This is a genomic window from Streptomyces sp. 8N706 (assembly GCF_052245415.1).
In the GTDB taxonomy this organism is placed as follows: domain Bacteria; phylum Actinomycetota; class Actinomycetes; order Streptomycetales; family Streptomycetaceae; genus Streptomyces.
The window spans coordinates 1-167,472 of the sequence record NZ_JBQQBW010000003.1 but is presented as its reverse complement, the minus strand read 5'-3'; the positions used below and the strand labels follow the sequence as shown (position 1 = coordinate 167,472).

The 167,472-nt window shown below is 71.5% G+C and carries 154 protein-coding genes, 7 pseudogenes and 2 riboswitches; of the genes and pseudogenes, 75 read left to right on the top strand and 86 right to left on the bottom strand.

The genetic code is table 11. The annotated features are described in order from the left end of the window. The 8 genes from ACTWQE_RS02710 to hypA form a co-directional block, all read right to left on the bottom strand. A partial coding sequence (locus tag ACTWQE_RS02710) for a GNAT family N-acetyltransferase (RefSeq protein WP_443327142.1) occupies positions 1–262 on the bottom strand: 262 nt, incomplete at its 3' end. A 150-nt stretch (positions 263–412) separates the two neighbouring features. Next, the gene (locus ACTWQE_RS02705) at positions 413–796 is read right to left on the bottom strand and encodes a hypothetical protein (protein ID WP_443327141.1); all 384 of its coding nucleotides are present in this window, start codon (positions 794–796) and stop codon (positions 413–415) included. Between the two features lie 28 nt (positions 797–824). Further along, the gene (gene hypE, locus ACTWQE_RS02700) at positions 825–1,922 is read right to left on the bottom strand and encodes a hydrogenase expression/formation protein HypE (protein ID WP_443327155.1); all 1,098 of its coding nucleotides are present in this window, start codon (positions 1,920–1,922) and stop codon (positions 825–827) included. A gap of 25 nt (positions 1,923–1,947) precedes the next feature. Then, on the bottom strand, positions 1,948–3,084 hold the full coding sequence (gene hypD / locus ACTWQE_RS02695) for a hydrogenase formation protein HypD (protein WP_443327140.1): 1,137 nt from the start codon (positions 3,082–3,084) through the stop codon (positions 1,948–1,950). Then, positions 3,081–3,419, bottom strand: coding sequence for a HypC/HybG/HupF family hydrogenase formation chaperone (locus tag ACTWQE_RS02690; RefSeq protein WP_443327139.1), 339 nt, complete (start codon positions 3,417–3,419; stop codon positions 3,081–3,083). Before ACTWQE_RS02690 ends, hypD begins: the two co-directional genes overlap by 4 nt. Positions 3,420–3,428: 9 nt before the next feature. Continuing rightward, the gene (gene hypF / locus ACTWQE_RS02685; RefSeq protein WP_443327138.1) at positions 3,429–5,894 is read right to left on the bottom strand and encodes a carbamoyltransferase HypF; all 2,466 of its coding nucleotides are present in this window, start codon (positions 5,892–5,894) and stop codon (positions 3,429–3,431) included. Between the two features lie 23 nt (positions 5,895–5,917). Next, on the bottom strand, positions 5,918–6,688 hold the full coding sequence (gene hypB, locus ACTWQE_RS02680; protein ID WP_443327137.1) for a hydrogenase nickel incorporation protein HypB: 771 nt from the start codon (positions 6,686–6,688) through the stop codon (positions 5,918–5,920). Continuing rightward, entirely contained in the window at positions 6,672–7,091 is a 420-nt protein-coding gene (gene hypA, locus ACTWQE_RS02675; protein WP_443327136.1) for a hydrogenase maturation nickel metallochaperone HypA, read from the bottom strand. The genes hypB and hypA overlap by 17 nt, the downstream gene beginning before the upstream one ends. Positions 7,092–7,194: 103 nt before the next feature. On the opposite strand from hypA, the gene ACTWQE_RS02670 reads away from it, so the two are divergent. Beyond that, entirely contained in the window at positions 7,195–7,593 is a 399-nt protein-coding gene (locus ACTWQE_RS02670) for a helix-turn-helix transcriptional regulator (protein WP_443327135.1), read from the top strand. A gap of 35 nt (positions 7,594–7,628) precedes the next feature. Here the strand turns inward: ACTWQE_RS02670 and ACTWQE_RS02665 are convergent, their stop codons facing one another. From ACTWQE_RS02665 to ACTWQE_RS02630, 8 genes are all read right to left on the bottom strand, one after another. After that, positions 7,629–8,312, bottom strand: a complete 684-nt coding sequence (locus ACTWQE_RS02665) for a hydrogenase maturation protease (RefSeq protein ID WP_443327134.1) — start codon at positions 8,310–8,312, stop codon at positions 7,629–7,631. Next, on the bottom strand, positions 8,309–9,784 hold the full coding sequence (locus ACTWQE_RS02660) for a hypothetical protein (protein WP_443327133.1): 1,476 nt from the start codon (positions 9,782–9,784) through the stop codon (positions 8,309–8,311). The genes ACTWQE_RS02665 and ACTWQE_RS02660 overlap by 4 nt, the downstream gene beginning before the upstream one ends. Continuing rightward, a complete protein-coding gene (locus ACTWQE_RS02655; RefSeq protein ID WP_443327132.1) occupies positions 9,781–10,479 on the bottom strand; it encodes a DUF6084 family protein in 699 nt (232 codons plus the stop codon). The genes ACTWQE_RS02660 and ACTWQE_RS02655 overlap by 4 nt, the downstream gene beginning before the upstream one ends. Further along, positions 10,476–11,117 (bottom strand): DUF5947 family protein, encoded by a 642-nt coding sequence (locus tag ACTWQE_RS02650; RefSeq protein ID WP_443327154.1) that lies wholly within the window; start codon positions 11,115–11,117, stop codon positions 10,476–10,478. Before ACTWQE_RS02650 ends, ACTWQE_RS02655 begins: the two co-directional genes overlap by 4 nt. 32 nt (positions 11,118–11,149) lie before the next feature. Continuing rightward, positions 11,150–12,100: a NifU family protein gene (locus ACTWQE_RS02645; protein WP_443327131.1), complete on the bottom strand. Its 951-nt coding sequence runs from the start codon at positions 12,098–12,100 to the stop codon at positions 11,150–11,152. 39 nt (positions 12,101–12,139) lie between these two features. After that, entirely contained in the window at positions 12,140–13,921 is a 1,782-nt protein-coding gene (locus ACTWQE_RS02640) for a nickel-dependent hydrogenase large subunit (protein WP_443327130.1), read from the bottom strand. Between the two features lie 72 nt (positions 13,922–13,993). Next, positions 13,994–15,079, bottom strand: a complete 1,086-nt coding sequence (locus ACTWQE_RS02635; protein WP_443327129.1) for a hydrogenase expression protein HypE — start codon at positions 15,077–15,079, stop codon at positions 13,994–13,996. 147 nt (positions 15,080–15,226) lie between these two features. Further along, positions 15,227–16,477: a transglycosylase family protein gene (locus ACTWQE_RS02630; protein WP_443327128.1), complete on the bottom strand. Its 1,251-nt coding sequence runs from the start codon at positions 16,475–16,477 to the stop codon at positions 15,227–15,229. A gap of 338 nt (positions 16,478–16,815) precedes the next feature. Between ACTWQE_RS02630 and ACTWQE_RS02625 the strand changes: the two genes are divergently transcribed. Both ACTWQE_RS02625 and ACTWQE_RS02620 read left to right on the top strand, forming a co-directional pair. Continuing rightward, positions 16,816–17,313, top strand: a complete 498-nt coding sequence (locus tag ACTWQE_RS02625; protein ID WP_443327127.1) for a cupin domain-containing protein — start codon at positions 16,816–16,818, stop codon at positions 17,311–17,313. Next, a complete protein-coding gene (locus ACTWQE_RS02620) occupies positions 17,310–18,089 on the top strand; it encodes an SDR family NAD(P)-dependent oxidoreductase (RefSeq protein ID WP_443327126.1) in 780 nt (259 codons plus the stop codon). Before ACTWQE_RS02625 ends, ACTWQE_RS02620 begins: the two co-directional genes overlap by 4 nt. 79 nt (positions 18,090–18,168) lie before the next feature. Here the strand turns inward: ACTWQE_RS02620 and ACTWQE_RS02615 are convergent, their stop codons facing one another. Then, on the bottom strand, positions 18,169–18,519 hold the full coding sequence (locus ACTWQE_RS02615; RefSeq protein WP_443327125.1) for a hypothetical protein: 351 nt from the start codon (positions 18,517–18,519) through the stop codon (positions 18,169–18,171). 495 nt (positions 18,520–19,014) lie between these two features. After that, on the bottom strand, positions 19,015–20,244 hold the full coding sequence (locus ACTWQE_RS02610) for a transglycosylase family protein (protein ID WP_443327124.1): 1,230 nt from the start codon (positions 20,242–20,244) through the stop codon (positions 19,015–19,017). Positions 20,245–20,249: 5 nt separating this feature from the next. Further along, positions 20,250–20,424: riboswitch (cyclic di-AMP (ydaO/yuaA leader) on the bottom strand. A 705-nt stretch (positions 20,425–21,129) separates the two neighbouring features. Between ACTWQE_RS02610 and ACTWQE_RS02605 the strand changes: the two genes are divergently transcribed. Together ACTWQE_RS02605 and ACTWQE_RS02600 are read left to right on the top strand one after the other, a co-directional pair. Then, positions 21,130–22,023 (top strand): permease, encoded by an 894-nt coding sequence (locus ACTWQE_RS02605; protein ID WP_443327153.1) that lies wholly within the window; start codon positions 21,130–21,132, stop codon positions 22,021–22,023. Further along, positions 22,020–22,772, top strand: coding sequence for a TIGR03943 family putative permease subunit (locus tag ACTWQE_RS02600; RefSeq protein WP_443327123.1), 753 nt, complete (start codon positions 22,020–22,022; stop codon positions 22,770–22,772). The genes ACTWQE_RS02605 and ACTWQE_RS02600 overlap by 4 nt, the downstream gene beginning before the upstream one ends. Before the next feature lie 66 nt (positions 22,773–22,838). On the opposite strand, the gene ACTWQE_RS02595 is transcribed toward ACTWQE_RS02600, so the two are convergent. Further along, positions 22,839–24,065 carry an acyl-CoA dehydrogenase family protein gene (locus ACTWQE_RS02595; protein WP_443327122.1) on the bottom strand — a complete coding sequence of 409 codons (1,227 nt, stop codon included), beginning with the start codon at positions 24,063–24,065 and terminating at the stop codon, positions 22,839–22,841. A 150-nt stretch (positions 24,066–24,215) separates the two neighbouring features. Here ACTWQE_RS02595 and ACTWQE_RS02590 point away from each other — a divergent pair, with 150 nt between their 5' ends. After that, complete coding sequence (locus tag ACTWQE_RS02590; RefSeq protein ID WP_443327121.1) at positions 24,216–24,860, top strand: TetR family transcriptional regulator; 645 nt, start codon at positions 24,216–24,218, stop codon at positions 24,858–24,860. Between the two features lie 458 nt (positions 24,861–25,318). Then, on the top strand, positions 25,319–27,538 hold the full coding sequence (locus tag ACTWQE_RS02585) for an NADP-dependent isocitrate dehydrogenase (protein ID WP_443327120.1): 2,220 nt from the start codon (positions 25,319–25,321) through the stop codon (positions 27,536–27,538). A 460-nt stretch (positions 27,539–27,998) separates the two neighbouring features. On the opposite strand, the gene def is transcribed toward ACTWQE_RS02585, so the two are convergent. After that, a complete protein-coding gene (gene def, locus ACTWQE_RS02580; protein ID WP_443327119.1) occupies positions 27,999–28,541 on the bottom strand; it encodes a peptide deformylase in 543 nt (180 codons plus the stop codon). A gap of 188 nt (positions 28,542–28,729) precedes the next feature. Between def and ACTWQE_RS02575 the strand changes: the two genes are divergently transcribed. The 6 genes from ACTWQE_RS02575 to ACTWQE_RS02550 all read left to right on the top strand — a co-directional run bounded on the left by ACTWQE_RS02575 (position 28,730) and on the right by ACTWQE_RS02550 (position 34,148). Continuing rightward, complete coding sequence (locus ACTWQE_RS02575; RefSeq protein WP_443327118.1) at positions 28,730–29,974, top strand: MurT ligase domain-containing protein; 1,245 nt, start codon at positions 28,730–28,732, stop codon at positions 29,972–29,974. A gap of 28 nt (positions 29,975–30,002) precedes the next feature. Next, positions 30,003–30,731 carry a type 1 glutamine amidotransferase gene (locus ACTWQE_RS02570; protein ID WP_443327117.1) on the top strand — a complete coding sequence of 243 codons (729 nt, stop codon included), beginning with the start codon at positions 30,003–30,005 and terminating at the stop codon, positions 30,729–30,731. Between the two features lie 158 nt (positions 30,732–30,889). Beyond that, a complete protein-coding gene (locus ACTWQE_RS02565) occupies positions 30,890–31,915 on the top strand; it encodes a 6-phosphofructokinase (protein ID WP_443327116.1) in 1,026 nt (341 codons plus the stop codon). Between the two features lie 193 nt (positions 31,916–32,108). Then, the gene (locus ACTWQE_RS02560) at positions 32,109–33,059 is read left to right on the top strand and encodes a cytochrome c oxidase assembly protein (RefSeq protein ID WP_443327115.1); all 951 of its coding nucleotides are present in this window, start codon (positions 32,109–32,111) and stop codon (positions 33,057–33,059) included. A gap of 96 nt (positions 33,060–33,155) precedes the next feature. Further along, the gene (locus tag ACTWQE_RS02555; RefSeq protein ID WP_443327114.1) at positions 33,156–33,323 is read left to right on the top strand and encodes a hypothetical protein; all 168 of its coding nucleotides are present in this window, start codon (positions 33,156–33,158) and stop codon (positions 33,321–33,323) included. Positions 33,324–33,443: 120 nt separating this feature from the next. After that, positions 33,444–34,148: a lysophospholipid acyltransferase family protein gene (locus ACTWQE_RS02550; RefSeq protein WP_443327113.1), complete on the top strand. Its 705-nt coding sequence runs from the start codon at positions 33,444–33,446 to the stop codon at positions 34,146–34,148. A gap of 157 nt (positions 34,149–34,305) precedes the next feature. Here ACTWQE_RS02550 and ACTWQE_RS02545 read toward each other — a convergent pair whose 3' ends face one another. From ACTWQE_RS02545 to ACTWQE_RS02510, 8 genes and pseudogenes are all read right to left on the bottom strand, one after another. Then, positions 34,306–35,937, bottom strand: a complete 1,632-nt coding sequence (locus tag ACTWQE_RS02545) for an alpha/beta hydrolase (protein WP_443327112.1) — start codon at positions 35,935–35,937, stop codon at positions 34,306–34,308. Positions 35,938–36,188: 251 nt separating this feature from the next. Further along, complete coding sequence (locus ACTWQE_RS02540) at positions 36,189–36,983, bottom strand: urease accessory protein UreD (RefSeq protein WP_443327111.1); 795 nt, start codon at positions 36,981–36,983, stop codon at positions 36,189–36,191. Then, on the bottom strand, positions 36,980–37,684 hold the full coding sequence (gene ureG / locus ACTWQE_RS02535; RefSeq protein WP_443327110.1) for an urease accessory protein UreG: 705 nt from the start codon (positions 37,682–37,684) through the stop codon (positions 36,980–36,982). Before ureG ends, ACTWQE_RS02540 begins: the two co-directional genes overlap by 4 nt. Before the next feature lie 21 nt (positions 37,685–37,705). Then, a complete protein-coding gene (locus ACTWQE_RS02530; protein ID WP_443327109.1) occupies positions 37,706–38,467 on the bottom strand; it encodes an urease accessory protein UreF in 762 nt (253 codons plus the stop codon). Positions 38,468–38,483: 16 nt separating this feature from the next. Continuing rightward, entirely contained in the window at positions 38,484–40,205 is a 1,722-nt protein-coding gene (locus ACTWQE_RS02525; protein WP_443327108.1) for an urease subunit alpha, read from the bottom strand. A 75-nt stretch (positions 40,206–40,280) separates the two neighbouring features. Continuing rightward, positions 40,281–40,586 (bottom strand): urease subunit beta, encoded by a 306-nt coding sequence (locus tag ACTWQE_RS02520; RefSeq protein ID WP_443327107.1) that lies wholly within the window; start codon positions 40,584–40,586, stop codon positions 40,281–40,283. 13 nt (positions 40,587–40,599) lie between these two features. Continuing rightward, positions 40,600–40,902: pseudogene (locus ACTWQE_RS02515) on the bottom strand (urease subunit gamma). 372 nt (positions 40,903–41,274) lie between these two features. Beyond that, positions 41,275–41,571 carry a type II toxin-antitoxin system Phd/YefM family antitoxin gene (locus tag ACTWQE_RS02510; RefSeq protein ID WP_443327106.1) on the bottom strand — a complete coding sequence of 99 codons (297 nt, stop codon included), beginning with the start codon at positions 41,569–41,571 and terminating at the stop codon, positions 41,275–41,277. Between the two features lie 84 nt (positions 41,572–41,655). Here ACTWQE_RS02510 and ACTWQE_RS02505 point away from each other — a divergent pair, with 84 nt between their 5' ends. The 3 genes and pseudogenes from ACTWQE_RS02505 to ACTWQE_RS02495 form a co-directional block, all read left to right on the top strand. Beyond that, the gene (locus ACTWQE_RS02505) at positions 41,656–42,291 is read left to right on the top strand and encodes an ATP-dependent Clp protease proteolytic subunit (RefSeq protein ID WP_443327105.1); all 636 of its coding nucleotides are present in this window, start codon (positions 41,656–41,658) and stop codon (positions 42,289–42,291) included. A gap of 5 nt (positions 42,292–42,296) precedes the next feature. Then, positions 42,297–42,605: a hypothetical protein gene (locus ACTWQE_RS02500; protein ID WP_443327104.1), complete on the top strand. Its 309-nt coding sequence runs from the start codon at positions 42,297–42,299 to the stop codon at positions 42,603–42,605. A gap of 335 nt (positions 42,606–42,940) precedes the next feature. Beyond that, positions 42,941–43,098, top strand: a riboswitch (cyclic di-AMP (ydaO/yuaA leader). Positions 43,099–43,689: 591 nt separating this feature from the next. Continuing rightward, positions 43,690–44,027 (top strand): annotated as a pseudogene (locus tag ACTWQE_RS02495) (C40 family peptidase); the annotation flags it as partial. A 240-nt stretch (positions 44,028–44,267) separates the two neighbouring features. On the opposite strand, the gene ACTWQE_RS02490 reads toward ACTWQE_RS02495, so the two are convergent. Together ACTWQE_RS02490 and ACTWQE_RS02485 are read right to left on the bottom strand one after the other, a co-directional pair. Further along, positions 44,268–44,696 carry an ATP-binding protein gene (locus ACTWQE_RS02490; protein ID WP_443327103.1) on the bottom strand — a complete coding sequence of 143 codons (429 nt, stop codon included), beginning with the start codon at positions 44,694–44,696 and terminating at the stop codon, positions 44,268–44,270. Positions 44,697–44,987: 291 nt separating this feature from the next. Further along, positions 44,988–46,145, bottom strand: coding sequence for an 8-amino-7-oxononanoate synthase (locus ACTWQE_RS02485; protein ID WP_443327102.1), 1,158 nt, complete (start codon positions 46,143–46,145; stop codon positions 44,988–44,990). Positions 46,146–46,290: 145 nt separating this feature from the next. Between ACTWQE_RS02485 and bioB the strand changes: the two genes are divergently transcribed. The 4 genes from bioB to ACTWQE_RS02465 all read left to right on the top strand — a co-directional run bounded on the left by bioB (position 46,291) and on the right by ACTWQE_RS02465 (position 50,956). Further along, the gene (bioB, locus tag ACTWQE_RS02480) at positions 46,291–47,517 is read left to right on the top strand and encodes a biotin synthase BioB (protein ID WP_443327101.1); all 1,227 of its coding nucleotides are present in this window, start codon (positions 46,291–46,293) and stop codon (positions 47,515–47,517) included. Then, positions 47,510–48,814, top strand: a complete 1,305-nt coding sequence (locus ACTWQE_RS02475) for an adenosylmethionine--8-amino-7-oxononanoate transaminase (RefSeq protein ID WP_443327100.1) — start codon at positions 47,510–47,512, stop codon at positions 48,812–48,814. The genes bioB and ACTWQE_RS02475 overlap by 8 nt, the downstream gene beginning before the upstream one ends. A gap of 304 nt (positions 48,815–49,118) precedes the next feature. Beyond that, positions 49,119–49,853 carry a dethiobiotin synthase gene (gene bioD, locus ACTWQE_RS02470; RefSeq protein WP_443327099.1) on the top strand — a complete coding sequence of 245 codons (735 nt, stop codon included), beginning with the start codon at positions 49,119–49,121 and terminating at the stop codon, positions 49,851–49,853. A 434-nt stretch (positions 49,854–50,287) separates the two neighbouring features. Continuing rightward, entirely contained in the window at positions 50,288–50,956 is a 669-nt protein-coding gene (locus ACTWQE_RS02465) for a class I SAM-dependent methyltransferase (protein ID WP_443327098.1), read from the top strand. A gap of 106 nt (positions 50,957–51,062) precedes the next feature. Here ACTWQE_RS02465 and ACTWQE_RS02460 read toward each other — a convergent pair whose 3' ends face one another. Further along, positions 51,063–51,434, bottom strand: coding sequence for a fic family toxin-antitoxin system, toxin component (locus ACTWQE_RS02460; protein WP_443327097.1), 372 nt, complete (start codon positions 51,432–51,434; stop codon positions 51,063–51,065). Next, a complete protein-coding gene (locus ACTWQE_RS02455) occupies positions 51,431–51,694 on the bottom strand; it encodes an antitoxin (RefSeq protein WP_443327096.1) in 264 nt (87 codons plus the stop codon). The genes ACTWQE_RS02460 and ACTWQE_RS02455 overlap by 4 nt, the downstream gene beginning before the upstream one ends. 172 nt (positions 51,695–51,866) lie before the next feature. Here ACTWQE_RS02455 and ACTWQE_RS02450 point away from each other — a divergent pair, with 172 nt between their 5' ends. The 6 genes from ACTWQE_RS02450 (at position 51,867) to abc-f (ending at position 59,975) form a co-directional block, all read left to right on the top strand. Next, positions 51,867–52,676, top strand: coding sequence for an ABC transporter ATP-binding protein (locus ACTWQE_RS02450; RefSeq protein ID WP_443327095.1), 810 nt, complete (start codon positions 51,867–51,869; stop codon positions 52,674–52,676). Between the two features lie 6 nt (positions 52,677–52,682). Beyond that, positions 52,683–55,253 carry an ABC transporter permease gene (locus ACTWQE_RS02445; protein WP_443327094.1) on the top strand — a complete coding sequence of 857 codons (2,571 nt, stop codon included), beginning with the start codon at positions 52,683–52,685 and terminating at the stop codon, positions 55,251–55,253. A 74-nt stretch (positions 55,254–55,327) separates the two neighbouring features. Beyond that, positions 55,328–55,753, top strand: a complete 426-nt coding sequence (locus ACTWQE_RS02440) for a GNAT family N-acetyltransferase (protein ID WP_443327093.1) — start codon at positions 55,328–55,330, stop codon at positions 55,751–55,753. Between the two features lie 186 nt (positions 55,754–55,939). Then, positions 55,940–57,283, top strand: coding sequence for a hemolysin family protein (locus ACTWQE_RS02435; RefSeq protein ID WP_443327092.1), 1,344 nt, complete (start codon positions 55,940–55,942; stop codon positions 57,281–57,283). Beyond that, on the top strand, positions 57,280–58,299 hold the full coding sequence (locus ACTWQE_RS02430) for a hemolysin family protein (protein ID WP_443327091.1): 1,020 nt from the start codon (positions 57,280–57,282) through the stop codon (positions 58,297–58,299). Before ACTWQE_RS02435 ends, ACTWQE_RS02430 begins: the two co-directional genes overlap by 4 nt. 44 nt (positions 58,300–58,343) lie before the next feature. After that, complete coding sequence (gene abc-f / locus ACTWQE_RS02425) at positions 58,344–59,975, top strand: ribosomal protection-like ABC-F family protein (RefSeq protein ID WP_443327090.1); 1,632 nt, start codon at positions 58,344–58,346, stop codon at positions 59,973–59,975. Between the two features lie 161 nt (positions 59,976–60,136). On the opposite strand, the gene ACTWQE_RS02420 is transcribed toward abc-f, so the two are convergent. Beyond that, the gene (locus ACTWQE_RS02420; RefSeq protein WP_443327089.1) at positions 60,137–60,619 is read right to left on the bottom strand and encodes an ATP-binding protein; all 483 of its coding nucleotides are present in this window, start codon (positions 60,617–60,619) and stop codon (positions 60,137–60,139) included. A gap of 196 nt (positions 60,620–60,815) precedes the next feature. On the opposite strand from ACTWQE_RS02420, the gene ACTWQE_RS02415 reads away from it, so the two are divergent. Further along, on the top strand, positions 60,816–61,424 hold the full coding sequence (locus ACTWQE_RS02415) for a TetR/AcrR family transcriptional regulator (RefSeq protein WP_443327152.1): 609 nt from the start codon (positions 60,816–60,818) through the stop codon (positions 61,422–61,424). A gap of 673 nt (positions 61,425–62,097) precedes the next feature. Here ACTWQE_RS02415 and ACTWQE_RS02410 read toward each other — a convergent pair. Beyond that, the gene (locus ACTWQE_RS02410) at positions 62,098–62,778 is read right to left on the bottom strand and encodes a hypothetical protein (RefSeq protein ID WP_443327088.1); all 681 of its coding nucleotides are present in this window, start codon (positions 62,776–62,778) and stop codon (positions 62,098–62,100) included. 929 nt (positions 62,779–63,707) lie between these two features. Here ACTWQE_RS02410 and ACTWQE_RS02405 point away from each other — a divergent pair. The 3 genes from ACTWQE_RS02405 to mug all read left to right on the top strand — a co-directional run bounded on the left by ACTWQE_RS02405 (position 63,708) and on the right by mug (position 66,634). Then, entirely contained in the window at positions 63,708–64,490 is a 783-nt protein-coding gene (locus ACTWQE_RS02405; RefSeq protein WP_443327087.1) for an SGNH/GDSL hydrolase family protein, read from the top strand. Positions 64,491–64,628: 138 nt separating this feature from the next. After that, a complete protein-coding gene (gene purB / locus ACTWQE_RS02400) occupies positions 64,629–66,062 on the top strand; it encodes an adenylosuccinate lyase (protein WP_443327086.1) in 1,434 nt (477 codons plus the stop codon). Between the two features lie 5 nt (positions 66,063–66,067). Beyond that, on the top strand, positions 66,068–66,634 hold the full coding sequence (mug, locus tag ACTWQE_RS02395) for a G/U mismatch-specific DNA glycosylase (protein WP_443327085.1): 567 nt from the start codon (positions 66,068–66,070) through the stop codon (positions 66,632–66,634). 543 nt (positions 66,635–67,177) lie between these two features. On the opposite strand, the gene ACTWQE_RS02390 is transcribed toward mug, so the two are convergent. Together ACTWQE_RS02390 and ACTWQE_RS02385 are read right to left on the bottom strand one after the other, a co-directional pair. Further along, on the bottom strand, positions 67,178–68,305 hold the full coding sequence (locus ACTWQE_RS02390) for an NADH:flavin oxidoreductase (protein ID WP_443327084.1): 1,128 nt from the start codon (positions 68,303–68,305) through the stop codon (positions 67,178–67,180). Positions 68,306–68,456: 151 nt separating this feature from the next. Further along, positions 68,457–68,906 carry a hypothetical protein gene (locus tag ACTWQE_RS02385; RefSeq protein WP_443327083.1) on the bottom strand — a complete coding sequence of 150 codons (450 nt, stop codon included), beginning with the start codon at positions 68,904–68,906 and terminating at the stop codon, positions 68,457–68,459. A 444-nt stretch (positions 68,907–69,350) separates the two neighbouring features. Between ACTWQE_RS02385 and ACTWQE_RS02380 the strand changes: the two genes are divergently transcribed. Next, positions 69,351–70,508: an ROK family transcriptional regulator gene (locus tag ACTWQE_RS02380; RefSeq protein ID WP_443327082.1), complete on the top strand. Its 1,158-nt coding sequence runs from the start codon at positions 69,351–69,353 to the stop codon at positions 70,506–70,508. A gap of 303 nt (positions 70,509–70,811) precedes the next feature. Here ACTWQE_RS02380 and ACTWQE_RS02375 read toward each other — a convergent pair whose 3' ends face one another. Continuing rightward, complete coding sequence (locus ACTWQE_RS02375; protein ID WP_443327081.1) at positions 70,812–71,576, bottom strand: GntR family transcriptional regulator; 765 nt, start codon at positions 71,574–71,576, stop codon at positions 70,812–70,814. 250 nt (positions 71,577–71,826) lie between these two features. On the opposite strand from ACTWQE_RS02375, the gene ACTWQE_RS02370 reads away from it, so the two are divergent. Beyond that, complete coding sequence (locus tag ACTWQE_RS02370; protein WP_443327080.1) at positions 71,827–72,573, top strand: SDR family oxidoreductase; 747 nt, start codon at positions 71,827–71,829, stop codon at positions 72,571–72,573. Positions 72,574–72,584: 11 nt separating this feature from the next. Here ACTWQE_RS02370 and ACTWQE_RS02365 read toward each other — a convergent pair whose 3' ends face one another. Then, positions 72,585–73,469 (bottom strand): RNA polymerase sigma-70 factor, encoded by an 885-nt coding sequence (locus ACTWQE_RS02365; RefSeq protein ID WP_443327079.1) that lies wholly within the window; start codon positions 73,467–73,469, stop codon positions 72,585–72,587. 110 nt (positions 73,470–73,579) lie between these two features. On the opposite strand from ACTWQE_RS02365, the gene ACTWQE_RS02360 reads away from it, so the two are divergent. Together ACTWQE_RS02360 and ACTWQE_RS02355 are read left to right on the top strand one after the other, a co-directional pair. Next, on the top strand, positions 73,580–74,239 hold the full coding sequence (locus ACTWQE_RS02360) for an NADPH-dependent F420 reductase (RefSeq protein ID WP_443327078.1): 660 nt from the start codon (positions 73,580–73,582) through the stop codon (positions 74,237–74,239). Positions 74,240–74,332: 93 nt separating this feature from the next. Beyond that, positions 74,333–75,187, top strand: coding sequence for an alpha/beta fold hydrolase (locus ACTWQE_RS02355; RefSeq protein WP_443327077.1), 855 nt, complete (start codon positions 74,333–74,335; stop codon positions 75,185–75,187). Between the two features lie 495 nt (positions 75,188–75,682). On the opposite strand, the pseudogene ACTWQE_RS02350 reads toward ACTWQE_RS02355, so the two are convergent. After that, positions 75,683–76,111: pseudogene (locus tag ACTWQE_RS02350) on the bottom strand (EamA family transporter); the annotation flags it as partial. 47 nt (positions 76,112–76,158) lie between these two features. On the opposite strand from ACTWQE_RS02350, the gene pdxR reads away from it, so the two are divergent. After that, positions 76,159–77,598, top strand: a complete 1,440-nt coding sequence (gene pdxR, locus ACTWQE_RS02345; protein ID WP_443327076.1) for a MocR-like pyridoxine biosynthesis transcription factor PdxR — start codon at positions 76,159–76,161, stop codon at positions 77,596–77,598. 56 nt (positions 77,599–77,654) lie between these two features. Here pdxR and ACTWQE_RS02340 read toward each other — a convergent pair whose 3' ends face one another. Then, positions 77,655–78,080 carry a VOC family protein gene (locus ACTWQE_RS02340; RefSeq protein WP_443327075.1) on the bottom strand — a complete coding sequence of 142 codons (426 nt, stop codon included), beginning with the start codon at positions 78,078–78,080 and terminating at the stop codon, positions 77,655–77,657. A 282-nt stretch (positions 78,081–78,362) separates the two neighbouring features. Between ACTWQE_RS02340 and ACTWQE_RS02335 the strand changes: the two genes are divergently transcribed. Beyond that, a complete protein-coding gene (locus ACTWQE_RS02335) occupies positions 78,363–79,943 on the top strand; it encodes an alkaline phosphatase D family protein (RefSeq protein ID WP_443327074.1) in 1,581 nt (526 codons plus the stop codon). A gap of 364 nt (positions 79,944–80,307) precedes the next feature. Then, positions 80,308–81,717 (top strand): GNAT family N-acetyltransferase, encoded by a 1,410-nt coding sequence (locus tag ACTWQE_RS02330; RefSeq protein ID WP_443327073.1) that lies wholly within the window; start codon positions 80,308–80,310, stop codon positions 81,715–81,717. Here ACTWQE_RS02330 and ACTWQE_RS02325 read toward each other — a convergent pair. Continuing rightward, the gene (locus tag ACTWQE_RS02325; protein ID WP_443327072.1) at positions 81,653–82,864 is read right to left on the bottom strand and encodes a trans-sulfuration enzyme family protein; all 1,212 of its coding nucleotides are present in this window, start codon (positions 82,862–82,864) and stop codon (positions 81,653–81,655) included. The two genes, ACTWQE_RS02330 and ACTWQE_RS02325, sit on opposite strands and share 65 nt — an antisense overlap. Positions 82,865–82,923: 59 nt before the next feature. Here ACTWQE_RS02325 and ACTWQE_RS02320 point away from each other — a divergent pair, with 59 nt between their 5' ends. The 4 genes from ACTWQE_RS02320 to ACTWQE_RS02305 all read left to right on the top strand — a co-directional run bounded on the left by ACTWQE_RS02320 (position 82,924) and on the right by ACTWQE_RS02305 (position 86,024). Continuing rightward, positions 82,924–83,415 (top strand): Lrp/AsnC family transcriptional regulator, encoded by a 492-nt coding sequence (locus ACTWQE_RS02320; RefSeq protein WP_443327071.1) that lies wholly within the window; start codon positions 82,924–82,926, stop codon positions 83,413–83,415. Between the two features lie 139 nt (positions 83,416–83,554). Continuing rightward, positions 83,555–85,240, top strand: coding sequence for a DUF885 domain-containing protein (locus tag ACTWQE_RS02315; protein ID WP_443327070.1), 1,686 nt, complete (start codon positions 83,555–83,557; stop codon positions 85,238–85,240). Positions 85,241–85,400: 160 nt separating this feature from the next. Further along, positions 85,401–85,649, top strand: a complete 249-nt coding sequence (locus ACTWQE_RS02310; RefSeq protein WP_443327069.1) for a hypothetical protein — start codon at positions 85,401–85,403, stop codon at positions 85,647–85,649. Between the two features lie 3 nt (positions 85,650–85,652). After that, positions 85,653–86,024, top strand: a complete 372-nt coding sequence (locus ACTWQE_RS02305) for a toxin Doc (RefSeq protein WP_443327068.1) — start codon at positions 85,653–85,655, stop codon at positions 86,022–86,024. A gap of 375 nt (positions 86,025–86,399) precedes the next feature. Here the strand turns inward: ACTWQE_RS02305 and ACTWQE_RS02300 are convergent, their stop codons facing one another. The 4 genes from ACTWQE_RS02300 to ACTWQE_RS02285 all read right to left on the bottom strand — a co-directional run bounded on the left by ACTWQE_RS02300 (position 86,400) and on the right by ACTWQE_RS02285 (position 92,107). Then, positions 86,400–89,510 (bottom strand): AAA family ATPase, encoded by a 3,111-nt coding sequence (locus tag ACTWQE_RS02300; protein WP_443327067.1) that lies wholly within the window; start codon positions 89,508–89,510, stop codon positions 86,400–86,402. Then, entirely contained in the window at positions 89,507–90,688 is a 1,182-nt protein-coding gene (locus tag ACTWQE_RS02295; protein WP_443327066.1) for an exonuclease SbcCD subunit D, read from the bottom strand. Before ACTWQE_RS02295 ends, ACTWQE_RS02300 begins: the two co-directional genes overlap by 4 nt. A 242-nt stretch (positions 90,689–90,930) precedes the next feature. Then, a complete protein-coding gene (locus tag ACTWQE_RS02290; RefSeq protein WP_443327065.1) occupies positions 90,931–91,380 on the bottom strand; it encodes an SRPBCC family protein in 450 nt (149 codons plus the stop codon). Positions 91,381–91,477: 97 nt separating this feature from the next. Continuing rightward, positions 91,478–92,107: a YigZ family protein gene (locus ACTWQE_RS02285; protein WP_443327064.1), complete on the bottom strand. Its 630-nt coding sequence runs from the start codon at positions 92,105–92,107 to the stop codon at positions 91,478–91,480. 57 nt (positions 92,108–92,164) lie between these two features. Here ACTWQE_RS02285 and ACTWQE_RS02280 point away from each other — a divergent pair, with 57 nt between their 5' ends. Next, positions 92,165–92,572, top strand: a complete 408-nt coding sequence (locus tag ACTWQE_RS02280; protein ID WP_443327063.1) for a CoA-binding protein — start codon at positions 92,165–92,167, stop codon at positions 92,570–92,572. 10 nt (positions 92,573–92,582) lie between these two features. Here the strand turns inward: ACTWQE_RS02280 and ACTWQE_RS02275 are convergent, their stop codons facing one another. After that, entirely contained in the window at positions 92,583–93,137 is a 555-nt protein-coding gene (locus ACTWQE_RS02275) for a YbaK/EbsC family protein (protein WP_443327062.1), read from the bottom strand. Between the two features lie 70 nt (positions 93,138–93,207). Continuing rightward, positions 93,208–93,780 carry a helix-turn-helix domain-containing protein gene (locus ACTWQE_RS02270; RefSeq protein WP_443327061.1) on the bottom strand — a complete coding sequence of 191 codons (573 nt, stop codon included), beginning with the start codon at positions 93,778–93,780 and terminating at the stop codon, positions 93,208–93,210. A gap of 94 nt (positions 93,781–93,874) precedes the next feature. Here ACTWQE_RS02270 and ACTWQE_RS02265 point away from each other — a divergent pair, with 94 nt between their 5' ends. Then, positions 93,875–94,741 (top strand): EamA family transporter, encoded by an 867-nt coding sequence (locus ACTWQE_RS02265; protein ID WP_443327151.1) that lies wholly within the window; start codon positions 93,875–93,877, stop codon positions 94,739–94,741. A 112-nt stretch (positions 94,742–94,853) separates the two neighbouring features. On the opposite strand, the gene ACTWQE_RS02260 is transcribed toward ACTWQE_RS02265, so the two are convergent. Beyond that, positions 94,854–95,660 (bottom strand): acyltransferase, encoded by an 807-nt coding sequence (locus tag ACTWQE_RS02260; RefSeq protein ID WP_443327060.1) that lies wholly within the window; start codon positions 95,658–95,660, stop codon positions 94,854–94,856. Between the two features lie 299 nt (positions 95,661–95,959). Between ACTWQE_RS02260 and ACTWQE_RS02255 the strand changes: the two genes are divergently transcribed. Next, on the top strand, positions 95,960–96,424 hold the full coding sequence (locus tag ACTWQE_RS02255; protein ID WP_443327059.1) for a hypothetical protein: 465 nt from the start codon (positions 95,960–95,962) through the stop codon (positions 96,422–96,424). 116 nt (positions 96,425–96,540) lie between these two features. On the opposite strand, the gene ACTWQE_RS02250 is transcribed toward ACTWQE_RS02255, so the two are convergent. The 7 genes from ACTWQE_RS02250 to ACTWQE_RS02220 form a co-directional block, all read right to left on the bottom strand. Continuing rightward, entirely contained in the window at positions 96,541–97,062 is a 522-nt protein-coding gene (locus tag ACTWQE_RS02250; protein WP_443327058.1) for a gamma carbonic anhydrase family protein, read from the bottom strand. Between the two features lie 86 nt (positions 97,063–97,148). Then, entirely contained in the window at positions 97,149–97,808 is a 660-nt protein-coding gene (locus ACTWQE_RS02245) for a DedA family protein (RefSeq protein ID WP_443327150.1), read from the bottom strand. A 203-nt stretch (positions 97,809–98,011) separates the two neighbouring features. After that, positions 98,012–98,839 carry an alpha/beta fold hydrolase gene (locus tag ACTWQE_RS02240; protein ID WP_443327057.1) on the bottom strand — a complete coding sequence of 276 codons (828 nt, stop codon included), beginning with the start codon at positions 98,837–98,839 and terminating at the stop codon, positions 98,012–98,014. Between the two features lie 323 nt (positions 98,840–99,162). Further along, positions 99,163–99,624: a DUF4442 domain-containing protein gene (locus ACTWQE_RS02235; protein WP_443327056.1), complete on the bottom strand. Its 462-nt coding sequence runs from the start codon at positions 99,622–99,624 to the stop codon at positions 99,163–99,165. Positions 99,625–99,735: 111 nt separating this feature from the next. Further along, entirely contained in the window at positions 99,736–100,581 is an 846-nt protein-coding gene (locus ACTWQE_RS02230; RefSeq protein WP_443327055.1) for a spermidine synthase, read from the bottom strand. Positions 100,582–101,216: 635 nt separating this feature from the next. Continuing rightward, complete coding sequence (tuf, locus tag ACTWQE_RS02225; protein ID WP_443327054.1) at positions 101,217–102,389, bottom strand: elongation factor Tu; 1,173 nt, start codon at positions 102,387–102,389, stop codon at positions 101,217–101,219. Positions 102,390–102,511: 122 nt separating this feature from the next. Then, positions 102,512–102,727 (bottom strand): hypothetical protein, encoded by a 216-nt coding sequence (locus ACTWQE_RS02220; RefSeq protein WP_443327053.1) that lies wholly within the window; start codon positions 102,725–102,727, stop codon positions 102,512–102,514. 220 nt (positions 102,728–102,947) lie between these two features. On the opposite strand from ACTWQE_RS02220, the gene ACTWQE_RS02215 reads away from it, so the two are divergent. Both ACTWQE_RS02215 and ACTWQE_RS02210 read left to right on the top strand, forming a co-directional pair. Continuing rightward, positions 102,948–103,739, top strand: coding sequence for a TVP38/TMEM64 family protein (locus tag ACTWQE_RS02215; RefSeq protein WP_443327052.1), 792 nt, complete (start codon positions 102,948–102,950; stop codon positions 103,737–103,739). Positions 103,740–103,823: 84 nt separating this feature from the next. Next, complete coding sequence (locus ACTWQE_RS02210) at positions 103,824–104,699, top strand: undecaprenyl-diphosphate phosphatase (RefSeq protein WP_443327051.1); 876 nt, start codon at positions 103,824–103,826, stop codon at positions 104,697–104,699. A 9-nt stretch (positions 104,700–104,708) separates the two neighbouring features. On the opposite strand, the gene ACTWQE_RS02205 is transcribed toward ACTWQE_RS02210, so the two are convergent. From ACTWQE_RS02205 to ACTWQE_RS02190, 4 genes are all read right to left on the bottom strand, one after another. Continuing rightward, on the bottom strand, positions 104,709–105,854 hold the full coding sequence (locus ACTWQE_RS02205; RefSeq protein ID WP_443327149.1) for a CapA family protein: 1,146 nt from the start codon (positions 105,852–105,854) through the stop codon (positions 104,709–104,711). A gap of 104 nt (positions 105,855–105,958) precedes the next feature. Beyond that, the gene (locus ACTWQE_RS02200; RefSeq protein ID WP_443327050.1) at positions 105,959–106,582 is read right to left on the bottom strand and encodes a flavin reductase family protein; all 624 of its coding nucleotides are present in this window, start codon (positions 106,580–106,582) and stop codon (positions 105,959–105,961) included. A 56-nt stretch (positions 106,583–106,638) separates the two neighbouring features. Further along, positions 106,639–107,070 carry a VOC family protein gene (locus tag ACTWQE_RS02195; protein ID WP_443327148.1) on the bottom strand — a complete coding sequence of 144 codons (432 nt, stop codon included), beginning with the start codon at positions 107,068–107,070 and terminating at the stop codon, positions 106,639–106,641. Positions 107,071–107,217: 147 nt separating this feature from the next. After that, positions 107,218–108,285: an NAD(P)/FAD-dependent oxidoreductase gene (locus ACTWQE_RS02190; protein WP_443327049.1), complete on the bottom strand. Its 1,068-nt coding sequence runs from the start codon at positions 108,283–108,285 to the stop codon at positions 107,218–107,220. Positions 108,286–108,370: 85 nt separating this feature from the next. Between ACTWQE_RS02190 and ACTWQE_RS02185 the strand changes: the two genes are divergently transcribed. After that, entirely contained in the window at positions 108,371–109,024 is a 654-nt protein-coding gene (locus ACTWQE_RS02185) for a helix-turn-helix domain-containing protein (protein ID WP_443327147.1), read from the top strand. A gap of 474 nt (positions 109,025–109,498) precedes the next feature. Continuing rightward, on the top strand, positions 109,499–110,164 hold the full coding sequence (locus ACTWQE_RS02180; protein WP_443327048.1) for a DUF4389 domain-containing protein: 666 nt from the start codon (positions 109,499–109,501) through the stop codon (positions 110,162–110,164). Between the two features lie 425 nt (positions 110,165–110,589). On the opposite strand, the gene ACTWQE_RS02175 is transcribed toward ACTWQE_RS02180, so the two are convergent. Both ACTWQE_RS02175 and ctaD read right to left on the bottom strand, forming a co-directional pair. Beyond that, complete coding sequence (locus ACTWQE_RS02175) at positions 110,590–110,961, bottom strand: hypothetical protein (protein ID WP_443327047.1); 372 nt, start codon at positions 110,959–110,961, stop codon at positions 110,590–110,592. After that, on the bottom strand, positions 110,958–112,688 hold the full coding sequence (gene ctaD / locus ACTWQE_RS02170; RefSeq protein WP_443327046.1) for an aa3-type cytochrome oxidase subunit I: 1,731 nt from the start codon (positions 112,686–112,688) through the stop codon (positions 110,958–110,960). Before ctaD ends, ACTWQE_RS02175 begins: the two co-directional genes overlap by 4 nt. A 745-nt stretch (positions 112,689–113,433) precedes the next feature. Between ctaD and ACTWQE_RS02165 the strand changes: the two genes are divergently transcribed. Then, entirely contained in the window at positions 113,434–113,778 is a 345-nt protein-coding gene (locus ACTWQE_RS02165) for a hypothetical protein (protein ID WP_443327146.1), read from the top strand. 308 nt (positions 113,779–114,086) lie between these two features. Here the strand turns inward: ACTWQE_RS02165 and ACTWQE_RS02160 are convergent, their stop codons facing one another. From ACTWQE_RS02160 to ACTWQE_RS02145, 4 genes and pseudogenes are all read right to left on the bottom strand, one after another. Then, entirely contained in the window at positions 114,087–114,875 is a 789-nt protein-coding gene (locus ACTWQE_RS02160) for a DUF2382 domain-containing protein (protein WP_443327045.1), read from the bottom strand. A gap of 152 nt (positions 114,876–115,027) precedes the next feature. Continuing rightward, a complete protein-coding gene (locus ACTWQE_RS02155; protein ID WP_443327044.1) occupies positions 115,028–115,972 on the bottom strand; it encodes a YihY/virulence factor BrkB family protein in 945 nt (314 codons plus the stop codon). Positions 115,973–116,314: 342 nt separating this feature from the next. Then, positions 116,315–116,497 (bottom strand): annotated as a pseudogene (locus tag ACTWQE_RS02150) (hypothetical protein); the annotation flags it as partial. A gap of 101 nt (positions 116,498–116,598) precedes the next feature. After that, positions 116,599–117,105 carry an Asp23/Gls24 family envelope stress response protein gene (locus ACTWQE_RS02145; protein ID WP_443327043.1) on the bottom strand — a complete coding sequence of 169 codons (507 nt, stop codon included), beginning with the start codon at positions 117,103–117,105 and terminating at the stop codon, positions 116,599–116,601. Positions 117,106–117,316: 211 nt separating this feature from the next. Here ACTWQE_RS02145 and ACTWQE_RS02140 point away from each other — a divergent pair, with 211 nt between their 5' ends. From ACTWQE_RS02140 to ACTWQE_RS02130, 3 genes are read left to right on the top strand one after another with little or no spacing between them, the layout of a single operon-like run. Then, positions 117,317–117,967: an RNA polymerase sigma factor gene (locus ACTWQE_RS02140; RefSeq protein WP_443327042.1), complete on the top strand. Its 651-nt coding sequence runs from the start codon at positions 117,317–117,319 to the stop codon at positions 117,965–117,967. After that, entirely contained in the window at positions 117,958–118,638 is a 681-nt protein-coding gene (locus tag ACTWQE_RS02135; protein WP_443327041.1) for a hypothetical protein, read from the top strand. Before ACTWQE_RS02140 ends, ACTWQE_RS02135 begins: the two co-directional genes overlap by 10 nt. Beyond that, positions 118,635–119,027: a hypothetical protein gene (locus ACTWQE_RS02130; protein WP_443327040.1), complete on the top strand. Its 393-nt coding sequence runs from the start codon at positions 118,635–118,637 to the stop codon at positions 119,025–119,027. The genes ACTWQE_RS02135 and ACTWQE_RS02130 overlap by 4 nt, the downstream gene beginning before the upstream one ends. Positions 119,028–119,329: 302 nt before the next feature. Here ACTWQE_RS02130 and ACTWQE_RS02125 read toward each other — a convergent pair whose 3' ends face one another. From ACTWQE_RS02125 to ACTWQE_RS02110, 4 genes are all read right to left on the bottom strand, one after another. Continuing rightward, a complete protein-coding gene (locus ACTWQE_RS02125; protein ID WP_443327039.1) occupies positions 119,330–119,860 on the bottom strand; it encodes a MarR family winged helix-turn-helix transcriptional regulator in 531 nt (176 codons plus the stop codon). Positions 119,861–120,388: 528 nt separating this feature from the next. Further along, complete coding sequence (locus ACTWQE_RS02120; protein ID WP_443327038.1) at positions 120,389–121,171, bottom strand: DUF4142 domain-containing protein; 783 nt, start codon at positions 121,169–121,171, stop codon at positions 120,389–120,391. A 368-nt stretch (positions 121,172–121,539) separates the two neighbouring features. Further along, positions 121,540–122,145 (bottom strand): GNAT family N-acetyltransferase, encoded by a 606-nt coding sequence (locus ACTWQE_RS02115; protein ID WP_443327037.1) that lies wholly within the window; start codon positions 122,143–122,145, stop codon positions 121,540–121,542. Further along, on the bottom strand, positions 122,135–124,189 hold the full coding sequence (locus ACTWQE_RS02110) for a penicillin acylase family protein (RefSeq protein ID WP_443327036.1): 2,055 nt from the start codon (positions 124,187–124,189) through the stop codon (positions 122,135–122,137). The genes ACTWQE_RS02115 and ACTWQE_RS02110 overlap by 11 nt, the downstream gene beginning before the upstream one ends. 494 nt (positions 124,190–124,683) lie before the next feature. Between ACTWQE_RS02110 and ACTWQE_RS02105 the strand changes: the two genes are divergently transcribed. The 7 genes and pseudogenes from ACTWQE_RS02105 (at position 124,684) to ACTWQE_RS02075 (ending at position 133,412) form a co-directional block, all read left to right on the top strand. After that, a complete protein-coding gene (locus ACTWQE_RS02105; RefSeq protein ID WP_443327035.1) occupies positions 124,684–126,276 on the top strand; it encodes a pyridoxal phosphate-dependent decarboxylase family protein in 1,593 nt (530 codons plus the stop codon). Between the two features lie 36 nt (positions 126,277–126,312). After that, positions 126,313–127,611, top strand: a complete 1,299-nt coding sequence (locus tag ACTWQE_RS02100; RefSeq protein ID WP_443327034.1) for a lysine N(6)-hydroxylase/L-ornithine N(5)-oxygenase family protein — start codon at positions 126,313–126,315, stop codon at positions 127,609–127,611. Then, a pseudogene (locus ACTWQE_RS02095) lies at positions 127,608–128,102 on the top strand (GNAT family N-acetyltransferase); the annotation flags it as partial. The gene ACTWQE_RS02100 and the pseudogene ACTWQE_RS02095, both read left to right, overlap by 4 nt. Before the next feature lie 111 nt (positions 128,103–128,213). Beyond that, complete coding sequence (locus ACTWQE_RS02090) at positions 128,214–130,070, top strand: IucA/IucC family protein (RefSeq protein WP_443327145.1); 1,857 nt, start codon at positions 128,214–128,216, stop codon at positions 130,068–130,070. After that, the gene (locus ACTWQE_RS02085) at positions 130,067–131,581 is read left to right on the top strand and encodes an MFS transporter (protein WP_443327033.1); all 1,515 of its coding nucleotides are present in this window, start codon (positions 130,067–130,069) and stop codon (positions 131,579–131,581) included. Before ACTWQE_RS02090 ends, ACTWQE_RS02085 begins: the two co-directional genes overlap by 4 nt. 245 nt (positions 131,582–131,826) lie before the next feature. Beyond that, positions 131,827–132,180 carry a YciI family protein gene (locus tag ACTWQE_RS02080; RefSeq protein ID WP_443327032.1) on the top strand — a complete coding sequence of 118 codons (354 nt, stop codon included), beginning with the start codon at positions 131,827–131,829 and terminating at the stop codon, positions 132,178–132,180. Continuing rightward, positions 132,177–133,412 carry an RNA polymerase sigma factor gene (locus ACTWQE_RS02075; RefSeq protein ID WP_443327031.1) on the top strand — a complete coding sequence of 412 codons (1,236 nt, stop codon included), beginning with the start codon at positions 132,177–132,179 and terminating at the stop codon, positions 133,410–133,412. The genes ACTWQE_RS02080 and ACTWQE_RS02075 overlap by 4 nt, the downstream gene beginning before the upstream one ends. 262 nt (positions 133,413–133,674) lie before the next feature. Here ACTWQE_RS02075 and ACTWQE_RS02070 read toward each other — a convergent pair whose 3' ends face one another. Genes ACTWQE_RS02070 through ACTWQE_RS02060 form a run of 3 tightly spaced genes read right to left on the bottom strand, consistent with a single transcriptional unit; the run spans position 133,675 to position 136,932 of the window. Continuing rightward, positions 133,675–134,112 (bottom strand): SRPBCC family protein, encoded by a 438-nt coding sequence (locus tag ACTWQE_RS02070; RefSeq protein WP_443327030.1) that lies wholly within the window; start codon positions 134,110–134,112, stop codon positions 133,675–133,677. Positions 134,113–134,171: 59 nt separating this feature from the next. After that, positions 134,172–135,821 (bottom strand): phytoene desaturase family protein, encoded by a 1,650-nt coding sequence (locus ACTWQE_RS02065; RefSeq protein WP_443327029.1) that lies wholly within the window; start codon positions 135,819–135,821, stop codon positions 134,172–134,174. Between the two features lie 25 nt (positions 135,822–135,846). Continuing rightward, entirely contained in the window at positions 135,847–136,932 is a 1,086-nt protein-coding gene (locus ACTWQE_RS02060; RefSeq protein WP_443327028.1) for an NAD-dependent epimerase/dehydratase family protein, read from the bottom strand. A 623-nt stretch (positions 136,933–137,555) separates the two neighbouring features. Between ACTWQE_RS02060 and ACTWQE_RS02055 the strand changes: the two genes are divergently transcribed. From ACTWQE_RS02055 to ACTWQE_RS02045, 3 genes are all read left to right on the top strand, one after another. Further along, entirely contained in the window at positions 137,556–137,882 is a 327-nt protein-coding gene (locus ACTWQE_RS02055) for a plasmid stabilization protein (RefSeq protein WP_443327027.1), read from the top strand. Positions 137,883–137,950: 68 nt separating this feature from the next. Continuing rightward, on the top strand, positions 137,951–138,367 hold the full coding sequence (locus ACTWQE_RS02050; RefSeq protein ID WP_443327026.1) for a CBS domain-containing protein: 417 nt from the start codon (positions 137,951–137,953) through the stop codon (positions 138,365–138,367). A gap of 474 nt (positions 138,368–138,841) precedes the next feature. Continuing rightward, entirely contained in the window at positions 138,842–139,249 is a 408-nt protein-coding gene (locus tag ACTWQE_RS02045; RefSeq protein WP_443327025.1) for a nuclear transport factor 2 family protein, read from the top strand. 422 nt (positions 139,250–139,671) lie between these two features. Here ACTWQE_RS02045 and ribA read toward each other — a convergent pair whose 3' ends face one another. After that, on the bottom strand, positions 139,672–140,328 hold the full coding sequence (gene ribA, locus ACTWQE_RS02040; protein WP_443327024.1) for a GTP cyclohydrolase II: 657 nt from the start codon (positions 140,326–140,328) through the stop codon (positions 139,672–139,674). A gap of 221 nt (positions 140,329–140,549) precedes the next feature. Between ribA and ACTWQE_RS02035 the strand changes: the two genes are divergently transcribed. Together ACTWQE_RS02035 and ACTWQE_RS02030 are read left to right on the top strand one after the other, a co-directional pair. Next, positions 140,550–141,287, top strand: a complete 738-nt coding sequence (locus ACTWQE_RS02035; protein WP_443327023.1) for a creatininase family protein — start codon at positions 140,550–140,552, stop codon at positions 141,285–141,287. Between the two features lie 243 nt (positions 141,288–141,530). Beyond that, positions 141,531–142,196: pseudogene (locus ACTWQE_RS02030) on the top strand (RibD family protein); the annotation flags it as partial. Positions 142,197–142,304: 108 nt separating this feature from the next. On the opposite strand, the gene ACTWQE_RS02025 reads toward ACTWQE_RS02030, so the two are convergent. From ACTWQE_RS02025 to ACTWQE_RS02005, 5 genes are all read right to left on the bottom strand, one after another. Continuing rightward, the gene (locus ACTWQE_RS02025) at positions 142,305–143,390 is read right to left on the bottom strand and encodes a lysylphosphatidylglycerol synthase transmembrane domain-containing protein (RefSeq protein ID WP_443327022.1); all 1,086 of its coding nucleotides are present in this window, start codon (positions 143,388–143,390) and stop codon (positions 142,305–142,307) included. Further along, positions 143,309–144,169: a class I SAM-dependent methyltransferase gene (locus ACTWQE_RS02020; RefSeq protein WP_443327021.1), complete on the bottom strand. Its 861-nt coding sequence runs from the start codon at positions 144,167–144,169 to the stop codon at positions 143,309–143,311. Before ACTWQE_RS02020 ends, ACTWQE_RS02025 begins: the two co-directional genes overlap by 82 nt. After that, a complete protein-coding gene (locus ACTWQE_RS02015) occupies positions 144,166–145,236 on the bottom strand; it encodes a glycosyltransferase family 4 protein (protein ID WP_443327144.1) in 1,071 nt (356 codons plus the stop codon). The genes ACTWQE_RS02020 and ACTWQE_RS02015 overlap by 4 nt, the downstream gene beginning before the upstream one ends. A gap of 68 nt (positions 145,237–145,304) precedes the next feature. Beyond that, positions 145,305–145,703, bottom strand: coding sequence for a 6-pyruvoyl trahydropterin synthase family protein (locus tag ACTWQE_RS02010; protein ID WP_443327020.1), 399 nt, complete (start codon positions 145,701–145,703; stop codon positions 145,305–145,307). Positions 145,704–145,827: 124 nt separating this feature from the next. After that, a complete protein-coding gene (locus ACTWQE_RS02005) occupies positions 145,828–146,820 on the bottom strand; it encodes a zinc-dependent alcohol dehydrogenase (RefSeq protein WP_443327019.1) in 993 nt (330 codons plus the stop codon). A gap of 124 nt (positions 146,821–146,944) precedes the next feature. Here ACTWQE_RS02005 and ACTWQE_RS02000 point away from each other — a divergent pair, with 124 nt between their 5' ends. From ACTWQE_RS02000 to ACTWQE_RS01985, 4 genes are all read left to right on the top strand, one after another. Next, positions 146,945–147,814 (top strand): CDP-alcohol phosphatidyltransferase family protein, encoded by an 870-nt coding sequence (locus ACTWQE_RS02000; RefSeq protein ID WP_443327018.1) that lies wholly within the window; start codon positions 146,945–146,947, stop codon positions 147,812–147,814. Positions 147,815–147,995: 181 nt separating this feature from the next. Then, complete coding sequence (locus tag ACTWQE_RS01995; RefSeq protein WP_443327017.1) at positions 147,996–148,727, top strand: molybdopterin-dependent oxidoreductase; 732 nt, start codon at positions 147,996–147,998, stop codon at positions 148,725–148,727. After that, on the top strand, positions 148,711–149,409 hold the full coding sequence (locus ACTWQE_RS01990; RefSeq protein ID WP_443327016.1) for a cytochrome b/b6 domain-containing protein: 699 nt from the start codon (positions 148,711–148,713) through the stop codon (positions 149,407–149,409). The genes ACTWQE_RS01995 and ACTWQE_RS01990 overlap by 17 nt, the downstream gene beginning before the upstream one ends. Positions 149,410–149,863: 454 nt before the next feature. Then, positions 149,864–150,715: a class I SAM-dependent methyltransferase gene (locus ACTWQE_RS01985; protein ID WP_443327015.1), complete on the top strand. Its 852-nt coding sequence runs from the start codon at positions 149,864–149,866 to the stop codon at positions 150,713–150,715. A 287-nt stretch (positions 150,716–151,002) separates the two neighbouring features. Here the strand turns inward: ACTWQE_RS01985 and ACTWQE_RS01980 are convergent, their stop codons facing one another. Together ACTWQE_RS01980 and ACTWQE_RS01975 are read right to left on the bottom strand one after the other, a co-directional pair. Next, positions 151,003–152,187 (bottom strand): anhydro-N-acetylmuramic acid kinase, encoded by a 1,185-nt coding sequence (locus ACTWQE_RS01980; RefSeq protein WP_443327014.1) that lies wholly within the window; start codon positions 152,185–152,187, stop codon positions 151,003–151,005. A 55-nt stretch (positions 152,188–152,242) separates the two neighbouring features. Further along, positions 152,243–153,583, bottom strand: a complete 1,341-nt coding sequence (locus ACTWQE_RS01975; protein WP_443327013.1) for an MFS transporter — start codon at positions 153,581–153,583, stop codon at positions 152,243–152,245. Positions 153,584–153,914: 331 nt separating this feature from the next. Here ACTWQE_RS01975 and ACTWQE_RS01970 point away from each other — a divergent pair, with 331 nt between their 5' ends. From ACTWQE_RS01970 to ACTWQE_RS01960, 3 genes are all read left to right on the top strand, one after another. Next, positions 153,915–155,321: a gamma-aminobutyraldehyde dehydrogenase gene (locus tag ACTWQE_RS01970; RefSeq protein WP_443327012.1), complete on the top strand. Its 1,407-nt coding sequence runs from the start codon at positions 153,915–153,917 to the stop codon at positions 155,319–155,321. A 424-nt stretch (positions 155,322–155,745) separates the two neighbouring features. Further along, a complete protein-coding gene (locus ACTWQE_RS01965; RefSeq protein ID WP_443327011.1) occupies positions 155,746–156,213 on the top strand; it encodes a DUF485 domain-containing protein in 468 nt (155 codons plus the stop codon). After that, positions 156,210–157,823 carry a sodium/solute symporter gene (locus ACTWQE_RS01960; protein WP_443327010.1) on the top strand — a complete coding sequence of 538 codons (1,614 nt, stop codon included), beginning with the start codon at positions 156,210–156,212 and terminating at the stop codon, positions 157,821–157,823. The genes ACTWQE_RS01965 and ACTWQE_RS01960 overlap by 4 nt, the downstream gene beginning before the upstream one ends. 109 nt (positions 157,824–157,932) lie before the next feature. Here the strand turns inward: ACTWQE_RS01960 and ACTWQE_RS01955 are convergent, their stop codons facing one another. From ACTWQE_RS01955 to ACTWQE_RS01945, 3 genes are read right to left on the bottom strand one after another with little or no spacing between them, the layout of a single operon-like run. Further along, positions 157,933–158,949, bottom strand: coding sequence for an NAD(P)/FAD-dependent oxidoreductase (locus ACTWQE_RS01955; RefSeq protein ID WP_443327009.1), 1,017 nt, complete (start codon positions 158,947–158,949; stop codon positions 157,933–157,935). Continuing rightward, complete coding sequence (locus tag ACTWQE_RS01950) at positions 158,946–159,482, bottom strand: isoprenylcysteine carboxyl methyltransferase family protein (protein ID WP_443327008.1); 537 nt, start codon at positions 159,480–159,482, stop codon at positions 158,946–158,948. The genes ACTWQE_RS01955 and ACTWQE_RS01950 overlap by 4 nt, the downstream gene beginning before the upstream one ends. 10 nt (positions 159,483–159,492) lie before the next feature. After that, positions 159,493–160,551: a type III polyketide synthase gene (locus tag ACTWQE_RS01945; protein ID WP_443327143.1), complete on the bottom strand. Its 1,059-nt coding sequence runs from the start codon at positions 160,549–160,551 to the stop codon at positions 159,493–159,495. Between the two features lie 148 nt (positions 160,552–160,699). On the opposite strand from ACTWQE_RS01945, the gene ACTWQE_RS01940 reads away from it, so the two are divergent. From ACTWQE_RS01940 to ACTWQE_RS01930, 3 genes are all read left to right on the top strand, one after another. Then, complete coding sequence (locus tag ACTWQE_RS01940) at positions 160,700–161,572, top strand: UbiA family prenyltransferase (protein WP_443327007.1); 873 nt, start codon at positions 160,700–160,702, stop codon at positions 161,570–161,572. 219 nt (positions 161,573–161,791) lie between these two features. Beyond that, positions 161,792–162,031, top strand: a complete 240-nt coding sequence (locus ACTWQE_RS01935; RefSeq protein ID WP_443327006.1) for a DUF6296 family protein — start codon at positions 161,792–161,794, stop codon at positions 162,029–162,031. A 316-nt stretch (positions 162,032–162,347) separates the two neighbouring features. After that, positions 162,348–163,133 (top strand): VOC family protein, encoded by a 786-nt coding sequence (locus tag ACTWQE_RS01930; RefSeq protein ID WP_443327005.1) that lies wholly within the window; start codon positions 162,348–162,350, stop codon positions 163,131–163,133. A 61-nt stretch (positions 163,134–163,194) separates the two neighbouring features. Here the strand turns inward: ACTWQE_RS01930 and ACTWQE_RS01925 are convergent, their stop codons facing one another. Together ACTWQE_RS01925 and ACTWQE_RS01920 are read right to left on the bottom strand one after the other, a co-directional pair. After that, complete coding sequence (locus tag ACTWQE_RS01925; protein WP_443327156.1) at positions 163,195–163,434, bottom strand: hypothetical protein; 240 nt, start codon at positions 163,432–163,434, stop codon at positions 163,195–163,197. A 22-nt stretch (positions 163,435–163,456) separates the two neighbouring features. After that, a pseudogene (locus tag ACTWQE_RS01920) lies at positions 163,457–163,876 on the bottom strand (FAD-dependent monooxygenase); the annotation flags it as partial. Positions 163,877–164,378: 502 nt separating this feature from the next. Here ACTWQE_RS01920 and ACTWQE_RS01915 point away from each other — a divergent pair. After that, positions 164,379–165,971, top strand: coding sequence for an ABC transporter substrate-binding protein (locus ACTWQE_RS01915; RefSeq protein ID WP_443327004.1), 1,593 nt, complete (start codon positions 164,379–164,381; stop codon positions 165,969–165,971). A gap of 57 nt (positions 165,972–166,028) precedes the next feature. Here the strand turns inward: ACTWQE_RS01915 and ACTWQE_RS01910 are convergent. Then, on the bottom strand, positions 166,029–167,472 hold a 1,444-nt coding region (locus tag ACTWQE_RS01910; RefSeq protein WP_443327003.1), incomplete at its 5' end, for an SbcC/MukB-like Walker B domain-containing protein.

The following is a 167,472-nucleotide window of genomic DNA, read 5'->3' as shown; positions in this document are numbered from 1 at the left end:
CACATCCCCTGCGACGTGCGGGCGGCGCCACGTACAGGCGCTTGAGCTCGGCGGCGTCGGAGCCATGGACACGCCATCCGCCGCAGGCCACGGCCGTCCCGCCGAGGTAGCCGACCAGGAACAGACCGAGCGGCACAGCGAATTCGGCCGCGTGGACCGGCGTCCTGTCCACGTCCCCGTAGCGGTCCGCCTCATCCTGCTGGGCCGCGTCGACCAGCCGGGACGCGTCGGGGTGGTCGTAGGCCACGATGTCGATCCGCACGCCCCGATGCTCGCTCAATTCCCCGTCGGGCGCCAGGGATTCGAGCCGTGGCACTCAGTCAGCCCGACTACCATCCCTACGGCGGTGAACCGGCTCTGCCGGTCACGCCCGCCGGCGACAGAGTGTGCCCTCAACACGGAGGGCACACCCCTACTCGTCCTTGTCCTCGTTCGCCTTCGGAACGGGGGGCGGCTTCTCGCCGACGCCGCTCCACTCCTCGCCCTTGGTCCGTCCGGCAGGCCGACGGGACCGTCCTTTGGGGCCGGTGGGTTCGAAGCCCTTCTTGGAGCGGCCCGTCTCCTCGCCGCCGCGCGTGTCGCTCCGGCCGGCCTCGGTGGTGCCGTGCTTCTCCTCCTGCGACTCCTCGCGGCCCTTGCCACGTCCACCGCCGTGCTTGCCGGTTTCGAAGGACCGCCGCGCGCTCTTCGCGACCTCCTCGTCAGCCTTGCCCGCATCGGGTGCCCAACCGTGCTGTTCCTTGCCCTTGTGGCGGGTGGGGCCTTCACCCGCGGGCGGGTGCTTGTCCTTGGCCATGACCGTTTCGCCTCCTGTGTTCCATGGGTCAGCAGATACGCGGCAGCTGTTCGCCGAGCGGTACGTCGACCACGCGGGTGCCGCCGAGGCCGGTGGCCGCCACCACCATGCCGGGGTGTTCCTCGACGCACTCGCCGACGATCACTGCCTCTTTTCCGTGGGGGTGGGAGCGCATGGCCGCCAGGACGGCCTCGGCGTGTTCCCGGGGCACGAAGGCGGCGAGCTTGCCCTCGTTCGCCACGTACAGCGGGTCGAGGCCGAGGAACGCACAGGCGTTGGCCACCGCGTCCGGTACCGGGAGACTCCGCTCCTGGAGGGTGACGCCCACCCCCGATGCCGCGGCGATCTCGTTGAGGGTGGTGGCGAGGCCGCCGCGCGTGGGGTCGCGCAGGACGTGCAGGTCCCGGCAGGCGCCGAGCATGGTGTCGACGAGCCCGGCGAGGGCGGCGGTGTCGCTCTCGATCTCCACCCCGAACTCCAGGCCTTCGCGGACGCTCATGATCGCGACACCGTGCGATCCGAGCGCACCGCTCACGATCACCACGTCTCCCGGCCTGGCGCGCTGTGGCCGGATGTCCACGCCCTCGGGGATCACCCCGATCCCCGAGGTGTTGATGAAGATCTGGTCCCCGTGCCCGGCGTCGACGACCTTGGTGTCGCCGGTGGCCACCACGACCTCCGCCTCCTTGGCGGCGGCGCCGAGAGCTTGTGCCACCCGGCCGACGACCGAGAGCTCGACTCCCTCCTCCAGGATGAAACCGCACGACAGATAGGCCGGGCGCGCGCCGCTCATCGCCAGGTCGTTGACCGTGCCGTTGACCGCGAGGTCCCCGATGCTCCCGCCGGGGAAGAACAGGGGCCGCACCACGAAGGAGTCGGTGGAGAAGGCGAGCCGTGCTCCACCGATCCTCAAGGTGGCCGAGTCCCCCAGTTCGGCGAGCTCCTCGCCGCCGAAGGCCGGGGCGAACAGGTGCTCCACGAGCTCCGCGGACAGCGCCCCGCCGCCGCCGTGTCCCATCACCACCTTCTCCTGGTCGCGCAGCGGGGCCGGACAGGTCCAGCCGGAGAAGTCCGGTGCGGCCGCCGGGTCGGCCGCGGCACCCACCTGCGGAATGGCGTCGTGCAGCTGCGCGACATGTGTGCCGGTCGGATCAACCAACGGAAGTCGCCTCCTCCTCCGTCGACGTGGACGCGGGCGGCTCGGCCAGCCTGCGGTAGAGGTAGTACGCGGCGCAGGCGCCCTCGCTGGACACCATCGTCGCGCCGAGGGGATTGCGCGGGGTGCACTGCTTGCCGAAGGCCGCGCACTCATGGGGCTTGATCAGCCCTTGCAGGACCTCGCCGCTGCGACAGACCGTGGACTCCTGCGTGGTGATGCCGGTCACCGCGAACCGGTGCTCGGCGTCGTAGTGGCGGTACTTCTCCGACAGCCGCCATCCGCTGTCGGGAATCATGCCGATGCCCCGCCAGGCGCGGTCGGTGACGTCGAAGACATCGGCGAGCATCGCCTTGGCGGCCGGGCTGCCGTCCGGTTGGACCGCCCGCGGGTAGGCGTTGTCCACCGTGTGCTCGCCCGCCTCCAGCTGACGTACGGCGCGGCGGATGCCCTCGAGGATGTCCAGCGGCTCGAAGCCGGTGACCACGATCGGGACCCGGTGCCGCTCGGCGAGTCCGGGGTACTCCTGGATCCCCATCACCGTGCAGACGTGTCCCGCGGCGAGGAAGGCCTGGACCCGGCAGTCGGGCGAGTTCATGATGGCGTCGATCGCCGGCGGGACCCGCACATGCGACACCAGCAGGCTGAAGTTCTCGATACCGAGCTTCCGCGCCTGGTAGACGGTCATCGCATTGGGGGGTGCGGTCGTCTCGAAGCCGATTCCGAAGAAGACGACCTGCCGGTCCGGGTTCTCACGGGCGATCTTCAGCGCGTCCAGCGGCGAGTAGACGACCCGTACGTCCCCGCCCTCGCTCTTGACCTTGAACAGATCGCGGCCGCTGCCCGGTACCCGCAGCATGTCGCCGAAGGAACAGAAGATGACGTCGGGCCGGGCGGCGATGTCCAGCGCCTTGTCGATGATCTCCAGCGGGGTGACGCACACGGGGCAGCCCGGTCCGTGGATGAGCTGGATGCCGTCGGGCAGCAGCTGGTCGATACCGTGCCGGATGATCGAGTGCGTCTGCCCGCCGCACACTTCCATCAGCGACCAGGGCCTGGTGACGGTGGAGCGGATGTCGTCGAAGAGACGCTTGGCCAGTACGGGGTCACTGAACTCGTCGAGGTACTTCACGACTGTGCCTCCTTCGACGGGTCGTTGCCGGGGCCGGTGTCGGTGTCGGCAGGGCGCTGGGCCCCTGCCTCCTTGGCGGCGCGGCCCCAGGCGTCACCGAACTCCTCGTCGAGGACGCCGAGGTTCTCGAACAGCTCCAGCGTCTGCTTGGCGGACTCCTCGTCCAGCCGCTGCAGGGCGAAGCCCACATGCACGATGGCGTAGTCGCCCACCTGCATGTCGGGCAGATACTCCAGGCACACGTCCTTGACCACGCCGCCGAAGTCGACGCGCGCCATCCGGGTTCCGTCACGCTCTTCGATCTCCAGCACTCTGCCGGGAACGGCCAGGCACATAGCTCCTCCTCAGCTCGTCGCCTGTGGACCGGTCGGCAGCGGGTGTTCCGCCGGAGGCCGGGACCGGGACCGTGCGGCGACCATCAACTGGCCCAGGGCCAGGCCGCCGTCGTTGGGAGGCACCTTCCGGTGCCGCAGTACGGTGAATCCGCCCGCGCCGAGCGTCTCGGCGCAGGCCACGGTGAGCACGGCGTTGCAGAACACCCCTCCCGTGAGGGCCACGGTCTCCAGACCGGTGCGCTCCCGGGCGGCCGCGCAGATCGTGTGCACCAGAGCGGCCACGGCGAGGTGGAAACGGGCCGCCACCAGGCCTGCCGCCTCGCCGGACCGCAGATCCTCCACGGCCGCGGCGAGTACGGGGCCGGGGTCGGCGAGCAGCGGGCCGTCCTCACCCAGCCCGACGGGGCCCTGCCCGGCAGCTTCCGACCGGACCACGCCCGCCTCGACGGCTGCCGGCCCCAGGGCGAACCGGTATCCGGGGCCGCAGTCCTCCAGGCGCTTCAGCGCCGCGTTCTCCAACTCCATGGCGGCCTGCGCCTCGTAGTCGACGCGGTGGCAGACCCCGGCCAGCGAGGACACCGCATCGAACAGCCGCCCCATGCTCGAGGTCGGGACGCAGTTGAGGCCGCGCTCCAACTGCCGGGCCAGCAGGCGGCGCTCACCGGGGAGACAGGCCGCCGTGCACGGCAGGTCCTCCTCCCACGGCAGCCCCGCGGCCCGCAGATGGGAGAGCGCCATCCGGTACGGGTTGCGTACGGCCGCGTCGCCGCCGGGCAGCGGGACGTACGCCAGGTGCGCGAAGCGCTGGAATCCGTCGTAGTCGGCCACCAGCACTTCCCCGCCCCACACCGCGCCGTCGTCGCCGTACCCGGTCCCGTCGAAGGCGACCCCGATGACCGGGGAGGAACCGTCCAGGCCGTGTTCGGCCATGGTGGAGGCGACATGCGCGTGGTGGTGCTGCACCCGGCGCAGGGGCCGTCCCGCCCCGCCGCGCTGCGCCCACTGCCCCGACCGGTAGCCGGGGTGCCGGTCGGCGACCAGCAACTCGGGTGTGACGGAGGTCAGTTCCCGCAGATGACCGGTGGCGGTCTCGAAGGCGTGCAGGGTCGCCAGGTCGTCCATGTCGCCCACGTGTGCGGACAGCCAGGCGTAGCGGCCCTCCGCGACGCAGAAGGTGTTCTTCAGATCCCCGCCGACGGCCAGGGCCGGGTCCACGGGCACGGGCAGGGCGACGGGGAAGGGGGCGTAGCCGCGCGAGCGGCGCACCGGCAACTCCTCGCCGCCGCAGAAGCGTACGACCGAGTCGTCGCAGGGGACGTGGATGGGTCGGTCGTGGGTGAGCCAGGCGTCGGCCAGCCCTTCGAGGCGGGTGAGCGCGTCCTCGTCATCGGTGACGATGGGCTCTCCGGAGCGGTTGCCGCTGGTCATGACGAGGACCGCCGGGCCTTCCGGGTCGCCGGGCAAGCCGAGGAGGAGGTGGTGCAACGGCGTGTAGGGCAGCAGGAAGCCCAGGTCGGGGCTGCCGGGCGCGACGGCATCGGCCACGGCCGCGGTCTCCGCGGATGTACGGCGTCGGAGCAGGACCACCGGTCGGCGGCTGCCGGTGAGCAGCTCCCTCTCCCCCGGGCCCACATGGGCGAGCCGTTCGACGGTGGCCAGGGAGCGGGTCATCACGGCGAAGGGTTTGTCGCCGCGGTTCTTGCGTTTGCGCAGGGTGCGTACGGCGGCCGGATCGCCCGCGTCGCAGGCCAGGTGGTAGCCGCCGAGGCCCTTGACCGCGACGACGGAGCCGGCCGCGATGAGCCGCCGCGCCTCGGCGAGCGCGTCCTCCCCGGTGAGCGGGCGGGGGTCGGCGCGGCGGCGGACGAGCCGGAGGCGGGGCCCGCAGGTGTTGCAGGCGACGGGCTGGGCGTGGAAGCGGCGGTCGGCCGGGTCCTCGTACTCGCGGGCGCAGTCGGCGCACAGGGGGAAGCGCGCCATGGTCGTCCTGGCGCGGTCGTAGGGCAGGCCGGTGACGACGGTGAACCGCGGTCCGCAGTGGGTGCAGGTGATGAACGGGTGCCGGTATCTGCGGTCCTCGGGGTCCATGAACTCGGCCAGGCAGGCGTCGCAGGTGGCCACATCGGGCGAGACGAGGGTACGCCCGGTGCCGCCCTCGGAGGCGCGGATGGCGAAGCCGGTTCCGCCGCGCCCCGGCACGGCCTCGTGGGTGACGGACTCGACGACCGCGAGCGGAGGGGCCTGGCCGGCGAGCCGTTCGCAGAACGCGGCGACGTCGGCGGGGCGGCCCTCGACCTCGGCCTCCACGCCTTCGGGGGTGTTGGTGACATAGCCGCTGAGGCCCAGTTCGCCGGCGAGGGCATAGACGAACGGCCGGAAGCCCACGCCCTGCACCACTCCGCGCACGGACACCCTGAGCCGCTCCCGCGCCGGGGTGGCGGCGGGGGCGGCTGTTCGTGTGATCGGGCGGCTCATGGGGGTCCCTCGGAGCGTTGCGGCTAGGTGGGTACGGCCGCCGGGTGGTGGTGGTCCTCGCCACCATCGTGTGCGGCATGGTCGTGCCGGTGCATGTGCTGCTGGTGCGTCCGGGCGAGCGGCGGTTGGTGGACCGGGGCCCCCTCGGCGACGGCGAGGACCGCGTCGAGCAGTGCGTCGACGCCCGCCGCGGTACGGGCGGAGGTCTCCACGACCGGCACACCGGGGTTGACCTGCTGGACATGGCGGTGGAAGGCCTCCGCGTCGAAGGCGACGGCGTCGGCGATATCGGTCTTGGTGATCGTCACGAGGTTGGCGAGGCCGAAGGCCGTGGGGTACTTGAGCGGCTTGTCCTCGCCCTCGGTGACCGAGCCGAGCACGATCCGCAGGGTCTCCCCGAGGTCGTACGAGGCGGGGCAGACCAGATTGCCGACGTTCTCGACGAACAGCAGGCGGGTGCCGTCCGGAAGCCAGTCCTCCAGATGGCTCCGGAGCATGCCGGCCTCCAGATGGCAGAGGCCGTCGGTGAGTACCTGTTTGACCGGCGCGCCCGCGGTGGCGAGGCGGCGGGCGTCGTTCTCGGTGGCCAGATCCGCGGTGACCGCCGCCGAGGAGACCCCCCGGCGGACGGCGCGGGCGAGAAGCAGTTCCAGCAGAGCCGTCTTGCCGCTGCCGGGGCTGGAGAGCAGGTTCACCTCGGCCGTGCCGCGGTCCGCGAGATAGCGGCGCAGGTCGAGGGCGCGCTCATCGTTCTGGGCGAGCACCGCCTGTTGCAGGTCAACGACTCGGCACATGGGCTGCCTCCTCGGGGGTGCCGTCTTCGGGTCCGTCGGTCCCGGGCGGGTCGTCGGTGTCGTGGAGCACCACGTCGCCGATGTCCAGCTCGCGTCCGCTCAGCACTTCGGTGAAGGGCTCGCCGCAGTCGGGGCACCACAGGGCCGGTGGCACGCCGAGCGCGGTCTCCCGTCCGCACTCCGCGCACCGGGCGCGGGCCGGGACCAGCTCCGTGATCAGCTGCGCGCCGGCCAGCACGGTGCCTTCGGTGGCCAGCCCGAAGGAGAAGGCGAGGGCGTCGGGCACCACGCCGGACAGTTCGCCGATACGGACGCGCAGCGATGCGACACGCCGCGCTCCGTGGGCCCGGGCCGCCTCCTCCACCTGCGCCACGATGGCCAGGGCGATGGACAGCTCATGCACGACCCCTCACCTCCACCGCTCGCCGGTCCCGTTGCGGATCACTACGGTGGACGGAGGAGACCCCTTCCCCGCGGTTGGCGCTTTCCGGCAGGAGGCCTGCACCATGACCGTTCACGGAACGGGACGGCGCGGGTTGATCGTCCCCGTCCTGTTGCTGCTGCTGGCCGAGCGGCCCGACCACGGCTACGAGCTGCTCCAGCGACTGCAGGCGTTCGGCTGGGCGGGCTGCGAGTCGGCGAGCGTCTACCGCCTGCTGCGCGGTATGGAGAAGGAAGGGATGCTCGCGTCCTCGTGGCGCGCGTCGGAAACCGGGCCGGCGCGGCGGCAGTACGAGATCACCCCGCAGGGAGCCATGGAACTGGCGCTGTGGTTCCTGCGCCTGGGCGAATTGCACGAGACGCTCCATGTCTTCCTGGAGCGGTACGCCCAACTGCCCGCGGGGGCGCCGGGAACCGAGGCGAGGCCGTCGAAGACCGGCCGCCGGGCGACCCGGCCCTCGTAGGCCCTGCCCGGGCCTCAGGTTCTCGAAGCGCGTGCTCACGGCGTCACATCCTGCGGATCCGGAGGTAGCGCCGGATGTCCGGCAGGGTCCGTGCCAGGACGTACGCGGTACCCAGTGTCGTCACGGCCACCGCCGCGCCGATCCATATCCGATCCATTCCGGTCTCCTTTGTGCGACGTGCTGTCCCCGGTGCCGTGGTACGGCTGTCCGGCGACCTCCAGAACCAGACCGACCGCGTGATCGACCGCGGCCGCGACGGGTGCGCTGAGGCCGATGCCCTCCTCGGTGCACAGCGGCTCGCAGGCCACCACCAGCACCTGGTCGGGGACCGACCCGCCCGCTCCGGCGCTCAGCTCTCCGGCCAGGGCCAGCACGGAGGCGGGGTCCATGCCGTGGCCGTCGAGAGGCGCGGCTGCCTGGGCCGCTGCCGAGGGCAGGGCCTGTGCGGTCGCGTCGATCAGATACACCGTTCCGGGCTCGGCGCCGCGAGCGGTGGTGTCCACCAGCACGAGCCGGGAGAATCCGTCGAGCAGCCGGTACGCCAGATGGACCCCTCGGATGCCGACGTCCATGATCTCCACTCCGCCGGGGAGCGGTCGCCCGGTGAGCCTGCGGACGGTCTCGACGCCGAAGCCGTCGTCGCCCAGGAAGATGTTGCCCACCCCGGCGATCAGAGTGCGGTTCCCGGTGGCGGCCGCGGGCCGGGGCGCGCTCGTCATCCGTCCTCCCCGGGCCCGGCCGCCGTCAGAGGCCGCTCCTCGTCCGGGGGATCGATCTCATCCGGCTTGAAGTAGAGGAAGCGTCCCTGGTCGCGGCGGACATCGGCGCCGGGGTCGCCGTCCACCACCACCGCGACATGGACCTCGCCGTCGAGATCGCGCAGGACCGCCTCGACCGTGGCGTACCGGCCGTGCAGAAACATGTCCTGGGCGTCGGTGTGGCGCAGCCCCGGCCGCAGCCTCACCCGGCTCCCCGCCCGGACCGCCCGCCCCGCTACGAGGACGGCGTCCCGCGCGGGATCGGCCTCGGGGTCGTTGCCGGGGTCCCACCAGGGCAGTCCTGGACCGGTCGGCAACCGCGGTACGGACGGACGCCCCGGTCCGTCCGAGGGGCCGGTCTCCTCCTCCGTGATCTCCCGCAGGCCCCGGATGGCGCCGTGCAGCCGCTCCATCACCGGCGCCGGCATGTCGTCCACCAGCTCGATGACGTCGGCCGCCCGGTCGTCGGTGCCGCGCGCCTCGCGCTTCTCCCGCTCGGTGAGGGCCGCGGTGCGCAGCGAGAGGATCTCGTCGATCTCGGTGGCGTCGTACAGCGCCCCCGGGCTCTCGTCGGCGATCCGCGGGTGGTCCTCGAGGATGATCGGCGAGGAGAGCAGGACGTCCCGGTGGTCGGGGCCGGACGCCAGGACGGGCCAGGTGTGTTCGTTGCGGCAGGCCTCGGCGGCGGGGCGCGCCCACTGCGGCGGGTCCGTCATCGACAGAAAGCGCCCGCCGGGCAGCCCCAGCAGCAGATGGGCCGCGACCAGGCTGTGCGTCAGGGCCGTGTCCCGGCCGCTGTCCGGGCCGGGAGCCCACGGCGAGGTGTTGCGGACGGTCACGGTCAGACGCATCGCGCCGTACGGGCCGGGCACGGGTTCGGCGGCGAGGCGGATCTCTCCCTCCACCCGCTGCCGGGTGCGCACCATCCGGCCGACGGTCCGCCCGCCGCCGTCCCGGACCGGCTCGTACTCGACCGACTCGGGCCGGTGGAAGGCCACGGAGTGCCCGGGTACAGCCAACTCGGCGAGGGGTAGCGAGAGTTCGATCTGCTCGGTCACGCCCTCGTCCCAGGGGACGATCACCCGGTCGGGCAGTTCCAGCTCGGGCACGTCCCCGAAGGACCGGCCGTCGGCGTGGAGGCGTTCGACCGTACGGCGGCGTACGTGGAGAAAGCGCAGCTCCGCCAGGAGCCGGTCGGCTCTGCGCGGTTCGAGCAGGCAATCGGTGCGCTGCTCGGCGTGCTCCCCGCCCGCCTCCTCCCACGCCGGGGGGACCAGGACCCCGAACTGCCAGCGCAGCCGGTTCTTCCCGGCGGAGGCACGGTAGGGATAGAGCACATAGCCCTCGAAGAGCACGGCGTCGGCGACCGTGCGGGCGTCGGCGAACCCTTCGAGGACGCGGGCGACGGCGTCGGCACCGGTGTCGGTGGTCATGTCGCCCACTCCCTTCCTTCGGCTCCGGCGCCGTCCGGGCCGCCCCGGCCGGCTCCCTTCGGGGGCTCGGTTTCGGCGGTGTGCAGCAGTTCCTCGACGACGCGCTCCCAGGACGGCAACGCCCGTGACGAGCGGAACCTCTGCAAGGAGTCCAGGCAGTCGCGGCGCAGCCGCAGCCACCCGCAGTTGGGGAAGTACTGTTCGATCATCTGCCGCCACACCTGGACCGGCAGCGGGAACCGGGCCTCCTTGTGCCAGGGGATCGGCTCGGCGCGGAACCCGCGGTCACCGCTGAACACGGTTCCGGAGAAGAGCATCAGCAGCGGTGCCTCGCCACCGGCCAGGGCCCGGAAGTAGGTGGCGGAGGCCACCTCCATGTCGTAGGTGCACACCACGGGCAGGTCCGTCTCCGTCGAGCCGGTGAAGCCGGGGACGGTGAGGGACGTATGGGCGAACTGCAGAGGCTTGAGAGTGGTGCCCCATCGGCCGGGCTCGCCGAACAGGTCGCCCAGCAGCTCCGCCTCCCCCGGTTCGTAGCGCCGGCGCACGGGCTCGATCCGTATCTGGCAGCGGAGGGCGATGGCGTGTACGGGGGCGCCCTCGGTCTCCTCGATACGCAGCCGGAAGAGCAGGGTCGGTCCGGCCCCGTAGGGCTCGGGGCGGACGTCCGTGCAGCTGAAGGCCAGGTCGGTCACGGCCCGCTCCCCTCCTCGTAGGGGCGCGCCCGGTCGCGTACCCGTTCGAAGAAGGCCGCCAGGTCCGCCCTCGCCTCGGCTCCGCCGTCGAAGCCCTGCCAGTGCAGCCGCATCCGTCCCACCAGCTCGTAGCAGGCGTCGACGGGGACGAGGAAGCACTCCCCCGGTTCGTCGTGGGTACGGCGTACCAGCAGGGCTTCCACATCGGGTTCGAGGACGGCCGCGAGACGGCTGTCGCCGAGAACGGTCTGCCAGGTCTCCGGGTCCAGTTCGCTCTCCGTGGCGCCGGCGGGGCTGGGATAGAAGGCGGCGAGGCGGTCCATTGCCGAGTTGCGGAAGAAGAAGGCGAGGCCGACGGGGATCTGAAGCCGGTTCCAGTCGGCGTCGTCGAGGGTGAACGAGGGGTCCGCGAGGTAGCGGTCGGGGACCGCGCGGAACCGTCCGCCACCGGCGCCGGGGCGGGTGAAGAGCAGATGGCAGCCCGTGCAGGCGCATTTGAGCGCCCGGCTGTGGATGTCGACCAGGTGCCGGTGCTCCTGGCGCAGCGGCTCGCCGCACAGTTCGCAGCGCTCCACTCCCGGTTCGGGACGCCGGGTGAAGCGGCGCAGGCCCGGAAGGGCGGGCGCCCGGTTGCCCACCGGGTCCGCCGCGTCCGGTGCGGGGCGGGCGGTCACGGTCCCGCTCCTTGCAGCACACCGGGCAGGGCGACCCGTATCCCACCGTCCTCCTCCAGCAGCGGGACCGGTTCCAGGTGTCCCCGCGCCCCCCGGCCCGCACGGTGGACGTCGTACTCCGCGGCGCAGTGCGCACAGCGCAGCAGTTCGCCGTCGAGCGTGCCGTCATGGACCGGCGCGGCGCAGGCAGGGCAGTGGTCGCGGTAGGCGTAGAGGTGGCCCGGGAGCCGGATGAGGAGCAGTGGTATCCCGGCGGTCTCGTGGACGGTGCTCTCGCCGACGGCGGGCAGCGGCGGGCGGTCGAGGGTGTGCCACTGGACGTCCTCGTCGCCGCCCGGCACGGCCCCGGCGGCACCGGGAGCACCGGGAGCACCGGGAGCACCGGACACACCGGGGGCATCGGGGGGCCGGGAGGAGATCTGGAGCAGCGCCGGTTCGCCCGGCTGCTGCTGCTCGACGCCCTCGACCTCGACCCCCGCGACCTCGGGGGCGGCGCGGGCCACCGCGCCTTCGATGGTCCAGCGGACCGTCTGGGCCGAGGACGGGCAGCCCTCGCAGCTGCCGCGCAGCCGCAGGCGCAGGATCTGGGTGTCCGGGTCGAGACCGATGACGTCCACATCACCGGCGTGGGAGCCGAGGTACGGGCGCACTTCGTCCAGCGCGCGCCCCACCCGGGTCATGGTGTCCTCGGGGTGCAGGTCGTGCAGGATCAGCAGACCGCGGACGAGTTCGTCGTCGGTGAGGACCTCGACGGGGGACGTGCCGGGTTCCGCCGACGCCAGCAGTTCCATGATTCTGGACAGGCCCGCACCGTAGAACTCCACGAGGGCACGGACGAGTTCGTCGGCGGTGTCGCGCGCCTCGGGTCCGACGGTACGGTCGAGAGCCTCGAGGAGTTCCTCGACGCGTCGGCCGACCTGCTCCTGTTCCTTCGCTGCCGCACTCATGACGCACCTCCCTGCCGGTCGCCGGCGGGACCGCTCCGGTCAGCCGCCCAGTCCGCTCATGCCGGTGGGAGCATGGGTCTGCTGCAGGGTCCTGCCGCTGCCGAGGTACATGTGCACCCCGCAGGGCAGACAGGGGTCGAAGCTGCGCACCGTGCGCATGATGTCGATGCCCTTGAAGGTCTCCACCGGGTTCTCTTCGAAGATGGGTGTGTTCTGCACGGCGTCCTCGTAGGGGCCGGGCGTTCCGTAGGAGTCGCGCACACTGGCGTTCCACGGAGTGGGCGGGTACGGGTGGTAGTTGGCGATCTTGCCGTCGCGGATCACCATGTGGTGGGACAGCACCCCGCGTACGGCCTCGGTGAAGCCGACGCCGATGGACTCGTCGGGGACCTCGAAGCTCTCCCAGGTCTGGGTGTGGCCGGACCTGACCTCCTCCATCGCCTGTTCGGCGAAGTGCAGGGCGGCGGCCGCGACATAGGCCTGGAAGTAGGTCCGTGCGCGGTTGCGCTCGATGGCGTTGCTCCAGCGCGGGATCTTCCACTCGAAGGTGGTCTCGGGTTTGGTCATCGTCCGGGGCAGGTTGATCTTCACGCTGTGGCCGGTGGCCTGGACGTAGCCGATGTCGACCAGTCCGTTCAGCGCCGTCGACCACAGCCGGGCGATCGGGCCTCCGCCGGTGTCCAGCGCGAGGTGTTCCGTGCCGTTGAACCAGCGCGGCGACATCACCCAGCTGTAGTTGCCGTCGAAGTCGCGCTTCTGCGGCGCGGGGATGGTGTGCTGGTTCCAGGGATGGCGGGCGTCGATGGGATTGCCCAGCGGGTCCCGCTCGACGAACTTCTCCATCCCGACCCAGTCGTCGTAGTAGGAGGAACCCAGCAGGATGCGGATGCCGAGGTTGATGTCCACCAGGTCGTTGGTGATGAGCTCGCCGTCCACGATGATGCCGGGGGTGACGAACATCCGGCGGCCCCACTCGCTCATGTTGCGGTAGGTGAAGTCGCAGTACTCGGGGTCGTTGAGCGCGCCCCAGCAGTTCAGCAGCACCCGGCGCCGCCCCACTTCCTCGTACCCGGGAAGGGCCTCGTAGAAGAAGTCGAACAGGTCGTCGTGGAGCGGGACGACGCGCTTCATGAACTCGACGTAGCGCATGAGGCGCGTGAGGTAGTCGGTGAACAGCTGGATGGTCGCGACCGTGCCGACGCCGCCGGGATAGAGGGTGGACGGGTGGACGTGCCGCCCCTCCATCAGGCAGAACATCTCCCGGGTCATCCGGCTGACCTGGAGCGCCTCGCGGTAGAACTCGCCCTCGAGCGGGTTGAGCGAGCGCATGATGTCGGCGATGGTGCGGTAGCCGTGGTCGGCCGCGTGCGGTGCCTCGGTGCGCTCGGCCTGTTCGAGCACGCCCGGGTTCGTCTCGCGGACCATCTTCTCGCAGTAGTCGACCCCTACCAGGTTCTCCTGGAAGATGTTGTGGTCGAACATGAACTCGGCGGCCTCACCGAGGTTGATGATCCATTCGCCGAGGTGCGGAGGCACCACACCGTAGGCCATGTTCTGGGTGTAGACCGAGCAGGTGGCGTGGTTGTCCCCGCAGATGCCGCAGATGCGGCTGGTGATGAAGTGGGCGTCCCGAGGGTCCTTGCCCTTCATGAAGACGCTGTACCCGCGGAAGACGGACGAGGTGCTGTAGCACTCCGCCACCCGCTTCTGCTTGAAGTCGACCTTGGCGTGGATGCCGAGGCTGCCGACGATGCGTGTGATCGGGTCCCACGACATCTCGAGCAGGTCGCTGTCCGCCGCTTTCTTCGTCTTCGGTGCCATGGCTTCGGGTACCTTTCCTCAACCGTCGGTGTCAGACTGCCGCGGTCGGCGGCCTCGAGTCCGCGCGCGGGATCACCACGGCGGGCGGTATCCGGTCAGGATCTTGTCCCCCCTGCGCCGCCACTTCGGTTCCTTGTCGACCGTCCTGGCGGTGATGTCGCGCAGCTTCCGGATCACGGCTCCGTACGCTCCGCTCGCCGTGCTGGAGACGGCGGCCCCCGGCGGCTCGTCCATGAAGGGCATGAACTTGTCGGGGAACCCCGGCATCGTGCAGGCGATGCAGATGCCGCCCACGTTGGGGCAGCCGCCGATGCCGTTGATCCAGCCGCGCTTGGGCACGTTGCACTTCACGACCGGGCCCCAGCAGCCGATCTTGACCAGGCACTGCGGGGATCCGTACTCATGGGCGAACTGGCCCTGCTCGTAGTAGCCCGCGCGGTCGCAGCCCTCGTGGACGGTGAAGCCGAAGAGCCAGGTGGGGCGCAGTTCGTCATCCAGCGGGATCATCGGCGCCGACCCGGCGGCCTGGTAGAGCAGATACGTGAGCGTCTCCGAGGCGTTGTCGGGGTGCACCGGGCAGCCGGGCACGCAGACGATGGGGATGCCCGCCTTGGACGTCCAGTCCCAGCCGAGGTAGTCGGGCACACCCATGGCGCCGGTCGGGTTGCCCTCCATGGCGTGGATCCCGCCGTAGGTCGCACAGGTGCCGAGCGCCACGACGGCCAGGGCCTTGGGTGCGAGGCGGTCGATCCACTCACTGGTGGTCATGGGCTGGCCGGTCTCGGGGTTGTCCCCGAAGCCGCACCAGTAGCCCTCCCGCTTGATCGCCTCATTCGGAATGGATCCTTCGATGACCAGCACAAAGGGCTCGATCTCCCCGCGATCGGCCTTGAAGAACCACTCGATGAAGGTGTCGGCGCCCGTGACCGGACCGCATTCGTAATCGATCAGCGGCCAGTGCACGGCGACCTTGGGCAACCCGGGAAGGGCCCCGAGAGCGATTTCCTCGATAGTTGGCTGGGTGGCGGCCGTCAGCGCGACGGAGTCACCGTCACAGCTCAGGCCCGCATTGATCCACAGTATGTGAATGGGGGCTTCTTCTGCTTTTTCTCCGTCGACTGTTCCGGCATCGGCGGAGGTGACGGTGGTCTCGCTCATGGACGTCCTCCTCCGGATCCTGCGGGCGCGCGCGGCACTGCCCGCCCTTCCTATCCGGGATAGCCCACCGGCGTGGACGCCGGTAAGTGCGGGATGTCCCTATGGCCCGCAGGACCGAGGAGAAACCGAGGAGAAGCGGAGCTCCGCTCAGATGCTGACGCCCTTGGCGCGCAGGTAGGCGAGGGGATTGATATCGGAACCGAAACCGGGGCCGGTGCGTACCTCGAAGTGCAGATGCGGGCCCGTGCTGTTACCGGTCGAGCCCGAACGGGCGATGCGCTGGCCGCCGGTCACCGACTGGCCGGGCCGGACGGACACCGCGGAGAGATGGGCGTACTGGCTGTACTTTCCGTCCGCGTGGCGGATCACTATCTCGTAGCCGTACGCCCCGCCCCAGCCCGCCGAGACGACCTCACCGCTGCCGATCGCCCTGACGGAGGTACCGGTCGCGACGGGGAAGTCGACGCCGGTGTGGTAACCCCGGGACCAGCTGCTGCCCGAGGCCCGGTAGGCGGTGCCGGGGCTCACTCCGCTGACAGGTGCCGTGAAGCCCCGCGCGGCGGCCTGCGATGTGGCCGGCTGCTCCGCCCTGTGCTTCGGCTTCGCCTTCGGCGCGGCCTTCGGGGCGGTCTTCGGGGCGGTCTTCCGCTCGGTCTTCGGCTGGGCCGCGCGGTGCTCCGTCCTCTGACGGTCCGAACGCACCGGCCGGGACCTGTCGGTGGTGGGCGCCTTGCCGTCGAGGGAGAGCCGCTGGCCGGGCAGGATCAGGTCCGGGTCCCCGCCGACGACGTCGCGGTTGGTCTCGTAGAGCCGCTCCCAGCCGCCGTCGACATCGCGTACGCGGGCGATGGTGTAGAGGCTGTCCCCGGCTGCGACGGTGTAGGTCTCGGGCCTCGTACGGTCGGCGCGGTCGGCGGCCGGCCGCTGCCCGGGACTGGCGGGCGTGGCGGACGTACGCGCCGTGGCGGCCTTCCCGGGAGTCCTCTTCTCCGCGGCGGGAGCGATCCGGGGAGCGGCCCCGTCCCGGGTCAGACCGGCTCGGACGGAGCAGATCGGCCAGGCGCCGGGCCCCTGGCCGTCGAGCACCTTCTCGGCAACGGCGATCTGCTGGTCCCGGGTCGCGAGATCCGCGCGGGGCGCATAGGCGGTCCCGCCGTACTCCTCCCAGGTGGCCTGGGTGAACTGCAGGCCGCCGTAGAAGCCGTTGCCGGAGTTGATGTCCCAGTCGTTGGTGCTCTCGCACTCGGCAACCCGGTCCCAGGTGTCCACGGGTGCCGCGCTCGCACCCGAGACCCCGATCAGGGGCAGGGCCAGACCCGCGCCGCCGGCGGTCACGGTCAGGGATGCCTGCGAGATGCGGTTCGGCTGGTAACGGCGATGGCGTCCACGGGCGGGCATAGAGTGCTTCCTCTCCTGCGCGCGGGCGCGCCAAGGTTTTATGGGGCAATCCACGACCACCAGAGTGTGCCAATTCCTGAAGATCGATAGGATGGCTTGTGTGAAAGGGCGTCATCTCGCTTCGTCCACCATGGACTTCAGGGTGCGGACGGGCCCTGGGAATTGACGCGAAGGAACTGCTCCGGCTATCGAAAATGGCCGGAATGCAGGCGTCCGGGCGCAGAGAGCGAAGCGGAAGCACCCTACTGTGACGTGCACCACATATGACGGACCCCGGTCCCGGAAGTCTCCATTTCTCCGTTTCCGCAAGGCCGGCCCCATCGACCCGGAGGCAATGCATGCCGGTCCCCATCCCCTCGGCGGAAGAACTCGCCCGGATCTACGGCCTGGAGCCCCTGCCGCTGGAAGGCGGCCTCTTCCGGCGGACGTGGGCCGGGCCCGAACGGCCGGACGGACACCCCGCCGGCTCGGCGATCCTCGTCCTGCTATCGGTCGCGGAGGAGCACTTCTCCGCGATGCACCGTCTGCCGCGTGACGAGGTATGGCACTTCTACCTGGGCGACCCGGTGGAACTGCTGCTGCTGGAGCCCGGGGGCGGGTCCCGGCTCGAGATCCTCGGCCAGGACGTGCTCGCCGGTCAGCACGTCCAGTACGTCGTGCCCGGCGGCACCTGGATGGGTGCCCGGGTGCGCCCCGGCGGTGAACGCGCCCTTCTCGGCTGCACGATGGCCCCCGGATTCACGCCTGACGACTACGAGGGCGGGGACGGGGAGGAGCTGAGCGCACGCCATCCGCTGCACGCCGCCCTCATCCGCACCCTGTGCCGGGCCTCATGAGCGGGCGGAGCCAACTCCCGGATCTCCAGGGGCTGGTGGCTGTGGTCACCGGCGCCGGGGGCACGGTGGGAGGCGGTATCGCCTGGGAGTTCGCCTGCGCCGGCGCCGGGGTGATCGCCCACTACCGTACGAGCGCGGAGCGCGTTCACCGGCTCGTGGACCGGATCACCGGACAGGGCGGTGCGGCACGGGCCGTGGCCGCCGACCTCGCGGGCGAGGCGGACTGCACCCGGCTGATGGAGGAGGCGCTCTCCCATTTCGGGAGGGTGGACGCACTCGTCAACAACGCCGGAATCCAGCCCGTACAGGACCTGGCGTCGATGACCGCGGACGACTGGCGCGCGGTGGTCGACACCAATCTCACCAGCGCGTTCAGCTGCACCCAGGCTGCGGTCGGCATGATGCGGCGGGCGGGTACGGCGGGCACGGTCACGCATATCGCGTCCATCGAGGGCTCCTCCCCCGCCCCGGGGCACGCGCACTACGCCGCCTCCAAGGCCGCGTTGATCCAGCACGCCCGTGCGGCCGCCCTGGAGTACGGCCCGTATGGGATCCGCGTGAACACCGTCTCCCCCGGGCTGGTGCACCGGCCGGGCATCGAGGAGGAATGGCCGGAGGGCGTGGAGCGCTACCGGGGTGCCGCGCCCCTCGGACGGCTCGGCCGCCCCGCCGACATCGGCCGTGCGTGTGTCTTCCTCGCCTCATCCATGGCCGCATGGGTCACCGGCCACGACCTCGTGGTGGACGGCGGGGTGATGGCGCGGCCGACGTGGTGAGCGGCCGACGCGGTACTGCGTACGGCCATCGGGTCCCTCATGCGTACGGCCATGGGGTCCCTCATGCGTACGGGAACGGTCACCAGGGGAGCAGACGGGGGTCGACGCGGGTGGCGGGATCCGGCGTGGAGAGGGGCGTCGTGGCCGGTACCGCGCCCGCGGCACGGCCGACCGTGCGGGGCGGCAGTGTGACGGTGCTGCCCGCGGCCTGTCGCAGCCAGCGGACGATCGTCCCGACCGCGTCCTGGTCCAACTGGGCGAGGTCGTGGATGACCCGGAGGTCATCGGGGTGCGGTGGGACCGCGGCTCTGGTGAGTTCGGCGTGGAGCTGAAGCCGCAGCCCGTCGGCCGGCGACAGGGCGCGGGCCCGGTCCGTGGTGCCCTGGTCCCGTGCGGGGAGTTCCATGGTGACGGCCATCGGATCGGCCATGAGCGGTGCCTCCTTCAAGTCCCCATCGATCGGGGGGAAGTTATGGTCTCCCGTTCCGACGGCGGCTTCGGCGACACGGTTGCGGATCGGCGTCGGGATCACCCATCCGGCCGCATCGGCGGCCCGGTGACGGCCTTCCGGGGCCTGCCGGGCTTTTCGCCGAGCGTGCGGCCGGCGCTGTACGGCACCGGGCGGCGTGTGGCGCCCGGGAGCCGGGGGTTCTGGTCCGACTGGCCCATTCCGGCCCGCGGCGCTCCGCGGGACGCCGTCCGGGTGGGGCTCCCGGCAGTCGTTGAGGGGAGCCGGCCACACCTCGGGCACGTACACTCCCGGCCTTCGGCGGGGCGGGGCGGGGCCCAGGGGCGCTTTCCGTTCGCGAACGGGCCACAGGGCTCCCGGACAACACCGAGGCGCCCGCCCCCGCATCGCGGGGGCGGGCGCCTCGGTCCGTCAGGAAGGGTCGTCAGGTGGCGACCCGGTCCTGGGTGCCGGTCCTCAGATGCTGACGCCGTGCGCCCGGAGGTAAGCGATCGGGTCGATGTCCGAGCCGTAGTCCGGGCCGGTGCGCACCTCGAAGTGCAGGTGCGGGCCGGAGACGTTGCCGGTCGAGCCGGACAGGCCGAGCTGCTGGCCGCCGCTGACGGACTGGCCTGCCGAGACGGACAGCGAGGACAGGTGGGCGTACTGGCTGTACTTGCCGTCCGCGTGGCGGACGACGACCTGGTTGCCGTAGGAGCCGCCCCAGCCCGCGGAGACGATCTCGCCCGCACCGATGGCCTTCACCGGGGTGCCGGTGGGGACGGGGAAGTCCGCACCGGTGTGGTAGCCGCTGGACCAGCTGGAACCGGACTGGTGGTACGGGGTGCCCACCGTGGTGTTGCCGACCGGGGCGGTGAAGCCCGACGCGGCCTGGTCCGAGGAGCTCTTGTCCTGGGAAGCGGCCTTCTCGGCCTTCTCGGCCTTCGGCTCCGGCTTCGGCTCAGCCTTGGGCGCGGCCTTCGGCTCGGCCGTGGGCTTGGCGGCCTTCGGGGCTTCGGCCTTGGGAGCCTCGGACTTCGGCGCTGCCTCGGCCTTGCCGCCACCGAGGGTGAGCTTCTGGCCGGGGAGGATCAGGTGCGGGTTGCCGCCGACGACCTCGCGGTTGTCCTGGTAGACCTGGTGCCAGCCGCCCTCGATGTGCCGGGTGGTGGCGATCCGGTACAGAGTGTCGCCGCTGACGACGGTGTACGACTCCGGCTTCGACTCCGCCTTGTCCGCGGCCGGCTTGCTCCGGTCCTTCGGTGCGGACTCGGCCTTGGCCGGGGCCTCGGCCTTCTTCCCCTGGGGGGAGATCTCCGGGGCGGCGCCGCCCTGGGTCAGTCCGGCCTTGCCGGAGCACACCGGCCAGGCTCCGGGGCCCTGGCTGTCCAGAACCTTCTCCGCGATGGCGATCTGCTGGTCCTTGGTCGCCTGGTCGGCGCGCGGCGCGTACTCGGTGCCGCCGAATGCCGTCCAGGTGTCCTGGGTGAACTGCAGGCCGCCGTAGAAGCCGTTGCCGCTGTTGATGCTCCAGTTGCCGGTGCTCTCGCAGTCCGCGACCTTGTCCCAGGTGTCGACGGAGGCGGCGTGCGCCGAGCCGACCGACATGAGGGGAAGGGCGAGACCGGCGCCACCGGCAACGGCAGCGAGAGACACTCGGGAAATACGGCCGGGACTGTGCCGGCGGTGACGTCCGCGTGCAGACATAGGGGTATTCCTCTCCTACGCCTACGAGGTGAGCTGTCGGGTTCGGGCTGGAGTTGCCCGGCCGCGCCCTGAGCAGCATTGAGTGCTGCGGCACGTCTTCACCCCAAGCCGTTCCTCGCACAGTGCGTGGCCCGGCACTTACCTGGTTCCCCCGCTCCTGCCCTGGTGCGTTTGTTGTTTCTCCCCCGGCCGGCGGCAGGACTCGGCGCTCCGGCAGATGGGCACCCGCTCTTCTCTGGGGCGGGCAGCGGTAAAAGTAAGCGCAGCAATTTCTTCACGACAAGTCCCAGGTATTCCTCGGAATCACTTTTCAGCAGATCCACTCGGCTTTGCGTCACGCTTTGCTGCGGATCTTCAGCGGAGAGCGATAGGGATTGCTACTGAATGACTCTCACACTCTGCAGCGGGTAACCGAGTTGCCCGGAAGTGCCCTTTTCGAGTGCGCGGGATCACATCACGAGAATCGTGTTGTGAGATGAGTCACGAGACGCCCAATTGTCCGTTTTAGTAGTGCTCTTCGGTTTTGCTGTAATAGAGGTATTGGGTAGGTGTTTGCGGCCCGCTTCCGCAGTGCCGCCATCATGGGGATGAGATTGCGCGAGGGATCGCATATCCGGCGAACCGAACTATTTGCTGCTGGGTTCACGGTGGTGGCGTCCCCGGTGTACGCCTGTGCCCCGGATATCGTGAGGGCCCCGGTCGCGGACGTGCGGAGTCAGTGTGCAGAGTGCGGAAGAGGTCCAGAGAGCGGAAAAGCTGATCGGCCCTTCGCCGCCCGCGAGCCCCGCGCCCGGGGCGACAGCGCGGCATCCACGGTCCGGGCGGTCCGTGAAACCTGTTCTCGCGACCGGAGTGCTCGTCCTCGGCGTCGCGGCCGTCCTGGTCATGGGCACCGGCGTATGGCCTGCCCACCCCGCCGTGCAAGCCTGGCGCACGGTCTGTGTGGCCATCGTGGTCCAGGCCCTGCCCTTCCTGCTGCTGGGCACCGCGCTCTCGGGCGCGATCAACGCGTTCGTCCCGGCGCAGGCGTTCAGCAGGATCCTGCCGAAGCGACCCGCCCTCGCGGTCCCCGTCGCCGGTGCCGCCGGCGTGGTCCTGCCCGGGTGCGAATGCGCGTCGGTGCCGGTCGCGGGGAGCCTGATCCGGCGGGGGGTGGCTCCGGCCGCCGCACTGACGTTTCTTCTCTCCGCTCCCGCCGTGAACCCCGTCGTGCTCACCGCGACAGCCGTCGCCTTCCCCGGCGATCCCGGGATGGTGGTGGCCAGGCTTCTCGCCTCGCTCATCACCTCGGCGACGATGGGCTGGCTGTGGATCCGGCTGGGCCGCGAGGAATGGCTGCGCCTTCCGGCCCACCGCACCGGGCACCGGCCCGGCCACAGCCGGTGGGAGGAATTCCGGCTCGGTTTCCAGCACGACTTTCTCCACGCCGGCGGATTCCTGGTGCTGGGGGCGATGGCGGCGGCGACCTTCAATGTCGTCGTACCGCGGTCGGTGCTGGACACCTTCTCCGGATCGCCGTGGCTCTCGGTCCTCTTCCTCGCCGGGCTGGCCATCGTCCTCGCGGTCTGCTCCGAGGCCGACGCGTTCGTCGCCGCCTCGCTGAGCGGCTTCTCCCCCACGGCCCGGCTCACCTTCATGGTGGTGGGCCCGATGGTCGACCTCAAGCTCATCGCCCTGCAATCGGGTACTTTCGGCCGGGCGTTCGCCCTCAGATTCTCCTCGACGACCGCGGTGGTGGCCGTCGTGTGCAGCGTGCTGACCGGATGGTGGGTGCTGTGAAGCGGAACATCCAGGTACTGCTGCTTCTGCTGTCCGGGGCCGGAGTGCTGCACATCTCACTCTTCAGCGAGGTGTATCTGCGGTATGTGAAGGAGGGGCTGCGCCTTCCGCTCATCGTCTCCGGCGTCATCCTGGTCGCCCTGGGGCTCGTGGGCGCCGGCCGGGACGGCTTCCTGTTCTCGGGGCCGGCCGACGTGCCCGACGCCGCAGGGGCCGAGGACGATCACGGGCACGGTCATGACCACAGCGGAGGGCCGCGGATCGCCTGGCTGCTGTTTCTGCCCGCGCTGACCCTGCTCCTCTTCACCCCGCCCGCGCTCGGCTCGTACACCGCCGCCCGGGAGAACACCGGCACCGTGGAGGAGGACGTGCGGTTCTCGCCCCTTCCCGACAGGTCCCCGCTGGTCATCTCGCTCTCGGAGTTCAGCTCACGCGCGCGCCAGGACACCCGCCGCAGCCTTGAGGACCGTACGGTCCGGATGACCGGCTTCGTCACCCCCGGGAAGGGCGGCGGCTGGTACCTGACCCGTCTGATCCTGAGCTGCTGCGCGGCGGACTCCCAGTCGGTCAAGGTCGAAATGCACGGCGGCACTCCCCCGCGGGCCGACGCCTGGGTGAGTGTGACCGGCAGCTGGCGCCCCCTCGGCAAGGTGGGCACGGCCTCGGCGGAGGCGGCTCTCGACGTGGAGGAGGTACGGCCCGTCGCGCGGCCCGCGAACCCGTACGGGGACCCCGCACCTCGCTACTGATCACCGGGGGCCGGGCCGTCCGGTATCCGCCCGGCCCCGAGGCCTTGAGGGGGCCGGGCGGCCGGGTCAGCGGATGGGGAGGCCCGCGAGGGAGCGGGCGATCACCAGGCGCTGGATCTCGCTCGTGCCTTCGAAGATCGTGTAGATCGCGGCGTCGCGGTGCATCCGCTCGACCGGGTATTCGCGGGTGAAGCCGTTGCCGCCGAGGATCTGGATGGCCTGGGCCGTGACCTTCTTGGCCGTCTCGCTGGCGTACAGCTTGGACATGGAGCCTTCCGCGGACGTGAACGGCGTGCCCGTCGCGGCCATCCAGGAGGCGCGCCACACCAGCAGGCGGGCCGCGTCGATCCGGGTGCGCATGTCGGCGAGCTGGAAGGCGACGCCCTGGTTGTCGATGATCGGGCGGCCGAACTGCACGCGGGTCTTTGCGTAGTCGAGGGCGAACTCGTACGCGGCGCGGGCGGTGCCGACCGCCATGGCGCCGACGGCGGGGCGAGAGGCCTCGAAGGTGGCCATGGCGGCGTTCTTCAGGCGCTCGCCGCCGGACTGGGCGCGCTCGCGGGCGCGGGCCATGCGCTCGTCGAGCTTGTCCTTGCCGCCGAGCAGACAGTGGCCGGGAACGCGCACGTTCTCCAGGACGACTTCGGCGGTGTGCGAGGCACGGATGCCGTGCTTCTTGAACTTCTGCCCCTGGGAGAGGCCGGGGGTGTCCGGCGGGACGATGAAGGAGGCGTGCCCCTTGGAGCCGAGCTCCGGGTCCACGATGGCCACGACCACATGGACATCGGCGATGCCGCCGTTGGTCGCCCAGGTCTTGGTGCCGTTGAGGACCCATTCGTCCTTGGCCTCGTCGTGGACCGCGCGGGTGCGCATCGAGGCGACGTCCGAACCCGCGTCGGGCTCGGAGGAGCAGAAGGCGGCGACCTTGACGTCGTTCACATCGCCGTACATCTGCGGGATCCAGGTGCCTATCTGGTCCTCGGTGCCGTTGGCGAGAACTCCTACCGCGGCGAGGCCGGTGCCCACGATCGACAGGGCTATGCCCGCATCGCCCCAGAACAGCTCTTCCATGGCCAGGGGAATGCCGAGGCCCGTCGGGTCGAAGAACTGCTGGGCGTAGAAGTCGAGGGAGTACAGGCCGATCTTCGCGGCTTCCTGGATCACCGGCCACGGCGTCTCTTCCCGTTCGTCCCACTCGGCCGCGGCCGGGCGGATAACATCCGCGGCGAAACCGTGGACCCAGTCCCGGACGGCCTTCTGGTCGTCGTTCAGCTCGAGCGAGAACTCGGCCATGTCCCCTCCACCTGCTTGTTACTTGCGGTAACTGCAGTCTGTTACCGGCCAGTAGAGCCTGTCAACTCCCCGCTCCCCTCCGGTCTTCGGAATCGCAGGTGTTACGTTGCGCAGGCATCGAGAGCGCACGCACGGGCGGGGAGAGACGTCATGGAGACCACTCAGCGGGACGATCAGCAGCGGGCCGCGGAGCGACGGCGCAAGGAACTGCTGGAGGCCGCGGACCGGGTCGTGCTGCGTGACGGGCCCGGGGCATCCATGAACGCCATCGCCGCGGAGGCCGGTATCACCAAGCCGATCCTCTACCGGCATTTCGGCGACAAGGGGGGGCTGTACCGCGCCTTGGCCGTACGGCACACCGACGCCCTGCTCGACGGGCTGCGCGCGGCGCTCGACGCCCCCGCGGAGCGCCGCGACCGGGTCGAGGCCACCCTGGACACCTATCTCGCAGCGATCGAGGCGAGACCCCAGGTCTACCGGTTCCTCATGCACCCCTCCGACGAGGGCCAGCCCGGCGAGGCGGGCTTCGACGTGGGCCGTCACTCCGCTCCCCTGCTGCGCCGCATGGGAGAGGAACTCGCCCAGGTCATCGCCGAACGTGTCGACCTCGGCCCCGACGGGGACGAGGCCGCCCGGGTCTGGGGCCACGGCATCGTCGGCATGATGCACGCGGCCGGTGACTGGTGGCTGCGCGAACGTCCCTGCACCCGGGCCCAGTTGGTGCGGCACCTCGCGGATCTGCTGTGGGGGCGGCTGGCCGAGGCCGGCGACCGCGAGGGCGGACCCGCCTTCTGAGAGCCCGGCGGGCTCCTCTTCCCCTGACTCTCCGGGGCCGGCCCCGGCCCCCATGCCGAAGGCGAGGGGCCGGGAGGAGTCGGCTCTCCCGGCCTGAGGCTTCGGAGGCAGCGCGCGGCGGAGAACAGGTGCCCTCGAACGGGAGGGCCAGGACGTACCCGCCCCGCGGTCGAGGCCCGTACCGGACGGCGAACGCCGTGGGCCTGGTCGCGGCCGTCGTGGTGCCGGCGCCCTCCGTGAGCAGGGCGGTGAGCCCGTCGGCACACCTGCGGGTACTGTCGGCAGCCGCGGTCACCCAGGCCACAGGATCCACCGGAGACGATCTTGAGCCTGCACCCCGCAGATGCGGGACGACGGGACTGTCCGCCCCGGCAGCTCCACGCGGGGGGCGGTGTCACAGAAGGGCGATCGCGAGATATCTTGATATCGAGACGACGTAGACGTGAAGCGGAGTACCGGTGACTGACTCGACCATCATCTATACGCACACTGACGAGGCCCCGGCCCTGGCGACGTACTCGTTCCTGCCTGTGGTCCGGGCGTACGCCTCAACGGCCGGGGTCAGTGTCGAGAGCCGCGACATCTCCCTGGCGGGGCGGATCCTCGCGAGCTTCCCCGAGCGTCTCGAGGAGGGCCGGCGCGTCGACGACGCGCTCGCCGAGCTCGGTGAGCTGGCCAGGACGCCCGGGGCGAACATCATCAAGCTGCCGAACATCTCGGCCTCGATTCCGCAGCTCAAGGCGGCGATCGCCGAGCTGCAGAAGCAGGGCTACGCGCTGCCGGACTACCCGGACGAGCCGAAGACGGACGAGGAGAAGGACGTCCGCGCCCGTTACGACAAGGTCAAGGGCAGCGCCGTCAACCCGGTCCTGCGCGAGGGCAACTCCGACCGCCGCGCCCCCGCCTCGGTCAAGAACTACGCCAAGGCGCACCCGCACCGTATGGGCGCCTGGACGGCCGACTCGAAGACCAACGTCGCGCACATGGACGCCGACGACTTCCGCTCGACCGAGAAGTCCGTGGTCATCGCCGAGGACGGCGCGCTGCGCGTCGAACTGGCCGGGGACGACGGCAGTACCACCGTGCTGCGCGAGTCGGTGCCGGTGATCGCGGGTGAGGTCGTCGACGCCTCCGCCATGCGCGTCGCCGCGCTGCGGGAGTTCCTCACGGCCCAGGTCGCCCGGGCCAAGGCCGAGGGCGTGCTGTTCTCCGTGCACCTGAAGGCCACGATGATGAAGGTCTCCGACCCGATCATCTTCGGCCACGTCGTACGGGCCTTCTTCCCGAAGACGTTCGCGGAGCACGGCCAGGCGCTCGCTGCGGCGGGCCTGACCCCGAACGACGGTCTCGGCGGCATCCTCAAGGGCCTGGAGTCCCTGCCCGAGGGCGCGAAGATCAAGGCGTCCTTCGAGGCCGAGCTGGCCGAGGGCCCGGAGCTGGCGATGGTCGACTCCGACCGCGGCATCACCAACCTGCACGTGCCGAGCGATGTCATCGTCGACGCCTCCATGCCGGCCATGATCCGCACCTCCGGCCACATGTGGGGCCCGGACGGCAACGAGGCCGACACCCTCGCCGTCATCCCCGACAGCAGCTACGCCGGCATCTACCAGGTCGTCATCGACGACTGCCGCGCCCATGGCGCCTACGACCCGTCGACGATGGGCTCGGTGGCCAACGTCGGTCTGATGGCGCAGAAGGCCGAGGAGTACGGCAGCCACGACAAGACCTTCGAGATTCCCACCACGGGCACCGTGCGGGTCCTCGACGGCAACGGCAATGCCGTGCTCGAGCAGGTCGTCAGCGCCGGCGACATCTTCCGTATGTGCCAGACCAAGGACGCGCCGATCAAGGACTGGGTCAAGCTCGCCGTGACCCGCGCCCGCGCGACCGGCGACCCGGCCGTGTTCTGGCTGGACGAGGGCCGCGCGCACGACGCCAACCTCATCGCCAAGGTCGAGCGGTACCTCCCCGAGCACGACACCGAGGGCCTGCGGATCGAGATCATGTCGCCGGTCGACGCGATCGCGTTCTCCCTGGAGCGGATCCGCCGCGGCGAGAACACGATCTCGGTGACCGGCAACGTGCTGCGTGACTACCTGACCGACCTGTTCCCGATCCTCGAGCTCGGCACCAGTGCCAAGATGCTCTCCGTCGTTCCGCTCATGAACGGCGGCGGCCTCTTCGAGACGGGCGCCGGCGGCTCCGCGCCCAAGCACGTCCAGCAGCTGGTCAAGGAGAACTACCTGCGCTGGGACAGCCTCGGCGAGTTCCTCGCGCTCGCGGTCAGCTTCGAGCACCTCGCGCAGACCACGGACAACGCGCGCGCCCAGATTCTCGCCGACACCCTCGACCGCGCGACCGCGACCTTCCTCGAGGAGGACAAGTCGCCGAGCCGGAAGCTGGGCGGCATCGACAACCGCGGCAGCCACTTCTACCTGGCGCTGTACTGGGCGCAGGAGCTGGCGAAGCAGACCGACGACGCGCAGCTCGCGGAGGCGTTCGCGGCCCTGGCCAAGACGCTGACCGAACAGGAGCGGACCATCGTCGACGAGCTGGTCGCGGTCCAGGGCTCGCCGGCCGACATCGGCGGCTACTACCAGCCCGACGCCTCCAAGGCGGCGGCCGTCATGCGTCCGTCGAAGATCTTCAACGAGGCTCTCGCGACCCTCGGCTGACGAGATCCGAGCCGGAGTTCCCCGGCATGAGGGGAAAGGCCCCCGGGCAACGTTCGCCGCCCGCGGCGAACGAGGGCCCGGGGGCCTTTCCCTGCGGACGACCGTGCCGGCTCCGAGCAGAGCGCCCGCAGGCGCCCCAGCCAGGTCCGGTCCGGGGCCCTTCGAGGATGGACCCTGGAGCTCCCCATACCGAAGGCCAAGGGAGCTCGGATGGCTCCGACAACGCAGCGTGGGGGTACTCCCAGCTGCCCCGGCTACCGCCACGGCCCCCTACCGGTCGGAAGCCGATGGAGTGCTTGCCGGTCCTCGCGAGCCGGTCAGCGTCTGGGCCGCAGCACCAGGCGGTTCTGAGGGCTCTGAGTGGATCAGCGAGCGGCATCCGGTGCGGGGGTACCCCCGCCGAGAGCCGCGGAAGTGCCGTGCCGGGTGTCGCAAGCCCGCGAAGGGCCGTCGGACACGCCTACCGGCCCGCCCAGGGGGCACGGCGGGCCGCGCGCAGGGCGCGGCGGCGGCGCAAGCCGCCCAGGCGGTCGGTGAACACCGCACCGTCCAAGTGGTCCAACTCGTGCTGGAGGCAGCGGGCGAAGAATCCGGTGCCCTCCACCCGTACGGGCTCGCCTGTCCGGTCGACACCTTCGACGACCACATGGTCCAGCCGCCGGGTCCCCGCTTCGATGCCCGGCAGGGAGAGGCAGCCCTCGGCACCGGTCACGCTCACCCCGTCCGCCTCGACCAGCCGCGGGTTCACCACATGCCCCAGGTGCCGGCGGTCCTCGTCGTCCGGGCAGTCGTGGACGAACACCCGCAGCGGGAGACCGATCTGGTTCGCGGCCAGTCCGACGCCCTGAGCGGCGTACATCGTGGCGTACATGTCCTCGATCAGCTGGGCGAGCGCCCCGTCGAACGCGGTGACCTCCCGGCAGGGTGCGTGGAGCACCGGATCACCCAGCAGCCGCATCGGCCGCACAAGTCCTGAACTACCGGGAATCACCGTGTGTCGCACGCCCCAAGCGTACGGTCCGGCCCCGGAACGGCAGGTCGGCAGGGTGGCACGGTTCGGGCCCACGGCCGGACCTCGATAGGCTGATCCCCGACCGAAGTCTCCCGGCCGGTGATTCGGCGCGGAGGGGGGCGTTCTCACGGCCAGACCGGGGGCGGCCGCGGCGCCGGATGCGAGGAGGAACAAGGACGATGGCAGGCGCAGGCAACACGGAGCCGCTGTCGCCACGGGCCAAGCTGGCCGTGACGGCGGGCAAAGCCGCGGCGGCGGTGTCGCGGGCAGCGGGCCGCGGCAGCGGGTCGGTGATCGGCGGCAAGGTGGCGCTCAGGCTCGACCCCGACCTGCTGGCCCGGCTGGCGGGGCACCTGGACGTGGTCCTGGTGTCGGCCACCAACGGCAAGACCACGACCACCCGGCTGATCGCCGAGGCTCTGCGGGCGAGCGGCCCGGTGGTCTCCAACGCGCTCGGCGCGAACATGCCCGCCGGTATCACCTCCGCACTCGCCGGGGGCTCCGACGCCAGGTTCGGTGTCATCGAGGTCGACGAGAAGTACCTCGCCGGAGTCGCGCGGGATGTCACGCCGAAGGCCATCGCCCTGCTGAACCTCTCCCGCGACCAGCTCGACCGGGCCGCCGAGACGCGGATGCTCGCCGAGAAGTGGCGCGAGGGCCTCTCCGGCACCAAGGCCACGGTGATCGCCAACTGCGACGACCCGCTGATCGTCTGGGCCGCTTCCTCGTCGCCGAACGTGGTCTGGGTCGCCGCCGGACAGGAGTGGAAGGACGACGCCTGGTCCTGCCCGTCCTGCGGCGGCGTGCTGCAGCGCCCGGGTGACGACTGGGGCTGCGGCGACTGCGGCTTCCGCCGTCCCGTTCCCAGTTGGGCCCTGAACGGCGACCACGTCCTGGACCCGCACGGCTCGGCCTGGCCGATCCACCTCCAGCTGCCGGGCCGGGCGAACAAGGCCAACGCGACCACCTCGGCTGCCGTCGCCGCCACCTTCGGCGTCCCGCCGCAGGTGGCGCTGGAGCGGATGTACCAGGTGCAGGCGGTCGCCGGCCGCTATGACGTCGTCGGTTTCCAGGGGCGCGAGCTGCGGCTGCTGCTGGCGAAGAACCCGGCCGGCTGGCTGGAGACGTTCTCCCTGATCGACCCGCCCCCGACCCCGGTGATCCTCTCGGTCAACGCCCGCGGCGCGGACGGCACCGACACCTCCTGGCTCTGGGACGTCGACTACACCCGGCTCGCCGGGCACCCGATCTTCGTCCTCGGCGACCGCAAGCTCGACCTCGCGGTACGGCTGGAGGTCGCGGGCCTGGACTTCCGGGTCTGCGAGAGCGTGGAGGAGGCCGTACAGCTGGCCCCGCCCGGCCGGATCGAGACCATCGCCAACTACACCGCCTTCCAGGACCTGCGCCGCCGGGTCGGCAACTGACCCCGGACCACGTAAAAGGATTGTGAGCATGAGCGACAGCAGCCTGCGCCTGGTGTGGGTCTACCCCGACCTGCTGAGCACCTACGGCGACCAGGGGAACGCCCTGGTCGTGGAGCGGCGCGCCCGGCAGCGGGGTCTGGAGGTGTCGCGGGTGGACGTACGCTCCGACCAGCCGCTGCCCACCTCCGGTGACATCTATCTGATCGGCGGTGGCGAGGACCGGCCGCAGCGGCTGGCGGCGGAGCGGCTGCGCCGTGACGGCGGTCTCAACCGTGCGGTCTCCAACGGCGCCATCGTCTTCTCCGTGTGCGCCGGGTACCAGATCCTGGGACAGGAGTTCATCAACGACCTCGGCGAGCGGGAGCCGGGCCTGGGCCTGCTCGATGTGGTGAGCACCCGCGGCGAGGGCGCCCGGTGCGTCGGTGACGTACTGGCGGACATCGACCAGCGGCTGAATCTGCCGCCGCTGACCGGTTTCGAGAACCACCAGGGCGTCACGCATCTGGGCCCGACGGCGAGGCCTTTCGCCCGGCTGCGGTTCGGCAACGGCAACGGCACGGGCGACGGCTTCGAGGGCGCGTACAACGACACGGTCTTCGGCACCTACATGCACGGGCCGGTGCTGGCCCGCAACCCGCTGATCGCGGACCTGCTGCTGAAGCTCGCGCTGGATGTGAACGCGCTGCCGCCGGTCGACGACCGCTGGTACGAGGCGCTGCGCACGGAGCGCATCGCGGCGGCCACCCAGCCCGCCTGACGGCCGTACGAAGGGGGTGTGCCCGGAAGGGTGTGCGTACCCGAAAGCGCGTTCCCCCGGGGGCGTGCGTCCCCGCCTCCCGGCGCTTGTAGGGTGGCGGGGATCCATCCGGACGACGGGGTCCGGTCGTCCGGACCTTTGCAGAGGTATTTCGAGCAATGCGCATTGGTGTGCTCACATCCGGTGGCGACTGCCCCGGCCTGAACGCCGTCATCCGGTCGGTCGTGCACCGCGCCGTGGCGGACCACGGTGACGAGGTCATCGGATTCCACGACGGGTGGAAGGGCCTCCTCGAGTGCGACTACCGCAAGTTGGACCTGGACGCCGTGGGCGGCATCCTGGCCCGTGGCGGTACGATCCTCGGCTCCTCGCGTGTCCAGCCCGCGCATCTGCGCGACGGCGTGGAGCGGGCCAGGGGCCATGTCGCCGAGCTGGGCCTGGACGCGATCATTCCCATCGGCGGTGAGGGCACGCTCAAGGCGGCCCGGCTCCTCTCGGACGCCGGCCTGCCCATCGTCGGCGTACCGAAGACCATCGACAACGACATCGCCTCGACCGATCTCACCTTCGGATTCGACACGGCCGTGGGCGTCGCCACGGAGGCCCTGGACCGGCTGAAGACGACGGCCGAATCCCACCAGCGGGTGCTGATCGTCGAGGTCATGGGCCGGCACACCGGCTGGATCGCGCTCCACTCGGGCATGGCGGCGGGCGCACACGCCATCGTCGTACCCGAACGGCCCTTCGACATCCACGCGTTGACCGAGACCGTCGGGGCGCGCTTCTCGGCGGGCAAGAAGTTCGCGATCGTGGTCGTGGCCGAGGGCGCCAAGCCCCGCGAGGGCACGATGGAGTGGGACGAGGGCGGCAAGGACGTCTACGGGCACGAGCGGTTCGCCGGTGTCGCCCGGCAGTTGTCCGTGGAACTGGAGCAGCGCCTCGGCAAGGAGGCCCGTCCGGTGATCCTCGGCCATGTCCAGCGCGGTGGCACGCCGACCGCGTTCGACCGAGTGCTCGCCACCCGCTTCGGCTGGCACGCGGTGGAGGCGGTCCACCGGGGGGACTTCGGCATGATGGCGGCGCTGCGCGGTACCGACATCACTCTCGTGCCGCTGGCCGAGGCGGTCGAGACGCTGAAGACGGTGCCCGTCGAGCGGTACACCGAGGCCGAGTGCGTGCTGTGAGCTGAGCCGCCCGCGCACCCGGACGGCCGACCCGCTCCGAACGGCCTCCGGGAACCGGCAGCCGGACGGCACCCCGGAGCCACCGGCCCGGCACCCTCGCCGGGACAGGCGTGGAGCCGCCCCCGGCCGGAGCCCCGGCCGGGGGCGGTTCTAGTCTGGTGCGGACGCATCGGTGCGAAACAGGAGCGAGTGGATGGATCACGGCGGGCACGGCATGACCCTGGATCTGCCGCCGTTCACGCTGGGGCGGGGCCTGGAGTTCACCGGAGAGCCGTTCTTCCTGGCCGGCTGCCTGCTGGCGCTCGGACTCCACGGCTGGGCCGTGGCGCGTCTGCGACGGCGCGGCGACAGCTGGCCGGTGAGCCGTACGGTCTCCTTCATCATCGGTGTGCTCACGATCGCGCTGGTGATGTGCACGGCACTGAACGACTACGGCATGGTCATGTTCAGCGTGCACATGGTGCAGCACATGGTGATCAGCATGCTCTCGCCGATCCTGCTGCTGCTGGGCGCTCCGGTGACGCTGGCGCTGAGGGCGCTGCCGTCGGCGAGCCGCGGCCGCACGGGCCCGCGTGAGCTGCTGGTGTCGCTGCTGCACAGCTGCTATCTGCGGATCCTCACCCACCCGGCGTTCACGATCCCGCTGTTCATCGCGAGCCTGTACGCCCTCTACTTCACCCCGCTCTTCGACTTCCTCATGGGCAGCAAGGCCGGCCATATCGCGATGATGGTGCACTTCCTCGCGGTGGGCCTGGTCTTCTTCTGGCCGATCATGGGGGTGGACCCCGGGCCGCACCGGCCCGGGTATGTGATGCGGATGCTGGAGCTCTTCGCCGGGATGCCCTTCCACGCGTTCTTCGGTATCGCGCTGATGATGGCGAGCGAACCGATGGTGTCCACGTACGCCCACCCGCCGGCGTCGCTGGGGATCGACGCGCTGTCCGACCAGCACGCGGGAGGGGGCATCGCCTGGGCTTTCAGTGAGATCCCCTCGGTGGTGGTGCTCGTGGCGCTGGTCTTCCAGTGGTACCAGTCCGACCAGCGCCAGGCACGGCGTACGGACCGGGCCGCGGAGCGCGACGGCGACAAGGAGCTGGCGGCGTACAACGCCTATCTCGCCGCGCTTCAGGCCCGCGGGCAGTGACCGGACAGTAGCGGTCTCCGCCGTTCGCGAGGGACGATGGTCTTCTTGGCGCGGCCCGGGTGCAGTGCCGCCCGGACTGCCGGGAGGAGGCTGCGGATGCCCGGATCGGTGAAGGCAATGGCGGTGTGCACGGCGAGCAGCCTGGTGCTGGTGACCGCCTACACGGTGGCCCTGGGCGGCAACGGGTGGCTCTGGTTCACCTGGGTGGTGCTCGGTGTGGTGACACTCGGCGTGGTCGCCACGAACAGCACGCACCGCGTCTGAGCGCCTACGGCGTGATACCGGTGGGGTGAGAGATGCGCTCGACCGGCCCTCTCGCGCGCCGCTACGCGTCGGGCTAGTGTGCATCGGCACGTACCGGGACGAGGGGGGAAGTGAGTCACCATGTTCTACTACGTGCTCAAATACGTACTCCTGGGACCCTTGCTGCGGCTGCTCTTCCGGCCACGGATCGAGGGCCTGGAGCATGTCCCCGAGGACGGCGCGGCGATCGTCGCCGGCAACCATCTGTCCTTCTCCGACCATTTCCTGATGCCGGCGATCCTGCGCCGCCGGATCACCTTCCTCGCGAAGGCGGAGTACTTCACCGGCCCCGGACTCAAAGGCAGGCTGACGGCGGCCTTCTTCCGCAGCGCGGGGCAGATTCCCGTCGACCGCTCGGGCGGGACGGCAGGCCAGGACGCCATCGAGGAAGGGCTGGGCGTGCTGCGGAAGGACGAGCTGCTGGGAATCTATCCCGAGGGCACGCGCTCGCACGACGGACGGCTGTACAAGGGGCGGGTCGGGGTGGCGGCCATGGCCCTGAGGGCGCAGGTGCCGGTGGTTCCCTGCGCCATGGTCGGAACGTTCGAGATCCAGCCGCCGGGGCGCCTCATCCCCCGGATCAAACGGGTGACCATCCGCTTCGGTGCACCGATGGAGTTCTCGCGCTACGCCGGTATGGGCGACGAGCGAGCGGTGCTCAGAGCGGTCACCGACGAGATCATGTACGAGATCCTGCGGCTGTCCGGGCAGGAGTACGTCGACCGGTACGCCACGGACGTCAAGGCCGAGCTGGCGGAGCGACGCAGGCACCGGGTCCTGAACTGAGGTGGATCAGCCGGCGCAAGGCCCGTGCGCGGACACGGCACGGCATGCGGCACGAGGCGTACGGACGGACGCGACTGAGCATGAAGCGTACGCGCGGACGCGACGAGGGGATGGCCTGTGGTCGGGCCGTCCCCTCGTCGCGTACCGGCGGTACGGGTCAGTGCACGGCGGGCAGGTCCGCTGCCGCCTTCCTGGCAGCGGCGGCCTCGGCGGGCTTCGGCGTGGCGTGCGGCTCGCACGTCACATCGCGCCGGTCCACCGTGCCCTTGAGCAGATAGGCGTCCACCCGGTCGTTGACACAGGGGTTGACCAGTCCGGTGACGCCATGGGAACCGGCGCCCCTCTCCGTGATCAGGCGCGATCCCTCGAGCCGCTGGTGCAGCTCGACGGCGCCCTCGTACGGAGTTGCGGCGTCACGGGTGGACTGGACGATGAGAACCTTCGGCAGGCTCTTCCCGGCGCCCACCTCCAGCGGGGTCCCCTGCGGGGCGCCCCAGGTGGCACAGGGCAGGTTCAGCCAGGCGTTGGACCAGGTGAGGAACGGATAGTCCCGGTGGAGCCGGGTGTTGTCCCGGTCCCACTTCCGCCAGCTCGTCGGCCACTTGGCGTCGGCGCACTCCACCGCGGTGTAGACGGCGTTGCCGTTCTCCAGGGCGGCGTTGCCGGCGGTGTCGGACAGGTCAGGGCCGGCGGCGTCGACGAGCGCCTGCTCGTCACCGGCGAGGTACTTGCTCCACACTCCGGCGACCTCGGTCCACGCCGAGTCGTAGTACGGCGCGCTCTGGAAGAAGCCGAGGAGCTCGGCCGGGCCGACGACCCCGCCGATCGGGCTCTTCTTCGCATCGGCCCGCAGCGTGTCCCACTGCTCCTGGACCTTCTGCGGGGTGTCGCCGAGGTGGTAGGCGGCGTCGTTCCTGGCGACCCACGCCTTCCAGTCGTTCCAGCGCGTCTCGAAGGCCACGTCCTGGTCCAGGTTGGCCTGGTACCAGATCTTCTCCCGGGAGGGGTTGACCACACTGTCCACGATCATGCGGCGGACATGGCCCGGGAAGAGCGTGGCGTACACCCCGCCCAGGTAGGTGCCGTAGGAGACGCCGAGGAAGTTGAGCTTCTTCTCGCCGAGCGCGGCCCGGATGACATCCAGGTCGCGTGCGGTGTTCGGTGTGGTCATATGCGGCAGCATGGCCCCGCTGCGGTCCTTGCAGCCGTCCGCGTACTCCCTGGCCAGCTTGCGCTGGACGCGCTTGTCGGCCTCGCTGTCGGGCACCGGGTCGAGCTTGGGCGCCTTGACGAACTCCTGCGGGTCCGCACAGGAGATGGCCGCGGAGCGGCCGACGCCGCGCGGGTCGAAACCCACGAAGTCGTACGCTTTGGACGTCTTGGTCCACAGCGGGCTCTTATTGGCGACCCGGAGCGGGAACCGCATTCCGGAACCACCCGGCCCACCCGGGTTGTAGAGCAGGGCCCCCTGGCGCTCACCGGCCGTGCCGGTGTTGGCGATACGGTCCACCGCGATCTTGATGGTGCGGCCGTGTGGCTTGGCGTAGTCGACGGGGACGGTGACATATCCGCACTGAATGGGCTTGGGAAGGCTCCAGTCGGCCGGACAGTCCTTCCAGTCGATGCCCGTTGCGGCGGCGAGAGCCGCGGCGATCCGGACACCGCGCGCCTCGGCGCCGCCCCCGCTGTCTTTCCCGTCCGCGCTCGCACTCGGGGCGAGCACGCCCCCGGCGAGCAGCGATCCCGCTATCAGAGTGCCGGCGGAGCCGAGCACCGCTGTGCGTCTCACGATGTTTCCCCCTGCTTGGTACGCCACTTGTGGCGGCGGTGATCACAGAGCTTGCAGGGGGATCCTTTCGTCTCGGGCCACCGCTGCGATAGATCGTGCGGCGGTTTCTTTACCAAGACCTCAACTTCCCGTCCGCGGGGCGATTATCGCAATGTCACCGTCGCCGGGCGTGAACGTGCCGTAGACGTACGGCAGTTGGGGTCCCGTCAGTCAGGGGGCTGTCGCAGTCGCGGGAGCGTCGGCGTCAGGCGTCACTCCCGGCGGCCCGGGACATCAGTCCCACAGGCGGCAGCGGCGGCGTCCAGGAGCCGGCGCAGGCCCAGGGCGTCCGGGGCGACGGCGGTGGCGAGCACCCCGGGCCCGGCCAGCGGGGCGAGGACGGCTTCGCCCTCGGACGCACCGTCGCCGAGCAGGCGCGCCTCCTGCGGGTGATCCGCGAACAGCGGGTCGACGACGAGGAGTTGACCGGCCGTACGGTGGGTGTCCAGGACGGCCGGGCCGGCCCAGCCCGGCGCTCCGGGCCCGTACGCCGTCTCCTGGTCGAGGAGCAACCGGTCTCCGCTGCGGACCTTCAGGCGGCTGGTGAGCCGTCCCGGGTGCTCGCCCGCACGGCCGAGGACCTGCTCCTCACGCAGGACGAGCCGGGCGGAGGGGGCGAGCCGGACCTCGGTGGTGAGGCGGAGGTCGCTGCCCTGGGCGGAGATCAACGGTTCGGGGAGCCAGCGGAGTTCGCCCCCCTCTCCCACCCGCAGATCGACGTCGTACGTCGCGGCTCCCCCGGTCCGGCCCGGGAGGGCGACCGTCGCCGCGGCGGCGGTCACCTGCAGTACGGCACCGGGTTCCACGGTCACCTCGAGACGGATCCGGTCGCCGCCCAGCGGTGCGCTCATGGCCCCGATCACACAGACGCGGGCCTCGGCTCCGCGCGCCCGGACGCGGCGCAGGGCGAGCGGGCCGTCCCCGTCGAGGACGGGGAGGGAGGTGCCGCCGCGGCCGTCGGGGACGGCGGTGATCCGGGCCGTGGCCCGTACGGTCGCGGTGTTCACACCGGTTCCGCGGTCCAGGCGACGAGCTGTGCGCGCACCCAGTCCGCGACCGGTTTGACGCCGCCCTCGGTGGCGAGGGAGGTGAAGGCGACGGGGAGGGTGCCGCGCTGGGCCTCGGCGTCCCGGGCCATGCGCTCCAGGTCGGAGCCGACGTAGGGGGCCAGATCGGTCTTGTTGATCACCAGCAGGTCGGCGGTGGTGACGCCCGGCCCTCCCTTGCGCGGAATGTCGTCGCCGCCCGCGACGTCGATGACGAAGACCTGGGCGTCCACGAGCCCTTTGGAGAAGGTGGCGGTGAGGTTGTCGCCGCCGGACTCGATGAAGACGATGTCGAGCCCGCCCGACCGGCCGACGGTGTCCTCGAGCTCCTCGACGGCTTCGAGGTTGGCGGAGATGTCGTCGCGGATCGCGGTGTGCGGGCAGGCGCCGGTCTCGACGGCGGTGATGCGCTCGGGCGGCAGAACGGCGTTGCGCAGCAGGAACGCGGCGTCCTCACGGGTGTAGATGTCGTTGGTGACGACGGCGATGGACAGCTCGTCGCGCAGCGCACGGCACAGAGCGGCGACCGTGGCGGTCTTGCCGGAGCCGACGGGGCCGCCGAGGCCGATGCGCAGGGCACGGCGCGTACCGTCGGGCCGCTGGGTGGCCGGAGCGCTGTAGGTGTGCCGCTGGGGATAGGTTTCCGCGTGGTCGAGGTGCATGACGGCTCCGGTGTTTCGGGGTTACGAGGCGAAGAGTCGTACGGGCCAGGCGGCATGCCGTTCGGCGGCGATGTCGAGCAGCGGGGCGGAGGCCGCGGGCAGGGCGTCGACGCCGTCGTGGACCGCACGGGGGGCGGCGTCGGCCGCCTGCTGCGCCACCGCGTCGACGGCCGGAGCCAGCCGGGCGAGGACCGCCGTGGCGTGGAAGGGGTCGAGGCTGAGCAGGCGCACCGCGGCGGTGGCGGGGCCGCTCACCGACTCGTACGCGGCGGTGTGCGCGGCGTCGAGCGGACTCAGGCCGGCAGCGCGTACGGCGAGGCCCAGGACGACGGGCTGGTGCGCACCGCGCGGCCGCGCGGCGGCCAGCGCCTCGAGCTCGGGTGACGGCCAGGTGGCCCGGGCCGCGCGCATCATCTGACGCCCCAGGCGGCGCGCGGTGGCACGGAGTGCGGGGGCGGGAGTGCGGGCGTCGGCGGCCTCGTCCAGCCGCAGGGGGTCCGCGCCGGCGGCCGCCGCGGCAGCGAGACCGGCGGCTACGAGTCCCGCGGTGTGCAGCCGTCCCCGGCAGAAGTCGGCGAGGCTGCCGGCGTCATGGATCCGGCCCGCGTCGACGGCGGCTTCGGCTCCGCCGGAGTGGGCGTGCCCGCCCGCCGGGAAGCGGCCGTCGGCGAGGACGAGCAGCGCGGCGCGGGCCGCGGGACGGGCAGTCGGGGCACCGGCCGCCCCAGGGTCGGACACCGCGGCGGCACCCGCCGGGGTCGGGTCCGTGGTGGAGGTGCTCATCGTGCCGGGCCGCCCGTCAGAAGAGGAAGTACCGCTGGGCCATGGGCAGTTCCTCGGCCGGGGCCGGGTCGACCGGGGTACCGTCGACCGTGACCGTGAAGGTGTCCGGGTCGACCACGACATCCGGGCGGGCGTCGTTCTCGCGCATATCGGCCTTCCCGACACTGCGCGTACTGCGGATCGCCACGAACCGCTTGCCGAGACCCAGCCGCTCGGGCAGGTCGTCCTCGATCGCCGCGGGGGCGACGAAGTTGAGGGAGTTGGCCGCCGGTGCCCGGCCTGTCGCGCCGAACATCGGGCGGGGCATGACCGGCTGGGGCGTGGGGATGGACGCGTTGGCGTCGCCCATCTGCGCGTAGGCGATCTGTCCACCCTTGATGACGAGTTGCGGCTTGACGCCGAAGAATGCCGGGTCCCACAGCACCAGGTCGGCCAGTTTCCCGGTCTCCACCGAACCGACCTCGTGGTCCAGGCCCTGCGCAATGGCCGGGTTGATGGTGTATTTGGCCACGTACCGGCGGGCACGCAGGTTGTCGGCGCGGCCGTCACCGGGCAGCGCTCCCCGCCGCTTCTTCATCACATGGGCGGTCTGCCAGGTGCGCAGCACGACCTCTCCCACGCGCCCCATGGCCTGGGAGTCGGACGAGATGATCGAGATGGCGCCCAGGTCGTGCAGGACGTCCTCGGCGGCGATGGTGCTGGGCCGGATCCGGGACTCGGCGAAGGCGAGGTCCTCGGGCACCGCGGGGTTGAGATGGTGACAGACCATCAGCATGTCGAGGTGCTCCTCGACGGTGTTGACGGTGTGGGGGCGGGTCGGATTCGTGGAGCTGGGCAGCACATTGGGCTCGGAGACCACGGTGATGATGTCCGGTGCATGCCCGCCGCCCGCGCCCTCGGTGTGGTACGCGTGGATGGAACGGCCCGCGATGGCCGCGAGGGTGTCGCCGACGAAACCCGCCTCGTTGAGGGTGTCGGTGTGAACGGCGAGCTGGGCGCCCGTCTCCTCGCACACCCCCAGGCAGGCGTCGATGACGGCGGGGGTCGCCCCCCAGTCCTCATGGATCTTGAATCCGAGCGCGCCGCCGCGCAACTGGCTGTGCATCGCGTCCCGGGACATGGTGTTGCCCTTGCCCAACAGCCCGATGTTGACCGGATACGTCTCCAGCGCCTCGAACATCCGGGCCGTGTGCCAGGGCCCGGGGGTGATGGTCGTCGCCTTGGTGCCCTCGGCGGGTCCGGTGCCGCCGCCGACGAGCGTGGTGATGCCGGAGGCCAGCGCCTCGTCGACGATCTGTGGACAGATGAAGTGGACGTGCGCGTCGATCGCGCCCGCGGTGACGATCTTGCCGTTCCCGGCGATGACCTCGGTCTCGGGCCCGATGACGAGGTCGGGGTGGACCCCGTCCATGGTGTCCGGGTTCCCGGCCTTCCCGATACCGGTGATCCGGCCGTCCCGGATACCGATGTCGGCCTTGACGACACCCCAGTGGTCGAGGACGACGGCTCCGGTGATGACCGTGTCGGCGGCCCCTTCGGCACGCGTCGTCCGTGCCTGGCCCATGGACTCGCGGATCACCTTGCCGCCGCCGAAGACGGCTTCCTCACCCGCGGCTCCGGGGCCGCCCGCGAGGTCCCGCTCGATCTCCACGAGGAGAGCGGTGTCGGCGAGCCGGATGCGGTCCCCGGCGGTGGGGCCGAAGAGGTCGGCGTACGCGGCGCGGGACAGTTCAGCCATGGTGCACCTCTGTGCTCGCTCCGCCGCGCACGCGGCTGCCGGTCGTTCCGGGCGTCGGCGTGGTCGTACGGCCGCTCACAGCGCGCCGCCGGTCTCGCCGCGCAGTCCGGGGACGACCCGCCGCCCGGCGATCGGCACGAGTTCGACTTCGACGGGGATGCCCGGTTCGAAGCGGACGGCGGTGCCGGCAGCGATGTTGAGCCGCAGCCCGCGGGCCGCACCGCGGTCGAAGCGGAGACCGGGGTTGGCTTCGGCGAAGTGGTAGTGGGAACCGACCTGCACGGGACGGTCGGCCGCGTTGAGGACAGTGATACGGGTGACGGGACGGCCCGAGTTCAGGGCCACCGGCCCGTCCGCGTACAGCACCTCTCCGGGGATCATGCGCACGCTCCCGTCAGCAGATCGGTTCGTGGACGGTGACGAGCTTGGTGCCGTCCGGGAAGGTCGCCTCGACCTGCACGTCGTGGATCATCTAGGGAATGCCGTCCATGACCTCGTCGCGGGTGAGCACCTTGCGTCCGGAGGACATGAGTTCGGCGACGGTGCGGCCGTCGCGGGCGCCTTCGAGGATGTGTGCGGTGATGATCGCGATCGCCTCGGGGTGGTTCAGCCGTACTCCGCGTGCCCTGCGTTTCTCGGCCACATCGGCCGCCACGTGGATGAGCAGCCGCTCCTGCTCGTGCGGGGTCAGTTGCACGTTTCCCACCTCACACTCGTCGACACTCCCGCCACCCGGGGCGGGGAGCTGTCCGGACGGCGGGCCGGGTGCGGGCGCCGACGCGTCGCGCAACAGGCGTATCACACAGCCCGGCAGTGGCATCCCACGACACCGACCTGCGGCTACGGCCGTTCCGGGCCTGTTGCGGCAGGCTAGTTCGGCGGCGTTTCGGCGACGTTAACTGGCGGGATTCCCCGACATCGGCCGTGGATTCACCCGGCAGTGGCCCGATGCCGCCGAAGTCCGGTCTTCAAGGCCTCCCCGTGGCGGCGGCAGACCGCGGGCGACACGGCCGGTGGTCAGCTGCCGTCGTGGGCCGTCACGCCCCCCGTTCGCGCCCCGGGGAGGGCCTCAGCGGTCCCGGCGGTGGTCGTCGGCGTCCGGATCGCGGTGCTCCGCGGCGATGCCGAAGCGGCGCCGTTCGCCGGGAGCGGACGCACCGGGGCGCACGACGGAGACCGTACTGATCACCCGCTCCTCGGACGGCGCCTCCGCCTGCTCGAGTTGTTGCAGGTCAGCCGCCGAAACCAGCGCCACGAGAGGCTTCCCGTGGCGCGTCACGACGACCCGCTCGCCGCCGTATACGACGCGGTTGATCAGGTCTGCCAGCTCGGCACGGGCTTGCGTCACCGGAATCTCGTAAGCCATGCTCCCATCATAACGGGATGTACGTCCTGTACATTTTTTCTCCAGGGCGTCACCCCTGCCGGAGCGCAGCAGAGAGGTGCAGTGATGGATCGTCCGACCGCCCGCCACGTCCTGCCGGAGTTCACGGAACGCACACGTTCCGGGATCCGCACGATGGATCCGTACTCGATGCTGCTCGAGGAGCGCATCGTCTTCCTCGGCACGCGGATCGACGACACCGCGGCCAATGACGTGATGGCGCAACTGCTGCATCTGGAGTACGCCGCGCCGGACCGCGACATCTCGCTCTACATCAACTCCCCCGGCGGGTCGCTGACCGCGATGACGGCGATCTACGACGCGATGCAGTACATCAGCTGCGATGTCGAGACCGTGTGCATGGGGCAGGCCGCATCGTCCGCCGCTGCGCTCTTCGCCGCGGGTGCCCCGGGCAAGCGGCTGATGCTCTCCCGCTCGCGGATCCTCATCCACCAGCCGTCGCTCTCCGAGCCCGTCCAGGGGCAGGCCTCGGAGCTGGAGATCCAGGCCAGGGAGCTGATGCGGCTGCGCGCGCTGCTCGAGGAGACGCTCGTGCGGCACACCGGGCAGCCACACGCCCGGATCTCCGCCGACATCGAACGCGACACGATCTTCGGGGCCGGGGAGGCAGTGGCCTATGGGCTTGCCGACCGGATCATCCATGGCCGCAGGCAGGCCGGCACTCCGTACGGCGCGAGGTGATCGCGGTGCTCCCTCCCGAACTGCCCCCGCTGCCCGCCCTGACCCGGGCCGAGAGCGATCTGGTGGACCGTTACCTGGAGGCGCTCGACCTCATGGGGCGGATCAATCCGGCCCGCGCCACCGATACGTACGGGGGGCTGCGCGCCGCCCAGGCCCTGGTCGGCAAGGCGGCCGCACTGCGCGACGCGCTGGCGGTCATGCATGAGCGGGGCGAGGCTCAGGTGCACGCCGGGACCCTGGCGAGGGCACTGCGCGTCCTGGACGGTGAACGGCGTGCGGGGCGGGTCACCGTGCCGCCCGAACCCTCCGACTGAGCACACGGGGCGCGATCCGGCAGGGGTTTGCCTCCGAACGGACTCGCTCAATCGATGGACCTCGGAGCGGACCGTCGCATTGATCGACTTGCGCGGGGTCGCGACCGGTGCAGATCGCCGTATCCACTGCTGACGGAGGGTCACCTGCCGGGAAGCAGAGGAAGAAAACGACCATCGCCACTCGAATGACACTTACGTGATGAACATCACATAAGGTCGCGTCAGCAGGGAATCCGCGGCAGTGGTGGAGACCATCCTGGGACGACAAGCCCCCGCCGCCGCGGCGGGGCGGTCCGGGCGGACGCCGAGTCCTGCCGCCGTTCCGGATGACGGGCCAACAGGAAGTGCTTCGGCAGGAGTGGAGGACCCAAGCAGTCCGGAGCGGACCGTGAACGACCGGTCCGCTCCTGGGGTGAAGCCGCTGCCGCGGCCGGGCAACTTCGCCTGCCCGAACCCGACAGGCCATCCTTCACAGGCGGCTGACGAAGGGTCACCCATGGCCGCACGCAACCGCATCCCGTCCCTTCTCTCCCGCGCCGGTACCGCCTCGGCGCTCACGCTCGCCGCTGTCGGGGGAACCCTCCTGGGCCCCGGCGTCACCACGGAGGCACAGGCGGCGCCACCGCCGGCCCCCGAGAGTGCCCACGTCGAGGGGGTGACGCCCAGCCCCGGAGTCCCGGAGGGCCAGGGGACGGCGCCCGATTCCCCGCCTCTTGCCGAGGCCACGCTGCCCGCTACCGAACCGCTTCCGGTGGAGGGCGAGGTACGGGTCAACCGGCCGCCCCTCCTGGAGGCACCGCCGACGGACGCCGCGCCGCCCCCGGCGCAGGAGGCCGGACCGCCCCCCGCGCAGGAGGCCGGACCGGGCACGGCCCCGCCCCCCGTCGAGGCACTGGCGCCGGGCACCGAACCGCCCGCGCCGCAGACGCCCAAGGACGAACCGCCCAAGGGCGAAGCCCCCGAGACGGATCCGCCCAGGGCCGAGCCGGTGAAACCCCGTCCGAAGAAGCCGGCACCGGCGAAGCCGCCCCGGCCGAGGGAGCCCGAACCCCGCCCCGAGAACCCGGCGCCGACTCCGGGTACGAGGGCGCTGCGAGTGGCCGCCTCCAAGGAAGGGGCGCCCTATGTGTACGGCGCCGAAGGCCCGAACACCTTCGACTGCTCCGGTCTGACGCAGTACTCGTTCAGGCGGGCGGGGAAGCAGCTGCCCCGCACGGCCGAGGCCAGTACAACGAGACACGGCACATCCCCGCTTCCCAACGACGCCGTGGTGACCTGGTGTTCTTCCACTCCCCCAGCGGCGTCAACCACGTCGGCATCTACGCCGGCGACAACAAGATCTGGCACTCCCCCAAGCCCGGGAGGCAGGTGCGGCTGGAGACGATCTGGACCGGTAACGTCACCTACGGACGCGTCGGCTGAGCCGGCGACACTCCGGACGCACGACTCGGCGCCGCGGACCAGGGCCCACGACCGTACCGACGCCGAGGTGCCGCGACCGCGGGCCCATGACCGTACGGACGAGGCCGACCGGGTCATCGTGGTGGCCGGAACGGGCCGAGCAACCCGGGGGAAGGCAGTGCCGTCGAACGGTGACCGCCCGGGCTGATGGGCGGTCAGGCAACCCTGAGCGGCGCCGGGGGAGGCACCACAAGAGCTCGGTCAGATCTCGGGTGCCGTCCACGGCAGCGCGATCCACACGGTCTTGCCGCCCTCCACGGTCGGTGTGATGGAGAGTTTGCCGCCGGACTCCGCGGTGAGCCACCGAATGATGACCAGGCCGCGACCGTTGTCCTGCTGCACCGCGGCCGGCAGCCGCTGCGGCCAGCGCGGGTAGCTGTCAGTGACGCCGATCCTCAACTGCTCGTGGCGCTCCAGATGGACGTCCACGGTAAAAGTGGGCGACTGGCCGAAGGTGTGCTGCACGGCGTTGGTGGCGAGCTCGGAGACGATGAGCCGTACGGTGTCGGCCGCCTCGGCTCCCTCCGGCAGGCCCCATTCGGCGAGGACGTCGGTGACGTATCGTCGCGCCGTGACGACCGAGGCCGGTTCGCTCGGCAAGGTGACGGATGCTTCCTGGTGGTCTGCCATGGCAACGCTGTCCCTTTCCCACCGTCCGGGCTCCGACGCGTTGCGAGACAAGGTCGAAGCCGGCTTCGGACGGTCGCTTCGCGCCAGAGTGCCACCGATGCCGCGGTGTCGGGGGTGATCCCCCGAGATGTACGGAATTCTGTCGCTCGAAGCGGTGAACTCTGCGACGACAGAGCGTATTTGGGCAGCGCTCGCTCAACAACGGTCCCGACCGCATTCCTCGAATGCGTCGAAGTCTTCGAAATCCTCGAAATCCTCGGATCGGTCGTCCGCGGCAGGAGCCTTGAGGGGTCAGGCAGCGGTCACGCCCTGGGGGGCCGTCGCGACGATCACCCCGACCGCCTCGGCGACCTGCTGATCCGTCAGGTCCGCCCGGGCCGTCAGCCGCAGCCGCGAGATGCCGTCGGGCACGGACGGCGGCCGGAAGCACCCCACCACCAGCCCGGCGGACCGGCAGTCGGCCGCCCAGCGCAGAGCTTCATCCGGGCCGGGGGCGCGTACGGAGACCACGGAGGCGTCCGGCCGGACCGCCGCGAGCCCGGCCGCCGTCAGCTGCCGGTGCAGTGTTCCGGCGACGGTACGGGCCCGCGCCGCACGCTCCGGTGTGCGGGCCAGCAGCCGCAGGCTCGCCAGGGCGGCTCCGGCCGCGGCCGGAGCGAGACCGGTGTCGAAGATGAACGTCCGGGCCGTGTTCACCAGATGCTCGATCACCCGCGCCGGGCCGAGGACCGCGCCGCCCTGGCTGCCGAGGGACTTGGACAGGGTGACCGTGGCGACCGTGTCCGCGGCACCGGCGAGCCCCGCCGCGTGGGGGGCGCCGCGCCCGCCGTCACCGAGGACGCCCAGCCCGTGTGCGTCGTCGATGAGAAGAGCCGCGCCGTGCGCGCGGCAGGCCGCGGACAGCCCGGCCAGCGGGGCGGCGTCCCCGTCGACCGAGAAGACCGAGTCGGTGACCGTGAGGGCACGGGCACCTGCGTGCGCGTCGAGCGTCTTGCGCACGGCTTCGGGGTCGGCGTGCGGCACGACGACGGTCTCCGCCCGGGAAAGCCGGCAGCCGTCGATGAGCGAGGCGTGATTGCCCGCGTCGGAGACCACGAGCGTGCCGCAGCCGCTGAGCGCGGTGACCGCGGCGAGGTTGGCGGCGTAGCCGGAGGAGAAGACAAGGGCGGCCTCGAAGCCGCAGAAGCGGGCGAGGGTGTCCTCGAGTTCCGCGTGCAGCTCGGTGCTGCCGGTGACCAGGCGGGATCCGGTGGCGCCCGCACCCCAGACCATGGCCGCCTCGGCGGCGGCCTCCGTGACCTCCGGGTGGCCGGCCAGCCCCAGATAGTCATTGCTCGCCAGGTCGAGAAGCCCGGAGTCGGCCGGACGCGGGCGCAACGCGCGGACGAGCCCGGCGCGGCGGCGCGCCCGCGCCTGCTCATCGATCCAGTCGAACGGGTCCTGGGACATGGGCCTTCCTCGCCTCTGTAGGGTCTGCCCAGACCGTAGTCGTGGGACGCCATGGTCAGGGTGTGGCAATACACACACCTCGAACGGCCGGTGTTGTGCAATCTCTCCTTGGCCAGGAGCGGTGCCGTAGGCAAGGATCTGCGCCATGGATCTGCTGAAGACGCTGGTGGACAAGGGGCTGCGACGCGAGCTGCCCACCCGGGACGAGGCTCTCGCCGTACTGGCCACGTCGGACGACGACCTGCTCGACGTGGTGGCCGCGGCCGGCAAGGTGCGCCGCCAGTGGTTCGGCCGGCGGGTGAAGCTCAACTACCTGGTCAATCTCAAGTCCGGACTGTGCCCCGAGGACTGCTCGTACTGCTCTCAGCGGCTCGGCTCGAAGGCCGAGATCCTGAAGTACACCTGGCTGAAGCCCGACGAGGCCGCCGCGGCGGCGGGCGCCGGCGTGGCCGGTGGCGCGAAGCGGGTGTGCCTGGTGGCGAGTGGGCGCGGGCCGACCGACCGGGACGTGGACCGGGTCTCGCAGACCATTGAGGCGATCAAGGAGCAGAACGAGAACGTCGAGGTGTGTGCCTGCCTCGGGCTGCTCAACGACGGACAGGCGGAGCGGCTGCGCGCGGCGGGCGCGGACGCGTACAACCACAACCTCAACACCTCGGAAGCCACATACGGGGACATCACCACCACACATACCTACGCCGACCGGGTGTCGACCGTGCAGCAGGCGCAGGCCGCCGGGCTGTCCGCCTGCTCCGGGCTGATCGCCGGCATGGGCGAGTCGGACGAGGACCTGGTGGATGTCGTCTTCTCGCTGCGGGAGCTGGACCCGGACTCGGTGCCGGTCAACTTCCTGATCCCCTTCGAGGGCACGCCGCTGGGCAAGGAGTGGAACCTCACCCCGCAGCGTGCGCTGCGCATCCTGGCGATGGTGCGGTTCGTATGCCCGGATGTGGAGGTACGGCTGGCCGGCGGCCGTGAGGTGCATCTGCGGTCGTTGCAGCCGCTCGCCCTGCACCTGGCCAACTCGATCTTCCTGGGCGACTACCTGACGAGCGAGGGCCAGGCGGGCAAGGCCGACCTGGACATGATCGCCGACGCGGGCTTCGAGGTGGAGGGCACCGGTACGACGACGCTGCCCGAGCACCGCGCGGACGCCCTGGCCGCGGCCGGAGCGGGCTGCGGCTCGCACGGCGGCGGAGGCTGCGGACCCTGCGGAGACAGCGCAGACGGCGGGGCGGACGCCGAGGCCGTCCCCGCACGGAGTGCGGATGCCGAAGCCGTTCCGGCGCGGAGCGCGGCGGGCGAGGCCCGTACGGACCTCGTCGCGGTGCGGCGACGCGGCGCAGGAACCGACCTGGCGCCCAATGCCTGAGCGGCTGACCACCCAGGAGCTGCTCCAGCTGGACCGGCAGCACGTCTGGCACCCGTACGGTCCGATGCCGGGGCGGCAGGAGCCGCTGGTCGTGGAGTCCGCGGCCGGGGTCCGGCTGCGGCTGGCCGAACCGGCGGAAGGCCGTACCGAGCTCGTCGACGGCATGTCGTCGTGGTGGTCGGCGATCCACGGCTACAACCACCCGGTGCTCAACGAGGCCGCGCACTCCCAGCTGGAGCGGATGAGCCATGTGATGTTCGGCGGTCTCACGCATGAGCCCGCCGTCCGGCTCGCCGCCCGGCTGGTGGAGATCACCCCCGAGCCGCTGCGGCATGTCTTCCTCACCGACTCCGGTTCGGTGTCGGTCGAGGTCGCGGTGAAGATGTGCCTGCAGTACTGGCGGTCGGTGGGCCGTCCGGACAAGCGGCGGCTGATGACCTGGCGCCGGGGGTACCACGGCGACACCTGGCAGCCGATGGCGGTGTGCGACCCGGACGGCGGGATGCACCATCTGTGGTCGGGCGTGCTGCCGCGGCAGGTCTTCGCCGACGCCCCGCCGCCGGGCTTCGACACGGAACCCGACGAGGCGTACGTACGCCATCTGCGCGAGGTGATCGGGCGCCATGCCGACGAGCTGGCGGCCGTGATCGTGGAGCCGGTGGTGCAGGGCGCCGGCGGCATGCGCTTCCACTCACCGGGGTATCTGCGGGTGCTGCGCGAGGCCTGTGACGAGCATGGAGTGCTGCTGGTCCTCGACGAGATCGCCACCGGTTTCGGTCGGACGGGCGCACTGTTCGCCGCCGGTCACGCGGGCATCTCGCCCGATGTGATGTGCGTGGGGAAGGCTCTGACCGGCGGCTATCTCACGATGGGGGCCACGCTCTGCACCGCACGGGTGGCGGAGGGCATCTCGCGCGGAGAGGTTCCGGTGCTGGCCCACGGGCCGACCTTCATGGCCAATCCGCTCGCCGCGGCGATCGCGGAGGCCTCGATCGAGCTGCTGCTCTCCCAGGACTGGCCCGGCGAGGTGAAGCGGATCGAGGCCGGGCTGCGGGAGGGGCTGGCCGCGGCCGAGGACCTGCCGGGAGTCCGGGACGTACGGGTGCTGGGCGCGATCGGCGTGATCCAGCTCGACCACGAGGTCGACATGGCGGCGGCGACGCGGGCGGCGGTGCGTGAAGGGGTGTGGCTGCGGCCGTTCCGCGACCTCATCTACACCATGCCGCCGTACATCACGGGAGACGAGGACGTGGCACGGATCGGCGCCGCGGTCCGTGCGGCCGCCGCTGCGGGCTGACGGTCGGCCGTGGGCGCACCGGCTGTGGGCGCCGGGCGCGGGAGCCATGGCTTGCTCCGAGCGCGGGAGCCGACGTCGGTGCACGGGAGCCGGAGGCTGCGCCTACGCGCGGACGGTGTCGGCCGCAGACGGCCGTAAGCCGTGGCACCGGGCGCGGCCTGAAACCCGCCCGGCCCAGGCCGAAAGCCGCGGGTCGGCCCGACGTCCCGGGCCGGGGCGGGCGTCGGCGCGTACCGGCACGGAACGGCCGGGGACGAGCGCCCGGTGCGCCGGCCGCGGGCGGCCGGAAGGTGAAGGGAGAGACATGGCAGTAATGATCGTCACAGGGACGGGCACGGAGATCGGGAAGACGGTGACGACCGCCGCGGTGGCCGCCGTCGCTCTGGCGAGCGGCCGGTCCGTCGCCGTGCTCAAGCCCGCGCAGACCGGAGTCGCGCCGGGCGAGCCGGGCGATGCCGCGGAGGTCGTACGGCTCGCCGGGCCCGTCACCGCCACCGAACTGGCGCGCTTCCCCGAGCCCTTGGCCCCGGCGACCGCCGCCCGGCGGGCCGGACTTCCGCCGGTGCGCCCCCAGGATGTGGCCTGGGCGGCGGAGAAACTGGCAGCCGAACACGACCTCGTACTGGTCGAGGGGGCCGGAGGGCTACTCGTACGCTTCGACGAGACGGGCGCCACCCTTGCGGACGCCGCGCGGCTGCTGGACGCTCCGGTCATGGTGGTCACCCCGGCGGGGCTCGGCACGCTGAACGCGACGGCGCTGACCGCGGAGGCGTTGCGCGCACGGCAGTTGGCGTGCGCCGGGGTGGTCGTCGGCAGCTGGCCCGCGGATCCGGACCTGGCCGCCCGGTGCAATCTGGCCGACCTCCCTGAAGCGGCGGACGCTCCGCTGCTCGGGGCGGTTCCGCAGGGCGCGGCGGCGCTGGAACCCGCGGACTTCCGTGCGGAGGCGGCAGGTTGGCTGGCTCCCGAGCTGGGCGGAACGTGGTGCGCGGAAGCGTTCACGGCAGGGATGCGGGCGGGCGAGGCGTCGGCGGGATAGTGCCGCGTCGGTGGAGGTCCGGCCAAGGTCTGCCCGGTGGCGAGGTGACTTGGTGCGGTCCGCCGCCGGACCGGCCTCTCCGGGGTCTCCCATGCCGGGAGGCCAGAGGGCCTGCTCGGCCGCTCGGGCAACGCGGCTGGGGGGCTCCCCCGGCCTCATGCCGGGGGCCCCGCCCAGCGGTAGCCGGTGAAAGCCGTGGCGGGGCGGCGAGCGGTCCAACCCTTGTCCGGCGTGGCACCTGGGTCCGACCGGCACGGAACGCCTCCGCCGGGCCGCCGGACCGCATGGGCTCCGGTCGGCGCGGCGGCGCGCTGCGGGCCGGTGGCCCGGGTCCGGTGGCCCGGGTCTCTCTGCACTCCCGCGGCACGGTGCAGGCCGTCCCCGCGGTGGGACAATTCCGGATGACCGCACTCCGCCGGCGGAAGGGACCTCTCATGGCCCTGCGCAGCAGCAAGGCTCCGCGAGATGCCGTACATCACCCGCTGTTCGCCCGCTTCTACGCCCGGCTCAGCGTGGTCGCCGAGGAGAAGGCCGGGGTCGCCGCGCACCGGGAGGAGTTGCTCTCCGGGCTCTCGGGACGGGTGATCGAGATCGGTGCGGGGAACGGTCTGAACTTCCAGCACTATCCCGGCACCGTCTCCGAGGTGGTGGCCATCGAGCCGGAACGGCATCTGCGGCGGCTGGCCTCCTCGGCGGCCCTGCGTTCCGACGTGCCGGTGGATGTCGTACCGGGCGCTGCCGAGGCGTTGCCCGTGAAGAGCGAGGCGTTCGACGCGGCGGTCGCCTCACTCGTCCTGTGCAGTGTGCGTGATCTGCCGCGTGCTCTCCGGGAGATCCACCGTGTGCTGCGGCCGGGCGGCGAGCTGCGCTTCTTCGAACACGGCCGGTCGGAGAGCCGGGCCATGGCGATGACACAGCAGGCGCTGGACCGCACCGTATGGCCCCTGCTGTTCGGTGGCTGCCACACGGGCCGGGACACGCTCGCGGCGGTACGGGCGGCGGGGTTCGAGATGGCCCGCCTCCGGCGGCTGCGGGTCCCCGAGGGAGGCCCGGCCCTGCCGACGTCCTCCCATGTCCTGGGCGTTGCCAGGCGCCCTGCCTGACTCCGGGACCCGCGCTTCGGCCCGCCCCTCTGCGCATCCTCTTCGGGCCCGGCCCCCGCCCGCCTCGCCCGGAAGCCGTGGGCCGGGGTCGGGCGGCAGCCAGGACCTAACCACTCCAGGTGCGCAGTTCGTCGGCGATCGTCCGGACGTCGGCCGTGCCGTCCTTGACCAGACGGGCGAGGTCCCGGACCTGCTCGGGCGAGGTGGTGACCTTGAGTCCGCTGGCGACGAGATAGGCGTAGGCGACGGCCGAGGCGAACATGGCGTTCGACCGCTCCAGGGCAGGTACGTGGAGCAGCAGTTGCAGCAGGGCGGCCGCTCGGTCGTGGGGCTCGGCGTACACGGGCACACCGAATATCTCGGCGTCGTGCCGGCTGACAGCGGCGACCAGGGCGCCCCAGTCGGTGACCTGGGGGTCGCCCGGCGTGTTGCGCTCGGCGATCATCAGAAGCCAGGCGAGGTCGATGCGGAGGGTCACGTGGAGGGGCGGGGGTCGTCTCCGGGGAGGGCGCTCTGGCGGGTCCGGTGATCCTCGCCGAACTCCTCGGCGAAGACGTTCTCGTACTGCTTCATGAAGTCGGCCGCGGCTTCCACGAAGGTATGGCCGACCTCGCCCGCGTCCCGGCGGACGAGCTCCTCGATGTAGCGGTTCATGCTCAGCCCTCGCTGGAGGGCGCGCTGCCGCGCCGTCTCGGCGGTGGTCTCGTCCACGCGAACGTTCAACTGTGTCTTCGCCACCTCCTCAAGCTAGCGCTCATCCGCTAGCTCCGGCAAGGGCAACCCCCGGTGGTCCTTACGGTCCGCGGGGGGCGGACAACCCTGCCCATCCCCTGGGGATGCCGCTCCGGCCGCCGCGGGCCTACGCTCAGGCGCGTACGGTCGGTACATCCCGGTTTCTGGGGAGGCGGCCTTGTCCACACCTGCGGCAGATACGGCATACGGCGTGGCGGAGGATGCGGAGATCGCCGCACGCGCGTCGGCGCTGACCAAGGCGTACGGCTCGGGCGATACCGCCGTGCTCGCCCTGGACGCGGTGGACGTGGCCATCGGACGCGGCCGTTTCACGGCGGTCATGGGGCCCTCGGGGTCCGGCAAGTCCACGCTGATGCACTGCCTGGCCGGTCTGGACACCGTGTCCGCGGGCCGGGTGTGGCTGGGCGAGACCGAGATCACCGGGCTGAACGAGCGGGAGCTGACCCGGCTGCGGCGGGACCGTATCGGCTTCATGTTCCAGTCGTTCAACCTGCTGCCGACGCTCAGTGCGGCGGAGAACATCACGCTGCCGCTGGACATCGCGGGCCGCAAGCCGGACCGCGAGTGGCTGGAGCGGGTGATCGGCACCCTCGGCCTGGGCGACCGGCTCAAGCACCGGCCGGCCGAGCTGTCGGGCGGCCAGCAGCAGCGCGTCGCCTGTGCCCGCGCGCTGGCCTCCCGGCCTGAGCTGATCTTCGCGGACGAGCCGACCGGCAACCTCGACTCGCGCTCAGGGCTGGACGTACTGCGCTTTCTGCGGGAGGCGGTGGACGAGCTCGACCAGACCGTGGTGATGGTGACGCATGACCCGGGGGCCGCGGCCCACTCCGACCTGGTGCTCTTCCTGGCGGACGGCCGGATCGTCGACGCCATGCCACAGCCGACGGCGGAGACCGTGCTCGAGCGGATGAAGCGCTTCGACACCATCGCCACGAGCGCCACGAGCGCCCCGAGCAGGAAGAGTTGACGGCGCGTGCTCCGGGCGACGCTGCGCAGCTTCTTCGCCCACCAGGGCCGGTTGCTGCTGTCCGCGCTGGCTGTCGTGCTGTCGGTGGCGTTCGTCTCCGGAAGCCTCATCTTCTCCGACACCGTCAACCGCACCTTCGACCAGCTCTTCGCCTCGACATCCGCCGATGTGACCGTGGCGCCACCATCGGAGTTCGACGAGGCCGGCGGGCTGTCCTCGGGCCGGGTGGAGACGCTCCCCGCGGAGCTGCGCAGGCGCGTCGCCGCGGTGGCGGGGGTCGCGGACGCGCAGATCGACGTCCGGGTGGAGAACATCACCCTGGTCGACGAGCGGAACGAACCGGTCGGACCGACGACCGGGGCGCCTACCATCGCCACCAACTGGAACGACACCGAGCGCAGTCCTGTCGATCTGACGAGCGGCCACCTTCCGCGCGGCCCGGGTGAGGCGCTGCTGGACGCCGATACGGCCGAGCGTGAAGGCATCGCGATCGGAGACGGCCTCCGCGTGGTCGCGCGGCCCGGCACCTTCCCGGTGACGGTCGTCGGCATCATGACCTTCACCACGACCAACCCGGGCGCTGCGCTGCTCGCCCTGGACACCCCCACCGCGCAGACCAAGCTCCTGGGCAGGCCGGGGGCCGCCACCGCGATCATGGCTGAAGCCTCGCCCGGGATCGCCGACACCCGGCTCAAGCAGCGCATCGCCGATGAGCTCGGCCCGGGTTACGACCTGGCCACGCGCGACGAGCGCGCGGAGTCCCAGGCCGCCGAGCTGGGCGGCTTTCTGGACGTGATCAAGTACGTCATGCTGGGTTTTGCCGGGATCGCCGTGCTGGTGGGCGTGTTCCTGATCGTCAACACGTTCTCCATGCTGATCGCTCAGCGCACCCGTGAACTGGGGCTGCTGCGTGCCCTGGGCGCCGACCGCCGCCAGGTACGGCGCTCCGTCCTCACGGAGGCGTTGCTGCTCGGCCTGGCCGGCTCCACCTCGGGCCTGGTCGCGGGGATCGGCCTCGCGGCCGGGCTGATCTCCCTGATGAGTCTGCTCGGGATGAACCTCGACGCGGCCGAGATGGTGATCGGCTGGGCGCCCCCGGTGGCCGCGTACGCGGTGGGTGTGGGCGTGACCTTCGTCGCCGCCTATCTGCCCGCCCGGCGGGCGGCCCGTGTCTCCCCCATGGCGGCCCTCGCCGACATCGAAGTGGCGGAAGTGGGACGGCCGTTGCGGATCCGCGCCATCGTGGGGTCGGTGCTCGCGGCGGGCGGAACGGCCGCGCTGGCGGGCTGTGCGCAGGCCACGGAGACCGCGCGGGCGTCCACCCTGCTGCTGCTCGGGCTCGTCCTCACCCTGGTGGCCATGGTCGTCGCGGGTCCGCTGCTCGTACGGCCGGTGATCCGGGTCGTCGGCGGCGCCTTTCCCCGGGTCTTCGGGCCGGTGGGCCGCATGAGCCAGCGCAACGCGCTGCGCAACCCTCGCCGCACCGGGGCGACGGCGGCCGCGCTGATGGTCGGGCTCGCCCTGGTCACGGGTCTGTCCGTGGCCGGTGAGTCGATGACGAAGTCCTTCGACCAGCAGATCGACCGGCAGCTCGGCTCCGACTTCGTCGTGCAGAACAGGAACTTCCATCCGTTCCCGCAGGAGATCACCGAGCGGGTGCGCGGGGTGGACGGGGTCGGCACGGTCGTACGGGAACGGTTCGCGCCCCTGCGCATCCGGCTCCCCGACAGGAAGACGGTCCGGACGACCGGCGCGGCCTTCGATCCGGGACTCGACCAGGTCGTCAACATGGAGTACGCCGCCGGGAACACGGCGTCCGCCCTGGCCGACGGCCGGATCGGGCTGCAGAAGGCCTACGCGGACGAGCACGGCATCCGGCCGGGCAGCCGGGTCCGGGCCGAGTTCGCGAACGGGCGGACGGCGGAGCTGACCGTGGGTGCCCTGACGGACATGGAGTCCGGCGAGGGTTTCGGGACCCGGGGCGGCTTCTTCATGAGCATGGCCACCCTGGAGAAGTACCTCCCGGGCGGCCAGGACGCCGCGGTGTACGCCAACGCCTCGGGCCGCACCGATCCGCAGCCGCTGCGGGACCGGCTGGAGCGCGCCCTGGATGCCTTCCCGCAGGTGCAGGTGCGGGACCAGGCCGACTACAAGGAGCTGGTCCGCGGGCAGATCGCCGTCCTGTTGTACCTGGTGTACGCGCTGCTGGGCCTGGCGATCGTCATCGCCGTCCTGGGTGTCGTCAACACCCTTGCCCTGTCGGTCGTCGAGCGGACCCGCGAAATCGGGCTGCTGCGGGCGATCGGCCTGTCCCGGCGACAACTGCGGCGCATGATCCGGCTGGAGTCGGTGGTCATCGCGGTCTTCGGCGCCGTGCTGGGCCTGGCGCTCGGCTTCGTGTGGGGATTCTCGGTCCAGCAGGTGCTGGCGCTGGAGGGCATGAAGGCTCTCGCGGTGCCGTGGCCGACGGTCGTGGCCGTCGTGGCGGGTTCGGTCGTGGTCGGGCTCGCGGCGGCGCTGCTGCCGGCCCTGCGCGCGTCCCGGATGAACGTCCTGGCCGCCATCGCCCACGAGTGAGCCCGCGGGCCGCTCGGCCCGTGTGCGGAAATGCGGTCGCCCTCGCGTCCCCTCCGGTGGTGGGATGGGCCCCCATGAGTGATCTTCGGATACGGGCCGCGACGCCCGCGGACCTCGACGCCGTCCTCGCCTTCTGGAAGGAGGCGGCGGAGGGCACCAGTATCAGTGACGACACCGACGGGGTGGCCCGGCTGATCGGCCGCGACCGCGGAGCGCTGCTGCTCGCCGAGCGTACGGGTCGGCTCGCCGGCACGGTGATCGCGGGATTCGACGGCTGGCGCTGTCATCTGTACCGGCTCGCCGTGCACCCGGACCATCGGCGGCAGGGCGTGGCGACCGCGCTGCTGCGGGCGGCCGAGGAGCGGTTCGCCTCACTGGGCGGCCGGCGTGCGGACGCGATGGTGCTCGACCGCAACGAGCCGGCGCACCGTACGTGGACCGCCGTCGGCTATGCCCGCCAGCCCGAGTGGAGCCGCTGGGTCAGGCCGCTGGAGGCCTGATACGCGTCCCGCTGGGCAAGAACAACCACAGTGCCCCTTGTTTTGCCGGTCCTTTACCATGGCGATCCACCGTACCGACGTGGAAAGGTGTGAGCGTCCGCCCATGGGCGAGCCTCCCCGTAGTCACCCTCGAACACATCGCGCAGTCCGCACCTCCCTGCCGGATCATGGGACGGAGGTGAACCGATGACCGAAGTGCTTCTGCTGGCGCTCGCTCTGCTTCTGACGCTCGCCTGCGGCGTGTTCGTCGCGGCGGAGTTCTCACTGACCACCATCGAGCGCAGCGTGCTCGAGCGGGCCGCCGCCGAGGAGCGGCGCGGGGCGGACAGCGCTCTGAAGGCCGTACGGACCCTCACCTTCCAGCTCTCCGGGGCCCAGCTCGGGATCACCGTCACCGGTCTGGTCATCGGCATGCTCGCCGAGCCGTCGCTCGGAAGGCTGCTGGCCGGGCCGCTGGAGGCCGTCGGACTGCCCGCCTCGGCGTCGTCCTCGGTCGCCCTGGTCCTCGGCACAGCGATCTCCACCGTGCTGCTGATGGTCGTCGGCGAGCTGGTCCCCAAGAACTGGGCGATCTCCCGGCCGCTGCCGGTCGCCCAGCGGGTCGCCGGCCCGCAGCGCGCCTTCAGCTCCACCTTCCGCCCGCTGATCAGCCATCTCAACAACAGCGCCAACCGTATGGTGCGCCGGATGGGCCTGGAGCCCGCCGAGGAACTGGCCTCCGCACGCGGCCCGCAGGAGCTGGTGGCCCTGGCCCGGCACTCCGCCAAGGAGGGCGCGCTGGAGGCGGACACCGCCGAGCTGTTCGTCCGTACCCTCAAGCTCGCCGAGCTGACCGCGGAGAACGTGATGACACCGCGCGTCCAGGTCGTGGCGCTCGATGTGCAGGCCACGGCCGAGGACATCGCCAACATCACCCGGGCGACGGGCCTCTCGCGCTTCCCCGTCCACCAGGGCAGCCTCGACACGGTCATCGGGATCGCCCACATCAAGGACGTCCTGGCGCTGCCCGCGGAACGGCGGCCCCGTCATCCGGTCTCGGACATCCTGCGCGAACCTCTGCTCGTACCGGAGTCGCTGCCGGTGGACCGGCTGCTGGACCGGCTCTCGGGCAAGCAGGGCATGGCCGTCGTCATCGACGAGTACGGCGGTACGGCCGGGGTGGTCACCCTGGAGGACATCGTCGAGGAAGTGGTCGGCGAGGTCCGCGACGAGCACGACCCGCTGGAGGCCCCCGATCTGGTCCGGGCGGGCACCGACGAGGACGGCCGCGAGCTCTACGACGCGGACGGCGCGGCACGCCTGGACCGGCTCCAGGCCATCGGGCTGAACGCGCCGGACGGCCCGTACGAGACCCTGGCGGGTCTGGTGGCGACCGAGCTCGGCCGGATTCCGGTGGCGGGCGACAGCGTGGAGGTGTCCGGCTGGCGGATCGACGTGGTGGACGCCGGCGGTCACCGGGCGGCGCGCGTGCGGCTGCACACACCGCTGCCCCACGCCGATGACGACACCCCCGAGGAGGCCGGCCGGTGACCCTGCTCCAGCTCCTCATCGGCCTGCTGACGCTGGTCGCCAACGCCTTCTTCGTGGGCGCCGAGTTCGCGCTGATCTCGGTGCGGCGCAGCCAGGTGGAACCTCTCGCCGATCAGGGCGACCGGCGCGCCGGAAGCGTGATGTGGGGTCTGCAGCACGTCTCGGCGGTGCTGGCCGCGGCGCAGCTCGGCATCACGCTGTGCACGCTGGTGCTGGGTGCCGTCGCCGAACCGGCCATCGCCCATCTGCTGGAGCCCGTCTTCGACGCCGTCGGTGTCTCGCACCACCTGGTCCACCCGGTCTCGTTCGTGATCGCGCTCTCCGCGGCGACGTATCTGCACATGCTCTTCGGCGAGATGGTCCCCAAGAACGTCGCTCTCGCGGAGCCGGTGCGTACGGCCCTGCTCCTGGGCCCGCCCATGGTGGCGCTGACGCGGGCGCTGCGGCCGGTGATCTTCGCGGTGAACGCCTTCGCGAACGGTCTGCTGAAGCTGTTGCGGGTGGAGCCGAAGGGCGAGGTGTCGGCGACCTTCTCGGACGACGAGCTGGCCCGTCTGGTCGCCGACTCCAGCGAGGCGGGGCTGCTCGACGACCGGGCCACCGAGCGGCTGCGCGACGTCCTGGAGCTGGGCCGCCGCCCGGTGGGGGAAGTGGTGCAGCCCGTCGAGCGGGTGGTGTCGGCTCCGGTGGGAGTCACGCCCGAGGGGCTGGAGCGGCTCTGTGCCGAGTCCGGCTTCTCCCGCTTCCCGGTGGTGGACGACGATGGGCGGCTCCTGGGCTATCTGCACGTCAAGGACGCGCTGGACGCGCGGCCGCGGGACGCGCCGTTCGCGACGAGGGCGATGCGTCCGATCGCCCGGGTGAGGGCCTCGACGCCCCTGGACGATGTGCTCGCCGCGATGCGCGGCTCGGGTACGCATCTGGCGGCGGTCATCTCAGCGGACGGCCGGCTGGCGGGGCTGGTCACCATGGAGGACGTACTGCGGGAGCTGGTGGGCCGTACGCCCTCCGCCTGAGTCCGGGGCCGGAGCCGGAATCGGAGGCACAGAATGGATCGCGGATGACGTCCCAGCTGGTGGTGGACGAGGTGTCGGTGGGCTACCCCGGCCGTCCTGTGCTGGACCGGGTGTCCCTGCGCGTGGCCCCGGGCGAGCATGTGGGCGTCATCGGCGACAACGGCTCGGGGAAGTCGACCCTGCTGCGGCTGATGGCGGGACAGCAGCAGCCGGACGAGGGCATGGTGCGGGTGTCCGCCGACGGCGGCACCGGCTATCTGCCGCAGAGCCTCCAGCTGCCGGTGCGGGCGACGGTTCGGGAGGCCATCGACGACGCCCTGGCGGAGCTGCGCGATCTCGAGCGCCGCATGCGTGAGGCGGAGGCGGCCCTCGCCTCGGCCGGCGAGGAGGAGGTGGCGGCGTACGGTGATCTCGTCGCGGCGTACGAGGCACGGGACGGCTATCGCGCGGAGCACCGTCTGGACATCGCCCTGACCGCGCTGGGGCTGCCGGATCTGGACCGCGGACGGCTGCTCGGCACCCTCTCCGGCGGGGAGCAGTCCCGGCTCGCACTGGCGTGTGTCCTCGCCTCGGCGCCGGAGCTGCTGCTGCTCGACGAGCCGACGAACCATCTGGACGACGAGGCGGTCGGCTGGCTGGAGGAGCGGCTGCGGGCCCACAAGGGCACGGTGGTCGCGGTCACCCACGACCGGGCCTTCCTGGACCGCGTCGCCGACGCCGTGGTGGAGGTCGACGGCGCCCGGCGGGCCGTGGCGCGCTACGGGGGCGGGTGGACCGGCTATCTGCAGCAGAAGGCGGCCGAGCGGCACCGGTGGGAGCAGCGCTACCGGGAGTGGCGCGAGGAGATCGAGCGCCAGGAGGGGCTGGCGGCCGGCGGGGCGGCGCGGCTCGGCACCGGCTGGCGGATGAGCGAGCGTCCCGCGTGGACGAAACACCAGCGGTCGGTGGAGGGGCAGCTCTCCGGGCGGGTGCGCAATGCGCGGGAACGGCTGAGCAGGCTGTACCGGGAGCCGGTACCGCGACCGCCGGACCCGCTGCATTTCACCGTGGCCATCGGCGGCGGCACCGACCCGGCGGAGCTGGCGGAGGGCGAACCCGCGGCGCAGTTGGAGGGCGTGGCGGTGGACGGCCGGCTGTCCGTGGACCGGCTGACGCTCGCGCCGGGTGAGCGGCTGCTGGTGATGGGCCCGAACGGCGCGGGGAAGACGACGCTGCTGCGGGTGCTCTCCGGGGAGCTCGTTCCCGACCGGGGCCGGGTCCGGCTGCCGGAGCGGATCGGACGACTGCCGCAGGAGGTGCCCGCCATCGGCTCACGGCGGCCCTTGCTGGCGGCGTTCGCCGAGGGGCTGCCCGGGGCGCCGGACGAGTACGCCGACGCGCTGGCGGCCCTGGGCCTGTTCCGCGAGGAGGACTTCGAGGTGCCGGAGAACGGCCTGTCGGTAGGACAGCGGCGCAGGCTCACCCTGGCCCGGCTGCTCACCCGGCCGGTGGAGATGCTGCTGCTCGACGAGCCGACGAACCATCTCTCGCTCGGGCTGGTGGAGGAGTTGGAGCAGGCTCTCGCCGGATACGCGGGAACGCTCGTGGTGGTGTCGCACGACCGGCGGCTGCGTGCTCGTTTCACCGGGACCCGCCGGCTGATGGAGGAGGGCCGGCTGCTGCCCGTACCGGGGTGAAAGCGGGTTCATGCAGACGGCGGGGGCGGTCCGGACGGCGCGGTCGGCCGGGGACGGCGCGGTCGGTCCGCACGGCGGGGTCAGTCCGCACGTGGGGACGGCGCGGTCGGCCGGGGACGGCGCGGTCGGTCCGCACGGCGGGGTCAGTCCGCACGGCGGGGTCAGTCCAGTTCGAACCAGACCGTCTTGCCGCGCGCGGTGTACTCCACGCCCCAGTCGCGGGACATCAGATGGACGAGCTCCAGGCCGCGGCCGTGTTCGTCGTCCGGTGCGGCGGAGCGCAGCCGGGGGAGCCGGTTGCTGCCGTCCTCGACCTGGCAGCGCAGGAGGTGGCTGTGCTGGACGCTGAGGTGCAGCGGCCCTCCGGCGTGCAGCAGCGCGTTGCCGACGAGTTCGCTGACGAGCAGCTCGGCGGTGTGGGTGTGGTGCTCCAGGTCCCAGTCGGCGAGTATCCCGCGGACCGCGACCCGCGCCCTCCGGCACGCGGCCGGGTTGCCGGGCAGCTGCCAGGGGCCCGCGATCCGGCTGGGCCGACGGGGAGCGCCGAGCACGAAGGGCGGGCCCTCCGCTATGTACGGGATGGCATCTTCCGGTATGTGAGGAAGGGCATCCTCCGGGTGCCCCGGGCGTTGCGCGTGGTGCATGAGGTCTCCACTACGGCCATCGGCGGTCGGCCTTGAATGCCGGCCCGGCAGGTGACCGCTCGGCGACTCCTTGTCCGGGACTCCCCGGCTCCAGGGAAAGCGATCAACAACGATCCAGACTGCCGCGTAAGACCCTAATTCCGCTTTACCCGGAAGTAAAGTGGGCTGCGTGATCGTTCGACCGAGTGACAAGGACATGCTTGACGCCGCATGTGCGGTATTCGCCGATATCGGGTTCCACGCGGCCACGATGGAGGACATCGCCGCCCGCGCCAGGACGACCAAGCCGACGCTGTACGCACATTTCGGGAACAAGGAAGATCTTTACCGGCTCTGCGGCGAACGTGCCGGGGGCACCCTCGGGCGGCGCCTTTCCCGAGCCTATGAAGCGGCATCCGCACTGTCCCTGGAGCAGCAGGTCCGGGCGGGCACGATGACGGTCTTCGACTTCGCCAGGACACATTCGGCCGAATTCCGGCTGCTCTTCGGCGCCGACCCGGTCGGCACGATCGCGGCGGCCCGGGAGCGTTTGACCATCGCGGCGGCCACGGAGATCGCCGAACGTATCCGGGATTTCACCGAGCGCCGTGCCACGCGGCGGTGGGGCGTGAGCGCCGACCTCTGTGCATCCCTGATCGTCAGCCTGACGATCGACGGCGCGCGATACGCCTTGCTCACCGAGACACTGGACGTCGCCTCCGGTGCGGAATTCGCGAGCTCGTTCACCGTGGCCGCACTCCGGCACATCGATCCCCGTATCGCCGAGGAAATCGACGAGGGCGGGGCGGCACCAGAAGCCGAATGATGCTTTTCTGCCGGTGAATTGGGGCGGCAGCACGGCCTCCGCCCAACCCGAGGGCCCTTCCGGCGACTTGGCGCCCCAGGCCCCGTTCGGCCCGCCCGGCTCCGGCGCCGTACCCCCGGGAGCAAAACCAACCTGGTGACAGTCAAAAACCCCCGGACGATCCTCCGGGGGTTTCTTCCTGCGCGTGAGCCCCGACCGCAAGGGGGGCTCGGACCGGACCCGGCCGGGCCGGGAAGTGTTCCTGGCCCGGCCGCTCAGGCATTGACGCCCCCCGTCACCCACCACCGCCGTCGACGCCACCGTGAACGAGCCTGCCGCCCGGGATCGCGCCGGTGGTGGTGTCACAGTGGTTGTGGGCTTGCGTCCCGCCGATGTTCACGCAGGCTGCATGGCCACGGTTCGGCACATCGATCGGCCACGGCGCAGACGAGAAGGAGGCCCCTTCCGGCACCGGTCAGGACACGATGTTCTCCACGATGCTCATCTCGACATCCTCCTGACTGAGGCGTTGGGCGCACCTGGCTCGGGACAGAGGCTCTTCGGCGGTCCTTTGGGAGTGCACGACGATGGGGTCGTCGTGTTCAGGGTGCCCCGGCGCCACGGGAGTCGTGCAGGTCGGGGCTGACCCTGTAGGCGCTCGCTCCACCGGTTGTTCGGCAGCCCGGCCCTCGACTCAGAAGTGACCGTTCTCGCCGAACCATTCCCCGCCGTGCCATTCCTCGCTGCGCTGTCCCCCGCCGCTCTGGCGCTTGGTGAAGTTCTCCTTCTTGTCCACGTCGACGAAGAAGTCCTTACGGGACTTCCTCACCAGGTTGTCGCCCCCACCCGCGACAGGCGGCAGGACCACCGTAATGTTGCATTCCTGGGTGGTATCGGTCGTAGTAGTGGTGGATGCTCCCCCCGTAGCGGTTTCACTTCCAGCTCCACCACCAGTGGCCGCGTCACCACCCTGGGAGCTGATGTTATTGGTGCACAACGGGCCCGACGGTACCGGTACCTCGGCGGTGGGGGCGGGGGCGCTTTCATCCTCGAACTTGGCCCGCTTCGTCTTGTGAGACCTCGCAGAGCGGTGGATATCTTCGGCGTAGGCGTGGCGGGGCCCTCTGCTGTGGGCGGGGCGGGACTCTTCGCCGTGCGCGGGACGGGACTCTCCGCTGTGGGCGGGGAAGGAACCCTCGGAGTGGTGGGTGGGGGACCCTCCGTCGTGGGATGGGTGAGAATCCTGGGAGGGGGCGTAGCGGGAGTCTTCGGCGTGGCCGGGGTAGGCGTCTTCGGCGTAGGCGCTGCCTGCGCCGGAGACAGTCAGCGCACCGATCGTGGCGCTGAGCAGGGCGGCCTTCGTGCCAAGGCGCATGTGAGCCTCCATATAGTCGCTGCCCACGGTGTGTCCATGGACGCACTATGCAACGCGGCAGCGGCCATTTGGTTCTGATGCCTTCACCCGTTTGCCTCGCACGCTTTCGGCTGACGTCAGGAACGGCGAATCCCTCCTCATGCCCCTGGCCTACCTTGTGGGCGCGGCCCGACGCCGGGTGCCTTTGACCCAAGTCCGTGAAACCGAGCGGCGTGGCGGCGTGGCAAGTGTTTCTCGCGGGTTGAACGCCCTTAGATTTCCTGCCGGGTCGTGTCCGCGACCCCCCGTTGCTCGATGATCTCCTCATCCAGCAAGGGCCTCCACATCATGCAACCTCACGCGTACTCGTCCGTCTGCAACAGCCCCGGCACGGCGTGGGTTGCGTACACGTGAAGCTCAACGGCCTGGGGGATGCGCCGATCGCGCTCGACGCCACCGTCGGCTGGGTATCGCCCTTGGCTCGCAGGAGACCGGCCGACGGTGCTGATCCTGCTCGGTACGGTCGTCTTCAGCGCACCCTGGCCGAGACACGGCGTCCCGGCCAGGTGCCTCCGTTCAACCCGTTTCTCTGCACCCTCGACCTTCCGGTTCCGATCGGCGGCCTCGGCGGCGCGACTGCTCGGTACTGGCCACGGAGGCATGTGCGCCTTGGTCGGCCCTGCGCTCTGATCGCGGCGGGACGGCTCTTGACGACGGCTGTCGTCGCCGGGATGACGCGGACGCCGAACGGCGAGGATCAGCCCTCCGCGAGAACCGGTAGTGGTGCGCTCACCCCCGGGGGCCGGCTCCCCATTCGATCGTGGATTTGCTTCCGCGGCGGTGCGGGCGGTCCCGGGCATGCAACGGAATTCGCCGTCACACGGGCCGTGCGCGGTGGAGGGGCAGTGGGTGCGCCCACCGTGCGTACCGAGCGGTATGCTCATGCGGCCATGCAGATGAATGCCCCATACACCAGTCTTGTCGCCGTCGGCGACTCCTTCACCGAAGGCATGTCGGACGCGCTGCCCGACGGCACGTACCGCGGCTGGGCCGACCTCCTCGCGGGGCGGCTCGCCGCCCGGGCGCCCGGCTTCCGGTACGCCAACCTCGCCGTACGCGGAAAGCTGATCGCACAGATTCTGGAGGAGCAGGTCGACGTCGCCGCCGCGATGGGCGCGGACGTGGTCACGCTCGTCGGCGGGCTCAACGACACCCTCCGCCCCAAATGCGACATCGACGAGGTCTGCGCCCGCCTGGAGGAGGCCGTCACCCGGCTCGCGCCGACCTGCGGGCGGCTGGTGCTGATGCGCAGTCCGGCGCGGCGCGGTCCGGTGCTGGCCCGGTTCCTGCCACGCATGGAGCAGCTCTTCGACGTCATCGACGAGCTGGCGGCGCGGCACGGCGCGCTGGTGGTCGACCTGTTCGGCGCGGAGGCGCTGAGCGACCCGCGGCTGTGGGCGGACGACCGTCTCCATCTGCGCGCCGAGGGGCACCGGCGGGTGGCCGAGGCCGTCTGGCAAGCCTTGGGCCATGAGCCGGAGGAGGACTGGAACGCCCCGCTGCCCTCCGCCGTACCGCCCGGCTGGCTCCTGCGGCGGGCGAGCGACGCGCGGTTCGCGCGGGAGCACCTGGTGCCGTGGATCGGCCGGAGGCTGACGGGCCGCTCCTCCGGGGACGGGCGGCCGCCGAAGCGGGGCGAGCTGGTGCCGTACGAGGCGCTCCCGGACGCCTGACCGTACCGGCCCCGGTTTCTCCCGGCGGGACGGGCGCGGCCAGGATCGGGGCGCAGCCAGGATCGAAGCGCGGTCAGGGCCGGGGCTGTGACCAGGCCGGGCGCTGGCCTGCGGCGACGGCCAGTAGAATCAGGCCACGTGACCTCCAAGCCCCGCATTCCGAACGTTCTGGCCGGCCGCTACGCGTCAGCGCAGCTCGCCGTCCTGTGGTCCCCCGAGTACAAGGTGACGCTGGAGCGGCGGCTGTGGCTCGCCGTGCTCCGTGCGCAGAAGGACCTCAGCATCGAGGTGCCGGAGCAGGCCCTTGCCGACTACGAACGCGTCCTCGACCAGGTCGATCTGGCCTCGATCGCCGAGCGCGAGAAGGTCACCCGGCACGACGTGAAGGCCCGTATCGAGGAGTTCAATGCCCTCGCCGGGCATGAGCACGTCCACAAGGGTATGACCTCCCGGGATCTCACCGAGAACGTGGAGCAGCTGCAGATCCGCCTCTCCCTGGAGCTGGTGCGGGACCGTACGGTCGCCGTGCTGGCCCGCCTCGGGAAGCTGTCCGCCGAGCACGCCGAGCTGGTGATGGCGGGCCGTTCGCACAATGTGGCGGCGCAGGCCACCACGCTCGGGAAGCGCTTCGCGACCGCGGCGGACGAGCTGCTCGTGGCGTACAGCCGGGTGGAGGACCTCCTCGGCCGCTACCCACTGCGGGGAATCAAGGGGCCGGTCGGCACGGCGCAGGACATGCTGGATCTGCTGGGGGGCGACCAGGAGAAGCTGGCGGAGCTGGAGCAGCGGGTCGCCACCCACCTCGGCTTCTCGCACGCCTTCACCTCGGTCGGCCAGGTCTACCCCCGCTCGCTGGACTACGAGGTGGTGAGCGCGCTGGTGCAGCTGGCCGCCGCGCCCTCCTCACTGGCGAAGACGATCCGGCTGATGGCCGGGCACGAGCTGGTGACCGAGGGCTTCAAGCCGGGCCAGGTCGGCTCCTCCGCGATGCCGCACAAGATGAACACCCGGTCCTGCGAGCGCGTCAACGGCCTCGCGGTGATCCTGCGCGGCTACGCCTCGATGGCCGGGGAGCTGGCGGGCGACCAGTGGAACGAGGGCGACGTCTCCTGCTCCGTGGTCCGCCGGGTCGCGCTGCCGGACGCCTTCTTCGCCTTCGACGGGCTTCTGGAGACCTTCCTGACCGTGCTCGACGAGTTCGGTGCCTTCCCCGCCGTCGTCGCCCGCGAGCTGGACCGCTACCTCCCCTTCCTCGCGACCACCAAGGTCCTCATGGCGGCCGTCCGGGCCGACGTCGGCCGGGAGGCCGCGCACGAGGTCATCAAGGAGCACGCCGTCGCCTCCGCCCTCGCCATGCGCGAGAAGGGCGTCGAGCGCAACGAGCTGCTGGACCGGCTCGCCGAGGACGAGCGGATGCCGCTGGACCGGGCGCAGCTGGACGCGCTGATGGCCGACCGGCTGTCCTTCACCGGCGCCGCCGCCGGCCAGGTCGCCGCAGTCGTCCGGCGCATCGAGGAGATCGTGGCGCGGCACCCGGAGGCGGCGGCCTACGCGCCCGGGGCGATCCTCTGACGCGGATGACGCCCGAAGAGCTGGAGGCCGCCCGCGACCGCACCATCGAGGATGTGATCGCGGGCGGTCTGCGTGTGCTGTTCTGCGGGATCAACCCAGGCCTGATGTCGGGGGCGACCGGGCATCACTTCGCACGGCCGGGAAACCGCTTCTGGCCGGTGCTGCACGCCTCGGGCTTCACCCCCCGCCGGCTGCACCCCTCCGAGCAGCGCGAGCTGCTGACGTACGGGCTCGGCATCACGAACGTCGCCGCCCGTACGACGGCGCGCGCGGACGAACTGTCCGACGAGGAGCTGCGCGAGGGCGGGCGCGTCCTCCAGGAGAAGGTGCTGCGGTACGAGCCGACGTGGCTCGCCGTGGTCGGGGTGACCGCCTACCGGGTCGCCTTCGGTGACCGGCACGCCCGGATCGGCCCGCAGGACCGTACGATCGGCCGCACGCGGCTCTGGGTGCTCCCCAATCCCAGCGGCCTGAACGCGCATTGGACGCCGAAGGCGATGGCGGAGGAGTTCGGCAGGCTGCGCGCGGCGGCGGACGCGGAGAAGGCCGCGGAGCCTCATCCGGACGGCTAGCGGGAAGGCACCGGAATTCGTGGCTCCAAGACCGCCGACCGCATCTGCAACTCCTCAGGCGGAACATATCGCCCAGGATTTCCGGCGCAGGACACCAGGTGTACTCATCACGAGCGTTGGTGACACATGCGTGGGGCTTGATCATGGCGAAGGCCTCCGTGCGGTGAAGGTGTCGAACTCTTCACCGCACGGAGGCCTTCATGTCCCACCGTCATGCCGGCCTGACGGCTCTTGGCAGGCGGACGCTGGTCGAGCGCGACCGGACGAAGCCGCCCAGTGCTGCGACCGGGACGGTTGCCGGGAAGCTCGCGGCGTCCGGTGCGGTGCATCGCACGGCGGTGGGGTGCCCGCGGAGGGAGTCCGGGGGAGATTGCCCTCGTACTGGGGTCCCCCATGCCGAAGGCCAGGGGCGTACCCGGGTGACTCCGACAACGCAGCGTGGGGGCACTCCCCCAGCCTTGGGCCGTGGGACCCCCACCCAGCGGTAGCTGGGGGAGTGTTGTGCCGGGCGTCGCGAGCCGGTGAACCTTCCGGGTCAGAGCGCTAGCTCAGCGTCTTCAGCGCCGCCGCGCTGTACGGCTTCAGCTCCTCGGACCGGTCCCCCAGGACCTTCGCCGCCCACTCCGGGTCCTGGAGCAGGGCGCGGCCGACGGCGACCAGGTCGAACTCGTCGCGCTCCATGCGGTCGAGGAGGTTGTCGATGCCCTGGACCGGGGCGCCCTCGCCCTTGAAGCTGCGGATGAAGTCGCCGTCGAGGCCGACCGAGCCGACGGTGATGGTGGGCCTGCCGGTGAGCTTCTTGGTCCAGCCCGCCAGGTTCAGGTCCGAGCCCTCGAACTCCGGGAGCCAGTAGCGGCGGGTGGAGGCGTGGAAGGCGTCGACGCCGGCCGCGGCGAGCGGGGTCAGGATCGCCTCCAGCTCCTCCGGGGTCTCGGCGAGCCTGGCGTTGTAGGCCTCCTGCTTCCACTGCGAGTAGCGGAAGATCACCGGGAAGTCGGGCGAGACGGTCTCGCGGACCGCGGCCACGATCTCGGCCGCGAAGTTCGTACGGGCCACGGGGTCGCCGCCGTAGGCATCGCTACGGCGGTTCGTCCCCGCCCACAGGAACTGGTCGAGGAGGTAGCCGTGGGCGCCGTGCAGTTCGACGCCGTCGAAGCCGATGCGCTCGGCGGCCTCGGCGGCCTCGGCGAAGGCGCCGATGACGTCGTCCAGGTCACGCTGGGTCATCGCCTTGCCGGTGCCCTCGGTGCCGTCGACGCGGATGCCGGAGGGGCCGACGGCGGGGGCGTCGGCGTAGGGCGGGTCGCCCTGCTTGCGCACCATGCCGATGTGCCACAGCTGCGGCACGATCGTGCCGCCCGCCGCGTGCACGTCCTCGGCGACCTTCGCCCACCCCGCCAGCTGCTCCTCACCGTGGAACCGCGGCACACGGTCACTCTGCCCGGCCGACTCGTGGCCGACGTAGGTCCCTTCGGTGACGATCAGGCCGACACCCGCGGCGGCGCGGCGGGCGTAGTACGACCGCACGTCCTCACCGGGGACGCCGCCCGGGGAGAACATGCGCGTCATCGGCGCCATCACGATGCGGTTCGGGACGGTCAGGCCGTTCAGCGCGACGGGCCGGGACAGGATCTCGGCCGCGCGGGATGCGGAGGACGTAGTGACGCTCACGGGGCTGCTCCTCGTAGGTACCACACGGTATGTGCACATGCAATTGAATACGTGTAGGGGTCAACCGTCCCGGCGGTCACGGCATTCCGCCCGTCGGCGAGCTGCTATGTGATCCCGGACACGCGCTGGACACCGACGGCGTGAGGGCCGTTCACCCGGGAACGGAGCCCACGTCCCCCTCCCCGACCGCGACGACCAGTTGGAACGGCAGTTCCTTGTCCTGCTGCCCGACGCCGATCCCGATCCACCGGCCGTCGATCCGCCAGGCATGGATCTCGACGACATACCCGCAGAGCGAGAGCAGCGGCTCCGCGACCGGCTCCCCCTCCATCGAGCGCTCCAGGTGACCGGTCAGGTCGAGGACTTCGGGCGCTCCCCACCTCCGGGTCAGCAGCATGACCAGCGCCTGGCACTCGGCCTCGAACTGCTCCATCACCTCCCGCCGGCGTGTCCCGTCGTCCTCCCAGAAGTCCTCACTGAGCCGGAGGTCGGCGATGTGACAGCCGGGCCCGCTCCAGATGCCGTCCGACCACCCGGGCCGCTCCGGGAAGGGCCGGGCACGCAGTCGGTCGAGCACGGCGAGCTGTTCCACGGTGGTCATGCCGTCAGTAAACGCCGCCCCTCTGACAATTGAGGTCCCGTCAGGCGTCCGATGCTCCCGGCCCCGGCTGCCCCCTGCGGAGGGCGACCGCCCTCTCCGGCCGGCTGCGTATGCCGCTCCCCCATCGCCTGCGAGATCGCCGCCGAGCTCGTGCTCGGCGGGGAGGCAGTGACGTCGCACGTCAGCGCCGTGCCGGCGAAGCTCGGGGCGCGGGACCGCACCAGGCGGTGATGGCCGCGTACGAGTCGGGGTTCGTCGCTCCCGGTCAGCCCGCCCCGAGCGACCGGTCTCCGGCTGGTTGAGTCCCCGTCGGCTCCCGGAGCGCTCCGGGCAGCGCGTCAGGACCGCTTCGAGCGCCTCCCGGCGCCGGAGGACGGGGACGCTCGCCGCACCGCGGCCCAGCGGCTACGATCCCGGCACACACGCACAGTAGGGAGGCCGGCCTTGGGGCGGCTCACCGGCGGGGATCCATCCCTGCTGCGACGAATCAACTCGGCGGTGGTGCTGTACGCCCTGCGGGACGGCGGGTCCGCCACCCTGACCGACCTCGTGCGCGTCACCGGCCTCTCACGGCCGACCGTCGAAGGGGTCGTCGAAGGGCTGGCCGGGAACGGCCTGGTGACGGAGGTGGCACCCGAGGAGGGCGGAACGCGCCGCCAGGGCCGGCCCGCCCGGCGCTTCCGCTTCCATGCCGAGGCCGGGCACCTTCTGGGCGTCGAGATCGGCCCGCACCGGGTCGCGGCGCTGCTCTCCGACCTGGACGGCCACGTGCTGGGCTCCGCCGTGCGCGAGGTTCCCGAGACGGCGTCGGCCGACGAGCGGCTGGAGCGGGTGCGCGCGGCGGTGGCCGATCTGCTGCGCCGTGCCGGCGTGGCTCGCAGCTCGCTGCGCGCGGTCGGCGTGGGCACACCGGGCATCGTGGAGACCGGCGGGACCGTACGGCTGAGCACCGCGCTGCCGGGGTGGACGGGGCTGGCGCTCGGCGAGCGGCTGCGGCGGTCCTTCCGCTGCGCCGTGCTGGTGGAGAACGACGCGAACGCCGCCGCGCTCGCCGAACACTGGAAGGGCGCGGGAGCCGACTCCGACGATCTGGTGTTCGTCCTGGCCGGGCTCAGTCCCGGCGCGGGGTCGCTCATCGGCGGCCGGCTGCACCGCGGCTACGGTGGCGCGGCCGGGGAGATAGGCGCGCTGCACCTGCTCGGGCGCGAGGCCGCGCCGGAGCAGGTCCTCTCCACCACCGGGGAGCCCCTCCACCCGCTCGACGAGACAGCGGTGGCGCGGGTGTTCGAACGTGCGCGGCAAGGCGACATACGGGCCCGCGACGCCGTGGAACGGTTCATCCAGCGGCTGGTCCACGACGTGGCGGCGCTCGTCCTGGCCCTCGACCCGGAGCTCGTCGTGGTGGGCGGCTGGGCGGCGGGCCTGGACGGCGTACTGGGGCCGCTGCGGGACGAGCTGGTGCGCTACTGTCTGCGGCCCCCGCGGGTGGAGCTGTCGAAGCTGGGTGAGGCCGCCGTGGCAACGGGGGCGCTACGGCTGGCCCTTGACCATGTGGAGGAACAACTCTTCGCCGTCCAGGGCCCGGTGAACGCCCGCCTCTGAACCGCCCCCGTCACAGGGCTGGGAGAAACGGCAGCCTCTGAACCGCCTCCTTCACCTACCCCGCGGGCCGTACGCCCGCGCCTCCGCCCCCGTGGCACCGAGAAGCTCGCAGCGCCCGTGACCGCCCGAGCGCCGAGCCGTACCCCACCGCCTCCGAGCCGGACCGTACGACACCCCGCGGGCGCAGGCTGCCCTCGCGGCCTCGCAGACACCGGGGCAGTCGGCACATGCCGGGACTGCCGGCGCATGCCAGGGCCGACGGCCCCCGCTTTCACGGGACGCACCGCTTCGGGGGGCGCGGCCTCAGGACGCGCGGCGGTCCTCTCCCGCATCGGTGATCTGCACCGAGCCGGTCTCGCCGAAGGTGAGCCGGCAGGTGTCCGCGCGGTACGTGGCCACGGCCACCGCCGCCGTGCGGCCCTCGGCGACGTAACGGGTGGTGAGCACCAGGACGGGCGCACCGGGCAGCCGGTCCAGCTGCTTGGCGTCCTCGGCGCTGGCCGAGCCCAGCTCCACCGCCCGGTCCTGGCCTTCGAGTTCAAGCCGCTGCAGTTCGCGCAGGACGGCGCGGGCATGCGCTGCGCCGGTGGGTGCGCCGATGGCCGTGAGGCCCGGGACGGAGCCGGCCGGGACGTAGAGCAGTTCGGCCGCGACCGGCTGGCCGTGCGTCATACGGCTGCGCCGGACGGTGTGCACCTGCTCGTCCGGATCCGTGTCCAGCAGCCGGGCGACCGCGGCCGGAGGGGTCGTCTCCTCACAGGCGACGGGCTGCCAGGCGTCGTCACCCGCGCCGGGCCACACATCGGTCTCCGCGCCGACCGCCACGCCCATCCGGGGCGGCGCCACCGTCGTGCCCACGCCACGCCTGCGCTGCAGCCTGCCTTCGAGTTCGAGCTGCTCCAGAGCCTGCCGCAAGGTGGCGCGGGCGACTCCGAACCGGGCCGCGAGCTCGCGCTCGTTGGGCAGCACCTCGCCCACCGCGAAATCCGAGTCCAGCGCTTCGCTGAGCACGGTCTTCAGGTGCCAGTACTTCGGTTCGGGCACCGATTCGAGTTGCGTCGTCCCCACCCTGTCCTCCGCAATCGCCGTGTCTCCAGCGGGAATTTCCGCGCCCTTGTTTATTAAAGGTCCTTGCACTAACCCTGCGACCATAGGACGGCACCCACCCTTGGTCAAGACCAATCCTCGATCCCGTCCCGGTGCCCGGGGGCCCTTGCCGCACAGCGTTCATCCGGCGTTCGCGAAGCCCGCCGGAGGTGTCCGGGACATGGCGCGGTGTAACCTCCTCGCTCACCGCCGCCGGGGGAGGAACGGGACGATGGCCCAGGTCACAGTCGTGACGGGTGGCAGCCGCGGAATCGGAGCGGCCGTCGCCGTACGGCTGGCCCGCGCCGGGCACCGGATCGGCATCGGCTACGAGCGGGCCGGGGACGCGGCCGAGGAGACCGCGGCCGCCGTGCGGGCGGCGGGGTCGCAGAGCGTGGCCGTACGCCTGGACACCAGCGTCGAGGAGCAGGTCGACGCGTTGTTCGACACCGTGCAGGAGAGGCTGGGCCCGGTCACCGGGCTGGTCAACAACGCCGGGATCACCGGGCCCCTGGGCCGTTTCGCCGACACCGCCCCCGAAGTGCTGCGGCGGGTGGTGGACGTCAATGTGACCGGCGCGCTGCTCTGTGCACGCCGGGCGGTGCGGGAGATGTCGACCCGGTACGGAGGCCGGGGCGGGGCGATCGTCAATATCTCCTCGGGCGCGGCGACGACCGGCAGCCCCGGCGAGTATGTGCACTATGCCGCGAGCAAGGCCGCCGTCGACGCGATGACGATCGGCCTGTCCAAGGAACTGGGCGCCGAGGGGATCCGGGTCAACTCGGTCCAGCCCGGAATGATCCTCACCGGTATCCACGCGTCGATGGGCGACCCGGACCGGCCCTGGCGCGCCCCGGACCGGGTGCCGATGCGCCGTCCCGGTGAACCGGACGAGGTCGCGGGCGCGGTGGCCTGGCTGCTTTCCCCGGAGGCCTCGTACACCACGGGCGCCGTCCTGCGCGTCGCGGGCGGTCTGTAACGGCCGGCGGCTCAGGGAGCCACCGCGGCCAGCTTGTCGGGGTTGCGCTGGACGTACACGCAGGCGACCCGTCCGTCCTCGGCGACGTCCAGCCAGAGGACGGTGTCCGGCTTCCCGCCCGAGAGGACGAGCAGCGCGGGGACGCCGTTGATCTCCCGGAACATGGCTTCCATGTCCTGGGGCGGCTGCTGGGCGACGGCGACGAGGAAGCGGCCGACCTTGGCGCCGGTCTCCAGGGCACGCAGGGGCGCCTTGGCCTTGCCACCGCTGTCGGCCACCAGCCGGGCGTCGGGAGCCAGCATCGTCAGCAGCGCCTGGAGGTCGCCGCCGGTCGCGGCGGCGAGGAACCGTTCGGTGAGGTCGCGCTGCTGGTCCGGGTCGACGGGGAAGCGCGGTCTGCGCTCCTCCACGTGCCGCCGCGCCCGGCCGGCCAGCCGGCGTACGGCAGGCTCGCCGCGTTCGAGGGCCGCGGCGATCTCGGCGTAGGGGAACCCGAAGGCCTCGCGGAGCACGAACACCGCGCGCTCCAGTGGTGAGAGGGACTCCAGGACGACGAGCACGGCGAGCGACACGGACTCGCTGAGCGCGACCCGCTCGGCGGCGTCCGGGACGGTCTCCGCGTAGTCGGTGGCGATGGGCTCGGGCAGCCACGGCCCCACGTACGTCTCGCGCCGGGACTGCACCTGGCGCAGCCGGTCGATGGCGAGCCGGGTGGTGATGCGCACGAGGTAGGCGCGTGGTTCGCGCACCCCCTCGCGGTCGGTGCCCGACCAGCGCAGCCACGCCTCCTGCACCACGTCCTCGGCGTCGGCGATCCTGCCGAGCATCCGGTACGCGACCCCGGTCAGTACGGGGCGGTGCTCCTCGAAGACATCCGTCGCGGAATCGGTGACCACTGTTCCATCCCACCCGAACGACCGCGGCCGTGTCCAGACGGAATCGCGGGACCGCACATGACAATGAGCAGGCGGTCGCCGACGGGCGGCGGCCCGTCACAGGAGGTGCTGTGAAGTACGGCGTACTGGGCACGGGCGATGTGGGCCGCACGCTCGCGGGCAAGTTGGTCGAGCTCGGCCACGAGGTGGTTCTGGGCTCCCGCACCAAGGAGAACGAGCGGGCGCGCGCCTGGGCGGCCGAGGCAGGCGCCCGCGCGGCCGCGGGGACGTTCGCCGACGCGGCCGCCTTCGGCCAGGCGGTGGTGAACGGTGTCAACGGCCGGGTGGCACTCACCGCGCTGGAGGCGGCGGGCGCCGGGAACCTCGCCGGCAAGCTGCTGGTCGATGTGTGCAATCCGCTGGCCTTCGAGGAAGGACGGCTGCGGCTGTCGCCCGTCGAGAACGACAGCGTCGGCGCACAGATCCAGCGCGCGTTCCCCGACGCCCGGGTCGTCAAGGCCCTCAACACCGTCAACTGCCAGGTGATGGTGGACCCCGGCCTGGTGCCGGGCGACCATCAGCTCTTCATCTGCGGTGACGACGAGGAGGCGAAGTCCGCCACCGTGGCACTGGTGGGCGAGTTCGGCTGGCCGCCCGAGCGGGTGATCGACCTGGGAGGCATCGCGACGGCCCGCTGCACCGAGATGCTCATGCCGTTCTGGATCACCTTGATGCAGAAGTTCGGGCATCCCTTCTTCAACTACGAGATGCGCCAGGGTTCAGCCTCTTGAACTCCGGGCTACTGGGCGGTAATTCTTGTTGACACTGCGTCTCATCGCTTGAGTGTCCATGGCTCGAGTGCCCCACGACGAGGAGCGATCCCCATGCCCGCAACGGTGGCCACGGTCTCCGTCACGCTCGACGCCTCCGCCGGAGCGCACCGGGTGCCCATGGCCTACGAGCGGCGCGGCAACGGGGAACCCCTGCTGCTCCTCCACGGCATCGGCCACCACCGCCAGGCGTGGGACCCGGTGTTGGACACCCTCGCCACGGAGCGTGATGTCGTCGCGGTGGACCTGCCCGGATTCGGCGAGTCGCCCGCTCTGCCGGACGGCGTCTCCCACTCCCTGTCGACGGTCGTGCCCGCGCTCGGCTCGCTGTGCGAGGAGCTGGGGATCGAACGGCCGCATGTGGCGGGCAACTCGATGGGCGGCATGATCGCCCTCGAGCTGGGCCGGCAGAAGCTCGTACGGTCGGTGACGGCCCTCTCCCCGGGCGGGTTCTGGAGCGAGGCCGAGCGCCGGTACGCCTTCGGCGTGCTGCGCGGTATGCACCTGGGAGCACGGCTGCTTCCGCCGCCCGTCGTGGAACAGCTGGCCCGGACGACCGCCGGCCGGGCACTGCTCGTCAGCACCATCTACGCCCGCCCCGGGCGGCGTTCACCGGAAGGGGCGGTCGCCGAGACCCTGGCGCTGCGCAAGGCGACCGGCTTCGGCGCCACTCTCGCGGAGGGCCGTGGTGTGCTGTTGACCGATGACGTCCCGGACGTGCCGGTCACCATCGCCTGGGGCACCCGCGACCGGGTCCTGGTGGGCAGACAGGGAATCCGCGCCAAGTACGCCATCCCCGGCGCCCGTCTCGTACGGCTCCGGGGCTGCGGCCATGTCCCGATGAGCGACGATCCGGCGCTGGTCGCGCGCGTCCTCCTCGACGGCAGCAGGCCCGTCCCCGCGGTCTGACCTCCGACCGGGCGAGCCGGGACCACCGGAGGCCAGGACCCCCGAGCCCAGAGCCACTCCCCCGCCGACCAGCAGACTGCCCACCGCCTGCGCGGTCCCGTATGCCCCCGTACCGACGAGCGGCGCACTCAGCGCGGCGGACACCGGGATCAGTCCGGAGAAGAGCGTGGCGCGCCCGACGCCGATCCGCTGGACCCCGACGTACCAGCAGACGAAGCCGAGCACGGTGACGATCCCGGCCTGCCACACCAGAGCCACCGCCTCCCCGGGGCCGGGCAGGGGCAGCAAGCCTCCCGGACCGTCGAGGACCAGGCCGAGGGCTGCGGACTCGACCGCCGCGACTCCGCAGACCACGGTGGACAGCAGCTTCGGCCCGAGCGGGCGCAGTACGGGCACGGCGAGCACCGCGAAGCCGACCTCACCCGCCAGGGCGCCGAGGGACCAGGCGAGCCCGGCCAGGTCCGTGCGGCCCCAGCCCTGGACGGTGAACGCCCCGGCCGCGACCAGCAGCGCACCGCAGAGGACCGGCGGCGTGGGGCGCTGCCCCTCCAAGGCAGGGGCGATGACCGCCACGACGATCGGGGCACAACCCACGAGGACACCGGGCACGGCCGGTTCGGCGCTGCGCTCGGCGGCCAGTACGGCAAGGTTGAAGCCGACCATGCCGACGGCGGCGAGTGCGGCCAGCCGACCCCACTGACGGGTGGTCAGCGAGCGCAACGGTGCCGTGATCGGCCCGGCCCCGGGTCGGCGGGAGTCCAGCGCGAGCAGGCCCAGCAGGAGGAGGCAGGCAAGGCCGTAGCGGAAGGCCTGGCCACCGGCGTGCGGATAGTCGCCGAGGACGCTGTTGGCCGAGAACGACCCGCCGACCAGGACACAGGCGAAGGCGGCGAGGAGGGCCCCGCGCCGTTGGGATGCGGTCATGAAAAAGACGCTAGGAAAACGGCCGGTCCGGCCTAAGGTCCAATCACATGAGCATTTCGGGGACCACTTCGGACGACAGCGGAGAGGCGCAGTGGGCCGCCGCGTGGGAGCTGTTGCTGCCGGCTGCCTCCGCCCCGCCGCGCCGGCGTGGCCTGCGGCTGCAAACGGCGCTGCGGGAAGCGGTGAGGTCCGGCCGGCTCGCCGCCGGGACACGGCTCCCGTCGAGCCGCGAGCTGGCAGCGGACCTGGGGGTCTCGCGGGGACTGGTCACGGACGCGTACGAGCAGTTGACGGCCGAGGGCTATCTGCGCAGCAGCCGGGGCGCGGGCACCTGGGTCGGGCCGATCGCCGGGCAGCCCGTCCTCCGGGCGCGCGCAGACCGTGCTGCCCCGGCCGGTCCGGTGGCCGACTTCCGGCCGGGCACTCCCGACCTGACACTCTTTCCGCGCGCCGCCTGGTCCGCCGCCCACCGCGCTGTGCTGGGCCGGCTGCCGCACAGCGCTCTCGGCTATCCCGATCCACGCGGTCTCCCGGAGCTGCGCCGGGCTCTCGCCGAACTGCTCGCGCGCCGCCGTGGCGTCGTGACCGATCCGGAGCGGGTCGTGGTCTGCTCGGGCGTCGCCCAGGCGATGACGCTCCTCGGCTTCGTTCTGCGCGACCGGGGTCAGGGGACGGTGGGCGTGGAATCTCCGGGCAGCCCGGAACACGGTGAGCTGTTCGCGGCAGCCGGGCTCGAGGCGGTACCGGTGCCGCTGGACGCCGACGGGCTGGATGCCGGTGCTCTCGCGGCGTCCGGCGTCCGCGCGGTGGTCACCACGCCGTCGCACCAGTTCCCTTCCGGTATCGCCTACTCCGCTCCGCGGCGCACCCGGCTGCTGGAGTGGGCCCGCACCGTGGACGGTCTGCTGGTCGAGGACGACTACGACGGCGACTTCCGTTACGACCGGGCTCCCGTCGGCGCGTTGCAGGGTCTCGCCCCGGAGCGCGTGGCGTACACGGGTTCCGTCAGCAAGTCCCTCGCGCCGGGTCTGCGGCTCGGCTGGCTGGTGCTGCCGGACCGGCTCATGGAGGAGGTCGTCAGCCGGAAGCGGACCATGGACTTGGGCAACCCTGCCCTGGACCAGGCGCTGCTGGCGGACTTCGTCCTGCGCGGCCATTACGACCGGCAGCTGCGCCGCTGTCAGCGCACGTACCGCGAGCGGCGTGACGCTCTGCTGGCCGCGCTGACGGAACACTTCCCGGGCACGGTGGTCACCGGGATCGCCGCGGGTCTGCATGCCGTCGTACGGCTGTCGGCCCGCTACGGGCCCGAGCCGCGCTTCCTGGCGCGGGCAGCTGCCACGGGGGTGGCGGTGCGTCCGCTGTCGGACTACGGCACACCAGCCCCGGACGACGGTTCGGTGCGGCTGGTGCTCGGCTATGCGCATCTGCCGCCGACCGAGATCGTCCGATCGGTGCGGCTGCTGCGCGGGGCCGATACCTCGTAGGCCCGGGGCACAGGCCCTCCGCGCGGCACCCCCCGTATGCGGCCGCGGCCGACGGGTCAGCGCGGCTGTCTGTTCGACCACGTCCTGGTGGAGAGCACCAAGCGGTAGCCGTCCGGGTCCTCGATGGTGACGCCCCACTCCTCCAAGTACGGGTTGTGGGACAGGACCCGGCGGCCTCCATGGTTCTCCAGACGCAGCACCAGATCGCCGGGCACCTCTCCGCCGAGGTAGATCACGAGCAGGTCCTCGACCGTGGGACGCGGCTCGACCGGCGAACGGGCGTCATGCACCAGTTCGAGGTGCCAGGCCGCATCCGGCTGACCGAGCATCAGCAGAGCGTGCTCCCCCGGCGGTGCGCCGGGCGCGGGCTCGTGACGGTAGAGGACCGTCAGGCCGAGCCCGTCGGCCCAGAAGCGTTCGGCGGCGGCGAGGTCCCGCGACGGGCGGGCTATACGGATGTGCGCGGTGCCGTCGGCGATCATTCCTGCTCCTCTCGTACGGGCCCGCACTCTGCGCGCTCTCTCCGCGACCGTAGCCCCGATGATCGCGAGGCGCGATCGGCCGTGGGGTGTACGGCTCCCGGCCGAGGTCGCCCGTGAGGGCCCGGGAAGTGCCCCGAACGCGCTGCGCGAGGAACTTCCGGGACGCCGACGGCACGGTATTCACTGGGCGTTCGACGCGGCGGCATCTCGCCCCGGTAGCAACGGAACGGCCCCGCGGACAGTCGGGCAACGTGAGCAACGTAGGTCAACGGGAGGTTCTCCATGACACAGATATCCGGGAGAGAGATGGGGCGGCGGGCGGTGCTGCGGGGCGGTGCCGGGGCATCGGCCGCGCTTGCTCTGCCGTCGCTGTCGCTGAGCGGCGCGGCGCCGGCCCAGGCCCTGACGGGCCGGCCGGCCGCCCGCTGGGGAGTCCAGGTCGGAGACGTCACCACCTCCTCCGGCCTGGTGTGGGTCCGCTCCGACCGCCCGGCCCGGATGATCGTCGAGACCTCCGCGACCGAGTCCTTCCACCGGGTGCAGCGCCGGGCCGGGCCGCTGGTCGGCCCCGGCACGGACTTCACGGGGACGACGGCGCTGCACGGGCTTCCCCCGGGCGAGCAGATCCACTACCGGGTGGTCCTTGCCGACCCGGACGACCCTCGGCGCACCGGCGAGCCGGTGTACGGCACCTTCCGTACGGCACCGGCGCGGCGTCACGCCGGGGTCCGGTTCCTGTGGTCGGGCGATCTCGCGGGCCAGGGCTGGGGCATCAACCCGGACCGCGGCGGTTTCCCGATCTTCGAGGAGATGCGCCGCCGGAACCCGGACTTCTTCCTGTGCAGCGGGGACAGCATCTACGCGGACGGCCCGATCGCGCCGAGCGTGACGCTGCCGGACGGCAGGACCTGGCGGAATGTCACCACCGAGGAGAAGTCGAAGGTCGCCGAGACCCTCGCGGAGTACCGCGGGAACTTCCGCTACAACCTGCTCGACGAGAATCTGCGGCGCTTCAACGCCCAGGTCCCGGGCATCGTGCAGTGGGACGACCACGAGGTCGTCAACAACTGGTACCCCGGGGAGATCCTGGACGACGCCCGCTACACCGAGAAGAGGGTGGACGTCCTCGCGGCCCGCGCACGGCGGGCGTTCAGCGAGTACTACCCGGTCTCGACGCTGCGGGCGAACGGCGAGGGCCGGGTCCACCGGGTGGTACGGCACGGTCCGCTGCTGGATGTGTTCGTGCTGGACATGCGGACCTACCGGAACGCCAACTCGCCGGGCCGGCAGCCGGAGGACGCCCAGGGCATCCTGGGCGCCGAGCAGCTGGCGTGGCTCAAGCACGAGCTGTCCCGCTCGCGCGCGGTGTGGAAGGTGATCGCCTCCGACATGCCACTCGGGCTGGTGGTCCCCGACAGGAAGACGGACTTCGAGGCGGTCGCTCAGGACGACCCGGGCGCGCCGCTGGGGCGCGAACTGCAGATCGCCGATCTGCTGCGGCACATCAAGCACCGCGGGATCACGGGCACGGTCTGGCTCACCGCGGATGTGCACTACACATCGGCGCAGCACTACGACCCGTCGCGGGCCGCGTTCCAGGACTTCGCGCCATTCTGGGAGTTCGTGTCGGGACCGCTCAATGCGGGGGGCTTTCCCGCCGTGAAGCCGGACGGGACCTTCGGGCCGGAGCAGGTGTTCGTGAAGGCACCGACGCGTGCGAACGTCTCACCCCTGGAAGGCGGCCAGCACTTCGGTGAGATCGATATCGACGGGCAGAGCGGTGAGCTGACGGTGCGTCTGCAGGAAGAGGGGGGCGCCGTGCTCTTCACCAAGGTCCTCGAGCCGGGCCGTGTGGGGCAGTAGGCGCCGGCGCGCCCTCCTCGCTCGCCGACCGGGTTCCGGGCTTCTCGTGGGCGGCGCGGCCGCGCGGGCTCGGCGAGTTGCCGGGCCGGGCCGTGGAGTACGTGGGGCGGTAGGGCGGCCGGGGCGGGATAGCCGGTCGGCGGGAGCCCGCGGACGGCCGACTCCTCCCGGCTGCTCGAGCAGGGCCCGCCGGCCGTGGACGTCCCTGCTCCGGGCCCGGACCGGCTGCCCTCCCCGGCGGGCGAGCGGCTGACCTACCCGCTGGAAATGGCAGAAACCGGGCTCTAGTCAACCAATAGCACCCTTAACCCATCGGTCACAAAGCGTTCGTGATCAGGCAACACCGGTCCGGCATGGTGTTCCCATGACTGATGTGACATCCGCGAAGCGCTCCCGCCGTCCGCACCACTGGCGGCGGGATCTCATTGAACTGGCCGCCCTCTTCACCGCCGTCGCGGTCGCCGACGCGATCGCCAACATGATCGCGCACGGTCCGGACGGGCGCGTGCTGCTCATCGCCTCGGCTGTCGCCCTGATCGGCACGGCGGGGTTCCACACATGGTGGGCACGCCGCCACAGCCATGCCCCGCCCGGCGACAGCGACAGGAGAAACGTTCCGGGGGCCAGCGATCCGGCGGCGGAGCCGGCCGTGCCCGCGGGCAGCCCGGACACCGAAGCAAGCGGCACGGCCCTGTGGCGGGTGCGGACGACCGTACGGGACGAGCCAGGCAGCCTCGCCGTCCTGTGCACCGCGCTGGCCCGTCACCGGGTGGACATCCTGACCCTGCAGACCCATCCGCTCTCCGAGGGGACGGCCGACGAGTTCCTGCTGCGGGCCCCGGCCGGCCTGGCACCCGCCGAGCTCACCCGGGAGCTCGCCGCGGCCGGAGGCCGTGGCACCTGGATCGAGCGGGCCGACGCCCATGACCTGGTCGACGCTCCCACCCGGGTGCTCAACCTGGCGACCCGGACCGCGCTGGACGCCGCCGAACTCCCCCTGGCGCTCCGTCAGTTGCTCGGCCGCTGCACCATCCGCTCACGGCCCGCCCAGTCCCTCAGCGGGCTGCCGCTCGCCGATCCGGTGCCCGAGGAGGGCGTCCTGGAGAACACCGTGATACGACTGCGCGACCCCTCCGGCGGGGGGATCATCATCGAGCGGCCGTATCTGCCCTTCACTCCCACCGAGTTCGCCCGCGCCCGGGCCCTGGTCGAGCTGGACGCGCGGCTCGGACCGCGGGTGCCCGGCAGCCAGGACGTCCTGACCCTGCCCGAGGGCAACGAGATCACCGTGCGGCGTGCCGATACCGGTGATCTGGCCGCCGCCCGCGAGATGCACGACCGGTGCTCCTCCCGGACGCTGAGCCTGCGCTACCACGGCCCCGTCGGAGACGCGGAGCGTTACCTGGGGCACCTGCTCAGCCCCCGCTACGGCCGTACCCTCGCCGTGCAGACCGCGTCGGGGCGGCTCGTCGCCCTCGGTCATCTCCTCTGGGACGGCGACGAGACCGAGGTCGCCCTGCTCGTCGAGGACGACTGGCAGCGCCGCGGGATCGGCACGGAGCTGCTGCGCAGGCTGGTCGCCCTCGCCGGCGAGGCGCACTGCGACAGCGTGTACGCCGTCACCCAGTCGGCGAACACGGGGATGGTCGCCGCCATGCGCGGCCTCGGTCTCCCGCTCGACTACCAGATCGAGGAGGGCACTCTGGTGATCACCGCCCGGCTCGAGCCGGCGGCGGTGCGCCGTAGCGGGACGTACGAGCCGGCCGAGCGCTGAGCGGCCGCCCCGCGCCGAGGGCCGAATCGAGGTCCTGCCACAGGTCCTCGACGCCCTCCAGACCGACCGACATCCGCAGCAGCCGGTCCCCCACTCCCGAGGAGCGGCGGTCACCCGCGTCCACGATGCGGTGGCTGATCGAGGCCGGGTGCTGAATGAGGGTGTCGACGCTGCCGAGGCTGACCGCCGGGGTGATCAACCGCACCCCGGCGATCACCTCGTGGGGGTCACCGTGGACCTCGAAAGCCACCATGGCGCCGCCCAGCCGCGGATAGTGGACCCGGGCCACGCGCGGATCGGCGGCGAGGCGCTCGGCGAGCTGTGCGGCGGTCGCCGAGGCGGCCCGCACCCGTACGGGGAGGGTGGACAGCCCGCGCAGCAGCAGATAGCCCGCGAGGGGATGCAGCATCCCACCGGTGGCGAACCGCACCTGCCGCAGCTTCCGCGCGAACTCCTCGTCGCAGGCGACGACCCCGCCGAGCACGTCCCCGTGCCCGCCGAGGTACTTCGTCGCGCTGTGCAGCACGATCCGCGCCCCCTGCTCGGCCGGACGCTGGAGTACGGGCGTGGCGAAGGTGTTGTCCGCCAGCAGGGGCACCTCCCCGCACGCCCGGGCGACGGCCCGCAGGTCGGCCTCGGCGAGGGTGGGGTTGGCCGGGCTCTCCACCATGACCAGGCCCGTGTCCGGGCGGATGGCGCCGGCGATGCCCGCCGGGTCCACCCATGTCACCTCGGTGCCGAGCAGGCCCGAGGTCAGCAGATGGTCGCTGCAGCCGTAGAGGGGGCGCACGGCGACGACGTGCCGCAGCCCGTCGCTGATCCGTACCAGCAGACAGGCGGTCAGCGCCGCCATACCGCTGGCGAAGGCGACCGCGCTCTCGGTCCCCTCCAGACGTGCGAGGGCCGTCTCGAAACGGGCCGTGGTGGGGTTGTCGAGGCGGGCATAGACCGGGGGGCCGTCGAGCTGTTCGCCGGTGGCGGCGAAGGCGTCGAGCCGGGCGGCTTCGGCCCGGCTGTCGTACGACGGGTACGTGGTGGACAGATCCAGCGGCGGCGCGTGCAGGCCCAGCTCCGCGAGGTCTTCGCGGCCGGCGTGCACGGCCTCGGTGGCGAGCGAACGGGGTGGTGTCGCGGCGGTCGTCTCCATGGCCCGATGCTGAACGTTCGACGGGAGTCGTCGGAGAATCTCCGTGCTATGTTCGGCAAATGACCGATTCCATACCTTTGGATCCGGTGGATCTCCAGATTCTGCGGCTGCTGCAGAACGACGCCCGGACCACCTACCGCGATCTCGCGGCGGAGGTGGGAGTGGCGCCGTCGACCTGTCTGGACCGGGTGGCACGGCTGCGCCGCTCCGGCGTGATCCTCCGGCACGAGCTCCGTCTCGATCCCGCCAAGCTGGGGCGGGGGCTGGAGGCGTTGCTGCTGGTGCAGGTGCGGCCGCACCGGCGGGAGCTGATCGGGCCGTTCGTGGAGCGCGTGCGTGCCCTCCCCGAGTCCCGGGCGCTGTTCCATCTGACGGGGCCCGACGACTACCTGGTGCATGTCGCGGTCACCGGCACCGCCGATCTGCAGCGGCTCGTGCTGGACGAGTTCACCTCACGCCGGGAGGTGGCCCGGGTCGAGACGCGGCTGATCTTCCAGCAGTGGGAGTGCGGTCCGCTGCTCCCCCCGCTGCCGTCACCACCGCAGCCGTGACCCTTCCCGCCACCGCCCCAGCCCTGGCCCCGGCCGTCGTCACCCCAGCCGTCATCAGCGTCATCACCGCGGACCGTACGATCGCTCACCGGTCCGACCGGTGGTGACGCGCGGGCCCGTGCCGTACGAGGATGGGCGCATGGCCGACATCAACAGCAGCCCGTTGCCCCGTCAGATCGCCGACGCCTACGTGGACTCCCTCATCGAGCTCGATCCGATCACCGGCACCTATCTGGGGGTGGCCGAGAGCTCCGGCAGGCTCCCCGACTTCTCGCCCGCCGGGCAGCAGGCCCTCGCCGACCTGGCCCGCACCACGCTCGACCGGCTGGCCGAGGCCGAGACCCGGCCGGGCGCCGGCGACGATGCGGAGCGTCGCTGCGCCCGGCTGCTGAGGGAGCGGCTGACCGCCGAACTCGCCGTGCACGACGCCCAGGAAGGGCTTCGCGCCGTGAGCAACATCCACTCCCCGGTGCACTCCGTCCGCACGGTGCTGACGGTGACGCCGACCGCGACCACCGAGGACTGGGCCGCCGTTGTCGAGCGGCTGCACGCGGTGCCCGCCGCGCTCGAGGGGTACCGCACGTCGCTCGCCGAGGGCATCGACCGCGGTCTCCCCGCCGGCCCTCGCCAAGTGGCCACCTTTGTCGAGCAGTTGGACGACTGGGTCGGCAAGGACCGCAGCTGGTTCGCGGAGTTCACCGCGGACGGTCCCAAGGAGCTGCGGACCGAGCTCGACATGGCGGCCGCCACCGCGACCGCCGCCTTCGCCGATCTGCGCGACTGGCTGCGCGAGACCTACGCCCCCGCCGTCGAGGGCGCCCCCGACATCGTGGGCCGGGAGCGTTACGCCCGCTGGTCGCGTCTGTGGAACGGCACGGACCTGGACCTCGACGAGGCCTACGCGTACGGCTGGTCGGAGTACCACCGGCTGATCGCCGAGATGCGCGTCGAGGCCGAGAAGGTCCTTCCGGGCGCGGCCACTCCCTGGCAGGCCATCGCCCACCTCGACGCACACGGCACACACATCGAGGGCGTGGAGGAGGTGCGGTTCTGGCTCCAGGGGCTGATGGACGAGGCGATCGAGGCGCTGGACGGCACCCACTTCGAACTCGCCGAGCGGGTCAAGCGGGTCGAGTCACGGATCGCCCCGCCCGGCAGCGCGGCCGCCCCGTACTACACCCAGCCCTCGGTGGACTTCTCCCGCCCGGGCATCACCTGGCTGCCGACCATGGGCGAGACCCGGTTCCCCGTCTACGACCTGGTGTCCACCTGGTACCACGAGGGCGTGCCCGGCCACCATCTGCAGCTCGCCCAGTGGGCGCACGTCGCCGACCGGCTCTCCCGCTACCAGGCCACGGTGGGCATGGTGAGCGCGAACGCCGAGGGGTGGGCGCTGTACGCCGAGCGGCTCATGGACGAGCTGGGCTTCCTCACCGACGCCGAACGGCGGCTCGGCTACCTGGACGCGCAGATGATGCGCGCCACCCGCGTGATCGTCGACATCGGTATGCATCTGGAGCTGGAGATCCCCGCGGACTCCCCGTACCACCCGGGCGAGCGCTGGACCCCCGAGCTGGCGCGGGAGTTCTTCGGTATGCACAGCGGGCGTCCGGCGGAATTCGTCGACAGCGAGCTCATCCGGTACCTGGGCATGCCCGGTCAGGCCATCGGCTACAAGCTCGGCGAGCGGGCCTGGCTGAAGGGCCGCGAGGCCGCACGCGCGGGGCACGGAGCCGCCTTCGACGCCAAGCAGTGGCACATGGCGGCGCTGTCACTGGGCTCGCTGGGACTCGACGACCTGGTCGACGAGCTGTCCCGGCTCTGAACCCGGGTCCGTGAGGACCGGCCGTGCCCGGACACCCGTGCGGGCCCGGCGGGTCACGGGGACCAACCGGGCAGAGCGCACAACACCGGAAGGTACCCGGAGCGGACTGCTCTGACCTGCACGTCTACGCATGTGGGTACCGGAGCAGTACCGTAAGGCCATGCCCGCTCTGAATATTGATTTCAGCGACGAGGAGCTGAGCGAGCTCCGCGAGGCGGCGAGGGAGCGAGGGGTCACACTCAAGGCCCTGGTGCACGAGGCCGTCACCGACGACCTGGCGCAGCGACGCGCCATGGCGGAGGCCTCCCACGTCTTCCGGTCCTTCGTCCGGGAGAACGCCGACGCCTTCGACGCCGCGTTCCCCGACGACGCCCCGGCGGGGCAGCGGAACCGGGGCGGGGCCGTCTGAACCGTGGATCTCCTCATCGACATCCGCTGGCTGCTGGCGCGCCAGACGGAGATCCTCCCCAGCGATCCCGGCGTGGACGACTACTCCTCGCTGGTCGCCGCCGTCGCCCGGCACCGCGTCAACACCCCGCAGTTAGGAGAGGACGCCGACGCCGCCTGGCGGGCGGCGTCCCTGCTGCACACGATCGTGCAGCTGCGCCCACTCCCGTCCCGCAACGCGCTGTTCGCCTGCGGGGTCGCCGTCGCGTACATGCACGCCTCCCATGAGGGCATCGACCCGCCCTACGGGGAGCTGATCGAGCTCGTCAAGGATCTCCAGTCGGCCGAGTCCACGGTGTACGACGCGGCGGGCCGCATCCGTTCCTGGCGGATATGACGCCGGGGCGCGGCCGATCCCGTTTGCAGCCGGACCTCTTGTGCGGGGCTGAGTTGCTGTGCATCTGCCTCGGGCGGGCCGAGAGTGCTGCGTCCCATGTCCGACCCCAGCCGCAAGGTAGCCACGGTGCCCCGTTCCCTGGCCCGCGCAGCACGCGGCCGCGCGGGTTCCACGGGCGGCGTGACGGCGCCATGCCCGGGAAGGACACCCTCCGTCCTTCCTGCGGAGGAAGGCGTTCCGTCACGCGGACCGTCGGGCGCCTGGCAGGGTCGGCGCGGCCCGGGTTGCGGGCGTAGTGGCCGAGAGTCAATGAGGCCGGCACCGCGATGCCGGGCTCACTCGAGCGGGGGCCCCGGCGCGGTAGGGCCGGACACCCTACTGACCGGGATCATCGAGCTGCGCTCGGAGCGCGGCGCCCCCGGCCCGGTGCCGTACGGCCGAACCGGAGCGGGCCTTGACCACCTCCAGCTGCGCCGGGATGCGCTGCCGCAGGTCGGCGACATGGCTGACGATGCCGACCGTTCGGTCCCGCTCCCGCAACGAGTCCAGTACCTCCAGCACTTCGTCCAGCGTCTGCTCGTCCAGGCTGCCGAAGCCCTCGTCGATGAAGAGGGTGTCGAGTCCGATGCCGCCCGCCTCCTCGGTGACCACGTCCGCGAGTCCGAGGGCGAGCGAGAGGGAAGCGAAGAAGGTCTCGCCGCCCGAGAGGGTGGCGGTGTCGCGCTCGCGCCCGGTCCAGGCGTCGATGACATGCAGTCCGAGGCCGGACCGGCCGCGGCCGCCGGTCCTGGCGTCGGAGTGGACCAGGGTGTAGCGCCCGGACGACATCCGCTGGAGGCGTGTGCTGGCGGCGGCGGCCACCTGTTCCAGGCGGGCGGCGAGCACATAGGACTCCAGGCGCATCTTGTGCTCGTTCTGCGCCGACGTCCCCGCGGTGAGGGCGGCCAGCCGGGCCACCCGCTCGTACTCGGTGCGCAGCGGGGCCAACCGGCGTGCGTCGGCGGTGGCTTGGGCGCTGAGCCGGTCCAGTTCGGCGCAGCGCGTACGGGCCGCGTCGTCGGCGGCCGAGGCCTCGCGCAGCAGCCGGGTGGCGGCATCGACCGCGCGCTGCGCCGCGGCCGGGTCGGCGGGCGGCCGGCGGGCGGCCTCGGCGAGGTGGGGGTCGGACAGCTCGGTGCTCACGGCGGTCTCCTCGGCCTGCCATGCGTCGAGCCGGTGTTCCAGGGCGCGCCGGTCGGCCGGGGCGAGCACGGCGGCGCGGGCTTCCTCCGGGCCGGCGAAGCCCGCCGCGGCGGCAGCGACGGCGAGCCGGTCGTCGGCTTCCCCGAGCCTCTGGGCGGCCCTTTCCAGGCCGCGGGCGGCGTCCTCCGCCGCCTCCAGCCGGTCGGCCCGGGCTTCCAGTTCGGCCGCGCGCTCGGCGACGCTGCGGGAGGCGCCGCGCACCTGCGCCAACTCCTCTTCCAGCGACGCGAGTTCACGCAGTAGCACTTCCCGGCGGGAGGTGCGCGCGGCGCTGCGGCGTTCGGCCGCCCGGTGCTGGTCGAGACGTTCGGTGTGCTCCCGCTCGGCGCGGGCCTGGGCTTCCCGGGCGGCGTGCGCATCGGCAGCCTCGGCGCGGGCAGCATCGAGGGCCTGCTCCAGCTCGGCCACGGTGGCGGCGAGCCCGTCGGCCTCGGCACCGCCCGCTTCGGCGTCCGCGCCCGCCAGAGCTTCGCGCAGGGAGCGCAGGTGCTGGTCGGCCTCTTCACGCCGGGTCTCGGTCCGCCGGTGGGCCGCGAGAGCCGCCTCCTCGGCCTCCCGGTCGACATGGCCGGCGGACGCCCGCGCCGGGGCGGGGTGCTCCAGTCCGCCGCAGACGGCGCACGGCTCTCCGTCGCGGAGGGCTTCCGCCAGTTCGGCGGCGATGCCGCGGAGTCTGCGCTCCCTGAGGTCCAGCCATCGCTCGTGCGCCGCCGCCGACTCGGCGCGGGCGCGCAGCGTGCGGTCCTCGGCCGTACGGACCTGCCCGGCGAGGGTGTCGCGCCGCCGGGCGGCCTCCAGCCGGTGCCGGGCCGGGCCGAGCTGGCCGGAGAGCTGCTCGGCGCGGGTGGCGGCTGTTCCCGCACGTTCGATGCGCTGCTGGTGGTGGCGGCGGACGGTGTCCCAGCCGCTGAGCCAGTCGGCCGCCTCGGTCAGCAGGTCCTCGTCCGCGCGTGAGTCCCGTTCGAGCCCGGCGAGTTCGGCGGCGAGTGCGGAGTGGCGCACCTCGGCGCGGCGGGCGGCCGCGAGCGAGCCGAGCTCCTTACGGGCCTCGCGCTCGGCCTCGGCCAGCCTCGCGCGAGGCGCTTCCCGCAGCTCCTCGGGGAGCCTTTCGCGGGCCCGTCGCGCGGCGTCGTCCGCCTGCCGGTGCTCGGTTCCGGCAGCTTCGCGCAGCCGCAGTGCGGGGACCACGGCGTCGGCGCTGCGGGCGCGTTCCAGTCCGGACCGGGCCCGTTCGCGCTCACCGCGCTGTGCCTCGAGCGCCTCCCGGCGCTGTCGCGCGGCGGCGTACCGCTGCCGGCGGCGGTCGAGTTCCCGTACGGACTCCAGCTCCTCCACCGCCGCCGCATGGCCGGCTTCGGCGGTGCTCACCATCACGGCGGCAAGGGTGAGCTGTTCGCGCGCGGTCGTACGCGCCAGGGCGGCCCACTCCAGTACGGCGTCGGCCAGCCCCGGCTCACCGGGAACCGGCACCGTCCCCTCCGCACGTCCCTTCGGACGGGTCTGCGAGCGCTGCGCGGGCACGGCCGCGGGCCGGTCCTCCGCCTCGCCGGGCAGAAGGGCGGCCGGACCGGCGTCGTGACCCGCCGCCTGCCGCATGCGGTGCGCGAGGGCCAGCAGACGTTCGTCGCCGCTGCGCACCTGCTGCTGGGCGGCGGCGCGCAGTTCGCCGAGCCGGTCCTCGACCGCGGCGAAGCGGCGGGTGTCGAAGAGCCTTCCGAGCAACGTGCCGCGGGCTTCGGCGCCGGCGCGCAGAAAGCGGGCGAAGTCGCCCTGCGGCAACAGGACGACCTGGCAGAACTGCTCCCTGCTCATTCCGAGCAGTTGCCCGACCTCCTCACCGACCTCCTGGTGGGAGCGGCTGAGCGGCTTCCACTCCCCGCCCACGCGCTCGCGCAGCAGACTGTGCGCCTTGTCACGGGTGAAGCCGTCGCCCCTCTTCTTGGGGCGGGGCTGCTCCGGCCGTCGGGTGATCTCCAGGCGCCGCTCACCGACGGTGAGGTCGAGGAGCACCTCGGTGGGGGTGAGGGGGTCGGCGTGGTCACTGCGCAGCGTCTGTCCGCCCTGCCGGGCGCCGGGCACTCCGCCGTAGAGGGCGTAGCAGACCGCGTCGAGGACGGAGGTCTTGCCCGCGCCGGTCGGGCCGTGCAGCAGGAACAGGCCCGCCGCGGAGAGCTCGTCGAAGTCGACCTCGGCCGTGCCGCCGAAGGGGCCGAAAGCGGTGATCCGCAGCCGGTGCAGCCTCAACGGGCCCCCTCGGGTGAGCCGTCGTGCATCGACGCGGCGCGGGCGCGTACGTCGTCGAGCGCGCCGCTGAGGACGGCCCGCTCGTTCGCGTCGGGTCCGCAGCCGCCGCGTACATGGGCCACGAAGTCCTCGGCGATCTGCCGGTCGGTGCGGCCCTGGAGGCGCTGGGCGTAGGAGGCGAGCGGGTCCTCGGCGTCCCGGTCGGGGTCGAAGCCCAGGCTGAGGATGTGCGGGAAGCGCCCGGCCAACCGCGCCATGGGCTCGTACGGACGCATGGGGTCGGTGAGGGTCGCCTCCACCCACGCCGTCTCGTGGCGGGCGAGCTCGGGGTCCTTCAGGAGGTCCTCGAGCCGGCCGCGGATACGGGCGAGCGGGCGGGGCACCGGGCAGTCGGTCCGCTCCGCGGCGAGCGCGCCGTCCGGCCCGAGGTCGACCAGCCACATGCTCTTGCGGTGGTGGACTTCGGAAAAGGAGTAGGCGAGCGGGGAGCCGGAGTAGCGGACGCGCTCACTGATGGTCTGGCAGCCGTGCAGATGGCCGAGGGCGGCGTAGTCGACGCCGTCGAAGACGTCGGCGGGAACGGCCGCGACACCTCCCACGGTGATGTCCCGCTCGCTGTCGGAGGCGGCGCCCCCGGAGACGAAGGCGTGCGCGAGGACGACGGAGCGGGTGCCGGGCGGGCGGCCCGCGAGGTCCGCCCGCACCCGGTCCATGGCGGCGGTCAGCACGGAGGCGTGTCCGGCGCCCTTGGCGCCCAACTCCTCCCGCACGAGGGAGGGTTCCAGATACGGAAGACCGTAGAACGCGACGTCACCGTGGTCGTCGGCCAGGACCACCGGCACACCGCAGCCCGCCGGGTCGGTGCGCAGATGGACACCAGCCCGCTCCATCAGCCCGGACCCGACGCCGAGTCTGCGCGCGGAGTCGTGGTTGCCGGAGATCATGATCGTGGGCACACCCGCCCCGGCGAGCCGGTGGAGGGCGGTGTCGAACAGCTCGACGGCCGCCAGGGGCGGCACCGCCCGGTCGTAGACATCACCCGCGACGAGTACGGCGTCGACCCGCTGCTCCCGTACGGTCTCGACCAGATGGTCGACGAACGCGGCCTGGGCGGAGAGGAGACTCACCCGGTGGAAGGACCGGCCCAGATGCCAGTCGGACGTGTGCAGCAGTCTCAAGTGGCCGCTCCGACCCGCATGTCCCTCTTCCTCCACCCCGGCAGCCGGCCCCACGTCGGCTTCGATTCAGCATTCAGCGGCCACCACGCTAGCGCCGATGGTCGCGCGATTCGTCACCGACCTCGGTTTTCGCCCCCGTATCAGGAGCCCTGGGGGCAAACGCAGCCGGACCGGCCTCTCAAGGCCGGTCCGGCGACACTTTTTCGGGGATATCCCGCTTCGGGGAGATCTCGCCGGAATCATCACACCTGTCCCCGCCAGGCGCCGGTTTCCGCTCCACGCGCCTCGATGAAGGTCTTGAAGCGATCCAGGTCGCCCTTGGCCCGGCGGCGTACGAACCCCAGCTTGTCGCCCACCTTCTCGGAGATGCCGTGCGGATCGTGGTCCAGCTGCAGCATCACCTTGGTGCGGGCGTCGTCGAGGCGGTGGAACGTCACCACCCCCGCTTGGCGTACCTCGCCCTGCACCGTGGTCCACGCCACGCGTTCATCGGGAATCTGCTCCGTGATGTCCGCGTCGAACTCCCGCTCCACCCCGGCGACCTTGGTCACCCAGTGCGTGCGGAGGGTGTCGATCTGATCGATGCGTTCCACCCCTTCCATGAACCGGGGGAACTCCTCGAACTGTGTCCACTGGTTGTAGGCCGCGCGAACCGGAACGTCGACCTCGACGGATTCCTCGACCTGCGACATGACAAGAGCCCTTTCTGCAGACGAATTTCCTGGTCCGCCCGCCCGCGTACCCGGTCAAGTCGCGTCAATACCCGGTGACGCCCGGCGATTCGGAACGTTATCGGACGGTTCCGTAGGTCTCGCCGCCGAGTTCGACGCGAGCCGTGCCCGCCGTCGTATCGGCCACCCAGGCTCGGAAGGCGTCCACGTCGGCCTCCGGCAGCCCGACCTCGAGGGTGACCTCGGCCGCGTACCGCACGTCCCGGACCTCGCGCCCGGTCGCGCGCAGGTCGTTCTCCAGCTTTCCGGCGCGCTGGTGGTCGACGGTGACCGTGGCCAGCCGGAAACGCTGCCGGACGACGGTGCCGAGCACGTCGAGGGCTTCGCCGACCACGCCGCCGTACGCACGGATGAGCCCGCCCGCACCGAGCTTGACGCCGCCGAAGTAGCGGGTGACGACGGCGACGGCGTACCGGACCTCGCGGCGGAGCAGCATCTGCAGCATCGGTACGCCCGCCGTGCCGCCGGGTTCCCCGTCGTCGCTCGCCTTCTGCACGCCCGCGTCGGCGCCGATGACGTACGCGAAGCAGTTGTGGGTCGCGCCCGGGTGCTCCTTGCGGATGCGCTGGACGAAGGCCTGCGCCTCCTGCTCGGTCGCGGCGGGTGCGAGCGCGCAGAGGAAGCGCGACCTGCTGATCTCGGTCTCGTGCACGCCCTCACGGTCGACCGTCCGGTACTGCTCCTGCATCACCCCACCCTATGCGGGCCCGGGAATGGTCCCGCCGGGCCGGTCGTTGAGCGGGGCATGTACGCAGACCCGGAGACGATCCGCAGGATCCTGACCAGCACGGGCGACACCTGGGCGGTGGTCGGGCTGTCGAACAACGAGCGCCGGGCGGCCCACGGGGTGGCCCGCGTGCTGCAGCGTTACGGAAAGCGCGTCGTGCCGGTGCATCCGAAGGCGGAGACCGTCCACGGCGAGCCGGGGTACACCACGCTGGCGGACATCCCGTTCCCGGTGGACGTGGTCGACGTCTTCGTCAACAGCCGCCTCGCCGGTCCGGTCGCCGACGAGGCGGTGGCGATCGGCGCGAAGGCCGTCTGGTTCCAGCTCGGGGTGGTGGACGAGGAAGCATATGGGCGGACGCGGGCGGCCGGTCTCGACATGGTGATGGACCGCTGTCCGGCGATCGAGATACCGCGCCTGGGCTGAGGACCGGCCCTCAGCCGCCGAGGCCTTCCAGGACGGTGGCACCGGGTAGTTCGGCGAGGGCCTTGCCGGGAATCAGCAGCTTGCCGCGGCGACGACCGCTGCCGATGACGACGTACGGCGTGTCGATCACCGCCGCGTCCACCAGCAGGGGCCAGCCGGGCGGAAGCCCGAGCGGTGTGATGCCGCCGTACTCCATACCCGTCTCCCCCACCGCCCTGTCCATGGGGGCGAAGGACGCCTTGCGCACTCCGAGGTGGCGCCGGACCGTGCCGTTGACATCGGCACGGGTGGTGGAGAGGACCACACAGGCCGCGAGCGTGGACTCCTGGCCACGCTTGCCCACGACGACGACGCAGTTCGCGGAGGCCTCGAGGAGCCCGGGGCCGTAGGTCTCGGCGAACACGGCGGTGTCCGCCTTCTCGGGGTCGGAGTCCACGTGGAGCAGCTGTTCCACGGGCACCGAGCCGCTCCAGTCCCGGACCGCGTCGGCGACCGGGGGCGGCAGCTCGTCCAGGCACTCGGCAGCGGGGCGGACGACGTCGAAGTTTCCGATGGGGGCGCGCACGCTCGCACGCTAACAAACAGCGGCCCCGCACGGCTGCCGCCTCAGGGCACGGAGGCGGCGGCCCGTGACCTCAGCGCACGGGCGGCACCGAGACGACCATCATCATCTCGGCGGGTTCGGTGCCGTCGTTGCGGTAGGCATGGTCACCGCTCGCCTCGAAGGTGGCGGAGGTCCCGGTCCTCAGATGGTGCTCCTCACCTTCGACGACGAGGGTCAGCTCCCCGGCCGTCACATGGATCAGTTCGAACGTTCCGGCGGGGTGCGGGTCGGAGGCGCTGCTCTCCCCCGGCATGAGCCGCCACGACCAGAGCTCCAGCGGGCCGGGGGCCTGAGTGCCGGCGAGCAGCGACGTCGAGCTGCCGGCCTCGGTGGACCACATCCGTACGGCCTTGTCGGGCGGCACCACCTGGACGCGTGGCTCCTGGTCGTAGTCGAGCAGTGTGGTGATGCTCACCCCGAGCGCGTCGGCGATCTTCACTGTCGTCCCCACGCTCGGGTTCGTCCGCGCCTGCTCGATCTGGATGATCATTCCTCGGCTGACGCCCGCGCGCGCCGCGAGACCGTCCAGGGTGAAGCCCCGCTCGTTGCGCCAGCGCTTGAGGTTGCGGGCGAGGGACTGGGTGAGGTGATCGAGGTCCGTCACGTTCCGTCCAATATTCTGGATGGCTAAGTTTACTTTTATGAACTACGCTGTGCTGGACTTCAGCGTCCATCACACTGTACTGCGAGGTTTCGTCATGACAGCCGTCTTCGCTCTGGCCACCAGTCTCCTCTGGGGGCTGGCCGACTTCGGCGGCGGGCTGCTGACACGGCGCATCCCGGCCCTCACGGTGGTCGTCGTCTCCCAGACGATCGCCGCAGTCGTGCTCGGCGCGATCGTGATCGCCACCGGCGGCTGGAACGAGGCCGGTCCCCAGCTGTGGTTCGCCGTCGCGGCGGGCGTCGTCGGCCCCACGGCCATGCTCTGCTTCTACCGGGCTCTCGCACTCGGTCCGATGGGCGTCGTCTCGCCGCTCGGTTCGGTCGGCGTGGCCGTCCCGGTCGGGGTCGGTCTGCTCATCGGCGAGCGGCCGGGCCTGCTCCAGGTCGCCGGGATCGCCGTGGCCGTCGTCGGAGTCGTGCTCGCGGGCGGTCCGCAGCTTCGCGGGGCGCCGGTGCAGCGACAGGCGATCCTGCTGACCCTCGTGGCGGCGTTCGGCTTCGGCGCGGTCATGGCACTCATCGCCGAGGCGTCCTCCAGCCTCACCGGGCTCTTCCTCGCGCTCTTCGTCCAGCGGGTGGCCAACATCGTCGTCGGTGGCACGGCCCTGTACGCGTCCGTGCGGCGCGGTGCCCCGGCGCTGCCCGAGGACGGTGGCCGGCGTCTGGTCCAGTCGTCGCTGCCCGCGCTGGCGTTCGTGGGTCTGGCCGATGTGGCGGCCAACGGCTGCTACGCGCTGGCCGCCCAGCTGGGGCCGGTGACCGTCGCGGCGGTCCTCGCCTCGCTCTACCCGGTGATCACCGCACTGGCGGCACGGGGCCTGCTCAAGGAGCGGCTGCGGACGGTGCAGGCGGCGGGCGCCGGACTCGCGCTCTTCGGCACCGTACTGCTGGCCGCCGGCTGATCAGAGCCTCCGGGCGGCGTAGACCGCGAGCGCGATGCCCTGAAGGACCACCGCGATCGCCAGCAGGACGCGCAGGGTGCGAGGACTCATCACCCGCGCCTCCTCACCGGTCTCACCGCTCCGCCGACAGATCCAGTGTGCCCGGCCCGGCCGCCTCCGGGGCGGCCGGGCCCGTTTCGGCAGCCTCCCGGCCGGGGTCCGCCAGCGCCGCCAACTGTTCGGGGGTGACGCCCTCCGGTATCGGGACCGGCGGCGGCGTACGCAGCGGAGGCTGCCACCCCGCCTCCGGATCCCAGCGGCGGACGACACGGGCGGGCGCTCCCGCGACCACCGCATGGTCGGGCACCTCGCCCCGCACGACGGCTCCCGCCGCGACCACGACGTTCCGGCCGAGCCGGGCGCCGGGGAGAATCACCGCGCCCGCGCCCAGCCAGCTGCCCGCGCCGATCTCGACGGGGGCGGTACGGGGCCACTGCCGGCCGACCGGCTGCGCGGGGTCGTCGTAGGAGTGGTTGTCGCTGGTGACGTAGACATACGGGCCGCAGAACACATCGTTTCCGAAGACCACCGGCCGTGAGGCCACCACATGGCTGCCCCGGCCGAGGACGACGCCGTTCCCCAACCGCAGCACCGGGTCCGGCCCCAGGTCGAGACCGGGCATCATCCCGGCCGTCAGCGTCACCTGTTCGCCGATGATGCAGTGGTCGCCCAGGTGGATCCACGGCTCGCCGAAGACCGTTCCCTGAGGGAAGGCCAGCCGGGTGCCGGGGCCTATCCGGCCGAAACGGTGGCGGCCGGGCCGCTCCGCGGTGACCGCACCGGCGTTCTGCATCCATCGCCACCCGCGGTGCACCAGGCGTGTGACGGCCCGGCGCCTCCAGGCCTCGAGCGATGAGAACGTGTTCCGGTTTTTCGGCACCCGCACACGGTACTCAGCCACGTCCCGGCCACAGCACGCCCCGGGCTGTGATCTTCACCCCAACCCGCCCGGGACCCGACAGGCGACCCACCGTCCGCGGACGGGCTCCCGGTCACCGGGGAACAGCCTGAGCGGCGGGCACGGTTGACGCCCCCTCACGGAATCCTCCCGCTCTCCGTGGCCGTACGTACAACCCCCGGGGCGCGTGGTGTGTCTCCGTCCATGACGGATGGAGGTATTGGTACAGGAGTGCCTGATTTGACGGTGCCTTCTCCACTACCACACCAGATGGGGGAAACATGAAGAACATCACCGCCCGGCCGCTCGCCCGCAAAGGCGCCGCTCTGATCACCGCGGCAGTCGCTCTCACCACCGTGACCGCAGCCGGTGCACAGGCCACCGGCAGCCCGGAGACGCGGGTGGCGCGGCAGCAGACCCAGCAGATCGCGTCCTCCGTCCTCGGCCAGGACCACAAGATCACACTCACCGCGGTGCGTTCCGTGGACGACCAGTACGCCGCCTCCGTACGCATGCAGGTCTACGCCTACAGCGGCGGTGCGTGGAAGGAGACGGACCGGATCACGGTCGGGGAGGCGGACACCTGGTTCTGGTACCCGCTGACCGGCAGCGGAGCCGTCTGCGAGTTCTCCACGGCCGGTACCGACCCCGCCCCGATCTCGGTGAGCCTGCTGGTGACCCCGTCGATCGGCTGCTCCGAACCGGCGCACTACCGTCTGCAGGACGGACAGATCCACACCGGCTGACCGGCCGCCCGGCTGACGTCCTGGTACGACTGCGGGCTCCTGCCCGACCGTCCTTCGACAGGCCGTACGCCGCTGCAGACACCGCCGGCCCGTCCCGGCGTCGTCTGCCACCGGTGTCAGATCGCGCGGTGCCGCTTCGCCAGTTCCAGATACGCCGCGGCGTTCAGCTCTATGCCCTCGCGCTCCTCCGCGGTCAGCTCACGCTTGACCTTCGCGGGCACTCCGGCGACCAGGGACCCCGGCGGCACCCGCATGCCCTGGGGCACGAGCGCCTGGGCCGCGACGAGGGAGCCGGCGCCGATATGGGCGCCGTTGAGGACTGTGGCGCCCATGCCGACCAGGACATCGTCCTCGACGGTGCACCCGTGCAGAACGGCGTTGTGGCCGACGGAGACCCGCTCGCCGACGGTCAGCGGGAAGCCGGGGTCCACATGCAGGGTGGAATTGTCCTGGATGTTACTGTCCGCGCCGATGGAGATGGGCCCGCCGTCGGCGCGTAGCACGGTGTGATACCAGACACTGGAGCCCGCGGCCATGGCGACATCGCCGATCACGACCGAGGTCGGCGCCGTGAACGCCTCCGGGTCGACCTTCGGCTCCTTGCCGCCCACGCCCGCGATCAACGCCTGTGCTCCCATCGCCCTCTCCTCGCTGCTGCTCTCTGGCCCCCGGCCCCATGAGTCCAGGGGGTTCACGGACGGTAGATCCGCCCGGACCGACCGGGTCAGTCGGCGGCCGGGACGGGCTCGGCCGTCCGCTCGGCCTGCTCCTCCACCGCGGCCGCCGCCTTCTTCGCCCGCCTCCTGACCATCAGGAACGAGGCCAGACCGATCACCACGGCGAGGATCAGACCGAGCCAGGAGAAGCGCTTGAGCCAGGCCTCCGCGACGATCCCGACGTAGTAGACGACAGCGGTGGTGCCGCCCGCCCAGACGATGCCGCCGAGCACGTTGGCGATGAGGAACTTCCAGTACGGCATGCGCAGCACGCCCGCCAGGGGTCCGGCGAAGATCCGCAGCAGGGCGACGAAGCGGCCGAAGAAGACCGCCCACATGCCCCACTTCTCGAAGGAGAGCTCGGCGCTCGCGATGTGATGGGGCCCGAAGTGCTTGGGGAACCTGCCCCCGAGCCAGGTCAGCAGCGGCTTGCCGCCCCTGCGCCCGATCGCGTATCCGATGGAGTCGCCCACGATGGCACCGGCGGTGGCACACGCACCGAGGATCACGGGGTCGACCTCTCCGTGCTGCGAGGCGAGGAGCGCCGAGCTGACGAGCACGATCTCACCGGGCAGGGGGATGCCGAGGCTCTCCAGACCGATGACGGCCGCCACGAGGGCGTAAATGCTGACCGCCGGAACCGTCTCGAGCCATTCCTGGACGTGCAAAGCCGGTTCCTCCCGTGTCATGACCCTTACTGCCCGGCATACGCCGTGGGGCGCATCCCGGGCAGCCTACTGGATCCGCGGAATGCAGGGCGGTCAGCTGTTCGTACGCGGGGGCCGGGCGATGGACATCGGAGCGCCGGGACACCCGGGGCGCCGGAGTTGCTGGGGACCGGGACGCCGCGATCCTGTGCCGTGCCGTGGGTTCAGCCGGCGCCGAGGCAGTGCGGCTCGAAGGCCGGGTCGGCGGGCCCCTTGCGGGCGAGGGCGTTCTTCACCCACTGGGCGACGACCGGATCCTTGGTGGCCTGGTCGTGCTCGGTCGTGTCGAGCGGGCAGCGGTCCTGGACGCGGACATTGGTGAGATGCTTCGGCGAGCCGCTCAGATAGGCGCTGGTGTAGGGCACCACGACCTCGTCGTACTCCGTGGTGACCACCGTGTAATCGGGGCCGGCGGGGGTCTCGGGCTCGGCGTTGAGCTTCCGCAGCAGGTCGGAGCCGGCGGTCTGGTCCGCGCAGGACGGGCAGACGGTGGCGCCGGCCGCGAGGGCCAGCGGGTTCGAGGTGCCGTGGTTGGACGGCACGATGCCCACCAGGTCGTCGACCAGGGGTGCGCCACCCAGGAACTTCACGTAGTAGCGGGGCATCATCCCGCCCTGGCTGTGGCCCACGATGTCGACCTTGTCCGCGCCGGTCGTCTCCAGCACGGTGTTCACGAAGTCACGGAGTTCCGCCGCCGAGTCGGCCACGGGATCGGTGGCCGCGTTGCCGTAGTTGAAGGCGAAGACGCAGTAGCCCGCGTCGGCGAGCTGCGGTGAGAGCGTCGCCCAGTTCTCCGCCATGGTCTTGAACGTGCCGTTGACCAGGACGACGGGCTGCGGATGCTCAGCGTCCGGCTTGCAGGCCGGGTTGTTGGCGCCCGGGGGCGGGAGGTCCGTGACGTCGGCGTGGGCCGGTGCGGCGAGACCCGCCACGGCCAGGGCCGCCGTGGCGGCGGCCGCGACGGGGAACCGGACGATGGAGCGCAGACGCATGGCGTGAACCTTTCCGTGCACCGGGCATGAGTGCCCGACCCGGTTCGACCATGTCGACCGGTAAACGGAATGGTTACTTCCGGGTATGGCAGGGTCAAGGTGTTCGTCAAACGCTCAACGTCACATGGCCCCGGTCTTGAGACCGGGGCCGTATGGGCTTTTACTGACGCGCTCGCGCGCGGGAATCACCTCACTGCTGTCGCGGCACCGAGGACCGCCGCGCATGACGCCGCTCGCACCGAGTCCCGCGACGGCGACCGCACCGCGCCGGGGCGCCGGCCGGCCACCGGCCAGGGTGCCCGGAGCCGCGGATACGGATGGCTTCAGCTCCCCTGCTCGTGCGGCCGGAGCGTCCACAGGATCGACATCTCCCCGGTGATCGCGCCGTCCTCCCGGGTGATGGCGATCTCCACCGGGAACTCGGGGCGCTGTCCGGCGTCGAGCTCGGCGACGACATCGCCGACCGGGCGGCCGAGCCGGGCGGTGGCGGTCACCGGCCCCATCGCGAGCTTCTTGTAACCGATCTCGGCGCGTACGGCGAGCGGGACGGCCCGCGAGAGCTGGTCACCGAAGGCCGCGAGCACGATCGCGCCGCTGGCGGACTCGGCGAGCGTGAACATCGCACCGGCGTGCGGCCCCCCGACGTGATTATGGAAGTCGGGCTGGTCGGGCAAGCGGAGGACGGCGCGCTCCGCGGTGGTCTCGATGAACTCGAGGTTCAGGGTGCGGGCCATCGGCACGGTGGCCGCGAGCATGTCGCCGATCGACGGCAGGGTCTCGGACATGGCCGGGATGTTACCAGCGAGTAGCCCATGGCGGCAGGGCGGTCGGAGCAGCTCTCGTACGGCAGCGGCCACGGAGCGTGGCGGTTTGCGGGGTCCGTGCCGGGGGTCCCGTCAGCGGAGCGTGAAAGCGCCGTCCGGCGGCTCCGGCGACGGCGCCGCGTCGTGGTCGTGGACGGGCCCGGCCCCTGCCGACAGCCGGTCCAGCGGGGCACCGTACTCCACCCGGGCGGGGAAGGCGTCGGCCGCGGTCCGGCGGGCCAGGGCCGCCACCGGCAGCTCGGCGTCGGATGCCACGAGCACGGTGTTGCCGAAGCGGCGCCCGCGCAGCACAGCGGGCTCGGCGATCAGGCACAGATGTTCGAACACGCCGCTCAGAGCTGCGATTTGGGAGCCCAGGAAGGCGAACGGGGCGCCGTCCGCGAGGTTGGCCGCATAGACGCCGCCGGGTCGCAGAGCGCGCCGAGCTGCCCGGGCGTACTCCACGGACGTGAGCTGCGCGGGCACCCGCGAACCGCCGAAGACGTCCGCGACGAGGACGTCCGTCCCGGCTGGTTCCACCTTTTCCAACCAGGCACGCGCGTCCGCACCGTGCACGGTGATGCCCGACTCCGCGGGCAGCGGCAGATACTCCCCGACGAGCGCGATGAGGCCCCGGTCGGCCTCGATCACCGTCTGCCGCGCCCCGGGGCGGGTCGCGGCGACATAGCGCGGCAGGGTGAGCGCGCCCCCGCCGAGATGCAGCACGTCGAGCGGGCGGTCCTGCGGCGCCACGACATCCACGACATGGGCGAGCCGCCGAACGTACTCGAACTCCAGGTCGGTGGGCTCGTCGAGGTTCACATACGACTGCGGGGCGCCGTCCACCGTGAGCAGCCATGCCCGCGCCCGGTCGACATCGGGCATCAGCTTGGCGGTGCCGTGGTCCACGGCCCGTGTCACGGGAATCGGCTCGTCCACGCTGCCATTGTCGCCGCTGGGTGACCGGTCGCGGCAGGCGGGGCGAGGCACGCGCGGGCCGCCGCCGCCCGCCTTCTGTCGTACGCGGTGCGGGGTGTACGCGGTGCGAGGTGCGAGGTGCGAGGTGCGAGGTGCGAGGTGCGCAGTGCGAGGTGCGCGGTGTACCCGGTACGCGGTGTACCCGGTACGCGGTGTACCCGGTACGCGGTGTACGCGGTGCGCATCGCGCGGCAGAAGGCGGGCGGCTTCCGTTCGGTGTCCTTCGGGCCCGCCGCCTTCCCGAGCACGCGGCGGCCGCCCTGATCGGCCGCGGGTGTGCCCAACGGGGCCCGGCTCCGGTCCGGATGACGGACCGTAGCCGGGCCCAGGAGCAGGGTCCGCTCGTACGCCTGCCGCGCGTCGCACCGGCCGGGGGCTGCCGTCGTTTCCAAACCCCGTACGCGGTACGCGGACGCCTCCGCGCCCCCGGGAGAAGCGGAACGGCACGTGGTGCCGGTCCCCCGGCATCCTCCGGAACGGGAGGTGGTGCCCCACGCCCTCCGTGCCGCCCCGCGCCCCTCCGGAACAGGACAGGTGCCCCCGCGCCTTCCGGAACGGGACGTCGCGACCCGCGTCCCCGGGGCCGACCGCGCCGGTCAGTCCGCGACCGCGATGACCGTGCCGGCCCCTACCGTGCGGCCGCCTTCCCGGATGGCGAAGCCGAGGCCCGCCTCGAGCGGGACGTCCCTGCCGAGTTCGACCGCCATGGTGACGGTCTCACCGGGTCGGGCGACCGCGGCTTCGCCGAGGTCGATGTCGCCCACCACGTCCGCTGTGCGGATGTAGAACTGCGGCCGGTAGCCCGTGGCGACCGGAGTGCTCCGGCCCCCTTCGGCCGCCGACAGCACGTACACCTGCGCCGTGAAGCGCCGCCGCGGCACCACGCTGCCGGGCGCCGCCACGACATGTCCCCGCCGTACCGCGTCCCGCTGAACCCCCCTCAGCAGAAGCGCGACATTGTCACCCGCCTCCGCGGACTCCATCGGTTTGCCGAAGGTCTCCAGACCGGTGACCACGGTCTCGAGGCCCGCGCCCAGCACTTCCACACGGTCGCCGACCCGGACCCTTCCGCGCTCCACGGCTCCCGTGACGACGGTCCCGCGCCCGGTGATGGTGAGAACGTTCTCCACCGGCAGCAGGAAGGGCGCGTCGGTGTACCGGACGGGCGTGGGCACATACGTGTCGACGGCGTCCAGCAGCGCCTCGATGGCGCCGGTCCAGCGCGGGTCGCCGTCCAGCGCCCGCAGGCCCGAAACGCGTACGACCGGTACGGCGTCCCCGGCGTAACCATGCGCGGACAGCAACTCCCGTACCTCGAGCTCGACCAGGTCCGTCAGCTCGGGGTCGCCCGCGTCGGCCTTGTTGAGGGCGACGACGATGTCCTCGACGCCGACCTGGCGGGCCAGCAGCACATGCTCGGCGGTCTGCGGCATGACGCCGTCCAGCGCCGATACGACGAGGATCGCCCCGTCGAGCTGGGCGGCGCCGGTGACCATGTTCTTGACGTAGTCGGCGTGGCCCGGCATGTCGACATGCGCGTAGTGCCGGGTGTCGGTCTCGTACTCGACGTGCGCGATGTTGATGGTGATGCCGCGCGCCGCCTCCTCGGGCGCTCGGTCGATCCGGTCGAACGGCACGAACGTTCCGGAGCCGCGTGAGCTGAGGACCTTGGTGATGGCGGCGGTCAGTGTGGTCTTGCCGTGGTCGACATGGCCCATGGTGCCGATGTTGAGGTGCGGCTTGGTGCGCACATATGCCTGCTTGGACATGGTTTCTTCCTCGGGAGTTCGTCCTCGGACGCTCCGCTGCGGTTCACCACAGAGGGCGGGACGGGACCCCTGGGCCTGACCGACCCTCCCCCTGCGGGGTCCGCCGGACAATCCGGGAAGGGTCAGATTCGGGCGCCGCCGACGGGCGCCGTCACCGCGGCTGCGGCGGCGAGGGTCGCCCTGTCCGCGACCGTGCCGGTCACGTGGTCCGCGGCGGCGCCGGTGACGGTGTCTGCCGCGGCGATTGCCTCCGCCGCGGCGATTGCCGAGGAAACGACGGCAGCCTTCGGCGCGTCCGCGACTGCGGACGAGAGCGCGAGGAAGGCGTGCCGGAACATGCCGCCAATGATCGCGGGCGGCCGGGAAGGCGTCCAACCATTTTGTACGCGGCGCCAGTTCAGGGAGACCCGGCGAGACCCCCCACCCGCACCCGTACGCGCTCGCGCCCCCGCCCGCTCCCGTACGCGGGCGCCGCGTTCGGCCGCCGTGCCCCGGGGCGACCGGTCGCAGCGCCACGGCGTCCGGCGATCAGTCCTCTTCGTCGGTTACCCTCCCCGGATGCCAGCCCCTGCCCCGCAACCCGTGCCCGCCGCCCCGGGCCCGACCGCGCGCTGCGCCGGGGCGCTGCTGTCCCCCTGGTCCCGCTTCGCTCTGCTCCTCCTGCTCCTCGCCGGGGCCGCGACGGCCGTGGTGCTGCTCGAGCCGCAGCGGCTGCTCACCGCCGACCGGCCACCGCAGGCACTGGGCGGTGCGGCCGTGGTGCTGTTCGCGGTGACGTACGGACTGTGCACCACCGCGCTCGTGCCCCGCCCGATGCTCAACCTCGCGGCAGGAGCTCTGTTCGGCTCGCACTTCGGGCTGGCCGCGGCCCTCGGGGGCACGGTGCTCGGAGCGGGCATCGCGTTCGGTCTGGGACGGGCCCTCGGCCAGGATGCGCTCCGTCCGCTCCTGCGGGCGCGCTGGCTGGCGGCGGCCGACCGGCAGCTCAGCGGGCACGGCTTCCGCTCGACGCTGGCAGTGAGGCTGTTCCCCGGCGTGCCGTTCGCCGCGGCCAACTACTGCGCGGCCGTCTCACGGATGCGCTGGCTGCCGTTCCTGCTGGGCACGGGGCTGGGGTGCGTGCCGAACACGGCGGCGTACGTGATCGCGGGCAGCCGGGCGGCCACACCGACCTCGCCGACGTTCCTGATCGCGATGGGCTTCATCGCGGTGACGGGGCTCGCCGGGCCGGCCGTCGCCTGGCGCAAACGCGGGCGACTGCCCCGGCTCGCGCTCCGGCCCGGACCGCGGCCCGCACCCCGAACTCCGAGGCCCGGCCAGGAGGAGGTCCCGAGCCGGGCGCCAGGGTGACCCCGAGGGTCACGGGCATCGCGGGGAGGCCATAGCATCTGATCCGAACTCCCCCGACGATCACAAGGACGAGCAGACTCCGTCATGACCTGGTTCGAATCATTCATCCTCGGGCTCGTCCAGGGGCTGACCGAGTTCCTCCCCATTTCCTCCAGCGCGCATCTGCGGCTGACCGCGGCGTTCGCGGACTGGAACGACCCGGGAGCGGCCTTCACGGCGATCACCCAGATCGGCACGGAGACCGCCGTACTGATCTACTTCCGCAAGGACATCGCCCGGATCGTCTCCGCCTGGGCCCGGTCCCTGGTGGACAAGGACATACGCGGTGACCACGACGCCCAGATGGGCTGGCTGGTGATCGTGGGCTCGATTCCGATCGGCGTGCTGGGCGTCACGCTCAAGGACCAGATCGAGGGGCCGTTCCGGGATCTGCGCCTGATCGCCACCACGCTGATCGTCATGGGGATCGTGCTGGGCGTCGCCGACCGGCTGGCGGCCCGGGACGAGACCGGCGGCAAGCACCGTGCCGTCCTGGAGCGCAAGACCCTCGCCGAGCTGGGCGTCCGGGACGGTCTGATCTACGGCGTGTGCCAGGCCATGGCGCTGATCCCCGGCGTCTCCCGCTCGGGGGCGACGATCAGCGGCGGTCTGCTGATGGGCTACACGCGGGAGGCGGCCGCACGCTACTCGTTCCTGCTCGCGATCCCGGCGGTCCTGGCCTCCGGGGTGTTCGAACTCAAGGACGCGGGCGCTGGGGGGCATGTCGCGTGGGGACCGACGATATTCGCGACCGTTGTCGCCTTCGTTGTCGGATACGCGGTCATCGCATGGTTCATGCGTTTCATCACCACCAAGAGCTTCATGCCCTTTGTGATCTACCGGATCCTGCTGGGCATTCTTCTCTTCGCGCTCATCAGCGCCGATGTGCTGAGTCCGCACGCGGCCGAGTCCGCGGGCTGAGCCGGACCCTCACCTCCCCTCCGTGAGGCCGTCCTGCGCCGCGCCCCGGCTCAAGACGGCTTTGCGCACCCGGTCCCGTACCTCGGGAAAGTGGGTCTCCGTGGCCCTGACCACGCGGAACGGCGGGCCGGTGTCCGAGTGCCCGACCAGGAACTCGGCCTTGGAGACGGTCCAGCGGTCGCCCGCCGGGGCGAAGGTGAAGCGCGCGATCGAGCCGTCGTTGCCGCGGTAGAGGCCCGGTACGAAACTCGCGACCTGATCGCCGAGTCCGTACACCACCCAGACTCCATTGACCTTCTCGTACGCCTGCGGCACATGGTTGTGCGTACCGATCAGCAGGTCGATGTCGGGCTTCCCGTCCGTGCGGGCGGCGGTCAGCTTCTTGGCGAGCTCCACCTGCTGCCGGTCGGGGTCCTGTTGCCATTCGGTCCCCCAATGGAGGCTGACCAGGACCACATGGGCTCCGGCGCGGCGCGCTGCCCGGGCGTCGGCGATGACCCGGTCGGGGTCGAGGAGGTTCACCGCCCACGGCCGGCCGTCGGGCAGCGGCACGCCGTTGGTGCCGTAGGTGTACGCGAGGTGGGCGACATCGGCACCGCCGGCGCGCAGCCGCGCGGGGCGGGCGGCCTCCTCGGCGCTGCGGGCCGACCCCACGTGCCGTACGCCCGCGGCGTCGAGGGCGTCGAGGGTACGGCGCACGCCGTCGGCTCCCGCGTCCAGGGTGTGGTTGGAGGAGGTCGAACAACTGTCGTACCCGGTGGCACGAAGCCCGCGGGCGACGTCCGGCGGGGACTGGAACATCGGGTAGCCGGTGAACGGCCCCTCCGCCGGGCCGTACGGCGTCTCCATATGGCAGATCGCCAGGTCGGCGGGGGCGACGACAGGTTTGATCCCGGCGAGGATGGGGCTGAAGTCATACCCGGCGCCGCCTGCGTCGGTCCGGGCCTGGCGGATGATCGAGGGATAGGGAATCACATCGCCGGTCGCCACGACGGTGAAGGAACTCCGGTCGCCGGAACCCTCGGCCCGTGCGGCCTTCGATGCGGACGGCGGGGCAGGCGGCCCCGGCGGTTTCGCTCCCTGCGCCGAGCAGGCCGCGACCGCGCCCAGCGCCGCTCCCCATATCGCCAGCTTCGTCCGCCGCGCGAACCGCATGTCCGTCTCCCTCACCTCGGTACACCTCTTGGCAGCGTGTACCGAGGTCCGGCCGGCCGCAGCCGGGGAGCCATTCGGATGGGCCGACAGGAGTAAGCGGCGCGTCAGCTTGACCTGTCTCCCGTACGGCCGTCCCAATCCGCGTAACGGATGCGGGAGATCTCTTGGACCTCGCCGAGGGTGCCCCACTCGTCCTTGCCGAGCCGCGTGAGCGGGCGCAGCTTCGTCACCTCGGGATGACCGTCCACGACGACGTCCTCGGCCACCGCGGCGTGCACCACCGTGCCGAGGACCACGGTGGAGTCGCCGAGACGCAAGGTGCTGTGCAGCTCGCATTCCAGGGCCACGGGCGAGTCCGCGACCCGCGGCGGCTTGACCCGCAGACTCGGCTCACGGGCCACGCCCACGGCGTCGAACTCACTGACGCCGGGCGGGAAGTCCGTCGCCGTGGCGTTGATCTGTTCGAAGAGCCGCTCGGGAGCGAGGTTGACCACGAACTCACCGGTGGCCTCGATATTGCGCAGGGAGTCCTTCCGGCCGACGGAGGTGAACTGCACGACGGGCGGTTCCACACAGGAAATCGTGAAGAAGGAGTGCGGGGCGAGATTGTCCGTCCCGTCCGCGGAGACGGTGGAGACCCAGGCGATCGGGCGGGGCACGACCACCGAGGTCAGGAGCTTGTAGAAGGAGTTCCGATCCAGGGCCGCGGGGTCGAAGTCGATACGCATGACTGCCAGTATCCACGCCGTCGACGGAGCCGCTGTCCAGCGCGTGACGGAGCAGTTCAACGCTCGGACAGCGGGGACGGCGCCTCCTGGAGCACCCAGCCGTTGCCGTCCGGGTCGGCGAAGAAGGCGAAGGAGTTCCAGGTCTCGCCGTTTCCCTCCTCCCAGCCCGAGGGCCCCACGTGCTGCACCGGGCTGATCTCGACGCCGCGCCCCGACAACTCGGCATGCGCCGCGGCGATGTCGGTCACGCAGATCTGCACGCCGCGCAGGGTGCCAGGCTTCATGTCCGACTGGTTCGGCGAGGCCGGCATGCCCTGTGACAGCGCGATCGAACACCGCGAGCCCGGCGGCGTGATTTGCACGATACGGATACCCGGCGCCACCTCGGTATCGAGGTCGACGTGGAAGCCGCATTTGTCCGCGTAGAACTCCTTGGCCCGGTCGACATCGGCAACAGGGACGGTGAGGACCTCGATCGTGTAGTCCATGTGGTGCGCCCTCTTCTCTTTTTTACTGGCTCGAATGCGGTTATGGCACAGCCCGCAGGAAGACTGTGCCATAACCGATGACACATGCTCAGAACCGCACAGCACCGCCGTCGGATGCCGCATCGACCTTTCCTCGTGGGGCCGGAGTCACAAGCCGTGGCGGCGATCGCTCAGGACGCGCTCGGCCACCTCGCGTTCCATCTCCGGGGAGAAGGCGCTGCCGACGCGGCGGGCGGCGACGGCGAGGCGGGTGTCCTGGGCCGTGAGGTCGGCGTTGATCGCTCCGGCGGCGCGGGCTCCGGCGGCGGCGGAGCCGATGACCTGCTCGGTCGGAGTGGCGACGTTGCCGGCCACCCACACGCCCGGCACCGCCGTCTCCCCCGTGGGGCCGCAGGGGATGTAGCTGCCGATCACTGTCCCCGACATCACCTGCTCGGCCGACTCCAGGCCAAGGGTGGCCAGGAACCCGGCGCGGGCCACCCATCGCGGGGCCACGCCCAGGGCCCGGCAGGGGACGACCGTGCCGGCGGCCAGACGCACCCCGGCCAGTCGCCCGTCGGTCTGTTCCAGGGCGGTCACTTCACCGTCCACCACTGCGATACCGCGGGCAGCGAGTTGCTCGTACTCCTCATCGCTCGGCTCGGGGGCAGTGTGCAGGAACAACGTGACGTTCTCGCTCCACTGCCGCCACATCAGGGACTGGTGCACCGCCAACGGTCCAGTCCCCAGAATCCCGATCGCCTCGTCGCGCACTTCCCATCCGTGGCAGTACGGACAGTGCAGGATGTCCGTGCCCCACAGCCCGGCCAGGCCGGGCACCTCAGGCAGCTCGTCGACGAGCCCCGTCGTCACCAGCAGCCGCTTGCCGTGCACCGTGCTCTCATCGGCGAGCCGGACGGCGAAGCCCGTCGCGTCCCTCTCGGCGGACACGGCGGTGCCCTGGGTGATCCGTCCGCCGTAGGAGCGCACCTCCTCGCGCCCGTCGGCCAGCAGCGTGCCGGGCGTGGCGCCCTCGCGGCCGAGATAGACGTGAACTCCCGCAGCCGCGGCGTTGCGTGGGCGGCCGCTGTCGATGACGAGCACCGATCGCCTTGCCCGCCCCAGGGTGAGCGCCCCGCTCAGGCCGGCGGCGCCACCCCCGATCACCACGACGTCATAGCCGTGATCGCCACCGTCCGACAGGTCGCTGACATGCTGCGCTTTTCGTTCGCTCATGGGCGTTACCTCCAATTCCGAGGCAGATCATGAACGCACATTCACCGACTTGACAAAGTTATTTGCCGTTCCAGCAAATAGAGGCATGAAGGACGACGATCAGCTCGCCCAGGCACTGACGGCTGTCGGGCCGCGACTGCGCGCCCTGCGGCAAGCGCGCGGCACCACCCTCGCCGAGCTCAGCGCAGCCACGGGGATCTCAGTGAGCACCCTGTCCCGGCTGGAGGCCGGACAGCGGGAGCCGGCCCTCAAACATCTGCTCCCACTGGCCAAAGCGCACGGTGTGCCCCTGGATGAGCTGGTCGGTACCCAGACCGGCGACCCCCGCATCCACCCGCGGCCCTTCACCCGCCACGGCCAGACCTGGATCCCCCTGACCCGGCACCTCGGCGGCATGCACGCCTACAAGCAAATCCTCCCCGTCCCGGGAGCCGGCCGGAGGCAACGGCCTGAACAGGGCACGCACGAGGGGTACGAGTGGCTGTACGTCCTCTCCGGCCGCCTGCTCCTGGCCCTCGGCGAGCACGACCTCGTCCTCGCTGCCGGTGAAGCCGCCGAATTCGACACCCGTATGCCTCACGGCGTCGCCAACGCCGGAGACCACCCCGTCGAATGGCTCGCCCTCTACGGGGCCCAAGGCGAACGCATGCACGTACGTGCCCGCCCGCAGGTGCAGGAGGACGGGCCGGGCCGGAGACCCGGGACCGGGCCGTCGGCCGTACGAGGAGCAGGCGGATGACCCCGGTACGGCCACCCGCCCCGATCCGGCCGGGACACTGCCTGCCCTGATCTTCGGGGCGCACTCCCCTCAATCGGCGAACCGCAGGGTCGTCGGCCACCCGGCTTCTCGGCGGGAGTTCCCCTGGGCCGGGAGGCGGCGAGTGGTGGCCCGCCCCGACCGGTGGGAACCTGATCACAGGAACAGGACCGGTGGCCGAGCCGACACCACCGGGGTGGCACCGGCCTTGCGTCGCGCCTCCCCGCTGAGGCAGCCGAGCCCGTCGCACAGGAGCGTCCGGGCCGCGTACGGCCACCACGGGGTGGGCCGTACCCGTAACCCCACGGCTCCCGGCTGTCGTGACAGGCGAACACCGGCCTCGGTACCGGCAGCCGGGGCACACCGCAGGCCGACCGTGCCCGGCCCGGGCGCGACCCGAGAGAGCTCGGGTGCGGAGTCGGAAGCGGGGGTGCTCAGGGGCCCTGCCCGAAGGAGATGGTCAAGGTGACGACAGCCTGGTCCCCGTATCCGGTACGCGTCGAGGCCTCACTCGATCCCCGGCTGTCCCGGTGGATGTGGCTGGTGAAGTGGCTCCTCGCCCTTCCGCACTACATCCTGCTGGTCTTCCTCTGGATCGCGTTCCTGCTCGTCAGCGTTGTCGCCTTCTTCAGCATTCTCTTCACCACGCGGTACCCCCGGGGGCTGTTCGACTTCAATGTCGGTGTCCTGCGCTGGAGCTGGCGTGTGAACTACTACGCCCGCGCGGGGCTGGGCACGGACCGGTACCCACCCTTCACCCTGGCCGACGTACCCGACTATCCGGCCCACTTCGAGGTGGAGTACCCCGAACACCTCTCCCGCGGGCTGGTCCTGGTGAAGTGGTGGCTGCTCGCCATCCCGCACTACATCGCCGTCGGGTTCTTCGTCGGCGGCTACCACTGGTCGGGCTGGTACGGCGGACTCATCGGATATCTCTCGCTCGTCGCCGTGATCGTCCTGGCCTTCACGGGCCGCTACCCGCCGTCGCTCTTCGACCTGGTCATCGGCCTGGAGCGCTGGGTGCTGCGGGTCTCCGCCTACGCCTCGCTGATGACGGACGCCTACCCGCCGTTCCGGCTGGACATGGGAGGCCTCGAGCCCCTGCCCCGCAAGCCGTTCTGAGCCCTCAGGGCCGCACGACGCCCGAGCCGTCGTGGGCCGGGGGCAAGGGGGCCGCGTGGTCCTCCGGCGGACCCGCCCGGCACAGCCGCCGCGGCTGACGCGCCCACGGCGGCGCACCGCGACGGCACCGCCCGCCGGACCCGTGGACGAACTGCGCGCCTCGGGCGTCGGTACGGGCGATGCTCGGCGGAGTCTCGCTACGGTGGATCACTGGACTGGACTTCCCCCGGAGTCGGACAGGCCGGCAGGGCAGTGCGCCGGCCTGTCGAGATCATGAAACCGGACCCAACGCCGGCACACGCCTTTCTCTCCGCGTCGAGAAGTCTTCGATCAACGGCTGCTGACAGCCGTTGGCTGCGTCACACAGCCCCTCGGAGCGCGGGACCGACCGGGCGCGGCATCACCGGACGGAGCCGGCCGTGCGCTCAGGGGGCTGCCGATACGAGGGCAACGCCGGTGGACAGTACGGCCACCGTGGTGAGGACCGCAGCGCAGGCGAACATCGTCCGGCGCCGCAGCGTGGCATACCGGGCCGAATACTCGCTGTTCAATGCGTGGCAGCGGTCCACGACAGCCCGCAGAACCTTCCGGGAGAGTTCCAGGCGTTCGTCCGTGTAGAGCCGGACGACCTCGTCGTGCTGGGCTGTGGTGAGCCACGGCATGCGACACGCGAAGGCTTCCGCTTCGGCCCGGGCGTTGCCGACTTCGGTCTGACAGATCAGATAGCCCTCCAGGTGAGCGATCCCCGAAGCGGCCTCGTGCTGCTGCGCATTCCCGTGAGCGGACGGCCGTGTCATTCCTTGTCCCGGTCTTCCTTCAGGGGCGAGGCCACGCCCTTGCCCGGTTCGACGACATCCCGGCGCTCGACGTTCTCCAGCTGGTCGAGAACCGCCACCTCGGGGTGGTGCAGGTCGAACGCCGGAGATTCGGAACGGATCCGCGGCAAGGTGAGGAAATTGTGCCGGGGCGGCGGACACGAGGTGGCCCACTCCAACGAGCGACCGTAGCCCCACGGGTCATCGACCTCGATCCTCTTCCCGTACTTGGCGGTCTTCCAGATGTTGTAGAAGAAGGGCAGGGTCGACATACCGAGGAGGAACGCCCCGATGGAGGAGACCGTGTTCAGCGCGGTGAATCCGTCGGCGGCCAGGTAGTCGGCGTAACGACGAGGCATACCCTCGGCTCCCAGCCAGTGCTGGACAAGGAAGGTGGTGTGGAAGCCGATGAACAGAGTCCAGAAATGGATCTTCCCCAAACGCTCGTCCAGCATGGTCCCCGTCATTTTCGGCCACCAGAAATGGAAGCCGGCGAACATGGCGAAGACCACCGTACCGAAGACCACGTAGTGGAAGTGCGCAACAACGAAATAGGAGTCGGTGACATGGAAGTCCATGGGCGGTGAGGCCAGGATGATTCCGGTCAGCCCACCGAAGAGAAATGTCACCAGGAATCCGATGGACCAGAGCATCGGAGTCTCGAAGGACAGCGATCCCTTCCACATGGTGCCGATCCAGTTGAAGAACTTGACGCCGGTGGGCACAGCGATCAGGAATGTCATAAACGAGAAGAAAGGCAGGAGGACGGCCCCGGTTGCGAACATGTGGTGGGCCCAGACGGTCACCGAGAGCCCGGTGATGGCGATGGTGGCGGCGATCAGTCCCACGTAGCCGAAAATCGGCTTCCGGGAGAACACCGGGAGGATCTCCGTGACGATCCCGAAGAACGGCAGCGCAATGATGTACACCTCGGGGTGGCCGAAGAACCAGAAGAGGTGCTGCCACAGCAGTGGTCCGCCGTTCTCCGGGTCGAAGACATGCGACCCGAATTTGCGGTCCGCCTCCAGCACGAGAAGGGCCGCGGCAAGGACGGGAAACGCGAACAGCACCAGAACCGAGGTGAACAGCACGTTCCATGTGAAGATCGGCATGCGGAACATGGTCATCCCGGGGGCCCGCATGCAGATGATGGTGGTGATGAAGTTGACCGCGCCGAGGATCGTTCCGAATCCCGCGAGCGCCAACCCCATGATCCACATGTCCGACCCCTCACTGGGGCTACGGGCATCCCCGCTCAGTGGGGTGTAGGCGGTCCATCCGAAGTCGGCGGTGCCTTGCGGCGTCAGCAGGGCGCCTACGACAATCAGGCCCCCGAACAGGAAAAGCCAGTACGACAGCATGTTCAGGCGTGGGAAAGCCACGTCCGGGGCGCCGATCTGAAGCGGCATGACGGCGTTGGCGAAGCCCGCGAAGGTAGGAGTCGCGAAGAGCAACAGCATAATCGTGCCGTGCAGCGTGAAGGCCTGGTTGTACTGCTCGGTCGACATGATCTGCAGCCCAGGGCGAGCCAACTCGGCCCGGATTCCCAGCGCCAACAGTCCACCGAAGACAAAGAAGACGAAGGACGTGATCAGATACAGGTGTCCGATCTTCTTGTGATCGGTCGTGGACAGCCACGTCACCGCAACTGTTCCCCAGTTGCGTCCCGGTACCGGGATGGGGGTGACGGGCTCTGTCGAAGTCGCCATCGCATTCTTTCTGCGGAGAGAGCCGACCGCCGGGGCGCGCCCGACGGCCGGGAGTGAAAACAACCTCTCCCAGACCTACGCCATCAACGCGGCCGCGTGTCGGCGGGGAAGCGGCGCGTTCGGGTGATTGAGGAGCAGATCGTTACGGGGTACGGGCTGCGGCCCGTGAGTGGCGACGCGGCCGACACGGAGGATTGCCGTATGTCGGCCGTCCACGGGCCGGCGAACACCCCGACGGCGTGGGTGTCCGCAGCCGGGCCCGCTGGTGTCAGTGGCGTCCTTCGGCGATTGCGGCGGTGGAGACTGCCGCCGCGGGCGAGCAGGAAGAACGCCTCGCGCCGCTTCCTGGCCCCATCGGCATCCGGCCGCGGCTCCTGCCCTCCTGTGAGCACGGGGCGAAGCCGTCAGGTCTGTCACGCCATGGCGAGCGTCCCGCGCACCGAGCCCCGACCGCGCCCCGCGTGTCCGGCTGCCGTGACGTCACGACCCAGGGTGGTGACTCGCCGGGCAAGCAAGAGGCGGAATGATCGCAAGGGGCCATTTCGGATGTATTGCGAAGGCCGGGTAACGCAAGGGCACCCCTGCGACGCAGAACCCATTGCGGGCACGCACAGCGGCCCGTATGCAACCGCGGCAGGTGCAGCCTCCAGCAAGGCGAGGAAGTGACGCCGGCCGTGGTCTTTTTCCTTGCCGGCAAGACGATGGACACGTCAGATGGGAACCCCCCGTGAGTAACACCGAGCCCATGCCCGGAAATCAGCCGTACGACCCCGCCCAGGGCGGCAACCACCACTACGCCCGTAATCGGGACGGCTTCGGCGCAAGCCGGGCAGCCCTGGCCATTCATACGGTTGCCGACATCGCCGCCGCGTTCCTGGGCCTGTGGATCCTGCTCTACCTGCTCGAAGCCAACCAGGCCAATGTCTTCGTCCAGTTCGTCGAAGGCGGGGCGGACTGGCTCGCCTGGTGGTCACAGGACATCTTCACCATGGATACGGACGGCGTCCGCGTCCTCCTCAACTACGGCCTGCCCGCCGTGATCTATCTGTTGGTCGGACATGGCATAGCCGCACGGGTACGCCGCCTCTGACCGCCTTGCCCTTAACCCCGGCCCATCCTGCGAAAAAGCACGAGGATTCAGCCGGACCCGGGAAAACCAGGTCACTTGTACACCGACGTGTCCTTATTCCGCAGAGTCGGCGCACCGGCCCTGGCCATGGCGTACGGACCCCCTCCTGGATTCACCCGCGCCACGGGCCGGAAGCCCCGCCGACCTGCTCGCCGCCGGCCGGGGGCCAGGTGTGTGTCACCCGTACCCCCGGCCGGCCACGGGATCTCCGCTCCGGCGGACAGGTCCGTCGCTTTCCTCCTCCCGGCGGGCCCGGCCGCCGCGGGCGATCAGCGGCGAGGGGTGTCGTCCTCGTCGGGCGTCTCGGCCTCGATCCGCTCCTTGCGCACGGTGCCCTTCACGGTTTCTTCCTCGGTGTGCTCGTCGGTGGCCAGGCGGACCCGCTCCACCGGCTCGGCCCTGGTCTCCACCACGGGCCGCTCCTCGTGCAGGGTCACCTCGTGCTCGGCCTCGGAAATGTCCGGGCCGGAGGTGGCGGCATCACGGTTGGCATCGGTGATCGGCTCCCGTTCGACGCGTACCTCCTCCTTGCGCACCGGGACGGTCATCTGCTGTTCCTCGGTGATCACATACTTACGGAGCCGTGCTCGGCCGACCTCCTGGCGTTCGGTGCCGACGTGCATCTGCTCCTCCGACCGCGTCATGGCATCGTCGGCCGAGGTGTCCTGGGTTTCCCCGGTGCCGGTGCGGGCCCTGCCGCCTTCTCCCGGCTGATCGGCCTGCTGCCAGGCAGCAGCGGTCCAGGCTATGCCGTAGTAGTCGTACAGACGGTGTTCCTCGTCCTCGGACAGGTGGCCGCCCGCATCGACGTCGACGTTCGGCGCCTCCTTGACCTTGTCCCTGAGGTACGGGACCTCGAGGTGGTCCTCGACCATGGTGGCGTCGTGAATGGGCACGAATGACTCGCTCATACCGAACAGGCCGGTCTTCACGCTGACCCACTCGGGCAGGCCGGTGACATCGTCCAGAAAGATGTGCTTGGCTTCGCCGACCTTGTTGCCCTCGCCGTCATAGACAGGGTGGTCCAGAACGGTGGGGATCTGCTCTCGGGTGATCATTTCTATCCTCCGCTTTCGCGTGTTCCGCAACGCCGCTTCATCGGTGTTGACTGATGGCTGTCAAGTAGTGGGGAGAAAGGGGCTGATGAGCGGTGCATACGGGAGCGTGCACCGGGGTGCGGGTCAGAGTTTGCGGGTGTCGCGGGGCTCGACTAGGGCTCTTCGCCGGGCGGGTGACCGCTTTCGAGGGCGCGTCCGCGTTCGAGTTCGGCGTTGAATTCCAGGCCGAGCAGGATGGCGATGTTGGAGATCCACAGCCAGACCAGGAAGACGATCACCGAGGCGAGACTGCCGTAGGTCTTGTCGTAGCTGCTGAAGTTCGCCACGTACAGCCCGAAGGCGGCGGAGGCGATGATCCAGATGAGCACGGCGAGGACGCTGCCGGGCGTCACCCAGCGGAAGCCGCGTTTGACGTTCGGGGATGCCCAGTACAGCAGCGCGACGATCAGGCTGAAGAGGACGATGAGCACAGGCCACTTGGCGATGCTCCACACCGTGAGGGCCGTATCGCCCAGTCCCAGGACGTCACCCGTCCTCTCGGCCAGGGATCCGGTGAACACCACGCCCACCGCGATGGCGGCCAGGAGGACGATCACCACGACCGTGATGGCGAGCCGGGTGGGCAGGGTCTTCCATATGGGCCGGCCTTCACCGATGTCATAGACGGCGTTGGAGGCGCGCATGAAGGCCGCGATGTATCCGGAGGCCGACCACAGGGCCACCACGATCCCGATGATCAGCGCGAGGCCGGCTTTGCCCTGGCTGCTCTGGAGTTGCTCCAGCATGCTGTTGAGGATGTCGCGGACGGACCCCGGGGCCAGGCCGCCCACATTGTCGATCAGTGGCTTGATGGTCGATCTGCCCAGCAGCCCCAGGACGGATACCAGGGCCAGGAGGGCGGGGAAGATCGACAGCACCGCGTAGTAGGTCAGAGCGGCCGCCCAGTCCGTGAGGTTGTCGGCCTTGAACTCCTTCACGGTGCGCTTCAGCACCCCCAGCCAGGACTGCTTGGGCAGGTCCGTCGGCTTCTCGACCGGGGATTGCGTCTCCGGCTCGAGGGCGGACGCGCCGCTGGGCTGGTTCTTCAGTGGCTTCATCAGGTCACTCCCAGATCCATGGGGGCTGTCATGCGTCGGACGCCCGGTCCGTACCGGCCTTACGGCACGGTGACCGCTGGGTCGCACGGCGTGAAGGCGCACTTGCGGGTTCGGCTGGTCATGCGGCTGGGCGGTGTGGGATGACGCGTGGTTCGCAGGCCCCGTTGCGCCCGGTGCACGGCCACGTCCGCATCCCGCTCCCTCCGCTCGCGCGAGGGCGGATTCCCCGGCGGCGTCGGTGGGGAGCCGGCCGCATTCCGCTCATCGCACCCGGCTCCGGGATGGCCCCGGAGCACCCCGGGGACGCCCGGAGTCCTCCCACCGGCTGGAGCCGGCCCGGGCCCTCCTCGTCCCCTCCGGGCGGCGCACGAAGTCGCCGAGTGTGAAGCCGCCGCCCACGAACCGGCCGATGGCCAGGCCCACAATTCCCAGGCCCGCCACCACCAGGAACGCCCCGAAGCCGCCGAAGTACCCGGCGAAGCCCAGGGCCATGCCCGCCAGCAGGCCCACCGTCTCTGTGCTCATCGCTCACTCACCCGCCTCACGACGATCGGCTCCTCGTACGCCGTAGCGTCACCGCAGCGCCCGCGAAAGGGGACGGACCGCGTCCGGGTGCCCGCTTCACGTCACGCCACACGGCCTTCGGTCTCCTGTGTCTCGCCCTCGTCCTGCTCGTCGGGCAGATGGACGTCGTCGACGGCGATGTTCACCTCGACGACCTGCAGGCCGGTCATGCTCTCCACCGCGGAGACGACGTTGGTACGCGCCTCCCCCGCCACCTCGATGATGGAGACGCCGTACTCGACGACGATGTCGAGGTCCACGGCCGCCTGACGCTCGCCCACCTCGACCTTCACCCCGCGGGTGACGCCGGAGCGCCCGCCCGGGGCCCGGTCGCGCACGGCCCCCAGGGCCCGTGCCATCCCCGCCCCGAGGTTGTGGATGCCCGGCACCTCGCGCGCGGCCATCGCCGCGATCTTCGCCACCACGCTGTCCGCGATGGTGGTACGCCCGCGGCTCGCGGACGGGACATCGGTGCCCCGGCCGCCCCGCAGTTCCTTTCCGGCCTCGTCCTTCTGGCCCGGTTCCGTGCCGCCCCGTTCCGTGTCGGGGCGGCTGATCGTGTCCGTCATGAGGATCTCCTCAGCCGATCCGTGCGGGCACCGGCGCAGTGCCCGTCGAAGGATTGGACACACCCCGGCCGCAATCCTCACGCGGCAGCGTGATGTGGACCACATAGGATGAGCCGTGCGGCGTCCGGTCGGGACATGCGTTTCCCATCGACGGTCAGTGACCGCCTCCACGCATTCCGGGACGCAGGGCCAGGCGAGAAGCGAGCAGCCGATGCAGAAGCAGGACGGACCACCATCACCGCCGCGGAAAGCCGACCGTCCGCCCAGTGCGCCGGCGCCGGCGCCGGCAGCCCCGGCCGCGGAGCAGGGGACCGGCCCCGCCGCCCTGGAGGACCGGCTGCTCGCCGTGCGGGCCCGCGAAGGGGACGACGACGCCTTCTCCGTCCTGGTACGCCGCCACAGCACCCCGCTCCTCGCCCTCGCCCACCATCTGCTCGGCAACCCCACGGACGCCGAGGACGCCGTCCAGGACGCCTTCCTCAGCGCCTGGCGGCGACTGCCCGAATTCCGCGGCGACGCCACGTTCCGCACCTGGATGTACCGCATCGTGACCAACCGCTGCCTCAACACCCGCCGCGGCCGCACGCCCGTCGTCCCGCTGGAGACCGTCCCCGAGCCCGCCACCCGTAACGGGCGCACCGCGCCCGAACGCGCCGCCGAGAGCGACGCCGCCACCACCGCCCTGGCCCAGGCGCTCGGCAGACTGAGCTCCGGCCAGCGCGCCTGCTGGGTGCTGCGGGAACTGCACGGCCTGCACTATGAAGAGATCGCGCAGGTGATGCGGACCAGCGAACAGACCGTACGCGGCAGACTCTTCCGAGCGCGACGTGCTCTGACGAAGGAGATGGGTCCATGGCGCTAGACGACCCGCACGCCGGCCCCCCGGGCACCGAGCCGCCCCGGGCAGCCACCGGCTCGCGTCGGTTCGCCGATGCCAAACTCCTCGCCGGTGACCAGCGGCTGCCCTGCGGGCGTCCGCTCAGCCTCGTCTGGGAGCAGGCCCGCGATCAGGGACCTCTGACGGACCCGCACACCGCCGGGTGTCCGTACTGCCGGCAGGCCGTCGAGGGACTGGCGGCCCTGGACGAGGCAACTCGCGCCCTGCGCGCCCAGGAACGGCCCAGTGGGGAGTCCCTCGCCGACCGGGTGATGCGCGCGGTCCGCGCCGAGGTGCGGCTCGGCCGGATGCTGCCGTTGGACGACGCCGCGGAGGATCTGCGGATCACCGAGACCGCGGCCGCGAAAGTCCTGCGCCGGGCCGCCGACACCGTCCCCGGAGCACGCGCCGCCAGCTGCCGGCTGACCCCCACCGGCGATGGCACGGCCGTGCATATCGTCCTCACTGTGGCGGCCGCGCTCGACCGGCCGCTGCCCGACCGGGCCGACCACGTGCGCCGGGCCGTCCTCCACGCCGCGCACCACGTACTCGGCCTGGCCGTCACCCGTGCCGACCTGGAGATCGTGGACGTACTGGAGCCACGTCGGCCTGCCCACCCCGCCGAGGCGGATGGCCGGGAAGGGGAGGACCGATGACGCTCGTTCGAGCGGTGGACATCCACCGAGCCGCCGCACGTGCGGCCCTCGCGGTCCCCGGCGTGGTCGGGCTGCAGCCCAGCCTCGGTTACCGGCTGGCCGGCGCCGCGGCCCACGCCCAGCAGACCGTGGGCATCCCGGCCGCACCCCCCGAAGCGGGTATCCGAGCCGAACGCACACCCCACGGCCCCGGCTGGCAGGTGGAAGTGCGCTGCATCGTGCACGAGGACCGCCGCACTCTGGACACCGCCCGGGACGTACGGGAGCAGGTACGGTCCGCCGTCACCGCCCAGCTGGCCCGGCACGACGCACCCTCACCCGTCACCGTGCTGGTGACCATCACTCAGACCATGGGCCACGCGCCACCGGGGCCCGGCGCGGATGGCTGACGGGCCGCCGCCCCTGGAGCCGTTCCGATGACCGGCGGGTCGCCGGAGTCCAGGCGGCCTGAGCTCATTCCGGGATACACGGGATACAGGTGCTGCGCCTTGGCGCCCGCGACGTTGTCCATGAACGCCACCGGCTGAAGAATCGTCCAGTGCGTGAACCCGGCTTCGGTTCCCTTACGGCAGCGGGCTTTCCGCGAAGGGCGGAGTCGAAGCGGCGGGGCCTTGCGCGGTGGAACGCGGGCTCGGACCGCTCCCGCCCGACCGAGGCGTCACTCGGTGAGCGGCGGGCAGCTGCCGGGGGCTCAGGCGCCCTCCCTCAAGGGCAGGTCGGACCAGCCGAGAGGGTGGGCGTCGTCTCCGGCCCCGGACACCGCCGGCTCGTCGCCGGCCTCGGTGAAGGCGGTGAGGGCGTCGACCAGGGCACCCCTTTGCGTGGGGTCCATGCGCGCAACGATGGTGGCGATCTCCTCGCGCCGATGAGCCGTGACCTGCTCGACGATGCGCCGGCCCTCCGGGGTCAGCTGCAGCAGGTTCTCCCGCCGGTTGCCCGGGTTCACCTGCCGGTCCGCCAGACCGGCGGCGATGAGACGGTCCGTCATGCGCATCGCCGTGGAGGGGTTGACCCCGAGCCGTTCGGCCAGCACGACGAGCTTGGCGGCACCCTGAGTGGCCAGCACCACCAGAAGTCGGAACTGCGGCAGCGTCACCCGCTCCTCGACGGCGGCCAGCGACCGGGCCGAGACGGCGACCAGCAGCCGCGAAGCGGTCAGTACGGCGCGTGTCACCGCGTCCACATCGTCCGGGCCCCGCCAGGGATGCTCATCATCGGCCATGGCTCTGTTCTACCCGACACGGCAGAGAGTCGATGACCTGCCGGACCTGACCGCCCGGACCGGTAGTCCCCGCCGGGAGCGCCGTGCGAGGCCGCCTCTCGCCGTGGGCCGGCAAGAGCGGGCCCGCGGCGGTACCGGTGACAGGAGGTCGGGCCCGGGGCCCGCGGTGACGGCCACGACCGCGACCACAGCCAGAAAGGGTGTGGGGCAGGGCGCTCAACCGTCCGAAGCTGTGCGGCTTCTCCTGAGCACACTCCGGACAGTCGTCGACCGCGCTGCCGCGGACGGTTCCTGGGTGCACCCGCGGACCCCGGGAGGGCCCGTCCGGCGGGAGACGTCCGGTGTCGAGTGCGCACCGTGCCAGTGCCGCTCTCCCAGAAGTCGGTCCGTCGAGCGGGCCCTGACCGCCACTAAACCATTGCATAGTGCAAAAGTCCAGGTGTTCAACCATCTGGGCATGTGACTCGACCATCCGCCGTCCGGCATCCGGTGGTACGCAGGGGCCAGGGGGGCGCTCCGGGGGTGCGGCTACTGGGGCGCGACCGCGTCCTCGACCTCCTTGAAGGTGGCGGCATCCACGAGCCCTGTGTCCTCCAGCACCTCCATGTGGTCCAGCACCGTCTGATTGGCCTGCCGGGCATGACGGCGTACAAGGTCGTTCTGGGTCGCCGCCCGTACTTCAGCGATCGTGGCAAAGATCTTGCCGTGGGACGCCCTCAGCAGATTCGCGAACAGGCGGTCGAACTCCACCCCTTGGGCGCCCTCCAGCTGGTCGACCCAGCCCTGTTGTTCGGCGCTGGCCTCCTCAGGAAGATCGACTCCCAGGATCTTGGCGTCCTCCCGTACCAGCTGGTCCAGCTTGCTGTGGCCGTCGAGAAGGTGCAGCCCGGCGCGTTTGACGGCCTCGCTGTCGGCGTGGGTCTGCGCGAGCCTGCCGGCCGGGATCTCCCACAGGCCCGCCTGCCGCACCTTGACCAGGAACGTCTCATCGACCTTCGTGACCGGCTGTGGACCCGATCCGGCTGTGCCGGACGCCGTGCCGGCGCCGCCCGAGCCCCCGGTTCCATGGTTCGCGCCGTGCTGGGAGACGCTCCCGACGCCCACGGCTGCCGCATCCGTCGATGCCTGGCTCTCGTCGCTCTGCCGGAGGACGACGAATACGGCGATGAGCGCGAGCGCCGCGACAGCGGCGACAGAGCTCACGATGGTCCGTGCCGTCGGCCGCGACTGCGCCGTACGTCGATGGGTGTACATGCTGCCCTCCCAGTGGACACATGTGGTGTCCATGTCGTCGGGAGATGCGGCTGGCACGGCGCGCGCTGTGCAATACGAAGCCGGCGGCCCCTGTGTTCAACCCGTCCCCGTCCTTCCGGAAATCGCGGGCCCAGCCGGGCATGCCGCGGCTCGGTCCGTCCTCGTCCCAAGGGCGGCCCGGCCAGGCGTGCCACGGTACGGCCGGACCCGGGGTCACGGTCCGTCAGGCGGGGCGGCCGGCGTCGGTGTGCTGGTCCGTCACAGCCATGGGTGAACCCGCCGGCGCCGGCCAACGCGGGGGGCTCCCCCCGCGGATGTCGACGCGCTGGAGGCGCACCGCACCGGCACCACGACGCACGGCGGCCGACTCCCCCCGGCCACGGCGACGTCCGCTGTGGCCGGGGGTGGACCGCGAACGCCGCTGTTCAGGTGCGGCGTTCGAATGCGTCCCGGCTCAGGAAGAGCAACCGGGCTGTCTTCTCGGGGAGTTCGATCAGTGGCCCGGGTACGAATCCGGCCCGGGTCAGACGCGCGATCGCCTTGTCGTTACGGGCGTCCGGTTCGGCCACGATCCGCTGACGGCTCGGGTCCGCCAGCACATAGGTGAGGAACACGGAGAGAAGAGTGCCGCTGAAGCCCCGCTCCGTGGCACCGGCGGTGGGACCGATCATCAGGTGGATACCGAAGTCGCCGGGCCGTACGTCGTAGCACTCGCCGACCGGGTCGGCGTCCGGCTCGTACGTCTGGAAGAGCGCGACCGGCCTGTCGTCCCGGTGGAGCAGATAGGCGTGGTGGGTGGTGAGGGAGTCCAGATACTCGTAGATCTCCAGGACGCGCTCCCGCCCGGCCTCGCGCATACCCCAGAACCGGGCCCGCTCCTCACTGACCCAGCGGTGGATCACATCGAGGTCGCCCGCGGGATCCACGGGCACGATGCGGACCCTCCCGAAGCCGTCGACCTTCTGCTCGTACACGGCGGTGCGGGCGGCGGCTCCGGTCGGAGCCGGGAGGGCGGGCGGCTCAGAGGTCATGGCGCTCCTTGGTCAGCTGGTTCCAGTCGATGATCACGGGCACGAGGTCTCCTCGTAGCCACAGCGGCAGTTGGTCGTGGTGGTGGGCGTCGCCCGGTACGCCGGAGGCACCGAACGGGACCACCCACAGGCTGTCCTCGCGCCGGGCGAGGTCCCACACATAGCGCGCCGCGGGACCGCGCGCGCTGTGGTCGGTGACACCGGGAACGCTCGAGGTGGCCAGCACGCAGTCGTGGTCTCCGGACAGCCCCGGCGACACCTCGGGCGTCGCGCCGGGCAACGCCCGCCAGGGAGCGAGCCGGTGCACCTCCCCCCAGGGCACCGGCGCCCCGCCCGCGGAGGCCACCTCCTCAACGGCCGCCCGGACCAGGCCGTCCCTGTCGGCCGCGGGCAGGAGGTCGGTGGTCAGCAGGGTCTCCAGCGCGAAGGCGATCCGCGGGACCAGGGCGAGCCAGGGCAGGAACACGTCCGGATACGCGGGGGGTTCGGCCAGCCCCGCGAAGACCGGATGAGCCGCGAACCGGTGCACGAGAGCCGCCCGCACCGCGGCGTACGACGTGGCGTCCGTGCTGTCGGCCTCCATCCGGCGGTCCCAGCGCAGAAGCCGCTCCCGCAGGCGTACGGCGTCCGCGCTGAGACCGTCGAGTCCTCCCATCAGCTCCACCAGGGGCCGGGCGGAGGCCAGACGGGTATCGGTGTGGACGGCCGCCATGTCCCTGGCCGACCAGGCGGTCGACGCGCCCAGCAGCTCCCGGATCCGCAACTCCCGGTGCGCGGGGGCGAACTCGACACCGAGCGGCGCGGCCAGGCCTCGCTGGTTGGCCATCACCGCGAGACCGTCGACCGCCTCACGAGGCATCGGTCCGTGCCGGCCTCGCCATTGGTGTCCGGGCTCCCACGCCGGCACGACGCGCAGCCGGTTGTCCCGGTGGCGCACCGGTACCCGGCCCGCGACACGGTGCAGCAGGCCGCCTTCGGTGTCGGCGGCCTGTACGACATTGACGGGCTCCACCCACTGGTCGAGGGCCCGGTCGACATCGGCCACGGTGCCGGCCCGGAGCAGCGCGGGCAGAGCGCCGAATCCGAGGTCACCGCTGACCCGTGGGGGACAGCGGAGACTGATCGCCTCCGGTTCATCCGGGCCGCCGATCACGACCGGACCGCGTTCGGTCTCGACCACCTCGATCTCGACCGGCGCGCCTCCCGCCACCTGGATGGTCTCGACGTGAACCGCGGCGGGGCGCCAGCCGTCCGGGCCGAGCGCCTCGACCTGCGCACCGCGGCGTCGCAGCCGCTCCCGGTAGAGGTCCTGGTAGTCGGCCATGGCATTGGTGATCGCCCAGGCCACCGTGCCGGTGTGCCCGAAGTGCGCGATGCCCGGCACTCCGGGGACGGCCAGTCCCACGACGTCGTAGTGCGGGCAGGCCAGGTGGATCTGCTGGTAGATGCCCGGATCCTCGATGAACCGGTGCGGATCGCCGGCGATCAGGGCGGACCCGGTGGCGGTGCGGTCGCCGGCGACGAGCCAGCCGTTGCTCCCGGAAGTGCCGGGGCCGTCGGTGGCGAACAGCCCGATCTTCTCGGCGCCGAGCCGGCGAGCGACCTCCTCGCGCCACAGCTTGGCGGGGAAGCCCGCGAAGAGGATGTGGTGCGACAGCCAGATACGCAGCGGCGTCCACGGCCGCCACCGGCCGGGAGCGAGCCCGGCGGCCGCGAACTCCGGTGCCCGTCGCGCCCCGTCGCCGAGACCGGCGTTGACACCGGCCACGTAGCTTCTGACCCAGGCGCCGGTGGCCGGGTCGAGTCCCCGGAAGCAGCGCCGGGCGGTGTCGTCCAGCCGGGCCTGCCGGGCGAAGCGGTCCCAGCCGACGGCGCCGGCGCCCAGGAAGGCGGCCGAGGCGCCCCGGGAGCGGTGCCGCTCGACCTCGATCTGCCAGGCACGGTCCATGGCGGCGCTACGACCCTGGGCGAAGGCGAGTTCGTGTGCGCTGCCCGCCCGCAGATGCGGTATCCCCCAGGGGTCCCGGTAGACCTCGATGCTCACACGACCGCCCGATCTTAGTTAGGTAAGGCTAACCAAAGCTATCACGGTCGCTCCGGAGGCGGCGCACCACCGCGACCACGGACACCCGCCCCGCCGACGACGGGCGCGCTGCGCCACCGGCCCCGGACCGGGCACTCGCTCCGGGCGCCGAGCCGAGCGGCGCGCACCACGGGACGCGGACCGAGCCCGACACAAGGCGTACGGGCCAAATCACCGAGGAGCCCGAACGGTTCCCCGCCGCCGACCGCGACCAAGGCCGAACGTCGAACCCCGACTGGACATCAACTTAGGCTAGGCTAACCTAAGTTCGCCCTGACAGGCCCTGCCCTCCCTTCCGTCGCGAGAGAGCGAAACACCGTCATGCCCCGTTCCAGGACCGCCATCCCCCGCTGCCCTTCCGGTGTGCGCCCAGCATGCGGCGACTGCGTCGCATCCGTCTCTCCGCTCACGGCCTGCCGGCTTCCCCACTCATCCCCCACCGTTGAGGACTGACCATGAGTTTCCAGGGGCACACCGCCGAGGCCCCCTCGCACATCGCCGAGGCCTCGCGCACCGCCGAGTTCCCCACGACAGGCGGCGTCTCCGAGGGGACAGGCGCACGAGCGCATCTTTTCAACGACCGCACCGTGGACCGTTACCGGCGCGCCCTCACCGAGGGGATCGACCGGATCGCGTCCAAAGTCGCCGTCACCCGGCGGCCGTTCAGCGGGATCTCCCCGGCCCGGCTCGCGCCCGAGATATCGGGGATCGACCTGGAACGGCCCCTGGGCGACCCGGCCGCCGCCCTCGACGAGCTCGAGAACGTCTATCTGCGTGATGCCGTCTACTTCCACCATCCGCGCTATCTCGCCCACCTCAACTGTCCCGTCGTCATCCCGGCGCTGCTGGGCGAGGCCGTCCTCACCGCCGTCAACTCCTCTCTCGACACCTGGGACCAGAGCGCCGGCGGCACCCTCATCGAGCGTCGCCTGATCGACTGGACCACCGAGCGCCTGGGGCTCGGCGAGGATGCCGACGGTGTCTTCACCAGCGGCGGCACCCAGTCCAACCTCCAGGCGCTGCTGCTCGCTCGCGAGGAGGCCTGTGCCCTCGCCGAGAAGAACTCCGCGGTCCCGCCGGCCCGGCACGAGATCCTGCCGCGGTTGCGGATCCTCGCTTCCGAGGTCTCCCATTTCAGCGTCAGGAAGTCGGCGAAGCTCCTCGGGCTGGCACCCGACGCCGTCATCACCGTCGAGACCGACAGCGACCGCCGTATGCGAGCCGCGTCCCTCGCCCGCGAGGCCGAGCGCTGCCGGCGCGGCGACCTGATCGTCATGGCCGTCGTGGCCACCGCGGGCACCACCGACTTCGGCTCCATCGACCCGCTGTCCCGGATCGCCGACCTGTGCCACGGGGCCGGACTCTGGATGCACGTCGACGCCGCCTACGGCTGCGGGCTGCTGGCCTCCCCGACCCGGCGCCATCTGCTGGACGGCATCGAGCGCGCCGACTCGGTGACCGTGGACTACCACAAGTCCTTCTTCCAGCCGGTCAGTTCCAGCGCGGTCCTCGTCCGCGACCGTGCCACCCTGCGGCACGCGACGTACCACGCCGACTATCTGAACCCCGAGCGCACGGCCGAGCGGATCCCCAACCAGGTCGACAAGAGCATCCAGACCACCCGCCGCTTCGACGCCCTCAAACTCTGGCTGACACTGCGCATCATGGGCCCCGACGCCGTCGGCGCTCTCTTCGACGAGGTGGTCGACCGTGCCGCCGACGCCTGGCAGCTGCTGGAGGACGACCCTCGCTTCGAGGTTGTCGCCAAGCCCCAGCTGAGCACCCTGGTCTTCCGCTACCTGCCCCCCGAGGGCCCGGCCCGAGCGCTGGCCGACGAGGCCAATCTGTACGCCCGCGAGGCGCTGGCGGCTTCCGGCGACGCGGTCGTGGCCGGGACCACGGTCGACGGGCGCCACCATCTGAAGTTCACCCTGCTCAACCCGGAGACCTCGCTGGACGACATCGCTCATGTCCTCGACCTCCTGGCCGAGCACGCGGGCCGGTATCTGAACGACAGGGCCGCCGCACGCGCCCGCCGCGCCGGCTGAACCACCCGTCCCCGCCACCCCCGCACGGGAGAACACATGTCCACCCACGACTTCATCGCGATCGGGCTGGGCCCCTACAACCTGGGCCTCGCCTGTCTGACCGAGCCGATCGACGAACTCGACGGCCTGTTCCTCGAGAGCAGGCCGGACTTCGACTGGCACCCAGGGATGCTGCTGGACTTCGCCACGCTGCAGACCCCGTTCATGGCCGACCTCGTCACCCTGGCCGACCCGACCTCCCCGTACTCCTTCCTCAACTACCTCAAGGAATCGGGGCGGCTGTACTCCTTCTATATCCGCGAGATGTTCTATCCGGTCCGCGAGGAGTACAACGCGTACTGCCGCTGGGCCGCCGCCAGGCTCTGCGGCATCCGCTTCGGCCACGAGGTGACCCGGGTCTCGTACGACGAGACCGAGGGCCTCTACACCGTCCACGCCGTCACGGCGGCCACCGGCGAGCGGACCGCGCACCGCGCCCGCCATCTCGTCCTGGGCACCGGCACCCCGCCGTACGTCCCCGACGCCTGCCAGGGCCTCGGCGGAGACGTCATCCACAACTCGGGCTATCTGCCGGCCAAGGAATCGCTCCAGGCCAAGGACAGCATCACCGTCGTCGGCAGCGGGCAGAGCGCCGCCGAGATCTACTACGACCTGCTGGCGGACACCGGCCCCGGCGGCTACCGGCTCAACTGGGTGACCCGCTCCCCGCGCTTCTTCCCGCTGGAGTACACCAAACTCACCCTGGAGATGACCTCCCCCGAGTACGTGGACTACTTCCACGGGCTGCCGGAGGAGACCCGCTACCGGCTCGAAGCCGAGCAGAAGGGCCTCTTCAAGGGCATCGACGCGGAGCTGATCAACAGTATCTTCGACCTCCTCTACCAGAAGAGCGTCAAGGGCCCGGTCCCCACGCGACTGCTGACGAACACCGCGCTCACCACCGCGGCGTACGACGCGACGAGCGGTACATACACCCTCGGCCTCCACCACGCCGAGCAGGAGCGGGACTTCACCCTCATCACCGAGGGCCTTGTCCTGGCCACCGGCTACCGGTACCGCATCCCGGCGTTCCTGGAGCCGGTCCGCGACCGTATCCGCTGGGACTGCCGCGGCCGCTTCGACGTCGCCCGGAACTACAGCATCGACACCACCGGCCGCGGGATCTTTCTGCAGAACGGCTCCACCCACACCCACAGCATCACCTCCCCCGACCTGGGCATGGGCCCCTACCGCAACTCCTGGATCATCCGCGAGCTGCTGGGCCGTGACGTCTACCCGGTCGAGAAGGCCATCGCCTTCCAGGAGTTCGGCGCACCGGAGGGCGTCATCGCATGAGTACGGACACGAGAACCGGCACGGTCGTCTTCACCCGCACCGACGAGCGGCTCGGCGAGTTCGCCGTCCGCACGCTCGACCCGGAGGCCGACGCCGGCCTGCTGCACGGCTGGGTGACCCACCCCAAAGCGGCGTTCTGGATGATGCAGGACGCCGACGTGGCGCAGGTCGCCGAGGAGTACGGCAGGATCGCCGGGCACCCGCACCACGACGCCTTCATCGGTCTGGCGGACGGCCGCCCCGCCTTCCTGATCGAGCGTTACGACCCCGCCCACGTCGAACTGGCGGGCCTGTACGACCACCGTGAGGGCGACATCGGCATGCACTTCCTGTGTGCACCGGCCGATGCCCCGGTCCATGGCTTCACCCGGGCGGTGATCACCACCGTGATGGCCTGGCTCTTCGACGACCCGGCTGCCCGGCGCGTGGTGGTCGAGCCGGATGTCCGCAACACCGCGGTTCACGCCCTCAACGCGGCCGTCGGCTTCGAGGTCGTCCGCACCCTCGCCAAGCCCGAGAAGGACGCGCTGCTGAGCGTCTGCACCAGGGACCGGTTCCTGGACGCCCTCGGCGTCGGCCACGGCCCGAGGAGAGACCGCGTGCTGAACCGTCCCCCGGAACATCCCCGGACCTCCGATGCCGCCGCGGCCGTCTCCCATCTGACACCGGAGCGCTGGGCCCGCGCCAACCGGCTGCTGGTCCGCAAGGCGCTCGCCGAGTTCTCCCACGAGCGGCTGCTCACTCCCGAGCCCGCGCCCGAGTCCGCCCGCGGAGCCGGGCCCGGCCACCGGCCCGCCCCCGACGGCCGGTACGTCGTACGCAGCGACGACGGCACCGTCGAGTACCGCTTCGCCGCCCGCGTCCTGACCCTGGACCACTGGCTGGTCGACGCCGACAGCATCACCCGCCACCACGCCGGCACCGAACTGCCCCTCGACGCCGTCGACTTCTGCATCGAGCTGCGCGGCGCACTCGGCCTCTCGGACGCGATCCTCCCGGTCTATCTGGAGGAGATCGGCTCCACACTGGCCGGCACCGCGTACAAACTCACCAAGGAGCCGGCCACCGCCGCCGAGCTGGCCGAGGCCGGCTTCCAGACGATCGAGACCGGCATGACCGAAGGGCACCCGGGCTTCGTCGCCAACAACGGACGACTCGGCTTCGGTGTGCACGAGTACCACGCCTACGCCCCCGAGGCCGCGAGCCCGGTCCGGATGATCTGGCTGGCCGCCCACCGCGACCACTCCACCTTCACCTCGGCCGCGGATCTCGACTACGACGGACTCATCCGCTCCGAGCTGGGCGAAGAGGTCCTCGGCCGCTTCGCGTCGGTGCTGTCCGGACTGGGCCTCGACCTCGCCGACCACCACCTCATACCCGTCCATCCGTGGCAGTGGTGGAACAAGCTGTCGGTGACCTTCGCCGCCGAGGTCGCCCAGCGGCGCCTGGTCTGCCTCGGCGCCGGCGACGACGAGTACCTCGCCCAGCAGTCGATCCGCACCTTCTTCAACACCAGCGACCCGTCCAAGCACTATGTGAAGACCGCCCTGTCCGTACTGAACATGGGCTTCATGCGAGGCCTGTCCGCCGCCTATATGGAAGCCACCCCGGCGATCAACGACTGGCTCGCCCGCCTCATCGCGAACGACGACGTCCTCCGGGGCACCCGGCTGACGATCATCCGCGAGCGGGCCGCCGTCGGGTACCACCACCGGCAGTACGAGGCCGCCACCGACCGCTACTCCCCCTACCGCAAGATGCTCGCCGCGCTGTGGCGGGAGAGCCCCGTCCCCACGCTGGAACCGGGCCGGCGCCTGGCCACCATGGCCTCCCTCCTCCACACCGACCGCGGGGGACGCTCGCTGGCAGCCGCCCTGATCAACCGGTCCGGCCTGGCCCCCGAGGTGTGGCTACGGCGCTACCTCGACGCTTATCTGACGCCGCTGCTGCACAGCCTCTACGCCTACGACCTGGCGTTCATGCCGCACGGGGAGAACGTCATCCTGGTCCTCGACGGCGGCGCGGTCGAGCGAGTGATCTTCAAGGACATCGCCGAGGAGATCGCCGTCATGGACCCGGACGCGGCCCTGCCCCCGGAAGTCCGGCGCATCCGGACCGACACCCCCGAGGACGAGAAGATCCTGGCGATCTTCACGGATGTCTTCGACTGCTTCTTCCGCCACCTGAACGGCATCCTGTCCTCCGAGGGCGTTCTCGACGAGGAGACCTTCTGGCGGACCGTCGCCGAGTGCGCCGCCGACTACCAGGCCTCCGTCCCGCATCTGGCGGAACGGTTCAAGCGGTACGACCTGTTCTCCCAGGAGTTCGCACTGTCCTGCCTCAACCGGCTGCAACTGCGGAACAACCAGCAGATGGTCGACCTTGCGGACCCCTCGGCGTCCCTCCAGCTGACCGGCACCCTGAAGAACCCCCTCGCCCGCTTCGCCCCCAAGCCGTGACCGTGGCCACGGAGTTCACCACCGGGACGGGGACCGGGACCCGGCTCCCCACCCGGTGGCTCATCCTCGCGGTGGTCTGCCTCGCCCAGCTGACCGTGCTGCTCGACAACACCGTGCTGAACGTGGCGATCCCGTCCCTCTCTCGGGAACTGGGCGCGTCCACCGCCGACGTCCAATGGGTGATCAACGCGTACTCGCTCGTCCAGGCCGGCCTGCTGCTCGCCTCGGGCAGCGCCGCCGACCGCTACGGTCGCAAGCGGCTGCTGCTGGCCGGGCTCGCGCTGTTCGGCACCGGATCGCTGGCGGCCGGATGTGCCCAGTCCACAGCCCAGTTGATCGCCGCCCGTGCGGGCATGGGCGTCGGCGGGGCGCTGCTGCTGACCACCACCCTCGCCGTCACTCTGCAGATCTTCGACGCCGGGGAGCGGCCCAGGGCGATCGGCATCTGGAGCGCCACGAACGCCCTCGGCTTCGCGGCGGGGCCGTCGGTCGGCGGCCTGATACTGGCCCACTTCTGGTGGGGGGCGATCTTCCTGATCAATATCCCCGTCGTGCTGCTCGGCCTCGTCGCGGTCCGGGCCCTGGTGCCCGAGTCGAAGAACGGGGGCGGCGGGCGGCCCGACCTTCCCGGCGCCCTGCTCTCCACCGTCGGTATGACCGCCACGGTCTACGCGATCATCTCGGGGCCCGAGCACGGCTGGGGCAGCGCCCGGGTCCTGTTCCCGGCCGCGGCAGGCCTCCTCGTACTCGGCGGCTTCGCCCTCTGGGAGCACCGCGTCCGCCACCCCATGCTGGATCTGCACTTCTTTCGCGACCGGCGCTTCGTGGGGGCGGTCGCCGGCGTCGTCCTCATCACCTTCGGCAGCGCCGGGGTGCTCTTCCTCCTCACCCAGCAGCTGCAGTTCGTCCGCGGATACACGCCGCTGGAGGCAGGTCTGCGGATGGCGCCCTTCGCGCTCACCGTCGTCGTCCTCAATCTCGCCGGGATCTCCACGCGGCTGCTGCGGCATCTGGGGCTGCCGCTGTCCATCGCCCTCGGCATGGCGCTCCTGGCGGCCGGATTCGCCGTCGTCGCATGCTTCTCCACGGGCGGCTACGGTGTCCTGCTGCCCGGCCTCGTCCTCATGGGTACCGGCTGCGCACTCGCCAACCCGGCCATCGTCGAGGCGGTCATGAGCGCGATTCCGCAGGACAAGGCGGGGGCCGGGGCGGGCGTCGACGGCACCATGACCGAAGTCGGCAGCAGCCTCGGCGTCGCCGTCCTGGGCGCCGTGATGAACGCGCGCTTCACGGCCCTGCTGCCGGCCGCCGCAGCCGGCGCGGGCTCGTTGCCGGCCGCTCGGGCCACGGTGCGTACGGAGGCGGAACGAGCAGCGGTCGTGGACGCCTTCGCCTCCGGGATCGAGACCGGCCAACTCGTCGGCGCGGCCGCGGTTCTCCTCGGCGGCTGCCTCGCGGCGCTGCTCCTGCACCGGGCCGCACGTCGGGAGCCCGCTCCGGAGAAGAGCTGAGCCTCCCGAGCCTCCTCCACGGCGGGCCGGCCGTGGAGCCGCTCACGGGTGAACGAGTGCTTGAGCCTCCCGGTCCGGCGCGTGGGCGGCTGTGCGCCGCGTCCGCGCGGGCGCTCGCACCGGGGTGCGGGGCGAGCCAATCTGTGGGTGGGGCCGGTTCCCTGTCGATCCGGCCGGCTGCCGTTCGTACAGAGGGTGAGAGGCCGGCACGGTGCCGGCCGTAACGTGGTCGAGGAGGCACAGTCATGCAGCAGTACCTGCTCAGCATCTACCAGCCCGACGGGGACCCGCCGCCGCCCGAGGTCCTGGATCCGATCATGCGGGACGTCGAGGCCGTGAAGGCCGAGCTCAGGGAGGCCGGCGCCTGGGTGTTCTCCGGGGGCCTGCACCCGCCGAGCACGGCCACCGTGCTGCGCGCGAAGGACGACGAGGTGCTCACGACCGACGGCCCGTACCTCGAGGGCAAGGAGCACATCGGCGGCTTCACCGTCATCCGGGCGCCCGATCTCGACGCCGCGCTCGAATGGGGCCGCAAGCTCGCCCGGGCGGTCACCCTCCCGATCGAGGTGAGGCCGTTCCAGCACGGAGGCAGCGAGTGACGTCCGGCAGCCGCCGGGTGAACGCATCGGCGATCGAGCGGGTGTTCCGCGAGGAGTACGGTCGCGCGGTCGCCGTCCTGGTCCGCGTCTTCGGTGACATCGACGTCGCCGAAGAGGCGGTCCAGGACGCGTTCACCACGGCGGTGGAACGGTGGCCCTCGGCCGGGCTGCCTCCGAGCCCGGCCGGATGGATCATCACCACCGCCCGTAACCGGGCGATCGACCGGCTCCGCCGGGAGGCGTCCCGCGAGGCCCGGCACGCTCAGGCCGCTCTGCTGTACGAACGCGACGAACCGGCCGAGGAGGGCCCCGTGCGCGATGACCGGCTGCGTTTGATCTTCACCTGCTGCCACCCCTCACTCGCCACGGCGTCGCAGGTCGCGCTGACCCTCCGGCTCCTCGGCGGGCTCACCACCGCGGAGATCGCCCACGCCTTCCTCGTGGCCGAGCCGACCATGGCCCAACGGCTGGTCCGGGCCAAGGGCAAGATCCGCGACGCACGCATCCCCTACCGGGTCCCCACCGAAGCCGACCTGCCGGACCGTCTCCGGGCCGTGCTGGCCGTGGTCTACCTCGTCTTCAACGAGGGCTATACGGCCAGCTCGGGCGACGAGCTGGTCCGCGAGGACCTCTGCGCGGAGGCCATCCGTCTCGGACGGCTCCTGGCCGAGCTCATGCCGGACGAACCGGAGGTCATGGGGCTGCTCGCCCTCATGCTGCTCATCGAATCACGCCGGGCCACCCGCACCGGCCCGGACGGCGCGCTCGTACTGCTGACCGACCAGGACCGGGACCGCTGGGACCACGGCCTGATCGAGGAGGGCCAGGCCATCGTCCGGCAGTGCCTGCGCCGCAACCGGCCCGGCCCGTACCAGATCCAGGCGGCGATCAACGCCGTGCACAGCGACGCGCCGACCGCGGCCGCCACGGACTGGTCGCAGATCCTGCAGCTCTACGACCAGCTCTATGCGCTCGCCCCGAGCCCGGTCGTGGCACTGCACCGTGCGGTCGCGGTGGCCGAGGTCGAGGGACCACAGCCGGCACTCACCCTCGTCGACGGCCTCGATCTCGGTGGCTACCACCTGTTCCACGCCGTCCGCGCCGACCTGCTGCGCCGCCTGGGCCGCACCGCCGAGGCCGCGCTCGCCTACGATGCGGCGATCGCCCGCACCCGGAACGGATCCGAGCGCGACTTCCTGCAGCGCAGCCGTCAGGCACTCGCCCGGGCGTGAGCAGGGCGGTTCCGCCCCTGCCTCGGCTCGCTCGTCGGCCGGAAGCCCTGGTGCCCGGTCGCCCGGAGGTGCATGCCTGCCGAGAGACGCATGGGCGCGGCCGAGCCGCCCACCTCGTACGGGCTCCGTCCGGGGCCGCGCCGCCCTCGCCCTGTCCGCCGGACGGATGGTCCGGCGCACGCCGAGCCTCCCCGGTCTCCGGTCACCGCTCGGCGCGGTGACCGGACCCGCCCTGGTGCGGACCGGTGTTGTCCGCCGTGGGTCAGCTGCCGCCCGATGGGCCCGGGGGCGCGGAGCGCTCGACGACTCGGGCCAGTCGTTTGAGCATGTTCCGGTGGCGGAGTTGGAAGACCGCGTCGAGGGCGACGTTGTGCACGCGGGCGCCGGGGCCGCTCAACGGGTGTTCGTCGACGATGACGAGAGCGTCCTGACCCCATGGCCGTACCTCGATGGCGATCCGGGCGGTGCCCAGGGGACCGCTCTGCGCTTCCAGTTCGAGCCGCCGCGGCGGGTCGCAGAAGCGTGACACCGTGTTCCCCTCCACGGTCCAGCGGCCGAGTTTCACCCGGTACCGGAGGGCGGAGCCCTCTGCGGGCCAGCTGTCGTCCAGCGCGCTGGAGTCCCGCGTTCCCACCACCCAGTCCGCGTACTGGTCGCCGTTGCTGAGCACGTTCCATACGGATACGGGTGACCGGTTCACGAGAATGTGTCGTACTGCCATGGTCCGCCTGCCTTGCGTCTGTTGGTTCCCCCGGCTCGTCATGGATGGAATCGTCCGCGCTCCCCTCCGCTCAGGGCGCGTTGCAGCGCCGACAGCCCCGGGGCGAGGACACGGCGAACGGCGGTCCGCCGGACTTTGAGGGCGGCGCGGGCCGCGTTGGCCCCGCACGCACCGTGCACTCCCCCGCCCGGGTGGGCGGACGAGGAGGCCAGGTACAACCCGTCGACGGGCGTCTCGGGCCGGCCGGACCCCGGTGTCGGCCGGAAGATCAGCTGCTGGTGCACGGCCGCTGTCCCGCCGTTGAGTGCCCCGCGGTGGAGACTCTGGTCCAGCCGTTCCAGATCGGTCGGTGCCAGCACGCGGCGAGCGATGACGCACTCGCGGAATCCGGGCGCCAGCCGTTCGACCTCGTGCTCCAGGCGCTCGGCCATCGCCTCCTTCTCCCCCGGGCCCCAGCGCGAGGTGATCCCGGCGTGTCCCGCGTCCCCGCGAATGTGTTGCGGCAGGTGGGTGTAGGCCCAGGCCGCCTCGGTGCCCGGCGGGGAGCGCGTCGGGTCGGCCGTGGTCATCTGGCCCAGGAGGGCGAAGGGCCGGTCGGGAACGTGCCCGGTCGAGAGTTGTGCGTTGTACCGGGTCATGTGGTCGACTCCGTCGGCGACATGCACCGTGCCCGCTGTGGCCGCGGCCCCGGCGGTCCAGGGGATGGGGCGGGAGAGCGCCCAGTCCACCTTGAAGGTCGCGTAGTCCCAGTGGAAGCGGCGGATGTCATCACGCAGCCGCGTGGGCAGATGCTCCCAGGAGACCAGACGGCCGTAGAGAGCGGGAGCGGGTACGTCGGCCAGGACCGCGTACCGGGCGTGGACCGGCTCGCCCCCGGCCGTTCGCACTCCGGTGCACCGCCCGCCCTGTACGAGGACGGCCTCGACCTCGCTGGAGCAGCGAACGGACCCGCCCTTGGCCTCCAGCCGTCGTACGAGCGCCGCGGTCAGCTCCTGGGCTCCGCCGCGCGGTACGGGCCAGCCGAGCTGCTGTCCCATCATGAGCAGCAGCCATCCGAAGGCGGCGCTGCCGGGAGACTCGGGATAGAAGTCGGCGTGCAGTGCGCATCCGGCCAGCAGCACAGGCCCGCCCACGCCCGCGAAGTCCTCCTCGCCCAGGCGCCGCACGGGCAGGGTCAGCATCCGCAGCAGTCTGAGCCCTCCCGCCGCCCGCACCTTCGCCGCCAGCGCCGCCGCGGAGCGTATCGGCGGGAAGGGTGCGAACAGCGCCCGGAACAGATCGGGGCCCAGCCGGTCCCACAGGTCCGCCAGGCGCAGATACGCCTCCCCGTCGCCGGCCGCGAAGGACTCGAGGTTCTCCGCGGTCCGCGTACGGTCGCGGTCCAGCAGCGCACAGCGTCCGTCCTGGAGCGGGTGGGCGAGGACCGAGGGGGCATGGCTCCAGCGCAGTCCCCAGCGTTCCAGCTGCAGCGCCTGGAAGGCAGGTGAGGCGGCTGCCAGCGGATGGAAGGAACTGAACAGATCGTGCACGTAGTCGGGGCGCAGTCCGCGATCACTGCGTACGGCCCCTCCCGGCACGGCCTGTGCCTCCAGCACCAGTACGTGCCAGCCGGCGTCCGCCAGGACGTTCGCCGCCACCAGGCCGTTGGGGCCCGCGCCCACCACCACGGCGTCCGCGGTCACAGCCATGAGCGGCTCCGTTGCGTTCCGACGCTCACGGTCGCCCGCCCACGCCGGTGGCCACCTCCCGCAGGCGGCCGCCGCCCCGGAGACGTCGGCGCAAGGGGGGTGTGGAGAAGGCCCTTCCTTCGCGGAGACCGTCCAAGAAGTCCTGCATGGCCTGGACGGACGTGTACCGGGGTGACCACCCCAGCACGTTCCGGGCCCGGGAGGTGTCCATGAGGGGAAATTCCAGTACCGCGTCGAGCAGTTGCGCCGGCGCGGGGATCAGGCGCAACCGCCATGCGGCCCGGGCCGCGGCCCGTAGCGGCCAGTCCGGCATGGGCACCGCCCGCGTACCGGTCAGCCGGGCCAGCAGTCGTGCGTCGACGGTCGGCTCCGCCGCGAGGTTGAAGGCACCGTGTACCGGCCCGATGACGGCCTGGCAGAAGGCGTCGGCCACGTCGTCGGTGTGTACGGCCTGAAAGCGCAGGCCCGGGACGTCCGGTACGAACGGGAGCCGGACCGGGCCCCACGCGCGGTCGGGGACGAAGGGCCCGGCGAAGATGCGGCGCTGCTCGGCTGCCGACTCCCCCATCACGACGATGCCGGGGCGCATCCGGACCACTCGAATACCGGGATGCGCGCACTCGAAGCGGTCGAGGAGCCGTTCCACATAAGCCTTCTCACGGCAGTAGGCCGCCTCCGGCCATCCGTGCGTGGGCCAGGTCTCGTCGACCCCGCGGTCCTTGGGACCCGGTGAGTAGGCCGCGACGGAGGAGGCGTGCACCAGGGCCGGTACGCCGGCCGCGGCCGCCGCCCGGAAGACCCGGTCGCTGCCCACCGCGTTCGTGTGCCAGGTGACTCGCGGGCGGCGGCTCGGCTGGAACAGCCAGGCCAGGTGCACAACGGCGTCAGCGCCGTCGAACAGCGCAGCCAGCTCCGTACTCTCCGCCACGTCCGCGCGGGCCCAGGTCGTCTTGGCCGGAGACCACTCGGGGAGCCGGCGCGCCACGCCGAGGATGGAGCCCACCCGGTGGTCCGCACCGAGTCGCTCCACCACCCGGACCCCGAGGTTGCCGGTGGCCCCCAGGACCACCACGCGCAGGCCCCGCGCCGACGATTCCTCGGCTGTGCTCATGGCTCACCACCTCCGCCTCTCGCGCCGCGGAGGGGTAGCCGGCGCCCAGGCACGATCTACGCCGGAGTACCCGGGCGCAAATGAGGCAAACCGGCACATGGAGGCGCTGCGGGAGCGGGCAGCCGCCGGGGCCGCACGTCCGGCCCGTACAGCCTGTCGCGTGGATCGGCGACAGCGGTCGCGAAGCGGGACCGGAGGCCCCCGAACAGGCGCCGGAGCCCTTTACGCAGGTCGCACCGGCTCGCGGAGACCGATCCCCGCGGGCCCCTCCGGAGTGATGGCGGGGAGCGGGCACCGGGGGTCCTCCTTCCGCGGGCCGGTGCGGGCACCGCGGGTCCTCCTCCCGCGGGCCGGTGCTCGGTCCGTGGCGATCGGCGTTAGAGCGCGCGAATCGAGGGGACCCGAGAGATGTCCCCCGTCGGATGCGGGCCGTACGAACCGGAGAGACCTGGGGGCGGGGCCGACGACCGCGCACCCGCGGTTCGGTCACGGGCTGTGGCACCGGGTGGTACGGCGTTCCGCCCCAGCCGTGGAACGGATGAGCGCCGTTGTTCCGGCCGGGAAACCCTCGTCGAGGGGCGGCCCGGAAACGAAGAACGCACAAGAAGGGAAGGGGCAGAGCGATGCCCGCAGGTTCCAGTCGTCAGCGTGAACGACAGTACGAGCACATCAAGGAAGGCGCGGAAGAACGCGGGACGTCCACCGGCCGGGCCAAGGAAATCGCCGCCCGGACGGTGAACAAGGAGCGGGCACGCGCCGGAGAGGCGAAGTCCGCCAGCAAGACGTCGACGCGTGACAAGAAGTCCGCGCCCCAGCGGGGCGGCGAACGCTCCCACAGCGGATCCAAGGGCCCCACCCGTGACCAGCTCTACAACGAGGCCAAACAACGCGGTGTCGAAGGCCGGTCCACGATGACCAAGGAGCAACTGGCCAAGGCCCTCGGCCGCTGAACGACCCGGCAACGCCTGCCCCGGCTCACAGGACCCAGGGCGGGCGGCGGACTGTGAGGAGTACGGCGATGACCAAGGCACGGGAGATCATGACTCCGGGAGCGGAGTGCGCCGGTGCCGAGGACAGCGTCCTGGACGCGGCACGCAAGCTCACCGAGTTGGACGTCGGCGCTCTGCCGATCTGCGGAACCGACAACCGGCTCAAGGGCATGCTGACCGACCGGGACATCGTGGTGAAGGTCCTCGGCAAAGGCAAGGACCCGGCACAGACCAAGGTCGGGGATCTCGCCCAGGGCGAGGCCGTGACCATCGGCGCCGACGACGACACCGACGAGATCTTCGCGACCATGAAGAATCACAAGGTACGGCGGCTCCCCGTCATCGACGGGCATGACCTGGTCGGTATGGTCGCCCTCGCCGACGTCGCCCGCGCCCTGCCGGACCCCGAGGTCGGAGACCTGCTCGAAGCGCTGTCCACCGACTGACCGGCAGCGCGGACACCGAGGGTCGCCACGACACCTCGGCGAGGGCTCCGGCGCTCCGTACCGGCGCGGAGGAGCGCAACCGCTGAACGCCCACCACGGAGATGCGATGAGCGCACCCGGGCCGGCACCGACGGGGGTCCGCCTGCTCGGCGGTCGGCGGTCGGCGGTCGGCGGTCGGCGGTCGGCGGTCGGCGGTCGGCGGTCGGCGGCGAGCCTGCCGCCGACTGTCGGGCATGGCTCAGCGTGCTCAGCGTCCGTCCTGGTGCTCCTCACCCCCCAGGCGGGCACATGGCCGGCCCACCTGCTCATGGCGGACCGCAACCGGCCATGCCCCCGCGCCGTGTCCGTCGGCGGGAGCACCCCCCGAATACTCTCCCGAGCGATGAGTCTCCCTGCTCAGGGAAGTCCATATCGGTGAACTGCGCGGGCGAACGCCTCGGGGAGCCGGTGCTGTCGAAAGGGTGTGAACCGAGCATGGTGGATGACGAGAAGCGGATCCGGACCTTGATCCAGCAGTGGGCCGCAGCGGTGCACGGTGGCGACATGGACGGTGTGCTCGCGGACCACTCCGACGACATCGTGATGTTCGATGTGCCGCCACCGTACGAGGGCGTCCGCGGTATCGACGCCTACCGCGACACGTGGCCGCCCTTCTTCGAGTGGCAGGCACAGGGCGCCTCGTTCGAGATCGTGTCCCTGGACGTCACCGCCGGCGACGACGTCGCCTATGCCTTCGCCCTGCTGCGCTGCGGGACCGGGCAGGAGCTCGCCGAAAACCCCGGGAACCGCTTGCGACTGACCCTCGGGCTGCGCAAGGAGCAGGGCCGCTGGGTCGTCGCCCACGAACACCACTCGTTCCCCGACACCAGTGACGGGACCTGACGACACAGCCCCTGCGGGGGTCATGGGCAGCTGTTCAGGAACGGGGAACAGCGCTCCGTTGCGGGGCACGCGCCGCTTGCCTCCTTTGCCGGTGCGCACGTCCCGCCGCGCCTCCGGGCCGTCGCCGTGGAGGCGCTCCCCGTGCGGTGCCGGCTGAGGGAGGTCGGCGACAGATCGCCGGTTCCGCGGGTCGGGCCCCGCGCGTGTTCCCGCGCCCGCCGGGCCAGTGCGGCGGGGACGGCGGCAGGCCGGCGAGGGGGAGCCGCTCGCCGGAGACCGTGGATCCGGACGCATCCGTGGACCCCGTCCGGACGCATCCGTGGACCCCGTCCGGACGCATCCGTGGACCCCGTCGGCTCCGCCGCCCCGGCGGGGTACCACCAGGCCCTAAACGGTGGTGCGAGTGCGTCATCCGCGGGCGGTCAGGACCAGTCGGCCGCGCCGTCCAGGTGGGGCAGATAGTGATCGAGGCGCTCCCGCTTGGTCCGCAGATAGCGGATGTTCTCTTCACACGGCGGCATCAGCAGCGGCACCTGTTCGGCGATCTTGATGCCGTACCGCAGCAACGCCTCGCGCTTGAGCGGGTTGTTCGACAGCAGCCGTACCGACCGCACCCCGAGGTCGTGCAGTATCTCCGCCGCCACCCGGTAGTCACGGGCGTCGACCGGGAGCCCGAGCGCGAGATTCGCCTCCACCGTGTCCAGCCCCTCCGTCTGGAGCTTCATCGCCTGCAGTTTGGCCAACAGCCCTATTCCGCGCCCCTCGTGGCCCTGGAGGTACACGAGAACGCCGCGCCCCTCCGCGACGATCGCGCGCAGCGCCGCGGACAGTTGGTCGCCGCACTCGCAGTGCGTGGATCCGAAGGCGTCTCCGGTCAGACACTCCGAATGCACACGGGTGAGTGCCCCTTCTCCCGCGACTTCGCCGTATACCAGCGCCACTTGTTCCTCGCCACTGGCGAGGTCCAGGTAGCCGGTAGCCAGAAAATCGCCGTGCACCGTGGGCAGTCGGACATTTACCACTCGTTCGACACTTGATGGACGAGCACCGCTGTCGAACACGACATCACTTTCTGTCATGGCGGGATCTTACCTCTGCCGGTCAGTGCTCAACTGCGTATAGGAATAATGAGATGGAACCTCAACCGGACCGCCGTTTCGTCACGTTCGGCCGATGCGGGCTCCGTTGCCGCGTAGCCTGCTCCGGTGAGCGCGTCGGTAAAGTCATGTGGTGTGCGTCCGCATTCAGGGCCGCGCGACGGGCGCCTGCCCCGGAACGGACAAGGAAAGGCCGGAAAGACATGAGCGGTTCGGGAACGTACGGGACGGCCTCCGGCCTGCTGCCGCTGAGCACCACCGAGGAGGTGCGGGCGCGGCGGGCCGGCGTGGCCGTCCTTCCCATCGGCAGCTTCGAGCAGCACGGCGCGTTTCTTCCACTGGTGACCGACACGGTCATCGCCTGCACCGTCGCCCGGGAGATCGCCGCGGCACACCCGGTCCTGCAGCTGCCTCCGGTCACGATCTCCTGCTCGCACGAGCATGCGGCGTGGCCGGGGACCGTCAGCATCTCCGCCACGACCCTCTACGCCGTTGTGCGGGACATCGCCGACTCACTGCGCCGCTCGGGTATCGACGCCCTGGTTCTGGTCAACGGGCACGGCGGAAATTACGTACTCCGCAATGCCGTTCAGGAATCCGTCGGCGGGGATACCCGTATGGCACTGTTCCCGGGCCCGGCGGACTGGGATGCCGCGCGGGACAGGGCCGGTGTGCAGACTCCGTCGCCCAGCGATATGCACGCCGGAGAAGTGGAGACCTCCATCCTGCTGCATGCCCACCCGGAACTGGTGCGCCCCGGTTATGAGACGTCCGATTGTCTCGCCGACGAGCGGAAGCATCTCCTCAGTCTCGGCATGTCGGCGTATACGGAGTCGGGCGTCATCGGCCGCCCGTCCAGGGCGTCCGCCAGGAAGGGAAAAGAACTGTTGGCAAGTCTGGTCGATTCCTTCGGCGAGTACCTTTCCCTTCTTGCCGCGTAACGGACATTTCTTCCCTTCCCTCGGTTTTTGTGAAGCCACGGTGGGCGGGCCGCGCGGTGACAGGATCGTGGTCCGCTTGGTAGACAGACGACGAGCGCTCCGTCGGATCCGGCCCGTACGGACACCGGCAGTGACGCACCGTATGACGAAAGGCATGGCAAAAGGCGTGACAAAGGCGCCCCTTATCCCAGCGACCGACTCCCCCGCCGTCCGACGGCCGGCTGGTACCCGGCGGGTGACGCGATGACGGGCCGTGCCGCGGAGCACCGGGGCGGCGTACTGGATGCGGCCGAGGCCTGGGACCGCCTGCGCGGCATCCGGTCCGCGGCGGACGCCGAGGCCGCCGGGATCGTCCGGGTCGCGGACGGTGGCGGCCGGTGGGGACAGGACGCCGCGCCTGAGGCGGCGCTGCTCGCCGACCGCTATCTGCCGCTGTGCCTGGCCGGTCCGCGCATCACGTTCGCACAGCTCGGGCAGAGCCTTGACGGTTTCATCGCGACCCGTACCGGCGACGCCGACTATGTGACCGGCGAGGAGGACCGCCGCCATCTGCACCGCCTGCGCGCGCTGGCCGACGCGGTGGTCGTCGGGGCCGGGACCGCGATCGCGGACGACCCGCAGCTGACGGTGCGGGCCTGTGCCGGGGTCAACCCGGTGCGCATCGTCCTCGACCCGCACGGCCGGGTTCCGCTGCGGCGCCGGGTGTTCACCGACGGGGCGGCGCCGACCCTGTGGGTGGTGGGCGCCGGCAGCGAACGGCAACGGACCGTCCCGGACGGCGAGGGGGTCGAGGTACTGACCCTCCCGGACAGCGCCGCGTTCGCCCCCCACCGCCTGATACGAGCGCTCGCCCGGCGCGGCCTCGGCCGGGTGCTGATCGAGGGCGGTGGCGTCACCGTCTCCCGCTTCCTGCACGAGCGGGCACTTCACCGGCTCTACGTCACCGTGGCACCGGTCCTGCTCGGCGACGGCATACCCGGGCTCCGCTTCGCCGGTACGCCGGTGATGCGGCATGCGCTACGCCCCCCGGTGCGCCGCGCCGCTCTCGGCGAGGACACGCTCTTCGAACTCGAACTGGGGGCGCTCGGGCCGCAACCCGGCGACCCAACGGCCGAGGATCACACCGATACCGGGCAGGCTCGCGGCGAAGGTGAGCGCCCCGTACACCACGGCGACGGTCAGCCCCTGGGCCGCGCCCAGGCCGGCGGCGGCGAAAGCCCACGCGGTGACGCCCTCCCGCGGCCCCCAGCCGCCGACGTTCAGCGGTAGCGCCATCGCGATCAGGGCCAGCACCATCAGGGGCACCAACTCGGCCGCCGGCGCGACGGATCCCGCGACGCGGGCCGCCAGCAGGAAGGTGCCGAGGTGCCCCGCCAGCACCACGGCGGACGAGATCACGACCCCCGGCCAACTGCCGCGGGCGAGCAGCCCGAGGCGCGCTTCGGCCAGGGCGGCGCGGACCGCGCGCCACCCTCGCGAAGTGCCGGGCCTCCGGCGGAGCCGTACGACGGCCGCGACCACCAGCCCGCCCACCACGGCCAGGGCCGCCGCGGCGCCGGGCGTCGCGGCGAGATGGTGCGCGCCGGCCAGGAGCAGGGACGGCCGGGCGAGCAGGATCGTCACACCGGCGGCGAGGAGGGCCACCTGTCCCGCGGCCCGTTCGAGGACCACCGCGCGTACGCCCCGGCCGAGGTCACCGGCGTGCTGTCCGTGCCGTACGGCGCGGTGCACATCGCCGAGGACTCCCCCGGGCAGCGCCGCGTTCAGGAACAGGGCACGGTAGTAGTCCGCGACGGCCTGCCCCAGCGGCAGCCGGAGGCCCAGTCCGCGCGCCACCAGGCACCAGCGCCAGGCGCTGCACACGGTGGTGAGCAGCCCGATGGCGACGGCTCCCAGAAGGGCGGGACTGTCGATCCTGCGCAGCCCGTCCAGGAAGGCGCCGGTGCCCAGCCGCCACAGCAGCACGATCAGGATGCCCAGTCCGGCGAGCGTTCTGATCCTGGCCCAGCCCGCGCGCGTGATCACGAGACCCCGGACACGCGTCGGGGCAGGGCGAGCAGGTCGCTGTGGTGCACCACCGCCCGCAACTCGCCCGCCGCGCACGCGGCCAGACGGCGCCGCAGATACTCTCCGGCGCGCGGGGCGAGATCCGGCCGCTGGTCGCAGGCCGCGCCGACCCAGCCCTGGAGCCACTCCGCCGTCAGCGCGGATGCTTCGGGGCCGAGCGTCCACGGGCTGGCAGCCGCTCGTACGGTCATGGCGTGCTGGGCGAAGGCTTCACAGGCCGCGGCCACGGCCTCCGGCCCGAGGAGGCGGCGGCCGTGAACGGTGCGGCGCTGGTGGGCATTGAAGGCATCGGCGATCTCGGCGTCCAGCGGTTCGGCCGGTGTGAGCTCGACCCGCCCCACCACGGAGAGCGCCAGCAGCACCGGGCAGTCGGCGCGGGCGCAGGCCGCGACGAGCCCCTCCATCTCGTCGCGGGTCAGTACGTCCAGCAGTGCGGAGGCCGTCACCAGCGAGGTACCGGCGAGCGCGTCCGCGTCCAGGCATGCGAGGTCACCGCGCACCGTCTCGACCGTGACGGGGCTGCCGTCGGCTGCCGTCGAGGGGGTGTCCGCCCCGGCCCGGTCGAGCAGGGCGGGATCGTGATCATGCAGGATCCAGTGCTGGGGGCCGGTCAGCCGGGGTGCGAGCCACCGTCCCATGGAGCCGGTGCCGCAGCCGAGGTCGCGCACCACCAGTCCTGGCGTGACCTGTCCCGCCCTGTCCGCCAGGTGACGTCGCAGCGGGTCGAGGAGCCGGGGCGCACGGGCGGCGGCGTCGGCGCTCTCCCTCAACTCCAGCCACTCCGGGGCGTAACCAGGCGCGTCGGTCGTACTCATGCGGTCCTCCGGGGCTCCTGTCGAAGCTGTTCCAGCACACCGGCCAGACTGCGTGACGTCATCTCCCACCCTTCCAGCGCGGCACGCCGGTGGCGTGCGGATGCCTTGAGCCGACGGCGCAGATACGGCTCGCCGAACCAGCGACGCAGTGCCGCCGGGAACGCCGCCGGGTCGTCCGACGGCACGAGAAGACCCGGTACGCGGCCGTCGGACGCCCGCCCGACCGCCTCCGGCACACCGTCCACGGCTGTCGCCAGCACAGGAACGCCGCGCGCGAGAGCCTCGGTCACGACCATGCCGTACGTCTCGGCGTACGAGGTGAGCACCAGGAGATCGGCGGCGGCGTAGCTCGCGTCCAGTTCCGCTCCGGCCCGGGGACCGACGAGGTGCAGCCGGTCGCCGAGGTCGTGGGTCTCCACCAGCTCGCGGATCCGGGCGACGTATTCGGGGTCCTGGTGCAGGCTGCCGACGCAGACGCAGCTCCAGGGCAGGTCGGCCACGGCCGCCAGGGCTTCCACCAGCCGGTGCTGTCCTTTGCGCGGGGTCACCGCGGCGACGCACAGCAGCCGCGTGACGCCGTCGGTGCCGGATGCCAGGGGCGCCGTATCGGCGCCGGGGGCGGCGACATGGACCCGGCCGGGCGCGAGCCCGTGGTGGTCCACCAGCCGGCGGGCGGCCCAGCCGCTGGTGGCCACGACCGCGGGCACCGCGCGCAGGGTCCTGCGCTCCCGGGCGTCCAGCCCCGACGCCAGGAAGGGGGCGAGCCCCGTCTCGTCACCCAGCGGAAGGTGCACCAGCACCGCCGGACGCAGCCGTTCGGCCTCGGGGACGACGATGTCGGGGACGCCGCAGGCGACGAGTCCGTCGAGGAGGACGACGGTGCCGTCCGCGAGCGACGCGAGCCTGCGGGCCAGTTCCGCGCGGGCCGCCTCTCCGGGCTGGGGCCAGGAGCCCGCGACGGTGTGCTCGTGGACCTGCCAGCCGGCGCCGGGCAGGCCCTGGCACACCCGGCGGTCGTAGGTGTTGCCGCCGCTGGGGGCGGCGGGGTCGTCGACGTCACCGGGCATGACGACGTGCACCGAGCGCACGGCGGTCGTGGTACCGCCGGAGCGGAGCGTGGTCGCGTCGCCGCGGTTCACAGGCCGCGCTCGTAACTCGCCCAGGCGATATGCGATTCGTGCAGAGTCACCATGATGCCGTCCAGTCCGCGGGCGCCCTCGCCCAGTGCCCCGTCGTGAATACGGTCGGCGAGGCGGTCGGCGACGATCTTCGCCAGCGCCTCGGTGGAGGTGTTGATCCCGGCGAAGGCGGGCTCGTCGTCGAGGTTGCGGTAGTTGAGCTCACCGACCACGGCGCCCAGTTCCCGACTGGCCAGACCGATGTCGACGACGATGTTGTCGGCGTCCAGCTCGGCGCGGCGGAACGTGGCGTCCACGATGAACGTCGCTCCGTGCAGACGCTGCGCCGGTCCGAAGACCTCGCCGCGGAAGCTGTGGGCGACCATGAAGTGATCGCGGACGGTGACGCTGAACAACGGATGACCCTCCAGGGTGTCGGTGTCCGCCCCCGCCGGGGCGTACGGGTGGCACGGACCGGGTTCGCCGTCCGGGCCTCGCTCGTTCTTGTGCTCATGAGTACGGACGGGGTCGCGTTCCTGCTCAGACCGGATCCGCGGCGGTTGCGTACACCACCCGGTGACACAGCGCCGGGAGCTCGCCGGAGGCCAGCCGGGGCATCACCCGCGGCAGCTCCTCGAAGGCGCATTCACCGGTGACCAGTGCGTCGAAGGCCGGGTCGGCGAGGAGATCGAGGGCGAGTGCCAGCCGGTCGGCGAAGGTCCGCCGGGAGCGGCGGGCCGGGGAGACAGCCCCGACCTGGCTGCTGCGCACGACCAGGCGGCGGGAGTGGAAGGCCTCCCCCAGTGGCAGGCTGATCCGCCGGTCGCCGTACCAGCTCATCTCGAGGACCGTCCCCTCCGGAGCGAGGAGCTCCAGCGAGCGCGCGAGCCCGTCCTCGGTGGCGCTGGCGTGGACGACCAGGTCGCAGCCGCCCGCCGCGTCCGCCGGGAGCGCGAAGTCGACGCCCAGCGCCTCGGCGAGGCCTGCCCGCGTGGGGTCGGCGTCGACCAACTGGACGCGGACGGCGGGGTACCGGGAGAGGAGGGCGGCGACGCACGCGCCGACCATCCCGGCCCCGACCACGGCGATCCGGTCGCCGATCAGCGGTGCGGCGTCCCAGAGGGCGTTCACGGCGGTCTCCACCGTCCCGGCCAGCACGGCCCGCGCTGCGGGGACGGTGTCCGGCACCGGGGTCACGGCCTTCGCCGGGACGACGTACCGGGTCTGGTGCGGATAGAGGCAGAAGACCGTACGGCCGAGCAGGGGCGCCGGCCCCTCTTCGACCAGGCCGACGTTGAGATAGCCGTACTTGACGGGCCCGGGGAACTCTCCGTCCTGGAAGGGCGCCCGCATCGTGGCGTGCTGGCTCCCGGGTACGCCGCCGCGGAAGACGAGGGTCTCCGTCCCGCGGCTCACACCGGAACAGAGCGTGCGCACCACGACGTCGTCCGTTGCGGGTTCCGGCAGGGCGACCTCCCGGATCTCACCGTGGCCGGGTGAACGGAGCCAGAAGGCGCGGGCGGCCCGCTTCATCGGCATCCTCCTGAACATTCGGGCGACGGTTCACGTTCTAGTAAGCGCGACGTCCGTAGATCACGACGTCGCGCATACGGTACGCAGCACTGATCGACTCTGCCACACAGCCGGAGGGGGCACGGTGGCCGTCCACGACGGGTACGACATAAGGCTGTTCCGGCAGGAACCGACCGTGGGAGCGGGCGCGCAGATCCTGCTGCTCGCGGTGCTCTCCACGGCGATCGGTCTGGGGCCCGCGGGCTGGCTGACGGGTTCGGTCTTCGCGGTCGCCACCTGGGCCGTGCTCACGCTCGCCCTGCGCCGGTCCTGGACCCGGGCCTTCGGACCGGCCAACCAGGTCACCCTCGCCCGGGCGACACTCGTCGGGGGTGTGACCGCGCTGGTCGCGGACTCCATCGGGAGGGAGCCGCCGGTCGCGTTCCTGGTGACCCTCGCCGCGGTGGCGCTGGTTCTCGACGCGGTCGACGGCCAGGTCGCCCGGCGCACCGGGACGGCCTCCCCCCTGGGGGCACGCTTCGACATGGAGGTCGATGCCGTTCTCATCCTGGTGCTCAGTGTCCATGTCGCCCTGTCGATGGGCGCGTGGGTGCTGTTGATCGGCGGTATGCGGTACGCCTTCGTCGCTGCGGCGTGGGTGCTGCCGTGGCTGCGCGGGGCGCTGCCGCCCAGCACGGCCCGCAAGGCGGTCGCGGCCCTGCAGGGGATAGCCCTCCTGGTGGCCGCCGCGGGGGTGCTCCCGCGCCTGCCGGCGTTCGCGGCCGTCTTCCTGGCACTGGCCCTGCTCGCCTGGTCCTTCGGACGCGATATCGCATGGCTCTGGCGGGTGAGGGACCGTCGGACCGCAGGGGCCGTCCCCTCGGCGCGCCCGCCGCTCGCTTCCGGGAGGCCGCGATCCCGGCGTACGCCTGCTCCGGTCTGCGGAGAAGCCCGCCCGTCCAGGGGGAGCCCCAGGGAGACGGTCCTCCACGGACCGGGCCGAGGCGCGGGATGACAAGCCGCCGGCACGGGGACATCCACCCTGCGCCAAGTCCATACGGTCTACCGCGCGGGAGTACGGGCGTTTCCGTAACCGGCCGGTCGGTGCGGGCCCGGGCGGGTGGCAGTCCTGACGAAGGTCTGACGGCTGCCCGGACACCCTGGCCAGAGCCGCCGCTCGGTGCTCGAATCAAGAGGTGACCACCGAAGACACCCCAGCCGACGGGCACGGCACGCCGGTCGGCCGCCGTCTCGTGCTCGGCATGCTCGGCCTCGGCGCGGCAGGCGTGGCGGCCGCGCCCCATCTCCAGGACCGCGTGGACTCCGCCCTGGGAGCCGCCGCGGACAAGGACCCCACTGGGCTGACCGGGCTGCTTCCCGGCAGCGGGGGCTTCCGCTACTACTCCGTCGCCTCCTCGGTCCCACACCGGACGCCGGAGGACTACCGGCTGACCGTGGGCGGGCTCGTCGACCGGCCCGCCGCCCACCGGCTCGCGGATCTGCGCGCACTGCCCCAGGACCGGCTCGTACGGGACGTCCAGTGCGTCACCGGCTGGCGGGTGCCCAGTACCCCCTTCGAGGGCGTACGGCTGTCCCGGCTGCTCGACGCCGCCGGCGTACGGGCGGAGGCCACGGCGGTCCGCTTCACCTGCTTCGACGGCGCGTACAGCGAGAGCCTCACCCTCGAACAGGCCCGTCGGCCCGACGTGCTGGTCGCCCTGCGCCTGCGGGACAGGCCGCTGACCCACGGGCACGGCGGGCCGGCGCGGCTGTATGTGGCGCCGATGTACTTCTACAAGTCCGCCAAGTGGCTGTCGGGGATCACCCTCACCCGGGAGGTGCGCCCCGGGTACTGGGAGAAGCGGGGCTACGACATCGACGCCTGGGTCGGGACATCGAACGGACGCGACGATGCTCCGACGACCTGAGGCCCGCCCCCGCGCCGAGGCGGAGACCCCCGGCCCGGACGGCCCCGACCGCCCGCGCGTATCCCGCTTCACCCCGGCCGAGCGCTGGGTCCACCGGGCCACCGCCGTCCTGATGGGCATCTGCATGGTGACCGCCGGCTGTCTCTACCTCCCCTTCCTCGCGGAACTCGTCGGCCGACGCGCCCTGGTGGTCACCCTCCACCAGTGGTCGGGGCTGCTGCTGCCCGCCCCCGCACTGCTCGGCCTCTTCAGTCGCGCCTTCCGCTCCGACCTGCGCCGGCTCAACCGCTTCGGCTCCCACGACCGTCGCTGGCTGCGCGCCGCCCTGCGCCGCGGCCAACGGGCCCCGTCCCGCCCGGCCGGCAAGTTCAACGCGGGTCAGAAGCTCTACGCGGCGTACACCGCCGGCGCCGTTCTGGTCATGCTGGGTACGGGGTTGCTGATGTGGTTCACGGGCCTCGCCCCGGTCCTCTGGCGCACGGGCGCGACCTTCGTGCACGACTGGCTCGCGCTCGCCCTCGCGGTGGTCATTGCCGGGCATGTGCGGATGGCGGTCCGCGATCCGGAGTCCCGCCGGGGTCTTCGCACCGGAACGGTCGACCCGGGCTGGGCCCGCCGCGAACACCCCCTGTGGGAGCATCCCGGCGATTCCCCGCCGGGATGCGGGCCCGCGGGCTCATGACGACCCGACATCCGCCCGACCCGCCCTGCGCCACCAGGCCGAGCACCTCGTACGGCTCGCGTGCTCACGTCGTGGATCAGAAACTCTCCCGCCACCAACTACATGCAACCCTCATGCAACCCGCCCCTTCGTCGTGATCAACCCTCTAGGCTGTGATTATGCCCGGTCGGGTGGTGCATCCCCCGTCGCCGCCCGGCCGGGCTCCCTGGTGTTCCGCGACCCCACGCGCCCTCCACCGCGATCCACGGAATCCCGAGGGTCGCGCAGCCAAGTGTCCGGAGGGAGTCCGGGGCCCCCGCATCCGTGCGACGCGTATCCCGCAGCCGCCGGCCACGTCCCATGAGACACCCGCGCTGTCGCCGGATCGAGCCCCGCTGCCCGGGTCGGTGGGGCAGGGCTCGAACCTTCTCCCCGTTGGCGCCCGGGGAGGCCGGCACCAAGGTTGGAGGGGTCCATGACTGAGGCATCCGAACGGTTCGATCCCGCTGTCCGTCAGATGATGCAGACCAATCAGGCCAACTGGGACGCGCGGACCCCCGTCCACCTCGCCAGCCGTTTCTACGGTCTGAGCGAAGCCCCCGCCCCCTCCCGTTGGTTCGCCTCGTTCGAGTGGGAGGACCTCGGCGCGCCCGCCGGGCGGGACGTGCTCCATCTGCAGTGCCATCTGGGCACCGAGACGATCGCCTTCGCCGAACGCGGAGCCCGTACGGTCGGCCTGGACATCTCCGGTGCGTCGGTGGCCGCGGCACGCGACATCGCGGCGCGCGCCGGTGCCGACGTCGCCTACGTCCGGGCCAACGTCTACGACGCGGCCGACGTGCTCGGCGAGCGCCGGTTCGATCTGATCTACACCGGGAAAGGCGCCCTCTGCTACCTGCCGGATCTCGACCGCTGGGCCGGACTCGTCGCCGGGTTGCTCCGGCCCGGAGGGCAGCTGTACATCGTGGAATTCCACCCGCTGTTCCAGGCCCTGGGCCGCACGCCGGCCGACGGCGAGGGGGACGGACTCCTGCTGCGCCACGACTACCTCGGTGGCCGCGGTGCCGTCCGCCGGGACGCGACCTACACGTACACCGACGGCCCTGCCGTGGAGGGCGCGACCGAGAGCTTCGAATGGATGCACGGGCTCGACGAGGTGATCAACGCCCTGGTCGGGGCGGGCCTGCGGATCGCGAAGCTCAGGGAGGGCGACGAGCTGCCCTGGCCCCGGTGGCCCCGGATGGTCCGCACCGCGACGGGCTGGTGGCGGCTGCCTGACGCGTCCCCGCGGATCCCCCTGCTCTACGCGCTACTCGCCCACGCATAGCGGGCCGGGGACGCGGTCCGTCCACGTCGGCTGCGAGGGAGGCTGCGGGGAACAACGTCCACACCGACCGGCCGCAGCCCCTGCGCGTACACCTCGGGGCGGAGAGCCCGTACCCGTACCGGCCCTCACCTTCAGGGCCGGTACGGGTGCGGGGGAGAACCGGCGAGAACGGGGGACGCACCGTACGAGCGCGGAACCGGGCCCACTTCACCCTGCGAGACGGACGGCCGCGTCGGCCGGACACGGCCCTCCGGGGCGGCCGGCGCGGCCTCAGGGCCCGCCGGCCGTCACCGGCCTGAGGCCGCCATCCGCAGACGCAGGCGCAGGGGTGGAGTCTCCGGCGGTGGCGGCAGACGCAGACCGCGGGCGCCGGGGGTGAGGGAACCCAGGACGCTGGGACGACGGGCTCCGGTGCACGCCGGCACGGTGCCAGCCAGGCCATGGACGGTCAGGTACCCGAGCACGGCGAAGGCGTAGGCCTCCTTGGCGGCGGACGGCAGGCCGAGTTCGTCGGAGGTCCGCAGCGGGATCCCGGGAAGTGCGCTGCGGAGCATGGACATCAGAACCGGGTTGCGGGTGCCGCCGCCGGAAGCGATGACCTCGGTCGCCTTGACCGTACGCACCGCGTCGGCGACGGTCCGGGCGGTCAGCTGGGTGAGGGTGGCGACGACGTCCTCGGCCGGCAGCGGGGCGTAGCCCGTCAACTCGGCCCGCAGATACGGCAGATGGAACGCTTCCTTGCCGGTCGTCTTGGGCGCCGGTTGGGCGTAGTACGGCTCGTCGAGGAGCCGTTGGAGCAACTCCGCGTCAACGCTCCCCCGGGCGGCCAGGCGTCCTTCCGCGTCGTAGTCCATCCGGCCGTGGGTCAGATCCCGGACCGCCACGTCGATCAGGGCGTTGGCGGGGCCGGTGTCGAAGGCGATGGGTTCGCCCGCCTCCCCGGCCGCCGTGATGTTGGCGATGCCTCCCAGATTCAGGGCGACGGGTACGCCGGGCCGGCCGCGCAGCCACATGACGTCGACGACGCTCACCAACGGTGCGCCCTGGCCCCCGGCGGCGACGTCCCGGGTCCGCAGGTCCGACACCACAGGACAGCCGGTGGCTTCGGCGATCCAGGCGGGCTGTCCGATCTGGAGCGTCCCGTGCACCCGGCCGTGCTCCGTCCAGTGGTAGACCGTCTGCCCATGGGAGGTGATCAGGTCGGCGCGGTCCTCGCACAGCTCCCGGCGGGCCCGTACGGCGGCCGCCGCGAAGGCCTGGCCGATCCGGGTGTCGAGCCGGCAGATCTCCTGCAGGGTGGTCGCCGCGGGCGGCAGCGCCGCGGCCAGCGCGGCCCGTAGCTCATCGGGCCAGGGATCGCTCACCAGCCCCAGCGGGGTCAGGACGAGAGTGTCCTCCTCGAGCGTCAGATCCGCGGCGGCGGCATCGATCGCGTCGAAGGAGGTGCCCGACATCAGCCCGATCACCCGCATCGTTCGTTCGCTCTCCTGGTCGGTCGGGGACGGTCGCGCACAGCGCTGGGGGGTGTCAGTCGCGCAGGGAGCGCCGGTGGTCGTCCCCACGCAGGGTGAGCAGCGCCGCAACGCTGACGAGACAGGTCCCGGCCACGTAGTACGCCGGGATGTCGGCATGGCCGGTGCGCTGGATCAGTTCGGTGATGATGAGCCCCGCGCAGCCGGAGAACACGGCGTTGGACAGCGCGTACGCCAGGCCGAGGCCGGTGTACCGGACGCCTGTCGGGAACATCTCGGCGAGCATGGCCGGGCCGGGTCCCGCCATCAGCCCGACGACGGCACCTGCCACGCACACCGCCAGACCCTTGCCGAGGGGCGGGGCAGCCGGGTCCTGGAGCAGGTTCAGCAGCGGGAACGCGAGCAGCACCACCAGCGCCGCCCCGGTCGTCATCACCGCGCGCCTGCCGACCCGGTCGCTCAGCGCACCCGCCGGAACGATCGAGGCGGCGAAGCCCAGGTTGGCCAGTACGGTCGCCACCAGCGCCTGCTGGAAGGTCGCGTCGAGCGTGCTCTGGAGATAGGCGGGCAGCACGACGAGGAAGGTGTATCCCGCCGCCGACCAGCCCATGAGCCGTCCGGCGCCCAGCACGATCGCCACGGCCACCTCGCCCGTACGGGGCCCGGCGGCCCGGGAGGTCCGCGGCCCGCCGGACGTGGCGGGGAGGTCCTCACGGATCCGCCGGAACGGGGGAGTCTCCTCCAGGCGCAGCCGCAGCCACAGGGCGGCGAGCCCCATGGGAAGGGTCATCAGGAACGGCACCCGCCAGCCCCACGCGTCGAGTTCGGTGGCGGAGAGCACGGTGGCGAGCAGCGCCGCCATGCCCGCGCCTGCCAGCAGGCCCAGCGCCACCGTGAAGGACTGCCACGACCCGTACAGCCCGCGCCTGCCGCGGGGCGCGAACTCCGTCATGATCGACACCGCACCGCCGAACTCGCCTCCCGCGGAGAGGCCCTGCACCGCGCGCATCAGGGTGAGCAGCCAGGGAGCGGCCGCCCCGAGCGTGGCGTGGGTGGGGAGCAGACCGATCAGCGTGGTGGCCCCGGTCATGAGCAGGAGGACGAGGATCAGCGTGGGGCGGCGGCCGATACGGTCGCCCACGCGGCCGAAGAGCGCGGCGCCCACCGGCCGGAAGAAGAAGGCCAGCGCGAAGGAGGCGTACGTCTTGATGAGCCCCTCGGCGTCGCTTCCGCCCTCAGGGGTGAAGAAGTTCGCGGCGATGATCGTCGCGAAGTAGCCGTAGACGCCGAACTCGTACCACTCGATGAAGTTGCCGACCGACCCCGCCACCAGCGCTCGGCGTGAGCGCGGCGAGCCGACGGTCTCCTGGGCAGGGCCGTGTACGGAGGTGGTCATCTCTGGCACTTCCAGGTTCGCGGGTGCCGTGGCGAGCGGCGGTGAAAGTTAGTTTCACCACAGCCTCAGAGACTGTCAATAACTTTCACGCGTCCGCTCCGCCTTTCGCCCCACCGCCGCGGCCCCGGCGGCGCCCTATGTGCACTTCGCACATCCACCGGAGCCTCACAGTGCAGGTTGCCAGGTATTCAGAGGCCAGGGACATGGTTCATCGTGGGACGTCACCGCCCCCCGGCCGCGCCCGGGCGCCCGGGCCAGGGGCGTACCGCGCGCACCGTCGGCGCCGCACAGCAGCACCCGCGCAGTGCCCCACAGAGAAGGACAGCATTCGATGACCACCACCGTAGGCAATGTGATCGATGGTCGCCGGGACGCCGGGGGCAGCCGTACGAGCGAGCTGATCGACCCCGCGACCGGTGAGGTGTCCGCCGCCGCGGTGGTCTCGGACGCCGCCGGGGTGGACCGGGCGGTACGCGCGGCCGAGGCGGCCTTCCCCGGCTGGGCGGCGACCACGCCCGCCGAGCGTCAGGAGGCGCTGCTGGCGCTTGCCGCCGCTCTCCTCGCACGGGCGGAGGAGTTCGCCGACGCGGAGTGCCGGGAGACGGGCAAGATCCGTCAGGTGGTGCTGGAGGAGGAGCTCCCCCAGTGCGTCGACCAGATCCGGTTCTTCGCGGGTGCGGCACGGCTGATGCACGGCGGCTCGGCCGGTGAGTACCTGGCCGGGCACACCTCGTCCCAGCGGCGGGAGCCGGTCGGGGTGATCGCCCAGATCACCCCGTGGAACTACCCGCTGATGATGGCCGTATGGAAGATCGCCCCCGCGATCGCGGCGGGGAACACCGTGGTGGTCAAGCCGGCCGACACCACGCCCAGCAGCACGGTTCTGCTCGCCGAGGTGGCCGCCGAGGTCCTGCCGCCCGGGGTCTTCAACGTCGTGCTCGGCGACCGTGACACCGGACGGCTGCTGGTCGAGCACGAGGTGCCCGCCATGGTGTCGATCACCGGGTCGACCCGCGCCGGGATCGAGGTGGCCCGCAGCGCCGCCGCCACGCTCAAGCGCACACACCTGGAACTGGGCGGCAATGCACCGGTGCTGGTCTTCGACGACGTCGATGTGCCCGCCGCGGCGGAGGGGATCGTGGCCGCCGCGTTCTACAACGCAGGACAGGACTGCACCGCCGCCACCCGGGTCCTGGTCCACGCGGACGTCCACGACGCGTTCGTCGCAGCGCTCACCGAGCGGGCCGAGGCGATGAAGCCCGGGGCCGACTTCGGCCCGTTGAACAGCGAGATCCAACTGTCCCGGGTGCTGGGCCTGCTGGACCGGCTGCCGGAGCACGCGCGACTGCACTGCGGGGGCCACCAGCACGGTGACAGCGGGTACTTCCTCGCACCGACCGTGGTCTCCGGTCTGTCACAGGACGACGAGATCGTCCAGGAGGAGATCTTCGCGCCGGTCATCACGGTGCAGCGCTTCGGTGACGACGACGAGGCCGTGGCGCTGGCCAACGGTGTGCCGCAGGGCCTGGCCGCCTCGGTCTGGACACGCGACCACGGCCGGGCCACCCGGCTGACCACGCGTCTGGACTTCGGCTGCGTCTGGATCAACACCCACGGCCTGCTGGCGGCCGAGATGCCGCACGGAGGGTTCGGTCAGTCCGGCTACGGCAAGGACCTGTCCCTGCACGGCCTGGAGGACTACACCCGGGTCAAGCACGTCATGGCCGCGCACGGCTGACTTCGGCGTCCCGTCGGCGCCGGCTCGGGCCGGCTCCGGCGGGAGGGTTGGCGCCGCGTCAGCGGTCAGCTCCCCGGGAGCAGGCCGTCGAGCGGATGCCCCTGCCGGTCCATCGACGGTCCGCGGAACTCCCGAGCCCCTCGGCGCCCTCCACAACAGGAGGTCCTGGGCCGCGGAGACGGCACACACTCTTCGCGGGGAGAAACCTCGCAAGAGGCCTTTGCAGCGTCCCAACCAGTCGGTATCGTGCGCGGACCGGGGCGCCGAAGGGAACGGCGGTGACCCCCAGCGCGATGTGCAGCGGAAGTCCGCCCGGAGCCCGGGGACGACCAGGCCGCGCGAAGACACGTGGAGTTTCCGGGACACTCGTCCCGGCCCTCGGTGCGCTGTCTCCCATGCCGTCCAAGAGCTGAAGGATCGGGCGATGACGTACGTCGGCGACAACTGGCACCAACCCGGACCACCGCCGACGCGGTCAACGGGCCCCTCGCTCTACCAGGAGCCCTGGGCGCCTCATGACAGCCGGCCGATGGCCACCCCCGAAGGCCGCCACCGGCACGCCCGGCACCCGCACCCGCACCCGCACCCGCACCCGCACCCGCACCGTACAGATCTCAGGTCGCTGCTTTCGGCCTACAAGCTGCTGCGCAGACTGTCCACGCTCACCGCGCTCGGCTACTTCGTCATCTATGTGATCCTCTCCACCTTCGCCGAGGACCTGATCGCGACGCGCGTCGTCGGAGACCTGAACCTCGGGCTCTTCCTGGGGCTGCTCCAGCTCGGGGTGACGGTCGCGGCGATCCGCTGGTACGAGCGCAGCGCACGGCGGTCCGTCGACCCCCTGGCGCAGGACATCCGGCGACAGGCCGAAGGCGCGGAGGCCCGCCGGTGAACGACTTCACCTCCCACACGCAGACCGCCGTCCTGCTGCTCTTCACGGCGTTGGTCACCATCACCTTGCTGCTGTGTGTGATGGCCGGTCCCGACCGGGACGAACTGGCCAACTTCTACACCGGCTACCGGACGCTCACCCCGTTCAAGAACGGCATGGCGATCGCGGGCGACTACGTCTCCGCGGCCACCGTACTGAGCACGACGGGCATCATCGCGCTCGCCGGTTACGACGGCTTCGTCCTGGCAATGGCGACCGCGCTGTCCCTGGTCCTGCTGATGTTCCTGCTCGCCGAACCCCTGCGCAACGCCGGGAAGTACACCATGGGCGACGTCCTGGCCCGCAACATGCCGGGCCGGTCCGTACGCATCGCCGCCTGCGTGGTCACTCTGGCCGCCTCCCTGCCCTTCCTGGTCGTCCAGCTGTCCGGGGCGGGTTCGCTGCTCACCTTCATCCTCGACATCCCCCTCGACGGCGCCAAGACGGCGTCCATCGTCATCGTCGGCACCCTCATGATCGTGTATGCGGCCCTGGGCGGTATGAAGGGCACCGCACTCATCCAGATCATCAAGATCGTGATGCTGCTCGGCACCAGCGCCGTCATCGCCTTCCTGGTGCTGAACCGCTTCGACTGGAGCACGGACGCGCTGCTGCAGGCCGCACAGCGCGGCAGCGGCGCCGGCCCCGCGTTCCTGGAACAGGGCCTGCAACTGGGGGAGTCGACCAGCGCCAAACTCGACTTCGTCAGTGTGCAGTTCAGCGTCGTGCTCGGCGTGGCCTGTCTGCCGCACATCACGATGCGTCTGTACTCCTCCCAGGACGCACCCGCCGTACGCCGCTCGATGTCCTGGGCGGTCGCTGCGGTCACCGTCTTCTGTCTGCTGGTGATCGTCATGGGTGCGGGCGCCGCGGCGCTGGTGGGTTCGCGCCTGATCACCACGGCCGATCCCCATGGCAGGACGTCCGTGCTGCTGCTCTCCCATGCGCTCGGAGGGGACCCCGCCTCGGTGGGCGCGACCCTGCTGTACGCGGCGGTGGCCGGAATGGTGTTCATCACCCTGCTGTCCTCCGTCGCGGGCATGACCCTCGCCGCGGCCTCGTCCCTCGCCCATGACCTGTACGCGCAGGTGATACGCCGTGGCCAGGCGGAGCCGCGCACCGAGATGACGGTGGCGGGATGGACGAGCGTCGGCGTGGGCACCATCGCCATCGTCCTGGCCGCGCTGGTCCAGAACTGGGACGTCGCGGTGCTCACCACCCTGGCCGTCTGCATCGGCGCCTCGGCGGTGGCCCCCGCGCTGACGTACTCGCTGTTCTGGAAGGGCTTCACCCGTACCGGGCTGCTCGCCACGCTCTACGGCGGCGCGGGGTCCGCGCTGGTGCTGATGGCCTTCTCCAAGGCCGTTTCGGGCTCGCCGGGTGCGGCCTTCCCCGACGTCGACTTCCACTGGTTCCCGCTCACCTCCACGGGGCTGGTCTCCATCCCCGTCGGCTATCTGGCGGGCTGGCTGGGCAGCCGGTGGGAACACCGCCGTCGCCCGCAGTCGGGGCAGGAGAGCCGACGGCGGTACGAGGAGAGCGAGGCACGGCTGCTCGCCGCCGTCGACTGACACCGGTGGGCAACCGGACATCGCCGGCGGCCGTCACCGGAGGGCAACCGGACGGCTGCGCCCTCGAGGGACAGCCGTCGGCGCCCGGTCCACTCCACCGGCGCGGCGCTCATTGAAGGGCGCGGACCGCGGCGCCGAAGACCGCGGGCGCTCCGGCCGCGGTGGGAACGATCAGCCGGGCCGTACTCGCCCGGCTGCCCACACGGACGAGCGCCCCGGTCATCAGGCGGTGACGCCGCGACAGCCGGCGCCACGCCCGCTCGTAGTCCCGCGGGCGCCCCGCGGTGAGACAGCGCACCGCCGCCTCCGCCGAGGCGAGGCCCAGAGCGATGCCCTCGCCCGTGAGCGCGTCGACGTAGCCTGCCGCGTCGCCGGCCAGCAGCACCCGGCCGGCGACCCGGCTGCTGACCCGCTGGCGCATCGGTCCGGCTCCGCGTACGGGTGTGACCGGCGGCAGCTCGAGCAGCGGTGCGAGCAGCGGGAAACGCTCGAGGTGGGTGGCGTAGCCGCACCGCGCGGGGCTCAGGACGGCGACCCCGACCAGGTTGTCGGCGACCGGGGTCACATACGCCTCGCCCTGCGAGGACCAGTGCACTTCGACGAAGTCCGTCCAGGGCGCGACACGGTAGTGGCGCCGGAGCCCGTACCGGCGGGCGCCGCCGCGGGCCGGTACCTCCAGCCCCAGCGCTCTGCGGACCGGTGAGTGCAGACCGTCGGCCGCGATCAGCCAGCGGGCCCGCCGGCCGGCCGCCGCCACCCAGCCGGGCCCCTGGCGCACCTCGCTCACGCTCTCCGGCACGGTCACGACGCCGAGTTCGGCCGCACGGCGCGCCAGCGCGGCATGCAGGACGGTCCGCCGCACACCCCGTCCGCACTCCCCGCGGAAGGCGGTCTCGGCGGACCGCCGCCCGTCCAGATAGCGGATGCCGCGGAGGTCCCGGCCATGGACCTCCACACCGAGGGCACGCAGCGACCGCACCCCGCCGGGCATGATCCCTTCACCGCACGCCTTGTCCACCGGTCCCGGACGCGGCTCCAGCACGACCGTCTCCATACCGGCCAGGGCGGCGTGGATGGCTGCGGCCAGACCGACCGGGCCGCCGCCCGCCACCAACAGGTCGATCATGCGGGTACGCCCCCGCCGGCCTCCGCGGCTGCCGCCGTGAGGGCGGCCTCCTCGCAGCGGATCCGCGTGGCGAGCAGAACGGCGTTGCCGGTGGTGAAGACGAGCGCGGTGATCCAGGCACTGTGGACGAGGGGCAGGGCGGCTCCTTCGGCCACCACGGCCACGTAGTTGGGGTGGCGCAGCCACCGGTACGGGCCCCTGGTGACCAGCGGCAGGCCCGGAAGCACGATCACCCGGGTGTTCCAGCGCCGGCCCAGCGTGGCGACACACCACCAGCGCAGCCCCTGCGCCGCCACGACCACCGCCAGCATGGGCCACCCCAGGGCGGGCACGAACGGCCGGTGGCCCGCCCAGACTTCGTACAGGCAGCCGGCCAGCAGGCCCGTGTGCAGCAGCGTCATGACGGGGTAGTGGCCCCGCCCGGACTCGACTCCCCCACGCGCCAGACTCCAGCGGGCGTTGCGGCGGGCGACGGCGAGTTCGGCCACTCGCTCGGCTCCGACGGCCAGCACCAGCATCGCGTACCAGCTCATCTTCCTCCCCTCACCAGCGCAGCAGAACGAGTTCGGAGCAGAAGCCGGGGCCGAGGGCGAGCAGCAGGCCCGGGGTGCCGGGCGGGGGCCGCCGCTGGGCGACGGTGTCCCGCAGCACATGCAGCACCGACGAGGAGGAGAGGTTGCCCACCTGGGCGAGGGAACGCCAGGTGAGGTCGAGTGCGCCGGCCGGCAGATCGAGCGTCTCGGACATGGCTTCGAGCACCTTCGGCCCGCCCGGGTGGCACACCCATGCGGTGACGTCCTGCCTCTTGAGGCCGTGGTCCCCGAGCAGGGCGTCGACATCGTCGGCGAGGTGCTTGCGCACGACATCGGGGACGGTCTGGTCGAGTACGACGCGGAAGCCGGTGTCGGTGATGTCCCAGCCCATCACCCGCTCGGTGTCCGGGTACAGATGGGCGCGCGTGGCCACGACGGTGGCATGCGACCTCTTCGGCCGCCGGTCGTTGCCGCAGGCCACGAGCGCGGCGGCGCCGTCGCCGAACAGCCCGCCGGCCACCAGGTTGGCGAGGGAGGCGTCCCCGCGCTGGAAGGTCAGTGAGCACAGTTCCACGGACAGCAGCACGGCGACCTGGTCGGGCCAGCCCCGGAGATAGTCGTGCAGCCGGCCGATTCCGGCCGCCCCGGCCACACATCCGAGCCCGAAGAGGGGGAGGCGCTTGACATCCGGCCGCAGACCGAGGCGGCCCACGAGCCGGGCGTCCACGGAAGGGGCGGCGATGCCGGTCACCGAGGTGAAGACCAGCAGGTCCACCTCGCGCGGGGAGATTCCGGCAGCGTGCAGCGCGCCGTCGACCGCCTCGGCACCGAGGTCCGTCGCGGCGGTGATGAAGGTGTCGTTGACCGTGCCGAAGCCGTCGAGGGCCGCGTACCGGTCCAGGGGCAGCACCGTGTGGCGGGAACGCACCTTCGCGCTGGAGTGCAACCGGTCCAGGACCGACCGGTCCCGCCCTGCCGGGAGGCAGATACGGGCCATCAGATCGGTGATCTGGTGCTGTTCATGACGGTGTGGTGCCAGAACTCCGTGCACGGCGGCGATACGGCTCATCCGGCTCCCCGGTCGGCGGGCGGTCAGGACCTCATGCAGGTGCCCCCGGAAGGACCCGCTCATGCTTCCGCGCACCCGTCCGGGGCAATCCGTGAGGAAGGTCGCGGGCGGCGCGTTCGCGGCCGCGGGACGCCCCTACGATCCGTACGTGGCATCCAATGACCCGTCAGAGGCCGCGACCGCCGCGATCCGGTACCGGACGGCAGGCGGTCCGCTGAGGGCTCTGCTGAGGGCCTGTCATCCGGTACCGACAGCGGCGGTCACTGTGCTGACCACCGGTCTGGCGATGAGCGCGGGACGCGGCGGCCCGGGGTGCGCGGCCGTGGCGGGTGCGGTGCTGGCGGGCCAGCTCTCGGTGGGCTGGTGCAATGACGCTGCCGACGCGCAGCGGGACACCGCCGCTGGCCGGTCCGGGAAGCCGGTGGTCTCGGGTGCGGTGTCCGTGGGAGCGGTGCGCTCGGCGTCGCTGATCGCACTCGCCCTGTGCGTGCCGCTGTCGCTGGCCTCGGGGGTGCTCGCGGGCGTGGCGCATCTCGTCGGTGTCGGCGCCGCCTGGGCCTACAACCTCCGTCTGAAGGCGGCCTCCTGGTCCTGGCTCCCGTACGCGGTGGGCTTCGGCAGCCTGCCCGCCTTCGTCGCCCTGGGACTGCCGGGCCACCCCTGGCCGGCGTGGCCGCTGGTCGCGGCGGCGGCGCTGCTGGGGGTGGGGGCCCATCTGGCCAATGTGCTGCCGGACATCGAGGACGATCTGAGGACGGGGGTGCGGGGCTGGCCGCAGCGGCTCGGGCCGTCCGGGGTGCGGCTGCTCCTGCCCTTCCCGCTCGTAGCGGCCTCGGCGCTGCTGGTCCTGACCGATCCCGGAGGGGCGGACCGGTACGGCGTGCCCGTCGTGCTGCTCGTCGCGGTGGCGGCGGTGGGCGCGGCGGCCCTCGGGCGGGTGCGGCCACGGGTGCCGTTCCTGGCCGCGGTCGGCGTGGCCGCGGTGGATGTGGTGCTCCTCGTCCGGGGCTTCGGCGGCTGAGCGGGACCTCCGGTGCCTCGGCTGCCGAGCGGGTCCCAACGGCTCCGGCCGCTGAGCCGGTCGCTCCCCCACGGTGACGACCGTCGCACCCCGTGTGCTCCCGGGTCCGGCGCCGCATGCCGGGCGGCTCGGCAGCCTCGCGTACACGTGTGTGAAATGTCCCGTTTTGGGTAATCAGGCAGGCAGTGTATTGGAGAGGTCGCGACAGTGGAGGGTGTCATGGGGCAGCGTGATGAATACGAGCTGGTGTTCGTACATCCGGGCTCCTCGGCGCCGACCGTGGAGGACGTGGTGGTGGTGCACCGCACGGAGCGGAGCGGCCCGGGCGGGCACCCTGTGTACATGGACGACACCGGCATCGTACGGGCGGAGATCAGCGACCGCGCCGAGGTGCGGATGCTCGCCAGCGGCGGTCACCAGGCACCGGTCTCGGCGGTCGAGGCACGCCCGATGGCCTGATGCGCACAGAGGGAGTCCCGCCCCGGGACTCCCTCCCGCGCGGGGGCCCGGGCCGAGGCCGGACGGAGTGCCCCATCCCCCGGCCTTCGGCCGGGGGCGGCGCGTGTCGGGCCCGCGGCCCCGGCAGAAGGCACACTCGTCGGCCTTCGACGGCCCGGCGCCCGTTCTCGACGCCGCCGTGCGGGTGCAGGGGGCGCGTCGGCCGACCGGTGTCGGTGTCCGCTGCCATGCTGAGGCCTTCCCAGGAGTGCGCCGCCGGTCCGCACCCGTGCGGCGGGCCGGCAGCTCCCCGAGAACAGCCGGAGGAAGAACCGTCATGCTCACGACCGACTACGCCCCGGGCACCCCGAACTGGCTCGACCTCGGCACTCCGGACATCGAGGCCGCCACCGACTTCTACGGCACCCTGTTCGGCTGGACGTTCCGCTCCGCGGGCCCCGAGGCGGGCGGTTACGGCTTCTTCCAGCTGGACGGGAGGACCGTCGCAGCGGTCGGCCCGCTCACCGAGGAGGGCGCGAGTCCCGCCTGGACGCTGTACTTCCACACCGCCGACGCGGGCGCCACCGCCACGGCGGTCGAGCAGGCCGGCGGCACCGTCCGCTTCGCCCCGTTCGATGTCTTCACGGCCGGCCGGATGGCGGGGTTCACGGATCCCACCGGGGCCCGGTTCGCCGTCTGGCAGCCCGGGGACACCAAGGGCCTGGAGGCGGTCACGGTCCCGGGCAGCCTGTGCTGGACCGAGCTGTACACCTCGGACGCGGCCGCGGCGAAGGACTTCTACCGGTCGGTCTTCTCCTGGAACACCGAGGACCTGCCGGTCGCCGGCATCACGTACACCGTCGTCGCCCCGTCCGGCGGCGGGCAGGAAGCCCTTCACGGCGGCATCATGCAGCTGCCCCCGGAGAATCTGGAGGCCGGCACGGTGTCCAGCTGGCATCCGTACTTCGAGGTGCCGGACTGCGACGCCGCGGTCGCCACGGCCACCGAGCACGGCGCCACCGCGATCATTCCGGCCGAGGACGCGGAGGGCATCGGACGGCTCGCCATGTTCGTCGACCCCTTCGGTGCGCGCTTCGCGGTGATCACCAGCGCGACCGGGTGACCGGCGGCCCCACGGAAGCGGGGAGGCCCTGCCCCTGGCCCGGCCTCGTCCGGCGGCACGCTCAGCCTTCGGCGGGGTAGCGGCCGATGTACAGCTCGGCGAACGCGGCCGCCGCCGCCGGGGACTCCAGCAGGCGGCGCAGGCGTGCGCCCGCGACCTTGGCGCGGAACGGATCGGGGTGCCCCGGGCCGGAGCCGCCCGCCGTCGTGCCATGGAGCAGCTCGGAGAACCACTGTGAGAACTCCTGGTACTGCCAACTCCACCTGGTGCAATTCCAGGTCACGCACTTCAAAACGGGCATCCCCGCCGCCGTCGGCGAAAAACCCCACAAGGTCCGTCACCAACTCCTGTTGCGGGTATACGAAATGGTGCCGTCCGGTGAGTTCCGCGTATCCGAAGGGATGCCGGGTTCCGTCGTAGCGGAATTCGCATGAGCCGTGGCGCTCCGCAGTTCTCAGCAGCCGGCCGGCCATGCCGTGCCGCTCCAGGAAACGCACGGCCCACTCCTCCAGGAAGCCCGCACGAGGGTGCCGCTCGATGAAGCGGCGGCTCCGCGCTTCCAGCAGCACACAGTCGATCCCTTGCTGACGCAGCAGGTTTGCCAAGGTCAGACCGGCGGGCCGGCGCCGATGACGGCGACCTGGGTCCTCGTTGAGGCCATGGGCTCGCGTAACCTTCCTCCGGGAGGGGATGCAGCGGCGCTCACTGCGGGGGGCGTAAATGATCTTCTCCTGGAACGGCATCCCGGTGCCACCCCTTCCATCGCCCTTCCTTTTGCGGACATTGTGCGCACCCGGGCCATAAACGGGGGCGCCGGGCCTCTGAGTGGTTCCGCCCCGCTCTCCCGAGGTGTCAGGATGCCGTCTACGGTATGGGCCGGTTACCGGACCTGCCGGACACCGACAACTTCATCGATCCGTTCTTCACCCAGGACAACTGCCCCGCCCCTCTTCCGGAACGGGATGATCCGTAGGGTGCTGGTCCCCCTGACTCGGCAGGAGGACGGCGCTCCGCCGCGGCCATCCGCTTCCGGCGGATCCAGGACATCGTCACCGACGACGCCCCGGGTTCGCCCGCTGTGGAAGGGCAGGCAGTACGTCGCCGCTCGCGGCGGCCGTCAGCGGCGGAGAGCGAGCGATCAACTCCTCCCCGGTGCGCAGCTGTGGGAGCCCGGACGGGGCCAGTACGGCCGGGCTCACGGCGGCACCTGGTGGGCCGACAGAGAAATGTGTGAGGAACGTGCGGTTGAGAAAACGTCACCAGTGGCTGGCCGGCCCGCTCGGAGTGGGAGTGGTCGCCGGCCTGCTCACGGGCTGCGGTTCGGGCGATGGGGACGCCGCGGGCACGGGGGAGCCGGTGGTCATGGGGACGACCGACGAGGTGCAGTCCCTCGACCCGGCCTCGGGCTACAACGTGGGCTCGTGGTTGGTGTTCAACAACGTCTTCCAGTCGCTGATCAGCTTCCCGAGAGGCAGCACGACCCCTGAGCCCGAGGCTGCCAAGAGCTGTGGCTTCAAGGACAGCAGCAGCAGCGTCTACAGCTGCGTGCTGAAGGACGATCTGAAGTTCAGCAACGGGAACAGCCTCACCTCGAAGGATGTGGCGTACTCCTTCGAGCGCACGCTCAGGATCAACGATCCGAAGGGCCCGGCCTACCTCCTCTCGTCGATCAAGAAGATCGAGACCCCCGACGAGAAGACCGTCGTCTTCCGTCTCCGCAAGACCGATGCCACCTTCCCCATGAAGATCGCGTCGAATGCGGGCGCCATCGTGGACCACACCGAGTACCCCGCGGACCAGCTCCGCGAGGACAACGAGGTCGTGGGTTCGGGTGTGTACGTGCTGGACTCCTTCGACAAGAAGGAGGCGGCCTTCTCTGTCAATCCCGAGTACCAGGGCTCGGCAAAGGTCCAGAACTCCGGTGTGACGGTCAAGTCCTTCCACGGCAACCAGGCCGCCCTGAAGCGTGCGGTGCAAAAGGGCGAGGTGGACCTGGCGTACCGCGGCCTGGCGGCCAAGGACATCTACGAGCTGGAGAACACGACGACCCAGAACCGCGGGGGCGTCAAGGTCGTCGACGGGGCCAGCGCCGAGGTGATGCACATGGTCTTCAACATGAAGGACCCTGTGGCCGGGAAGCTCGGGGTGCGGAAGGCCATCGCGTACCTCATCGACCGCACCGCGCTCGTGCGCGATGTGTACCAGCGCACCGCGGAGCCGCTGTACTCGGTGATCCCCGCAGGGATCACCGGCCACAAGACGCCCTACTTCGACAAGTACGGCGACCGGCCGCAGCGCGACAAGGCGGAGGCCGCTCTGCGGGAAGCGGGCATCAACGGCAAGGTCAAGCTGACCCTGTGGACGACCCCCGTCCGCTTCGGGGCGGCCACGGTGCCCGCGTTCCAGGAGATCGCCCAGCAGCTGAACGCGAGCGGTCTCTTCCAGGCCGAGGTGAAGAGCGTCCCGCTGGACGAGTACGACGCGGGCGTGCGTGCCGGGAAGTACGGCGTCTACGTCCGGGGCTGGCTCCCGGACTACCCGGACCCGGACATCTTCATCACGCCGTTCTTCAGCAAGAACAACGTCATCTCCAACAACTACGAGTCGAAGCGCATCGCCGAGGAGCTGATACCGGCCACGGTCGCCGAGGCCAACCGGCCTGTCACCGCGCGGAAGTTCGCGGAAATACAGTCCATCGTGGCCGACGACCTGCCGGTCCTGCCGCTGTGGCAGGGCAAGCAGTACGCGGTGGCCCGTGAGGGCATCTTCGGGATCGAGTGGAGCCTGGACGCCTCGACCGTCCCGCGCTTCTGGGAGCTCAGCAAGAGCGAGGACTGATCCACCGAGCACGCGGCAGGCGCTCCCCAGGACCGGGGAGCGCCTGCCGCGTCGGGCTCATACGGGAGTCTCCTCCCCGTCGGGCAGTACGTCCGTGCCGTTCCAGACGAAGCGGGCGCTGGTGACGGCGTTGTCGCCGTCACCTCCGGTGATGAGCTGGTGGATGGCGATGCCGCTCAACTCGCGGTAGGTGCACCACTCGTGGTCGGAGGTCAGCACCAGGTCGAGGTCGAGTGCACCGAGCAGGCTGAAGACCTGGCCGCGGTTGGTGGCGTCGACCCCGACGAAGACCTCGTCGAGGAGGATCAGCCGGGGGGCTTCCGGAACGGCCTGGTAGTGGGCGGCCACCGCGGCGAAGAGCGGCAGATGCAGTGCGATCGCCTTCTCTCCGCCGGACAGCGCGCCGTGGAGTTTCTTGGTCAGCAGTTGGCGGCCCGCGCCGTTCGAGCGGTCGAGTTCGACGACGAACTGGTGCCAGGCCGTGTAGTCCAGGACTTCCGCGAGCTGCTCCTCCCAGGTGGCGGCCGTGTTCTTGGACCTGGCCTCCTCGATGCGGCTGCGGAAGAACCCGTGCAGGACCTCGCGGTCGGTGCCGGTGATCAGGGACGGGTCCTTCATCAGCAGGTCACGGGCCGCCCTGGTCTCCGGTGGGAGGTCCGGGTGGATCCGCCACACCAGCCGTACCGCCACCTGGGAAGCCGTACGCACTCGGCTCAGATGGGTGTTCACCGTGTCGACCAGTTCGGTCGCCTGCCGGATGCGGTCGGCCAGATGGCGCCGGACGTCCCCGTGGAACGTCGTGTCGAACAGCTCGCGCTCGGCGGTGGTGATGTCGTCGCTGCCGCGCTCGAGCTCAGCGGTCAGGGCGGCGTGGAGTCGCGTCGCGCCCATCCGCACACCGTCCAGGGAGGCGGCGAACACCTGGATGTCGTCGTCGGTTTCCAGCGTCGGGTCCGCACGCTCGCCGAGGGTCTGCCGGACGCTGTGAACGGCTTCGGTGAGACGGCTCAGCGCGTCACCGAGGTGTCGCGCGCCGTGGGCGAGGGACGGCCAGGCCGCGGCGGTGGCGCGGGCAGCTTCGAGAGTGGCGCGGATCCCGTCGTTCGGTGGGAGCGGGAGGGAGATACCGGCGTCCTCCGGGAAGCCGAGGGCGCACAGGTGCCGGAAACGTTCGGCGGCGGTGTCCCGCTCGGCGACCGCGGCGTCGCGGCGGCCCGCGTCCTCGGCCTTGCTGACGGCCAGCGCCCCGACCCGTTCCGACAGCCGGAGAAGGTCCGCGGCCACATCGTCGCTCTCGCGCCGCGTCCGGGCCAGGGTGCCGCGCAGTTCGCTGATGCGTGCCGCCACGTCGCCGTAACTCCCGCCGGCCGCGCTCTCCGCCGCTTCCAGCGCGGACGTCAGAGAACGGGCTTTGGACTCGGCGGTGCCGTCTTCGCGGGCGCGCTCCTCGGCGAAGGTGCGGGACCGTACCGCGCGTTCACGGGCAGCGGCGGCGGCGCGG

Bases quoted from the DNA above. Each gene is read 5' to 3' on its own strand.
- ACTWQE_RS02635 (WP_443327129.1), bottom strand. From the start codon at position 15,079: ATGAGCGAGACCACCGTCACCTCCGCCGATGCCGGAACAGTCGACGGA.
- ACTWQE_RS02035 (WP_443327023.1), top strand. From the start codon at position 140,550: ATGAGCGGTTCGGGAACGTACGGGACGGCCTCCGGCCTGCTGCCGCTG.
- ACTWQE_RS01965 (WP_443327011.1), top strand. From the start codon at position 155,746: ATGACGTACGTCGGCGACAACTGGCACCAACCCGGACCACCGCCGACG.
- ACTWQE_RS02065 (WP_443327029.1), bottom strand. From the start codon at position 135,821: ATGGCTGTGACCGCGGACGCCGTGGTGGTGGGCGCGGGCCCCAACGGC.
- ACTWQE_RS02210 (WP_443327051.1), top strand. From the start codon at position 103,824: ATGACCTGGTTCGAATCATTCATCCTCGGGCTCGTCCAGGGGCTGACC.
- ACTWQE_RS02140 (WP_443327042.1), top strand. From the start codon at position 117,317: ATGCAGAAGCAGGACGGACCACCATCACCGCCGCGGAAAGCCGACCGT.
- ACTWQE_RS02595 (WP_443327122.1), bottom strand. From the start codon at position 24,065: ATGGCCGAGTTCTCGCTCGAGCTGAACGACGACCAGAAGGCCGTCCGG.
- ACTWQE_RS02045 (WP_443327025.1), top strand. From the start codon at position 138,842: ATGGTGGATGACGAGAAGCGGATCCGGACCTTGATCCAGCAGTGGGCC.
- ACTWQE_RS02235 (WP_443327056.1), bottom strand. From the start codon at position 99,624: ATGTCCGAGACCCTGCCGTCGATCGGCGACATGCTCGCGGCCACCGTG.
- ACTWQE_RS02405 (WP_443327087.1), top strand. From the start codon at position 63,708: ATGCAGATGAATGCCCCATACACCAGTCTTGTCGCCGTCGGCGACTCC.
- ACTWQE_RS02670 (WP_443327135.1), top strand. From the start codon at position 7,195: ATGACCGTTCACGGAACGGGACGGCGCGGGTTGATCGTCCCCGTCCTG.
- tuf (WP_443327054.1), bottom strand. From the start codon at position 102,389: ATGTCCAAGCAGGCATATGTGCGCACCAAGCCGCACCTCAACATCGGC.
- pdxR (WP_443327076.1), top strand. From the start codon at position 76,159: ATGAGCATTTCGGGGACCACTTCGGACGACAGCGGAGAGGCGCAGTGG.
- ACTWQE_RS01985 (WP_443327015.1), top strand. From the start codon at position 149,864: ATGACTGAGGCATCCGAACGGTTCGATCCCGCTGTCCGTCAGATGATG.
- ACTWQE_RS01935 (WP_443327006.1), top strand. From the start codon at position 161,792: ATGGGGCAGCGTGATGAATACGAGCTGGTGTTCGTACATCCGGGCTCC.
- ACTWQE_RS02645 (WP_443327131.1), bottom strand. From the start codon at position 12,100: ATGAGTGCGGCAGCGAAGGAACAGGAGCAGGTCGGCCGACGCGTCGAG.
- ACTWQE_RS02625 (WP_443327127.1), top strand. From the start codon at position 16,816: ATGCCGGTCCCCATCCCCTCGGCGGAAGAACTCGCCCGGATCTACGGC.
- ACTWQE_RS02165 (WP_443327146.1), top strand. From the start codon at position 113,434: ATGCCCGGAAATCAGCCGTACGACCCCGCCCAGGGCGGCAACCACCAC.
- ACTWQE_RS02435 (WP_443327092.1), top strand. From the start codon at position 55,940: ATGACCGAAGTGCTTCTGCTGGCGCTCGCTCTGCTTCTGACGCTCGCC.
- ACTWQE_RS02475 (WP_443327100.1), top strand. From the start codon at position 47,510: ATGCCTGAGCGGCTGACCACCCAGGAGCTGCTCCAGCTGGACCGGCAG.
- ACTWQE_RS01950 (WP_443327008.1), bottom strand. From the start codon at position 159,482: ATGAGCTGGTACGCGATGCTGGTGCTGGCCGTCGGAGCCGAGCGAGTG.
- ACTWQE_RS02175 (WP_443327047.1), bottom strand. From the start codon at position 110,961: ATGACACGGCCGTCCGCTCACGGGAATGCGCAGCAGCACGAGGCCGCT.
- ACTWQE_RS02590 (WP_443327121.1), top strand. From the start codon at position 24,216: ATGGAGACCACTCAGCGGGACGATCAGCAGCGGGCCGCGGAGCGACGG.
- ACTWQE_RS02005 (WP_443327019.1), bottom strand. From the start codon at position 146,820: ATGAAGCGGGCCGCCCGCGCCTTCTGGCTCCGTTCACCCGGCCACGGT.
- ACTWQE_RS02130 (WP_443327040.1), top strand. From the start codon at position 118,635: ATGACGCTCGTTCGAGCGGTGGACATCCACCGAGCCGCCGCACGTGCG.
- ACTWQE_RS02285 (WP_443327064.1), bottom strand. From the start codon at position 92,107: ATGCAGGAGCAGTACCGGACGGTCGACCGTGAGGGCGTGCACGAGACC.
- ACTWQE_RS02190 (WP_443327049.1), bottom strand. From the start codon at position 108,285: ATGAGCGAACGAAAAGCGCAGCATGTCAGCGACCTGTCGGACGGTGGC.
- ACTWQE_RS02020 (WP_443327021.1), bottom strand. From the start codon at position 144,169: ATGAGTACGACCGACGCGCCTGGTTACGCCCCGGAGTGGCTGGAGTTG.
- ACTWQE_RS02610 (WP_443327124.1), bottom strand. From the start codon at position 20,244: ATGTCTGCACGCGGACGTCACCGCCGGCACAGTCCCGGCCGTATTTCC.
- ACTWQE_RS02250 (WP_443327058.1), bottom strand. From the start codon at position 97,062: ATGGGAGCACAGGCGTTGATCGCGGGCGTGGGCGGCAAGGAGCCGAAG.
- ACTWQE_RS02630 (WP_443327128.1), bottom strand. From the start codon at position 16,477: ATGCCCGCCCGTGGACGCCATCGCCGTTACCAGCCGAACCGCATCTCG.
- ACTWQE_RS02180 (WP_443327048.1), top strand. From the start codon at position 109,499: ATGGTCAAGGTGACGACAGCCTGGTCCCCGTATCCGGTACGCGTCGAG.
- ACTWQE_RS02315 (WP_443327070.1), top strand. From the start codon at position 83,555: ATGGCCGACATCAACAGCAGCCCGTTGCCCCGTCAGATCGCCGACGCC.
- ACTWQE_RS02155 (WP_443327044.1), bottom strand. From the start codon at position 115,972: ATGAAGCCACTGAAGAACCAGCCCAGCGGCGCGTCCGCCCTCGAGCCG.
- ACTWQE_RS02255 (WP_443327059.1), top strand. From the start codon at position 95,960: ATGAAGAACATCACCGCCCGGCCGCTCGCCCGCAAAGGCGCCGCTCTG.
- mug (WP_443327085.1), top strand. From the start codon at position 66,068: ATGACGCCCGAAGAGCTGGAGGCCGCCCGCGACCGCACCATCGAGGAT.
- ACTWQE_RS02220 (WP_443327053.1), bottom strand. From the start codon at position 102,727: ATGTTCCGGCACGCCTTCCTCGCGCTCTCGTCCGCAGTCGCGGACGCG.
- ACTWQE_RS02565 (WP_443327116.1), top strand. From the start codon at position 30,890: ATGCGCATTGGTGTGCTCACATCCGGTGGCGACTGCCCCGGCCTGAAC.
- ACTWQE_RS01925 (WP_443327156.1), bottom strand. From the start codon at position 163,434: ATGCCCGTTTTGAAGTGCGTGACCTGGAATTGCACCAGGTGGAGTTGG.
- ACTWQE_RS02615 (WP_443327125.1), bottom strand. From the start codon at position 18,519: ATGGCCGATCCGATGGCCGTCACCATGGAACTCCCCGCACGGGACCAG.
- ACTWQE_RS02440 (WP_443327093.1), top strand. From the start codon at position 55,328: ATGAGTGATCTTCGGATACGGGCCGCGACGCCCGCGGACCTCGACGCC.
- ACTWQE_RS01980 (WP_443327014.1), bottom strand. From the start codon at position 152,187: ATGCGGGTGATCGGGCTGATGTCGGGCACCTCCTTCGACGCGATCGAT.
- ACTWQE_RS02560 (WP_443327115.1), top strand. From the start codon at position 32,109: ATGGATCACGGCGGGCACGGCATGACCCTGGATCTGCCGCCGTTCACG.
- ACTWQE_RS02015 (WP_443327144.1), bottom strand. From the start codon at position 145,236: ATGCCCGGTGACGTCGACGACCCCGCCGCCCCCAGCGGCGGCAACACC.
- ACTWQE_RS02115 (WP_443327037.1), bottom strand. From the start codon at position 122,145: ATGACCTCTGAGCCGCCCGCCCTCCCGGCTCCGACCGGAGCCGCCGCC.
- ACTWQE_RS02640 (WP_443327130.1), bottom strand. From the start codon at position 13,921: ATGGCACCGAAGACGAAGAAAGCGGCGGACAGCGACCTGCTCGAGATG.
- ACTWQE_RS01970 (WP_443327012.1), top strand. From the start codon at position 153,915: ATGACCACCACCGTAGGCAATGTGATCGATGGTCGCCGGGACGCCGGG.
- ACTWQE_RS02620 (WP_443327126.1), top strand. From the start codon at position 17,310: ATGAGCGGGCGGAGCCAACTCCCGGATCTCCAGGGGCTGGTGGCTGTG.
- ribA (WP_443327024.1), bottom strand. From the start codon at position 140,328: ATGACAGAAAGTGATGTCGTGTTCGACAGCGGTGCTCGTCCATCAAGT.
- bioD (WP_443327099.1), top strand. From the start codon at position 49,119: ATGGCAGTAATGATCGTCACAGGGACGGGCACGGAGATCGGGAAGACG.
- ACTWQE_RS02185 (WP_443327147.1), top strand. From the start codon at position 108,371: ATGAAGGACGACGATCAGCTCGCCCAGGCACTGACGGCTGTCGGGCCG.
- ACTWQE_RS02195 (WP_443327148.1), bottom strand. From the start codon at position 107,070: ATGGACTACACGATCGAGGTCCTCACCGTCCCTGTTGCCGATGTCGAC.
- ACTWQE_RS01955 (WP_443327009.1), bottom strand. From the start codon at position 158,949: ATGATCGACCTGTTGGTGGCGGGCGGCGGCCCGGTCGGTCTGGCCGCA.
- ACTWQE_RS02690 (WP_443327139.1), bottom strand. From the start codon at position 3,419: ATGTGCCTGGCCGTTCCCGGCAGAGTGCTGGAGATCGAAGAGCGTGAC.
- ACTWQE_RS02485 (WP_443327102.1), bottom strand. From the start codon at position 46,145: ATGTCCCAGGACCCGTTCGACTGGATCGATGAGCAGGCGCGGGCGCGC.
- ACTWQE_RS02310 (WP_443327069.1), top strand. From the start codon at position 85,401: ATGCCCGCTCTGAATATTGATTTCAGCGACGAGGAGCTGAGCGAGCTC.
- ACTWQE_RS02550 (WP_443327113.1), top strand. From the start codon at position 33,444: ATGTTCTACTACGTGCTCAAATACGTACTCCTGGGACCCTTGCTGCGG.
- ACTWQE_RS02330 (WP_443327073.1), top strand. From the start codon at position 80,308: ATGACTGATGTGACATCCGCGAAGCGCTCCCGCCGTCCGCACCACTGG.
- ACTWQE_RS02050 (WP_443327026.1), top strand. From the start codon at position 137,951: ATGACCAAGGCACGGGAGATCATGACTCCGGGAGCGGAGTGCGCCGGT.
- ACTWQE_RS02160 (WP_443327045.1), bottom strand. From the start codon at position 114,875: ATGATCACCCGAGAGCAGATCCCCACCGTTCTGGACCACCCTGTCTAT.
- ACTWQE_RS02335 (WP_443327074.1), top strand. From the start codon at position 78,363: ATGACACAGATATCCGGGAGAGAGATGGGGCGGCGGGCGGTGCTGCGG.
- hypB (WP_443327137.1), bottom strand. From the start codon at position 6,688: ATGTGCCGAGTCGTTGACCTGCAACAGGCGGTGCTCGCCCAGAACGAT.
- ACTWQE_RS02575 (WP_443327118.1), top strand. From the start codon at position 28,730: ATGGCAGGCGCAGGCAACACGGAGCCGCTGTCGCCACGGGCCAAGCTG.
- ACTWQE_RS02370 (WP_443327080.1), top strand. From the start codon at position 71,827: ATGGCCCAGGTCACAGTCGTGACGGGTGGCAGCCGCGGAATCGGAGCG.
- ACTWQE_RS02410 (WP_443327088.1), bottom strand. From the start codon at position 62,778: ATGCGCCTTGGCACGAAGGCCGCCCTGCTCAGCGCCACGATCGGTGCG.
- ACTWQE_RS02125 (WP_443327039.1), bottom strand. From the start codon at position 119,860: ATGGCCGATGATGAGCATCCCTGGCGGGGCCCGGACGATGTGGACGCG.
- ACTWQE_RS02105 (WP_443327035.1), top strand. From the start codon at position 124,684: ATGAGTTTCCAGGGGCACACCGCCGAGGCCCCCTCGCACATCGCCGAG.
- ACTWQE_RS02385 (WP_443327083.1), bottom strand. From the start codon at position 68,906: ATGACCACCGTGGAACAGCTCGCCGTGCTCGACCGACTGCGTGCCCGG.
- ACTWQE_RS02060 (WP_443327028.1), bottom strand. From the start codon at position 136,932: ATGAGCACAGCCGAGGAATCGTCGGCGCGGGGCCTGCGCGTGGTGGTC.
- ACTWQE_RS02665 (WP_443327134.1), bottom strand. From the start codon at position 8,312: ATGACGAGCGCGCCCCGGCCCGCGGCCGCCACCGGGAACCGCACTCTG.
- ACTWQE_RS02420 (WP_443327089.1), bottom strand. From the start codon at position 60,619: ATGCACCACGCGCAACGCCCGGGGCACCCGGAGGATGCCCTTCCTCAC.
- ACTWQE_RS02340 (WP_443327075.1), bottom strand. From the start codon at position 78,080: ATGATCGCCGACGGCACCGCGCACATCCGTATAGCCCGCCCGTCGCGG.
- ACTWQE_RS02520 (WP_443327107.1), bottom strand. From the start codon at position 40,586: ATGATCCCCGGAGAGGTGCTGTACGCGGACGGGCCGGTGGCCCTGAAC.
- ACTWQE_RS02265 (WP_443327151.1), top strand. From the start codon at position 93,875: ATGACAGCCGTCTTCGCTCTGGCCACCAGTCTCCTCTGGGGGCTGGCC.
- ACTWQE_RS02530 (WP_443327109.1), bottom strand. From the start codon at position 38,467: ATGAGCACCTCCACCACGGACCCGACCCCGGCGGGTGCCGCCGCGGTG.
- ACTWQE_RS02510 (WP_443327106.1), bottom strand. From the start codon at position 41,571: ATGGCTTACGAGATTCCGGTGACGCAAGCCCGTGCCGAGCTGGCAGAC.
- ACTWQE_RS02240 (WP_443327057.1), bottom strand. From the start codon at position 98,839: ATGCGTCTGCGCTCCATCGTCCGGTTCCCCGTCGCGGCCGCCGCCACG.
- ACTWQE_RS02525 (WP_443327108.1), bottom strand. From the start codon at position 40,205: ATGGCTGAACTGTCCCGCGCCGCGTACGCCGACCTCTTCGGCCCCACC.
- ACTWQE_RS02355 (WP_443327077.1), top strand. From the start codon at position 74,333: ATGCCCGCAACGGTGGCCACGGTCTCCGTCACGCTCGACGCCTCCGCC.
- ACTWQE_RS02215 (WP_443327052.1), top strand. From the start codon at position 102,948: ATGCCAGCCCCTGCCCCGCAACCCGTGCCCGCCGCCCCGGGCCCGACC.
- ACTWQE_RS02080 (WP_443327032.1), top strand. From the start codon at position 131,827: ATGCAGCAGTACCTGCTCAGCATCTACCAGCCCGACGGGGACCCGCCG.
- ACTWQE_RS01930 (WP_443327005.1), top strand. From the start codon at position 162,348: ATGCTCACGACCGACTACGCCCCGGGCACCCCGAACTGGCTCGACCTC.
- ACTWQE_RS01990 (WP_443327016.1), top strand. From the start codon at position 148,711: ATGCTCCGACGACCTGAGGCCCGCCCCCGCGCCGAGGCGGAGACCCCC.
- ACTWQE_RS02490 (WP_443327103.1), bottom strand. From the start codon at position 44,696: ATGGCAGACCACCAGGAAGCATCCGTCACCTTGCCGAGCGAACCGGCC.
- ctaD (WP_443327046.1), bottom strand. From the start codon at position 112,688: ATGGCGACTTCGACAGAGCCCGTCACCCCCATCCCGGTACCGGGACGC.
- ACTWQE_RS02415 (WP_443327152.1), top strand. From the start codon at position 60,816: ATGCTTGACGCCGCATGTGCGGTATTCGCCGATATCGGGTTCCACGCG.
- ACTWQE_RS02100 (WP_443327034.1), top strand. From the start codon at position 126,313: ATGTCCACCCACGACTTCATCGCGATCGGGCTGGGCCCCTACAACCTG.
- ACTWQE_RS02605 (WP_443327153.1), top strand. From the start codon at position 21,130: ATGGGCACCGGCGTATGGCCTGCCCACCCCGCCGTGCAAGCCTGGCGC.
- ACTWQE_RS02660 (WP_443327133.1), bottom strand. From the start codon at position 9,784: ATGACCACCGACACCGGTGCCGACGCCGTCGCCCGCGTCCTCGAAGGG.
- hypF (WP_443327138.1), bottom strand. From the start codon at position 5,894: ATGAGCCGCCCGATCACACGAACAGCCGCCCCCGCCGCCACCCCGGCG.
- ACTWQE_RS02705 (WP_443327141.1), bottom strand. From the start codon at position 796: ATGGCCAAGGACAAGCACCCGCCCGCGGGTGAAGGCCCCACCCGCCAC.
- ACTWQE_RS02555 (WP_443327114.1), top strand. From the start codon at position 33,156: ATGCCCGGATCGGTGAAGGCAATGGCGGTGTGCACGGCGAGCAGCCTG.
- ACTWQE_RS02465 (WP_443327098.1), top strand. From the start codon at position 50,288: ATGGCCCTGCGCAGCAGCAAGGCTCCGCGAGATGCCGTACATCACCCG.
- ACTWQE_RS02505 (WP_443327105.1), top strand. From the start codon at position 41,656: ATGGATCGTCCGACCGCCCGCCACGTCCTGCCGGAGTTCACGGAACGC.
- ureG (WP_443327110.1), bottom strand. From the start codon at position 37,684: ATGCACCTCGACCACGCGGAAACCTATCCCCAGCGGCACACCTACAGC.
- ACTWQE_RS01945 (WP_443327143.1), bottom strand. From the start codon at position 160,551: ATGAGCCGTATCGCCGCCGTGCACGGAGTTCTGGCACCACACCGTCAT.
- ACTWQE_RS02145 (WP_443327043.1), bottom strand. From the start codon at position 117,105: ATGACGGACACGATCAGCCGCCCCGACACGGAACGGGGCGGCACGGAA.
- bioB (WP_443327101.1), top strand. From the start codon at position 46,291: ATGGATCTGCTGAAGACGCTGGTGGACAAGGGGCTGCGACGCGAGCTG.
- ACTWQE_RS02320 (WP_443327071.1), top strand. From the start codon at position 82,924: ATGACCGATTCCATACCTTTGGATCCGGTGGATCTCCAGATTCTGCGG.
- ACTWQE_RS02200 (WP_443327050.1), bottom strand. From the start codon at position 106,582: ATGCGTATCGACTTCGACCCCGCGGCCCTGGATCGGAACTCCTTCTAC.
- ACTWQE_RS02055 (WP_443327027.1), top strand. From the start codon at position 137,556: ATGCCCGCAGGTTCCAGTCGTCAGCGTGAACGACAGTACGAGCACATC.
- ACTWQE_RS02135 (WP_443327041.1), top strand. From the start codon at position 117,958: ATGGCGCTAGACGACCCGCACGCCGGCCCCCCGGGCACCGAGCCGCCC.
- ACTWQE_RS02570 (WP_443327117.1), top strand. From the start codon at position 30,003: ATGAGCGACAGCAGCCTGCGCCTGGTGTGGGTCTACCCCGACCTGCTG.
- ACTWQE_RS02205 (WP_443327149.1), bottom strand. From the start codon at position 105,854: ATGCGGTTCGCGCGGCGGACGAAGCTGGCGATATGGGGAGCGGCGCTG.
- abc-f (WP_443327090.1), top strand. From the start codon at position 58,344: ATGACGTCCCAGCTGGTGGTGGACGAGGTGTCGGTGGGCTACCCCGGC.
- ACTWQE_RS02325 (WP_443327072.1), bottom strand. From the start codon at position 82,864: ATGGAGACGACCGCCGCGACACCACCCCGTTCGCTCGCCACCGAGGCC.
- ACTWQE_RS02280 (WP_443327063.1), top strand. From the start codon at position 92,165: ATGTACGCAGACCCGGAGACGATCCGCAGGATCCTGACCAGCACGGGC.
- ACTWQE_RS01975 (WP_443327013.1), bottom strand. From the start codon at position 153,583: ATGACCACCTCCGTACACGGCCCTGCCCAGGAGACCGTCGGCTCGCCG.
- ACTWQE_RS02290 (WP_443327065.1), bottom strand. From the start codon at position 91,380: ATGTCGCAGGTCGAGGAATCCGTCGAGGTCGACGTTCCGGTTCGCGCG.